This is a genomic window from Desulforhopalus sp. IMCC35007 (assembly GCF_005116575.1).
In the GTDB taxonomy this organism is placed as follows: domain Bacteria; phylum Desulfobacterota; class Desulfobulbia; order Desulfobulbales; family Desulfocapsaceae; genus Desulforhopalus_A.
In genome coordinates this window covers 1-230,686 of record NZ_SWCN01000004.1, presented here as the reverse complement: position 1 = coordinate 230,686, position 230,686 = coordinate 1, and the positions used below count along the sequence as shown (strand labels likewise).

Genomic DNA, 230,686 nt, shown 5'->3' with positions numbered 1-230,686 from the left:
GGTTTTCCGTACGGCGGTGACCGATGAGTTTTCGGAACTGAGCGCCTATATGCATTCTTTTATTTCGAATGTTCGCACCCTTGTCAGGGATATTAACGTCAACAGTACCAATTTAAACAACTCATCTGAGCAGCTGACATCACTATCGGAGAAGATTGACAGTGGCTCAACGGAGTCGGCTGACAGAGCAAAAGGAGTTGCAGCAGCCGCGGAAGAGATGAGCTCCAATATGGCTTCAGTTGCCGCAGCGACGGAAGAGGCCACCGCCAATGTCAATGTAATGACGACCGCGACCGAAGAGATCAGTGCGACGGTTGGCGAAATTCAGCAGGCAACCATGAACGCCAAAGGGATAACAGGGGATGCTGTTTTGCAGGCATCTGATATTTCTAAGAAAGTTGACGCCCTGGGGAGTGCTGCATTCGATATTGGTAAAGTTACAGAGACGATAACCGAAATCTCCGGTCAGACAAACCTTCTTGCTCTGAATGCCACCATTGAAGCGGCCAGGGCAGGGGATGCAGGAAAAGGATTTGCCGTAGTGGCAAATGAAATAAAAGATCTGGCAAAGCAGACCGCAGAGGCAACCGGGGAGATTAAACAAAGAATTGAGGGAATACAAACGTCAACGGATGTAACTATTACAGGAATAAAGAAGATTTCAGATATCATTACTGAAATTGACTCCATTGTTTCCAGTATCGCCGTATCACTTGATGAGCAAAGCGCAACAATGACGGAGCTTACGACCAATATCGCTCAGGCTGGGGAGGGGATAGGTGAGGTCTCAGAAAACGTGGCACAGAGTTCAACGGTATCACAGCAGATCTCAGAAGATATCTCAGAAGTTCATATCGCGGTCAACAACATCTCTTCAGACACCAGCGATGTCAGGAAAAATGCTGAGGAATTACGAGATCTTTCCCGTTCACTGAAGGTTTTGATAGAAAAGTTTAAATTGTAGTGGAGCAGTAGGTAATTGTAGAAAAAAAGGGTTCTGCTAAAAAAGCAGGGCCTTTTTTTTGCTTCAGGGCTTCAAAAAGTAATGTGACAAGGCCACCCCAAGACGGGAAAGTATCCACTACGGCAGGTTAGCAGGCGGTATAGACCCTGTTGCGGCCTTTCTTTTTTGCCTGGTACAGGGCATCGTCTGCCCTTTGGATAAAACTGTTTTTCGTCTCGCCGGGAACAAGAGTTGCGACGCCAAAGCTTGCGGTTTGCGTATCTATTGAATCAAAGGAAAGTTGCGAATAAATCTGTCTGAGATGTTCGGCCTGGATAGATGCTCCTTCTGCCTTGGTTTCTGGGCAGATAATCAGGAATTCTTCTTCTCCCCAGCGACTGATGAGGTCACACTCTCTGGTGTTATCCATCAACAGCCTGACCAATGATTGAAGTACTTCATCTCCAGTCTGGTGTCCCCAGGTGTCGTTGACTTTTTTGCAGTAGTCAAGGTCTGTAAGTATTATGGAAAGATCCCCATTATATCTGCGTATACGATTGATTTCCTCCTCAAGCTGCCTGTTTGCCTCAGCAATTTTTTTGTTGAGCTGGAACAGTTGCCTGTTCCAGAGAAGAATAACAACAACCACAAAGGCAATTGCCGCAAAAATCTTCCACAGGATCTTATAATTAACCTTATGTTCAAAGTATAAAGTTTCCATTTCTGATAGACGGCATCAATAGCATTTTGCGGGATGGAACGGATCAGCTCACTCATAATTGAATGGAGATAAGGTTGTCCTTTTTGGATGCCGATATGTATGCTGCCTTTGGTCTCTGAATAGCCGGTGATCTTCAGGTCGTTAAGGCCTAAGTGCCGTATATAATAGGCGGTGACAGATAGCGCAAGTAGCGCACCATCGGCTGTTTTATTTGAAACCTGGACCAGGCACTCCTGGGTAAGTGTAATGGATATTTTGGAAGACTCTCTGTCGTGTTGTGTTATTGAAAATCTTCGTTCTGTTGCTCATCAGTTTGGGCAAAGAGGGGGGCGAAAAATAAAAGGCCGAAGGTGAGGGTTGCAAGCAGAGTTTTGAAGAAATTGGTCATTTTGGACAGGGGGGGTTATGTCTCGTAAAGATCCCAGCTTACACCTGTAATAGCAAAAATGCGAAGGTTGACTTGGGTTCAATATGGTAGAGATAGTCCCGTTTTTGCAGCCTTACAGGGCTGCCAGGTTGTCTGCATACGCCGTTGCATCAAGATAAAGCTTGTGAATATCTTTGGTATTTATATCTAATTGCTGAAGTGTCTGGAGATAGCTCTCGTGCTGCCCTTTCTCATAGTGGACCACAGTTTTTAAAAATGGAGCAAGCGGTCCGGTCTGGAAGATGAGCGCCTGCTTTATCTCGTCGGAAACGGGAACTTTCTCAAGAATTATCTCTATGGGACTTTCGAGCATTGCATCAAGTAGAGAAAACAGACCCAGGAGAAAGAGTTCGTCCGGGTTTGTCAACCAGCCACTGTGCAGGCCAAGTTGTTCGCAGAATTTAGCCCGAATGGTTACAAGTCTTATGATTTCCCTCGGTCGCTTCGAAGCAAGTTCCGAGATTGCAACCAGGGTCACAAATCTTCTTATCTCGTCCTCTCCCAGATAGGTGATTGCGTGGGTTATAGATTCGACGCGCTTTATCAGATAAAAATATGCAGAATTGATATACCTGAGCAGTTTATAGGAAAGAGAGACATCAGCTGTGATTATTTGCGTCAGTTTGCTCATTGAAGTTTCTTTTTTACTGATTTCTGCAATGAGTGTGAGGAGGTGCAAATGGGAAGTTTCCAGCTCTTTTATGCGTATGACTTCTGGTTTTGCGAAAAAATATCCCTGAAAATAGGTAAACCCGAGTTTGACGGCTTTTTGGAATTCTTCGTGTGTTTCTACCTTTTCTGCCAGCAACTCAATATCGTAACGGGAGAGGTAGTGTAGCGCTTTGTGAATGGTGTTTACCGGCGTAAGTTGAATGTCGAACTTGATAATGTCTGCCAGCTCAATTAAGGGTGAGAGTTTCTGGTGAAAAATAAAATCGTCCAAGGCAAGAATATAACCTTCTTTTTTGATTTTCTTACAGGCATTGATCACTTCGTCTGTTGGCCGCACATCCTCAAGGATTTCGATAATAATTTTATTTTTCGAGAAGTTCCCTACAATATCAGTGAGTAAAAGTTCTTCGGTGAAATTAATAAAACAGGGTTTATTGTTGCTGATCTTTTGCAGGCCTTCTGTCAAAAAGGCTCCGGTGAGCAGGGAGGTGGTTGCCCGTTCTCCACCAATGTTGATAAGACTGAGATTTTTTACTCCCCGGTAGAGCAGTTCATAGGCGAATAGTCTTCTGTTAAAATTGAAGATCGGTTGTCGGGCAATGATAGTTTCCATTCATATCCAAAAGTAAAAATTACAGTTCTGACGAAAAATCGATGAGAAAACCATCGCCACCGTGCTGGGTTTATTTTAGCACAGGAGAATGTCGATGTTGAAGAACTTTGTTGAAGAGGTCTGAATGTGTTCCTTTCTTCACCAGTTTTACAAAGACTTTGAATTATCGGGTTGAAATGGTATAAGAAATGTATCAGGTGCATGTAACGTTAAAAGGAAAGACGGTGCGATTCCGTCACAAGCCAGTCCTTGCTGTATACGGAGGCTGTAGCAACGGGAGAAATCACATTTCTCCAAGCCCTTGTGCTATCTTGGGCCGTCACTGGAGAAAATCTGGGAAGGCGGTTGTGTTGCAGAATAATCCGTGAGTCAGAAAGCCTGCCTGTTATGGGAGCTCATTCGAGCTGTCATCAGAGTTTACCCACTGGAGCTACTCTGTGTCTGTGCATAGTCCGTATCATTATGTCACTTTATTGTGGCAGATAATGGTGGACCATGCTGTTACGGATACGGAGACTTGTCTTATACGCTTTATTTTTTTCGTATCCAATTCCAAATTTTTTCCAACCGCTCCACGGAGCAGGTAATTAAAGATATAAAGGGATTACTTATGGATATGGTGAAAAATAAACAAATCGGTCTGTATATCGGCCAACTTATTCAAAAGAAAAATCTTTCGGCAGAGAGCGCTTATGAGGCTTTTTCCATGGTGTTGGCAAATGAAGTGACCGAGATGCAGCAGGGTGCCTTTCTTGCCGCATTGACGGCAAAAGGAGAAACAGCACAGGAGGTTGCCGGTGGCTGGAGGGCGATCTATGAACTGGATACCGAAAAAGTTGATTTTAAAGATCTTACCGTGGTCGATAATTGTGGCACGGGAATGGATACCTTTAAAACCTTCAACATCAGTACCGCAGCCTCTCTTGTGGCGGCAGCCGGGGGTGTTAAGGTTGCAAGGCATGGGGCGAGGGCCATTACCTCCTCCTGTGGCACTGTTGACATGGCCGAATTGCTCGGGGTGGATGTGGAGTGTGAAGTGGGGCTGGTGAAAAAAAGTGTCTATGAAGCAGGAATCGGCCTTTTTAACGGCATGAGTCCTCAGGTTCATCCCATGGCTCTTGGTCGTATTCTTTCCCAGATCTGTTTTGGTTCTCCCTTAAACATTGCGGCGTCTCTTGCCCATCCCGCTCTACCAAGGGTCGCTGTCCGGGGGGTTTATTCACCGGCACTGGTCCAGCCTGTGGTTGAGGTGATGCAGGCCATCGGTTACAGTGATGCCCTTGTCGTCTACGGGGCAATAAACGGCAGTAATAAAGGCATGGACGAGGCCTCGGTATGTGGTGAGACGGTTGGGATGTTGCTCAGAAACGGCAAAGTTGAGCCAATATCTTTTATGCCTGAGGATGTTGGAGTTTCAGTACATCACCCCGAGGCCTTGTCGTCTGAAAAAACTCGTGAGATTGCAGCCAGAAACATGTACGAACTGCTTGCGGGGAGAGGCGGGGAGGCGAGAAACGACGCCGTGGCCCTTAATGGTGGCTTGATTTTTTACCTTCAGAAAACAGTACCAACCATCAAGGAAGGGGTTGAAAAAGCCCGGGAACTTCTGTTGTCGGGCAAGACTTTTCGTACTCTGGAAGGTTGGGTGGCTGCACAAAACAGAGATGCAGATGCTGGGCTTGCCAGACTGGAGGCGCTTGGACATGGATAAATCCCTTACCGCCGAACTCCTCATTGTAAAAATCGGTACGGATTATATCCGCTTTGTTGACCAAGGGTTTGAACCGTGTCCTATGAACAAAGGTTCGGTATTTGCTCTGTCTGAAGCGTCTCAACTTCAACAGAAATGCGTCCGGCTTTTGCCTGAATATGCAAATTTTCAAATCATGAAACTAACCATTTTTGAAGAACCTTTTCCCCTCATTGAGCCATGAAACTCATCCTGAAAAAAAGTGGCAGTCTGTTCTTTGAGCAGACAGACGAAAGGCCTGAACCTCAAAAAGGATACAAGATTTTGCGGGTACTCTGTTGCGCCGTTTGTAGAACTGATGCCAAAATGTGGCGTCTGGGGCACAGAGATCTTTTGTTGCCAAGGGTTCTGGGCCATGAGATTGCCGCAGTCGATGACAGCGGTACGCTTTATACAGTCTGGCCGGGACAGGCTTGTGGCGCTTGTGCCTACTGTAGAGAGGAAAGAGAAAACCTTTGCGAAGAGATGAAGATTATCGGTTTTCATTCAGATGGCGGCTTTGCAGGCTTTGTCCGGGTCTCTGAAAAAAGTCTGATCCCGGTAGGGGAAGATCTATCTCCTGAGTTGGTGACCTTTGCTGAACCTGCGGGTTGCGTTCTTCATGCTTTGAAGATGCTTCAGCCTCAAAAAAGTGAGCGGGCCATAATTTATGGCGGCGGGGTGGTGGGCATGATTGCCGCACTGATGCTAAGAGAAAAGGGCTGCTCGGTTACCGTAATTGAGCAGAGTCAGGCAAAAATATCACGCCTTGCGGCCTTGGCTGCAGAAAAAGAGATTGAACTTTGTAAAGATACCGTGAACGCGGATTTCGATCTTGCTATTAATTGTTGTGCCAGCCATATCGCCTTTAGCCTTTGTGTCACCAAGTTGCGCAAAGGGGGACGGTTGGGGTTTTTCAGCGGGCTCACAAAAAACGAGGAAATTGATACCAATCTGCTGAACCTGATTCATTACAAGGAACTTGTCCTGATGGGAAGCTATGGGCCCAGAAAAGCAGATATGTTAGAGGCCCTTTCGTTTTGCAGCCAGCAAAAGAATGGTATCTCCCAGCTTATCGAGAGGGTTGTTCAGCCTTTTGAGGTTGAGGAACTCTTACCCTCAATTTTGGCGGGAGAACGTCTCAAATACATTGTACAAATGTCAGGTGACGGACGAACACAAGTTGCGCAGGAGGATAATCGTCCGCAGGTTGTCGCTTGCCCACCTGAGTTGCAGCGGGGACTTTTAAAATCTGCAAGAGTTAAGGCTCTAATTCATAAGATTGTACCCACTTCGGACAACACCAGAGGTGCTGCCCAGAAAAAGGTGGATATGAAGACCAAACCACTGGGGGCCCTGGGACGGCTTGAGGCCCTGGCGGTACAAATCAGTTGTATTCAAAAGAGCCTGACACCTGATGTTACCGGCAAAAGAATGTTTGTTTTTGCCGGAGATCATGGAGTTGTTGAAGAGGGCGTCTCTGCATATCCAGCCAGTGTCACGGTTCAGATGGTGGAGAATTTTCTTGGTGGAGGGGCTGCCATTAATGTTTTCTGTCGGCAGTATGGTATTGATCTTGCCGTGGTTGATATGGGAGTGAATGCAGACTTTGATGCCCATCCCTTACTTGTGCAAAAAAAGGTTGCCTATGGCACTAATAATTTTGCAATCACCGAGGCAATGAGTTGTTCACAGGCAATTGCCGCCATCGAAAAAGGTGCTGAGAGTTTTCTTGAAAAACAGCGTGAAGCCCCCTGCAGGATCGTAGGACTTGGTGAAATGGGTATCGGAAACACCAGCAGCGCCACCGCTATAATAGCCGCTGCAACAGGCAGGAGCATAGCAGACATTGTTGGCAGGGGGACTGGTGTTGATGACAGGGGGCTTCTGCGTAAAATAGAGGTACTGGAAAAAGCGCTTCACCTGCATAAACCCTCAGGAACAGATGGGCTTCTATTGTTACAAACTCTTGGTGGCTATGAGTTGGGCGGGATCTGCGGGGCGGTTCTGGCTGCGGCCTCTGAGGGTTGCTGTGTCGTACTCGATGGTATTATCTCTACTGCAGCTGGGCTTCTTGCCTATTTGATCTGTCCTGAAGTAAAAGATTATCTAGTGGCGGGCCACAGGTCTGTTGAGGTCGGGCAGAAAGCAGCCCTTGATTTTATGGGACTGGAACCTGTCGTTGATCTCGGGTTTCGACTCGGCGAAGGGACTGGGGCTGCAATTACCATGAATCTGGTTGAGCTTTCCTGTTCTATGATGCGGGAGATGGCTACTTTTGACGAAGCTGGTGTTGATGGCAGCACGCACTAGTATTCTCAAGGAAATAGGGTGATTGCCTCTTGAGCAGGGTGTGGAGAAATAGAACGTACTCCTCTCGTTCATCTTTTATAAAAATACATTATGGATACAGTGAATGTGGAGCATCAGGCCCTTCTTGACTTGAGTCGGGCCAAAATGCCTTTTGGCAAGTATAGTGGACGGCTTTTAATAGATCTGCCTGAGCCTTATGTGGTCTGGTTTGCTCAACGAGGTTTTCCCAAGGGTAAGTTAGGGGAGCAATTGGCCACCATTTATGAGATCAAGGTGAACGGGCTTGAATATCTGTTTGAGCCATTCCGATGAAAATCTTTGCCGCCAAAGAAATCTTTTTAATTGCAGCATGGCAGTTCTGTTCAATTGGTTCAGGCTGAAATATTTTGAGTAATTATTGTTGTTGGCTGCTTCTTGAGGATGTTATTGAGAACGTCTATTTAAACGATAAATTGTTCTCATTGTACCGTTAATCCTTGGAGTGCGGGCTTAACCCGTTTTAAATCTCATGTCCGAAAATTACTGAGCGCAAAAAAATGAACCTCCCTGGAAAATTTTCAGTCCGAGCATTGCTGGTGGCTCTTGGAACTCTTTGTCTGGAACCAATGATAGATGTTCAAAAAATGCCAGTAAAATATTTCACCGGATCAGGGAAAAGAAACCATTTTCTGCAGGCTCTCATCCCACAGCTTCAGATTACTGCAAGAGAGACTGGCCCGTAATGTAAGTGGCGTCTTTGCCTGGAGGGCGGGTACCGACTCGTGGCATTTTTTTAAGCAATAGTTAGGGATTAAGGGGTTGAGGTGATGTATGTGGTGGTACCCGATGTTGCCGGAGAACCAGCGCAGTATGCCAGGGAGCTTATAAAAGGAACTTCCTTCCATGGCAGCGCGCAGGGGCTTCCAGTCTCCCCTGCGGGCCCAATATCCGCCTTCAAATTGATGCTGTACATAGAACAACCAGATACCAGCAGCTCCGGCCAGCCACAAAACCGGTACCTGAATCAGGAGGTAGACCCGCCATCCCATAATTTCCGCTGCAACCAATGCCACTGCGACGATGAGCAGGTTGGTCAGCACAACACTCATTCGTTCCTTGCGTTTCACCCGCAGATCCGGGATGCGATTATGGAGAAAGAAATTAAAGAAAGCTCCCAGGCCGATAAGTACAACTGGGTTTCGGTAGAGTCGGTAAAGATATTTTTTGAGTTCAGGCGAGTTCTGATATTCTGTAAGTGTCATTGTCCAGACGTCTCCAAAACCCCTGGAATCGAGATTAGCGTAGCTTCCATGGTGCCGAAGGTGGATGAAGCGCCATTCTTCAAATGCGGTGAAAACAAGGACACCAAGGAGGTAGCCAACGAAAGCGTTGGTGCGCCTGGACTTGAAGAGACAGCCATGTACACAGTCGTGAAATAAAATGAAGATGCGGACCAGAAATGCAGCGGCAGGCAGAGCGAGTATCAGGGTTACGAGGTAGGAATAGTCAAGTTGAATTGACCGGACCATCAGATACCATAAACCGAAATATGGTAAAATTGTGTTCAGTAACTGCCAGGAGGCCTTCATGTTGTCAGATTTTCTAAAAGCGGCAATAGCCGGGAACCAGTCGGGCCATATGGAAGTGTGATTTTGTTGTCCTTTACTTCCTTCGCCTTCTTGAGATATCTGTTCAACCATGGACGACCTCCGTTTGACTGTTCCACCTCCATGTAACGGCTTGTACTGGGAAAAATATTGGATTATTTAAGAGACCCTGAGGCGGAAGTGTACAACAAGCAATATTCTATTATTATCATCAATAATATGTGTCTTCTGGATGTGATAATCAACAGGGTTTCCCGGGATTTTTTTGATATTGAAACACCTCCTCCAATTGGGTCTTGAACGGGGATTAGCCAGCGTATAGTCCATGAATGTCCCGCGAACAGGATAACTCGGATCTGTCCAGAAAGAATGAACAACCTTTCTGGCTGTTCGGCGGGCGAGATGGTGAGAACCCCTGATTTACTCAAGAGGTGTGAGTCTGAGCAGGCGGCCGCCCTGTTTATCTTCAAGGATCCAGATAGCGTCGTCCGGGCCTTGTTCAACCTCACGGATGCGTTTTCCCATGGCAAAACGTTCTACCTCTTCGGCCTTGTCACCAGTTATTTTGACCCGAATAAGGGACTCAGAGACAAGCCCGCCAATCAGGGCATTTTCCTGCCAGTCAGGAAACAGCCTGCCGCTGTAAATAATCAAACCTGAAGGTGCAATTGAGGGTACCCAGTATGCCTCCGGACCATTGAAATCGGGGCGCGTGTCATGATCTGGTATTGGTATTCCTGAATAGTGGTCGCCCCAGGATACAACAGGCCAGCCGTAATTATCAGCGGCTACTGTCAGGTTTAACTCATCGCCGTGGCGCGGACCCATCTCATGGGTCCACAGGCGACCATTTTTATCAAAGGCAATGCCAAGCATGTTGCGATGGCCAAGAGACCAGAAGGTCTTGGCCAGATTACCTTTATTCTGAAAAGGATTGTCGGGTGGCACTGAGCCATCGTCATTAAGCCGGATGACTTTTCCAAGATTCTGCGACCAATCCTGTGCCGGGTCCTGTTTCTGTCTCTCACCTGAGGTAATGAACAGTTTGCCGTCCGGACTAAAAGCCAGACGATGTGAGTAATGACCTCGTCCTTTCACCTTGGGGATCTGGCGCCAGATCACTTCCAAATTATCCAGAGAAGGACTGGCTGGGTCTTGATTAAAGCGGGCCCGTGCGACAGCCGCACCCCTTTTTCCAAAAAAACCTGGCTCTGCGTAGGATATGTAGATAAGGCTGTTTTTCTCATAATCCGGGTGCAAGATAACATCACCCAGTCCCCCTTGGCCGCCGTACGCAACTTCTGGAACCCCGCGCACTGATACCTTGGATCGGCCATCAGCGCTCACCAGCAGGAGCTTTCCGGGTTTTTCCGTCACCAGCATTTCTCCGCTGGGAAGAAAGGTCATGGCCCACGGTTCGTTAAACTCGGCGTAGCTTTTAACCTGCAGTTCTGTTCCCGCTGTACCGGTTATTTTTTCGGATTCGGCTGCAATGGAGCTGTGATTGCCGCCGAGGAGTAAAAGTGCAATCAGGAGTATAATATAAAGATGGTTGTGCATATTTCACCTCATCGATAAAATCAGTGGTAGAACTTCTCAAAGGTATACGGACTGTTGTGCAACCACACCTGATATTGACCATAATCCTGGCTTATAACAATGTAAAGCTGGGTCATAGGTTGAAGCGGAGTAGCCAGGGGTCGAGTACTGCCAGAAGATGGAGTGTTATCAGTTAGACGGAGGTTTCTGTCAGCCTGCTGTAGAGCTTTTTGAAGGTCTCCTCAAGTTTTTCATCACTTTCTGCTGCAGCCGAGTCAAGCTCTTCCACCCGGGCGTTGAGGTCAGAAATTAATTTTGCACAGGTGGATGAGGAAATCAATCCTGCATTCATGGAATAGTCTAAGGCCTCGCGTTCAATTACCGCCAGCGACTTTGCTGCCTCAAATAAACGTTCAGGTGTTGCCTGGGCTGCTGCGTATTTCGCTGTCTCGACCTGGGCTTTCTCACTGGCGTCGCGATAGTACTCAATGACTTTCTTGTAACTTTTTTCGTCGGAGACACCTTGGAAAAGCCGGTTCTGGGCTTCCTGCAGGACTTTTCTGTATGAAAGTTCACGACCTCGGGCAATGTCATATTCGTGGTTTATGTTGACATTGTCCAGGGTAAGTCCCAGACGTTTCATGAGTGGGCTCATGGTCAGGCCCTGGAAAAAGAGAGAAACGGAAACCACTCCAAACACCAGGTTGATGAGAAAGGAGCGTCCTGCAAAATCTGCGGGTAAGCCGAGAATAAGGACCATGGAAAGTGAGCCCCGTAACCCTCCCCAGACGAGGATGTGTCGCCAGGCACGGGGCATCGGTGTAGAAAAGAGGTCAACCAGCGGGATCCCTAAATAAATGAGTATACCTCGGGCCACAATAACAACAGTGAAGGCGAGCATAACTGCAGGTATATTGGCCCAAAAGGCACCTGGGTCCAGTTCCAGGCCGATCAAAAGAAAAATAAAGGAGTTGGAGAGAAAACCCATGTATTGCCAGAAGTCCTGAACGGCTAGGCGGGTGGAGGCACTCATTCCAAAGTACTTGCCGAAGGAGCCCATAAAAATACCGGCTGAAACGGTGGACAGAACTCCGGACACGTGCAGTTCTTCTGCCACAAGAAACGAACCCCAGGCAACAAGTGTTGTGAGTGTTACCTCAATCAGATGGTCGTCTATCTGACGGGTCACGACACTCGCCAGAGCCCCTATAGCTGCCCCAAGGAGCACACCGCCGATTGTTGTTGTGGCAAAGATCGTGCCTGCAAATACAATGATTGCCCGGGTGCTGTCTAATTCAGTTTGTGTGCCATGACTTGATGAAAAGCCAAGGATGGCAAAAACAATAGCAAAGATCACAACGGCGACTCCGTCGTTGATAAGTGATTCGCCCTCAACAATCTGATACAACCGTTTTGGAGCCCCCATTTCTTTGAACAGCGCGAGGACACTGATGGGGTCTGTTGCAGAGATGACTGCGGCAAAGAGAAAGGCGTGGGGCCAGCTGAAATCAAAGCTGTGGACGATATCAAATGTGCCGAACGTTGTAAAGATACCAAGGGCTGTAAGACAGAAACAGACAATGACTCCAATCAAAGCCAGAAAAGCTATATGGGCCCCGTTTTTACGCAACTCTGCAAAAGGCATGTGATATGCGGCCTCAAACAGGAGCGGGGGCAGGAATAATAGCATGAGCAAATCAGAGGTCAGATTCAGATCCTTCAGTGCCTCCATCTGCACAAAACTGAGGGCCAGCCCCGCCAGCACAAGTGCAAGGGTGTAAGGTATGCGAACCCGTCTGGCAAGCATTCCCACAACCGATGCGATAAGGAGGAGGATAAGAACCTGAACTTCAACATGATGAATCATTTTATGCCTTTTGTTGTATGAGGGAATTTGTTTATGTGCGTTTTATTGGATTAAAAACATGGAACACTCTTTTTCTCTCTGTCTTGCGCAATATAACATACAGAAAGGGCAACAAGGTATTGCCTTTTTGGCTTTTTGCAGCCATTGGTGTGTGGATGAGAGTGGTTTGTTAATATTTTGGGAATATGATTATCGCTATACATTGACTGGTGCCTGGGATCAAATATTGTTTGTGGTGTCAGGCTTTAACCTAAGAGTAACCGAGGATTGTAAATATGAATCAGACTCATGTAGACCTCATTGTCATTGGTGGTGGAATTGTTGGCTGTTCTACCGCCCTGCAACTAAAGACGGCCTTCCCCGGTCTGTCTATCTTGTTGGTCGACAAGGAAGAACAATGCGCACAGCACCAGACAGGCCATAACTCCGGAGTCGTTCATGCCGGTGTCTACTATCAGCCTGGAAGTATGAAGGCAGACTTTTGCAAGAGAGGAGCCGTTCTTACCAAGCAATTCTGTGCGCAACACGATCTTCCTTATAAAAACTGCGGAAAGCTGCTGGTTGCAACAGATGAACTGGAGCTTGAGCGTATGGAAGGCTTACGCCTGAGATGTCATGAAAATGATATTAAAGTGCAGACCATTTCTGCCGAGGAACTCCGACAGCGCGAACCTCACATCGTCGGCAAAGGAGCGCTGCTGGTTTCGGAAACCTCGATTACTGACTACTCGGCAATTACACGTCAGATGGTATCGTTGTACAGGGCACGGGGAGGAGAGGTTCTCTTTGACGCCGAAGTGACTGAAATCCAGGAGAGTGAAAGGGACATTCGAGTGGTGACTGGCGACAGCCTTATCATCGCCTCATACCTTCTTGTCTGTGGCGGTCTTATGGCGGACAGGCTGGCCCAGATGACTGGTATCGCGGTTGATTTCCAGATTGTGCCATTTCGTGGTGAGTATTATCAGCTGCGACAGGGGTTGTGGAGCATCGTCAACCATCTGATTTATCCGATACCGGACCCGGACCTGCCGTTTCTGGGAGTCCATCTTACCCTGATGGTGAATGGTTCTGTGACTGTGGGCCCCAATGCGGTACTTGGCTATAAAAGAGAGGGGTATGGCCGGATAAATATAAAACCGATGGATATCAAAGAGATGGTATCTTTCCCTGGTTTCTGGAGGCTCATCCGGGCAAACATAGGCAGTGGGATCAAAGAAATGGTTGATTCGCTTTATCTGCCTGGGTACCTGAAAAGAGTCAGAAAATACTGCCCTGAAATAACCGCCTCAGACCTTCAGCCATATCCCGCCGGCATTCGGGCCCAGGCGGTAATGAATGATGGCAGCCTTGTCCATGATTTTCTGTTTGCGGAAAGTCCACGTTCCATGCATGTCTGTAATGCCCCGTCGCCTGCTGCAACCTCTGCCCTGCCAATTGGGGAGTACCTCTGTAACAGGGCTGCTGAAAAATTTGGGCTGTAAGGGGATGCGGAGTTGAAGAGGCAAACTGTTTGAAGCAAGGAGCACAGTTCGAGATTAAACGATCAAACAAACACATACGAGTTTGTTTGATCCGCCAGGGTTTACTTTCTAAGTCGTCCCAGGTAATCAGCTACCGTCTTCATACCCATGAAAAACTGCTGGAGATTAAATTTCTCATTGGGTGCGTGGATATTGTCATCGGGCAGGGCAAATCCCATTAGAACCACAGGCGTACGAAGGTGCTTGTCAAAAAGGGCTGCAATAGGAATGGAGCCCCCTTCCTTGAGGAATACAGGTGGTTTGTTGTATGCCGTTTCAAGGGCGCAAGCGGCTTCCCGGAAGAAGTGGTTGTCCTGATCCACTATAAGGCCATCTCCGGCATGAATATTTTTCAACTCTACCTTGTAACCTTGGGGACTGAGTTGTTCAACACGTTTTTTCAGCCAGGAAAAGACCTCATTCGTGTTATAATTTGGAGGGAGACGCAGACTGATTTTTGCAGTGGCTTTGGCTGGAATGACTGTTTTTGCGCCTTCTCCGGTAAAGCCACCGGCGATACCATGGACTTCAAAGGTGGGGCGCAGACCAATACGTTCGAGTGCAGGGTAGTCATTTTCTCCAACCAGATCAGTAACTCCCATCTCCTCGCACAGCGCTTTTTCAATATTCAGCGGGTCCTCTTTCCAGAAAGATTTTTCCGTCTCAAGGGGGGTGGGCAGGGCCGCCTGCAGTTCCGGAATGTGAATTGTGCCATCCTCAGTTTTGATTTGGCTGATGATCAGGCAGAGAGCGTGTATTGGATTTGGGGCAACCCCGCCATAACTACCGGAATGGAGGTCGGTTTTCGCGCCGGTAATGTGCAGCTCTGTGTAGAGGATACCACGCAGCCCTGCGATCAGTGAGGGCTGGCTGGCACTTGGCATGTGGGTGTCACAGATGAGAACTGCGTCGGCGACAAGTACCTCTTTGTTGTGGCTCACGTAATCAGCAATAGCTTCGCCACCTGCTTCCTCTTCGCCCTCCAGGAGGATCTTGATATTGACGGGTGGTTTTCCTGTTACAGCTATCCAGGCCTGTAGGGCCGCTATCACAAGCATTATCTGGCCTTTGTCATCGCTTGCCCCCCTTGCATAAATGTTACCTTCCCGTATTTCCGGCTCAAAGGGTGGGCTTTGCCAGAGCCCAAGAGGGTCCGTCGGCTGGACGTCATAGTGTCCGTAGATAAGCAATGTCGGCTGAGTGGCATCGACCATCCATTCGGCGTATACCAAGGGATGTCCGGCGGTTTCAATTATGCTGGTCTGATGAAATCCTGTAGCGGTAAGTTTGTTTTGAATCCACACTGCTGCCCGACGTACATCGTCATTGTGTTCGGGCAGAGTGCTTACGGATGGAATAGTCAGCCATTCCATGAGCTCTTGACTCAATGCGGAAAGATTTTTTTGTAGATATTCTGTTATGTTGTTTGCTTGATTCATTCTTTCCCGTTTGGTTTGAGTGAAGAGGTGAGGCCAGATAAAAAAGGGGTCATTTCATTTCAAGGGTCAGTCCAGCGTAACCCTTCTCTGCATGCAGATGCTTTTGCAGCAGCTGGTGGGCGACTTCTCCTGTACAGTGGCAGGCAATGATCTTTTTGATCTCTTCCTGTTTGAGGAATTCTATGGTTTTTGTAAGCCTTTTCTCGTCTGCGTTTACCAGATGGAGCCCCCCAATCAGGGCATGGATCCTGTTTATGCCACTTATCTCTTTAATATAGTTTATAGTGTTGATAATACCGGCATGACAACAACCTACGCAGATGATCAGGCCCTCTTTACTGTTCACCCAGAGAGCCATGTCATCGGAGACGGCATCGGCCCTTTTACCATCAAGGTCGAAATAAAATGCTCCTCCGGCTGATTCAAAATCTGTTTTTCTCGGAATTTCTCCAGATATGGCAACGTGGCCTGAAATGCTGACGGATTTTGTTACCCAGTGCATTCTAGTCTCAGGAAGATTGCCGATACTGCTCATTGCCTTTGTTGTCATTTTGACAGGTTTGGCGATACCATCATGTATGGAATAGCGGGGAAGAAAAGCTGCCGCATGGCAGTAGACATGAACTTTATGGTTACGGCCGAGAACATCGGCGAGTCCACCGGTATGGTCGTAGTGCCCGTGACTGAGGACGAGGTTGTCTGCATTTTCCAGATCTACACCGATTTTATCTGCATTAAATAAAAGTGCATCGTTTTGACCGGTGTCAAAAAGTACCTTTTGGCCATCTATTTCAAGCCAGAGAGCAAAACCATGTTCAGCTCGCAGGCCATCTTTTGCCTCGTTATCGACAATAATTTTTATTTCAATTTTTTCAGCGTGCATTGTTGTAGTCCCGTTGCATGAATTTTGCTTTTGCCTTGCAGACGATTTTATCGTTGATCTTTATTTGCGATTTCAAATGATAGAGTGGTGGAAGCGAGGACTCAATCCAGGCTTTGATCGCCATGGTACTGTCAAAGGCAACCGGATCATAAAAACGTACATTCAGCTCTCCCGTCACGGCCTCTATATTTTCATGTAAAAGGCAGTGGGCCATCGCGGTATCAAGAAGCGCGGAAAGAATACCACCGTGCATGATACCATCATAGCCCTGCATTGTCTCGTTTCCTGTAAAATAAGTGGAAACGCATCCTTTTCCATCTTTGTTGAATTTTAAGCCAAATGACATTGGGTTGTCCTGCCCGCACATCAGGCAGTGGCGATGAGTGGAAATTGTGAGAGGCTCTTTTTTCTGCGGGTCCATTGTCTTTCGAGGATTGATTTTGATTGTTTACGATAGGGTATACATAAAAAAGGGTATTGAAGTATTTAATTAAACACCTTGTCTTGACAAAAACGGAGAAAGAGTAAATATAACATATGCACAATTAAAAAGTAGATTTCTTTTTGAAGAATCACAATTAATGAAAGGAAAAAATATGTGGAAGGTCTTGATTCGTATCAATAAAAATCTTGTGTATGCAATCCCTCTTCTGATGCTGGCAGGTTTTGCCTTTGGGGCTGTGGTCAATAAGGATCTGGTCCTGAGCTTAAAAGGACTGATCGTACCACTCACGTTTCTGATGGTGTATCCAATGATGGTTACCCTGAACATAAAGCACTTGCAAGAAGGTCTTAATCTGAAGCTTCAGTTTGCCACACAATTTGTGAATTTTGCTATAATTCCATTTGCTGCATTTCTGCTGGGACGCTGGTTTTTCCCAGACCAACCCTATATGGCCCTTGGTCTGCTTCTGGCATCTTTGCTCCCCACCAGCGGCATGACCATCTCCTGGACCGGTTTTGCCAAGGGGAATATGGGAGCTGCCATTAATATGACGGTGATCGGTTTAACTCTTGGATCCCTGTTGACACCTTTTTATGTCAGTGGCCTTCTCGGGGCAATTGTTGAAGTAAATATTATCAAAGTGATGCAGCAGATCCTGTTTATTGTGTTTTTACCTATGGTTGCTGGTTTTGTTACCAGGCAATTGTTACTCAAAAAATACAGTATGGCTCAATTTAAGGAGAGAATTGCACCCCGCTTTCCGGCGCTTTCGACCATTGGTGTCCTCGGCATAGTGTTTGTTGCAATGGCGCTCAAAGCGACCACCATCACCGCTAATCCCGGATTGATTTTGGTAATTTTCTTCCCTCTTTTGCTTCTCTATATCTTTAATTTCAGTCTCTCAACGTTCATTGGCCGAACGTTTTTTAAGCGGGGGGACGGCATCGCTCTGGTGTACGGGACGGTGATGCGTAATTTATCAATTGCCCTTGCCATTGCAATAAATGGTTTTGGCGCAGAGGGTGCAAATGCTGCTCTGGTTATTGCTCTTGCATACATCATCCAGGTCCAGTCTGCGGCCTGGTATGTGAAGTTTACCGACACCTTGTTTGGTGAGGTGGAGGCGTAAAAGTGGAGGAATTCCCGATTTGCGGGAGTTTTTCTTATTCTCAATTCATTGAATTCTTTAAAGGAGGCGTGTATGGCCGAAGAAAGTGTTGGATGTGCCAGACCCACTGGCGGTCCGGTTGGAGAGGAAGTCGAGGAACAAGTCATTACTGAAAAAACAAAGGTTAAGGAGGAACGCGCTATGCTCATGGTGGGTCAGAAGGTACCTGATTTTGCAGCCCCTGGTTATCAGCAGGGTAAATTCGTAAATGTAAAACTTTCAGATTATCTGGGTAAGTGGGTTCTGCTCTGTTTTTATCCGGGTGATTTCACTTTTGTCTGAGCTACTGAGATTTCAGCGGTCGCTGAAAAATACCCAGAAATGCAAAAGCTTGGTGTCGAAGTATTATCCATGTCCATCGACTCAATGTTTGTCCACAAGATGTGGGATGATGATGAACTGAAAAAAATGGTAGACGGCGGAGTCCCATTCCCCATGCTTTCCGATGCAGGTGGCAAGGTGGGCAAGGCTTATGGTGTCTTTGATGAGAGTGCAGGAGTTGAGGCGCGTGGACGTTTTATCATTGATCCTGATGGGGTCCTTCAGGGATTTGAGGTTCTTACCCCACCAGTGGGGAGGAATGTCAACGAAACCATTCGTCAGGTGCAGGCGTTCCAGCTTGTACGGGAAACCGGAGGGGCTGAGGCTACTCCATCGGGTTGGAAACCTGGTAAAAAGACCTTAAAGCCTGGAATTGATCTGGTCGGTAAGGTATGGCAGGAGTGGAAAACTGATATGGCCTTTGATTAACAGGTAATGTTTGGCTGCTCATTCTGGCTGGTTTTCGTTTATCGCGAAAACCAGCCATTTTTTTTTTGTTGTATAGCGCTTGTTGCGACGTTGCTTTTTCTTTCCCAACTTTCTCTCCCATCCTGAAATCCACCTTGACTTTGATTGAAAAATCTTGAGATAATACCTGGGTAGGCCAGGATTTTTGTAAGATATTTAACGGATATCATGGGGAGGGAGGTTCTCTTTGCATGTAACATAACAGGCACACAAATGGTTGGCGACAAAAAACATATCCTCGTGGTAGATGATGATCCATTATTGGTTCGTCTCAATAAACGGCAGCTTGAAAATAGCGGATACGACGTTTCTATTACAACAGAGAGTACTGATGTTCTGGAGTTATTGAGGAATAATCCCGGCACGTATCACCTTCTCGTCACAGACCTTATCATGCCAGGACTGTCCGGGAGAGGGCTTCTTGAAAAAGTAGGGATTCAATCTCCCGATTTGCCGATTATAGTTCTGACAGGTCAGCTTGACAGGGAAACAGAGCAGGAGCTTTTGGCCTTAGGTGCTAAAGCCATCGTTGGAAAACCAGTTTTTGGTAATGAACTTGTTGCCGTCATTGATAGAGTCCTGGCTGAAGAATAAAATGAGAGACTCTTTATGGTCGACATCTTTCGCGTGTAGCCGTTGCAGATTCCCCTGGGAAAAGGTTGTAGGAAAGTCTGGGGTATTATTTTCAGCCATCTGCAAGAAAAGACTGTCTTCTTTTAACCTTGTGACCAGGGTTTTGCATTCATGAGAGAATGGATTTCAGATCGATTAACCGTTGTCGTCTGTGAGAATTTTTACCGAGAAGCCGCAGCGGTTCTGGTAGAACAGGGCTGGACTGACGTTGTACTGAACTCTTTTTCTGCACGTTGTGGAAGGCCTTTGCTGAGTGTTGAAGAAATAGATGCTATCGCACCCTCACATGGTGAAGCTGTGGTTTTGGGAGGGACATGTTTACAGGGGCTGAGCAGCAGGGACGGCCTGAGTTTCAGGATCCAGGAGAATTGCTTCTCATACATCTGTAGTAGCTCCCAGTTAAAACAGTTGTTGCGTGAACGGAAATATCCGGTTTCAAGTGGTGGGCTGAGAGAGTGGCGGAAGAGCGGTAACCTCCTTGGTTATAGCCGATCTCAATACCAGGATTTCACCAGTGAGTCTGCGAACACTATTGTCTTTCTTGATACTCTGGTGGATGCAGGCGGCAATAGCACCTTTACTGAACTCCTGTCCTACACAGGGATGAAGGGGGAACGCATTGAGGTTGGTTGCGATATTTTTGTTCTGCACCTCTCATCTGTTGTAAATCAATGGCGCCAGAAGATGTCCAACACCAGATTGCGGCAGGTGCTCAAACAACCCTTCAAATCAGGCCAATCCAGTCCACATCTCCTGTCCTCCCAATCGTCAATGCTTTTGAGGGTTTTAGACGGCTTTAAGCCGGGGACATCCAGGCAGGCCGCAGTCAGGCAGCTGGTTGAGCTTTTCCGCATGTTTATGGTCCTGGAAAATGTAGCAGTCGAAATTATTTCTAACACTGTCACAGAATTTCGCTTTGAGGAAGATCCTGCCCCCGTGTCTCTTGACAGTTTTTCGGATGCCGGGGTCTGCGAAACTCTGTCCGCAGAAGGGTTCTATCTTCTGGTTCGAGTTGATGAGGCAAAAAGGGCGGTAATACGGGTGGCTGGAAGACCACACACGGGAGATATGAGTGTCTGTATACATGAGATATTACCTTTTAAAGGCCTGATTCGTCTTATCTTAGATAACGCCTTTCTCCATGACGAGCTACGTGCGGAAATAGTACATAAAGAACAGATTGAAAAATACCTGGAGAAATCGGAACATTATTTTCGGGTTCTCTATGAGAATGCGCCCTTGCCCTACCATTGCCTCGATGGGAGCGGGCGTATCCTTGAAGTGAATAACGCCTGGCTGGCTATCCTCGGCTACAGGAAAGAAGAGGTCTTGGGACAATTCTTTGAACACTTTCTGGTTCAAGACCATGTGCAGCCATACAGTGTATTTCAAAACAGGCTGCCGACCAGTGCTGAGGTGTCGTCAATTGAGCTTGAAGCAGTGAAAAGCGATTCGACAGTAATTCAGATTCAACTTGATGCAACCCTGTCCAGAGATCAGGCCGGGGTAATCCAGCAAACCCATTGTATTTTTGTTGATGTGACCGCGCAGAATAAAATTCAGGAACTGATCCTTCAGTCTGAAAAATTGTCAACGATAGCAGGTCTTGCGGCAGGAATAGCCCATGAGATCAACACCCCCTTAAGTGGCATTATGCAGTCAGCGCAACTCATCGGAATGTTTCTCGATCCTGGCAATGAAGGGAGTCTGAAAGTAGCGCAGGAATTCGGTGTTGATCTTTGGAAGTTTGAAGAATACTCAAAACATCAGGAATTAGATTATTTTATAAACGGTATAAGAACCTCGGCGCTGGCTGCAAGTGAGATCATAAAAAACCTGCTGGAGTTTAGTCGTCCGGGAAAAGGGGAATGGGAGGTTGTGTGTGTGCAGCGTCTTTTCGAGCAAGTCATCAATTTAGTCCAGTCAGATTATGATTTAAAGAAAAAATATAATGTTATCAATGTGATTTTTGATACGGAGCATGATGCCAAATTACCCTCTGTTTATTGTGTCGCTGTGGAGATGGAGCAGGTGTTTTTTAATATTATAAAAAATGCGGTTCATGCGATGGGCAAGGCTGGCACAAAAAATCCAAGAGTTCTGATTCGTACAGGTCTTAGAAAGAATATGGTTCGCATAGAAATCGAGGACAATGGGCCTGGGGTTCAGCGTGAAACCGCCAAACATGTCTTTGATCCATTTTTCACAACCAAGGAGCCTGGAGAAGGTACCGGTCTTGGTTTGTCCATCGCCTACACCATTGTAAAGGGAACACACCAGGGCGACATGTGGCTGGATCTGGATTGTAAAGCAGGGGCAAGATTTCTGGTCGAGATCCCGGCTGATACGAGTGCAAAAGTTATGTGTTGAACAATTTACACTCCGCTTATTTTACTAGAAAAAAGGATGATGTCTCATGGGTGTATCTAAGGCCACATTGTTGATTGTAGAAGATGATACTTTTACTCGCACGTCGATGACAGCCTATCTCAAAGCAGAGGGGTATGATGTCTGCAAGGCATGCAATGGTGTCGAGGCTCTCGAAGTGATGCAGGAAACCCAGGTTGATCTGATAATAACCGATTTGCGTATGCCAGAGATGGGGGGCCTTCAGCTGTTAAAGATAGTGAAAGAACAACAGCCAAATCTGCCTGTCATCATCATCTCCGGTGAAGGTACCATGGGCAATGTCATTGAAGCCTTACAGCATGGTGCAGGAGACTATATTCAAAAGCCCATCCAGGATATGGGACTTCTCAAGCATTCCATTGAACTAGCTCTGTCCCATACAGCCCTTCAACGGGCCCATGATATGTACCGGGAGGACCTGGAATGGCTTGTTGAAAAGAGGACCAAGGAAATCTCTGAGAAAAATAATGAACTTGTGGAGATGGTCAAACAGCGAAAGCTCGCCGAGGCCCAGCTTCTTCAAGCGCAGAAACTTGAATCCGTCGGGCAGCTCGCGGCAGGTATTGCCCATGAGATTAATACGCCAACCCAGTTTGTCAGTTCCAATGTTGACTTTTTAGCCGAATCCTTTCATGACCTGGTTGAGTTTTTTAAAAAATGTAAGGAGGTGCAAAGGCTGACCTCGAGCGGTGAAGTTAAGCCGGAACATATACAGGAACTTGATGACCTCGCGGAAGCACTTGACTGGGAATATCTGATGGAGGAAATTCCTCTGGCTATAAAACAGAGTCGGGATGGAATTCAGCGCATCGCCACTATTGTCACCGCAATGAAGGAGTTCTCACATCCTGGAACAAGGTCAAAAGCTGATACTGATCTCAATAAAATTATTCAAACGACCATCACTGTTGCCAGAAATGAGTGGAAGTATGTGGCGGATTTAACGACCAGCCTTGATTCGAATTTACGTCCGGTGAAATGTCTCTCCGATGAGATAGGTCAGGTCATTCTTAACATGGTTGTTAATGCAGCCCATGCAATTGAGTCAAAGCTTGGAGAAAATCCTGTACATGAAAAGGGGCAGATCCTTGTCTCTACACGGCAGTGTGACAAATATGCCGAGATACGTATCGAAGATAGCGGTTCTGGAATTCCAAAATACGCACAACATCGCATTTTTGATCCCTTTTTCACCACAAAAAAAGTGGGCAAAGGAACAGGGCAGGGCCTGGCCATTGTCCACTCGGTGATAACCAGCAAGCATAATGGCACGATATCTTTTGAAACCCAGGAAAATGTTGGGACGACTTTTGTTATTACTCTGCCCCAAAGCTGATTTGCTGGTGATGTTTTATCCTCTTGATCTTCTTGTCAGGATTTTTTAAAAAGAAGTGATGTGTTGCTAAACTATTATAAATTGAACGTAAGAGGATACAGAGATGAGTGAATGGGAGTGTGGGGTATGTGGTTATGTGCATAAAGAAGGACAGCCTCCTGAAAAATGTCCGATCTGTGAAGCCCCTCAAAAAATGTTTATTGAAAAAAAGGATGATCTTGCCGCCACAGACCATGAAGAACAGGCGTCCGACCAGCCTGAGGCTGCAGTTACAGAGGACCAGGCTCCCGATAAGCAATGGCGTTGTTCTGTTTCCGGTTATCTCCATACGGGGCCTCAGCCACCGGAAAAATGTCCTGTTTGTGATGCCACTGCAGATCAGTTTGAGGAGGTTGTGCCATCTCCAGAGGTTCAGCAGGGGACAGAGCCAGACGAGGACGCCCATGTACAAAGTGACAGACGCTGGCGTTGTACGGTTTGTGGCTATGTGCACCAGGGAGATCAAGCACCGGATAAATGCCCATTGTGTGGAGCGGACAAAAGCCTTTTTGTAGAAATTGATGCAGAAGGTGAGGTGATTGGCGGAGATGATGACCCTGCCGTTTCAGCATCTGGCTCTCCTGCGGCTGCTTCAGGCCAGACCGCTCCCACTTCAACCTTCTTTGATATGATCTCAAACCTTATTCTTAAATTCCATCTCCACCCAATTCACACCCATTTTCCCAATGGAATCCTGCCTGTATTGGTAATTTTTCTCGGACTTTCGATGTATTTAAAAATAGCGGCTCTGGAAGCTGCGGCTTTTTTTAATGCAATTGCGGTTTTGATCATGTTACCGGCTGTGATTGGAACAGGTTATGTTGAATGGCAAAAACGCTATAGAGGGATAAAGTCGGCAATTTTTATCACGAAAATTGTATGTAGCCTGATAGTTCTTGGTTCGGTCAATGTTCTGGTTTTCTGGCGTATTATTGATCCAGGCGTGGCCACTGAGGGTTCTCCTTCCCAATTGATTTATTTTGCTGTTGCAGCCATTGCCCTTGCGGCGGCAGGAATTGCTGGACATTTAGGTGGCAAGCTGGTCTTTGCCAGCCGGAGTTAGTCTCCATCAGATAACCAACAAAACCGAAAACATAAACCACAGAGCGCAAAGCAAAATAGGGCCGGTCTTCTGAAGGAAGATCGGCCCTTTTGTGTTTTAGAAAAAGTATTTAAGTTTATCCTTAAGTCGTCGTCATGCCGGCAGGAAAGGCGTTATGTCTTTTTCGTATTGATGTTTGACCTTAAAGCCCTGATCTGTCAACGCTGAAATTGCTTTTGAACCGTCCTGTGAGGCAACCCGGAGAACCATCTGGGTGATACCGGGATGATTTTTTTCGGGCCAGCAGAAAAGACTCTGGATGTTGACATCTGCATTTTTCAGTGTCGCTGTAAGTTCCGCCAGTTTACCAATGGTGTCTTTGACGAAAACACCCAGTCGAATGGAATTATCACTGATGCCTATGGCATCAAGGAGAACTCCCATGACATCGGTACTGGTGATAATTCCTACCAGTTCATCATTTTCCATCACAGGCAGTGAGCTGATGCGGTGCTGCTGCATAATGAGGGCGGCCCTCTCGATTGTGGTGGATGTGGGTACAGTCACCACGGTTTTGACCATGATCATTGAGACCACGACTTTTTCCAGGAGATAATTGAGTTCATGGGTTGAAAGAGAAGTCGCAGGGGATGCCCAGTACTGTTTCAGGTCCCGGTCTGAAACCAGGCCCACCAGCTTTTTGTTCTTATTGACCACCAGAAGATGATCAATGGACTTTTCTTCAATGATTGCCTTTGCCTCAACAAGTGTAGTCTCTGGCGCTACGGTGATGAGGTCTGTGTGCATGATCCGGCCTATATACATGGCTTTCCTCCTGTCGGATAAAAGATTGTAAACAGATTTCCTGTTTATATTATATCATAAAAAACTGTGCGTTTTCATATTTTTAATAACTATACAGTTGCTAGAAAAGTTGTCAAAGTAAAGCATTTATTCAATTGGCATCCTTCCTTTTCTTTGCTGCAATTACCGCAGAATGGGCTGAGATGCCAGGGAAAAGATCGGGCTTGCAGGTGAAACGAAAAATAACTTGCCTGTTGACTTAGTTTCAGAGTAATTTGCTTTGTTCGTTAATCGAGGAAAATTGGCGCAGGTCCTTAACCCTGGCTGGCAATTATCATTTGAAATACCATCAAAACATCAGATCTGATTTCTATTATTCGGGAGAGATTGTGACTAACAAAAGTGAAAATGTACTCTGGATGTCAGGAAATGAAGCAATAGCCCTTGGAGCCTATGAGGCTGGAGTGGCGGTTGCATCGGGGTATCCTGGAACTCCATCAACAGAAATAATGGAAAACCTCTCCAGATATGAAGGGGTATACACCGAGTGGGCACCAAATGAAAAAGTTGGCCTGGAAGTAGCCATTGGCGCAAGCTTTGCCGGTGGTCGCGCACTTGCGACCATGAAACATGTCGGGGTTAATGTGGCTGCTGATCCACTGTTCACAGCATCCTATACAGGTGTCAATGGCGGCCTGGTACTGGTGAGTGCCGATGACCCTGAGATGCACTCCTCACAGAATGAACAGGATAATAGAAATTATGCCTTTGCTGCGAAAGTTCCGATGCTTGAGCCCTCTGACCCGAGTGAAGCAAAAGAAATGGTCATTGCCGGTTTTGAACTGAGCGAGCAGCTTGACACCCCGATCATGCTCCGGATAACCACCCGGGTTTCCCATGTTAAAGGTGTCGTAGAAAAGGGTGAACCCAGATCGGTAAAACCTGTTGAAGAGCTGAAAAAACAGCCCGGAAAACTCGTGATGTTACCAGCCATAGCCCGTAAACGCCGGGAGGTGGTTGAAGAGCGCATGGCTCAGTGTCGCAGCCTCGCCGAGACCACACCATTTAACAGGATTGAAGAGGGTGATAGCAAAAGAGGTTTTATTACCTCAGGGGTTTCCTATCTCTATGTAAAAGAAGCTTTTCCTGAAGCAGCTGTTTTAAAACTTGGTATGTGCTGGCCGCTTCCCGAAAACAAGATTCGCCAGTTTGCCGGGATGGTAGATGAACTTTATATTGTGGAAGAACTCGACCCTTTTCTTGAAACCCATATCAAGGCCATGGGAATCAATTGTCATGGCAAGGACCTCATCCCCAACCAGGGTGAGTTGAATACCGCCATCGTACGGCATGCTATCGACCCTGCCTCGAAGTCTGACCTGTTTGCACCTGTTGAATTGCCCAACAGACCACCCAATATGTGTGCGGGCTGTCCCCACCGAGGAATCTTCTTTAACCTTTCAAGGATGAAAGTCTTCGTTTCCGGAGACATCGGCTGCTATACCCTTGGTTTTCTACCACCTCTTTCTGCGATTGATTCCTGTGTCTGTATGGGAGCTTCCGTTTCCATTGCACACGGAATGGCCAAGGCGCTTGGAGATGGGGGGCATGACAAGGTTGTTTCTGTTATCGGTGATTCCACCTTTATTCATTCGGGGATAACCGGTCTGATTAATACAGTGTATAACGATTCCGCCTCAACGCTTATCATTCTTGATAACCGTATAACGGCAATGACCGGCCAGCAGCATAACCCTGCAAGTGGTTATTCCATTAAGGGTGAGGCCGCCAGTTCCATTGATCTTGAGGCTCTTTGCCGCGCTGTTGGGGTAAAGCATGTGTTTAAGGTCAACCCCCATGATGTGGTCGAGACCCGCAGGGTTCTCAAAGAAGCTGTAGACCTTGATGAACCTTCAGTTGTAATTTCCGAGGCGCCTTGTGTGCTGTTGCCGGAAATGAAAGAAAGAAAGCCTGTTTCCTATTTTACGAATCAGGAAAACTGTGTGGGCTGTATGTCCTGCATTCGTCTCGGCTGTCCTGCGATCAGTTGGACGACCTTTGCTGAAGGCGAAGCGGAGAAACGTGGCTATAGAAAAACGCAGAAAGGCATTTCCAAGATAGATGAAGTCCTCTGCAACGATTGCGGGCAGTGTGCATCTCTTTGTAAATTTGATGCCATAACCAGAGGAGAGGGAAAATAATGAAAGATACAGGAAACATCCTCTTTTCAGGGGTTGGTGGACAGGGCATTTTACTCGCCAGTGAGTTGACCGTATACAGCCTTTTAGCAGCGGGATACGATGCAAAAAAAAGTGAAGTACACGGGATGGCTCAACGGGGAGGTTCGGTGACGGCCCAGTTGCGGTATGGGAAAAAAGTCTATTCTCCCTTGATCGAACCAGGCGGTGCCGACATCCAGGTGGCCTTTGAGATGATGGAAGCGGTTCGCTACCTTCCCTATCTGCATAAGGGCAGCAAGGTTGTGGTCAATACTCAGAAAATTCTTCCTCCCGCAGTTGCAACCGGCCAGGCCGAGTATCCTGAAGACGTCCTCGATCATTTACGTGAAAGAGAAATTGTGGTGGTTCCGGTGGATGCCTTTGATATCGCCCGTGAAGTGGGTGAAGTCCGCACAGCCAATGTGGTTATGGTTGGGGCGCTGTCTGCCTTCTTGCCCGTAGATGTCGCCAATTTTGAAGACATTATACGTCACCATGTTCCGGAAAAATATATTGATGTAAATCTGAAAGCCTTCGCCGCAGGAAGAAAGGTCAGCGAATAATCAAGAGGATGATATGACTGTTACGTATTGGGAAGAGGAAATTGAGACCCTGCCTCGAGTAGGTCTTGAGTCTATTCAGTTAAGACGATTACAGCATCTGGTTGCACGGGTGTATAAAACCGTTAAGCCCTATAAACGGAAAATGGATGAGGCCGGGGTCAGGCCTGAAGACATTAAAAGTCTGGCAGATCTCTCAAAATTACCATTCACGGTAAAAGATGATTTGCGGGACAACTATCCCTTTGGGCTGTTTACGGTTCCTCTCGATGAAGTGGTTCGGGTCCATGCCTCTTCAGGGACGACAGGTAAACCAACTGTTGTTGGCTATACGGCAAAAGACATTACGACCTGGTCCAATGTCATGGCCCGGGCTCTGTGTTGTGCGGGAGCCACAAAAGGGGACATGATTCATAATGCCTACGGCTATGGTCTTTTCACAGGTGGCTTAGGCGCCCATTACGGGATTGAGCGTCTCGGAGCAACAGCTATCCCTGTATCGGGTGGCAACTCCAAGCGGCAGATCACCATCATGAAGGATTTTGGCTCTACTGTACTGCTTTCTACTCCGTCCTATGCGTTGAACCTTGCCGACGCAATGGATTCGATGAATGTTGATCCCAAATCCCTCTCACTGCGGGTCGGTATCTTTGGAGCCGAGCCCTGGAGTGAGAACATGCGCGAAGAGGTGGAACGTAAATTAAACCTCAAAGCCACCGATATCTACGGTCTTTCCGAGGTCATGGGGCCGGGTGTTGCCCAGGAATGTCTGCTTACAGACCGCGGAATGCATATCTTTGAAGATCATTTCCTCCCCGAAATTATCGATCCTGATACCGGAGAAGTCTTGCCACCAGGGGAAAAAGGCGAGCTGGTTTTTACCACGCTTACAAAAGAGGCCTTTCCGATTATTCGCTACCGCACAAAAGATATCTCCCGTCTGATCTACGACCAGTGTGAATGCGGCAGAACCCTTGTGAGGATGGAGAAAGTGACAGGGCGCACCGATGACATGCTGATTATTCGCGGGGTGAATGTCTTTCCTTCCCAGGTTGAAAATGTGCTCATGGGTATTGATGGGGTTGAGCCCCATTATCAGATTGTTGTTGATCGGGAAGGAAACCTCGATACAATGCAGGTACAGGTGGAGGTGAGTGAGGGCGTTTTTTCCGATGAGATCCGGATACTGGAAAATTTAAGTAAGTATATCCAGAAGGAAATCAAAGACCTCCTTGGCGTTACCTGCAAGGTGAAGCTTGTAGAACCTAAGACTATCCAGCGTAGTGAAGGAAAAGCGCAGCGGGTAATTGACAATCGAAAAATCTAATCCCGCTTGAACAAAATCATTCAATTATTTAAGCAAATCACCGATTGCAGATGATTTTCTAGGGTACAAAGAAAAGGAGAACATTATGCTCGTAGAACAAATAGCCGTATTCTTGGAAAACAAATCAGGAAGACTTGCAGAAATTACAGCTGTTCTTGCGGAAAACAACATTAATATTCGCGCACTTTCAGTAGCAGATACTGCTGATTTTGGCATCCTTCGCCTCATTGTTGATAAGGTGGAGAAAGCCAAAGAAGTATTGAAGGATAATGGTTTTACTGTCGGTAAGACCAGTGTGATTGCTGTTGAAGTTGATGACAAAACCGGTGGCCTTGCCAAGGTGTTGAAAAGTATTAAAAATGCCAGTATCAATGTTGAGTATATGTATGCTTTTGTCAATAAAACGGGGGAGAATGCAGTGTTGATTTTCCGTTTTGAAAAAATGGATGAAGCCATTGAGACCCTGCAGAAAGATGGTTTTACAATCCTCACACGGGAGCAGATCTGCGCTTTGTAAAAAAGACTCAGATTTCTTTGGCGCTATAGTATAACCGGTTGACTGACCATAATATTCTGAACATTGAGATGGTATGTATTGGCAAAAAGAACAAGAGTGTATGTCCCGGTCTGACTTGCAGGCCTTACAGCTGGAACGATTGCAGACAACCCTGAAAAGAGTCGCAACGAATGTACCGTTTTACAGGAATAAGTTTAACGAGTTACATCTCAACCCAGACAAACTTAACTCGCTGGATGGGATCAGGGATTATCCTTTTACCCTCAAACAGGACTTGAGGGATAATTATCCTTACGGACTTTTTGCAGTACCCCTGCGAGATGTGGTTCGGGTCCATTCCTCGTCAGGTACCACCGGAATGGCAACAGTTGTTGGTTACAGCAGAAAGGATATTATTCTCTGGTCCAATCTGGTGGCGCGCATTCTCTGTGGTGCGGGAGTCACACCCGATGATGTCATCCAAATCGCCTTTGGCTACGGGCTCTTTACTGGAGGTTTCGGCCTCCACTATGGTGCGGAGAGACTGGGAGCCTCGGTGATTCCAATTTCCGCCGGTAATACCAAGCGGCAGATACAGATTATGCAGGATTTCAAAACAACTGCTTTGGTCTGCACCCCGTCCTATGCCCTTAAAATGGCCGATGTGATGATGGATATGGGGATTAATCCCAATGGGCTATCGTTACGCTATGGCCTTTTTGGGGCCGAGCCCTGGTCCGAGGCCATGCGTCAGGAGATCAATGAACGTCTTGGTATACGTGCAACGGATAACTATGGCCTGTCTGAGGTTATGGGACCGGGAGTGGCCGGTGAATGTGGTGAGTGTAACGGTCTGCATGTCAATGAAGATCATTTTCTGATTGAAATACTCGACCCCGATACGCTGGAACCGGTAAAACCGGGGGAGGTCGGGGAACTGGTGATTACCACCCTTACCAAGGAAGCGTTTCCGGTGATCAGATACCGCACCCGCGATCTCACCAGGCGTTTGCCGGAGCCTTGTCCCTGCGGTCGTACCTTCACAAGAGTTTCACGAATGATGGGCCGTTCAGACGATATGTTGATCATCAAAGGGGTCAATGTCTTTCCTACCCAGATAGAGGCGGTGCTCTTTGAGATTGAAGGAACGGAGCCGCACTATAGACTTATCGTTGAGCGGGAAAACAATGAGGATAAGCTGACTGTTATGGTGGAGGTTGTCGAGTCCATTTTCTTCGATGAAATGAGAAAGCAGCGAGCTTTTGTCGATTCCATAAGAAAGAGAATGGCGTCTGAGCTTGGCATAGGAGTGAATATTCAGCTTGTTGAAGAGAGAACACTTGAACGTTTTAACGGCAAAGGTGCCCGGGTTATAGACAAACGAAAATTGTAAAAGCATCTCTAAAGCGTGATGCTAGGCCCCATTCCCCGGATGTCTTCATAAGCTGGGGTTGGGGCTTTTTCGTTTTACAGACTACAGCCAGTAATGAGGAAGGGTGTTACAATGCGTGGCCCCGAACATAACCCAGGCCCGTGGTGCCTTCATCGGGATGGGCCACATCAAGCCTGACGAAGGTACCTGCAAGTATTGCCCTGACAACTTAAGCCACCATCAACCTTCAAGCCGGAAGTCAGTCCTGAAAAAAGATAGTTGCCTGCCACCCTACCGTTTTTAGCAGACGCCACCAGCTGAAACCAGTCACTCTTAAGCCATTTGAGCCATGCAAAACATCCTTTACCGGGTCCATTTTTTAAGTGTGACGATATTCGCCGGCAGGGTAGATAACGGCACGATCATTGTAGCGATTGTTTGGCTATCCGCACATTCTGTAATAGCCTCCGGGTTGTGCTCCTTCAAAAAACGGAGGCATGTTTGTAACAACCTCATTGCCACCGGGAAGTTCAACATCGAGTAAAACGATATCAACAGGTGGCTGTCTTCCAGTTTGTTGCAGAGCATAATATCGTCATCAACTACAGGGATATTTTCCCTATGATTTTTAAAAATCTGACCATGATTGGGGGCTTGTGGCTGCTATATTCTGGTAAAGCCTAGATAATTCATTTCGAATTGTCTTTTGCCGGTATGGAGAAATTGTTCGTAGTTCCATGGCGTCCCCGTCATTAAATGCCTGAATTGCGGCTTGATAATGTAGGCCATGGCCAGGACCTGGCCGCAGGATTCCGTCAACACGCTGACTTCTTTACGTTCGTAATATTCTCCTTCAAATGAGTCTAACCGGCTCAGAGCTAAATGATCCAGATTTAAATAGAGCACCCCCTTTACTCTGTTCCCGTCTGATGGCGCTATGCCGGGATAGGTTTCATCGTGCATTTGTGAACAGAAATAATCGTCGAGATAGGCGGCCTGGTGGATCGGCTGCTGGCCTGAAACCTGATACATGATATCAGCACACATCAGTGAACCATATGTGAATAAGTTGCTCATTGTCATTGGAAAAAAGTAGAATTTTAGAGGTGATGTTAATAACTCCATTGCCTGCATCATATCGTAGCTATTTGGCAATATCAACACCAATTGATTGAAAGAAGTGTTCGAAATAAGAAGTCTTTTAAGGAGAACAAAAGAACAATGTTTCAGGGTGATATTGCGAAAAAATACGATAAGACATTGAGATAGGTATTGTTACCTATGGAAGGTTTAGGCGTTTATATCAATTGTTCCTTCATGCTAATTGTGATATCCTAAAATAAAAAGCCTTACAGTGATCTCCCGGCACAACCAGCTTTCGCTCTGAATTTTTCCCCTGGTATGGTACGACGACGTGCATTGATCCGGCACGGATAGCTCTCTATGATATGGAGGCTCACATGTCATTTATTACCGATAACATTGTTTCTATCTGGTTTGCTCCACTCGTTATTTATATCCTGATTCCCCTTATAACGCTGGCACTATATCTCTTTTGGAGATTCATATATTTTATGTTTAACCCTCTTGAGAGCAGGGGGAAAAAGAAAGTCCCCGAGGAAGTAGCCGGGGAGCTGGACGATATATCCTAAGAGACGTTTACCCGCTGTTCTGGGGCCATTTCTTCGATGTAACTGCGGGTTTTGATGATGCACATTTCAATCCCATTGCAGCAGGACCATTATCTCCCTGATAAATATTAAAAAAGCAGGACAGGGCAAGCCACATTATGGAGGACGTGGTTTGCAACGGATCCAAAGAGGACGTCTCGTATCTCACCACCGCCTTCGTGTCGTCCAATGACCAGCAGTTGAAAGCCCTGACTGTTGGCCGTGTGAGCAATGATTGATCGTGGGTCGCCGAATTCCAGAATACGTTCACAGATAAAGCCCGCATCAGCCAGCTTTTGGTTTGTTCGATCTAAAAGAAGATTTCCTGCCTTCGTGGCATTTTTCTTGACCATTTCGACCTGAAAGTCAGGAATCATTCTATAGGCCAGTTGATCATTATTAATGACATAGAGCAGGGTGAGGCTTTTGGAAAAACGATCTTTGAGCTTGATAATTGACTCAATGGTAGCCTTCGAGGTAGGTGAGTCGTCAATGGGAACAAGTATTTTAGGATCCATGATTGTATCTCCTGATGTTTCTTCAGTCGGAGTTTATGCTCTTCTGTGCTTCCTTTCTACTATTGATGCCTTACCTCATTATATCAACTAAATAATGCACGGGATAGCTGAAATCGATATTTGCGGGCCTGTTATGGGTTGCCCATGTCTTTAAAAGGATGGAGACCCTGTTTATGAACCAGTTCAAGCAGTCGTTCCGGGTCTTGGGCAAAAATATCCGCAACCGATGGTTCATCAAGAATGTCTTTAAAGGTTGTTATCAGGTTTTCATGGGTCCAGCGAGACAGATAATAAATGACGAGTTCAGGCAGACGGGTGAAGATGGTCTCTTCCGGCATGGGATCGACAAAAGAGGAGGCATTGAGCTTTTCATTAGAAAGTACCTGAGGGTTGTAGAGGTTGTCCAGAAACATTAACTCCGGAGGAATTGCTGCCTGTATACCCATTTTTCGAACCGCAGCCAGGACCAGCTCGATGACTTTTTTCCCGTAGTTTGCAACCCAGAAAGGCACATATATTTCTCTGGGACGATCAAGATTAAGATAAGATTTTATGGTTAAAATAAGGGTTGCAAGATCCACCGGGTTTTTATCTACGAAATGGTAGATCTGGCCAGTAAACTCCTGCCTGTTGGCAAGTATATGATGGATGAAGTGGGGCAGTTTTCTGGCGTTCGTATAGGAATGCAGGGTATTTGGTTTGGTGAAGAGTAATGGGATTGCCTCGTCAGCCACGGCGAAAAGCAATCGGTGAAAGCCCTGAATTTTGTGATCATGGGCACCATAGGCGATAGCCAGTCGAATGCATGTGTAGTCAAGATTGTTTTCCTGGCCCATTAACTTCAGAGTGGCTTCGGTCATTAGTTTTGATTTTGCGTAGTTACTTAACGAAGGCTTGAGGGGAAGGGCCTGGTCTTCTTTCAGGTCGACTCCGGGAGGAAGCGCTGCAGCCGAGCTGATATGGATAAAAGGGATGTTCAGAGCACTAGTTGCCCTGCCAAGATTTACGGGGCCTTTGTAGTTGACTTCATAGGAGAGTTGTCCATCAGAGCCGAGGTTGGCCATTGCCGTATTGATAACAAAATCCGGGCGAACTTCCAGAAGATATCTGCGAATATCGGACTCTTCTCTCAGGGAGAGTTTTTTGCTGCTTGGGGCTCGGATATCAACCGTTTCGGCATGGTAGGTCTTGTAGTAATTAACGATAGTGCCGCCAATAAGACCTGAGCCTCCTGTTAAAACACCAATCCTTTTCCTAGCCATCTCTCCTCCCTGTTTGTGAACAATCAAGGGGTGTGTGACCCAAAAGAGAACAGGGTCAACGCCTGTGCTGAAAAATTATCTGTATTTTAGTACATTCGCTATTTGTTTCCTGGGTTTGAAAAATGAATGACCTGAAGGTGCTTGTCCCCGTTATTGAGGGTAGAATAAAGCCCCGCTCAATATGATGCAATGGAATTGTTGAGCAGGGCCTGGGATATTGTCTATTGTGATACCAATTTTCGGTGACTTAACCGTAAACCAGGCGTGGTAACAGTAATACGATGTCTGGCATAAAGGTCAGGACAAAAAGAATGATCACCTGGATGACTAAAAACGGTATTACTGCCCTGGTGACATAGACGATGTCCCGATCAACAGTTGCCCCTGAGATATAAAGGCTGACACCAAGGGGTGGTGTGCAGTAACCAATGCCCAGATTAATGGTCATAATCAGACCAAAGTGCATGGTGTCGATACCAAATTTTCCGAGAAGCGGCAAAAAGATGGGAGTGAGAATGAGGGTTGCGGAGATGATATCCATGAACATACCGATAAACAGCAGCAGGATATTTACAGCCAGCAAGAAGACCCATGGGGATGAAATATTCTCCACAACAACCGCTGCAATTTTACCGGGGATCTGCTCAAAGGTCAGGTACTCGCCGAACACTGAAGCCCCGGCCACAATGATAAGCAGGGTGGCGGAAGTGAGTGCAGAGGAGATAATCACCTTTTTTACATCGGTGAATTTCATATCCTTATGTAAAAAGATCTCTACGAAAAAAGCGTAAAAACAGGCAACTACCGCCGCTTCGTTGGCGGTAAAGAGGCCGGAGTAGATGCCACCAAAGATCAGGACTGGCAGCATCAGGGCCCAGATACTTTCCTTTAAAACCGCAATGATTTCTGAAAGATCAGGTTTGGGCCGCTTTTGCATACCCATCTTTTTACAGGCGACGTACGCATAGAGGCTCATGGCAATCATGATGAGCACTCCAGGAAGAAACCCTGTGAGAAACAAGGCCTCAAGCTGGTCATTGCTCACCATTGCATAGAGTATCATGGCGATTGAGGGGGGGATGATGACGCCAAGAATAGGAGCAGTTGTCATAATACCCACGGAAAAATCCTCGTCATAACCGTTTTCAATCAGGGCGGGAATCATAAAGCCGCCAATGGCAACAACGGTTGCAACGGTTGAACCGGAGATAGCACCAAAAAAACCACAGGCAAGTACGCCTGCCATGGCAAGTCCGCCCGGGAGAAAACCGACCATGACGTTTGCCGTTTTTATCAGTTTTGCAACGATGGAGCCGGTTGTCATGATGTTGCCGCAGAGTACAAAGAACATAACCACCACCAGGGCGAATTTGTCCATGCTCCGATAGAGTACTTCAATGACAATCTGAGGATCAATACCAACCAGAAAGACAAGACCCACGGTACCTGTGAAAAACAGGGACATAAAAACTGGTACTGTTGTGGCAAGGCAACCCAGTAGCAGGGCAAATATAAGAAGGTAACTATTGTCCATGGCCTACTTATCCCCCGTAATGTCTTTGATTCCGGTCCAGTCTTCTCGCATGACAATCAGCGTGCGGAAAAACATCATAACTCCCATGATGGGAAGGACCGCATAGAAGAAATATTCCGGAATCTGCAGAGTTGCAGTACGGGCGTATTTATCCATGTACATCATGTAGGTCATTTGTGAGCCAAGGTAGATCATAACTATTGAAAAAAGCAGCACCGCAATATGGGAAAAAAGGGTCAGGGGGCGGCGCAGTATCGGCAGCATTTGAGGCAAAGCATCAATGCGTATCAGTGAGCGGTTACGTATTGCAGCCACGCAACCAATATAGGTACTGAAATATATAACTTTTCGAACGACTTCATCAGACCAGTATAAACTCAGATCGTTTGTCACTTTACGTAAAATAACATTTGCCATTGCAGTGCAGAGGGCAACGATGACGGTAATAAAAAGCGACCATTCTTCAATTTTTGCAAAGGTTCGGTCAATTTTTTTAAATATTTTTATGAACATATTTATCGTACAAGCTGAATGGGGAAGGTGAGAGTTGAGTGGAAGGTTTAAATAAGTGCCTCTACTGATGTTTTTCTCTTACATGTCGCCTTTTCCCGCACTTTTCTTAGATAGTCAAGGGCAAATCGTTATTGGGCCCATGTTGTGATCACCTTCAAACCACAAGGCAACGCTCAATAAAAAACAAAAAAAGCAGAGATAAAGCAAGTGGTTTACTTGCCTCTTCTCTACTTTTTTACTGTTGGCAGTCGCTTGGAGGGCGGGTTATTTCTTGTCAAGAGTCATTCGTACGGTGTCCAGGTAATCTGGCCCGATTCTTTCACTCCAGGTTTGCAGGACAGGTTCAGCCATCTTTTTTAGTGTGGCGATATCAGCCTCTGAGAGAGTGAGAAATTCTACTCCGGCTTCTTTGGCTTTTGCGACCTCCTCGTCAAACTGGGCCCGGGTGGCGGCTCGTGCATTTTCACTTTCTTCCCTGATAACGCTAAGGAGGACGTCCTGAAGGTCCTGTGGCAGCTTGTCAAGCCAGCGCTTGTTGATCAGGTGAACGAACAGTCCTTGAGCATAATTCAGTTGGGTGAAATATTTGGCAATGGTGAATTTTTTCGTGATATTGCAGACAATTGCAGTGTGATCAAGACCGGTAATAACGCCTGTCTGCAGGGCCTGGGGAACATCGGGCCATGGCATAACGGTAAATTTAAGGTTCCAGGCCTTGTAAATGTCTGTGTTTACTGGAGCCTGGGCAATACGAAAATTGGTTTTCTGGGCGTCAGAAATCGTCTTTACAGGAGTTGTGGTCGCCCAGCCATAGGGGCCGTATCCTGTAACATCAGCGACGACGAGCCCTTGTTGTTGTGCTGCGTTGGCAAATGGCTCCCATGTCTCGGGGGTGTGCCTGAAGGTGTCGAGCTTGTCAAATGTATCGACCACGTAAGGAAGGTTGACGATACCAAGACGATCAGAGACATTGGCTGCCGCAACAGATGAACTCATCATGCCCTGGATGGCTCCGAGCTTGAGCTTGGCAATCACATCTTTTTCTCCACCCATCTGGGAGAGTGGGCGAAAATCAACATACAGCCGTCCCCCTGATTTTTCCCAGACTTTGTCTCGTATTGCATAACCAACTCCAACGCCTGCAATCACAGGGTGTGAGACATTGGAAAGGATATACGTATACTCAGCCCCCGTAGGATCAAACTTTGGTTGCCACGCCTCCAGTGGATTCTTGGTCGTTTCAGCGGCAGAGAGTGACCCCGGCAGGCAGAGCGCGGTAAGGAGCATTGCAGTGAACAGTTTCTTCATGGATATACCTCTGGTCTTTTTGTGGTTTGATTATGCCATGCATAACCTCTGTCGTTATTGTTGATCTCCTCCATACCATAAACTTCAGAGATGATAAACCCTTTTGTCGAATTTAATGCGGTTTTTTCAGTTTTAAGATTAATATAATTAAGCGAATATGGGTAATTGATTTGTTGGAATTAGGCTTTTGCTATGAATTGCTGAATTGGTTGAGTTTGGCTTTGAAAAAAACAATGGAATTAAAAGGAGTTAAGAATGATTTAATGCTGATTTTCTCTGCAATTTCTGGTACCTCTTGAATATTCATCTGTTCAATATCTGTTTTTTTATCAAATTTATGGAGGAAAAGAATGATTCATTCAAAAATTATTTCTTTGGTCACTACTGCGTTACTTCTGCTCCTTCTCTGTTGCTCCTCGGGCTTTGCAAATGATCCTTTAGAAGAGTGGAGTCCAGCCTTTGATCCTTCTGGTGCAGAATTTGTTTACCTGCTCTCCTGTGTTGGACATCCGGCCATCGAAGGGGTGGGAGTGGGCTTTAAAATCCGGGATCGTCTCTGGGAGGAAAGCGGTGGTCGAATCTATGTTGATTTCAGACCATTATCTCAGCTTGGCGGAGAAAAAGATGTTATCAATAAGCTGAATTTTGGAGCCATTCAGGGCATGATGAGTTCTTCGGTTGCGGCAGCCAATATTGCTCCAGCCCTTGGAATTGTAAACTTACCCTATATTGTCGATAGCTTTGACAAACTGGAAAAGTTTCGATCAGATGAAAAGACCTGGGGGCCATTTCGGGATGCGGCCCTTTCAAAAGGTCTGCAGGTTATTGATTTTACAGGATATGGTTCCTATGGTTGGGCAACAACTACACCTGTGGCAAACCGCAAGCAGGCCGAAAATGTAAACTTTCGCATCGCTGAAGCCCCTGTTAACATTGACGTATATAAAGCGTGGGGGTTAAAGTTTGCCGTTCTACCCTGGCCAGATGTTCCCCAGGCCCTGCAGACCGGTGTTATTGATGGACTGGACCACACTCCTATTGTCTGCAATATCTCAAAGAAATTCACTGTTGCCAAATACTACACCCAACTTGATTACGCCCAAGGGTTGTATGTGCACATCATTAATCAGGGGTGGTTGAAGAAACTGCCCGCAGATTTGCAAGAGATTTTTCTCCGCGTTGTAAAAGAAGAGAGCGCAAACGCGAGAATGTTGACGAGACAACAGCAGGAAGAGCAGATTGCTGCAGCCAAAGAATCCGGGGTCACTTTCTTTACGATCCCGGAAGAAGATAAAGCTGCAATGATTAAGGACTGTGACAAGGTCTATCAGGTTTGGGGAGATAAAATAGGCAAGGAATATTTCGACCTGGTCAAAAGCACCCTGTAGATAGATTTGCATATCGGGAGGGAGGTGCGTGCGGCCTTCCTCCATTACTTTTCCTGGCCTGTGTTTCCTGAAATTGAATCTCAGGTTGTTTCTGGCCTTACCGGCGGGATAAGATTCAGGAGAATGTTGGCTTCATCCTTCCTGACGAGAAGAACAGATGGGAGTTTTTGATGACATCTATACAGACAGAAAGTTTAGAGATGTATCTGCAACCGACATTTTTTATCGATAGTGATTCTCCTCAAATTATTGATTACGCTCGTAATGTAACCAATAACATCCATTTAGAAATTGAAAAGGCAATCAAACTTTTTTACGCAGTGCGGGATGATATTTATTACGACCCGTATAGAATAGATTTGAAACCTGAATCTTTCAAAGCAAGTGCTGTGCTGAAAAAACGTTACGGATTCTGTATTCCAAAGGCGATTCTTCTTGCGGCCGTTGCGCGTGCTGAAAACATTCCAAGCCGTCTTGGCTTTGCTGATGTTAAAAACCATCTGAACTCAGAGCGGCTCAAACGATATATGCAGACGGATGAATTCATTTTTCATGCATATACAGAGCTGTTTGTCGAAAACAGATGGGTAAAAGCGACTCCAGCCTTTAATGTATCACTGTGTGAAAAATCCGGGGTAACACCTCTTGAATTTGATGGAAAAAACGACGCGATATTTCATGAGTATAATAAAAAGGGAAAGAAACATTTGGAGTATTTACGTGATCGCGGTCAATTCGCAGATTTTCCCTACAAGAAAATGATCGAGGCGTGGCAACAGCATTATCCTCAGTTAACTTCAGAACGATTTAACCCCATTGAGGGAAACTTTGAAGAAGACGTCAGGTCAGAAAGAAACTGAAATCGACGTAACCGTTTATCCACCATACAATTTACATTTCAACCTTTGCATCATCTTTTTCTTCTTCCTAAAGTGACTCCCCGCGATTCTTTGAGAGTATTCCGGCCAAGAATTCCATGTCACCCCGGCCAGCCAGCCTCTTTGATTGCCTGTGTAAATGTATCATCTCAATTACAACGTATACCTGCCTCGGACTTTTTTGATCAGGGTATTTTTCTGACAAACCAGCGTATCAACGCGATGCTCCTTAACTGCCGCTGTTGAAAGGAGAAAAAAAATAAATTGATTGTTTCACTTTGGGACCATTTTGTGTATTTTGCAGATCAGTGTTGCTTTGAATGAAAATCAACTTTATTGAACAAAGATGTTCCAGGAGATGTGTAAATGAGTAAACAATGGGTGTATCGCTTCAATGAGCTTGACGCGGCGGAGGAATATGTTGGTGGGTCTTGGGATAGGGTGCGTAGTTTACTTGGCGGTAAAGGCGCGAACCTTGCTGAAATGGTGCGCATTGGAGTTCCCGTACCCGATGGTTTTATTATCACGACCGAAGCCTGCAATGAGTACCTGTCTTTAGGGGAGAGGTTGCCGGACGGCTTGTGGGAACAGCTGACGACTTCGCTGAAGGCTATGGAAGCTTCCACAGGTAAGACCTTTGGGGACCCGAAGAATCCACTGCTGCTTTCCTGTCGTTCGGGGGCTAAATTTTCCATGCCCGGAATGATGGATACGGTTCTCAATATTGGCATGAATGATGACACCGTAAAAGGCCTCATCGCAAAGACAGGTGATGCACGGGTAGCCTATGATCTGTATCGAAGGCTAATCCAGATGTTTGGCAGTGTGGTTATGCATATTCCAGACGATAAATTTGAAGAGGTCATTACCAGAACCAAGCGGGAAGCCGGTGTAAAATCTGATACTGAACTGACCGGTGATCATTGGATGGCCGTGACGGAAGAGTTTAAGAATGTGTTCAGGTTCCATACGCACCACCAATTCCCCACGGAACCGTATGCCCAATTGCAAATGGCAACGGAAGCCGTCTTTATGAGTTGGAATGGTAAGCGGGCCATTGACTACCGAAACGCTGCAGGTATTGCCCATGATCTGGGTACCGCTGTGACCATTGTCGCCATGATATACGGTAATCTGGGAGATGACAGTGGTACGGGCGTTGCGCTCACCAGAAGCGGGACTACCGGTGAAAAGAGAATTGAAGGGGATTACCTGACCAACGCTCAGGGAGAAGATGTCGTTGCCGGTATCCGTATGACCAAGGATCTGTCTGAGCTTAAAGTAGAGATGCCTGCGGTGCATGCAGAGTTTGAGCGGGTTGCAATGCTGCTGGAAAACCATTACCGGGATATGCAGGATGTGGAGTTTACCATCGAAAAAGGTAAGCTCTGGATGCTGCAGACACGAGATGGTAAAAGAACCTCCCAGGCTGCTGTGCGTATCGCGGTCGACATGGCCGAGGAGGGACTCATTACCAAGGAAGAGGCATTAATGCGGGTGACTCCTGACCTCATTGATTTCTTCTTTCATCCGCAGTTTGACAGTCAGGCGATAAAAGATGCCGGTCTGAACAACAAATTACTGGCAAAGGGACTCAACGTTTCCCCAGGGGCTGCTGTGGGAGTGGTTGCCCTGGATGCCGATCTCGCCCATTTATGGGGGAAAGAGGAAGGGAAAAAGGTTATCATGGTTCGCCCGGAGACGCGTCCCGATGATGTTCATGGAATGCTTGCCTCCCAGGGAATTGTTACCAGCAGGGGTGGGCGAACCAGCCATGCGGCACTCGTGGCCCGCCAGTTTGGAAAACCTGCCGTGGTTGGCGTTGATGATATGGATATCGACCTGACCAGAAGACAGATCACTGTCGGCAGTAAGATTGTGAAAGAGGGCGATTATATCTCAGTGGACGGTACCACCGGAGAAATCTTCTTAGGCAAGATTGAGACAAAGCAACCAGATATAAAAGACGAGTGGCTTATCAAGCTTTTATCATGGGCAGATGAATTTCGTACGCTGGGTGTCTGGGCCAACTCGGATTATCCGGTTGATGCAGCCCGAGCCAGAGAATATGGTGCAGAAGGAATCGGCCTTTGCCGGACGGAACACATGTTCATGCAGGCCGAGCGGTTGCCTCTTGTCCAGCAGATGATTCTGGCGGAGATGGAGGTGCAGAGGACTGAGGCTATAAAAGCCCTGTTGCCATTCCAGCGCGAGGATTTTACCGGTTTGTTTCGGGTGATGAATGGCCTGCCAGTGGTCATCCGCCTGATTGACCCACCATTGCACGAATTTCTTCCTGACCATGTATCGCTGACGAGGGAATTATCCGATCTTAAGATACAGCTTCAGCATGCACCTCATCTTGAAGCCATTGATGATCTTCTCAAACAGGTTCGAGTAAAAGAGAAGGTCTTGAGCCGGGTTGAAGTACTCCGTGAAGACAACCCGATGCTTGGTCTGCGCGGGGTGCGACTTGGCAATCATTTTCCGGATCTGACCCGGATGCAGGTCAGGGCTATTATTGAGGCTGCATGTCTTGTCGCAAAAGAGGGCGGCGATGTTCGACCTGAGATAATGATTCCACTAACAAGCCATGTTAATGAACTGAAATTTCAGCGAGAACTATTGGAGACTGAAGCTAAAAAGGTGATGGTAGAACAGGGTATTAAACTCAACTATAAGTTTGGTACCATGATCGAGGTTCCACGGGCAGCACTCACTGCGGACCAGCTTGCTGAATACGCTGAGTTCTTCTCCTTTGGTACCAATGATCTGACCCAGACTACCTATGCTATTTCAAGAGATGATGCCGAATCCGGATTTTTAATCGAGTATATGGTTCATGGCATTTTACCGGAGAATCCGTTTGAAACCATTGATCACGATGGTGTCGGTGAATTGATGCGGATAGCAGTGGAGAAGGGAAGAAAAACCAATCCTGATATCAAACTGGGTATCTGTGGAGAGCACGGTGGTGAAGCCAAATCCATCGCGCTCTGTCATAAGCTTGGGCTGAACTATGTATCCTGTTCACCATTCAGGGTACCTCTGGCGAGACTGGCCGCTGCGAGAGCCGCAATAGAAGCCGGAAAGTAATGTAGTTTTTTTAAACGCCCATAGGAAAAAGCTGTGGCTCTTTCCTGTGGGCGTGTTGTTATTCTCGTTGTCCCTGCTTTTTCTTTGTTGCTCCTTTTCATCTATTTACGTTCAGTTTTTTTAAGACAACAAGTGCATTGTTCATTCTGGAGTCAGTTATTTTAAAAAAATGACGGGGAATCTGGAGATGCCAGAGAACGAAAGAGAAAACGTCTTATAGTCTATCTTCGTCCCCTGTTGGACGAGATACACAATCTACTATGAACGTATAATTATAAAGGAGTTTACTCAATGAGTAATCAGAATAACAAAAGCCGTTGTGTGGTCGACGGTATCCCTTCCGAACCTGTTGGCAGTGTACCACGCCCCCTTGATCTGCAAAATGCGATGGCAGCCTATACCAATGGTCATTTGACGGCTGGAGAACTCGAGATCAGATTTGATGAAGCCGTTCAGGAGACGATTGAAAGATTTGAGGCCTCCGGATCTGAGGTCATCAGTGATGGAGAGCAGGCTAAATCGAGTTTTGCCACCTATCCTTTGGAAGGATTGGATAATATTGCCTCAGATGGCGTCGTGATTCCTTTTGTTGACGGACACAGTCGGCAATTACCACGATTGACCAAAGGACCCTTTCGCTATGCGCAATATGCAGGGAGATATGTGCAGCGGGCAAAGAAATTTGCAACCAGGCCGGTAAAACAAGCCGTTATCTCTGCTTCTGCAATGAGTCTGCTCTATCCGGAAAATGGTCTGACAGATTATTCCCGCAAAGAGTTTACTGCCGATCTTATCAGGGAGGCGGTGGCCGATATCCGCAGTTGTTTTGACAGTGGCGCCTGTAATGTCCAAATTGATTTTACCGAAGGCCGTCTGGCTGTAAAGCTTGATCCCACCAAACAACTGTTGCAGCAATTTATCGACCTCAACAACGCGGTTCTCTCGCATTTTAATGAAGACGAACGGCAGAGAATAGGGGTGCATACCTGTCCTGGAGGCGATCATGATTCGACCCACAGCGCAGACGTCCCCTATGAAGACCTGATTCCAATGCTGCTTACGATTAATGCGGGCCGTTTTTATATGCAGATGGCAAGCGAAGAAAACCCGGAAAAATCTTTAAAACTCATCAGTGAGCATCTGCGTCCGAGCCAGCGGATTTTTGTCGGGGTTATTGATGTGGTTAACGAAAAAGTAGAATCAGTTGAAGAAGTGCGTGACCGTGTTCTCACGGCAGCTCAATATATTCCTCTTGAGCAACTTGGAACGACAGACGATTGCGGCTTTTCACCTTTCTCCGATGACGTAGCCACAAGCCGTGACACTGCATTTGCCAAGATCTCTGCCCGTGTTCGGGGAACACGACTGGCCTTTGAACAATTGCAAAAACAATTATAGCAGGAAAATATGAACAGGCCTGTTCTGGATAGGCCTGTTCAGACTTTTGGGTTTACAGACCGCATGTTTTGCTCAGAATTTTCCCTCTAATGAGTTTGTCTAAAAGTATTCAGCCGCTGTATCGTCTCTTATTTCTTGTCTGCCAGATTGTTACAATTGGTTCCATAGTTTCTCCAAATATGGTACCTCATGGTTTTTATGTTGCTGTCCGTGTATTGATAGAAAATACCAATCATTTTGAGGGGTCAGGAAAGACTCTGTATCTTGGGTGATGAAGAAATATACTGGTGCTATGATTGTAGCTACACTTGTGAGTTATCTCATAAGCGAGTTTTATCCCTCGCTTCGCATTGTCACGGCAACTTTGGCTTGGGCGGTTCCTCTACTTATGTGGAGGAGTCTTGGGAAAAGCGCCTTGCAACAGGCATTGCTGCTCCTGTCAATCGGGTTCATAGCGGTTCTATTTTCCGCAAGTAAAGGTGTGTATCTTGGTTGGCAGCAGATCTTTGCCGTGAACCTGCCTCTTCTTGCCATGTTTGTGGCCGTTGCTTTTCTTACCCTGACCAACCATGCCATAGAAGATCCTACTCTGCCAAAAGGTAATCTCGCCGTTGTGACAACGGCACTGGGCACACATTTTCTGGGAGCGGTGATCAATCTTTCTATCCTCTTTGTCTTTGGTGACAGGCTGCAGAAAAACGGGACGCTTACCAGAGAGCAGATGTTTGTACTTGCACGCTCCTTTAGTGCCGCAGCCTGGTGGTCCCCCTTTTTCATCGCAACAGGTGTAGCACTCACCTATGCACCTGACATGGCCTGGAAAGAAACACTTGTCCCCGGTATTCTCATGAGTGGGCTTGCCATAGGATATTCAGTGGTCGAGGTCAGTTGTATCCGTAAAAAAGAGTTTTCCGGCTATCCCATACGCTTTGAAAGCCTGTTGGTTCCGATGTTCCTTGCAGGCGTTGTTGTCTGTGTCCATCATTTCTGGCATGGAATAAATATTTTAAACCTCATCTGTGTCGTTGCCCCTCTGGGAGCGTTTCTGTTTATGAAAGGGCGTCCTCGAAGGGCAGCATTACTTGATTTTGTCGGTAAGAAGATCTTGTCGGTAAACAGTCAATTTGTCCTTTTTCTGGCAGCTGGAGTCTTTTCTTCAGGTCTCAAGTCTCTCACCTATGTCTATCCGGAATTCTTTAGTCTGGATGCCGTTGAATTTAGCCCGCTACTTTTTACTGTGGTGCTCTGTGGCATGATTGTTGTCGGTTTCATGGGGGTTCATCCTCTGGTCAGTATAGCAATCGTCAGTCCTTTGCTGCTGCCTTTGCATCCCGATCATTCCAGGCTGGCGTTTCTTTTTCTTTGCAGTTGGGCGGTAAGCACCGGCAGCAGTCCTCTGTCCGGGGTGGGACTTGCCATGGTCAGTCGTTATCACGCGTCGCCACGACAAATAATACGAAGTAACTACCATTATGTTATAGTTATGTGGCTGGCAGCTTCTCTTGTGAATGTCCTGTATTTTGGCTGAAAACAGGAGAGAAAAATCAGACTCTTGATGGTGCTGTCGTTTTTTTGTCAGGTTGAGGTTAGAGAAACAGGTTAATGATAGATTCCTGCCTGTTGTATAAAAAAGGATGCTTCGATATCTTGCCGGGTTGGCAGGATCTCCTGAGGTAACGCCTTTTAAGGTCTGCGGAGAGGATATAAAATGGCAAAAGATTATGAAAAAATCAAACTCGTACCAATCCTTTCGGTACTGCTTATCACCGGTTTTTTGCTGACGAGTCTGGCCAGCTTTTTTGTTTCGAGAGCATCGCTCCGCGCAGAAATAGCGCAGAATGAACTTCCTCTGACAAGTGATAATATCTATTCGGAGATCCAGCGTGATCTGCTGCGACCGGTTTTTATCTCTTCCGTTATGGCAACGGACACATTTTTGCGGGATTGGGTTCTTGGGGGAGAAAAAGACGATAAAAAAATAACCCGGTATTTAAGCGAAATACAAACTAAATATAATACCTTCACCAGTTTTCTTGTCTCTGAGAGCAGTAAAACCTACTACCATGCCGGTGGTGTGCTCAAAACGGTCTCTCCTGATGATCCCCTTGATTCATGGTACTTCAGAGTAAAGGTGATGAAGGAAGACTATGAAGTGAATGTGGACCCTGATAAAGCCAACAAAGATGCCATGACTATTTTTATCAATTACCGGGTTTTTGATTATGATGAAAATTATATTGGTGTCACAGGGGTTGGTTTGACAGTTAATGCCGTGAAGATTCTTATTGAAAAGTATCAGCAAAAATATAATCGAACGATTTACTTTATCGATGAAAAAGGGGAGGTCAAACTCGCTGGCTCAGACTTCAACCCTGCAGTAACAAACATTTCCGGAAATGAATTTTTTCAGCTATTTAAAGAAAATATGGGTTCTCCGACCGGACACTCATTTTCTTATGAAAAAGATGGTCAGCTTGTCCATACTAATCTCCGATATATCGATGAGTTTACCTGGTATCTGGTCGTTGAACAGCCCGAGATGGAAGCAGTGCGCGAGATTTATAGAACTCTGCTGATCAATATTCTCATCTGTCTTATCGTCACGGGTGTCGTCATTATGCTGGTTAAGCTGTCGGTCTCTTCTTATAAAAAAAGAATTGAAACTCTAAGAGGCATAGTGCCAATATGTTCCTTTTGCAAACAGATCCGAGATGATAAGGGGTATTGGAACCGGGTGGAGGCGTATGTCTCAAAGCATACTGAAGCCCAGTTTAGTCACAGTATCTGCCCCGATTGCGTACGGAAACACTATCCTGAAGCGGGCAAAATTATGGATGGGGTGGACGAGCACAAAGGAGTAGAGGGAAAGGGCGAGGAATGATTTTTTTCGGGCTGAGTTGTACTGTGGGGTGTTGTAGCAACCTAATTTGATCTATGATTACGGCTCTCCCAACCGAATCAAAAACATCCCTGCCCCGAAGGTAACCGGGAGGCAGGGAGTAGAAGATGAGCTATGAGCTATAAGCCTTTACAGTTGGCGTAATAGGTTACCGTTGCAGGCCAGTCAGAAAAGATTCCCAGGATTCCCACCTGTTGTGCCAGTACATCAAGGGCTACCAACATATCGCCATCTTTATGTATAGCGTCTTTAATGGTGCTGTAGTACCAGCCACCGCCGTCCTTAAGCAGGCCGGAACGCTCAAGGGTCCAGGTAATAATTTCAAGCCCGGCGGCTTTTGCCCGCTTTGCGTACTCAGATGGGACAATCTCACCTTTGGCGTTTGTCGTGAGCAGCATCCACATTGGCGGTGCAATGATACGAACATTTTTGGCAAAGAGTTCTTCCATGGTAGGAGACCAGGTTTCCGGCTTTGCAACATCAAAAGTCTCGATATCGTATCTGTCATCAAGATAGACACCCTGCTTACCGAATTGCGGATCATTCTTCAGCCAGAACAGCACGTCATTAAGGTTGAACGATTGCGGAAAGACGTTTTTCGGATCGATCCCTGCCTTCTTATATTCGTTAATCATGGCCTGGGCGTATTTTTCCTGGGTAAAGTCACCACCAAAAGGCATTTTCACCTCGGGAGCTTTCAGTTCAGGAGTCATCTTCATACCAAGTTTGTGAAACAGTTCGATACTTTCCGCATGGGTCATGAGGGTGCCGTGAGCTGTATACAAATCAGTCCTCCAGCCGGGTGTACCGTCCATATATTCGGCAACGGTTTTTGCATTGGAGTTGGCCCCATCCATTTTGCCTTTGAGTTGCTTGAACTCGCTTAGAGTGATGTCGCTGGTACAGCATTTGGCCGAGGCGGGCTTGATAAGTTCGCCGGTTTTTGGGTCAAACTCGGCTGGTTTGAAAGGCTCCGAGCATTTTGCCGCAAGCTTTGGAATACTCAGAATATTGGTTGTGGTGTGAAGGTCACACTGAGAATGCCTGCAGACCAGTTCACGATCTTTGGTAAAAGTGACATCACACTCGCAGATGCCGGCACCCATAAGAGCGGCAGCTTCGTAGGATTCTTTGGTATGTTCGGGAAACTGCATGCCAGCCCCCCTGTGGCCGATGGAAAAATCTGTGGTGTAAAAAGGACCATCTGAACAGGCTTCAAGGCTCTCCTTGAGCGCACCTTCCTCCAAATCGCTGACCAGGTATGCAGGACGAACGCCGATCTGTACGCTTGAAATTGAGTTTTGCTCGTCGAGTGTGTCTGCATAGGCGACCGAGCTGTAAAAGAGGCCACAGAATACAATTGCTGCAAAATTCATTGAGTTGCGCATGATTTGACCATCCTCCTAAAAGATAAGTAAAGATAAGGTATAACATCCCCCACGGGGTGGCAGGACTATATCGGCAGAATAACACTGTCTATCTGCCATGAGTATTCTTTAAAAGATCAGGGCTGCAGTTACACAGACTGGTAACCGGATATTGTAGATCATGGCTGTTCCCGGAAAAGATCATCGTAAGATATTGAGGAGTCAACGTATCTAAGTAGTATAAAGATACTGGATATTTTGCAATGAGAAATCATTTTTATCCATAAAAATCAGAAATAGTCTCTTCTGGAACCTTACCAGCCATCGAAAATGATTATTGTGGGATGGCATTCGCCTGCAAAAGAAGTAGAGTGGAGGCTAAATCAACGATAATTAACTGCTGTTGGCAGAATACATTTTGAGAGAAAGAGATGATGGATAAAAATGACAAAACAAAAGCTTCTGCCGGAGGGAAAAAACTCTCCACTTATAAGGTGACAAGCAAAGAGACACTTCTTGTCAGTCTTATTGATAATTTCCCCAATAAATCCAGGAAATTATTAAAGGCGGTTTTAAAAGACAGGCAAGTTTCGGTCGAGGGGAAAGCGGTGACCCAGTTTGATTATGTTTTGATACCTGGTCAGGATGTCGTTGTGAGCTGGGAAAAGGCTAAAGAGGTTTTACAACCTCGGGAGCTCAACATAGTCCATATTGATGAGGACATCATTGTAATCGATAAGCCGCCTGGACTTCTGACCGTGGCAACAGACAAGGAAAAGCGTAAAACAGCCTACTCAATGTTGAGTGCCTACGTTAAAGCTGAAAACCCTGATAATAAAATATTTATTATCCACAGGTTAGACCGTGAAACATCTGGTTTGTTGATGTTTGCAAGAAGTGAAAGGGTCAAGCAACAGATCCAGGAGACGTGGAATACCACCATTGGCGAGCGGACCTATGTCGGTGTCGTCGAAGGCGAGGTTGACCCGCCAGCGGGAACCATTAGTTCATGGCTCACGGAAAGCAGCGCCTTTATCGTCTATTCTTCACAAAATAGTCAGGCGGGGAAAAAGGCCATTACCCATTATAAAAAAATCGACGGGACCAAAGATCTGTCTCTTCTGGAGATCAACCTGGAAACGGGGCGGAAGCACCAGATCAGGGTGCATATGCAGGATATAGAGCATCCGATTGTTGGGGATAAAAAATACGGTGCAGGGGCAAATTTTATGGGCCGGATGGCACTGCATGCAATGGTTCTCTCCTTTACCCATCCGAGAACAGGAGAGGTCTGCCGCTTTGATACAGGCGTTCCTTCCAAATTCAAGCAGCTTTTTCGGCTTCCCGCAAAAAAGAGAAAATAGTTTTCTTGCAGGCAGAGAGTCGGTAAGCGCTGTAGTCATCAAAAAAATACAACGATATTGAAAGAGATATATTTATGAGTTTTGCAAAGATGGGCCTGTCTGCGCCCCTGCTTCGTGCAGTTGAAGAACAGGGATATCAGACTCCCACCCCTATACAGGTCAAAGCAATACCTGTGGTCCTTGCCGGTCGGGATCTGATGGCGGCGGCCCAGACCGGTACAGGGAAAACTGCGGGTTTTGCACTTCCGATTCTGGAAAAACTCTCCAAAGGCCCCCGGGCTAAAGCAAATCAGGTGCGAACCCTTATTCTGACTCCCACAAGAGAACTCGCAGCACAGGTCCATGCCAGTTTTGCGGCCTATGGCAGACATCTTTCCCTGCGTTTTGCCGTAGTTTTTGGCGGGGTAAAGATCAATCCCCAGATGATGGTTCTGCGCCAAGGGGTTGACGTTCTCGTTGCAACACCTGGAAGACTATTGGATCTCTACAACCAGAATGCAGTCCGTTTCAATCAGCTAGAAGTACTGGTGCTCGATGAAGCGGACAGGATGCTGGACATGGGTTTTATCCATGACATTAAAAAAATATTGGCTCTTCTGCCAAAGCAGCGACAGACCTTAATGTACTCTGCAACATTTTCAGATGAAATCCGAGGTCTTGCAAAAAACCTTGTGCGAGACCCTGTGCAGATCTCAGTGACCCCTCAGAATACAACGGTCAAAAGTGTCAAGCACTGGCTGGTACCGGTTGATAAGAAAAGAAAACCTGCCGTGTTGATCCACCTGATTAAAGAAAACAACTGGGAGCAGGCGCTCGTTTTCACCCGGACGAAGCACGGCGCAAATAGATTAACCCAACAGCTGGAAAAGGAAAAAATCACAGCGGTTGCAATCCACGGCAATAAAAGCCAGAATGCACGGACAAAGGCACTTGCAGACTTCAAGGCCGGTCATGTTCGTATCCTGGTGGCAACCGATATTGCAGCCCGGGGGCTAGATATTGATCAGTTACCCCAGGTTGTAAATTTTGATCTGCCCAATGTCGCGGAAGATTATGTGCACAGGATAGGGCGGACAGGGCGTGCCGGTTCAACGGGGGAGGCAATTTCTCTTGTGAGCGCAGATGAATTCCCACAATTGTCTGAGATCGAATATGTCATCAAAGAACTCATACAAAGAGAGTATCTGGATGGGTTTCAGCCGGTAAACGACGTTCCCGCTTCAAGGCTTGATCGCAAACCAAAGCGGCCGAAAAAACCAAAGAAGCCCAAAGCTCCCGTTCAGGAGAATCCAGGTGAGGAAGGCCAAGGGAAAGTGCAGAAAATTCAGCCAGCAGGTAGAAGACCCCGTTATCGTGGGCGGAAGTAAGAGGTTTACAGACAGAGCATCGGGAGCTGACAAAGGTGGTCAGCTAGAGCCTGGGGCAATGCCGTTTAACATTTTCTTGTGGAAATGAGCACTATGATCAAACTGCTTGCCCTTGGCATTGTCTCCGGGGCTTTTTTCAGTACGACCTTTATTCTCAACGAGGTTATGAGTGTTGCCGGGGGGCACTGGGTCTGGTCCGCCTCGTTGCGCTACGGTTTTATGATGCTTTTTTTGAGTCTGATTATTTTGTATAACGGGGGCCTTAAGCAGTTCAGATCGGTTGTGGCTCTTTTTCTGGCCCACTGGCGGTTCTGGATTGTTGCAGGAGGTATTGGTTTTGGCTGCTTTTATGCCCTCATCTGTTTCAGTGCTGATTTTTCACCGGGCTGGGTGATTGCCGCCACCTGGCAATTCACTGTGGTCGCCAGCCTTTTTGTATTTCTTGTCTTTGGGCGCAGGTTTCCAAAAAGAATCTGGCTGTTTTCAGCGCTTATTTTTTGTGGTGTTCTTCTCGTTAATGTATCCCATGTTGAAGGGTTTGATCTGAGGGCATTGCTCCTGGGTGGAGTGCCGGTTCTTCTGGCCGCCTTCTGTTATCCCTTTGGCAATCAGTTGGTCTGGGAGGCAAAAAACGGTGACAATGACAAGCTGCCGAAAATCCATTCTCCGCTTCTTGCAAATGTTTTTAATAAAGTATTTCTTATGACCCTTGGTTCGCTGCCCTTGTGGTTTGTGCTGATTCTGGTCATATCCCCGCCCGCCCCATCAATGGCTCAGGTCGTTAACAGCTCTCTTGTGGCTTTTTTTTCAGGGGTGTGTGCCACCAGTATTTTTTTATATGCACGCAATCTTGCCTCAACGTCAAATGAACTGGCTGGGGTTGATGCAACCCAGGCAAGTGAGGTGATCTTTGCCCTTGCGGGTGGTATGCTTTTTCTGCACGGCAATACTCCTGATTTTCAGGCGGTTGCCGGTATTGTTATGATTATGGCTGGCCTTGCTTTTTTTGTAAAATATCAAGCAATATAAACCCAACTACTTATTACTTTATCGGGAGAAACTATGTACGCAATTGCAATTAACGGAAGCCCAAGAAAAGGTGGTAACACAGAAATGCTTTTACAAGAGGTCCTCAGCGAGCTTGATGCCGGAGGCTGGGAGACGGAACTTGTCAAAGTCGGTGGTACTGCGATCAGAGGCTGTATTGCCTGTCAGAAATGTTTTGAAAATAAGGACAATGAATGCTCGGTAAAAACAGATAATTTTAATGAAATCTTTGCAAAATTATTGCGGGCAGATGCGATCATAATGGGATCGCCCACATACTTTGCTGCTGTTTCTGCAGATCTCAAGGCGCTCATCGAACGGGCAGGATACGTCGCCTATGCCAATGATCATGCCTTCACCGGGAAAATCGGTGCTGCTGTGGTGGCGGTGAGACGTGGTGGCGCTACCCATGCCTACGATACCATTAACCACATGTTTCAGATGTCCAGAATGGTGCTTCCCGGTTCAACCTACTGGAATATTGGCATTGGTCTTCAAAAAGGTGATGTTGCTGAAGATGCCGAAGGTCTGGCTAATATGCGTCATCTCGGGAAAAGTATTGACTGGCTTGGAAAGGTGATGAAGCCCGCCATAGAGAGCTATCCAAGAGGATGATTGTTCTTTGAAAGACTTATGGCGTTTGGTGGTACCGTGGGGTGCATGTAACGACAGCAACTATAGCAACTGTTGTGAAGAGGTAAAAAAAATGGGTTTCACAGACCATCTGACGGATATCTGTTGCCAGTATGGTGATGATTGATACAATGCCCCACCACCATGATGTGGAGCGGGCATTGTACTCTATGAGTGCTGGAATTTCTGGTGCAATTCCATGATCGGCTGTTGACTGACCTTGAGAAAACCTTTGTTGATAGAGTCGAGGTCTGCAATCAAATATATAACCGAGGAAAAGCTCAGTGCCAGAATGATCCCAAGAAACCGGCTGATATCTTTGGATAGCCCTGCAACGTAGCCGACAGCCATGATTGTCCGCCATATTATGGTAAAAGCATAATCCAGATTGTTGTTGGGATATGGTACCTGAAGCTGACTGTTGCACGTTTTGTGAGATGGTCAAAGACATCATTGACTGATTCAAGATAATAGGTGAGCTGCTGTGGGGTGAAGTTGGTCTGGGAAGGTCAATGTTTTTCTGCCTTGATTCTTTTTCTCGTCTGCCCTTAAATAGGCAGTTTTTAGAGAATTCACTTCCCCTAGGAGGATTTCGTTACGCATATCAAAACGGTTGGCCATGGCCTCAAAGGTAAAGGCAACCACAAAAGAGGGCAGGCCAGGTATTGCTCCAATAAACAGGCTGTTCAGCCCATATTTCTGCGTAATTTCCTCTTCATTGATTTTCCTTATTGAATGTAGAGTTGCTGCGTACATTAACCGGAAAACCCGCATAACATCTTACGATGTCAGAACGGATTATAACGTTGGCCGACATCTCCCATGAGACGTCTTGCAACGACTGTATTGCCGGTCTGATTTGCGTTTAATGAGATAAAGCCTTACTGTAATATCCTATTTGGTTTTTGAGACATCTTTTTGAGTTAAAATAAATATATATAAAGGAAACGTATGCGAAGTAACAATAGAAAGGCTGGTGAAATGCGGCCAGTGTCCATTGAAAGAGGCCTGCAGTATCAGGCGGATGGTTCTGTACTTATAAAAATGGGTAACACCCATGTTATTTGTGGTGTTTCTGTTGAGGAGAGTGTTCCACCATTTCTCAAAGGCAGTGGCCAGGGTTGGATTACAGCAGAATATGGGATATTGCCCTGCGCCACAGACAGCAGGTACCGACGTGAAACCAAAGGTGCTTCTGGGCGGACCATGGAAATTCAGCGGTTGATCGGACGATCGTTGAGAATGATGGTTGACCTGGAAACCATCGGCGAAAGAACCTTAAGGGTGGATTGTGATGTCCTCAATGCCGACGGAGGCACAAGAACCGCTTCTATTACCGGTGGGGCAATTGCCCTGGCCGATGCGTTGAAAAAGGTGGTGGCAGAAGGCAGGCTTGAGAGCCTTCCGCGGATCACCCCGATTGCGGCAATCTCTGTTGGAATACGTGGTGGCGAAGCCTTACTCGATCTCGATTATTCTGAGGATTCCACAGCAGAGACCGATGCAAACTTCGTGATGTCCGGGGACGGTCGCTGGATTGAGATTCAGGCCACAGCCGAGGCCGAGCCATATTCTGATGAAGCGTATCTTGCGATGATGACCCTTGCCCGCAAAGGCTGTGGTGAGCTTTTTAGACTATGGGATAAGTAAGAGATCCTGGCTGGTCATTCTTTTGTAGATGGAGAGATTCAGGTGGATAAAAAAGCGGACATTCGTGGAACCAGAGAATGGGCTGTTGCTGAAGTTAATTGCAGCCGTGGCTGCCCCCACGGTTGCAGATACTGTTATGCACGCTATGATCAGGTGATTCGAAGACAGTTGATTCCTGAGGCTGACTGGTTAAAGTGCTGCGACCTGCCGGGCGAAATCGACAAAAGCAGACCGCTCTATGACGGCCAGGTGATGTTTCCTGCCGCCCACGATATTATCCCTGAAAATCTTGAAAGTTGCGTGAAGGTTATTGGTAAACTTCTGGGTGCCGGAAATAGAGTTCTTATTGTTTCAAAACCACATCTGGACTGTATACAGAGGTTATGCAGGGAATTCTATGATTGCCGCGACCGCATCCTCTTTCGTTTTACTATCACCGCCAGAAACGCTGAAATTCTGTCCTTCTGGGAACCGGGGGCACCGGTGTATCAGGAGCGGCTTATGGCACTTCGCTCCTGTTATGAAAGAGGGTTTATTACCTCGGTAAGCATTGAACCCATGCTACACAGGGAAGATGTGGTGCAGATGGTTTACGAGCTGCTTCCCTATGTTTCCCATTCCATCTGGATTGGAAAAATGAACAGAATTGACACCAGGGTTTCGCGCGTGAACGCGCAATTCGATAAAGAAATTGAACGTATTACCCTGGGCCAGAGTGATCAGGAGCTGAGACTCTTGTACGAGGAACTGGGGCACGAGGATAAAATTCGCTGGAAAGAATCCGTTAAAGAAGTGTTAGGGCTTCCTCTGGCAACGAAAGCTGGTTTGGATCTGTAATCATGAGTCTGAAAGCGTTTAGTGAAAAGGTATGAGTGATGTATTTCGCTTTTTTGTGTTTTGCTGTCGGCTTGCCATCGTTGCTCTATATCTTCGGTGCTGATCCGGGCGTTGTTGCTATAGTTCTTGCTCTCTCAGGGGCAGGGTGTGTTTTCAGTGGTGTGAAGGTTAATACACTTGTCTTGCCGATCATAGGTTTGCTCCTGCAGTTCCTCGCTGTTTTTCTTTTTGCAGATGCTGTCTGGTATCCTTTTGGAGCAAATTTTCTTGTAAACTACTATTTCCTGAGTTGTTGCTGTTTTGTTCTGGTAGCTTTTTGCTCTGCCTATTTACTGGATCAAGAGGTAGTGTCGCAGGTGGATGTCGCCTGCAGGCAACATCTTTCTCACCGGTACTTGTTGTTTCTTTTTTTTCTGTTGGGAGCAGCTGTCTGGTTTGTTGCTGGCCTGCGGGAAATATGGATGCATATAGTGGTGTGGGAGCGCCTGAACGGCACACTGCTCTTTGTTTCGGCAACATCAATTCTCTCTGGGATACTCGCTGAAAAGGTCCGTTGGAATCGTCTGGACTACTTTTTGCTCTTGCACCTTCCAGCCATTTGGCTCCTCCTTGTTCTTGCGCTTTTACGAAGTAATCCGACTGTTCAGCTTATTTCCGGCTGGGGTGCCGCGGCGTGGGGCGCTGCTTTTTTTGTACAGTATAGGATACTTGCACTTCTGGATACCAAAGGAGGTTTTGGAAAGACCCCGTTTTTTCATCTCTTCTCGCTCTGGGCTCTGCTTCTTGTTGTCCAACGTGAAGTGATTTCTGCTCTTTTATCTCTGGGTAGCTTGTCCTCTTTTGGGCAGCTTGGGGTAAAAATGTTTCTTTCCTGTTTGTATCTTTTGATTTTATTTGTCATGCGACAGAAAAACTGGTGGCCGGTTTGTCAGCATACCAGGGTATATCTTTGGGGTGGCCTGGCGTTTTTACTGTTTTTGACGATCACAGGGTTGTGAAATAAGGGTGAAACGGGAGCAGAAAAACCAGTTCTTTTGGGACCATTCCAGTGAAAACAGATGTGTTAATTGTGAGAATGGACTATTGTTTTCAACCGGTTATAATTGCCCACGGGTTGTAAAAATGATCACCTGGACAGGGCGGCTGGTTGTAACTTTTATAAGTAATGTAGATCTTGTTTTCTTTACTGAATTTTTTTGAGGTAGAAGTTGTTTTGCTGTCACTGTCTTTCAGGTGATTGCTTTTTATTATCTTGTTGTCTGTGCAGTACATAAAGGAAGAGTGTAATGTTTCGATCGTTTTATAAAAGTAGAGAGTGGTTTGTCTGGGCCTATGGCGGCGCTGTGTTTTTATTTCTGGCTCTGTTTGTCCAGGTGGAACTTACTGTAAAGATTAACGAATGGTATGGCAGTTTTTACAATATTCTGCAAAAAGCAACGGAGCATAAAATAGAAGAGTTCTGGGATCAGATGATGATGTTTGCTAAAATCGCCTTTCCCTATGTACTCATTGCCACGGTAACATCTTATTTTACAAGAATTTATTCCTTTAAATGGCGGGAGGCCATGACCTTTTCCTATATTGCCAGATGGCAGAAGGTCGATGAGGAGGTGGAGGGTTCCAGTCAGCGTATTCAGGAAGATATTTATCGTTTTGCCCGTATCGTTGAAAGCCTGGGCCTGCAGGTTATTCGGGCAGTTATGACATTGATTGCCTTTTTGCCTATTCTCTGGGGGCTGAGTTCCGGGGTGGATATTGCCTTTTTCAAGACTGTCCCGGGCAGCCTTGTCTGGGTTGCTCTGGCTGTTTCTATTGGAGGTCTGCTCATATCCTGGTTTGTTGGAATAAAGCTCCCAGGGCTGGAATATAATAATCAGAAGGTGGAGGCAGCGTTTCGTAAAGAGCTGGTCTATGCTGAAGATGACAAGGTTAATTATGGCAAGACAGAAACTGTCGTAGAGCTCTTTACCGGGCTGAAATTCAACTATAACAGACTTTTTCTGCACTATGGGTATTTCGATATCTGGGTGAATTTCTTTGAGCAGCTCATGGTGATCGTGCCGTATCTCATCATGGGGCCTGGGTTGTTTTCAGGGGTTATCACCCTTGGGGTACTTGTGCAGGTATCAAATGCCTTTAGTAAGGTCCGTGAGTCGTTTTCTATTTTTATTGCGAACTGGACAACGATCACCGAGCTGCGCTCCATCCATAAACGACTTCGAGAGTTTGAGCTGAACATAAATTATTGATGGTATCGTAAAGCCTCAGTTTACGCGCGTTGTAGGGTTTTGAGGAAGACCCCGCCATACCAAGTGTGTATAGCCGTCTCTCCATTAAAAACACTACTCCCTGTATATCAAACTTTTTAACTCACCGATCAGGTTCTACGATTGTACTTTTTACGAGTTCATCGATAATTACGAGCTAAAGATCCTTGAAAAGCCAACTGACCGGGAGGCTGAAATTCAGTCTCCCACCATTCTTCCCGCCTACCTGAGGGCAGCTTTTAAAAGCTGCACGATTTGATTACTCACCTGGGTCGAAACCGATCCTGCTGATTGCGGCTCTGATTTTTTCCCGCTCTATTCCGCTGTTTTCAAAAGATGCCTCCCCAGCTTCAAGGTTCACTGCAACCTGTTTCAATCCCCCAAGCCCTTCCAGTGCCTTTTTTACAGATTCGACACAATGCTGGCAACTCATGCCACTTATCTTAATGGTTTCCATAGATTTCTCCCGTGATTAATTTTAGAACTATACACTTAAGGTAAGGCTTAAATTTGTAATATCCGGTTAAGAAATTGCAAGTGTTTTCTTGAATTGTGGAGCAGTTACAGCGGGAGGGGTGAAACGGAAACAGTTTTTCTGCGACGTTTTTTGTGAGTGAATTCTCACAATGGTTCCCGTGTAGAAACGACAAAAAAGGCCGGGTCAGAGTTTCGACCCGGCCTGTATCCAGGAACTGCAATGGGGGGATATAGAGGCTTTACAGCAGAGGTGCAAAGCCTGAAATACTCAGCGAGCTTGGATGATTAATACTCATCGAACAACTTGTCTTCGAAGTAGTCATTTGAGTTGTATTTATCTTCGGTCATTTTCAGTTTTACAGGACTTTTCGATTCAATGATGTAGGCAGTTCCGCATTCATAGCAATCTATTTCATCACCGATTCCGAAATAGTATTCAATCGGAATGTAGCCAAGGCAGATCTGGCATTTGCCGAAACGATCTCGATCACTCTGGTGTTTGTTCACTTTTCCCATGTCACCCTCCATTTGGTTATTTATCTTAATCAGGGAATAGTTGCAGGATTACCATAGCAGAAACTGTGCCATTTCTAGTGAAATGTTTAAGTTCCTTTAACCCGTTGTATTCTCTGTTTGCGCTGAATCTTTTGGAGGAGGAGAATGTGAACAGTTACTTCCGAGTAATTTTCTCTATATTCCTATCCTGCCTTCTAGCATGCTGTAATTAGGGTTTTTAATTCTATTTTCCGAAGTACGCTTATTTTTCCGATTTTTTGAAATCTTCTTTTTTGAGCCCATGTACTTTCATCTTATTGTACAGTGCACGTGGAGTAAGACCTGCGAGTTGGGCAGCTTCTCCTATTTTGCCATCGGTGTAATCCAGCAGTTCTACCAGGTATTTTCTCTCGGCAGATTGAGAAAGCAAATTTTTATACGATTTCAAGGTGGTGCCCAGGCGAAAGGCAATATCCGTCAGGTTGGCAATATCCACAGAGGTCTCGGCTATAGGGATGCCTGGTATTTGTATCAGCTCAGTACTAATGGTTGGACTTGCCGCCAGCATCACTGCACGTTCAATGACATTCTGCAGTTCCCGGACATTGCCGAACCAGGGCACAGACAGTAAAAGATTCATTGCCTGAACATCCAGACCTTTGACATAATCTCTTCCGTTTCTCTTTTTACGGTTTATGAAATGCTGAACGAGCAGAGGGATGTCTTCCGTTCTATCCCGCAGCGGAGGAATGGGTACCTGGAATACCGAAAGTCGATAGTACAGATCAGAACGCAGTGTTCCTGATTTGATCAGTTCAACCGGATCTGTATTGGTTGCGGCTATCACTCTGAAGTCGGTATTTACATCGGTATTGCTTCCCAGTCTCTGGATGGTTCTTTCCTGAAGGACACGCAATAGACGGATCTGCATGGCCTGAGACATTGCTTCTACCTCATCAAGGAAAAGCGTCCCCCCCGAGGCGTGTTCAATCTTGCCGATGCGGCGGTTACTGGCTCCGGTGAAGGCACCTTTTTCATAGCCAAACAGTTCCGATTCCAGAAGCGTATCGGGCAGTGCTCCGCAGTTGACGGCCATGAATGGCCCGGTCCTTCGTCTTGACTCATTATGAAAGATTTTGGCCAGCAATTCTTTGCCCGTTCCTGTCTCACCTACCAGAAACAGAGGTGATTCAGTTGGCGCGATATCTTTTACAATATCGATAAGTCTTTCCATAAGAGGGCTTTTGGTGACGATGGCCTCAATTCCGGGCTGTTGATTCATATACCCCGCGAAATATTTTTCCCGGCCCTGTTCCTTCTTGTTGTGCATTAATTGACGAAAAAGAGAAGAGCACCCATTAACATCTGATCGGTCGAGGAAACTGTGCTTGCACGGCCACTGGTATTTTTTCTGATCCTCTTCTTTCGCCATTACCAGAAGGTGAGGTATACTGTGTGAAGAGGCGAGTTCACTGATGGTAAGCTCTTTCAGCTCTTCGTGTGAGCCATCGAGTATCCATGCATCAAAGACTCTTGAGAATGCAAGTGAGTAAAAATCAGTGGCACTGTGAATGCTGAGTATCTGACAGGTCGACGGTTCAAATTTCCGCCGCAGTTCTGTGAGAAGATCGGTAAGGCCAAAAAAGAGAATTTTATGCATGTAAGTACTCTGTCCTGTTCTGGAAAACGGTTTTGAAACATTCTAACATACAGCGCTGGTTGTTTGCTTCCTCAATGTGTTTTCTTCTCTGGGCTTTCCGCAAAATAACAGCTGGTGATGGATTGCAACTGGCGGGCTCCGCGGCTTATTTCTGTTAACATTTCCCATTGAGCATCGGCGATGTGTGGTTGCAGGGGCTGGTGAACTTCAATGAGCCGCGGAAATACTCTTTGCAGTTCCCGGTCCCACTCATCTCCGTATAAAAGCAGGTCATCGGGACGGATGGTAACCCCACTGGGTGAGGGTAGGGTAAACGGTTCAATTATATTTAACATTCCATAATGATTGGTGAGTTCCTCTCCAGCAGGAATATCTCGTATGGCAATTTCAAAGTTATATGGGGTGACACAGCAGTTTGGTGTACAGCTGTGGTTTACATAACGGGTATTATCCCAGCAGAAAATGAAATTACCGATGTTGTTGCGGTAGCTGTAATGGAGGATGATCTCCTGGATCGGCGGACTGTATTTTGAGAGTTCCTCCGGGCTGATCTCGCGGTCAAGAGGGTCTCTGACCCAGGTGATGGTACCACTTGGAATAGGATGCCGGGCAAAGAGGCCATAGCCTATTTCTTTATTTATAAACCGAACTTCGGTATCAGGGTGGATCATACAGGCTCCATGATTGGGATTTGTTTTCTCATAACCAGAGCCGATGATCCATCGGTATAGAATCCTTCTTTAGTTCCAAGGATGACAAACCCGGCCGCCAGATAGAAAAGCTGTGCCGCTGAATTCTGTGCCTGCACCTCAAGGCTTAATATTTCACAGCCTGTTTCCTGTAAATACTGTTCCGCCACGGTCAACAGTTGACGGCCGACTCCCAGTTTTCTGGCATCTTGCCGTACACCAAGAGAATAGATTCGCAGGATCCTGGATCTGCATCTTCTGAGAATTATCATGTACCCCACGAGAAGATTGCCCAGTTCGGCCTTGATGACCAGGGCTGTTTTGCTGTTGAGCAGATAGCGCATCTGCCTTGGCGAAATGATATCGTAATGGAAAATACTCTTTTCAAGATCTACCAGTGCTGTGAGATCGTCGATGGTTGCGTGAGTAAGTGTGAACATGTAGATCTGCCTATTTATTACGTTTTGTATCTAAGCGTTTTATGAACTCACGGAGAATGATCCGGTACAGTTCAGAACCGAGTATTTTGTCTTCAACGCCATGGTCAATGGAGGGATTATCGTTGATTTCGATGACCATGAGTCCTTTGTCACTCTCTTTAAGATCAACTCCATAGAGACCTTTACCTATGGAACCTGCAACTTTTTCTGCCAGTTTGGTTATTCGCCGGGGTACGTGATGCACGGGCATGGTTTCAAATTTTCCTGAGCGGGTGTGGCCGCTTGCCGTGTGCCTGTAGATCTGCCAATGGCCGTGTGCCATGTAGTATTTGCAGGCAAAGATGGCTTCTCCATTGAGCACCCCTATACGCCAGTCGTATTCTGTGGGGACAAATTCCTGGGCAAGGAGAATGGATGATTGCTTAAACAGGGTCTCGAGTTTTTCCATATAAACGGTTTCATTACCGACTTTATCGATCCCTACTGAAAATGAGCCATCCGGCACCTTGAGTACCATCGTATTGCCAAGTTCTTTTGCAAGCTCATTAAAGGAGAGTGGATTTTTCCTGAAAATAAGTTTCGAGTGTGGCGAGGCGATGGACTTGCTGTCAAGGATCTCTTTGAGATAGACCTTGTTGGTGCAGAGTATAATAGACGACGGGTCGTCAATGACGACCATATCCGCCTGCTCGGCGGTTTGTGCCAGCCGGTAGGTGATATTGTCTACGGAGGTTGTCTGTCTGATGAAAAGGGCGTCAAACTCGAGGATGCGACTGGAGTCTTTCTCCGTTATCAGTTCTGCATTGAGATCCATCTTTTTTGCTTCCCGGAGAAACAGATTGAGCGCTTGTTTGTCACTGGGAGGCATGTTTTCTTCTGGGTTGTGGAAAATTGCGAGGTCATATCTCGATGACTTCCTGCTACGTGGTCTCCTCCAGACTTTTTTGCTAAAGTTGTCCAGGGCGTCGGCGAACAGGTCCTGTTGGGAGTCATTCAATTCATCAAGTGAGAGATTACGGATGTTGATAACCTGAGATGGCTGGGAGTTGCTGAGAGTTACCCGCAGAAGTGGTGCCGGATACTGTTCAAAGATAGCCCTGCCAAATTTTTCCATTTTCGGATCTTCGGTTTTACCAAAAAAAAGATCCAGGAAATATCCGTCGTTTTCCAACCCCGCTATCATGGTAGACTGACAACCGCAGTGACGGAGTGTCGGGTGATTGGCTGTAAAAACCATCTCGTTGTCGAGCTGGTTGAGAGTCTCGATTGACGGCAATGCTCTATGTTTTCTTGCGTGGGCAAGTAGAGAACAATAATACCCCTCTGACTGATAGCTCATACTGGAGCAGAGGTTTATGATCAGGGGCGTATATTTACTGAGACTGTGATTTTGCAAGTAGGCATCGGCTGTAATGACGCTCTCGGATGTAAAATATGGGGCCCATTGTTCGTAGGAATCTATGACGATCAGTACCGAATGGTTGGTGCTGTTGTCTGATGCTGCTGTTTGTTGTTGAGCCGTATCGGTTGGAGAGGCTTCGTCGGAATGTAGCATTTTCACTCATGTGTTTGTATTGCGGGCTATATGTCCGCGCTATTGGGGTGCAGGACACACTTGTCTCTGCTCTTACCTGATGCTCGTAAAAAGATAGCAGGTTGTTACCTCTGTCGACATTATCAATTTTTGTGCCACCGAGCAAGAATACTATGTTAATGTAATTAAAAGGAAAAATATTTTTAAGGCTGTAGGTGATACAAAATAAGAGAAAAGTTTTTCTTATATTTAAAATTTATGCAATATCAGGTACTTGTGGGTATGTTGCTGGGCATATCTCACCGAGGTCTGCATTGTAAGCAATTGATAATGATTTGATACCTGTTATTATGACTGTAGATCACTAATTTTGGGTAAAAATTCAGTTTGCATTCATGTGAGAAAAATGTTTCTTTTTTCTTTCGATTGTAATTGAACTAAGGTCTTTTTGAGAAAATAATTTCTTTTTATGGTTTGCGTATGTTGATTAAAATGGTGTTGGCTCTGGCAGACGAAGAAAAAGAAAAGGCATTGGAGCAAGAATTTGCAATGACCGATATTGAAGTTGAGCGAGTCGGTCATTATCCAGATGCCTGGCAGCGTGTTGTTCAGAGTTGCGCTGATATTATAGTAATCTGTGAAGCCGTTTTTGTCGGGCCAGTGGAATCCGGCCTTGGGCTATTGTCAGTACTCCCCGAAGGCCCTGCAACTGTCATGCTCCATGACGACAATTCCACCGATATTCAGGCAAGTTACATTGCAGCAGGGGCCCACTCGGCACTTTATTCCGGGATCTCTGAGAAGAAACTCATCGGCGCGCTCGAGGCGACTATTGAGACCAGACGGCAGCTGATGCACCTGGAATGGAATGATCGAAGAAAAGGCCAGAAACCCAAGTTGTCAGACTTTTCTACCAGCAGTGAGGTGATGCAGCTTTTCATGAGCGAGGTGCAAAGGGTGGCTGCGAGTGACTCCCTTCTGCTCATCACCGGTGAAACGGGAGTTGGGAAGGAACATTTAGCGAAGGTTATTCATGAGGAAAGTGCGCGGAGTACAGGTCCCTTTGTTGCTGTAAACACGGCGGCGTTACCGGAGCAACTGCTCGAAAGTGAACTTTTTGGCCACAAACGCGGAGCCTTTACCGGTGCCACCCGGTCCCGGCGAGGCGCTTTTGAACAGGCTCATGGCGGAACTATCTTCCTCGATGAGATCGGGGAAATGCCGCTTCATCTGCAAACCAAGCTACTTCGGGTCCTTCAGGATTTTGAAATTCAACCGATCGGAGCCGAGAAATCCTCCTGGGTGGATGTACGGGTTATTGCCGCGACCAATCGCAATCTTGAAGAAGCGGTTGATTCCGGCATATTCAGAAAAGACCTCTACTACCGGCTGAGCGTTGTTTGTCTGCAGATTCCGCCACTGCGCAAGAGAAAAGAAGATATCCCCCATTTAGCCCGAAAATTTGTCACTCATTTCAAACATAAGATCGGTAGAGATGTTGGCCATATCTCGGCGACGGCCATGACCGCTCTTGCCGATTATGAGTGGCCGGGCAACGTTCGTGAATTGATGAACGTCATTGAGCGGTCGATGCTCCTCTGCCAGACCCCCGAGATCCGCATAGAAGATTTGCCTACGGTTTTTCAGGGTGCTCTCCGTCTGCAGAAAAAAGAAAAAAATGAACTCGTCCTGCCCGAGGAGTGGACCCAGAGTTCACTGGTTGAGGTGATGAGGCTTGTGAGAGAAGAGACGGAAAAGCGCTATCTGGATATTGTTTTAGCCCAGACAAAGGGGAATATTAAAGAGAGTGCCAGGCGTGCCGGTATCACGACCCGCAGTCTTTACAGTAAAATGTGCGAGTATGGTTTGAAAAAAGAAAATTACAAATAAGAGCGTCTGGGCATTACAGGTAGAACTTGCCTCTTTACCTGTTTCGCCCAGAACGGTGCCTTGTATCATCTAAAACCCTGCTTTGTTGTCTCACTTCTGTATCTGGTTATTTTAATTTCCAGGTGGGGTTTCTTTTAGCGAGAAATGCGGCAACCCCCTCCTTGGCGTCTTCAGTTGTGCAAAGCCTTGCAAATGCCTCGTTCATATACTGAAATTGTTTTTGATAATCCATATCCTCGGATTGATAAAATGCGCTTTTGGCAATCTGCACGGCAATAGGGCTTCGCTGTGCCAGATCTTCTGCCCAGGACAGGGCTGTCTCATCGAGCTCTTCATGGCCAACAACTCTATTGATCAAGCCAAGTTCCAGTGCTTCTGAGGCTTTTAAAAGATTTCCATAAAGAAGTAATTCCAGGGCCTTTTTTCGCCCGACACAGCGGGCAACAGGAAGAATAGGACCAACACAGTTCAGGCCGACGTTGATAGCGGTGAGCCCCATTTTCACACGTTCTGAGACAATGACTAAATCAGCTGCCGCAGCAAGGCCCATTCCATTGGCTGTGGCCACGCCCTGTAATTGGGCAATTACTGGCTTTTTCATAGTGGAGATCGTAACCAGCGGAGTTTCCATCCATTCTATCCACTCCCGGTATTGATTGGCGGATTTACCACTCAGCTCGTTGACATCAATTCCGGCACAAAATGCCCGGCCCGAACTTTTTAGAAGTATGACACGAACCATCTTTTCAGTTTCCATGTCAAGGAGCGCAGATTGGAGCTCACCTGCCATCTGGCTTGTAAAAGTGTTCAACTGTTCAGGGCGGTTCAGGGTAATTATGCCCACATATGTTCGTGTAATTTCAGTAAGAACTGTCTCATACATGATAACAAATCTCCATTGTTGAATTTTATTCTAAGCGACTTGCCTGCACTATCTTTGTGATATGTTCCTCCTGCAATTGTTGTTGATGTGCAGAAAAATGTTTTCAGCCTGATTGTAGTTGTGGTGTACCTGATACGAATTGGACGATTGTAGCGCGTTTAAGTAGCTCGCCTGGAAAAAGGTGAAAGAAGCTACAAAGCGCCTGGATGGTTTTTTGGGTGGGGTTACCTGCACGACTTTTAATTCTACTGATAGTAGCCCCTGTCATTCGGGGCTTTTGGGCCAGTTGCAGGGCTCTGGGGCCATATTTTGTCCGGAGAGTGCGATTGATAGATAAGGCAAAGTGAGAATCAACGGACATAGCAGACTTCCCCTGTGAGATGTTTATCCTAATGTGCAAAATATATACTAAAATGAGCAAAAGAAGAAACAAATTATCTGGAAAAATGTGTTAGGAGTGGGGAGGTGAGAACTGGGCGGGCGGAACTGAAATCTCCCTGGCCAGAATCGTATATATGTCATAAAAAACATATTTTTATTGTCAGCTATTGTTCTTTCGTTCCCGGCGAGTTCATGGGGTGTATCTCTCCTGTCACCAATACCGCGAAGCAGTCTGATTGTATTGAATCCTGCCGGGCATATCATTTCTCAATTGATCTGTCAGGTTGATCTGGTTGTTCGCTGACACCGGGCCTTTATCTCTTGGGCCTGTTTGATTTTCTTCTGGCCTGTGGTTAATCTGAAAACATAAAGGTCTGAGAAGAAAAATGGTGGGATCTTTAGAAAAATAATAAAAATCAAAATCTTGCGAGTTTAATACCCATGAAGCAATATCAGTCAGCAATTGGAGGCATGCATTGTGCCGCCTGTTCTACCAGGATTGAAAAAGTGGTTGGTCGACTTGAAGGTGTCTCACGTTGTGCGGTGAATCTTGCGACAAATCAGGCCAGGATCGACTATGACCCAGACCTTGTGTCTGTTGCCAAAATTGAAGAAACCATTTCCAGCCTCGGCTTTGTTGCAGAGGGGGAGACGGGTGACAACGGGCTGGACCAGGAAAAGGGAGTTGAAGAGCAGTTGGCTGAAATTAAAAGCCGGCTGGTACCCACTTTCATTTTTGCAGTTCTTATTATGACGATCTCCATGGGGCCGATGCTTGGTCTGTCCCTGCCTGGTTTTCTGAGTGCTGAAACCTCTCCCCTTGGCCATACGCTCGTGCAGTTTTTTCTTGTCCTGCCTGTGCTCTATCTTGGTAAAAACTTTTATCTGAGCGGTATACCGGCGCTGTTGCGGGGGATTCCCAACATGGATTCTCTTATTGCGATCGGCACTGGGGCTGCTGTCTTGTATTCCGTTTGGAATCTTGTGGAAATAATGCTTGGCATTGATTCCGTTGCACGTGCCCATGACCTTTATTTCGAGTCCGCGGCAATGCTTATCGCCCTTATTTCTCTTGGTAAATATCTGGAGATGAGATCAAAGGTCAAGACTGGAGAGGCGATAAAGACCCTGATGAAGCTTACTCCGGAAAAGGCAACAGTTGTAGGTGATAACGATGAACACCGTGAAGTTGATGTTGATTCGCTGCAGGTAGGGGATCTCATATTTATTCGTCCCGGAGAAAGGATTCCCGTTGATGGGGTGGTTGTTTCCGGGAATTCATCCGTCGATGAGTCCATGCTGACCGGGGAGAGTCTGCCCGTTTCCCGAGGGAGGGGTGATAATCTCTATGGCGGCACATTAAATACCACCGGGACGATTACCTTTCGAGCGGACAAGGTCGGCAGCGATACGGTTCTTGCCCGAATCGTCCGCCTTGTTCAGGACGCCCAGGGAAGTAAGGCTCCCATTGCACGTCTTGCTGATCGCATAAGCCTCTATTTCGTTCCGGTGGTTATCTCTTTTGCCCTCCTTGCAGGGGTGTCCTGGTACTTTTTCTGGGGTGCAGATTTTAGTTTTTCACTGCGAATATTCATAGCGGTGCTGGTTATTGCCTGTCCCTGCGCCATGGGGCTTGCGACCCCGACGTCGATAATGGTCGGGACGGGCAGGGGGGCGCAGCTTGGGGTGCTGATTAAAACCGGTGAGGTCCTGGAACGGGCGCAGATGGTAAACACCATAGTATTTGACAAGACTGGCACTCTGACTGTTGGGAAACCGCAGGTCACCGATGTCGTCTCCTGCAGTAATTTTGATGAGAATCGTATTCTGGCTCTGGCTGCAGGTGCGGAGTTGTCATCAGAGCATCCCCTTGCTACGGCCATAATCGCGGCGGGTAAGGAGCGGGGTTGTACTCCTGTGAAGATGGAGGATTTTAAGGCGCTGCCGGGATCAGGACTGCGGGGTCGTTTTGTCGTTGATGGAAAAGAGTTGACCCTTTTGCTGGGTAATCGGTCCCTTATGGAAAAGGAGAATGTCCAGGGGATTACACCGGAGCTGATGAAGGGCTGTCAGACCCTTTCGGAGCAGGGTAAAACGGTCCTGTATCTTGCGGTAGACTGTAAACTGGCGGGCATTATGGCCATTGCCGATCCGTTAAAAAAAGAAGCGGCTCAGATTGTCACAAGGCTGAAAGGTCTAGGGCTCCGTGTGGTTATGCTCACGGGTGATAACGAGAAGACAGCACAGGCTGTAGCTGTGGCAGCAGGTATTTCTTCGGTTGTCGCCGGAGTGTTACCCGAAGGTAAGGCGGATGAGATAAAGAAACTGCAAAGTGAGGGGAATGTTGTTGCTATGGTTGGTGACGGTATTAATGATGCACCAGCGCTGGCTCTTGCCGATGTGGGTATTGCCATGGGTTCAGGTATTGATGTTGCCATGGAATCCGCAGACATTGTCTTGATGGGTGGGCATTTAAGTGGTGTTACGACGGCCATTGGCTTGAGTCGTGCAACGATGAAAAATATTCATCAAAATCTTTTTTGGGCTTTTGCCTACAACGTTATCGGGATTCCTATTGCGGCGGGTGCCCTGGTCGCTTTTGGGGGGCCTGCTCTTAATCCGATGCTGGGGGGGCTTGCCATGGCAATGAGTTCAGTTTCAGTCGTTACAAATGCCCTGCGTCTCAGGCTGTATGAGCCTGATAAGTACAAATAAAAATGATGGGACGACTTTGAGAAATAGATTCTTTGTGATATAACGCGTAGAGTCCTTGTTATCGTTAGATTTTTATGCATTTCTTTTTAGCTTTATGAGGCAGTTTTTGATAAAGTTTCTTGTTCGTAAATATGGTTTTCTTGCTCTGATTTTTCTTCTGTTCCTGCCTGTAGCCTCCCTTGCCCAGCTTACTGTTGGTTTTCTCGTCCCTGTTTCTGGACTAGGAGATCAATCCTTTAATGATATAACCTACGCCGGACTTGTGAAAGCCAGAAACGACTTTGGTTTCACTCTTATTGTCCGCCAATGTCAGACCGGGCCTTTGTCCCATGCGATTGAAATGGAGAATCTGCTCGACAGCGGGGCTGATATTGTTGTTGCCAATGGCTGGGAATTTGCGGATGTTGTCAAAGAGTCCGCTCTGGAGAATCCAACGCGTCTTTTCATCCTCAACGATTGGCCGCTTACGGGATTTGACAATGTTATCTCAACCGTTTTCAGCCAGCATGAAGGCGGTTTTTTAGCGGGAGCTCTTGCGGCCCTGGTGACTAAAAGCGGGAAACTGGGTTTTGTCGGCGGCAGGGATATTGAGGTTATCCGGGCATTTCAGCTTGGCTTTACAGAGGGTGCTGAGTACATCAGTAAAGATGTGAGGGTAGTTACGACTTATCTTGAAGGTGGCGGGAATATTGGAATCGGTTTTGATGATCCGTCCCTTGGTTATTCTGTGGCCCTTGGGCTGTACGATGAGGATGTTGATGTGATTTTCAGTGTTGCTGGCCTGTCTGGAAATGGGGTAATTCGAGCGGCGGCAGAGCGTAAACGTTACGTCATTGGTGTTGATGCCGATCAGGACTATATGGCAAAAGGTTATGTTCTTACCAGTGTTATGAAACGCCTCGACATTGCTGTATATAATGTTTTACACGAGATAAGCTTGGGGCAAGCAGTGCGGGGTCTCCGCTCTTTTGATTTAGATAATGGTGGTGTTAATCTGACCCAAATGCTGTTGAGCAGGGAGACAGTGACAGATGAGATCAGGCGGACTCTGGATGAAATAAAAGGTAAAATAATTACAAAAAAAATAGTAGTAAGCAACTATTTGAAACGCACTCATGAGAGCAGATGATTTCCTGCTGTTCTACACATGTGTAAATTATTCTTCTCCCTGTCTCTCTTTTATAGGAGATGTCCCCTTTTTTTTGACTCATAAATGATTGATATAAAGAAAATAATTAACCCAAGGCGATGGTGCACATGGGCAGGCATACGTTGTCGCATCACCGCTGGCATCATGCTCATTCTCTGTGTCTTATTGATCTTTTTTGCAAAACTGGCAATAACTCAGCAACGCTCAAGAATGCTGGGACAGCTTGAAAATTACGGTCGTGAGGTGAGTCAGTTTATTGCAAATATCTCTATTGTTCCCATACAGAAATACAGCATTTACCACCTGGAAAACTACGCTTTCCAGTTTGAACAGGGGCAACTGATCGCATTTTGTAACATTTATGATAAAAATGGAACCTTACTGACTCGAACCAGAGAGAAGGCGAAAAATGGGGGAAAGACAGTTGATCACAATGCGAATCGAATCCAGGTTTTTAGCGCAGAAATAAGTGAGAATCGTATTTCCTACGGTCGTGTGGATGTTGGTTTGTATGTCGAGCCAATCTATTCCAATATTAATCGAACCACGCTGTATATTATTGTCGGTTTTTGTTTTGGTGTTGTTCTCATAGGTGGAGCCGTTAGCTTTTTTATACATCAGCAATTAGTCCGGCCAATCCTGAGGTTGTCTAAAACCACCAGGACTATTGCTGATGGTAAATTTGTAACCTCTGATATTTCTGAGCGAAATGATGAGATAGGAGAGCTTGCCGGATCAATCAATCTTATGAGTGGGAAACTCAACGATTCCTATAGATCTCTTGAGAAAAAGGTAGAGGAACGAACCGCCGAGCTTTATCTTGCCAAAAACCTCGCTGAAACGAGCAACCGTCATTTGCAGATTGCAGGAGAAGAAGTGCAGGCGCTTCTCGACAACTCTTCCGTGGGTATCGTTTTTGTAACAAACGAATTGAAAATATTGCGGGCTAATCGTGAATTCTTCAGGATAATTGGTTTCGACTCAGAAGAAATAGTTGGCAAATCAGCAAGGCTGTTTTTTGCAGACGAAGGGGAGTTTCATGCATTTCTTGATCATTCTTCACAGTTGGACGATCAGGGTCTGTTCCAACACCAAACTGAGTTGCAGAAAAAAGATGGATCACTCATCGCTTGTGCTGTCCAGGGCAGGCATGCCCTGCTCAGTGGTGGAGTACAGGGAATTGTTCTTAACTTTGAAGATATTACCTCCCGCCTGCTCATAGAAAGTGAACTCCATAAAATGAGGAAACTTGAATCAGTTCGTGTTCTTGCCCGAGGCATTGCCCATGATTTCAATAATATTCTTGCCGTCATTCTAGGTAATATCTCCCTGGTAGAACGGCTTGTCGACCAGGATGACCAGGCTCAAAATCTCCTGACTGAAGCAAGGAAGGCATCACTTCGGGCAAGAGATCTTACTGCAAAACTGTTAAGTTTCGCCAAGACGAGTGATCCTGTTACCACAATTGAACAGCTGCCGGATCTGTTGCAAATCTCCATTCCTCTTGCCCTTGCTGGCAGCAGAGTGACCTGTGAGCTTGACCTTGAAGACGGGTTGTGGAAGGTTCCAATGGACAAAAATCAGATCGACAGTGTTATACAAAGTATCATTCTCAATGCGAAAGAAGCCATTGATGGCAAAGGGACCGTTACTCTCTGCTGTCGCAACCAGCAACTTGGCGCGAAGGAAGTGGCAACCCTGGAGAAAGGGGCGTATGTGAAAATCACCATAGCGGATACAGGTTCAGGTGTTGAACCCCATCTGATTGACAATGTCTTCGATCCCTATTTTTCCACCAAAGAAAAAGACAGTAATAAAGGCAGCGGTCTGGGACTGTCGATCGTACGTTCAATCGTCGTAAAGCATAATGGAGCTATATTTTTAGAGTCCGAACCGGATAAGGGCTGCCTGGTTACCCTCTATCTTCCTGCTGTTGGGGGGGATGGGCTAGTGAAAAAAAAGGTGGAACAGATTGTGCCAACGGGAAAGGGGGTTGTGGTTGTTACGGATAAGGATGAGGCCGTTCATGATCTTGTGAAAGAGATGCTTTCGTATTTAGGGTATGAGCACCTTGGCTGTCACTCCCTGGAGGAAACCGCAGGGATAGTTGACCGACTTGCCCGAGAAAAGATAAAAAACGTGGTAGTACTGATAGATCAGTGCCTACTGGAGGGAAAGAAAAAAGCGGATATCCTCGGGATGTTTACCAGGAAGTGTACAAAAGTCAGGTTGATTGTATTTCCAGAAAATAAGGACAAAATTTCACAATCCGAGACAGTTGAAGCTGGATTTGATGATATTTTGACCAAACCTGTACAATTGCTTGACCTTTCCCGTGTTCTTCGAAGCTGTGAAAACAATCTGTAAAGGGCGTTATTTTAGAATCTCTTTTTTGCCACCGTATGTGAAATAATTGATTTCCAATAATTTTTTTAAGATAACGATGATAATGTTTTCTTGTTCTTCAGCGGCTTCTTTCTTTTCTTCTCTTTCTCTGGAATCGACCATCTCAGCTCCTGTAGTTAGGTGTTGGCGAAAGGTAACTCTGAATATGTAACAGATTCGACCACAGTTGCAAAGCAGGAAAAGAGAGTATATTCAGCGTGGTTAAGCTCCTTGGCTGCCTGGTATGGATTGTACAGATGTTTATCGTCTTTTCACTTTGAAACTATCATATGAACTTTTACGAATAAGGAGGTGCTGTTGTGTCAGAGTTGAAAACTATGAAAAAAATAGTTGTTTCCGTTTGTTTGGAGCATGGGCTATCCAGTCATGTCGAATCAGAAAAACAGAGAACATTTTCGTTTATTTATGGTCTTGGGCGTGATGGTCTTTCGCCATTTGAGCGGTGTCTTGAGTCCTGCAGCGTTGGGCAGCGGGTGAAGTTTGAAGTGAAATCTGCCGCTGTTGGAGAATCGTTTGGTGGCCTGTTTTCTGAGGTTCGGGAACTCATTGAAGGAAAAGTGTTACCTGAGAACCTGGTCTTTGAAATTGAGCTTGTAAAGCTTGAGGATGTGGACAATCGGGAAGTGGTGGCAGCCCTTGCCCGTTCTGCAAGCGGCTGTGGCTCAGGTGGGTCCTGTGGTTGCGGCTGCTCATAGCCGGAAAGAGCGGAAGTTCGTTTATAATTGCTGCCTGCAGCCTGGTCTGGACGGCGTTCTTTTACAAGAAATGTCGCCTTTGGTTAAATGTTCTGCTGCAGGCAAAGAGGAGGCTAGCCAAGGGCAAGCCATAAACCAACGGCTATCATAAGGATACCTGAAATTCTGTTGAGTAGCTGTGTTCCCCCTCTCTTGCTTAAAAAAGTACGCAGACGTTTACCTCCGCTGGCGTAAATGATCAGACAGGCAAACTCTATGACCAGGATGATGGAAAGCAGGATCGTGATCTGAGGAATCACCGGGTATTGCCGGTCGATGAACGGAGGGAAGAGGGATATCATAAAGGCCCAGCCCTTTGGATTAGCAATTGCGGTGATAAAGCCCTGCATCATAAGTTCAGAAGGAGGTACAGGGAGACCGGTGCCAGTGTGATCAGGAAACGCCATCTTGCCCCGGCACAGCCACATCTGCGCCCCAAGGTACATCAGGTAGCCACCTCCTCCGTATTTGAGCAGGGTGAAGGCTTCCGGGTATCTCAACATTACAGTTGCAACACCTGCAACAGCTGCAATAGAAACCAGAGCGACTCCGGCCAGTTCCCCCCACATCATGTAAAAGGTTCGTCGGAGTCCGATTGACATGCCGAGAGTGAGCGACAGGGTCATGCACATCCCAGGGGTAACAGAGACTATAAAAAAGGTCGGCACAAACAGTGCGAGTAAAGATGCGTTAATCACAACCCCCTCCAGAGTGACCTTTTTTAATCAAGAATCTGACTGAGAAAGAGTTTGGTCCGTTCATGTTGAGGGTTGCCGAAAAATTCGTTTGGTTCGTTCTCTTCCAGTACCTCTCCACCATCCATAAACAGGACCCGGTGGGCAACGCTTTTTGCAAAACCCATCTCATGGCTGACCACCAGCATGGTCATGCCTTCCTGTGCAAGGCTGATCATAACATCGAGAACCTCTTTCACCATCTCAGGGTCAAGGGCTGAGGTCGGTTCATCAAAGAGAATGACGTTGGGTTTCATGCAGAGGCTTCTGGCGATGGCCACACGTTGTTGCTGGCCTCCGGAGAGCTGTCCCGGAAATTTTAGAGCCTGTTCAGCAATGCGCACTTTTTCCAGATAATACATTGCGGTTTCCTCAGCCTCTTTTTTGGGGGTTTTACGAACCCAGATCGGGCCGAGGGTGAGGTTTTCCAGAATGGTGAGATGGGGAAAAAGATTGAAATGCTGGAAAACCATACCGACTTCCACTCTGATTTTCTCTATGTTTTTCAAATCGTTGGTGAGCTCGATGCCATCAACAATAATCTTGCCCCGTTGGTGCTCTTCAAGCCTGTTTATGCAGCGAATAAGGGTTGACTTGCCAGACCCTGAGGGGCCACATATGACGATCCTTTCACCTTTTTGGACCGTGAGGTTGATGTCTTTAAGTACGTGGAAATCTCCATACCATTTATGCATTCCTTCGATGGTGATTATTGGATCTTCTTGACTGTTCGTATCGGTAAGGTCAGAGTTCATCAATTTTTCCTGGTTCTATTTTACTAAGAATCGTGAATAAGATTAGAGGCTGGTATCCAGTTCCTTTTCAAGTTTTCGACTATAGTTTGACATGAAAAAGCAGCAGACAAAATAAATTAATGCCACAAAGATATACGCTTCCGAAGAGTATCCCATCCATTTCGGATCTGTAAGCGTTGTCTGTGTTGTCTTGAGGAGATCATAGAGTGCAATGATGACTACCAGTGAGGTATCTTTAAAGGCAGAAATTAAAATACTCACGGAAGGGGGGATGACAATTTTCAGCGCCTGAGGCAGGATAATACGTCGCATGGACTGAAAATAATTGAGCCCCAGCGATTGAGCGGCCTCGTACTGCCCCTTATCAACTCCCTGGAGCCCGCCGCGCACCACCTCTGCAATATAGGCGGCCGTAAACATGATGATTGCCACCTGAGCACGCAGGATGGGATTGATGGTCATCCCTTCGGGCAGAAACAGAGGGAAAACCACCGAGGACATGAAGAGCAGACTGATCAGTGGTACTCCGCGGATCAGTTCGATATATATCACGCAAAATGATTTGACGATGGGCATTTTGGATTGCCGGCCAAGAGCCAGGATGATGCCAACGGGATAGGCGGCAGTGAGTCCAAAAACAGAAAGAAGCAGGGTAAGGGGGAGTCCTCCCCATTTTGTACTTTCAACGGATTCGAGGCCGAAAAGACCGCCTTTAAGCAACAAACCCATGGTGAAAAGACCTATAGCCCATGCGTAAGCAAGGCTTTTGCGCCAGTGATTGCGATTTCGGCTGTAGATCAGCAGTGCTATAAGGATAACGATGGCAAGCAGCGGTCTCCATTGAAGGGCGTGGGGGTAAAAGCCAAAAAGCATAAACCGTATATTGGTCGTGACAACAGACCAGCAGGCTCCACCGCTTGCCTTACATTCTTCGCTGGTTGTAAACCAGCTGCTGTTGATGAGTGCCCAGTTTATAAAGGGCGGTACCGTCAGAAACAGAACATAGGCAAATACCAGGGTCAGCAATGTGTTAAACCAGCCATTAAACAGGTTGGCACGGATCCATCCGATAATGCCGATATTAATTACCGGAGGTTTGATTTCCTTGGTGGTGTTGGGATGTAGAGTGTCTTCCATGGTTGATATCTATCTTTCCACAAGGGCAATTTTTTTATTGTACCAGTTCATGTAAGCCGAAGTCGACAAACTGAAAATCAGGTATACGATCATAATCAGGGCAACACCTTCAATGGCCTGGCCTGTCTGGTTAATCGTTGTTCCGGCAACCGAGACAAAATCAGGGTATCCGATTGCCACGGCAAGTGAGCTGTTTTTTGTCAGGTTCAGCAGCTGGCTTGTGAGTGGCGGGACAATTACCCGCAGGGCCTGAGGGAGAATGACGAGGTTGAGAACCTGCCCTGGCCTAAGACCAATGGATAGTGCGGCTTCTTTTTGCCCTTTACTCACAGACTGAATGCCAGCCCGCACGACTTCTGCAACAAAGGCTGCGGTATAGAGCACCAGACCAAGCAGGAGAGCAGTAAACTCAGGGCTGATGGATACTCCGCCCTTGAAGTTAAACCCTTTAAGGCTTGGGATGTTCATGGCTGTGGGGGCGCCACTTAAAAACCATACAAGAACTGGCAAGCCGAGCAGAATAGCCACTGATACTTTAGCTGTTGGAAAAATCAAGCCAGTGGCAGCCTGTCGTTTTGCTGCCCATTTTTTTATGAAATACACAACTATCAAGCCGATGAGAAAAGCGATTCCTCCATAGAGAAAGGCGCTATGCCACTCCGGTACCCCAAAAATAAGGCCACGGTTGCAGAGGAAAAGTCCGGGGAGCGGGTTCAGGGCCTGACGTGGTGACGGGAGAATCTCGTAGAAAAATGCATACCAGAAAAAGAGCTGGAGCAGAATCGGAATGTCCTGAAAAAATTCAATATAGGCTGCTGAAAGTTTTGCCACAAGCCAGTTCGTTGAAAGCCTCGCCACTCCGATAAAGGTACCCAGGATAACCGTCAGAATAATTCCGATGAATGAAACCGAAAGGGTGTTGAGGAAACCGACGGCAAGGGCACGGCCATATGAATCGGCCGCAGAATACTCGATAAAAGATTCCCCTATTTCAAAAGCGGCTTCTCTGTCAAAAAAGCCAAAGCCTGTGGAGATGGATTGTCTTTCCAGGTTGGCGAGTGTGTTGCTGATCAGATAATAACTGAGGAGTCCAACCCCGAGAACGGTGAGGAATTGATAAAATATTGCGAGCTTTGTCGGATCGCGGAAAAATGGGATTTTTTCTGGAGCTGTAGTTTGCATATTCACCTAACCCCGACAAACGGGATAAGTACCTTCACGAAATTCACTCAAAAAAACAATAAATGAATTTCCAAGGTACTACATAGATAAAACGATGCCCGGCCATGGACAAGCCGGGCATGTGGTTTGTAGCCTTGTCTTACTTAAAAGGAGGTGAATACATCAAGCCACCGTTGTTCCAAAGTGCATTCAGACCACGCTCGATCATGAGTGGAGTTTGTGTTCCAACGTTTCTCTCGAAAACCTCAGCATAGTTACCAACCTGCTTGATGATATTGTATGCCCATTTTTCATCGAGGCCGAGCGCTTTGCCGTTACCTTCGGTGACACCGAGAAATCTTTGGATTGAAGGGTCGGTGCTCTTGAGCATCTCGTCAACATTTGCAGAGGTGATTCCCATCTCTTCAGCGGCAATGAGGGCGAGAACGGAATAGTTGACGATATCAAGCCACTGGTCATCTCCGTGGCGGACAGCAGGAGCCAGAGGCTCTTTTGAGATGATCTCCGGCAGGATCGTGTAATCGCTTGGGTTTGGTGCAACAGCACGTATCCCGGCGAGTTGGGAGGCATCAGAGGTCATGCAGTCGCAGCGGCCAGCAAAAAAGGCTTTGGACAGTTCTGCCGTGTTTTCGATGACAACTGGATTCATGGTCAATTTTTGCACACGAAAGTAATCCGCAACATTCTGCTCGGTTGTGGTTCCTGGAAGAACACACACGGATGCTCCGTCAAGCTCTTTTGCGCTTTTCACACCAAGTGCCTTGGGGACAAGAAACCCCTGGCCATCGTAGAAATTGACATGGGCAAAATTGAGACCAAGTGAGCTGTCACGACTGAGAGTCTGGGTGGCGTTACGGGTGAGTACATCAACTTCTCCGGACTGCAGAGCGGTGAAACGGGTTTTTGCGGTAAGCGGGGTGTATTTCACTTTGTCGGCATCTCCAAACACAGCAGCGGCGACTGCACGGGCAGTGTCAACATCAAGTCCTTTCCACACGCCTTTTTCATCGGGTTTTGCAAATCCAAAGAGATCGCCGTTGACGCCAGCCTGAATGAAACCTTTTGCCTTTACATCATCTAAGGTTCCTGCCATTGCAACACCCGCGCTGAGACAAAATGCGGCAACTATCGAAGGAACGACATGCTTTAACTGATTCATCAAATAAGCCTCCATGTAAAAAGTTATTGGTTATTGGTACACAACTCCTTGTATCATAACTGGTATTATCAATTTCATCTATTATAAATATAAGTGATACATTAAGATAAAATCTGGGTTTGTTATTCCAGTATTCGGCCACTCTGTCAAGTAAAATACTTACAAATATGAATGGTTTTTTGTAATAAGTGATAGTCTTACAATCCTGCCCCTCATAAAGACCCCGTGCAAACAAAAATGTAACAAGTTAACCGCGCCACCGTCAACGAAACGGTTGAAGAAAATCTTCTGCGAGGTTGTTTTCCAATTCTTCAGATGTAAAGTCGAGATGGCTGAAGAGCATCTCTTCTAATTGGCGAGTCTTTGAAAAATTCCGTCGAATGTACTCTTCTTTTTCGGGGCTTCCGTCGCTGTATCTAGCGATGATGTAATCAAGGCGTTCCTGGAGACAGACGATCTGATCATGGCGAACCCGTTTGTCGGCGTAGTAGACAAGTTCCCGAGCACCAAATATCCCCCGTTTATACGCCGTTTCATTGAAATCTTTGAGTATGACATGTTCCAGGACTATCTGGCCGATCTTGGGGTAGCCGAGCTCTGTGCAGATGAGTTGGCCTTCGAGGGCATGGTGCCCATTGTTTTCAAGGCATCTGGTTTTGGCAATGTCATGTAAAAGAGCACCAGCAATTACCTCATCACAATCGGGCGGATTGCTGATGTTTGTGCGCGCGAGTCCATCAGCCAGTGTTTTCGCAACCCGGGCGACCATGAAAGAGTGGTCGCGGATATTGGAAAGCATTTCATACCGCTGAATGAAACGCACGCACTGGTCTATGGTAGGGATTGGACTCGCCATATAGTGCTGTTATCTGGAACTGAGTTCATGGACTGCGTCCACGGCAATTTTAGCCTGTTCGGGAGGGGTGAACTGGTGAATCCCGTGGCCGAGATTAAAGATGTGCCCATGTGCATCTTTTGCTCCGTCTAAAAGATCGGCGATTCGTTTCCTCAGCTGATCTTTTGGCAGCAACAGGGCGAATGGATCAATATTGCCCTGTACTGCTCGTTTGCCGACTTTTTTTATTGCATCTCCAATGTTAATCCGCCAGTCCAGACCTATGACGTCCGCACCAGAAGTTATCGATAGATCAAGCAGGGTTGCCCCGTTATTTGCGAAGTAAATAAGAGGTATATCAAATTTCTTCAGCGACTGGAGGATTTTCTGTACATAGGGTAGGGCAAAAACCTTGAAGTCACAAGGGGCAAGGATACCGGCCCAACTGTCAAAAAGCTGGAGAGCCTGGGCACCGGCACGGGCCTGTGCCGCAAGGTAAAGGATGGTGGCCTCTGTGATTTTACTCATCAGATTATGGAAAAGTTCAGGATTGGTGAACATCATTTTTTTGGTTTCCCAAAACACCTTCGAACTGCCGCCTTCAATAAGGTAGGTGGCGCAGGTAAAGGGGGCACCTGCAAAACCGATAAGAGGGACGCGGAGTTCTTTTCTGAGCAGACGAATGGTATCCATGACAAAGCCGGTGGCCTCGTCTGCATCTGGGACGCTCAGTCGGTCGAGTGCTGCCTGGTCCCTGATGGTTTTAGGAAAAATCGGCCCCTTCCCTTCGTGGAATTCGAGGGGGGCCCCCATCGCCTCCATCAAGATCAGAATGTCGGAAAAGAGGATTGCCGCATCCATATTGAGTATGTCAATGGGTTGAAGGGTTACCTCCACACAGAGCTCAGGAGATTTGCAGAGCTCGAGAAATGTCACATTACCCCGAACTTTCTGATACTCAGGAAGGTACCGTCCGGCCTGGCGCATCATCCAGATAGGGGTGTAGTCTGTCTTTTCTCCACGGCAGGCTTTAAGAAAGGTATCGTTCATAGTGTTTGTTTGAGTTGATTGAATAGAGTGAAGGTTTTAGCTGTTTTTTCGGAGTTTTTGAGGAACGTAGTTACAAAATGGCTCCTGAGCGAGGAAGTCTCCGGTCATTGAATACGACCTGGCTCGACATCCCCCGCATACCCCAACATACTCGCATTTCCCACAATTGTCTTTATATCCTTTAAAATCTCGGAGTTGTAAAAAGAGCTCAGACTCTTCCCAGATTTTTTTAAACGGGGTGGTCTTAATGTTACCGGCAGATTTCGGAAAATAGCTGCAGGGTAAAATTTCTCCATCAACATCTATAAGGCAGATGAGTTGCCCGGCCAGACAGCCCTTTGAGCCACCGGTTGAGAAATTGAGGCTTCGACGTTCTACTTTTTCTCCCGCCTCTTTGGCTTTTTCTCTGATGACTCTATAGTAGTGTGGAGCGCAGGTGGGACGCATCAGGAGTTCATTTTCTTCTTTTTCCACCTGGTAGTGCCATTCTAAAATATCATCGTAGAGCTTTTGGGGAATGAGCTCATCCATGATATCTTCACCCCTGCCCGTGGGGACAATCATGAACATATACCAGGCAGTAGCCCCAAGGCTTTTTACCAGTTTATAGATGTCGGGAATCTCATCTTTATTGCGGACCGTAAAAGATGAGTTGATGAGAAAAGAAATACCATGTTCTTTGAATAGGCGTATGGCGTTCATCGTTCCGTCAAAGGCACCCTGCTGGTTTCTAAAGTCGTCATGGGTAGAAGCTTTAGCGCCGTCAAGGCTTAAGGAAACCATTTTGATTTCGGCATCCTTGATTTTTTCACAAATCTCGTCGGTCACCAGGGTGCCATTGGTGGCAAGACACATCCGGAATCCTTTGGAGTTGCCATATTTTGCAATGTCAAAAACGTCTTCCCTGAGCAGTGGTTCACCACCGGACAGGACGAGTACCGGGCTTGCATAGGAGGCGATATCATCCATTATGGCTTTGGCCTCCTCCAGGCTGAAATCAGGGTGGTCAGCAATGGTCAGCTCTGAAGAAGAGCGACAGTGGACACATTTAAGGTTGCAGCGTCGGGTGATCTCCCAGGCAATCCATTTCGGTTCAAAATCCATAAAAGCTCCAGAATCGTTCAAAGATTTCCGCGAAACAAGCGGTGAAATCTATATTTTAAGTGAGGCGGGACAATAAAAAATAAGCTTATCTGATATAAAAAATATACTCTATCAACGGGGTAAAGGGTAAGTCTTTCCTCAAATAAATAAAGAGCTTCGCTGTTTTCTGTTGCCCCCTTTTAATGAGCTTTCCTGTGATGGTGTCTGCACTTTTTGACCAAGATGAAAGGGTTTGGGTTGAAAAAAGATGGAGGATTGACAAATTTAACCGCTGTTGAACTTTATAAATAAAGCCAAATGACGTATAGTGCAAAACTGTTTTGCCGTAGCATTGGCATGCGATGTAAGCGTTGTGCAAAATATTCAAAATCGCAGAGATGGTAGATAAAAATCTGTCGAATATAATGAGGGACTATGTTGATTTCAGCTGTGAGTATATCAAGCCCTGAAGGGGGAGAGGTTGTCGACGGTCTGCTTGATCGTTTTCAGTCGGCCGATAGCAGTTGTCGGGATGCCGTGTATGAAATTCTGCAGACCGTCAAAGAAAAAGGAGATGAGGCTGTTGTAGCCTATGGGCAGAAGTATGATGCTCCAAATCTTACAGGTGAGCAACTGCAGGTGACCAGTCGTGAGCTTCTTGCCGCCTATGAGCAGGTGGATCGTGATTTTTTAGAAACCCTGACGACAGCAATCGAACGAATACAGAATTTTCATGAACGTGAGTTGGAAGACTCCTGGATGCAGACCCGTGAAAATGGAACCATCGTAGGTCGCCTGGTGCGCCCTGTGGATTCTGCTGGTCTTTATGTCCCCGGCGGCCAGGGAGGATCGACTCCTCTTGTCAGCTCAGTTCTTATGAACGGTATTCCGGCTGCAATTGCAGGGGTGGCCGAGCGCGTAATGGTGACTCCGCCGGGCAAAGACGGCTTGATCAGCCCGCATTTGCTGGTTGCTGCTCAGGAAATTGGTATCACCGAGATTTACAAGGCAGGATCTGCCTGGGGAATCGCTGCCCTTGCCTATGGAACCCAGTCGATTCCTAAGGTGGATGTTATTGTAGGACCAGGGAATCAGTTTGTCGCAGAGGCGAAACGTCAGGTGTCCGGTATGGTCCGTATTGACATGATTGCAGGTCCCTCCGAGGTTCTCATTGTGGCTGATAATACGGCCAAGGCCTCCCATGTTGCAGCAGATATGCTCGCCCAGGCAGAGCATGATCCTCAGGCTCTGGCAATACTCGTCACCACCCACGAGCCTCTTGTGGCTGAAGTCCTGGCAGAACTTGAGCGGCAGCTACCACTTCTTGGCCGGGAGGAGATCGCCCGAACGGCTCTGACTAACCATGGTGTCATTCTGATTGCAAATGACCTGGAAGAGGCAATTGAAGTTGCCAATGCCATAGCCATTGAACATTTAGAGCTGGATATTTTGAATCCCTGGGAATATTTACCGAAAATACGCCATGCAGGTGCGATCTTCCTTGGCAGTAATACTCCTGAGGCTGCCGGCGACTATCTTGCCGGTCCCAATCACGTTCTGCCGACTATGGGAACGGCAAGGTTTGCCTCAGCCCTTGGTGTTGAGACATTCTTGAAAAAGAGTTCCATAATCAGTTATTCCAAAAGGGCCCTTGAGGAAGATGCTGAGCATATTATGCGTCTGGCAAGGCTTGAAGGTCTTGGTGCCCATGCAAACTCTGTTGCCATACGTCTTGGCCAATGAGTTTTCACTTTAAAACAGAACTTGCCCGGGGCCTCGACGCTTTAGAGATCGAGCTTGATGTGGCCGCTTATGAACCTCTGGAAATGTATTTCAAAGAGTTGAAGAAGTGGAATAAAAAAGTCAATCTCATCGCCAAGGTCACCTCTGAGGCTGAAATAGTTGAAAAACATTTTATCGATTCTCTTACCCTTCTGCCATTTTTACAAAAAGATGGTAGCCATCTTCTCGATATCGGTACAGGGGGAGGTTTTCCTGGTCTGATCTGCAAAACAGCCCTTGACCCGCTTGGCCTCACTCTGGTTGAACCACGCCTTAAGCGAGTGAGCTTTCTGCGGCACATTGTCAGGACCCTTGGGTTACATAATGTAGAAATTCTTGCAAATCGTCTGGAAGATGAACCGGAGCTGAATCGACGAGCCTTTACCCATATTACCTGCCGGGCGGTAACCGAGATAGGCCCTTTTCTTGAGATGGTCGCAGGTTTTTCCTCAACAGGGGCCGCGGTGGTCTGTATGAAGGGGCCTCGGTGGGTTGAAGAACTGGAGGAGGCACGACTGATTATGGAAAAAACCGGATACAGGCAGAATACCATTGTGGAGCATGTTTTACCGCAATCAGGTGCCCAGCGCACCCTATTGTTTTTTGCAGGAAGCTAACAAACAGGTTTTGAATACTTATAATGTTTAATAATTGATAAAGGTGGGTAGATGAAGAAGATAGCAGTTCTCGCAGGTGATGGTATCGGTCCAGAAGTAATGAAGGAAGCGATCAAGGTTCTTGATGCGGCGCAGAAAAAATTTGGATTTGAATTATCATATGAATATGCAGATGTTGGAGGCGCAGCGATAGACAATCATGGAGAGGCACTTCCCAAAGCCACTCTAGAGTTGTGTGAAAAAAGTGATGCAATTCTTTTTGGCTCTGTTGGTGGTCCAAAATGGGAGAGCCTGCCACCCGCGCAGCAACCCGAACGGGCGGCACTTCTGCCTCTGAGGAAACATTTTGATCTGTTTTGTAATTTTCGCCCCGCCAAGGTTTTTCCTTCTCTCACGGCCGCCTGCCCGTTAAGAGCAGATATCATAAAAGCCGGCTTTGATATTCTCTGTGTTCGTGAGCTGACCTCTGGCATATATTTCGGTACCCCGAAAGGGCGTGAAGGAAGTGGAGCTGAAGAGCGTGCCTATGATACCATGGGTTATAAACGTTCCGAGATTGAACGGATCGCCAGGATGGCTTTTGATGCCGCGCGTGTTAGAAAAAATAAGGTGACTTCTGTTGATAAGGCAAACGTTTTGACCACAATGGTCCTGTGGCGCGAGGTGGTTATTGAAGTTGCTAAAGATTACCCGGATGTGGAGCTGAATCATATCTATGTTGACAATGCGACCATGCAGCTTGTGCGTGATCCTCATCAGTTTGACGTAATGCTGTGCGGTAATATGTTTGGTGATATTATTTCTGATGAAGCGGCGATGCTCACCGGTTCCATGGGTCTGCTTGCTTCAGCGTCCCTGAACAGTGAAAAATTTGGTCTTTATGAACCTGCCGGTGGCTCAGCCCCTGATATTGCCGGTAAAGGAATAGCCAATCCCATTGCGGAAATCCTTTCTGCAGCAATGATGCTTCGCTACAGTTTTGGTCTTGATGAGGCTGCCGTTGCAATCGAAAAGGCCGTTGCCACGACCCTTGAAAAGGGCATACTGACAGCGGATCTCATCAGTGGTGGTGTTACGCCTGTAAGTACCGTGGTGATGGGAGATGCCATCGTAGCTGAGCTTTAACCCCGATAAACGGGATAAGTACCTTAGAAATTCATTCATAGTCTGGGCCTATCTCTTGCTTTTTATGAATGAATTTCCTGATGGTACTCAACTATATGGGTTGTAAACAATAAACCTGTGCTGGTGGGGTGATCCTACCTCACCTTCACACTTAAGGTAGAATGGACAATGACCAGAAAAGATAATGTAATCCTTGTGGCAAACAGTGCCTCAACCCCACTTGGGCACAAACTTGCCGAAAGGCTCTGGATGCCATTTACGGAGCTTGAACGAAAGGTCTTTGCTGACGGTGAAAGATTTCATGCCTTTCCGAATTCAGTTTCGGGAAAGGATCTTGTCATTCTCGGTGCAACCCACGATGATCAGTCCCATCAGGAACTGATTGATCTCATCTCCGGAGGTCGCTACTGGAATGCGGCTTCAGTGAATGTAGTGATTCCGTTTCTTGGCTATTCCACCATGGAAAGAGCAAAACCCGGAAGTTTTGAGCTGCCAAAAGGAATTACCCGCACCCGTCAGATATTTCGCGCACGTCCAAGTTTTGTGGCGTTTGTGGATCTCCACTCCGAAGCGGTGCTGCATGCCCATTCCGGTGAGATTCGAACCCAACACGTCTGGTCTGATGAACTGGTGGTGGATAAAATAAAAAAATCAGGTCTCACCAATTATGTATTGGTGTCCCCGGATTATGGTTTTTCCAAAAGGGTGGCCCGTCTTGCCAGCCTGCTGGATTGTCCTCATACAGCAGCGGATAAGGATCGTTATGATACAGATAAAACCATAGTCAGCCAGGTCTCAAGTGTGGTGAAAGGAAAAACAGTTATTATCTGTGATGATATGATCCGAACCGGAGGATCCATACTCCAGACTGCGGATCGTTGCCTTGAGGCCGGGGCAAAGGAAGTGTATGCCCATGCTACCCACCTGGTAATGGCAGGTGATTCGATGGAGAGGTTTAAAAAAGGACCCATAAAAAAAATTATCGGTTCTGATACATATCCGGGAAAAGCCAGCAATGACTTGTTGGATGTGTATTCTATTGCACCATTGCTGGCAGATGTAATCGAGGACCATTTACATATTTGATGGTTGTATTGCTGGATGAGACTCCCCGGGTTTTGAAATGAAACGCGACGACATAGTAGACCATTTAACCCAATCAATACTTTTCAAGGACGCCACGGCGGCGGAGATCATCTCTTTTGCCCAGGTGGCTCGGGTACTAACCCTAACTGAAGGGGCCTATGTCTATCAGAAGGGTGACCCCAGCGAGATTTTTTACGTCATAGCTGTGGGGGAAGTTGAGTTGTTTTTGGACAATGATACCGGTTCAACCAAGATAGTTGGCCGGATTGGACCAGGTGGGCATTTCGGGGAAACAGGTATTCTAACAAATAAGCAGAGGTCTTTGGGAGTAAGAGCTATTTCTGATCTGGTTATGATCTGTTTTGATAAACGATTTTTCCGGACATCTTTTCTGACAAATCATAGGATTCACAAGCAACTTGACTCAGCTCTTGCTGAACGTCTACGGGTAGCTTTTCAGGACCAGATTGATGCGATTCGGCCAAAGGGTAAGGATGAGACTGACTCTGAGGCCGATGATGTTATTCTCTTTAAAGACAAGAACCTCTCAGCAATCCAGCTCAGACGTATTGCCCGAAATCGCAAAAATGATATCCGCGAATCAAAAACCGCCCAGAAGACGCAGGCTGTAATTGACCAGTTTGCAGCAAACAGTAATCCTTATCTGTTGACGGGCGAGTCAGGTACAGGAAAATCTATCATAGCCCGTCAGGTTCATTCAGAGAGTAGTCGATCCAGTAACCACTATCTGGAAATTGATCTCCGGGAATATGAACCCATGGTGCTGGAGAGGCAACTTTTTGGGCTGGAACAGAGTAATTTCCCCTTCGCTAACGTCAGACAGGCAGGATTTTTTGAGCAGACATCTGGGGGCACTGTTGTTTTTACCCATGCGCATCTGATGGGAGAGGAGTTGCAGCAAGAGCTGGTCAACATAATTAAAAGCAGCATCTATTGCCATATTGGCAGCAAGACGCAGCTGGCTATGCAGTCGAGAATTGTGCTCATTACCATCTATTCTTTCGACCATCTTGTGAGTACCGGGAAAATGATACCTGAGCTTCTTGACCTGGTCGCTCAGCAGTATTTTGAAGTGCCACCTTTGCGAAATCACAAGGAAGACCTTCCCCGCCTGGTATCCCATTATCTGTTACGCTTTAGCAAGGAATATGGGAAAAAAATTCACACAGTGACTCCGGAAACCCTCGGAATATTCATGAATTACGACTGGCCTGGTAATCTCACCGAACTTTCGAGTGTTATTCGCAGAGCTGTGATGCTGGCCAAAAAAGATGAAATCGATTCGGAGCAGATTCTCCTTGGTCTGCCCAAGACGGAAGGGAAATGGGAGTACAATCTTCTTCGTATCCACTGGGTCAGGAAGTTGCTTTCAAGTTGGCTTTTTCCGCGGGTTCCCCAGGTTATCATCGGTTGTGTTCTCCTGATTGCCGTTGCCTTTCTGTTCTTTGGTCCGTCCGATCCTGCCGCCAATATCGGTCTTACTATCGGCTGGTATATCGGCTGGCCCCTGATGTTTTTCTCGTTTTTCTTTCTTGCAAGGACCTGGTGCAGTGTCTGCTCCTTTGCCGTTCCTGGGACCTTATTGCAAAATATTATTAAACCTACACGCAATATTCCACCGATTTTGAAAAACAATGCCGGCTGGATCATGGCGGTACTTTGCATTCTGGTCTTCTGGGTGGAGATTGTCTGGGATGCCTATAATAATCGGTATCTTACAGGCGGTATTATTCTCATCATCACTTTAGGATCGATACTTTTCAGTGTCCTCTTTTCTAGAAGAGCCTGGTGCCGTTACTTTTGCCCACTTGGTGCGGTAAACGCCATCTTTTCCATGCCTTCAATCGTGGAATTACGCTCTAACAGCCATGTGTGCCTGAACAGGTGTCAGAGTCACGCCTGCTTTCACGGGGATTCTGAGATTCCCGGCTGTCCAATGTTCAGGCATCCGTTTCTCGTGGATAATAACCGTGATTGCATCATGTGTGCCAAGTGCATCAAGGCCTGCGATAACAGCTCCATTCAGCTCAATGTTCGTCTGGCGCCCCAGGAACTCTGGGCCCTGGAAACACCACGGCGTGCGGACAGTTTTCTTATTGTTTCAATGGGAGCAATTTTCTTTCCCTTTGCCCTGCAGGATCAGTTCAGGGTGTTTGTGGCCTGGTGTGTTGAGATGTTAAACTCAATGTATGGGCTATCCCTGCCATCGTGGGTTGTCGCAAGTGTCCTGTTTTTCTCTCTGATTTTTGTTTTTCAGATTGGTTATTATCTTATGATAACTGCGCAGTCAATGTATGCGCAGATAGACAGAGCATTTTTACTGCCGCTGTTGGGATATGGATTTATCCCCTTAATATTGGGTGGTTATATGGCTCTGCATCTTGAGTTTTTTGTCAGTGGAGCGGGGCGTATTCTTCCCAATATTCAAGAGATCTTCGGGTTTGCGCACAGCTATGAAAACATTCGGCTGATCAGCTCAGATTCAACCTATGTACTGCAGTTTTTGACACTGCTTGGAGGGCTGCTGGCCTCATTGTATGCCACCTACAGGGTGACGGAAAGGGTACTTGTGGATGTTGCAGTTACCTCAAAAACCCTGGCTATTCCTTTTAGTTTCCTCATCTGCCTGGCAACGCTGTTTGTCTTCATGGTTTAGAATCTAAACGTCGACCCTCTTGAAGGCTGCCTTGAAAGTATCCGTGATGTTGTTTGCGATGATGTGCTATCGGGTATTCCTATTGCTATAAAATGTCGGTGAGCATAACCCCGATTCCTATCTTGTTGACGTAGCTGTTGTAGTCTATGAGGCTTTCTCCATAGCCTGAAAAATATTGGATATATCCTTTGATGTAATCATAACGGAAGAGGGGGAAACTCCATCCGAGTTCAACAGCTCCTTTGGAAAAACCTGATTCCAGATTGTTCCTGCTCATCAGAGAAAAGACATGGTCACCTTTTTTATATGCAAGGTGCATTTCACCATGACCGAGAAAATCGGTTATGTCAGGGTTGTCATCACTTGTCGCACTTTCTTCAAGTCTTATCCAGGGCTTGAGCAGTACGGCCAGATTACCCTTTTCCAGAAGGAATCCGGCGTATACTCTATTCCAGCTACGGGAAAGTGTGCTTGACTGTCCGTTTGACTGGTGAGTAAAACCGAAGGTGTTAACGGAGTTTCTGATGCCGAAAAGGCTCCAGTCATGCCTGGTCTGAAGCCAGATCTCTGGCTGGTGATTTGTTTCTCTGAATGGAGAAGAGATATCACTGTTGTAGGCTTGCCAGAACGACTGTACTGTATATGCTCCAAAGATATCAAGATTCCTGTCAAAAAGATCAATTGCCAGTGGAGTTTTGACGCTGAGCTGAAATTGTACCTCGGTATCGTCAAAAGAGATTGTCCGACCGGAGCTGTTTCCATACAATTCAGAGTTCCATTCCTGAAAATTATGGGCTGCCAGTAGAAGGTAGTTTGCCTGGTGGGACATGATCGAAAATCGCCGAAGACTATTTTTTTTCTCCGATAATAGTCTCTCTTCTACTGCGCCCTTCTCGGGAGCTGGACTTTGGGTCGTGTGGTTGCATCGCCCCTTTACCTCGCCAATTGTCATTGTGTCGGCCGCTGTCTGCATGAGCTCAAGGATACATCTGTCTGTCTCTGTGCTGTCCGAAGCGCTTGTTGTCTGGGGCAGACACCCAAGCGGGATCATAACAAAGAGAGCCATGGGAACAAAAAGAAGGGGAAGAGAGTATTTGTCGGGACGTTTCGTATTAGTCATGGTGTCACAATGAATTCGTGTTGAAGAGTGGGCTTTTGCCGAATAAGAGGAAAAGGGGCGGGGACTCTTTTCCGTGAGCTTTGCTGGAGAGATTGCTTTTGAATCGTTGTCTTTTCGTCTTTTTCTGTTTGTTTGAAAAATGCGTTTCTTCTCAATACTCCTGTTTTTCAAGTAGTACCGGCTTTCACAAGTAGCTCATTCTATGGGGACACTGATTACCTGTCGCCGCAATGTTCGCTGTTTATACAAAAAAAATCAACTTATTCCGGTCCAACGGGTATGCAACCAGATAAAATCTTCTCCCCTTCATAAAACCTGATTGGAACACTAAAAAGGTGTTTGTATGACAATTTATATATAGTCTTTGACAAAACAGGTCGTTTGACCTATTTTGTGGGGCGTGTGTAATTACCAAACAGCAGAGTTAAACTATGGCACAGAACATGTAGAGGATGGCTGGATGCTTGAGACAAGACTTACCACCCGGGAGCATCTGTTGCAGAAAGCGGGAGAGTTATTTGCACTCCACGGTTTTGAAGGTGTAACTACGAGAATGATAGCGGAGGCCGCAGATGTAAAGTTGAGTGCGATTCATTATCATTATGGAAGTAAGGCAAAACTTTACGTGTCTGCACTCGCCTATGCGGTTGAATACGATTCCTGTGCTGATTTTTCCTCAGTCATCGCTGAAAATCCGGTTCTCTTTGAGACTCCAGAGGGGCGTGGTGAGATAATTAGAACAACCGTTTTTAGAAGTTTTTATGATCATTTCAAGGGAGATAGTCCAGACTGGACAGTTCAGCTTATTGTTCGTGAGCTTATGAAACCCTCTTCACTGTTTCCTGTATTTGCAGAAGGTGTTGTGAAGCCTGATATAGAAGCCGCAAAATTAATTTATCTGGTCTCAAAGCCTGAGGCGACCGAGGCAGAAATAACAGGCTGGATCGATCTTCTTCACTCGCAGATCTTTCTCTATGTCATGGCTAAAGATGCTCTGGAGGTGATGAGGGGGAAAGGGTCCATGGATACGGCATTTTATCAAGGGGTGGCACGCGTTGTGGCCCGGGCAATGATCCTTGAACTTGGATTGCCTTTGCCCCGGGATCTGTTGTAAAAAAAACGCATGCTGACTGGACAGAAGGACACATAAAGGTGACTCGTCGATGGGCCATGTGGGGATTTGGTAACCTTCTGTCATCTTAGTCAGGTGTCTGCTGGGGACATCTATTATATTTTTAACAGAGAATTATCAATTACCATTGGGTGAAAAAATGAGTAATGTGTGCCAAAAAAAAGACAATGAATGCCTTGAGTTGTTGTTTATGCTGCCGCAGCTCTTTGTGCTCGTTGTAAAAACGCTTATTGATAACCGGTTGACTATTCGCAGCCGAATAGTAAGCTTATGCGGATCGATGAGATTGATGGCGGGAAAGCTGGTTGCAGCAAGAATCAAAAGTTTGAGTAGATAAGAATTACTATTTTCGAGACTGATCAAAATTATATGAGCGATAAGTATATGAAAACTGTTGTATATTTAATAATTGTATTGTTGGCCATAATAGTGCCAGCTACCTCAGTTGTTGCAGTCAGTGCATCTGCCAGCCAGACTGATTATCCTGACCTGCTTGGAGATAGTTTCGATGGAGGAGATAACCTGATTGATGATTTCAGGCCTGAGCAGCCAAAGGCAACCATCTCTGATCCCTTAGAGCCTCTTAACCGAGTTTTCTTCGAGTTTAATGATACGGTTTACGAGTGGGTTCTCAGTCCTGTCACCGATGGGTATATCTGGCTGGTTCCCCGTGATCTGCGGGAATGTTTTGGCAATTTCTTCTACAATCTGTCCTCTCCGGTACGATTACTCAACTCTATCCTGCAGGGGGAGTTTAAACAATCCGGAGTTGTACTGAGCCGTTTTCTCATCAATAGTACAATCGGGATTTATGGCCTTGTGGATATTGCCTCTCTTGAATTTGATATGGAGCCCAGAAAGGCAGATTTTGGCCAGACGCTCGGCCGCTGGGGACTGGGCAATGGCATTTACATCTGCTGGCCCATTGTCGGGCCTTCCAGTATAAGAGATTCTGTCGGACTGCTAGTCGACGCCTATACCCATCCCGTTCCCTATTTCCATGAGAACACGATGTTGGATGTTTATTATTACACTTCCAATAGATTAAACACCCTTTCTCTTAACCCGACAGTCTATGACGATCTGAAGCGGTTGTCCCTTGACCCTTATGTCGCCTCAAGGCAGGCTTATTACGAATATCGTCAAAATTTAATTGATCATAGATAACCTTGCTTTGTCCGTCGAGAATGACAAAAAAAAATCGGGTAAAACATACAAACTGCGTATGGTTTACCCGATTGGGGGGGCTGAGTTGAGTTCCTTTGGGGAACACACATGTCTAAGCAACCTCCATGCCTATATGGTAAAAAAATAGAACTAAATATATTTATATAATATATCAGATGTTTATGCTGATTGTTTCCCGAGCAGTGATTCTGCATCGGAGGGATGAATTACTAAAAGATAATCTTGATTACAGTTTTGTAATTTTCTTTGGCCTGTTGTAACTCGAAATGCCCGACCTTTCTTGCTGTTGGAATCCTCGTAACATCATGAATTGACCTAAGATCCACCTTTAAAAAAACGCGCCATAGAAGATTGCTGCTGGACGCGGACAGTCTTTTTGTGTTAGCTATAAAAAAGATTTTCTCTTGTAATAATAGGTTAGTGTAACTGTTTTGACCTCTACAGGCATATCTTTAGGTTGGCTGTATCGTTGAGCTTTGATGAATTGAGGAAGGTTCTCCAATGAAAAGATTCTTTAAGTATGGCGTTATACCCGTGGTGACTGCAGTTTTTCTATTCTGTATCACTCTGATGTTATTGCCCGTTTTGATAAATGTGCAGAAATTTCTGCCGCAGATCGAAAAACAGGTAAGTCAGACAACGGGACGCCAGTTTCAGGTGGGCTCTGATTTCGGCTTGACGTTTTTTCCTTGGCTGAGTGTAACCTTTTCCGATTTACGCCTTGGAAATCCCGAAGATATGGATGCCGATGATTTTGTAAAAATTGATTCTTTTGAGGCCCGGGTAAAACTCCTGCCACTGCTGGCCAACAAGGTGGAGGTTTCCCGCTTTGTGGTAAGTGGTCTCAATTTCCATCTGCTCAGCGACGAAAATGGCAAAAACAACTGGGAACTGTTCCCTGAAAAGAAGGCCGGTGGATCGAATCCCAGTCGGTGGTCTTTTCTGAACTGGTTATTCTCAAGAGATGTGGCCATTGAACTGTTTGCTGTTACGGGTGGTTCCCTGCGTTGGGATGACAAGGCCCACCAGAAAGAGCATCAGCTTGATGATATGATGGTTTTGCTCAATAATGTTTCTTCGGTGGGGAAGGCTACGGTTGATTTCAAGGGAACATCAGATGGACATCTGATTCGGGGGGCTGGGACAATTGGGCCGGTCAGTTCACAACTCAGTTCTCTTTTTATGGATCTTCGTCTCAATCTCAACGACCGCATGATGGCGATGGTCACCGGGGATTGTTCCTATCCCTTGGCAAAGACGCAATGTGATCTCAATATTAATATTCCTCCATTCTCTCTTGCTGAGTTTTACAGTATTACGGGCCAGCCATCTTCGATCAATGCCGTTTCTGATAACGGAGGGGAGGAATTTCTTACCTTTGCCGGCCATTTCAATGGAAACAGGCAAAAGTTTACTGTGGATTCGGGTTCGGGATCTGTTGGTAATACCTCATTTACCTATACACTGAACCACGATAGTGTAGGTGAGGTGTCAAATATGATCGAAATGACTTTTGATAGGCTGAACCTTGATCACTACTTCGCTGGGAAATCTCAGGTGAGGGAGCCTGTGGAGAGTGAGACACCAGGTTCCGTTTTACAATCTCTTCAAACCTTACCTTTTGATGCCAGGGTGAAAGGCGAGGTACTTACCTTGGCGAATCTTCCATTTCATGGTATCGCGATGGATATTCATGCCGAGAAGGGTGCCTGGCAGGTGATGGACGGCAGTTTTGCTCTTTATGGTGGCAGTGGGGTTTTTGATGCAAGTGTCGGTGTGACTCAACAGCCTGTTTCACTTCAATGTAACCTTGAACTGCAAGATATTTCATCTGAGCTTCTTTCTCAAGGATTGATAGGAACTCCTTTTCTGACCGGCCAAATGAAGGGCAATATCGCCCTGCGACGAACCGGGACTGTTGGTGAGGGGCTTGAAAAAGCCTATGCTGGAAATGGTATAATAGAGATAGATAACGGAACGGTTACCGGAATTGATCTGCTGGCGACAAGCTCCGAGGAAAATAGCGGCAAGACCTACTTTACTAGGCTCTCAACTGATTTTATCTCGGAATCAGGGTTTCTCCGCTTCAAACCACTTACCCTAGTTCTGCCAGGTAATACGAGGGATCTCCAGGCTATTGTAGACTTTGAAGCTTCTTCGTTTACAGTCTCACCACTTTCAGGAGATAATACGGACGGCGAGAACGATGTACTCTCACTCTCGGGGAGTTATGACGGGGCAGGTCTTGCCGTGGATGGCTTTACAGGGGTGCATGAGACCAAAATCATCGATTTACGGGATGCCCAGGCCCTGGTAGATGAGAAGATGCCCCTTCCTGTGGAGGAAGATATTGAAAATATTAGCGGTACACCACTGATTGATCCAGCCATCGTTGCGCAAAGGTTTGGTCTCAAGCCTGAGGCAATCACCAGGGACAAGGTAAAAAAGGCCTTTGACGTTGGCAAAGGGCGAGTGAAAATCCATCCATTGCAGGAGCTGGATAAGGCAGATTTTTCTCAATAGTTTTTCCGTAATACCTTCTGATATTCCTCCGGAGTGTCAATGTCTGTGATCACCGCCTTTGTTGGCACAGGGACGCTGATTATTTTGAGACTGTCGTCCGAAAAAAGAAATCGTGCACCAGTGTCTCCACTGGTGGTAAGAAGTCTTTCTCTGAGGCTTGCCGATATGATCACGGGATTTCCTCTTTGCCCATCATACTCCGGATAGACTATGTCCGCCTTGGTTTGTGTGAATGTCTGGATCAGCAGTGTCAGCAGTGTGCTGTTAACGAGGGGCTGATCTGCAAGAAGAAACAGATAGGCAGTAGACTGGGGGTAGGCAGCCCTCACCCCACTTTGAAGTGAGGTCGACTGTCCCAGGTGATGTTCATGGTTATAGATGATGGTGCAGTGGTTGAGCAGGGTGCTGCATCTCTCTATCTCTTTGGCATGTGCACCAAGAACGACAATGGGCTTAGCTATCCCAGCCTCAATCGCTGCCTGTATGGCATGATCCAGCATGCAGAGCCCATTCAGCATCAGGAGTTGTTTGGGCTTTCCCATGCGGGACATGCGAGAGGATGAACCCGCCGCAAGGATTATTGCTGTAAGGCGTTGTTGAGGCTGCATGATCTCTATTCTATTTTAAAACCTGCGTCTGTCAAAGCAGATGGTGCTTCCGGGGGTTTCTTTTGCCCGTTTTTTCATCTCCGCACAGGCGTCATTGACTTCAAGGCAGGTGGTGTAGTTTTTATTTCGTAGGTCAATTCCGGCTATGGATAGACTCATTATAGGGAAAATCTGAGGCTTTCCCTGCCTGTTTTTCGATTCAATATAGCGCAGATCGGTATCCTGCCGGTTGTAAAACTGGAGGATATTTTTGTCAAATTGTCTGATGATCTCCTGGGGGATGTCGTACCCGTATTCTGAAGGAATAACTAGAATAAAATCATCTCCACCCACATGACCGATAAATGCGTCGGGGCAGGGGGAGTTGAGTACCGTGTCTCTGATCATTTCCGAGGTGAAGTGTATGACATCGTCCCCTCTGGTGAAACCATACTTATCATTGTAGGCCTTAAAATTATCGATATCTGTGTAGATAACGCACACATCCTCTCCTGAAAGCACCTTGCTTTCTATGTGCTGGGTAATGGAGTTATTGCCTGGAAGACCGGTTATCGGGTTGGCGTCCAGGGCTAAACTGTAGAGGCGTTTTAGCTCCAGCATTGCGGTGCGCAACTGGAGGTGATTTTTAATTCTTGCCCGCACAATCGCCGGGCTAAAGGGTTTGGTGATATAATCTATCGCTCCAAGTTCAAGGCCTTTGGTTTCATCTTCGTCCGCCCCTTGGGCTGAGATAAAAATTATCGGTATCTCTTTCCAGAGTTCCTCAGAAGTTATGCGCCGGCACACTTCAAACCCGTCCATTTCCGGCATCATAATATCGAGAAGGATGATATCAGGTCTTATGGAGGGCAGAATTTCAAGCCCTTCCTGGCCACTTTTGGCAAAATATACATCATAGAGGTCCTCAAGTAAGGCTATAAGGATTTTTATATGTTCAATGGAGTCGTCAATGATAAGTATTTTGTTACTGCTTTCATTTTGCATGAGTAGAAAAACCCCTTGTGACATATTGATATTGCCATTGAGATAACAGGTCCCGTGCCATGCCAAAATCCAGATCTTTTGCATGTTGTTCGATCTTATTGAACACATAGGAATCTTCGTCTCCTAACTGAGACCTGAGTAACTGTATCTGTTTAAGCGCTTTTGAACTATTATTTTTTAAAGAGCTTGATAACGCCTCGGTCAGATCTTCAATATTGTAGTGGTAATGACCAGTTTTTTGTGGGGATTCCTTGGGCTGCCATTGATTATGGCGGTTTTTGTCCAGCCAGTCCCTAAGAAAATCGCAGACAATAGTGGTCTCCTCTTCAATCTCAGAGAGCAGTTGCTGAACAGAGGATATTTCGTTGCCTCTGATGCCCAGTTCAAGTCGAACGCTGAGTGAAAACAGTTTTTCCATGCCGAGATTACCACTCACCCCTTTGAGAGTATGTACGAGATGACGGCATTTTTCCAGGTCCCGACCATCAAAGGCAATTTTAATGTCAGCTGGCCACCCTCTGTATTTTTTCACAAAGGAAATGAGGAGATCCATATAGAGGCCGGGGTCATTCATCACCTGAGCAAGACCTGTTTTCATATTAAGACTGGCATTTTTTGCCAGTAGATTATCGGGAATGCTCGACTGCATTGATGTCTGGTTCTGTTTGAGCTGGTTGGCAATCTGCTCACCGACAAGTTCGCCCAGAATTTTGAAAAGGTCGTTTGTGTTGATGGGTTTTGTGATGTAGGCATTCATGCCATGGGCCAGACATTTATCCCGCTCTTCGGGCATGGCATGGGCCGTAACGGCAATGATGGGGATGCCTGCCATGGGAGAGTCAAGTTCTCTGATTGCTTTGGTCGCAGTGTAACCATCCATTACGGGCATCTGTATATCCATGAGGATAGCATTTATCTGACGACCGCTGCTGCCAAGGAGTATCTCGAGGGCCTCAGCGCCATTATGGGCGACAATGACCGCCAGATTTCTTGATTTGAGATAGGCTACGGCAATCTGACTGTTGATGTCATTATCTTCAACCAAAAGAATCGTGGCTCCACCATGGATGGTGCTGTTTTTTTGTGGTAATCGAGGTATGAGTGATTGTTTTTGCAGACAGTAAGGGTTGTCTATGTCGAGGACTGTGGTGATGGCATCGAGGAGCCTGGCCGGGGTAATCGGCGTTATGAGAAAATAGTCTGATTTCTGGAGGTTTTGTGCGTGAAAATGTGCAGCCAGCCTTTGAGGTCCGGTCAGGACAAGCGGGGAGGAGTTCTCTTTTGCCATGGAGATTTTTATTGCTTTTACCGCTTCCTGCCAGTCAAAAGAGAGGTCTTCACAATCGATAAAAATTATCTCATGGGAGATATCAACATTCTTTTGGGTATTTTGCTCAATTTGAGCAAGAATCTCATCGACGGAAAGGGTTTGAAAAATTGTACAGCCAAAGTTTCCGAGCTGAAGGGAGAGTTCCGTCGCGGATTGAGGAAGACGTGACATCACTATGGCTGACAGATTTTTTACTTCGTCAGGCGCCAGATAAAAGCTTGTGTTGTCAATGAGTTCAAAGGTGCTGGTGAAGGAAAAGGTAGTACCTTTTGTCTCATTACTCTTAAGCCAGATGTCCCCCCCCATCATCCCCACAAGATTTTTACAGATGGCGAGCCCCAGTCCCGTGCCTCCGAATTTTCTGGTGATCGAATTATCTGCCTGGGTAAAGGGTTGAAAGAGAAGCTGGGCATGTTCCTCGGAGATGCCTTTCCCGGTATCCTGGACAGAAAAGAGCAGGGTTGTTTTATTTTTCCAGTTTGACAGTCTGTTTTTAGCAGAGACCTGCAAGGTGATATTGCCTTCTTCCGTAAACTTGAAGGCGTTGGTTATCAGGTTGGTGAGGACCTGATTGAGTCGCAGTGGATCACCTATAAGCTTGCAGGGAGTGTCGGGTTCGATGTTGTAATAAAAATGGAGGCCGGATTCTTCACACTTGAGGCTGATGATAGAGGCAAGTTCCTCAAAAACGTTTCTGAGGTCGAATTCGACGTTATCAATGGTAAACTTTCCCGCTTCCATCTTTGAAAGATCAAGGGTGGAGTTTATTATTCCAAGTAATGAGTGGGAGGCATTGTTGATTTTACTGAGATAATCAAGATGTTCTGTGGGACTGTTTGTTTTTAAGGCCAGGTCTGAAAAACCGAGGATTGCGTTGAGAGGTGTCCGTATTTCATGGCTCATGTGGGCCAGGAACTCCGATTTTTGCACTGCGGATTTTTCGGCGGCACTTTTTGCTTCGTGGAGTTCATTGGAAAAGTAGTTTATCGAATTTGCAATTTCTGTGATCTCATCGCGCCCCCGCTCCTGGATTTGCAGGTTTTCTCCAGCAACCATCGCCAGCACAGTTTTGTTCAGATTAGTCAATCTCTTCAAAAGAAAGCGCTGGAAATAGATAAAGTAGGCAATGGACAGGAGCAGGGAAAAGACAAAGAGCAAGGTTAGAATTTTAATCTGCCTGTTCACCTTTTCGGACAAAATACTCGAATTCCTGGCGACAGAAGTCGTGAGGTCAAAAAAATGGGTCATGCTTGTGTCGCCCTTATTTTCAAGGAAATTTTGAATAAGCATAGCCTGGCTTGAACAGTCGTTTGTTATTGCAAGATATTGTTTTTCATAGGACAGAAAACCATTTTCTCCTACCAGTGCCTCTTTAAGGGAAAGTACGAGATGCATTGCGGTGTCCTGTGCATAAAAGGGCAGCAAAGGAATACTATCATCTAAGTTTTTAAGCTGGGCGGCAAGAGTCCTCGATTTTTCATTGAGCTGAAAAAGACTTGTCTGTGGTTCTTTGTTCTGGCTGTCATTGATCAGTCGAAGTGCCTGTTCTCCGAAGGCTTTAATGGTTTCACTTTCTGAAGAAAAAGGAGTTGATGTCAGTAGTGTAACAATGGACTGGTAGATCAACCTGGTTTGTACGATAAGCCCTGCTCTGGCAAGGCTCAGGTCCTTTTGTGTTAATATCCTTTCCAGCACCAAGGTGTTGAGGGTACTGATCGATTTTTTTAAGAAATCCAAGTTATTATTGTCTTGGTTCAGTGTAGAGGTAGAATCACTGCCTATAAATGTAGTGATACGGGAGAGTTGTGAGTTGACCTCAACTGTCGCAATGCGTCTTTTTTGCGGGGAATCTGCACTTTGGAGTTGATGTATCTGTTGTAGCAGTTGACTCATCAAAATGGAGATTTGCGCCTCCTGGGTTGTCATGGGCAGGGTTCGTGCAGAGAAATCCTGCAACATTTTCTGGTAACTGTAAAAGCCCAGGAGGGCAATGATCGAAATTGCCGTAAATAACACCCCTGTGATCAAGATGCCACTGCCTGTGGTTACACGGATGGAACGCATGGGATAGGCAGACGACGGGGACTGCGATTTCTTATCGGTTCCAAAAGAGTTCATCACAGTATCATGGGTGCAGCGCCTGCATACGACCGTCAATTATCGGAGAAATTGTCTCTTCTTTAACGATTTGGTTTTTGACGTATTCCCACAACAACCGAGTTTTCCCTACTGTAACAATCCGTTTTGCGTTTATGAGGACCTCATAGCCGTCCCCTCCGTTGGCAAGGAAGTCCAGGGTTACAAGGGTGTAGAATGTTTCTGGCTCAACAGGCTTACCCTTTATGTGTATTGATCTCACCCTCTGCATGGGCGGATTATTCGGGATGTAGGTAACTTCGATTCCTGAAATGTGAGGAAATCTCCCCTTTTGTTCATTTATTCTGCTGAGCCCGTTTTCAAGAATCAATTTCAGCATCTTTCCTGAAACTTTGAGCTTTACCGCCTGGTTGTGAAAAGGGAGTTCCTTCAGCAGATCGCCGGAGGTCAGCGTTGAACCAGCGGGGTAAAACTTATTTGCTCGAAAAGATCCTCCATTGATGAGGGCAATATCAGCTTGATAATATTCTCTCAGTGTATCTGCGGTAAAATTGGCAAAGGCATTTTCCCCCGAACGTACTGCCTTGCGGCTGGTGTCAAGAGGCGTCCAGGTTGTGCCGATCTTTTCATGGAGAATATCGCCGATTTGCCCGAGATACATTGTGATCTTTTTCTCAATCTCAGGATCGATAGGATAATCGTTGAGTGCCACAAATTTAGCGGTGGCTGTCCAACGGGTTTGAGAATCATTTTTGACAATATCAAGATCAATGACAGCGGCATGACCTTCGTGGCCTTTGAGCTCAAAAAGACTATTTCCCTGTTGGGTAAAGTCCGGTGTCCCGGCCAAATTATCCAGGAGCACAATATCCACTGGAGGGTTGGAAAAGTTCGCGTTGAAATTATCCATGTTGAGATCGGCTATAAGAATGACGATATCAGCACCTTTATCCCTGAGGATCTTTGTGTTTCTTGTAACTGCGGTGTTGATATTTTTTGCGAGGATTCGCTGAGTGAGATAGTCAGAGACGACTTCCGGGTCAACAACGGCAAGCACACCAATCTTCATGTTGCCGACCTGTAGAAGATGGTGGGGGTAAATGCCCTCTATGGTTCCTTGGGTCAAGGGATCGTAAATGTTACAGTTGATAAGGGGAAACCCTGCCTCAAAGGTACGCAGTGACAAATTATCTTCCTGATGGGCAAATTCACTTTTTGACAAGGCCATCGCCGCGGGATTGAGATCATTGAGGATGGTAATCATGTGGGCGCCCCGGTCGTTCATCGACAAAATACCCGGTGATAAGGCGTTTCCACCATGGAGAAAAATGACATTTTTTTTATGTGTTCGTAGCGATTGAAGGAGAGTCTGGAGTTGACCGAGTCCTCCCTGGCCACGGTCGAGTAGAATTTCTGCCATTCCTGAGGTGAAGACAATTGTAACCTGCTCTTCAATCGCTATTGCATACACTTGTGGTGTGGAGCCACAGAGGATGAACAATCCTATGACAATCAAGAGGGGAAGGGCTGCTATTTTGTTATTCAATATCACGGCAGATCTTTCAATGGGCAAAATGAACTGTATCTATTGGTACGTTATGAAAAGCTTATCGTAAAGAAACCTAAAAGTTAAGGAAAAATAATGACAAGAAATCCCAGCTGTCTCGATTTCTTTCGATGAGTTTCTTTATATTGGCATGGGAGAGGATAACGCCTAAATATTTTGCCAGGTCTTGTGAGCTGATGGCTGAGATGTCGTAGGTGTTGCCGAGAAAAGCCGCGGCCGGTCTTTTCTGTTCAGCTGTGTTGATACACCCCAGACCAGAGAAGGGTTGGCGGGCTGGTTATAAAAGAAAGGCACCTCTGTCTATACATATGGTAGAGAGGGTCTCCATGGGTTTTGAAAAGATTGTCAAAATACAGAGCAGCTTTTTGAAAATCCCGGGTTCGGTAATATTCCAGGGCTTCCAGATATTGGGAATATTCCTGGGTACCAAGCAGCGTGCTTTTCTCTTTTTCGAGTGGCTCATACAACTCTACCGTTTTGACTCGTCCTTTAACCCGGACGGCATCGATATATCGACAGGTAATTGAGCGTTTCAGCAGTGCACGGGTTTGCTGGGTAATTAGAATCGTTACCGGATAGTATCTAGTAAGACCCTCCATCCGCGAAGCCAGGTTAACATTGTCTCCGAGTACCGTGTAGTCAAAACGCCGGCTGCAGCCAAAGTTGCCTGCACTCACCAGACCGCTGTTGATGCCGATCCCAATGCGGACCGGTTGCCCAGACAGTTGCAGTGTATCACGATGGGCTGCAACTGCTGCGGCCATTTCAAGGGCGGCGTGAACAGCCTTGGACGCATGCTCGGGGTCTTGCAGCGGGGTACCCCACACAGCCATGATTGCGTCACCGATGAACTTGTCAACCATGCCGTTGTGCTTGATTATTATGTCTGTTAGAAGAGAAAAATAGCTGTTCAGAAAAAGGCTCAGTTCAGCAGGGGAGGTGTTTTCGGCAAGAGTCGTAAAATTCCTGATATCACAGAAAAGTACAGTTACCTCCCTGTTGTCGACGAGCAGGTTCAGTTTTTCCGGGTTCTTTAACAGTTCCCCGACAACGGCAGGAGACACATAATGGGAGAACGCCCTTTTGATAAAGAGCCTCTTTCTTCCTTCAAAAAAATAATTACAGAGAGTGACAACAAGAAAGACGGCAGTCAGGGCGAGATAAATAAAAGAAAAGCCAACAAGATTATTTTCCAAAAACAAGAGAAAATAGTTGCCGGCAGCAATAAGTAAAAAGAGTAAACCGCTGATTGACAGGCCGATAAAAGGATGAAGAAAGACCAGCGAACCGCTGAGGGCCAGTCCTGCAATGAGAATAATTGTGTAGGTTAGCTGATTCTCCAGAGTTTTATCAGATATGAGCCCGTCGTTTCGAATAAGATTATCGAGGATGTTTGCGTGTATTTCAACACCTGGCATTTGGGAGGAAAACGGGGTTCTGACCTGATCAATCATGCCGGACGCGGTGATACCTACGAGAACGTATTTCCCGGAAAGATAGGCAGTTTCTGTGCCATTTAAGATATTGCTCGCTGAAAGGTAGAGAAAGGTGTTCGATGGCCCCCTGAAATTAATCTCCAAACGGCCATAATCATCCGTTCTGTAGAAGGTGTCGTTTATGACAAAACCTTGTAAGGGCAGAAAACGCCTGGATTGCTGAGGCCCAGGAACAAGTTTTGGAGATCTGATTGTTTTTGCCGTCATGAACATTTCCATTGCCAGCGACGGGTAGGGTGTTTTATTCAGCAGTACAAAGAGCGGGGCCTTTCTGACCTTGCTGTTTTCATCGTGGAAGAGGTTGAGAAAACCTTCACTTCCACCTCTACGCAGTTCAGCAATGTTCAGTATCGGCCGGTACGCTGCAATAAACTGAATATTCTCAAAATCCCAGCCAGTGAAAGGCTCAACAGGATGAGCAACATAAGGCTCAGAGGCCTCATTTTTTAGAAAATCTTCTCTGAAAAGCAGACTGTAGCCCTGAACACTTTTACTGTTGTCCAGAATATCTCCCAGGCTCTTGTCGTAATCAGTGATGGAGGAAAGTATAGCGTTCAGGTCACTCGACAGCCCTGAACCCGGCTGGCTGAAGATGTCTTGATGCTGGCCAAGAATTGCCAGGGGAGTGCAACGGTCTTTTTCAGCAAAGATCAGATCAAATCCGACAACGGCCGGTTTTGCCGAGAGAACCTTTTCTGCGAGTTCTGCCAGCAGATTACGTGGCCAGGGCCACTGGCCGTATTCACTGAGACTTTTTTCATCGATATCCACGATAACAACGGAGCCCGAGCTGGGCTCAGCTCCACGCAGATAGAACATGAAATCTGTTAGCTTGTTATCCAGAGAGCTTATAAATTCCGGTTTGTTGTGGTTTATGCAAAAATATATCAGGCAACAGCTGATGCAGGTGAGGAGTCCTGCCTTAAAGGCCGAAGGGCGAAGGATACTTTGAAGGCTCTGAGATATCATTATAGCCGCAGGTGCAAAGGGTAAAAAAACACTGTTGAGTCTACCGGAGCGCATGAACTTTTGAGACATGGCTTTTAGCTCTCAATCCATGAAAGTCCTATCTTTTCTATGGGTTCTTGGTAACCATTATAATCCTCTGATGGGTTTTAATGGTAGCAGAACTCTTCAACCCAGGCAAAAAAAAGCTGGGTCTTTGGTGTATTTTGGTGATTGCTACTCTTTTGGCAGGAGGAAACCATCTTGGAGAATCATGCGATGATCCATCTGCTGAGCCAGTTTCGTGTTATGGGTCACCATAATGGTTGAAAGTTTGTGCTGGCGGCACAGATTTTTCAGAAGGGTGAAAACGATATCGCCAGAACGTGCATCAAGATTTCCTGTCGGTTCGTCGGCAAGAAGCAAGGCCGGCTCCATAATTAAGGCTCTGGCAAGGGCTGCACGTTGCTGTTCCCCACCCGAGAGTTCAGCGACTTTATGTTCAAAACGGTGGCCGAGTTCAACCTGCTTCAAAAGCATCTTTGCCTTGTTTTCAATTTCATTTTTTTTCTTGCCTGCAATAAGGGCTGGCATCATGACATTCTCAATGGCCGAAAAATCGGGGAGCAGATGGTGAAACTGGAAGATAAAACCTATCGATCTGTTTCGAAACGCGGCAAGCTCCTTTGAGCTTTTTTGCAGAAGCGGTGAATTATTGAAATAGATTTCACCGCTGCTTGGGAGATCGAGCGTGCCTAGTATCTGTAGAAGAGTCGTTTTGCCCGAACCTGAGGCACCGACAATGGCCGTCATCTCGGCGGGTTCCACGCTGAGGTTGACGCCACTGAGTACCGTTAAGGTTTCGCTGCCCGTGTGGTATTTTCTGGTGATATCTTTAGCTTGAAAAAGAGCCATCAGGAGAGGACCTCCGCAGGCTGAACGGTGGAAGCCTTCCACGACGGATACAGGGTCGCCAGGAGTGTGATAACAATGGAACTGACGGCAATAATTGTGACGTCCATGGGCAGTACCTTAATGGGCAGGGTTGTCATGGGATAGACATTTGATGGCAGCTCGATAAACTGGTAGCGGGAGAGCAGTTCGCAGAGGCCAAGTCCGCCGGTAACCCCAAGGCTTGTTCCGGCAGTTGCGATAACCAGTCCCTGGAGAAAGAATATTTTCATAATTGAGGCAGAGGTGGCACCCATGGACTTGAGAATTGCAATATCTTTTGTCTTTTCCATGACAATCATTACAAGAGCACTGATTATATTGAGTGCTGCCACCAGGATGATGAGAGCCATGGCAATGAACATCCCGATTTTTTCAAGCTTAAAGGCAGCAAAGAGGTTGCGGTTCATCATCATCCAGTCCTTGGCTATGTAGCCAGGGCCAAGTTTTTCGGTGATTTCCGCTGCAACTTCATCTGCCCTGTCAAGGTATTTATCTTTGACTTTAACCTCAAGGCCATGGGCAACGTCATCGAGGCCTAAAAAGTCCTGAACATTGGCGATGGCCATGTAGGCCAGAGTGGAATCGTATTCAAACATTCCTGTTTCAAAGATTCCAGAAACCTGGCAGGTGGTAATTTTAGGGATAACGCCCATGGGTGTCAGAGGCCCGGAAGGGGAGATAAGCCGAAGCTTGTCTCCGTTTCTGACTCGGAGTTCAGAGGCAAGGTTTTTACCTAAAATAATATTAGGCACCCGGTTTGAGGCATCTTGGTTGAGGTCCTGAATGGTGCCAGAAGTCATCTGTTGGGACAGACCGACAACGTTTTTGGCCGTCTCAGGATCGATACCCCTCAGGACAACGCCACTGCCACCGCTGGCACTGCTGAGCAGGGTCTGGGCGTAGAGATATGGGGTGGCACCGGTGACATTTTTGACGGTGAGTATCCGGTCTCGCTGCAGCTGATAATTGCTGATGGTACCACCAAATTTTTGGACGATGATATGGGAATTCACTCCGAGAATCTGGTCGCGCAGACCTGTGGTAAAACCAGAGTAAACGGCCAATACTACTATAAGAGCGATAACCCCCACAGTAATACCGGCGACTGAGATCAGCGAAATCAGGGAAATGAATCCGTGTTTATGCTTGGCTCTGAGATATCTCATGCCAATAAACCATTCGAACATTATCAACTCTTTAAATAGTGATACCTAAATATTGCAAGTGCTTTGCGGGTAGATCTGCGAGGCACAGGACATGCAACCGAGGTTTTTTTCTGCAAATGTCTTGTAACACAAGCAGATCTGGCCATAAGGTGCTCCCGTAGGGTTCGCTTGTTTTGAGTTTTACGTTTTTCACACTTTTGCGAACCTCAATATCGTTAGTAGCTGGTGTATCATTTTGAAAACGGGCTATTGTTTTAAAAATACAAAACCGAGAATGCAATTTTTAGGTGATAAATGATTTTTTATTCCTCATCAATGTGCTGCCGCCGTACTTCCGGCTTGAGGTGAGGGAAGAGAATCACATCTCGAATAGATGGGGCGTCGGTGAGCAGCATCACCAGACGGTCGATGCCGATCCCCTCACCAGCAGCGGATGGCATACCATATTCCAGGGCGCGGACATAGTCACGGTCGAGTTCAGGATGGATTTCGTCGTCGTCTCCACGGTCTGCAATCTGCTTTTCAAAGCGGTGTAACTGGTCGATGGGGTCATTGAGCTCACTGAAGGCGTTCGCCAATTCTCGTCCGGTAATAAAAAGTTCAAAGCGATCGGTTACTTCAGGATTTTTTTCATTACGTCTGGCAAGTGGAGACACCTCTGTGGGATAGGCGGTAATGAAGGTTGGGTTGATCAGTTTTTCCTCAACAAGAAGCTCAAAAAGTTCTGTCTTCGCCTTTCCAGGTCCTGCCTGATCATCAAGCTTTATGCCTTTTTCTTTGGCCAGAGCAAAGATCTTTTCTGGGTTATCAAGGACACTTGCCTCAACGCCGCCGACCTGAATCAGAGCTTCGTCCATGGTAAGGGTTGTCCATGGAGGAGAAAGATCCACCTCGGTTCCCTGGTAGGTGATCTGCATGGAACCATTCACTTTCTGGCAGATAGAGGAGATCATGTCTTCGGTAAGTTGGATAAGATCTTCATAGGTGGCATAGGCCTGGTAAAACTCCAGCATGGTGAACTCGGGATTGTGCCTCGTGGATAAGCCTTCATTGCGGAAGTTTCGATTGATCTCAAAGACCCTTTCAAAACCACCAACCAGCAGCCGCTTGAGGTAGAGTTCCGGGGCGATCCTCAGATAGAGTTCCATATTCAGCGCATTGTGAAAAGTCTGGAACGGTTTTGCCGTTGCGCCTCCTGGAATAGGTTGCATCATGGGGGTTTCAACCTCCATGAACCCCTGGTTGTTCAGATATTCCCTGACCAGGCGGATGATCTCTACCCTTTTTTGAAAAGTTACACGGGTTTTTGGGCTTACGATGAGATCAACATATCTCTGGCGGTATCGCGTTTCAACGTCGCTGAGTCCATGCCATTTATCAGGCAGAGGCCGCAGGGATTTGGAGACCATCACAATGGATCTGGCCTGGATGGAGAGTTCGCCGACCTTGGTTTTAAAGAGTGAGCCCTCAACTCCAACGATATCGCCGATATCCCATTTCATAAACTGTTCAAACAGGGCATCTCCCAGGATGTCTTTTTTGATATAGATCTGAATTTGACCTGTTTTATCTGTCACGGTGCAGAAAGCGGCTTTACCAAACTTTCGCATCGCCATGATCCTGCCAGCCACGGAATAAAGCGGTTCACCTTCTTCTTTTTGCTGCGGCTCAAGGCCCTCGCCTTTAGGGATGAGTGCTTTTATCGCGTTGGCCGGTTTAAAGCCATTGCTGTAAAGGTTGACACCGAGGTCTGCAAGGGATTCCGCTTTTTCTCTTCGCTGTGCGAGGGTTTGGTTTTCTTCAGTCATGGTCAGATGCTCTTTTTAAAAATATGTAATACTATAAAAAAAGCGGCAGTAATGCCGCCTGTCGTCATTCAAACAATCTCATAGGGAGTACTGGGAAATGGTCTTTCTGTCAATTGTTTTTGGGGAAAAGTCCTTGCTGCCACACCAAAAACAACACCTTCATGCTTTTATCCCTCTGGATAAAAACCGGGGAGCGTCATGAGATAAAACATCAGGGCATTGAGCACCAGGCCATGGTCAATGGTTCCCTCCTGCATCATTTTCGCCAGATCTTTTTGTTTTACGGTGTAGACATCGATATCTTCCATCTCATCAAGGCTTGGATTTGCAATTTTCACTGCGTTTTCAACAAGCACAGTGTAGCAGAAATTGTCCTGAATGGCCGGGTTTGGACAGACCTTTCCTATGATCCGACCGTTTTCTCCAGCGTATCCAGTCTCTTCAAGGAGTTCCCGCAGACCTGCCTCAAGGGGGGCTTCATTTTTTTCCACGGCTCCTCCCGGGATTTCTATCTCAGATTTTCCGGTACCAAAGCGGTATTGGCGAATAAAAATGATTTCCTGTTCCGCTGTAACTGCCACGATGTTAACCCACGGCGTGAAAGAAAGTCTGTAGAAGTCTCTGCCTTTGCCGTTGCGCTTGCAGACGACGTGACTTGTGAGTACATTCATCACAGGAGTTGCAAGTATTGTTTGTGGAGCGGTTACCTGCCACAGGGCATCATCTTTTCTTTCTTCAGTCATTTTGTCTCATATCAGCGATTGTTGCATAGCCTTTTTTCTGAAGTAAATCCTGAAAAGACATGCGGTAGTATTGGTTAAGTCAGATCGAAAAATTCTTTTTAATTCTATATCTGTAAGTGAATACCATGGCAAGAGAACTTAGGGCATTATTTTTTGATTTTGATGGAGTTATCGTCGATTCCATTCAACCGAAAACCGAAGCGTTTCGTCTTCTTTTTCAGGGCTATCCGGAGCATATTGTCAAAAGTGTTGCAGATTATCACAGGTTGCATGGTGGAATCAGCAGGGTAGATAAAATTATCCACGCGCACACGAATTTTCTTGGCAAACCCCTCACCAAAGAAGAGGTGAAAGAGTGGTCACGTCGATATTCTGAACTGGTTGTACAAAAGGTAATTGATGTTTCCTGGATTGCAGGTGCAAAAGAATTTTTACACAAGGCAAAGGAAAATGGCTTAAAAATCTTCGTTATTTCAGGCACACCTGAGGATGAACTGAAATATATACTTCAACAAAGAGGGATTACGGACTTATTTCAGGAGCAACTCGGATCTCCTGTGAGAAAACCAGAACACATCAGGTGGTTGCTGGAAAAATATCAGCTTAATCCGGTGGATTGTGTCTTTATCGGTGACGCACTGACCGATTATGACGCTGCTGCAGAAACCGGTCTTGCCTTTATTGGCATCCAGGGTGAGGTTGATTTTCCTGAAAAGACCACAGTCCTCCCTGATTGTACCGGCCTGCAAGAGGCTCTGGATGATATTTTTCTCTAAGCCCTGGTTGCGGGTCATTGATAACCTTTATGTTGTCAGCCACTGGACTATCATATTGAAAATACGCTAAAAGAACTGTACAAACCAGAGAATGCAACTTTTGAGTATAACAAAAATTCATGGATACCTATTACACGCCTGGCAGCGCCGTACAGCATATTGCTGTGGAAAAAAAGAGTAAGTTCATCACCTTTCTGACAGAAGTGAAGACAAAAGAGGACGCTCTGGTACTGCTTGAAAACATCTCCAGCCGGGAAGTCGGAGCCAGCCATAACTGCTATGCCTACATTATCGGAGACCCGCATTCTCCCGTGGACATCCACTGCAGCGATGACGGGGAGCCAACAGGTACTGCAGGGCGGCCTCTACTTAATATTTTACTCCATGAAAATATCGGTAATGTCCTGGTGGTGATAACCAGGTATTTTGGCGGTGTTAAACTTGGAAGTGGTGGTCTTGTAAGGGCCTACTCCGGTGGTTTGAAGGCGGCACTTGGAGAGGTTGTACTCAAAGAGTTTAGAGACCAAAAGCGGCTGACAATTACTTTTCACTATCAATTTGAGGGGGCTATTCGAAGGCTCGTTGAAGACCATTCCGCCAGTATCGTCACAACCGTTTATGGGGGTGATGTCTGTTTTTTACTCGATATCCTGGAGAAAAATCTCGCCTCTTTTGTGGCAGAGCTTGCAGAGATAACTGCAGGACAAGCTGTGCTGGAGGCTGACTCGTATATCGAAAAAGAGCGTTAATGGATTGAGTTATAGGGGGATACGGTTGTTGAAAAACAACGTTCGCTCAGGTGAGAGGTAGTTCAGGGGCGGCTCGTCAGTTTTCCTGAAGAGAGGAATACCTCGAAACGCCCCTGTTATCAGCTGAGTCTACAGGCCTGCTGCAAGTGCAGTCGATCTTCTCGGATCAGCTCCACCATACATCATTCCATCTTTGATCATGATAGATTGAATAGCACCCATGGCGGACTTTTGTGCGACCATGTGTCCCATTTCTTCCAGGGCTACGACGGTATCAGGGCTCAGGCCTTCTTCAATGCGCAGTTCGTCCGGTAACCACTGGTGGTGTATCCGTGGGGCTGCAACGGCACTCTGAATGTTAAGGCCGTGATCAATAACGTTCATGATCACCTGCAGAGTGGTTGTGATTATCCTTGAGCCACCGGGACTGCCGGTAACAAGAAAGTTTTTACCTCCCTGCTTGACTATTGTCGGAGACATTGAGCTGAGCATCCGTTTGTTGGGCTCTATCTTGTTGGCTTCGCCTCCAATTAATCCATAGGCATTGGGAACTCCTGGTTTTGCAGAAAAATCATCCATCTCGTTGTTGAGTAAAAATCCTGCTCCCTCAACGACGATTCCAGAGCCATAGCTGAAGTTGATGGTGTAGGTATTGGACACTGCATTGCCAAATTTATCGACTATGGAGAAATGTGTTGTTTCGTTGCTCTCGTAGGGGAGTACCTTGCCCGGGGCTATGGTTGAACTTTCGGTCGCTTTGGCCGGGTCGATTTTCTGCCGTAACGATTCGGCATATTTTTTTGAAGTAAGACCTTTTAAGGGAACCTTGACGAAATCTTCATCGCCGAGATACTGGGATCTGTCCGCGTATGCAAGCTTCATGGCTTCGGTCATCAGGTGGATGGTTTTCGCAGAATTATGGCCGTATTCAGCTATGGGGTATCCCTCTAAGATGTTGAGGATCTGAACGACATGGGTTCCACCGGAACTGGGCGGAGACATGGAGTAAATATCATAGCCTCGATATGTTCCATGTACCGGGGTGCGCATACCTGGAGTGTAATTTTTCATATCCTCCATGGTGATCAGGCCGCCATGCCTGGCCATCTCAGCCACCAGCAGCTCTGCAGTCTTACCTTCATAGAATTCTTTGATGCCGTTTTCCGAGATCCGCGTAAGGGTAGCAGCAAGATCTTTTTGGACAAAAAGATCACCGGGTTCATAGGAGCTGCCGTCAGCTTTGTAGAATATCTTTGTGGTTGATGGCCATTTTTTGAGCATTTCTTCCTTCTCTTTGAGGCCGTCACTAAAGCGTGGGGTGACAATAAAACCTTCATTGGCCAGTTTAATGGCGGGAGCAATGGCCTCCTTGAGGCTTATCGTTCCATACTGTTCCAGAGCCATGGCAAGTCCGGCTACGGTTCCTGGTACTCCTGCTGCCAGATGGGTATATCTGGAGACATTGCTGTCAGCATTACCCTCTTTGTCGAGAAACATGTCAACTGTGGCGGTGCCTGGAGCCTTTTCACGATAGTCAATTGCAACAACGTCATTTTTTTCCTCTGAAGAAATCAGCATGAACCCCCCACCTCCAATATTGCCGGAGCGGGGTTGAGTGACCGCAAGGGAAAAGGCAGCTGTGACCGCTGCATCGATGGCATTCCCGCCATTTTTTAACACTTCCTGGGCCGACTGGGTGGCGAGAAAATGGCTTGTAACCACCATTCCTTCCGTTCCCTGAACGGGACTCATTCTCTCACCCTCAAGAATAGCTGCGGAATAGGCACTCTGCCATAACAGCAATACCGCACCGGCCGTAAAAGCAATAATCTTCGTACGCCTTAACTGTAGGAATGTTCCTTTCATTGTCTGCTCCTCCATTGGAATTGTCCGGCAGGGAGGTTATTGCCGAACGTTACATCTGGTGTAAAAAATGAAAAGTTACCGGGCATGCAGTCTATTTTTTAGATGGGGACGCTCTTTGTTTGTTGGATGGGCGCATAACCCAACAATCAGTAGGTACAGTAGCGATCGATGCAGTTGATGTCAACGCGAAAGAATTCTTCTGGATTGAGTCTGACCTGCATTGGTTTTTTGAGAGGTGAAAATGCTCAGCCAGAGCATGGTGATAAGATCCTTTTGGCAGAAGTGAATGGCCTGCACAACTGACAGCTGGATCAAAGGTGGACAAAGAATTATGGCGAGAGACGATAGTGGTACATTCTCTCCGTCAATTCTCTGAAAAAATGAGCAACAGTACGCTTGTGGCGTGTTCAACAGTGACTGTATCAGAAACGGTGAAGTTGCTCAGGCCCCGGCTTGAACCGTAGGCTATGGTAAAGTGGTCAAGCGGGTATTCAAAGCCAGTCAGAGAGACGTCTCTCACCTCGCCCGTTAAAGGAAGTAAGGAGGCGCGTTGATGAACTTTAGTGGCAAATTGGTGTTTTCCAGGGTGCAGGACATGAATGATGCAGGTATCACCTATAAGAGTGCATGGGACATTTTTATATTTATTGTGGGCCAATAGCAGGATATTGGCAAGGCTCATGTCCCACCGTCCGCCAAGTATTCCGGCAAATACAATTTCTGTAGCTCCTTGTGTTATGGCGTGATCCACGGCGAGTTCGAGGTCGGTTGCATTTTTACGCGCTGGAAATCTCAGGAGTATAGCACCGGCAGCTTCATATTTTTGCAGAAGCTCACGGCTGATGGAGTCCATGTCTCCGACCAGTGCATCAGGCTGACGGCCGAGCTGCAGGCAGTGTCTGGCACCACCGTCTGCTGCAATCAGATAGTCTGCATTTTCTGCGAGATGCAATAGCTCACGGGAAACTGTAAGGTCACCGTTTGCAAGGATGAGGGTTTTCATGGATTATTCCGTTTTGGCTTTGAGATAGCTGATGAGATAAGCATCCATGATCAGGTGGACAATGTGATGGATGACACAGACAACCAGGGCGAGACCAAATTCAGGAAAGAGAGAAACCTGGAGGATGACAGAGAGCGGCAGGGTTTTCTGCCCTCCCATAAAAATAACACTCTCTCTTTTTCTTTTAGGGATTTTGAAGAGTTGGGTGAGATACAGAGCGGCAAGTACCAGGCACAGATGAAAGAAAAAGACCACAGCGACAACGCTGATAATAGAATCCAGACCAGAAATGATAGCGGGTCTGCTCCCGCATAGTGCTATCCAGACAATCGTTAGAATACCCAGTTGATTGCAGGTTGAGGTGTAGGCAAGGATGGGGTGCAGGGTTGTACCAAACATGCGTCGTAGGATGATTCCGGATATGAGGGGCAGCAGCACAAGGGTGGCGATCTTTACCATGATTGGCAGTTGATCAATCTGCAGGGATTGGCTATGGCCACCCCCGAGGAGGAGAGACAGGGCAAGGGGGATAGTGAAAACAGCAAGAGAGTTGGCGATAATTGTGATCAGCAGACTGTGGGCCATATTGCCACCGGCACTGCCCGTCATGACGACTCCGCTGCTGAGCGTTGTTGGCATGGAGGCCACAAGCAGCAGTCCGACAAGTAAACCAGCACTCAGGGGTAAAAAAGAGAACAAAAAGCCGAGAACAGGTGATACCAGAAAAATGAGAAAGAGGGCGAGCAGGGTTCCTTTGACATCGGAGATACCTTCTCTGATCTGTCTGGTATCAAGGGCAAGTCCAGAGAGAAAGAAAATAATAACAATTACAATATCCGGGCCGTGGTGATTCTTCAACCAGAGGCCCGGTGAGACAAGAAGGGTGCTGGAATCAGCAACGACGAGAACCGCGATGATGACAAGGCCAAACATAAACCAGTTTTTTTTAAAAATCTGCATCTTGATCTGTTGTTGAATATTCGACTATTTGAATGGGGATCGCTTGCGGTTTAGCGGGAGTGAAACGCTTGTATAAGGAGATAACACAACTATTCTCCAATTATTTTAACGAGCACTCTTTTCTTTCTTTTACCGTCAAATTCTCCGTAAAAGATCTGCTCCCAGGTCCCAAAATCGAGTTTCCCTGCCGTGACTGCAACCACAACTTCTCTGCCCATGATCTGCCGTTTCATATGAGCATCGGCATTGTCTTCGTAACCGTTGTGGCGGTACTGGTTAACTGGGGCGTGTGGCGCGAGTTTTTCAAGCCACACTTCATAGTCATGGTGCAGGCCTGACTCGTCGTCGTTGATAAAGACCGATGCCGTAATGTGCATGGCGTTTACCAGTATGAGCCCTTCCTGTATGCCGCTTTCAATAAGACAGTTTTCAACGGTCGGAGTGATATTGATAAATCCGCGCCTTGATGGCACTTCAAACCAAAGCTCTTTGCGATAGTGTTTCATTATACCGTTCCTCATGCTTTTGTTGGATGCGGTTTCGGAGTTAATATCCGTACCTCTTGTTACAGCACAAAATCTCGTATCTCAGATGACCTGTATCGATCGGTGGCCGCTGACCGTATTCTTCACATTGTTACATGTCTGTGTATCGAAAGCAAATGATTCGTAACATTCCGTTAATTTGAAATAAATATTGTTGTTCGAGTCTTATTGAATGTGAATTCTAATAAAACAGCAGACGGTTGTCTCCGGTAAAAACTTACCAAAGGTAGTGTGAAAAATAATGGCAGGGTAAAGTCTATAGGTAATATTGCAATTTGTGATTTCTTTGCTGTTGATCTCAGATCCTGATGTTACCGCGTTGAGCAGCCGCCCGAGCGAGAGGACGACAAGGTGTCAGGAAGGAGAAACTATCGTCTAGGTAATCAGCAATGCTGAAATTGATGTACAACAACAAGAAGCAGTGATTTACATTAAAGTTCGCCTGGATAAAGCCAATGATGCTAGTGAATTTGCCAATCTACATACTCAGAAAGTTAAGGAAGTAGAGAATCAATAGTGATTTGAGCCTATGATTCTCAAATATAGCCGCTCATTGGTTTTGCAAAAAGGATCGTCTCAGGAGTGGGGTGCTCTCACACTGGCAGTCTGAACTTCTGCTCTTTTCGCTAAGGACAATTGTATATGGTCCTTGGTCATTATAGCACATACATAATAGCCCACATAAACTGAGAACATATCTTGCAACAGCCAAGGCTGACAGCTGCGTGGACGAGAACAGCTGTCTTCTTTTAGGGGTACATTCAGTTTATAACAAAGGGATACTGTGAACTTTTGCCAGTAAAAACGACACACAGTGACGGTATCCCCGGCTGAAATTTAAATGAGATTAATGTTCATGAGAAAATCTTCGTTTAAATGAAACAGACAGCGATCCGAACCAGCCACCGCCAAGCTGCACAGTATCCTGCCCCATCATAGTTCCATGGTTGAGGTCCTCATACACCGGAATTCCCACCGCAAGTTTAAGATCGAAATTACCCCCCAGGGCTGTAAGAAAGCGGTAGGAAGCGACACCGGCAACGTTGCTTCGCCAGCCACCACTGTTACCGATATCCACACTGTTTAATTCATTGTTGTCATAATATGTTGCATCAGCCTCAACACCCAGCATGGTATCATAGTTTGGCGTGTAGTGAAGGGCGAGCCCGAACCGGGTTTCATCGCCGAATTTATAATCATCGCTGTTTTCGAGCTTATGGGTATAAGCGATCTTTGAATGGAGCCATGCTTTTTTGAAACGATAGGTGTACAAAAGGCCCCCGGTGAAAGTGAAATCACCTGTTCCGGTCTGCAACCCCGGTCTGGAGATATAGTCTTTATCAAATTCGCCGGTTGGCAGACTGGATTCAGCAAGAGCAGTGAGAAAATGATTGTAATAGACACTCTTGAAAAAATTATACCGAAGAGAAACATTTGTATCACTCAAGCCGTCATTCTTCTCCGTCACCGTCTTCATGCCGCCCATCTGGTACATCTCCATTTCCTTCTGTATATACGCAGTGTTCAGGCCTAGAGCAATATCGTCGGTCAGGCCGTAATTGGCCATGAGCATCGTTCCAGTGGCTGTCATTTTTTTAGGACCCATCATCTGCCCAGGGCGTTTGATGAACTGTGACGGACTAACTGAATCGTTATCGATCAGAACATCATCCATCTGCATATACATTTGTCCCAGGCCCATAGCAAACGCACCCTGTGCCGGAACGACAGCTGTCTGCAGTCTCGTCGGCATCGTCATTGCGGTAGGCGAAATGGTTAAAAGTGCTTCCGTGAAACTGATAATAACCCCACCATACTCATTTTGAAAACGAGAAGCGTTTTCCTGTGTGGCAAAGGCTATGATACTTGGCATCATATCAGGGATAAGTGTACTTGAAAGAACATACGTTGCTTGCTGTGCATCAATAACCTGACCTGACCACCAGGCTTTGACGGTAATTTTTGTAAAAGCATCCGGCCCGCCATGATCATCGACGATGCGAAGCAGACAGGCCAATCCGCAGGATTCCAGGATTTTCCCATCAGTCAGCTCTAAATGTCCTGCCGTTTTCTGATATAAATCGATATACATTCCGCAAACAGTACATTCTTTTCTGTCTGCACTATATGTAACTGTCCCTGTTGAGCAAAATAAAGCGATCACGACAAATAAAACTCCAATTTTTTTCATGCTTCTCCCCCTCTTGATAAAAATCATTTAACAGCTAGCCACTCCAAAACCATCCCCCATGGTTCCGTGCTTGGGTCGAATGTAGCAGAAAGAATATGATTGTTGATAAACGCTACCTAACGGATAGGTCTTTCTGGATGGTTACGCTCCAACATCCTTCAATCATAAAGAATTTTGAGAAATTATGTACCTAAGTCCATAAGGTCAACCTTAAATAGTTTTTTAAAGGCTGTAACAAGAATACTTTGAAATTAATTGACAGGAATCCAAAGAGGTAGTTGAGCGAACTGGCAAAGGCCTTAATTGTCCAGAATAAACCAGCTGATTTGCTGCGAGATATAGTCATATTGGCTTTGAGAACCTTTGCTTAGATAGTTACAAAGAATACAGAGATCACCTGCTTTCTGTGCCCAGGAGTAGCCTTAGGATATCATTTTTAGTGTGCCGCTGTAGAAAAACCAGCCTGAGAACAAGATCAGAAATATGGCACAACCACCAATGAGCTTTTTATAGACTCGATCATTAAAAAGGTGTCGTCCCTTGGCAATTGCAAAAGAGATGAAGGAATACCACGCCAGATCGGCAATGATATGGCCTGAAAAGAAGGCGATCACCCCGAGAATCCCGAATTGAAGAGAATGGATGATATATCCTGTGCCTATTGAGCCCCACCAAATGAGAAAATAGGGGTTTATGGCGCTGAGTATCACCCCCGCCAGCACCAGACTGCGGGATTGTGTCTGCTCTCCCTCACGGACCATGGTGAGACCGGAAAGCGCCCGCAGCATTGATACTCCCATGAACAAGAGCATGGCCCCGCCCACATAGGAGATGAAAATAAAGACATCATTGCGTACGAAAAAAGGTGCCAGCCCCGAGATGAGAAGTGTGACGAGTGCGAGTTCCAGAATACTATGGCCAAAAATCAGGAGCGGTCCTGTCATTGCTCCGCGTCTGGTACTTTCTGAAATGGTAACCGTCAGCAGTGGCCCTGGCATAAGAGCTCCTGAAAGGGCCACCAGAAAAGAGGTGCAAAATATGGTGAGAATCGCCAGTTCCATGAAGGGTAACCCGAATGTTCTTGGAAAAAATATAGTGTTTTATGGCTATTGAATTCGGTCAATATATCTTCTTCTGTGTGCTTCGACAAGAGAGCGCTCTGTTTTAGTTCCCCACAATCCATGAAAAATGGGGGAGCTTACTTTCCATCAAGCAAAACAAGAGCAGACCGCTCGATGAAGAGTTCAATAGGGGCGCCGACCGGAGGCGGAGGCGGTTCCAGTGGCAGGTCGAAATGCAGGTGGAGTGGCTGATTGCCTGTCTGGCATTCCAGTTGAATCTGATAGCTGCTTCCCTGATAACGTCTGTTGCTGACGATGCCACGGAGTTGCAGCGTCTCTGCTATATTCTTTTCCTCCTTGGCAAGCAGTCGTGCCCCCTCCGGGCGGATAAGCAAAATAGGCAGGGTAAAAACGCGGTCCGGACGAGGCACAGGGCCAAGGGGACCGAACAGGGGCAATGCGCCGGGATCATTCACGGTACTGTGGAAATATCCCGTCTCCCTATCCAGTCTTCCCTCGAGGAGATTGGTAAAACCTAAGAAGCGCGCTACCTTTCTATTGAGGGGAAAGCGGTAGAGGTGTTCAGGAGAGGCAAATTGCTGGAGAACCCCATCCTGAAGAATTGCAATTTTATCAGCCACCCCGAAAGCCTCATTCTGGTCATGGGTAACAAAAATTGCAGTAACACCAAGTTGTTTCAGGATGGTTCGTATTTCTATGGTCAGCCTTTCTCTCAGGGTTCTGTCGAGTGAGCCCAGCGGCTCATCCAGGAGGAGGAGGCGGGGTTCCGGGGCGAGGCTTCTTGCAAGGGCAACCCGCTGTCTCTCGCCACCGGAGAGTTCGTCGATTTTTCGGTTGCCAAAGCCTGTCAGTCCCACCAGTTCAAGCATTTTGTCTATCTGCAGTTCCCGCTGAGTCTTTGGCATATTTTGCATTTCAAGACCAAAACTTATGTTCTCTACAACATTTTTATGGGGAAACAGGGCATATTCCTGAAACATCATACCAAAGCCACGTTTGTGAGATGGGATGGGGTCAATGTCTCTGCCGTCAAAGATAATCTTGCCGCTATAGTCCTGTTCCAGACCCGCAATAAGGCGGAGAAGCGTGGTCTTGCCTGATCCTGATGGCCCGAGCAGGCAGAGTATTTCGCCACTCAGAAGTGAAAAACGCACGTTTTGCAGAAGTGGCTTTCCTCCATAGGTGTTGGAAATATCTTGAATATCTAAAATGGTTTGGTGATGTAAATTATTGCTCATCGGGACCTGTTGCGGGCTTTGGGTTTGTGGGTGGGTAGGAAAATCTGCCGATAATCCAGAAACTGGAACAGGTAACGAGCATGAGAATGCAGCTCATCGCCATCGCTTGACCGAAATTCATATCACCTGGCTGGTTCAAAAAGCGAAAGATTGCAACGGGCATCGTCGGCGTATGAGGCCTGGTGAGAAAGGCGGAGGCACCGAATTCTCCCATGCTGATGGAAAAGGCAAAAATTGCTGCCACTAAAATGGCTTTTTTTATCAAAGGAAAGGTGATCAACCGCCAGACCCTGTATGGAGAGGCCCCGAGCAGGCTGGCTGCTTCCCGCAAATGAGCGGGAATTTGTCTCAGGCCTGGCAAAACGCAACGAACCACAAAAGGAAAGGCCACCAGGGTGTGGGCAATGGGGACGATGGCAAGTGTATCTCGAAGATTGAGTGGTGGTGCATTGAGGGTGATGATATAACCAAAGCCAAGAGTTACGGCCGATGTGGCAAGGGGCAGCATGATGATTGCATCCCAGAGATTAGTTCGTTTTTTGTCCTCTGAGGCGAGAAAGGTGGCGGCTGACAATCCAAGAATAAGGGCCAGGACCATTGCGGTGAGGGCAAAGCCAATGGAGTTTTTAACAGATACAATGGGTTCAACGTAAAAAAGGGAGCTTGATTCCCCGGAGAGCAGGGCCTTGTAATAACTAAGGGTAAAACCGTGCTCGCCTGTTACCGAACTGATCAGAAGAGCCGCCAGGGGAAGGATTAAGAGCGTCAGCATAAAAACAATATTGCCAGCGAGGACAAGTTTTTCTGCCCAGTTTTTTACTGGTTTGATTGTGGTTGCGGGGGCGTCTGAAAAAAAGCTGACTTTAGATTTTTGGCTCAGCCTTGCATGGAGCCACATAAGAATAAAATTAAACCCGATCTGAATAAGTGAAAGGGCGGCGGCCATGGGCAGGTTAAAGAGCTGAACCGCCTGTCTGTAGATTTCTACTTCAATTGTGGCATAGCCTGGGCCTCCGAGAATAAGTACAACTCCAAAGCTGGTAAAACAAAAGATAAAAACCAGAAGCGCAGCAGACCCGAGAGCAGGAAGGAGCAGGGGCAGGGTTATCTTTCGAAATGCCGTCCAGGGAGAGGCTCCCAGCATTCTGGCGGCTGTAACAAGGCCTGGATCTAAGGAAGCCCAAAAGCTGGCAACAATCCTCAGTACCATGGTGTAGTTGTAAAAAACATGGGCAATCAGAAAAAAAACGACCGTCTGTTCGATGTCTATGGGTGGCCGGCTCAGGTCAAATGAGGTCATGAGCCAGGAATTGACAAGTCCGTTTGATCCGAGCAGGGCCCTGAATGCAGCCGCGGTAACCACGGTGGGCAGGACGAAGGGGACGGTCATCAATGCCTGAAGAAAATCTTTACCAAAGAACCGGAATTTGGCGAAAACATAGGCCCCGGGGAGGGCGAGCAACAGGGTGATGATGGTTGAAAGTGCCGCCTGCCAGACGGTAAACCAGAGAATGTGCAGATAGGTTGGGGTGCTAAAGAGTTTACTGAGTCTGTTTAATCCATCAGCCCCGCCGGGACTAAAACTAAAGAGAATGATTTTGACAAGCGGGTAGCAGTAGAAGACCAATAAAAAGACAAGGGGCAGGGAGAACAGTAACCAGCTGATGTGCTGTTTTTTTAGGCGCAATGTCTGTTCTCCCTGGTGTCTTCTGCGTGCTAGGTGCTACCGGAGCACCGTTGTCGTCCATGCCTCAATCCAGGTATCCCGCATCGACTCGATTTTTTGAGGGGAGACTTCTGCAGGTTTATCGGCTACGACGGCGTGTTTGACAAATATTTCCGGGAGTTTGGCTTCGCTGTTACTTGGAAAAACAAACATCTGTAGAGGAATGTCTTCCTGCAGTGGTCGACTCAGCATGAAATCGACAAATTTCTCGGCAAGGGCTGGTTTTTTTGTCCCCTCCAGAATGCCGACAAACTCTATCTGTCGAAATGCAGATTCATCGGTTACTACTGCAGCTGTAGGTGCTTCTGTCAGAGGGGTCTCGGAATAATAGACCGCAGCAGGTGGTGATGAAGCGTAGCTCACAACGATGGGGCGATCTCCTTTGGAGGCGGCGGTGAAATGGCCGAAATAGGCATCTTCCCAGCCACCGGCAATAAAGACATCGTTTGCCCTTAAGGCCTTCCAGAATTCGAGATATTTATCTTCGCCAAATTTACCAATGGTGGCGAGCAAAAATGCCATGCCGGGAGATGAAGTCGCCGGGTTTTCGACAACAGTCAGACCCTTATATTCCGGTTTAATGAGATCTGAGATGCTGGTTGGGGGAGCCATATTTTTTGCGGAAAACCAGGCCTTGTCATAGTTGAGACACACGTCCCCGTAGTCGACGGGGAGCAGCCTGTTTGTTGCATCTAGTTTAAGGTTTTGAGGAATTTTGGCAAGTAATGGAGATTCGTAGCTGCGAAAAATGCCAGCCTCAAGCGCGCGGGATAAAAAACTGTTATCAACACCAAAAAAGACATCAGCAAGAGGGTTGTTTTTGGACAAGATAGCCTGTACAAGAGCGGCACCCGCATCGCCTGACTTCAAAAACCGGACCTTTACACCATTTTGCTGTTCAAAAGCGGCAATAACGTCCTTGCTGACGTTAAAACTGTCATGGGTCATAACGGTGATGTTTTCTTCTGCAGATACCTTTGTTGTAAGAGATAATCCAAAGCAGAGGAGGATCATTCCGGCAACTTGTAATAGACGTTTCATGAAAAGCTCCACAATAATTTTTTTAGAGTATGCCGGAAGTCTGAGCGTTGCAGGATGCTCTGTGTGTAAACAATGATTCTCTCAAAACAAAAAAACCGTCTCTTTAAAAAGAGGCGGCTGAGGTCACACAGATCCCTCCGCCGGCATTATCCGGATCAGGTGTAACGGTCGGGCTCCAGTCAAACCCCTCTCAGCCTGTCGTACCAAGCTCCCGCATCAGTAAAGCAAGATAGGACATCTCGGCTCAGTTTGCAAGGATCTAGCACGACTTAAGTGCCTTTGGGTCGTTATGGTAGTAAACGGTTGCTGTACGGGAAGCTAAAATGGTATAGGGATACGGGTTACAGGAATTTTTGGGAGGAGCAGCACATATCTTTGCAGCCTGACAGCTTTTTTATAAGGGCAGCATTTCAGGATCAATTGGATACGTTCTCATTAAAAAGGATTGCAGGATTATCTAAAAAACAAACGCATACCACTCCATCAGCAAATTATCCCCTCGCCGCTAACAGGAGGCAGGCTTTACATGGTAAAGCTGGCACTATCGAGTTGTTTGTTACCCCCCATAAATAATAGCCGGTTACAGCCAGACAAACAGCTATGCCATTTCCTGTGGATTTTCTTCTTGGCGCGTTCATATTTTGACTTTGTGGAGACTAAAACCTCTGGGTGATCATCTCTGGTGCCGCTCCGTATTTGGGGTGAAGTAAAGGTTTTTGTAAAAATTACCAAACCTTCTCAATAAACCAATTATGTAAAGAGAATCTGGCTGGACTTGAGTTCTCAGGAACTTACCCAAGTTTTAAAAAAGTAAATATTGTAAAAAAAATTGTTACGGTTATAAACAGTACAGAATGGATTTCTGTGGTTATTTATCACTATTATTAACAAAAGGAGTTTGAGAATGTTGAGAAAAAATGTGGTGCTTTTAATGAGTCTATTGACCTTGGTTTTCGCAAGTCAAGCCCTGGCTGCAGACAAGCTGGTTAATGGGATTGATGCGAACTTTCCCCCATTTGCCTATATTGACAAAACCGGTGAACCAAGTGGTTTTGATGTCGAGGCCATGAATTGGATAGCAAAAGAGATAGGTGCTGAGGTCAGCCATCAACCCATTGAGTGGGATGGTATTATTACCAGTCTGCTCACCAAAAAAATAGATATTATTGCTTCCGGGATGAGTATTACCCCGGAACGGGCAATGAAAGTTGATTTCTCAAATCCTTATTGGGTTATTAAGCAGGTAATGGTTACCAAGAAAGATTCTGCTCTCACAATCGATGAACTTTTAAAGGGTAAAAAAGCGATTGGAGTTCAGCAGGGTACTTCTGAGGCTAAATGGTTGAAAGCCGAGGCTGCTGCAAAAGGCTGGGATTTTGAGCTTCGCTATTACAGTTCTTCCCCACTGGCAGTTGAAGACGTGCTTAATGGCAGAATTGATGCAGCAGCAATGGATGATGCACCGGCAAAGGATGCTGTTTCTAAAAAAGACGTCCAGATCGTAGGCACCTTTGGTATGCATGACGAAGAGTTCGGTTATGCTGTGCGTAAGGATGATAAAGAGCTGCTTGAAAAAGTGAATAATGCACTTGCAAAACTTATGGCGTCTCCTGATTGGAATGAATTGATTAAAAAGTATGAATTGGATAAATAACTGATTCAGAAACTGATGCACCTTGAGGAAGGGGAGCATCAGTGTTGTTGCTTGTAATAGTAAAATAAAAAAAGGTTGAGAGAACATCTTTCTCTCAACCTGTCACTGAACGAAGGTATCCGTTACATCTGGGTATAACCTGTTATAATCGGGCCATTCCAACACAAACACCATATCTTTTTTGTTTCCTTTTAACAGGTTATTTCATGCCAATCGCTTTATCTACAGTTATTGATTCTCTGCCATATCTGCTCCAGGGATCATTTATCACCGCAGGCATTGTGGTTTCCGCCATGCTCCTCGGCCTTGTTATTGGCGTTTGTATGGCGGTTGGTCTGGTCTTTGGCAATAAATGTATACAATATTCGATTACCATCTATATATGGATCTTCAGGGGAGTACCGGTTGTTGTTCTGCTCTTTTTATTCTATTTTGGTCTTTTTAATTTCCTGGAACTCAATTTCAGTGCATTTACCTCGGTCACTATCGTCCTGGGTATGACCACCGGGGCCTATCAGGCCAATATTTTCCGTGGAGCCATTCTGTCACTTCCCCAGGGGCAGTTCAAGGCCGCAAGTGCTCTGGGCATGAGTAATAGTCAGGCTATACGAAATATCATCCTTCCCCAGATTCTCAGAATGTCAATTCCTGCATGGTCTAATGAATATTCAATCATTCTCAAGGATTCTGCCCTGGCTTTTGTCATTGGGGCGCCTGAAATTATGGCCAGAACCCAGTTTGTCGCTTCCCGTACCTACCAACACCTGTCGCTCTACATTGCTGCGGGTATCATTTACTTTCTGCTTACCTGGGCTGGTGTCATTGCCCTCAGAAAACTCGAACAATCTCTCCGTATCCCCGGATACACTCATCATGGGTCCAATTAATGAACGATAGCTCCCCGATTTTAAGGGTCAATAATATTACCAAGTCTTTTGGCGACAACACCATTCTCAACGGCGTGAGTTTTGATCTTGTCAAAGGGGAGATAAAGGTGTTGATCGGTCCTTCTGGAGGCGGAAAAAGTACCTTGCTCCAGTGTATCAACTGTCTTGTTGTTCCCGATTCCGGTGATATTGAGTTGGAAAACGAGCAGATCGATTTTTCCAGCAAGCAGGATCTGTATAGTTTACGGCAGAGAGTCGGCATGATTTTTCAGGATTTCAATCTGTTTGACCACCTGACGGCCCTTGGTAATATCACCATTGCTCTTCGCAAGGTAAAAAAAATATCGAAGAAGGATGCCGAGCAAAGAGCACGAGTGGAACTTGAGCAGGTAGGATTGGGAGATAAGGAAGACCTCTATCCGGCGCAACTTTCAGGTGGACAGAAACAGCGTGTTGCAATTGCCAGGGCGCTGGCTATGGATCCAAAGATATTAATGCTTGATGAACCAACATCTGCTCTTGATCCTGAGTTGATAGGAGAGGTAATCGCGGTCATCAAAGCCCTTGCCCATAAGGGAATGACCATGGTCATGGCCACTCATCAAATCAGTCTGATATCAGGTCTTGCCGATGAAATCCTTTTCATGGAACAGGGTAATATTGTTGAACAGGGGCCGCCGTCTCTGCTTTTAACCAGCGGCAACAGCAGTAAGACTCAAGGGTTCTGTGACCGTCTCAACGAATTATCCGAGGTGGAGGCTTAGCAGTGGAACTATCTCCCTTTTATCAGGAGCTGATAACCAGTCTGAACCGGGGACTGATGATGTCCATCGCCCTCATCATACCATCTGTAATTGGTGGTGTTCTGATCGGCGTTCTGGCCGGAGCCACACGTACTTTCGGGAATCCGGTTATACGAAAAGTAGGGGACACCTATGCAGCGATATTCAGGGGAACACCACTGGTTGTTCAATTATTCATTCTCTATTTTGGTCTGCCCAATCTGGGTATCTACCTGTCTCCATATGTTGCTGCCGTCGTCGGCTTTACCCTGTGCAGTGGTGCGTATCAATCCGAATATATACGCGGAGCACTGCTGTCGATAAAGAGAGGACAGTACCTGGGAGCCCAGGCACTTGGTTTTACAACCTTTCAGGCGATCTTCTGGATCATCGTACCCCAGGCGGTACGTAGGGCGATCCATGGTTGCGGAAATGAAATCATCTACCTTATCAAGTACTCCTCACTGGCTTTTATTGTTACCTGTATCGAGTTGACCGGAGAAGGTAAGACCATCGCAACCGAGTACTTTCGTTTCACCGAAGTTTTCACCATTATCGGACTCTACTATCTTGCTCTGGTTACTGTGGCAATTTTTATCCTTAAAAAAATTGAACAGCGCCTCTATGTGCCAGGTTTTGGCCGTAGTTAAGAGCACTTTGTGTATCAATTTTACGGTTACTTCTATGCGTCAATATTCTCCTGTTACCAATGAAATAAAAAACGTTATATCTGAGAGGCTTGGTGCTGATTCTGTGATCAGCTCCCCCGAGGCCCTCAGCGAGTATTCAGGCGATGCTTCTACCCTCAGTTTCACTCCTGAGCTCGTTGTCGTGGCAAAAAGCGTCTCTGATATCCAGGTGTTGATGGAACTGGCAAACAGATATCATTTTCCGGTTACCCCCCGGGGTGGCGGTTCAGGACTTGCCGGAGCCTGCCTTCCATCAAATGGTGGAGTGGTGTTATCAACTGTTGGACTTAACCGAATTACCCTGATTGATAGCAAAAATTTTATCATGAAAGTAGAGCCGGGAGTAATTAGTCAGCAGGTCCGTGATGCGGCAGCCGCTAAAGGACTGTTTTATCCCCCTGACCCTGCCGGTATGGACCTGAGCACCATTGGTGGTAATGCAGCAACCGATGCAGGCGGTCCGGCATGTGTTAAGTATGGAACGACACGTGACTATATTTTAGGTCTTGAGGCAGTATTGCCGAGCGGTCAGCTTATTCGCACCGGAGTGCAGACCAGAAAGGGGGTTGTCGGTTACGATCTCAGCAATTTAATTGTTGGCAGTGAGGGAACTCTTGGGGTCATTACTTCACTTACCCTTAAGCTCTTGCCTAAACCGGCTGCCACCACCGGGATCATGTGCGTCTTTAATGACATGGTTGCTGCCATGAACTGTGTGGCGACAATTATGGGCAACGGACACCTCCCCAGTGCCATTGAATTTCTTGACCATAAGTGCCTTTCTCTTATTGGGGAATTACTCCCTTTTTCTTTGCCAGGAGAAAAACCTTCCATCCTGATCATCGAAATAGACGGGCCAAAAAACCAGATTAAAGAGGAGATGGAGGCGATCTGCTCGCTGGTAACTGACCTTGGTGCCATTGAACTCATCAGGGCTGAAAGTGAAAAAGAGCGGAGTGAGATTTGGGCTGTTCGTCGTCAGGTGAGCCTGCGGATTCACGATTATGCGGGGCTCTATATTCCTGAAGATATCGTTGTACCTCTTACGGCCATAGCTGAACTTGTTGACGCATTGCCGTATTATGAAAAGAAATATGGTATTGAGGTTTTTGCCTTTGGTCATGCAGGTGATGGTAATATTCATCTTAATATTACCACCCAGGACACTGAAAATGTAGAACTTGCCCATGAAGGAACCAGGGCGTTACTGGAATTAACTTTGCAACTGCAGGGCACGATTTCAGGTGAACATGGAATTGGCATTGCCAAGGCGGAGTATCTGCCAATGGAACTGACTGAAGAGAGTATTACCCTGCAAAAAGGTATTAAAAAGCTCTTTGATCCCAACATGGTTCTGAACCCTGGGAAGATTTTCAAGAATTTTTGAGGCATCATTATGGACGTTACCGCAACTTCCCGGCAATCGTTCCGTGCGAGTCATAGAGTACGGAATATCTCCAATTCGGCGACCAAAGAGATGGCTATTATTGCCGCAAGAATCGGTGGGTGTGTTTCTCTTGGCCAGGGGGTGCCTTCATTTGTAACCCCACCTCATATCATAGAGGCAGTGCGGACAGTGCTGGTGGAAGATCCCAGCAGTGGAAAATATTCTCTGCAAACAGGGATGCCAGCCCTCAGAAACAGGATTGCACGGTATTTGCTTGATGAAAAAAGGATAACAGTTGACCCGGACAGTGAAATATGTGTGACCGTGGGTGGTATGGAAGCCCTGCTGGCAACTGTCTTGACTGTTGTTGATGAGGGCGATGAGGTGATTTTACCAACTCCCACCTATGCCTCGTATATTGAGCAGGTTCAGCTGGCTGGCGGCATTCCGATATTTGTTCCGCTCACAGAAAACTGGGGACTGGACCTTGAAGCAATAAGGGGTGCTGTAACTCCAAAAACAAGGGCGATTATGCTCTGCAATCCAGGCAATCCAACAGGAACGGTTTTTTCTGATGAGGAAACCATTGCCCTCTGCAAACTTGCTGTTTCCCATGATTTCGTTGTTATTACCGATGAGGCGTACGATTACATTGTCTATGAAGGTGGCATGCCGTTTAGTCCTCTGAGCGTTGAAGAATTTCGTCGGAATGTGATCTCGATTTATTCCTTATCTAAAAAGTATGCCCTTACCGGCTGGAGGGTTGGCTGGGTAGCTGCAGCGCAAGGGTGGATGGCACAGATCATGAAAGTGCATGATGCTACAGCTATATGTGCACCGACACCATCCCAGTTTGCCGCCCTTGCCGCCCTTGATGGTGACCAGAGTTGTGTTGCTGAAATGCGGGAGAAGCTCTTGGCGCGAAAAAAACGTTGTTGTGCCAGGCTGGATAAACTCAATAGATACTTTTCCTATGTGGCCCCCAAAGGGGCTTTTTATGTCATGGCCAAATACCTTTTTTCAGATGCAGATTCCCATGAAATAGCCATCCGTCTACTGGAAGAGGCAAAGGTTATCACCATTCCGGGCGGAGCCTTCGGCGAAGGTGGCGAGGGACACCTTCGTATATCCTTTGGCGGTGAATTAGAGGTTATTGACGAGGCCTTTGATCGTATTGAGCAGTGGCTGGAGAAAACTATATAAGAATTATTTTCTACAACTGTCATACCTGCTTTAGAGCCATATCAATGTAAATACTTCTGAGTCTGGTACTTATGGGGCCAGGCGTACCATTGCCCAGGACTTTGTTGTTGATCGTTATGACTGGCAACACAAAAATTCCTGCAGCGGTAACGAAGGCCTCTTGTGCCTGACAAGCGTCTTCCACAGTAAAGGGCTGTTCGACGAATCGTAAACCTTCTTTATCTGCGAGTTGCAATACAGCATTACGGGTAATGCCGTGGAGAATCTCATTGCTGAGCTGGCGGGTGATGATGGTACCATCTTGAGTGACAATATAGGCATTAGAAGAACAGCCTTCGGTGATATATCCATTTCGATCTACCAGCCAGGCATCATCAGCGCCGCTCCTTATGGCAAACATTTTAGCCATACTTGCCGCCAGGAGAGCAACAGTTTTAATGTCCCGTCTTCCCCAGCGGATATCCTCGGTGGTAACTATTGTAATGCCTGTTCTGGCCGCCGGGAGGTTGATTATATCTTTTGCTTGGGTAAAGAGCACCAGTGAGGGGGCGCTGTTTTCTGGGAAGGCAAAATCTCGGTCAGCGGCTCCCCTGGTAACCTGAAGATAGACAACACCCTCATCGACGTGGTTGATGCGGATAAGCTCTTTTTGTATCGCTTCAATGGTCGCGTCGTCCGCCGGTGATGGCATGTTCAATTCTTTAAGGGAGCGACGCAGGCGGTTCATATGCTGCTCATTGTCGATCAGTTGACCTTGCAGGATTGCTGCAACCTCATAGACTCCATCTGCAAATAAAAAACCTCTGTCAAAGACTGAAATTTTGGCATTTTCTTCGGGCAGGTACTCCCCGTTGACATATACGATACGATTCATTTTTTATCCTTTAAGCGGCGTAAAGCGTCTTGAATGGTCGTTAATTATTTTTTCCCGGTACATTTTCAATATTATAACCGAGGAAACAATCTCTATCTTTGAAATAAAACGTAATTAAGTAAATAGAGGAAAAACGGGATATGTCTTTTTAGATTTACGAAAAAAGTGAAGAGATTGAGCAATGGGGAATTTGTTACCAGGTAGACAGAAGCGCATTGCTGTTGGGGGTAACGCTTTTACCCTAATCAGGCGTAAAGATTTCATTTGCTGAACTGAAAAACAGATGGATAAAAAAGCAGGTTACCAGGGTCGCAATTCAGGGTTTGTGACCCATAGGTTCAGACGCGGACTGGACCAACAGTGACATTTGATGTTTTTTCAAAGTGTTCGATGTGAATGTGCCCATATTTTTGAGACTGCTCACCTACACAGCTATTTTTATAGTTACATCACAAATAGTTAAGGTACCGTTTGTTTTGACTCATATTGTTAGTGATGGTTCGTTTTAATAAAACTGTAGCTTCATATTTATCTAATTATACTATTTCTTGTCTTGTATTAGATTGCTACGTGGCGTTAAATGAGGAGTTGTTAGCTTCAGTCTTATATGAAAAGATCAAACACCGTCAAAATTCGTAATCAATAAGGTGCGCCGCGATCTGGTCGACCAGAAATTGCCCTGCATGAAAATGGATATGAATGACTGCGGTTTAACAGTTAATTATACAAATTATTACAGAGGAAAAAATGACACAAGAACTATCAGGACGCCGCACGGCTGAAGAAGTACTGCAGACCCTTAAAGACGGCAACAAGCGCTTTATTTCTGGAAATCTCGAACACCCGAATCACTGTGAAGAGAGCCGTCAGAGTCTCGTCTCAGGCCAGGAGCCGATAGCGACGATCCTCACCTGTGCTGACTCCCGAGTCCCACCTGTCGACATATTTGACCAGGGCCTCGGCGACCTTTTCGTTGTACGGGTTGCGGGCAATGTGATCGGAGATCACACCCTTGGGTCAATAGAGTATGCGGTCAAACATCTGCACACCCCTTTGGTTATTGTCATGGGACACAGGAACTGTGGAGCCGTTGCTGCTGTAGCAAGCGGTGGCGCCCTTGAAGGACACATTGCCACCCTCGGTCCGGCTATCCAAACTGCTATCAAAAATGTAAAGGAGATGGAGGGAGATCTTATTAACAATGCATCCAAAGAGTTGGCAAAACAGATTGCAGTAAAAATTGCCGATTCTGAGCCGATTATAGCGGAACTTGTGCAGAGTGGAGCGGTGAAAATAGTTCCCGCTTACTACGATCTTCTCTCCGGTGAAGTAGAATTTCTCTAAACGTAAGAAGCTGTATTTCAGAGGTCGAATTTTCTGACTTTCACCTGTGTAGCAGATATAAATTTCCTGTTTTGACTGAGAACTCTTTGAATAAACAATCAGTTCCTGATCTGATTCAGGTAACAATTATGGAGATGTAAAGTGTTACGAATTATCTTATTCATAGCCACAAACTTGGCGATACTGGTCTTACTTGGAATTGTAATGAGTGTTTTTGGTGTCGATTCCAGGAGCACGAGCGGGTTGCTGATGATGGCACTTGTCTTCGGTATGGGCGGCTCATTTATCTCACTTGCGCTCTCTAAATGGATCGCTAAAAAATCAACCGGTGCCAAGGTTATCGTTAATCCTGCCAATCCGACCGAAAAATGGCTCTATGGGACTGTTGAACGAATGGCAAAAGAGGCGGATATTGGAATGCCTGAGGTCGCAATATATGAGTCGTCCGACATGAACGCCTTTGCAACAGGTATGAAGAAAAATGCAGCTCTTGTTGCAGTATCCTCAGGTCTATTGCACAATATGTCACGAGATGAGGTTGAGGCCGTGTTAGCGCATGAAATCACCCATGTTGCCTGTGGAGATATGGTGACTCTGGCTCTTATTCAGGGAGTTCTTAACACTTTTGTTATTCTGCTCTCTCGTCTTGCCGCCAATGTTTTCAACAATTTTCTCAGCGATGAGGATGGTGAAGGACTTGGCTTCTTTGGTTATATGGCTGTGACTATTGTGTTGGAACTTTTTCTGGGATTTTTTGCCTCGATTATTGTCATGTGGTTTTCGAGAAGAAGAGAGTTTGTCGCCGATAAAGGTGCAGCATATCTCTGCAGTAAAGAAAAAATGATCAGCGCCTTACGCAGATTACAGGCTCAGCACCAGCCTTCGCAGCTCCCTGATCAGGTTGCGGCCTTTGGAATAGGCCCATCCAAGGCTCGAATGGGGGGACTTCTCAGAAGCCATCCTCTACTTGAGGACAGAATTATTGCCCTTCAGAAGCTTTAATTTTGCGATCACTCGAACAGCGTCCATCGACAGCACATCTCTGTTGTCGGTGGATGTTTTTTTGCTCTTTCGTAGCAATTAAGCAAAGGGCACGAGGTTATTCCTATACCACTTTTCCACAAGGGAGCAATCCTTTGAGATTGCCCGATACCCGGTACCGGGAGCACTGTATATTCTTAAATGATGGCTCCAGCATGATGTTTTTTCCCTGTCCGAAAGGTTGTTTTTCATTCCGACAGGTTGTATAGTCCTATGGTAACCGCTGCTAATGTACTCATTATCTGCCCGTATCTTCTCGGGTTTTATCTGGGTATTTCTGGTGTCCGATCTGAATCCGTATTGGTTGTCATTGTAATGTTATTGATTTGGGATTCTGCATTGCTGAGTAGTTGATTCTAGGGCAAGGAGATAAAGCGGATGCTGCGGATATAACAAACGATCTGAAAGTGTTGTTGTCTGAGCTCACAAGTAAGGTACACAAAATTTTACAGGGTATGAGAGCTTTATGGCAGCAATGAGATGTATTGAGGAAAAGCTGGAGCAGGGACAGGTCGTCTTGCTTGATGGTGCCACTGGAACCGAACTCGAGAAGAGAGGGGTACCAATGAACAGCAAGGCCTGGTCGGCAGAAGCAATTGCTACACACCCAAGTATAGTACAGGCTGTACACGAAGACTATATACAGGCTGGTGCTGATATCGTTACCGTAAATTCATTTTCGACCGCAAGGCATATGCTTCTTCCGGCGGGCCTCACAGGGCAGTTCAGGCATCTCAATGTTGAGGCGGTGAATCTTGCAATTAGAGCTCGAGATACGGCAGGTATTCAGCCTGTGGCAATAGCCGGTTCCATTGCTCCGACCACTTTTTGTGCAGATCCGACGAAGTGTTATCCACCACTGCATGAAGCATATTTATGGTACCTTGAACAGGCAGAACTTCTTGTCGAGGCTGGGGTGGATCTGCTTCTGATCGAAATGATAGAGGACATCGAACAGGGTTCCCTGGCTGTGAAGGCCGCCTGCAGTACCGGTGTACCTGTCTGGCTTGGTTTTAGCTGCAGGCGAAATGATACCAATGATCTTATGCTCTGGGGACGGGAGCATACCCTGGTCGAAGGGGTTGAAACGATAGCAAAGATAGGAGGGTCTGCTGCATTTATAATGCATACCGATGTTTACGATACTTCTGAGGCGTTTTCTCAATTGAAATCAAGCTGGAAGGGGACTTTAGGAGTCTATGCCCATTCTGGACATTTTGTTATGCCGCACTGGAAGTTTAATGACACAATTTCACCTCAAGCTTATGCTAAAGAAGCCGGTGAATGGATCAAGTCAGGCGCCAGAATAATAGGTGGCTGCTGTGGTATCGGACCGGCACATATCTCCGAGATCAAGAGACAGTATTGTAGCTCAAAGTTCTAACCTGAAAAGCCGTGCATCGACAGCACGGATGGTTTTTGAAAAACATCATAATTACAGTACTATCTGGTGGTTGATCTCTTTGTTGTTTCCGTGGGAGCGTTTGCCCGTGATCATCACCTGTGCACCATGTAAAATTATTTTCATCTCCCCATGATTTATTATTTGTGTTTCTGAAATTTTAATTTATATAGTCGATTTTAAGCCCTATGCATTTCGCCCTTCTGGGTTGTACTTGCACCACACCAAAACCTCTTTTATCAGGATCTACTAAAATGTTATACCCACCTGAATTTGGCAATGACCCTCTGTTTCCTCAGGTTGAGGATTTTTCTATTGTTTTTAAAGATGAAAATGCGGGTCAAGGCGTGATCTGCTATCGCTTTTTTGAAAAAGGAACAGTCATTGCCAAGATTGCCAGAAATCCGGTTTCAGACCTGAGACAGCATACGCTGCAACTCTCAAAAACACTGCATAATTTTGATCCGTATTTTTCTGGCTATTTTCTTCATTCCTGTGACCCAAACGTTTCTGTTGATATGGAAAAGATGACAGTGACTGCTTTGAAAGACATTGAAGCCAACAGTTATATCTATATGGATTATGCCGAGACGGAAGATTATCTCTTTCGCCAGTTCCCCTGTTCCTGTGGGGCAGATAAATGTCGGAGTTGGATTACAGGCCGACTGGAACTCCCTTATAAGAAAACTGTAACTCGCAAGATGATGGGTCTACAGCCAAAGCACATTGACAGATCGATTGTCGCGCGATGACCAAGCATGATTTTTCAGACTGGTGGCAAAGGCCTGATCTTTGCTATCAGCAACAGCAATTGTATTTTTCAGGACATCGGGTCGCCGATTTTGCAAGACAAATGGGCTCGCCGACCTTTGTCTATTCCGCCAGACGGGTCAGAGACAATATTGAACGCGTAAAGCAGGCACTTGCGGTAGTGGCCGGGCAGCGGAATCACCGGCTCTACTACGCGATGAAAGCGAATCGTTTTGCCCCGCTCTTGACCTATCTGAAACAGACCGGTCTGTGTGGCATAGATGCCTGTTCCCCTGCAGAGGTTGAGCATGCTATCGGCTGCGGGTTTATGCCGGGAGATATATCTTTTACGGCAACGAGTCTTGCCGGAAAAGATTTTGATATCCTGGCCCGTTATGACGACCTGCTGTTTAATGCCGATTCCCTTTACGCAATTCGCGAATGGGGTAAACGAAGGCCTGGGTCTGAGATCGGTATCCGTATAAATCCGGCGGTAGGGGTCAGCAGAGCGAGCAACCAACTCTTGCAGTATGCGGGTCCTGTTACCACCAAATTCGGAATTTATAAGGAACAGTTTTCAGAGGCACTTGCAGTTGCAGAATCCTACGGGCTGGTTGTGCGGAGGATTCATTTTCATACTGGCTGCGGCTACCTTACAGATCAGTTGAGCCAGTGGCGCGCTGTGCTGAAAACCTGTCTGAGGTTTGTTGACCAGGTACCTACCGTGCAAAGGGTTAATATTGGCGGAGGACTAGGTGTGCCTCATGTCGAATCTGATGAGCCGCTGAATCTTGAGAGTTGGGCCTCAATAATCAAAGAATTCTTTACGACACGAGATCTCGCTGTTGATGTGGAACCGGGGGATTATCTGGTGAAGGATGCAGGGCTGTTGCTGCTCGGCATTACATACATCGAGGAAAAAGAGAGTACACGTATTCTGGGGGTGGATGCTGGTTTCAACATTGCCCCGGAACCCGCCTATTACAAGTTGCCTTTCCAGCCTGTCCCACTTTCTGACAGCAAAACGGTGGCGCGTACACCTTATCATGTGGTGGGTAACATTAACGAGGCCCTGGACATATGGTCAGAGAACGTTCTTCTCCCTGATATGACAGATGAGCACTATCTCGCCCTGATCAATGCTGGTGCCTACTCATCTTCGATGGCTTCGAATCATTGTATGCGGGGGCAGTTTAAGGAGTGTCTGCTGCTGTCGTAATCAGTTGTGCTGTTTGAGCTAAAAGTAGAGAATTGATTCTTTCATGGCAAATGCCTTTTCGCCACCCTAGGCCCACAAATTGAGTTTAGGGTTGGCGGCAAAGCCACGCAAAACATCTCCACGAGTGACTATGCCGACAAGCTTACCATCTTCCAGGACGGGCATAGCATCTATATGAAACTGGCTCAAAGCTATTGCAACTCTTCTGATGTCGGAAATTGAATCTGTACTGACAAATTCTTTTTTAATAACATCATCGACCAGGAGTTCCTGGTCGACTTTCACCTGGTTGTCAATCACGTTAATGCGTTTCAGAATATCTCTTTCGAAAAGCATTCCAACAATTTCTTTTTTTTCTGTTGTGACAATAACCTGTCGAATATTAAGCTTTCGCAGGATCCACCATGCTTCAGCTACGGGAGTTTCAGGGGCAATTGTGGTGGGAGGGGAAGACATTATCTGGTGCACATGAACCAGCGGTTCCACCATGTTGTTGTTTGATATTATTTTTTGATAGACGGCTACTGCTTGTGCTCCGGGTCCTTTGGGTAGGTTGAAGGAACTTTTCTCCTCATCAACAGGTTCGATGCTGGTTTTTCTTGAAATGGTTCGCCATTTCTCAAGATTTTCTAATGGACCTTTAAACTTCAGGCCATCAATATCGTTGACGTAGAACATGATGTGGACCACCTGTGAAAAATTATTCTGCAAGGGTTAGAGCCAATAAGTGTTCTGAATACGTACAAAGAATATAAGGATGTTTAGCTGGGGTGCCGAAAAAAAAGAGAGAAGAAGGTGCTATTCGCTACTTGTTCAGGAGGACCACGGTTTCGATATGATGTGTCTGGGGAAACATATCGATGGGTTGTATCCGTTGAATTGAAAAACCTTCCTTTTGTAGAGCTGCCAGGTCGCGGCACAGAGTTGCCGGATCACAGGAGATGTAAACGAGGCGCCCCTTGCAGAGAGCTTTTAGTCGGGATGAGAGTTCTGGAGCCCCTCCTCGTGGAGGGTCGATGAGAACACAGTCAAAGGATTGATTGTCTTCTATGAGTTGGAGGCAGCCTTTGTGGACTGGCTGTTTCTTGAAGGTGGTGTTAGAGAGATTTCCCCGAGAGGCGTTTAATGTTGCACACCTGATTGATGAGCCCTGTCCCTCAATAGCAAAGACACTGCCTGCGATTGCGGCAATTGGAATCGCAAAATTTCCCATACCGCAATAGAGATCGAGTATAGAGTCTGAGGGGTTCAGACCACAGAGGTCAATGACGGTTTCAATCATTTGTTTGTTCTGTTCCAGATTGACCTGGCAGAACCCTCCGGCCTCCCAGCTCAGCTCTATAGTGCCTGGTACTCCCTGGATCTGGGGGTAATGAACGGAGAGAAGGTTGCTGGTAGTATCCTTGTTTGCTGAAATTGGTCCTACAGTGGAAAAAGTATCTCCTGTAAAAAATATTCGGTCGATTTCATCTGTCTCCAGACAGAGTTTTTCAGCGGCTTTAACGTCAGCAGGGCGCGGTTTTCTCTTGAATCTGAAGATACAGGAAATCATATCTGTTGCAGGGTCCTGCTGCAGCTCAAGTTCAGTAGAAAGCTCAAGAAGCCTGTGGGTGTCCGATGTATTTATTGCTAAAAGTGCGCGGTTAATAGATTCTTTGGCGAGGAGACACTGTTGTACCTCAATAATTTCATTGGAGCGAAAACGGTTGAATCCCACCGATTTTCCGTCTTTTATCTGTAGTCTGATCCGCTGACGGTAGTGGAACGGTGAGGGGGCCGGGAGAACAGGTGCGATGATGTCGTCTATTGCATTCTCATCAATGATATTTTGACGCAGCAAAAGATCCAGAAGAATATCTTTTTTCAGTAGAAGCTGAGTTTCATAATTGCAATGCTGGAGGTTGCAGCCACCACAGATGGTGTAGTATTGGCATGGTGGTGCGATTCTGGCTGGGTGATATTGTTCAATTTGATCTATTTTCCCAAAAAGATAGTTTTTTTTAGACTCCTGAGTGGTTACAATGACAGTCTCGCCGGGTAGCCCGAATTGCACAAGGACAACCATATTGGAAGGAAGATGACCGAGGGCAAAGCCGCCGTTGACGATTTTCTCTATGTTGATTTTTTCCCTGTGCATTTATGACCGATAATTTGCTAATATTGATGGACCTGTAAATATCCGATGAGCTTTGTTGGAAAGCAATGACTGCTTAACATGAACATATTCTCTGAGTATGTTTTCACCTTATTGTATTCATAGAAAATGTGCGATGAATTGTTGTGTTGTACATTGAATGTTTTTTAGGACCGATCCTTTGATCGGGTTGAGTTTCTTTCTTTATGAGAGGACGTTGCTGACGCGACGACGAAATACGATTATTGCAGGTTTTTAATATATCATCTTTATCTTGTCGAATTGTATTCGTCCTGTTGTTTTCTTTTTGTATCGTCGAACCGGCTTTTACCGCTGGGGTTGCTGTGGATGTGAAGGTGAAAGGCGTTGGTACACCGCTCAGAGAGAATGTTCTTGCCCGGCTGAACCTGTTTTTGCAGAAAGACAACGTCAGGCTGCGGGAAACGACTGTGCTTCTGTTACATGAAAAGGCTGAAGAAGATATAAAATCGGCACTTGCACCATTTGGCTACTATCATCCTGTTATCCAATCTAAGATCCTGGAGGATGAGAATGGTTTTCATGCTGAATATATAATTGAAAAAGGTCCCCCTGTAATTGTTGAACAGGTTGATAAAAACATAGTTGGGGAAGGAAGCGAAAACACTGTTCTTCGAAAAGCACTCAACAACTGGGGCTTAAAGGTCGGTTCTACCCTTGACCAGGGGCTCTATGAGAAAGAGAAAAAAAGGCTTGTCAATGCCATCATAAATGAAGGGTATCTCGACGTCGTTTTTGTGCAAAAGTTGTTACTCGTCGATGTAAAAAAGAATACGGCTCATATCTCTCTAATCCTTGATACAAAAAAACAGTACGTTTTTGGTGATACAACCTGTGCACAGGAAATCCTCGAACAGAGTCTTCTGAACCGCTATCTTCCCTATTCTAAAGGGGATCCATATCGCCCCTCAAAACTTTTTGAACTCCAGGCAATCCTGTATCGAACCGATTTTTTCAGTCATGTCGTCGTTACAGGGGAGCTGGATCATGTTGAAGATAACTCTGTCCCGGTGAAGATTGAGCTTGTCAGCCCGGAAAAGAGGAACAAGTACAGTGTCGGCGGGGGATACGGTACCGATACGGGGGGACGGGTTAAGCTCGACTGGTCCAACCGTATTTTCAATAATCGCGGCCACACTATAAGTGCCTCTTTTCTCCTGGCTGAGTATGAAAACAGTATCAGTCTTCTTTATAAGATTCCACGGCAAGATCCACGTTACGATACCCTGATTAACAGCGTGGGTTACCAGGACAGCTCCTGGGACGACACCAATACCAGGTTGCTCACAGCGGCAATATCTCAGGAGCATTCCGGGGCCCGGTTTAAATTTAGTACCGGGCTGGAGATTCGCGATGAAGTTTACGATATTGGTGATACCAGCGGGGAATCAACATTGCTTCTCCCATCTCTGAATGCCGGGTTGATTTTTGCAGACGATATTTTAAACACCAACAAGGGGCTCTCCACTTCGGTAAACCTTTCCGGGGCCTACAAGGGATTTGTCTCCGATGCCAGTTTCCTCCAGGCAACGGTGAATGCAAAAGCTGTGTACAAGCCATTTCAGCAGTGGAAACTGATCGGTCGTATATCAGTTGGTGGTACTCTGGTTGACTCCATTGATTCTTTGCCACCATCCCTTCGTTATTATACCGGTGGCGATTCGACAATACGTGGCTATTCCTACAAATCAATCGGCACTGAAGACAGTTCAGGTACGGTGATAGGTGGACGTTACCTTATCATTCAATCCCTCGAATTGGAGCGGATTGTTACCCAATACTGGAGTGTTGCTGCTTTCTGGGATGGGGGGACGGCAACGGACGACCTCAGTCTTGATTATTATCAGGGTGTTGGTGGTGGGGTTCGCTTTCGCCTGCCTTTTGGTCAGATTCGCTTAGATGTCGCGTCTGCTATTACAGAGGACGGGACGCCTTTCAGGGTACATTTGACGGTGGGAGGTGATTTGTAATGAAAAAGACTACGATCGTTTCATTCGTTCTTATCCTTTTTCTCACCCTTTTTCTGGTGACCTCTTTTTTGGTCGTCACGAGGACAGGACTGGTTGTACTTAAAAATGGAGCAAATAGTTTTCTCGGGAATGTCGTTTCGATTGGCTCTGTTGAAGGTCGGCTGGGAGATCATTTTCTTCTGGGAGACGTCCATATCTCAACTTCTGCAACAGATATTGAGATTGGGCGATTTGAGTGGGACTGGCATCCTTTTGCACTGTTTAAACGAACTCTCGACATCACTTCCTGTAAAACGGTGAATGTAAGTGTACAGCTGAAGGCAACTGACGTTGAAGATCAACAGGATTATGAAGTAAAACCAGGGCTGAGTCTGTCGGCAAGCCTATTACCGTTTATCCTCAAGCTAAATGACCTTTCACTGGAGGATATCAAACTAAAAGGGGCGGACGGTGAGCTGCTTTTTGAACTTTTTTCTCTTCACACCAGTATGCAAATTCACAGAGATCTGCTGGTTGTGGAGAGTTTTGCGGCTGAAGCCCCCGACTTAGGTTTGACCTTTCATGGAAATGTAGAAACTTTTAAAGATTGGGATCTTGATCTTCTGGGGACTTGGCATCTCAAAGGCTATGGTTTTCATCCATCAAAAGGCACCTTTACTTTTACAGGACCGCTTGCAAATCCGGGTGTCACCGTGACTCTGGTTGATCCGGCTGATATCCGGGTTAAAGGGGTTATTCATAATCTTTTGGAGTCCCCCACCTGGACGGCTGATCTTGATGCCAAAAACGTTAATCTCTACACCTGGATATACCATTGCCCTGAGATAATTCTTGAGTCAGTACACGGAGATATGTCAGGAGATTTTGGCCATTATCGTGGTCTGGTGCTGGCAGAGGGCAAGTGGGGAGTCGCGGACAATTTACACCTTCGCAGCAATATTGACGGCAATGGACTGGGGATTATCTTCAATTCACTGCGAATTGATCGTGATAAAGGTTCTGCGGTTGCCACAAATGCCAGTATCTCCTGGGCAAAATTGTTTTCCTGGGAAGCCGATCTTGAGGTCAATGATTTTGCACCTGCCATGTTCGTTCCGGATTTTGATGGAACGGTATCGTCGCGGTTTCACAGTGTGGGAGATGTCACCGAAAAAGGTCTTGAGGCCTCTTTTGATCTGGAGACGATGCAGGGGCTTTTTTCCGGATACGCCTGGTCTGCCACAGGAAAGCTTGGTCTTACTGAAAATGGGATTTTTAGTGACGACCTGAAACTTCATAGTGAAGATGTGGGAGGGCTTGCCATTGTGCGCAATGCAGGACTTTTCTGGGAAGATAAACTCAGCTGGAAAGCAAATGTTGATCTTGATGGTTTTGATCCAAGCTTTATAAATCCCGAACTGTCCGGCAAAATAAGCGGTAATATCATCAGTGAGCTGCAGTGGCTGGAAAGTATACCTGCCGGTTTTCTGAAAATCTCTGATCTTTCCGGAACTCTTAAGGGGCATGTCCTTTCTGGTGGCGGCAATATTGCCATTGATGGTGGTGCGTTGAGTTCGACGGGACTCAGTATCAATCTTGGTCGATCTCAGCTGCTTGTATCCGGGGTAGTGGAAAAAGAGCTCGGACTGCAGTTTGCTGTTACATCAGCCGATCTCTCAGAGCTTGGTAAAGATATCTTTGGAGAGCTTGATTTGCGAGGTCACCTTGGTGGTACTAGAGAGGAACCACGCTTTGATCTTCAATTTTCAGGGAAAAATCTTATTCTGTCTCAAGCAGAAATGAAGGGTCTATCAGGCCACCTCAAGGTAAGCCTTGCCCCTGATGGTGTCGTAGAAGGCCAGGTCAATATTGATGATGGACTGCTGGGAGGGGCCGATTTAACTTCTGCCCGGTTCGATTTATCCGGCACCAGGGAAGAGCACTCTCTGAAAAGCAAATTAACAGGGCCTGAGGGAGTTTTGGCCTTTGTTCTGGAAGGGAAGTATCATGAAGGGTGGCGCGGAAAGCTTTCGGAATTTGTGCTGAAAACGACAGGTTTTGGTTCATGGCGGCAGGTGGATGATTCGCCCGTTGATTTTTTGGAAAAGCGTCTGGGGGTGAAGCAATTTTGTCTGCAGAGCACGGAGGCCAGTGCAGATGGAACACTCTGTCTTACAGGGGAGGTGAATCGAAAAGACACTCCTGAATGGTTTCTTACTGCGGATCTCAATGCATTTCAACTCAAACAGCTCAGTCGCATGGATTTGGGCTTTCCACCGATCACCGGCCGTCTTGATGTAAATCTTGAAGCTGCAGGTGATCTGAACGGAGTTCGCCTTGCAGCGGTAACGGCCAGTCTTCCTCAACTGAACACTCTTCTTGAGGTGGCTGAGGGTGATTATGTTACTTTTCAGCTCAGTGATTCCTCTTTAACGGCCGATCTGGAAAATGAACAGTTGGGACTCAACTTATTTTTCAGGGCAGAAAAAGGTGGGACACTTCGTTTATCTGGGCAGGTTGCCGATATCGGTCGATTTGACAGGCCGCTTTCGTCCAGCACAATCGTTGGCAACCTTACGCTTGATAAATATTATCTCAATCATCTCAGCGCCTTTACCGGATATGGCGTTGAGACAATGGGCTGGGTCAGCAGTTCGCTGACCCTTGCAGGAACTCTCGGAAAACCCCAAATATATGGGGAAATGGCCCTGCAGGAAGGAGGCCTTGAACTCCCCTACCAGGGTATAACTCTTGACAATGTCAAGCTTGAAGTCAGTGGTAATGATTCAGGTGCTGTTGTCCGCGGTTCAGCCCGTTCAGGTGAAGGGCAAATAAATGTCTTCGGCCATATTGATGATGGTGAGGACGGCGTCGAGGCTGTACTTAAGCTTGAGGGACAAAATTTCCTTCTGGTTGATCTCCCTGAATACACCTTCAAGGTAAATCCCCATGCAGAACTTACCCTGAACAGGAATAAAGGTCAGATACACGGAAAAGTGACCGTTGTCTCGGGACTTATCGCTCCGGAAGAATTGAGTGAGGCATTGAAGGTTTCTGAGGATGTTGTAATCATAGACGAAGATAAAGTTCATGTGAGCAAAGGATATCCTTTTTACCTCGATCTCGACGTTGCCCTGGGGGATAAGGTAAAGGTCGATGGTTACGGTCTCAACGGTCGATTGGCGGGGAATTTGAACGTCAAGATTACTCCCGAAGAATTTATTACAGGAAGAGGTGAATTGGATCTTCTCGATTCCACTTTTTCTTTTTATGGCCGGAGTCTTGATATTGCCCGGGGCCGTATTCTCTTTACTGGTGGACCTATTGATAATCCGGGTGTGGATATCAGAGCTCAGAAGGTTGTAACTGCAGAAACTGCACGTGATGATGCATATACGGTGGGTGTTGATATTAATGGCCTTGTGCAAAATCTGCAGTATCACCTTTTCTCGGACCCTTATATGGACGATACCGATATCCTTTCCCAGATGGTAGTAGGCCATTCCTTTGCCAGTTCCAGTGAGGCTGAAAGCTCTCTTCTCGAGGCTGCGGCAACAACCCTTGGTCTTGCTGGGAGTTCGAAGATTATGGATGGCTTGGAAAAGCTTTTGTTCATTGATGATCTGCATCTTGAAGGCAGTACCAAGGCCCAGGATGTTTCCTTGGTGGTTGGAAAGCGCATCACTGATGACTTGTACATAGGCTATGATATGAATATGTTCAGCCAGCTCGGTCAGTTCCGCGTTCGTTATGATTTGAGTCGCGGCTTTTATGTTGAGACAAGAAGCTCCTCAGAGTCAACCGGGGCCGATCTTATCTACTCCTTTGAACGGTAGTTTAAAGAACAGGAATGGGCCGATAAAGCCCGTCATACTATATGGTTAAAAATAAGTCAGTAAAAGTTCTTGTCGTGGATGACGATCAGGTTCATCGATTCATGCTTGTCTCAATGCTTACTGAGTGGGGCTGGAGTTGTGCCCAGGCAGACGATGGAACAACGGCGGTTGCTGCAGTTGAAAATCACAGTTACGATGCGGTGTTGATGGATGTGCGCATGACAAAAATGGATGGTCGGGAAGCCTTTAGCCGTATCCAGGCGATTAATCCGACCCTGCCGGTAATAATTATGACGGCCTATTCTTCCGTTGACGACGCAGTGGAGGCGATTCAGCAGGGAGCCCATGATTATTTGACCAAGCCTCTGGATTTTGAACGGCTGCGCCTCACCCTGATGCGGGCAGTCGATCATCATCAGGTTGCAAACAATAAGCAGCGGACCCATCGAGCAGAGAACGTGCTTGACACTGAGATTATAGGAGCCTCTAAACCGATGCTTGAACTGCTTGATATGGTAGGTTATGTGGCTCCCACCGAGGCTACTGTACTTATTTATGGAGAGTCAGGAACCGGCAAGGAACTGGTTGCCGAGGCACTGCATAATAATTCGGAGAGGCGGGGGAAGCCCTTTGTGAAGGTGAACTGTGCCGCTATTGTTGAAAATCTGTTGGAATCTGAATTGTTTGGTCATGAAAAGGGGGCTTTTACCGGGGCTGAAAAACGACGTGAAGGAAAATTCGTTCAGGCTGATGGTGGGACGTTGTTTTTAGATGAGATAGGTGATACTTCCCAGGCAATGCAGGTTAAACTATTGCGTGTATTACAAGAGCAGGAACTGCAGAGAGTTGGTGGGGAAGAAACAATTTCTGTGGATGTGCGTATCATTGCAGCCACAAACAGAGATCTGGAGGAGGAGGTCGCCGCAGGCAGATTCAGGGAAGATCTCTACTATCGCCTCAATGTGGTGATGCTGACTGTTCCACCGCTGAGAGAGCGATCTTCAGACATTGCCCTGCTCGTTGAACATTTTGCTGAAAAGTTTGCGAAAAAAAACAGAAGGGCACTCGATAAAATTACAGATCAATGTATGAAATATCTCAAGCAGTATAGCTGGCCTGGCAATGTGAGGGAGCTGGAAAATGCAATTGAGCGCGGGATAATACTGATGCGGGGATCGGAGTTGACAGAAAAGAGCCTCCCTCTGCCTATCCAGAAGATATCTCTGAAAGAAGATGAGGTTGATGATCAAAGCCCAACCTCGCTCTTTGACGCAGAGAAACAGTTGATCATGAAAACCATTAAAGAGACGGATGGGAATAAAAGTGAAGCAGCCCGTCGCCTCGGGATCACCCGTAAGACCCTGCAGAACAAGCTCAATAGATATCATAACCAGTCCTAATTAGCAAATGTCGTAATGTTTTCGTGTTTTTGACCCTTGTCGTGTCAGAGGGGTTTCTAGGTTTTCCGCCGATATTGTTTGTATTCCTTTGGCCCAAAAAAATCATAAAAATCAACAGATAATCCTGTGTTGTTTTTATTGATTCCCCGTCACTTGACAAGGAAAAACCCGCTACTTATTGTTGGCTCAGGTTTTGAAATGGTCAGGCGGAAAAGCGTTTTTTAAGCAGAAGTTGTGCCTGAAACAAGAATTGGAGAAAAATGGAGGAGTAGGTGAGCGAGGTAAAGGTAAACGAAGAACTCCAAGACGAAACGGTAGTCGCTGATGGTGAAGCGGCTGATATAAATGAGCTGGAAGCCGATCATGATGTGCAGACAGAAGACGGCGAGCGAAATGTTGAACAGGAACTGGCTGAAGCAAAGGATCAGATTGCAGAACTCCATGACAGGATGTTGCGTGCGGCTGCGGAAAATGAAAATTTTAAAAAGCGTGTAGAACGTGAACGCCTGGCGAGCCTTAAATATGCTGGAGAAACCATACTGAGAGAAATGCTTCCAACGGTTGATAACCTTGAGCGTGCTCTGAGTCAGGGGGTGATCGAAGGTGCTGATGCGGAGAAAAACCTGAGCGCCCTTTTGGAGGGGGTACAGTTGACCTTAAAGAGTCTTCTTGCCACACTTGAAAAGTTTGAGGTGAAGGCCATCAACAGTGTTGGAGAACCCTTTGACCCCAAACATCAGGAGGCTCTTACCATGGATTCTCACGACACGATTCCTGAAAACCATGTTATCACTGAATTCGAGAAAGGTTACTATTATAAAGACAGGTTGCTTCGAGCAGCTAAAGTCGTTGTTTCATCAGGCAAAAAGGCGTAAGAACCTGGCTGGACACATGTGTTGAAAACAGGTCGTGATCACTTGACAAACCCGTGAGGATGACAACCTTAAAAGAGGTTGCCACTACCATGGGTAGAGCAATAAAAAACACTTTGAGCAATGCTGGATGGATATATAATCCGCTGAGAATGATTTAAGGAGAAAGAAGATGGGTAAGATTATTGGAATTGACCTGGGTACCACCAATTCTTGTGTAGCTATTATGGAAGGTGGCGATCCAAAGGTTATTGCCAACGTTGAGGGTAACAGGACGACTCCTTCTGTGGTGGCTTTTACTGATAATGATGAGCGTCTGGTCGGACAGGTGGCAAAGCGTCAGGCTGTGACCAATCCAACCCGTACGCTTTATGCAGTAAAAAGACTTATTGGACGTAAATTTACAGATGGTGAGGTGAAACGTTCGATAGATATCAGTCCTTTTGCGATTGTCGAAGGCACCAACGGCAGTGTATCTGTAGATGTTGGAGGTAAGGTGTACAGGCCGGCAGAAATTTCCGCCATGATTCTTGCCAAGATGAAGCAGACCGCTGAAGAATATCTGGGCGAAGAGGTAACGGATGCAGTTGTTACTGTACCTGCCTACTTTAATGACTCACAACGTCAGGCAACGAAAGATGCGGGTAAGATTGCAGGGCTTAACGTTCAACGTATTATCAACGAGCCAACTGCTGCATCTCTGGCCTACGGTCTTGATAAAAAAGGTGAGGAAAAAATTGCCGTATTTGACCTCGGTGGTGGTACTTTTGATGTGTCCATTCTCGAGATCGGCGATGGCGTCTTCGAAGTAAAATCCACAAATGGTGATACCTTCCTTGGTGGTGAAGATTTTGACATGAGAATCGTCAACTGGCTTGCTGATGAGTTCAAACGCCAGCAGGGAATCGATCTCAGAAATGATAAGATGGCACTTCAGCGCCTCAAAGAGGAAGCTGAAAAAGCAAAAATGGAGCTTTCCACCACGAAAGAAACCGATATTAACCTGCCATTCATTACGGCAGATGCCTCCGGTCCCAAGCACCTCAACCTCAAACTCAGCCGTGCCAAACTTGAGAGTCTGGTTGGCGACCTGATTGAACGATGTGTTGGTCCCTGTGTTACTGCACTCAAAGACGCAGGCTTGAAGGCCTCTGAAATTGATGAAGTAATTCTCGTTGGTGGCATGACCCGTATGCCTTTAGTTCAGGAGAAGGTTAAGGAGATTTTTGGTAAAGAGCCACACAAAGGTGTGAATCCAGATGAAGTTGTAGCCATTGGTGCAGCCATTCAGGGTGGTGTTCTTCAGGGTGATGTGAAAGATGTTCTTCTGCTTGACGTAACACCTCTGTCACTTGGAATCGAGACCCTCGGTGGTGTGACCACAAAACTGATCGAGAAGAATACGACGGTTCCAACCAAGAAAAGTCAGATCTTCTCTACCGCTGCCGATAGTCAGCCTGCCGTTTCCATTCACGTGCTGCAAGGGGAACGTGAAATGGCCCAGGACAACAAGACTATTGGTCGCTTTGAACTCTCTGACATCCCACCTGCACCCCGTGGTGTACCACAGATTGAAGTTACCTTTGATCTTGATGCCAACGGTATTCTTGCTGTTTCTGCAAAAGATCTCGGCACCGGTAAAGAGCAGTCCATCAAGATTACTGCATCATCTGGTTTAACCCAGGATGAGATCGATCGTATGACCAAAGATGCCGAGCTTCACGCAGAGGAAGACAAGCGTCGTAAGGAGTTGGTCGAAACCAGAAACTCAGCAGACGCGATGGTTCACGCAACAGAAAAGAGTCTGAAAGATCTTGGCGACAAGGTTGATGCGGAAACCAAGGCGAACGTTGAACGGGAAATTGAAAACGTCAATAAACTCAAAGACAGTGATGATGTTGATGCCATTAAGGCAGCTGTTGAAGCACTTACCCAGGCATCGCACAAACTTGCCGAAATGATGTACCAGCAAGCATCCAAGGAAAATCCTGAAAGTGCAGCGGGTGCTGAAGGTAGTGCAAAACCAAAGAAGGACGACGATGACGACGTGGTAGACGCCGATTTCGAAGAGGTAAAATAAGCAGGAAACTGTGTAAGCCTTGATCGTTTTAAGGGGAGTGGAGAAGGTTGTTTTCTCTACTCCCCTTTTTTTTGTTTTTGCGTTATTGTAGCCCTTCTACGTTATGCAGATAGAGACAGCGGCGAAGGGAAGGTCAGTCTTTTAGTGGACGTTTTTATCAGAGGATCAATATACTTAAAGTAGATTTGAGACGCTGCCTGAAAACACCGCGTCTTGCATATTACCTTATTTCCATCATTATCCCCGTGTGGTGTAAAGACATTTTACGGGTTTATCAATCGTCTAAATTTATAAATTATTGAAAAGAACAATGAAAATACTATCTGGAATCCAACCCTCAGGCCAATTACATATTGGTAATTATTTTGGTATGATGCAGACTATGATCTCCAACATGGAGACTTCTGAATTGTATGTTTTTATCGTCGATCTGCACGCGCTCACATCAGTGCACGATAGGGAAAAACTTGCGAAGGGCACTCTGGAGGCTGCAGCTGATTTCCTGGCACTTGGTCTTGATCCGGAAAAATGTATTTTCTGGGTACAATCTGATGTTCCTGAAGTTTGTGAGCTGTCATGGGCTTTGTCGACACTCACTCCAATGGGGTTACTTGAGCGCTGCCACTCTTATAAAGATAAGGTGGCTAAAGGTATTGCTGCCAGCCATGGTCTTTTTGCCTATCCCGTTTTAATGGCAGCAGATATCCTGTTATACCAGGCAGATCGTGTGCCAGTTGGCAAAGATCAAAAGCAGCATCTTGAGGTCGCACGGGATCTTGCCATGAAGTTTAATAATCAATATGGAGAAACCTTTGTAGTCCCGGAGCCGGCCATCAGTGAATCGACGGCTACTGTACCTGGCCTTGACGGCCAGAAGATGAGCAAATCCTACGGCAACACCATCCCTATTTTTATGGAAGGCAAGGAGTTGAAAAAACGGGTCATGGCCATTGAGACCGATGCCAAACCTGTAGATGATCCTAAAGATCCGGATACCTGTAATCTCTATCAGATGATGCAGCTCTTTGCTTCAAAAGAACGAATGGAAGAAATCCGCGGGCTCTACGTTAATGGTGGTGCGGCATATGGTTATTTGAAGCTTGAACTGCTCGATCTGTTAAACGACACCTTCGGGGTGGCCAGAGAAAAGAAAAAAGAATATATGGCTGATCCTGAAATGGTCCGGCAGATTTTGAGGAAAGGTAGAGATAAAGCGCGAGAAAAAGCAAGTGTAACGATGGATCTCGTTCGTGAGAGGATTGGGCTGAAGTACTAGTCACATTCGTGAATCTGTGTAGCTCATAACCGAGTCGTCAACCGTGCAGGTGTCGATATCTTAAGCACATCTTTAATGGTTGAAAGACCCGGAGAGCCGCCCGCCTCCAACAAAAGGAGTTCTTTTTTGGAACTCCGGGTTGGTCAGGGCAAAGAGGTGGAAGCCCTTTGCAACTTGATTTTTTATAATAGCGACAACCCCGTACAGGTTTGCATCAACCTCCAAAGAATTTCTTTGCCACCCTCGACAGCCAGCTCGACGGATCTTTTTTTTCCATAGAGCTGGCTTTCTCCTGTTCTATTGCCCTGAGATGTGCCCGGACTGGTTTGACATACGCGGCATCGTCACGCTGGATGTGATTAATCAACCATCGCCTGAGAAGTGCGTGGAATTCATCTGCGATATCTTCGCCGGCTTTAAATCGCTCACTGAATGTGACAACCCGGGCTATGAGAGTTTTGTGGATGTGCCGATGGGGCCCTGTGAAAGGATAATTCGCCTGTTCCATGAGGGCTTCTTCAAAGGCAAAGTGTGACAGCGTATAATCTGCCATCCCTTCAATGACATTTTTTACTTTTGTTCTACTGTTCAGCTTTCGTGCCGTATCAAGTTGGTTGACGTAGTCGAGGAGCTGCCTGTGTTGGATATCTATTTCATGAATCCCTGTATTATACGATTGTTTCCAAATGAGTTCTGTCATAAAATCCCTTGATGAAGCTATAAACCTAATATCTTGAATAAATTAATGATAGCGGCGTATATTGTATATCTGCGTTGGAGGCTACTATCCGTATCTGTAAAATGACTTGTTACCAGTGTAGTAAAATTGACATTATAAAATACGCGCTGCCTGTGTCATCACAGGCTTATGATACAGCCTGTCATTTTTGCTCACAAGAAAAGATTCGGTAAATGATAGGTGTACGGGAATACAAAATAAAAGTCCCATTGTCCAATAGAGGACAATGGGGCTTTTGTGCAGCCAGTGTGAGCGGAGAGATTATTGGAAATTGACAAGCTCCACATCAAAAATCATGGTGGCGTTAGGTGGAATCGGACCGCGACCGGCAGGACCGTAGCCCAGGTCTGATGGGATGATGAGTACTCGCTTTTCACCTTTTTTCATGCCAAGCAACGCTTCTTCCCAGCCTTTTATGACCTGTCCTTTGCCAACAGGAAAGTCTATCGGCTGACCCCTGTCGTAGGAGCTGTCGAATTTTTTGCCATCAAGAAGTTTGCCGGTATAGTGGACGGTAACGACTGCGCCTATCTGAGGAGTCTCGCCCTGGCCTTCTTCAACCACGACATATTTGAGACCTGAAGGGGTAGTTACTGCATCAGGCCACTGCTTTTTGATGGCTTCCTGTTCAGCCTCCATGGCAGCCATCTCTTTTTCTCGCTTCACCTTATCCAGATTTGCGAGAAGGTTATCAAAAGTTTCCTGATTGGCCACAAAATTTTCAGCTTTTTCCCCGACTCGAATGATGGTGACAGAGTTGATAAGATCATTTCCTTCAATCTTGTTTACAACATCCATCCCTGAAACCACGTGTCCGAAAACAGTGTGTTTGCCATCAAGCCATGGCGTTGGCACATGGGTGATGAAGAACTGACTGCCATTGGTTCCGGGGCCGGCATTGGCCATGGAGAGAACTCCGGGCGAGGAGTGCTTGAGGCTGGGGTCAATTTCATCTGGAAAGGTGTATCCTGGACCACCGGTACCGGTGCCCAGCGGGCAACCACCTTGTATCATAAAATCAGGGATTACACGGTGAAATTTTAAATCATCATAAAATTTATCCCCTTTTGCTTTTGCGCCTCCGCCAAGATCCTTGGTGCCTTCAGCTAAAGCTACAAAATTTGTAACGGTCAGTGGTGTTTTTTCGTATTCGAGAAGGCAGATAATTTCGCCTTTTGCGGTGTCAAATTTGGCGTAAAGACCATCTTTGAGGTTAGAATTAGCCATTCCAGATTCTCCAGATAAAAGTATACATGATATTATTATTACAAACAGGGTGCAGATTCTATGCATTGATTCTCCTTTTGCAAAGGGGCAAATTAAAAAAAGAGTTTAGTAAACGTATGTCGTGTACCGTTTTTACGGCAAAAAATACAGTCTGTGCCAATCATAAACCCTAATTTTCTCTCTGTCTACGATCTGTTGACGGAAAATGTGTTTTAAGGCTGAGTTGGGATATTTCAGGAATTTGATGTTTTAGCATGGTCAATGCTACAGCTACAATGGTCCCCTGCCTAACTGTAACATACCCTGATCAGGGGGGACTTGTACCTGTACCGGGAGTGGTCAGTTCGACCTTGATTACATGGCTTTTTTTCTCCGATTTTCCGCGGAGAACCTCTACTTCTGCCATGTCACCTTCTTGTGCGTCAATCATTGCAATACGAAGATCGGCCATGTCATACACTGGACTGTCGTTGATTCGTATTAATATATCGGCCTCTTTCAGGCCTGCTGCTTTTGCCTTACCGTGTGGGCTTATCTGGTCAATGACAAGGCCTTTATACTGACTATCATCTGCCGTGGAACTTAATACGATGCCAATCTTAGGTGATTCGGGCAGGCTGATGTTTTCTGCCAGGAAAAAATAATCCGAAGTCTGAAGGAGGTTCCTTGAATTCGAATCATCATAGATATTGAGAAGGCTGGCCTGTTGCACATCGATTCTGGCGGCCACCCTCGGGGGAATTCCTGAGTCCTTCCTGGTATGCTGTGTTCCGGCGATAACAACCATCCTGTAGTCAGAATGGGCTTGAAGGAATTCAGCAATATTTGCAGCCATTGTTTCATCCCATAAGGCCTGAGCCTGAATGAAACCACTGGACGTCCCTTTGCCGTGATTTCCAGAAATGTGAGCGTCGTGTACAGAAGATAAACGTTCCTGATAGCCAGGAAGGTCAAGATTTCGGTCAACAACCAGGGACTCTTTAATCTCATCACTCAAGCCGTCTGTATGACCGAGGCTATAGACCTCGGAGACGATCTGTCGATCGAGATTAAGACCACGGACAGGGAGGCCATGTGCCTTGGCAAAGTTCATAATATTTCTAAAAAGGCGATAGTCATAACGCCAGACTTCGAAATAATCAGATTTTTTGAGAAAAGTTTTTTCATCCATTAAAGACCCCGCTTGCGTATACTCATCCAGGCTTTGTTGTGATGAGGTGGGGAACATTTCCATGCCTATGGCGAGATTTGGATCCTTGTGGAACAGCGCCTCTATCACTCTGAGCTGGAGTTGATGATCGGCAAGGGAGTTATGTGTTTCACCAATATATATCACACGTTTTGTCAGCAGTTCTTCTATAATTGAAGTAAAGGATGACAATTCTTTGGTAGAACCGCCCATCGGCAGATTCTCCAGCTGGTAGGAAATACCGTTCACACTCTCTTTGATCACTGTTTCCGGGCGCTTGTTGCTTTCGAATTCGAGGTAAGAATATTTCCCATAATGCTGCAGCTTTCTGGCAACGGAGGAACCCAGGTCGTTGGTGGTATCTGAAATTACCACGGCGACTGCCTCAGGGTTGAGTGGGTTTTTTCTAATATCAACCGTCACAGTGTTTTCTTTGTGACTGATTTTGCCAAAAAGTGATCGGCAGGGGTGTTGGTTGGCACCCAGAAAAAGCAGGCTGCTTTCGCTCAGTTGCTGGTTTGTTATCTCATCTGCTCTGACAATCTTGGCAGGATAAGGGCGAAGGGCGTCAAGGAAGGGCTGATATTTTACTTTGGCAGCCTCACTCTCAACGATGATAAGTTTTTTCTCTGCCCCTAAAAAGGTGGACCAGACCGGAGTCCATTCTTTACTGGAGAGTTTTCGCAGGAGGGTATATTCAGGATCAAGAGTAAGTGCCAGTGGTAGATCTGCTAAGGCAATGGAGACCTGCCGGGATGAAGTTGTGAGTGTTTGCACAATCTTGTGAATCCCAGACATAGTCTTTATGTGAACAGGAATTAGGAGGGGGAGCGGTTCCTTGGCCTGCTGCCTGAGGGTAAAGTTGAGATGAATTCCATTACGTGAATCAATCTGTATATCCTCGGCCCAGATCTCAGGTGCCTCTACCATATTCAGTTTACTTACGAAAAATGATTCAAGATTTTTCCCGGAAACTTTCTCAAAGCTGAGCTGCAGGTCTTTCCAGGTGGCCGCTGTATCTTTGTTTGTAATATAAAATTCACGTACCCCCTCATTAAAGGTTAATTCTCCAAGGTATTCGCGCAGCTCGTGGAAAAAAAACGCTCCACCATTATAACCGACAGTTCTCTTATAATCGGCCATGGGCTGGTTGTGGCTGGCGGATTTGAAGTCTTTGAGGGCAAATGGATGTGTTGCTCCGGCATGAACATAGCTTTGGTATTTTGTTAAGCTCTCTTTTCTGTCCTCTCTACCCTGACCACTGGCTGCCCGATAGCTGTGATCGGCAAGAAAGGCTGTAAGTCCCTCACACCAGTTACCATTCTGATAATCCACCTCCACGGCATTACCGAACCAACTGTGGACGATTTCGTGGCCCAGTGAGGTGCTTTTTATAAAGGGAAGACGCAGGACCATCTGGCCAAGGAGGGTATACGAGCCCATTCCGTAACCGGTCGGGAGACGATTTGCGACAATAACATAATGATTATAAGGGAAGGGGGCGATGTCGTTTTCATACCTCTTGATGTATGCTGCAGCCGCTTCAAGATATCCCATCGCGAGTTCCTGGTCCTCTCTAAAAAACATGGAATAGACGTAGAGGTTATCACGAACTCTGAGTTTATCAACGACATAGGGGCCGGCAGTAAATGAGATACTGCTGGTCGGTGCCACTGAGTGGGCAGTGGTTATATTTTCTTTTTTTGTAAGGGGAAAATGATCAGATTGGCTGATTGCTGAAAAATCACGGGGCAGACGTGCGGAAACTGTGTAAATATATGGTACAGAGGGTTCTGGGTACCAGCTGTCGGTAAGAGAGATGCCTTCCGGACTTACGAGATTGCCTGGTTCGTTTTTCACATCTCTTTGATAGGAGATGTAAAGGGTTCTGTGTTGATCGCTTGGGTCAAAATGCAGCAGATCATCTAACGGTTTGATTTCTTTTTCTGTTTCATTGGGGGACTGGATAAGTGCCCCAGTAATGGCAAGGCGGGCAAGAGAAACGGTAAGGGGATACTTTGGGGGAATCTCTATTTTAGCGGTGCCCGTCAGTCGGTTGTTTTCCAGAGAAAAGCTCAGCGCAAGGTTGTACTGAAAATTGGCCACGTTGTCTGCATAGACGTTTTTGCTCCAGCTACAACAAAGAAGGGTTGCGCTTAGAAGTAAAAAAAAATGTAAAATATAAGGCATTTGATATGTTCCGGATAAGATGAATGTGTTGATACTGCCTATTGCGGAAGATATTACAGAGTAATTGTACTCGTGATCGAGAAAGGACAACCCAGCTTGTCATGTCTCTGTCTGTAGGATAATCTCGAACAGGCGATCGTGCTGTAAAAAAAATATCAGTGAAAAATAAACAATGAGTCAAGCAAAGAATATGATCAACACCGCAAAGCTTGTCGGTTTAAATGGGCGCTACACCCACTCCTGCCTCGCCCTGTTCTACCTGCGAAATGAACTGGAAAAACATTGCCCGAATTGGACGAGTGAGATTCTACAGTTTACCATCAACGATAATTATTTTGAATTGTTACTGCGTATCACGGCGGGAAATCCGACCTGTGTGTTTTTTTCAGCAGCAATCTGGAATAGTGAACTTGTGGAAAAACTGACCCGAGATATGGCTGTCTGTCTTCCTGGCTGCAAAGTTGTCATCGGTGGTCCCCAGGCCTTCGTTTTACACGGGCTTCTGGATGAGGTCAATCACAGTGCTGTGTTTGGGGCAATTGAAGCAATAGACCAGCAGTTTTATCGAGACCTGGAAAATGGTACTCTTCAGCCATGTTATAAAGCAGATTTTTTTAAAATGCCCTCGCGCAGCTATGATTATCCCTATCGTCATACTGACTTTGATCTGCACCTGGCCAACAGACATATTTATTATGAAAGTTCGAGGGGTTGTATTTTTGGCTGTACCTATTGCCTGTCGTCTGTGGAACGGGGTGTTTATCATAAGCCTCTTGATGTGGTTAAAGAGGAGCTGCGCGATATTCTCAGTCATAGTCCTAAGGTCGTACGTTTTATAGATCGAACCTTTAATGATATTCCAAAGCGGGCTTTAAGCCTGTGGGAGTTTTTATTAGAAGAGGGTGGGGAGACCCTCTTTCATTTTGAAATGGCTCCTGATCGCTTTACTGAGGAGATGTATACCTTTCTTGAGCGGGTCGGTTCCGGTCGATTTCAGTTTGAGATTGGGATCCAGTCCACCCATAAAGAGACGTTGAAGGCGGTAAACCGACCCGTCGAAACTGAGGTGGTACACACTGCGATTCAAAGACTTGCAGGTCTTGGGACCATCCATCTCCATGTTGATCTTATTTTGGGCTTACCCTACGAAACGAAAGATTCTTTTGCCACCTCTTTTTCTGAGGTGTTTTTCATGGGAGCAGATTACATCCAGATGGGACTCTTGAAGATTCTCCCGGAGACACCTCTTTGTTATAATGCACAGGAGTACGGCTACAAACACAGCCTGGTTCCTCCCTATTCTGTTCTGGCCAGTCGCTGGATGGACCATGAAACCGTTCAGGATTTGTACTGGTTTTCTGAATGTGTAGAAAAGTACATGAATAATCGGTATTTTGTCCTTGTCTGGGGCTATTTCCGCAGACATGAGGAAAATATTTTTACGTTTTTTCAAAGCTTGCTGGCCCTTTGTCAGAAAAATCTCTTTTTCTCCCATGCCCCAACCCACGAATTGATGTGTAAAAATCTCATCACAATGTTTCAGGGCCGTCATGACTCTGAGGTGTTAATGGATCTACTCCGGGTTGACTGGCTTCGCTGTAACAATCGATTTCTGCCCCAATGGCTGCTGCCGGGTGAGAATGAGGAACAACCCCAGGAGACCAAAGACCGTTTGATTGCGATCCTGCCGGAAGAGGTTGAGGGACTATTTAGCCGAAAAACGCGCAATGGATTTTTTCGGAAGACCTTTTTTTTACGAATTCAGAAAAAACACCTCACAGAAATGAACCTCTTTGCAGGTGCAGATGGAGAGGTCCTCTGTTTTCTGACCGAGCGGGAGAGGAATCTGCATTCATATGCTAAAGTTTTGGTATTGTGATGGAAAAAAAGAATAATTACAAAATTGTTGAACTCTTGAATTGTCCGTATATAGTATGGGGCTGTTGCTTGAATATTGCTGTATGCAAAACGCAAATTAATTGAAAATGCAATAAGGAGAACTTCATGCAGTCGTATAAAATTAAGAAGATAAATAATATTGCAAAAGAGGGGCTTAAACTTTTTTCTAATAGATTTACGGTATCCGCAGATGAGAAAGATCCTGATGGTATTATCCTTCGCAGTTCAACCCTGAATGTTGATGATTATAAGTCACTTCTTGCTGTTGCCAGGGCGGGTGCCGGTACCAACAATATTAACGTTGCTCGTGCTACGGAATGTGGAATCTGTGTCCTTAACACCCCGGGTGCCAATGCCAATGCCGTTGTTGACCTGGTTTTTCCAATGCTCGGTGTATGGAAGAGAAATATCTATAAAGGCATAGAGTTTTGTAAGGATCTGGCCGCCATGGACCCCGCGAAGGTCAGTGCTGAAGTTGAGGCAAGGAAGGCCGCCTTTAAAGGAGAGGAGATTGCCGGGAAAACCCTTGCAGTGGTAGGTTTGGGACAGATTGGTGTACGGCTTGCCAACGGTGGAATTTATAGACTTATGAAGGTCAATGGTTTTGATCCGGCGCCTGCACTCTCTAACATTCATCAGCTTTCACCAGAAGTCCGGGTCTGCAGAAGTCTTGATGATGCAGTAGGTGATGCTGACGTTGTGAGCCTGCACCTGCCACTTATTGAGAGAACAAGAGGTCTCGTCAATGAAGAATTCATTGCTCGTATGAAAAAAGGTGCTGTTCTTGTCAACTATTCGAGGGAGCCCATTGTTGATGAGGCGGCTGTGATAAAGGCTTTGGATGAAGGGTATTTGGAAGCGTATCTCTGTGACTTCCCGACTCCAGCTCTGGTCCGGCATGAAAAAGTGCTGGCAACCCCACATCTTGGGGCCTCAACCTCTGAGTCGGAGGAAAACTGTTCAACAATGGCCGTCAAAGAGATCTCTAATTATCTCAAATACGGGAATGTGGTGCACAGTGTCAACTTTCCCAATATTGAGTCAACGCCCAGTGATAAAACGGTTTGCAGGCTTATCGTCATTAATAGAGATGTGCCGGGAATGATCGCCTTTGTTTCAAACATATTCGGTGACAACAATGTAAACATCGCAAGCTATCTCAATCAGTCAAATGGTACTGTGGGTTATAATATTATAGATGTCGAAACTGATATTCCTGAAGTTATCGTTCAAAAAATAAAGGAAAATAAGGACGTTATTAGAACCCGGGTCATCAGGTTTGCACGGGATAAAAAGTAGAACTGAGGAAGAGTTGAAAAAATTAGTCTCGTATCTGATTGTTATTGTGGAGTAGTGGGCTAATGTGCAAAGAATTAAGAAGAGAAGTATAAAATATTGTACCCTTAGGTCGTTGGTGTTTGTCTTGCCACTTGCCTAAGGTGCCGATAATATTAAACTATAAGTTTGATGTTGTGGCTGGCACACAACATGCATCTTAAATTATGCTTTATCTCTTCTCTCTTTTCTCCTGGAAAAACCGGACCTCCTTGTGGGGTCCGGTTTTTCTTTTTATAGTCCTGTATCGGTTCCCAAATCTGCTTGAAAAAATATCGAAGGCTGCTGAACATGGAAAATGTCTTTCTCTCTCCCTGTGTAAAGTATGAGCGGGAGAAAATTGCAAATATTGTCGATCGAATGGCGAGGGAGTCTGGATCATTCCACTCTCTCCGTGGGGCGACTATTCTGCTCAAGCCCAATCTGATAAGTGGGCGTGGTTCTGCGCTGTCTTGCAGCCACCCCGAGTTTATTGCCGGAGTGGCGCTTTGGTTGAAAGGGCAGGGTGCCAGGGTTAAGCTTGGGGATTCACCTGCTTTTGGCGCAGCTAAAAGTGTCTGTCATACCAGAGGAATCATCACTGCCTTACAAGGACTGAATGTTGAGTGTATAGAATTTTCTACACCAGTGAAACGACGACTCAAGAGTGGCCGGGTCATTACTCTTGCTGGAGAAGCTGTTGAGTGTGACTATTTTATAGGTCTGCCAAGAATCAAGGCACATAATCAGATGTATGTTACCCTTGCTGTCAAAAATATCTTTGGTGTTGTTAAAGGTGTTAATAAGGCGATGCTCCACATGACCTGCGATAACAGTCATCAGCAATTTTCTGACATCATCCTCGATCTGATTGAAGTGTTGCCACCGCAGTTTCATTTTATAGATGGAATTGAGGTCATGTCCGAATCGGGCCCCCTTGATGGAAAGCCACTTCTGGTAAACTGCATTGGTGGCAGCGCCTCCCCTGTGGCTTTGGATACAGCCCTTTTGCAACTGCTGCAGGTAGAAGCTCAAAAGAGCCCACTCTATATGGCCGCACAAAAAAAAGGGTTGCAGGCAGCGGACGCCTCTACCATCCATTATCCCTTTGCAAAACCGTTTGAATTTTATGGCTCTGGCTTTATGGCGCCGGAGCTGTTAAACCCCATCCGGTTTAATCCATTCAGGTTCCTCTGGGGGATGGGTAAACGAATTGGTATAAAACTCGGGAGTTGACTTGTGTGGCTCGTAATTGTATTTATGCCATACTTTTTAGTCGTGAGCGTTACCAATTTAATTTTTAATAGGATATTTAGTATGTTTGATTTGCAGGATAAAGTTGCACTGATAACCGGAGGATCTCGTGGAATCGGCCGGGCGATTGCTATTCGTCTGGCCAGTCAGGGCGCTGATGTGGTTGTGAATTATGTTCGACATAGACGTGATGCAGAAGAAACAGCTGAGGCTGTTGAAAAATATGGTCGTAAATGCCTCCTCATAAAGGCCAATGTTGCCAATGGGGATGATGTTCAGAATATGTTTAATGTTATCAGTGAGGAATACGGCCATCTCGATATACTTGTCAGTAATGCCGCTTCAGGAGTCCTCAAGCCTGCATTGGAACTGACCGAGCGTCATTGGGACTGGGCGATGGATATAAATGCCAGGGCTCTTTTAAAACTTGTTCAAGGTGGCCTGCCACTTATGAAAAGCGGAAGCCGGATTATGGCGGTTTCAAGTCTTGGATCTGTGCGGGCCATTGAAAATTATACTACCGTGGGTGCATCCAAGGCGGCGCTGGAATCTCTGGTACGCCATCTTGCAGTGGAGCTTGGACCAAAAAATATTAACGTCAATACCATAAGTGCAGGGGCTGTGGATACGGACGCTCTGAAGCACTTTCCCAATCGTGATCAGATTTTAAATGCAGCTATGGAGCGCACCCCTTTAGGGCGTCTGACGACCCCTGATGATGTCGCGGATATCGCTCTTTTTCTCTGCAGTGAGCTGTCAACCATGATTCAGGGCCAGGTCATTACCGTTGACGGAGGCTATGCCATTAGAGGTTAGACGGCAGTTGTGGTGATATTGTGGGCCTGGAGTCAGCATACGGGTGATATTGTGCAAGGGTTGTGAGCTAAAGATCTTGTAATCATTGGATAAAATTGAGAGGCGGTGACATTGGGAAGCACGATGTTACTGCCTTTCTCTTTTGTATGTTGTTCTTGCCTCGTATGTAATATCCTGTAATAAATTGTTTTTTGTTCAGTGATGACTTTTTAAACAGAGTTGAATTTAATGTATAAAAATAGTGAATCAATCGTTTTAGCCTCCGGTTCTCCGAGAAGAAAAGAATTTCTAGAAAAGCTCGGTCTGGATTTCACCATAGCTGTAGCATCCATCGAAGAGCAGCCCAGGCCTGGTGAACCAGCCGAAGAATTCGTGCTCAGAATGGCAATGGAAAAAGCTGGGGCCATAAGCCGACGGTTCCCAGAAAAATGGATTATAAGCGGAGATACCATTGTTTGTCTAGGGCAGGAAATTCTGGGGAAACCGACTTCTAAAGAGCATGCAGTCAACCTGCTCATGGAGCTTTCCGGGCGAACCCACCTGGTGAGAAGCAGTTATTGTCTGTGTCACTTGCAAAAGAACATCGTCAGGGCCGAAACAATCGTCACCAAAGTGGAATTTACAGATTTTTCAAAAGAGACAGCAGAGGCCTATGTTCTCACGGGGGAGCCCATGGATAAGGCCGGTGCTTATGGCATTCAGGGGATAGGCGGGGTGCTGGTAAAAAATATTACCGGCTCATATTCCAATGTTGTGGGAATGCCCCTCGCCGAAATTGTATCAGTTTTGATAAAAGAAAAAATCATCTATCCTGTGACACGACACGTCAGAGGATAACCAAGCTCCCATGACATCGAGCTTAGCGAAGGTTGAAATACCATTGTCGCAGGGTTGGGATGACGATTATCCTGATAAAGCGGTCGATACACCTTACCAGGCTAAACAGGTAAAGATGTGCTTGCCTGGTTGAAAAAAATTGTGCCCCGGGGAGAACCTGTATATAATCTTTTATATCTTCTGTGCTTGAGGCGCTTGAAATGGTTGACAATCTTTGACGAATGAAAAAAAAAATCGTATGATTGTAAGGTGTATAAAAGCTTAGATAGCTCAGCTACCCTAGTATCTCGGTTTGGCTACCTCGCATGCTGGTCTGTGCAGGCTGTTTTGATGAGTGGGTGTTACTTGGTACCAAGCTTTTACATTATTGTCTGTTGTGCGTGATTTGTTCGCGCTGATTTTGTTTGTATCAGGTCTGTTTTTACGGATAACAGCAACAAAAAGTGCCGTTTACAATCTTGTTTTCTTTTGGCCTTCTGACAGATGAAAAAACTATAGATACGGTTTTTTATCGAAAAATAAAGACAGAGAAAATACTTTACAACCTGTCAATTACTCAGTGTTTGAATAATGGTGCCTGGCAATGAAGAGAAATGAGCTGCAAAGCAAGGGTGTCGATGTTTTAAAAACTTTTAATAACTCGATTTCCACGAGTCGCCTCTATCCTCCTGAAGCACCACAGGTAACTGCAGCCATAGATAGGGGGTATAAGGCTATTAAAGCATTTTTGCGAACTAACAGAGAACTGCAGTTTGCGCTGGTCGATGATATACCCTATTTGTGCGGTGCCCCTTTACACCAGGAGGTGCTTGATTCATTTCCTAATCTGCATGTTTACAGGCAGTTGAGGCTGCTTGGTCTCAATAGTCTGAGGATGGCAGCTGATATGGACCGTTTTACCTTCAATCAGTTGCTCGCAGTGTTTCAAGCCTCGGTTGCCACTATCAAAGATAAAGGTGGCGGTGTGGAGTATATTACCTCGCTGGGCCTCACAAAATACTTTTCACTGCAGCCGCAGATAAGCAAAAAAGTATCCACAACAGCCACTCACGGTGCTAAGGGAGTCAAGGAGCGAAGTCTTCTTAAAGTACGACCAGAGCTCGTTGCCTGTCTTCTTGGTCAGGACAAAAGACCACTGGTTATAGAGGACTTGAAAAAGAAAATCGTAGTGATGGATACAGGAGTATCGATTCTTGCGGCCAGCATTGCCAGAATTCTGCAGGGAATCAGAGAGAAGAAAAAAATAGTTGCCGCATTGGAATTCCCCAAAATGCTTCTTCGTTCCGAAGAACTGATAGAGCAGGAAAAAAAACCGGTTATGGCAAGACAACTTGCCCATCTGCTTATCCCAAATCTTAAAGATTCGGCACTCTGTGTCCTTTTCTGTCAAGACTTTTCACCGTCCTTTGGGGCAATGCTGTATGATGACCTGATTACCGAGCTGCCAACTTCGCGAATGAAGGATGTGATCGTTATTTTTCGTGAACAGTTGAGACGTGCCAGGAGTCGGGATGCCAAATCTGCTCTGGTTCATATTCTCGGCAAATCGATGTTGAAATTAATGAATACGGAAAAGGGCAAGCTCTTTCTCAGTTCTGAAAAGGCGAAAAGTATTATTCACGATGGAGAAAGAGAAAGGATTAAAATACGACTTGAAACAGGCCTTAACGGGATTCTTGAAGGCGATTTTCAGGTACTGGAAAGTGAAGAACTCATTGAAGCTCTTCCTGCCGGTATTTTGGCCATACGGAAAGCGGAGAAGAAAGATTGTGTGCCCAAAATCCTCAAGAATCTGGTGGTTTATCTTGGGCAGAAGAAAGATCGTGGAAACAGTAGGGTTGTTCAATGCCTTTTACAGACAGGCGATGGTTTAGTGGAAGAAGGGTATGTCGCTGAGGCTGAAATACTGGCCGAGCCTTTCATGCTGCTGGCTCAAAGAGCCTCGCTTGGGCCAGATCTTTTTGAACAGATAATACAATTTTTGCAGAGACTTATGAAGGGCTGCTGGAAAACAGGGTCGAAGGATCTTGGAGACAAAATCCTCCTGCTGTTTTTCCAGATACGATCAGGGCAGATCGAAAAAAATGATCAGCTTAAAACCATTGTAGGTCAGGTGCAGGATCGTGGAATTGACAGGGTAAGTCTGCCGCAGTTACTTGCCGATTGTCTGGCCTCACCAAAGGATGAAACCCTCAGCTATCGCCTCGCTTTGCAGGGGCCGGTTGCCATCAGATTTTTAGTCGATACTCTGATTCACACTGAAGGTAGTATCGACCGGTTGAAAATTATTGATCTTCTGACCTATAATTCCAGGCAGTTACCTGCCATTATTCATGAGCAATTGCCAAAGCACATGCCCTGGTACGGTAAAAGAAACCTGATTAAGCTGCTTGCGGAAACAGGTAAGGCCGAAGATGCCCAGGCCGTTCTCGGCTATCTCCGTCACGTTGACTTTCGGGTTCAACGTGAAGCCTTTCTCTGCATCTATAAAATTGGTGGTCCTTATAGAAAACGCTTGTTTCTTGAAGCGCTGGACATCGCATCTGAGTCTGTGACGGTTCAGATTGTAGAAGCCTTTGCAGCATTTTGTGATCAGGATGTGGCAACCCGCCTCGGAGTGCTGATGTCAGAATTGCACAATTTTTCTGAGCCGACCAGAGAGCCCCTGCTCCTGGCTTTACTGGAGACGTTCGGACGTTGTCCCTGTAGCGCCTCGGTGAGAGCCGTTCAGAATCTCCTCGATTCCAAAGATCAGAAAATGTTTAAAAAACTTTCCAGACAGGTGTGGGACGAGGCGGAAAAATCCCTGCATTTTTTGAAAAATGATTTGCAGGCAATGAAGAAAAAACACGTGCAGGCTAACCAGTTGCGCAAAAATGCCATGAAGCAGCTTGGCAAAAAAAATAAACCCACTATCAGCCAAAGGGTAATTACCGGCCTGCCGGAAGAGCAAGTTATCAAAAATCTATTGTCAAAAGGCGAACAGGCGGAGGCGGTCAAGCAATTGATGCTGCTGATTGAGCAGCGGGCTCGTGCCAGGAATTTTCTGCAGGCTCAGCAGTTAAAAGAATGGCTCGCCGAAATTGAGCCAAAAGATATGACTCAGGTCCTCAAGGCCGGTGACATTATCGCCCGCGAAAAAATAGAAACCATTGACAGTGGTCATCTCGAAGTGTGGAATAAGCTTTATGATGCCCTGACCACCCAGGAATTCAGCGAGGTCTTTGACCATCTGGAGCATAGAAAATACCTGACAGAGGAAGCAATTGTCAAGCAGGGTGAGGTGCGGAATGCCCTGTTCTTTGTCAACAGCGGCGAGGTAAAGGTTCATTACAAAGATGAAGGTAATGACTTTTTTATTACGACCTTACACAGCGGTGATATTTTTGGTGCAGACGCCTTTTTCGAACCTTCCGTCTGGACGATGTCTGTAGCAAGTATCGGGGATTCTAATATTTCCTTATTGAAGGCTGACACCCTGCAACGTTGGGCAAAGGAATTTCCCAAGCTGGAAGAAAAACTCCTTCGTTTTTGTGAGCAGTTTGAGCGGGTTGAATCGCTTATCATAAAAAGCAGCAGAGAAAGGCGTGTGCATAAACGTCATCACCTCGGCGGCAAAATTTCCACACGCCTCATCGATAGCAGAGGGAGGAGTACAGGAATCACTGCAGATGTTGCTATGATGGATATTTCCCAGGGTGGACTTGCCTACAAGATTGCAATCGATCACAAAGGTAGTCTGCGCCAGCTGCTCGGGCGTATCGTCCAGATGGATTTGCCAACAGGCGAGGAAAAGAACAGCGTAACAACGGTTACAGGTGCCATCGTTGCCGTGAGAAAATGTAAAGATGATCCTGATTACTACTCTGTTCATATGAAATTTAACGATCTTCTTGATCCCCAGAAACTCTATGACATTATCCAGGCCGGTCGTATAGATTCTGCAATGAATCCACAGTCCTGAGATTTAAAGGGTAGGCAGAAGATGAGCAGAGGACTCTAATGGAGCAGAAAGATCCCATCATTTCGTTTTATGCAAGGCATCTTGGCGATGTAGGATCTCAAAATCCTATTGCCTGCCCATTTTGTGAGGCAAGAGGCTACCAGGCCGGCAGAATTGTGATTGCTCTCAACCGTGACAGTTTTTTTCACGGTTACTTTCGGTGTACAAATTCCTGCGTACCCGGTGGATTCCCTTTATGGTTTGCCAAACTCTCTGCAATTGCTCCTGCAGAAGTTCCCGGCTATGATCCAGAGCTGGAAGAGTCTCATATTTTTGAGGACTTTCCTGCAGAAAATATCAATGAAGAGGTTGCCTCGTATCAGCAGAGATTGAGTGAACCCATCGTAGAGTTCTTCCGGAAAAAAAATGTTTCAAGAACCATTCTAAGCGGGTTGGGTATAGGTTTTAACGGTCGATATATCGTCTACCCTTATGTGCAGGCTGACGGTAACTGTTATGCAGCCCGCTGTGTCTATCCTGGGAAAAAAGAAGATTATTTCTGGCAGGGCAATGAACGGTATACCTCTCCCCCATATACTGTTTTCAACAGGGCAGAGCTGAACCATTGCCAGCAGGGAGCGCTTTTTCTCTGTGAAGAAGAAAACATTCTTCTGGCCATAAAACAGCTTGGTTTTCCAGCGGTGGCAGTTCCCCACCATAGCCATTTTGAGCAACTTCCTGCAGAGATTTTTGCTGGAATAAAGACAGTCTTTATGGCTTTAAATAACAGTGCCGACTCACTCGGCAGCGGCCACGCCTTTGCCTCAAGGCTTGGTTATAAAGTCCGGATTCTTCCATGGCCGGAAACCACCCCCGCCAAATATGGATTCTGGCAATTGGCCCAGGACAGCGGCAAGGAATTTGGCCAACGTGTTGGGGGGATGATCAAAAAATCCCGTTCTTTTTCGCCTTTTACTTTGCCAGAGATCGAATATCAGCGGTTTTTACAGGGGCTGAAAAGTCAACAGGGTAGCGAGTATAGGGGAGTTGTCTCTGGATTCCCTCTTTTTGATGAGGCCCTTGGCGGGGTGCACGGTATCAATATTATTGGCGGAGCACCCAAGGTCGGGAAATCGACCTTTACCATTCAGATCGCAGCCCAGATGGCGAGAAAAGGTGTTCCTGTCCTCTATTATGATTTTGAAAATGGCCGGCAGAAGATCTATCAACGAACTCTGAGCAGATTAAGCCGGGTTGCGACAAGTGCTCTACATGGCACAGGAGGTATGGGGGTAGAGGAGCAAGGCCGACTTGAGGAGGCCAGGGTTGAACTTGAACGAATGCTTTTTTACTGGCGGGTGGTCAATGACCGGAAGATCACTCCTGAACTGATGAGAAAGCATATCGAGTTTATTCGCCATGAAACCCGCAGTGAATATACGGTTGTGATTATAGACAGTCTGCACAAACTCCCCTTTCATCAATTTGCTGAGCAGCGGACGGGAATCGACGCATGGCTCAGGCAGATGGAGTCTATACGGGATGAGTTGAAGGTTTCGTTTCTGGTCATATCAGAACTTTCCCGCGGGGCAGGAGATTCATACGAACATGTACCCCATCTTGGCGTATTCAAGGGGTCCGGGGATATTGAGTACAGTGCGGACAATGCCATGGTTCTTTTTCCCGGGGAGTCGTCCTTCGGGGATGAGGTCGCTGGACGGAAAAATTGTCTCTGGCTGGTTGCAAGCAGGGAACATAGTCCGGGGAGAATTGCTGAATACCAACTCGATTATCCTTTCTGGGGTTTTGTTGAACATGCACTCACGCCTGGGGCTGTCTAATCTAAATTTTTCTCCTGTCGTCGCTTGTTTTTAACGATATTTAAGATGCTATACGGTGCGCATCCTTATGCTGGATGCAGTTTTCCCAGTAAGGCCTCGAGCTCATTTTTTTCTTTGAGCTTATCAATCCACTCAAGAGGAATACCTTTTTCTCCACCTACTCCATAAGCCGCCCCAAGAAGGGCGCCAAGCAGGATGGCCCGGCCACATGAATCCCCTCCGGCATAAATGTTTTTCTGTACGGCTTCACGATATGAACCAGCGGTGATTGCATTATGAGCAAGGGCAGGAACACCAAAGGCAAGATTGCAGCTGGTACCGAATTTTGAAGTGACTGCAGTGTTGTCTTCGTTTTTGAGGGAAATCGCCTTGTGAATGAGGCTGGCAACCTTAGGGGCTGCACTGCCGCAACCTCTGGTAATAGCAATTTCCGGATTTCTTGTCTGCATTGCAGAGACAATCATGGTGGCTGCTGTCTGACCAAACTGAACTGCCAGTTTATTGTTGTTGGTCACCCTCACGGCAGATTCAACCACATTTTTCAACTGATCATTTCCCTGATAAACGGCAACAAGGGCTGGTAGTTTAGCAATTGCAGGTAGTTGCTCGTCATCGGCGCCGTGATAATCATTGACTAGTTTCAGTTTCTCCATCACTGCCAGGGCATAATGAAGGGTAGACTTGCCCTCGCCGGTATTTTCTGCAAGCTCTTTGACTTGGCGCTGTAGCTCCTGACCCTCTGTTGTTTTGACAAGACCAAGCACCTTTTTTATAAGATGAGTTTTAGTACTGTTATCTCCGGGAAAAGGGATCATTTCAGCACGTTTTACAGCGTCTGCTTCTGCTGTTGTAATGTTGTTGAGCGTGTCACGTGTGGGGTGATCGATGTATCCTACGTACCTCCCGCCATAGCCAAAATGCTCATAAAATAGCTTTTCGTAGTCGGCCCTGTTGTATTGACAATCGTTTTTTACAAGAGAACGTAGGAGAACCATCGCCTGTTCACCATATTGGGAAAAGTCTCCGGCCAATTTGTGACCGTGGGCAAAGTAGCCCTGGGTTCCCTGATAGTCACTTGCGGTGGGTGTTCTGAATGCAGGAGTTTTACCGGCAATTTCTCTGATTCGACTTTGGTTGTACAACCAGTGAAAGCCCAGCGATGCGGCGTCGGCGACCAGTGCTCCAAGGATTGGGTAGACAATGGGATTGTGGACATTCATGGGTCTTTTTCCGTTTAGGTTAAGGGGGGGAGCAGACTATAATCACAACTCAAATATCATTTTCTTTCTGCCACGCGTCAAGGGCTGCCAATGATCTGGAGGCCCGTTCCTCTCCCCGGAATTTTTTTCGGATCTTTTTCTCCCAGGCAGGAAAGAGACCAAAGTTAACATTTGATGGCTGGAACCGTTTTGGATCGCTCTCTGTGAGATGACAGACAAGCGCACCAAGGGCAGTTTCCTTTGGTGGGACAACCAGCGTTTTGCCTTGAATCCGTCGTGCCGCATTTATTCCGGCAAGCTGGCCCATGGCAGCGGATTCAATATATCCTTCAACACCAGAAAGCTGGCCCGCCAGAAAAAGATCGGGGCGACTGCTGAACTGGAGGGTTGGTTCTAAAAGTTCAGGGGAGGTGATAAAGGTATTTCGGTGGATGGAGCCCAGTCGAGCGAATTCGACGTGTTCCATGCCGGGTATGAGGCTGAAAATTCTTTTTTGCTCAGGGTAGGTCAGCTTCGTCTGGAAACCAACCATATTATAGGTTGTTCCTTCCTTGTTTTCTTTGCGCAGCTGGATGACCGCGTAGGGCTCTTCGCCGGTTCTTGGATCCGGCAGACCGACGGGTTTCATGGGGCCAAAGCGCAAGGTATCTACTCCACGGGAACAGATAACCTCAACGGGAAGGCAGCCCTCGAAATATTTAGCATTTTCAAAATCCTTGAGGGGCACGTATTGTGCGTTGGTTAATTCCTGGATGAAATGGAGATAGGTCTCTTTATCCATGGGGCAGTTGAGATAATCCCCTGGCCCATCTTCGTACCTTGATTTGAGATAGATGATCTCCATGTTCAGGGAATGGCTATAGACGATGGGGGCGATGGCATCATAGAAGGCTAACCGCTCTTTTCCTGTGAACTCAGCCAGACTGTCTGCAAGAGAAGAGGAAGTGAGAGGGCCGGTGGCAAGAATAGTTGGACTTTCACTCAAGGGGGGAATCTCTGTCACTTCTTCATGGATGATTTCCACCAGCGGGTGGCTGGAGAGGATGGCTGTAATCTGCTGTGCAAAGGCCTCTCTGTTAACGGCAAGGGCCTTACCGGCAGGGACTTCAGTGGCGTAGGCTGTCTCCACAATGAGTGAGCCGAGACGGTTCATCTCTTCTTTGAGCAGACCGACCGCAGAGGTTTGGTCGTTTGATCGAAAAGAGTTGGAACATACCAGTTCAGCAAGGTCGTCTGTATGGTGAGCCGGGCTGTGTTTTTTCGGACGCATTTCAATGAGCCGTACCCTGCAGCCTCGTTGTATCAGTTGCCATGCGGCTTCGCATCCGGCCAGGCCACCGCCGATAATTGTTGTTATTTGATCAGACATGAATAAATCTCATTTGTGGTTAATATGAATTGGTGAGTGACGGAAGGAATGAAAGATTGCTGCTAAAATTAAGCACCGCTCAGGTCACGTCAATTGCTTTTCGGCTCATCAGCCAAAAAGAAAGAAGGCCAAAGAGTTGCAGGATCAGAAGAAGGGAAAAACTCCAGTAAAACCCAGATGCGGCAAGCTCTGTTGCCTGATCTTGTGTGAAAAGATCAATTATTGCTCCCATCAGCCATTGCATGCAAAAAGCTGTCACAAAGACAAGGAGGTTGATGGCGGTGGTGACCCGTCCGGAAAGAGTGGCCGGAAAAGACTGGGACAGGGCTGCATAGGCGATTATCCCGGTAGTTCCTGTAAATCCAAAGATAATCCAGTTAAATACCGTATATTCAACCGGACAAATAAGAACGAGGAGCTGAGCCACCATGAAGATGGCCATGCCCCAGACAGCCGTTGTGGTGGCGGAAATTTTTCTTCTGGCCAGCCATTGGGTCAGCCAGCCGATGCTAATAAAGCCTGCGATCATGGCAAGGGCCACAAGGAAAAGGGTATCCGCCACTTCATTTCGGCTTAAACCTGCTACGCTTGTGAGCCATGGACCCGACCAGAGGCCTTGGATAGACAGAAAAGCCGTCTGGGACGTCGTGGTCAGAGGAGCGAGGGCCCAGAAGGTGCGGCTGGTTGCTATAGCTTTCAGGCCTTCAAACTGTTGAGCTATCGTATCATTGCAGGTAGCCGATTTTTTTTCTGGAACGATAAAAAACACCGCAGCCGCAGCCACAAAAGTGGCAAGACTAAGGGCGAAAAACACGCCACGCCAGTCGGTGTAGCCCAGAGCAAACTCCACAGGCGAGGTCGCGGCAAGGGCGCCCAGACCGCCTGCCGCCATCTGGAAGCCATTCACTATGGGCCACTTCTCTTTTGGAAACCAGAGGGTATAGGCCTTAAAGGCAGCCATAAGACAGGAAGATACTCCAAAACCAATGAAGGCGCGGCCAATGACAAGCCCGGTTAAGCTCGTTGAGAGGCTGAAGATATAAGCCCCTAGGCCTGCAAAAAGGAGCAGAGTCGATTCGACTCTTCTTGGCCCATAGCGATCGAGAAGTATGCCAAGGGGAATCTGAAAAGAGGCAAAGGTAATAAAATAGACAGCGGTGAGCAGTCCAAGATTTGCGGGCGCAAGTGACAGGTCACCTGCCAGATCTGGTGCTATGACAGCATTGACCACCCGGTAGAGATAGGAGAGAAAGTAGCCGCAGGCAAAGGGGAGAAACACCCGTAGAATATTGATAATAGATCCGTGCTGCCGTACGTCAGGGCCTTGACATTCCTCTGATTTATGGGAGTTCAACGGTTACACTCAGCCTTTTTCTGCCCCAGGTGAGGGCCTCATTATGTGAACTGAAATAGAGATCGATACGTTTGGCGCCTTTGATTGCACCTCCTCTGTCCTCAACAACCCCCCAGCCGTAACCTGGCACATACATACGGGTGCCAAATGGATAATACGAGGTATCAGCGGCAATGGTCCCGTCATGGGGGAGCAGACACCAGGGAAAGAGGATGATGCGTACGGGAATCATCCATGGATGATGAAGAGAATCTATTGAAAAAAGACCTTCTTCCGCTTCTTTTGGGACCGTACCACTTGCCGTAAGCCCACTGTAGGGTCGACCTTTTGAAGGGCCAGCGCTGACATATCTATTCCAGAAATCAAGTTTGAGCCACTTCCAGCTGCCTCTTTCCCAGCTACAGCAGGACGAACAGTTGCAGTAGGCAGTGGTCTCCATTATGGTCGAAACAGATCTTTGTGCGCAACCTCCCTGGAATAAAAGCAGCAAAAGAATGACAAGAGAAGGCAGGAGCCGTCTTATTGGACCGGGTTGCAGGAGACGAGGTGAAATAAACATCAGAGCCGTTACATAGGAAGATGGATTAAAATTATATGCTGTCTGTGACTTGCCTGAGTGACTCACAATGAATCTGTACTCTAGGGAAGTCTAGCATGCTACTGTTTTGCTGTATAGCAGTTTTTATCTCGCCCATTTGGCAAGATTGTCTAATTCTTTCTGACTCTTGTTATACCACTCCTGTTGATCTTGTGGGGCGTAACGTAGAGAAGCCGCTTCATCAAAGGCCGTATGTTCTGCCAAAATTTCTTTTTGCGCAGCAGCGATTTCCTCATCAACAACCTTTACAAGCTGCTGTTCGACACTTTTTTGATCAGGGCCGCTTATCGACCGGGTAACGGAGAGTGACAGTTTTCTATTTAAACGGCGTGCTGCTATCTCCATGAGGGCAAAATGAATCTGCTCATGCTGCAGGACATAGGCTGTTTTATTTGCAGGAATTTCTGGGTTCCACCAGCTTCGCTCAGGAATCATAACAGCCTTGAAGCTGAGATCCTGCAGGTAGGCCTTGTATACTCCGAAATTTAACTGTGGCGGGCTGATAACATAGTGCATTTCAGTTGTCGGACGAAGTGATATTGAGCTGTGAGCGTTGATCATGTGGCGATGATCTGCAATGTGAGGCGAGGGGGTTAGTGCTTTGAAATCCTCTACGGTGAGTTGTCGATAACTGATAGAACCAAGGGATGGATCAAAGGGCTGGTTGCTGAGATGAGGCTGAGCAAAATCCGGTAATCGTGCACAGCCATGACAGCAGAGGGTTAAGAGGACCACTATGAATAAAAATCTTTGACCTGACGCTATTTGGTTACTCACGGCGTTTTGTTGCTCCCAGGAACCAGAAATAGTTCTGTTGATGTATAAAAACGAGAAGGCCAGACTGATGGAATAGTTTCAAAACTATACCATGGATACAATATTTATCCAGAAATTGCAGTCTGGAGTCACCGTGGAATTTGGAGCTTGTGTTAAACAGGAAAAATAGTTTGGCAGGATTATAGAAAAAATCAGAGATACTGCAAAAAGAAAAAACCACGAGAGCAGGACGTACGAAACTGATCCCGCGGTTAAACTGTTTCTGGGCTCTAACTCGTTGAAACAGAATTATTTGGTGAGCTGGATGCGGCTTACCGCCAGTTTTTTGACGGTACCTTCCTCTACTATTTTACCGATTATGTTGACTTCTTTGCCGTTAATTATATCGAACTCTCCGCCAATAAGAGGGTAGACCCCTTTTTCAGTGTAAAGGGCCATTCCACCATCGAGCTCCTTGACTATGCCGTGGAAGATCTGGGTCTCTTTTTTTACCTTAGCCCCAATTTTAACCGGGTCGATCTGAGGCGGTTCCGTAGAATTTGAAACCCCGTAAGCGTATCCTGAGAGTGCCAGACATGCTGCTATTGTTATCGGTCTAACCAGGTTTTTCATGATGTGCGTGTCCTTTTGTTGTTGTGCATTTTGGTTGGCTTCTTTTCAACCCTCTTAAAAATCTAAAGCAAAAAATGTGCCATTGTTTAAACCTCTTGTATGCAGGAGGGAGAGCCTGGTGCGGCAGGTGCAACACCCCAAAAAGGACGAAGTTTGCTCACGTAAATTACATTTGTTGCACAGTGGGCAAGGCAGGGGTGAACCCATCTATGTCCTGTAGAACCATTTTTTTACGTCATCTGTGGAAAAGCGTTTTATCACCGGTCTGCCGTGAGGGCAGTGGGAGAAGAGGTTCGCCTGAGCCATATTGTTGAGGAGATTGTCTATCTCCCTGGTGGAAAGGGAGGTCCCGGCCTTTACTGCCGCCTTGCAGGCCATATTGGCGAGAATATTGTCGAGGACCCCTCCACCGCCTCTGTTCTGTTCGCTGCCAAATTGTTCGAGGATATCGAGAAACAGTTCTCTGGGATTACTGAGACCTGCAAGGGCAGGTACTGCGGAGATAACAAAGGTGTTGCCACCAAACTCATTGACGGTAAACCCCATCCTTTTGATTTCTTCCAGGTTGTTGAGAGTGAGTTGCGCTTGAAAGAGAGAAAGCTCTACCGTCTCCGGGAACATGAGAGTCTGGCTGACGACACTTTTCTCGAGGTACTGTTTATGGAGCTTTTCATAGAGAAGTCGTTCATGGGCTGCATGCTGATCCACAACAAGCAGGCCCTCGCTGTCCCTGCAGAAAATATACAGGTCATCAAACTGGCCGATGATGAGAAGATTGTGTCTTTGCTGCCGTTTTTCAGGGGCGAGCTGGGCTGCAGAAGTATCGGTAGTCGATTTAAAATCAGGGGTGGATGCGGTATTTTCTTCTGTTTCTTTTTTATGGATGGGCTCCAGACGGGCAAGGAGAGATTGTGAGGGCGGTTCAAAGAGCTTCTGGTCAGCCCATGCCGGAGTGGTGTTCGGGCTTGCAAGGGGACGCTGGTTAAGGTTCTGCTGTGGCAAGGCTTGAGGAGTTCTGGTTTCAGGGTTCTTGCCCTGCCATTCCGTGGAGTGATAGTCACTGTGTATGGGGAGTTCTCGTTGACCGCCAACATCTGACGGACAATTTTCCACTGGCAGCCCGTGGTCAATCGGAGCAGCGCTTCTCTCTGATCTTGTCGTTTGGCCAAAAATTGAAGTTTGGAGAACCTGCTGGTGGTTCTCCATTGCCTGGGCAACAGCTCTGCTGATAAAGGTGTGGACGTCCTGGGAGTTACGGAAACGGACCTCGTGTTTTGCAGGATGCACATTGACGTCGACCTCCTCGTGTGGAATCTCTAGATGAACAAGGCCCGATGGATTTTTGCCCTTCATGAGAAAAGAGCGTAAACCTTCGACAATGGCATGGGTTACCATCCTGTCTTTCACCGCTCGGCTGTTGACAAAAATCCGCAATCTTGCCGGACCAACGGTTACCTTTTCCGGGGGCAGAAGATAACCTGTAACCCGTGTCGTTTTGGCAGGGCCTTCACTGCTGGCCGATAAAGGAATGAAAGGTCCATCATAACGCATCAAGTTTGCCAGGCGCTGGGACAGGTCCTGGCTTGCGTCGAAATAGAGGGTGTCTCTACCATCTATACGAAGAATAAATGTGATTTCAGGGCAACCGAGAGCGTAATTTTTAATGATCTCTTCGATGTGGCCAAGTTCAGTTCTTGTCGTGCGTAGGAATTTTCGTCTGGCAGGGGTCTTGCCAAAGAGGCTGCGCACTTCAATGGTGGTGCCAAAACTACAGCCTATTTCGTGTACTTTTGTGAGTTTACCGTACTCCAGGACGACTCTGGTACCGAGGTCACTGTCTTTTATCCGGGAGGTGAGTGTCAATTTACTCACCGAACCAATTGAGGGTACCGCTTCTCCACGAAATCCCAGGGTCGAAATAGCTCCCAGGTCTTCTTCAGTCTGTATCTTGGAGGTGCCATGCCTCTCAAGACTCATGAGGAGATCGTCCTCATCCATGCCCACACCGTTATCAATGATGCGGATAAGCCTGGTGCCACCGCCCTCAACTTCAACCTCTATTCGGGTGGCGCCGGCATCAAGGCTGTTTTCAACCATTTCTTTGACAACCGATGCTGGACGCTCAACCACCTCACCGGCGGCGATTTGATTGGCGAGTTGTTCGGGGAGAATACGGATTTTAGACATGGTGTAGAGTTTCCTGTTGCGTGTTCATTGCGAGATGTTAGAGTGCGGCTGGCTTTACTCGCATCATTTTTAAATATCGGGATAATTTCAATATGGGTAATTTTCCCCGCAGCTTAATTTAAAAGTAGCAGAAGTATCCGAGGCGGAACTGAAATCATTCAAACATACCCGCAGTAGATAGATTATAATCGGTTGCATGTGCTATCGAAACCACGAATATTACCATGAGTTGTAACTGTGTCATCAGCTAATCAGACAGCGCCTGTGAAGAGGCCGGTGCGAAAAACGACCGTTCGAAGCAAAGTGTACAGAGAAAAAAGTATTTATGCCTTTCTTATCACAATCTGCCTTCTGCAGACTTTTTTTCTGGGCGGGTTGCTTGTCTTGTATAAAAGCCTGAACATTCCAAATATCAGATCCGTTGCCAACTATAGCCCTCCGGAAGCAACGGTCATTTATGACCGACACGGCAAAATTGTTGACCGGATGTTTAATGAAAATAGAACGGTAATACCTCTTTCAAAGATGTCACCTTTTCTTGCCAACGCTTTTGTGGCCGCTGAAGATGGCAGATTTTTCGAGCATCCTGGTCTTGACCTTATTTCGGTTTTACGGGCTGCCATCAACAATGTAAAAGATGGGGCAAAGAGCCAGGGAGGTTCAACCATAACCCAGCAGGTGATTAAATCGTTACTGCTGACACCGGAGAAGACCTATATCAGAAAATTCAAAGAATCCGTTTTGGCCTGGCGTATAGATAAGCTTCTCAGTAAAGAGGAGATTCTGGTAATTTACCTCAATCAGATTTACCTTGGCGAAGGCGCTTATGGTGTTGAGGCTGCAGCCCAGGTTTATTTTGGCAAAAGTGCGGATAAGCTCAGTCTTGGTGAGTGTGCTCTTCTTGCTGGTCTGCCACAGGCCCCGAGCAGATACTCTCTGTTTAATCATATGGATCGTGCCATAGAACGGCAGAAATATGTTCTCAACAGAATGGCCGCTGATGGATATGTTTCCGCTTCTGAGGCCCAAAAGGCTTATGAGGAGAAAACACAGCTTAACCCCCGTGTTCAGTATGCAACCGACGAAAATGCTTATTATCTGCAGGTCGTGAAGAAAAAGGCGCGGGAATATCTAGAAGGGCCGCTGCAGTCTGCTGGCGTAAAGATATACACTTATCTTGATTCCGGGATCCAAAGTCAGGCACTGGAGGCAATCCGCCGCGGCGTCAAGGCAAGCCAGGGCAGACAGGTTATCGCTGGCAAGGATGTTGAAAATCCTCCCCAGGCGGCTTTGGTCTGTCTTGAGACGCAAAACAGCAGGGTAAGGGCCATAGTTGGAGGGACATCATTTAAACAATCCCCCTTTGACAGGGCAACCCAGGCCAAAAGACCGGTAGGTTCAACCTTTAAGCCTTTTGTTTATGCCGTGGCTCTGCAAAAAGGCTGGACACCCCAATCGAACATTGATGATGGCCCTTTATCCATCAGGGGAAAGAATGGTAAAGTCTGGAGTCCTAAAAATTATTCAGGCAGGTACCATGGTATTGTGACCCTGGAAGAAGCACTTGCTCACTCATACAACGCCGCTTCGGTGAGGTTGATGCAAAAAATTGGCTATAAGGATGTTCACAGGCTTGCAAAAAGTGCAGGTGTGTCGGCAAAATTGCCACCGGATTTATCGCTTGCACTCGGATCAGCAGATGTGTCCTTGCTGGAAATGACCGGAGCGTTTCAGGTTTTTGCCGGAGACGGGACATTTCTCACCCCAAGATTTATCGAGAAGATAGTGTTGCCGGATGGCTCTGTGGTCTATCCCGAAAAGATGGGCAAGCGCAGTCGGGTGCTGAGTGCCGCTGTTACCACAAATATGAAAAATATGCTCCACGGGGTCGTCAGCCATGGGACAGGGAAGGTGGTAGCCGATGTCCCAGGTGTTCTCGGAGGAAAAACAGGCACCTCCGATGAAAGTCGTGATGGCTGGTTTCTGGGATACGACAAGACGTATACTACTGGGGTTTGGGTAGGCTATGATCATAACAAGTCTATGGGGAAAAAAGAGAGTGGTGGAGCTACCGCAGCACCGATCTGGAGGGATTTTATGCTGGGTATTGCCTCTCATTAGTCAACAAGGGTTGACCTCAGGTTGAGAAATAAAAAGGCCCGGTACCTTGTGGTATCGGGCCTTTTTATCTGTGGTCTCATCTGTTTATGACACTGAGGTTAACCGAAAATACCCTTGAGTGTAAAAAAGGTGATCATTGCCATGATTGCACCAGCCGGTAGAGTGACCAGCCAGGAGATAACAATATTGAGGACAACCCGCAGGTCAAGAGCACCAATTCCCCGGGCAAGACCAACCCCTAAAACCGAGCCTACAAGGATATGGGTGGTGGAGACAGGTAGCCCGGTGCGGGAAGCGAGTACGACTGTTGTTGCGGCGGCCAACTCGGCACAAAAACCTCTTGATGGTGTCAATTCCGTAATTTTTTTACCCACAGTGAGCATGACTCGGTAGCCAAGTGTGATGAGCCCAAGCACAATGCCAAAACCACCAAGAATCAGAATCCAAAGGGGGAGCGGGGAGGACTGCATTACCTCGCCACCGGAACTTATGATGCTGTAGATTGCAGCCAGAGGACCAATGCCATTAGCCACATCGTTTGAACCGTGGGCGAATGCCATTGCACAGGCGGTAAAAAGCATCATTGGAGTGAAGACTTTTTCCACGCTGGCATAGCTGAAGCTTCTGTTGGCTTTGGGGTCATCTTTGATTTTACGAATAAACGTCCAGCCAATGGCTGAGGTGAGTATTCCAATAAATGTTGCAACGGCAAAGCTCTGGACCGTGGTTAATTCCAGGTTCAGGTGTGCTAAACCCTTGAACATGGTAACAAGAGAAATGATAAATCCAACCAGAAATATGTATCCAGGGGCATATCGCTTGGCATTTTTAAGAGGGTGATCTGTGTCGAAGATGAGCTTGCGGGTGCTCATAACCAGTAGGAAAGAGATGGTTCCACCGATCACAGGAGAGACGACCCAACTCATAACAACACTACCTACCTTGCCCCATTTAACGGCCTCAGGACCGATTCCAACAACGGCAAAACCAATGAGTGCGCCAATTATGGAATGTGTCGTTGAAACCGGCCAGCCCTTTGAGGACGCAATCATGAGCCAGATGGCAGCAGCGAGTAGCGAGGCCAGCATACCATAGATCAGTATCTCAGGGCTGTTGATGATGGAGGATGGGTCGATAATCCCTTTTCTGATGGTCGCTGTAACATGCCCACCGGCGAGGACGGCTCCTAAAAATTCAAATATAATGGCGATACATATCGCCTGTTTGACACTTACGGCACCTGCACCAACCGAAGTGCCCATGGCATTTGCCAGGTCGTTTGCCCCGATTCCCCAAGTCATATAGAGTCCAAAGATGACAGCCAGGATGAGCAGGATTGTTCCGTACGATGCGATAATTTCCATTGAGTACCTTTAGCCTTATTTGGAAAGAAAGAGCAGGACGCGGTCTGCAAGATTTTCAGCTTGATCTGAAATCAGCGCAAGCAATTCTAGTATCCTGTACCAGAACATGACTGAAACAGGGTCGAGTGTGCGTTCTATTGAAAAGAGTTTTTTACGGCATCGATGGACAATGTCGTCAATATTGTGCTCACTCCTGCGCACTCCGGCGATCATTTTGGTCACCTTGTCGTATTCCCGGCCACTGAATCCCAGTTCAAGTAGCTCGTCGAGTTGTTCAATCATCTCACGGGCTGCAGCGCTTATCTCCATGGTTCCTTCCAGGAGCTCATCAAGCAGGTCCTTAAGTTCTTCCGGCACCGTCATGGACCTATAAAGAAAAATCTTGCCTATATCTTCTGAGGTGTCGGCAATGGAATCCTGGTCGGCAATGAGGCTGAGTAAATCCTTTCTGTCAACCGGCAGAAAAAGTGACTTTGGCATATTGAGACGAAAGGTGGATTTGATTTTATCCGCTTCCGTTTCAAGAAGATTGATCTGGTTGGAAAAATCTTCCATCTGTTCATCGTCATTTCTGTATACCGCGTCAAACAATGGTGGAATAAGACAGACACAGGCAAAGACAACAGACATGTGTTGTTGGATCGGTTTGAAAGGAGAGCCCCGAAGGAGTCCTGACAGGGGACGATTGGACATTATTGGCATGGCACCTAATCCTCTAAATAAGAAAACAGTAGTTTAATCTGTAATGTTGTGGAAAATCTTATCTCAGGTAAAAAAGATTGTGTAAATGATTGTGCTATGTATGACAGATGTCAGTCTCATTAATAAATGTAGCCCATAAGTCAACGGTTTTTTACTGTCCGCCCTTGGGGTGAGACACGCACCCGACGGCTGCTGACTTCATTATATAATGCGTTAGTCTTGTCTTTGGTACAAGCAGTTTTTTTATATGGAGTTATTTCACTGGCCTTAGTTCAAATCGTTTATAAATTCCGTCAGAGGTTCTGCCGGAAAACTGATTGGCATGAAGCGATGTGCTGTGCGTATAAAAATGCTTGGTCCGTCGTCATGGGCACTGTAAATGACATGATGATTCTTGATGTTACCCGCGTTGAGCCAATAGCTGCCAAAAGGATCCATAGGGGTATGGCCGACGAAAAATGTTGCCTTTGGCGCAATTTCCAACGCTTTTCGAAACTGCTTCACATCAGACTTATTGTAGCCTCCAAGGTGATTGGAGCGTTGCAGCCGATTTTGGGTCATTTCTTTAATCAGTGGACTGTCAGATGTCATATTGATAATTTCGGCACGGGTTACCTTGCTCCGCGGAGGTCCTGCGTGACAACAGAGATAGTCGGTTGAGCAGACTACATAGGCAAGATTGTTGTAAAAGTGAGTCATCTCTTCCACATATTCTTCACCACGATGTTCTGTCAGGTATTCTCTGAAGAGTTCCCCTTGCAGGAAACCGTTTTTATTAATTTCAGGGCTGAAGCTGTCGTGGTTTCCCCGCAGATAAAAAAAGTTCTCTGGAAAAGTGAGTTTTAATCTAATGATCAGGTCCATTATGAGCATGGATGTTTCAAACTTATCCATTTCATGGGCATTTTCAGAATGGACCGCATCTCCAAGAATGATAAGCGTTGCAGTTTTTAGCCGCAGACAGTCAAGAAGACAGTTTTCACTTAAGATTTTCAGAAAATTATCAACCTGGGCGTGGAGATCGCCGACAATTACGGGAGCTGACTGGGAAGTGAGTTCAATGAGGCCACCTGCAACTCCCTGATCGTTTTCCGGCCGAAATGGTTCATGCTTTAGGAGGGTATTTACTGCACGGATCGAATCAAGGGCCATTTTGGAAGGCAGAGGTACTATCTCCTGGCCGTAAATGCGACGAATTTTCAAAAGAGCCTTATGGCGTCCCCGTTCCAGTCGCTCTCGAAGATCGAGATCATTCAGGAGGAGGACTTCTGTGCTATATTCCGTGCTGAGCGGAGTAAGTATCAAATCTCCTTTGCGGTTGGTGACGCTGAGGTGACGAAGACCAACACTGTCGTCGAGATCAAAAAGTTCTATAAACTCCGGATTTGAACGACCGATAACAATTGTTTCTCCAACTTTCAGCCGTATAAATCCTCTGATTTTCTTGGTAGAACAGGAAGTTTCTGTATTTATTATCCAGTTTTTGTGGGCAATGTTTTTCTTCACTCCAAGGGCGATTTCCGGATTGAAGCGAAGCTCTTTGGTTCCAAGATAGAGTCCAATACTTCGTCCATTGTGGGCAATGCGGCTGACCTGCTGAATTTTTTGCGGGATATTGGTTACCGTAATCCACTCAATGGGATATTTTCTTCTAAAAAGATATTTCCAGCCGGCGAGGGTGTTGAGTCCTGGCTTTTGGGGTATTTTATCCAGGGTCCAGCGGGGCACACTTGCAATACCGGGTTCTGCAAAAAACAAAGGGGGGTTGTCGAGTCCTTTCCTGAGGTACACATTGAGGCCTGCTCGGTGCAGATAGAGGGCGACTTCCCGATAGATTGCCACTTGCTGTCGAACCATCTCAAGGCTGAGATTGTCATCCACTGGAAAATAACCTTGTTCCTGTCTTGCCAGCCGTTGTTGGTATATCGTTGAAGGTCTTGGGATCAGAAATTCGAAAATATAACGGTTGTGCCAATTGGTCTGGAAGAAATATTTCTTCACAGGTGGCAGAACAATCCTGTTGAGCTCGAGCTCAAGAGGTGGGTCGGTTTTCAGCCATTCTTTATCAAAAACAGTGAGAGCCTCTTTTATTCCTTTAAACGGCAGACCGAGATGAACTTCCCGCGGCCTGTAGATAAGGGATTGATTCTTCCACCAGCCATGCTTGGTCAGATCGAGATACCCTTCGTTAGGCCATCCTTTTATCTGTTCGATATAGTATGATTTCCCAGCTCCAGGAGGACCGGTTACAACGAGTTGAAGAAATTCAAGACCTATAGGCAGTTGAACGCCACGAATGGTCTGAAGATCTTTAATGGGCTCGAGTATCTTTTTGAGTGGGTCTGGCATAGATTTTTTGCTCTTCTCCAGAGTTTAACTGTTTGACTCAGAGGATAAGAAAAAGGTAAGGAAATGTAAAAAGGTATTTCAAGATCATAACAGGATTTACTGCTGTACAAAAGATATTAATAAGCACAAAAATCAAAACGTTAGCCTTTCATGGCAAAAGACCCGTGAGGCGGGGGGATGAAATATTACTTTTTATGACTAAGGTATTGATAATGCATGGTTAGTTCGGCTTGAATCTTTTCTGGAGTTATAGTAGAAATGATGTGATATACGATGAGAGAGGGTATCTGTTATGGAAATAATAATTGGTTCAATGCCTCCATTGCCGGCACAGGGAAAAAAACTCCCTGAAAAAAGTACAGGGGCAATAGAAGCTCAACTGTTGCATGTTCGTCCACCCCGTAAGGGAATAGCGGGGCCTTCCGGCATGGAGAGAAGAAATAAGGAGTCCTCCGACCCGATACGGGGAAGGGTGCTCACAATTATGGTGCCTGATGCGTCACAGCTGCCTGCGGACATTGATGTAACTCGATATGATGTGAGCATTCGGCTGATTCGCAAGTAAAAAAAAGGGTTTCAACTGTAGCAGCTGAAACCCTTTTTGTATTAGTTTGCAAAAGGTATTAAAACGGATTCATATTCCAGATACCGCAGGGGCAGGTATCTGCACAGAAACCACAGGCAATACATTTACTGTCATCTGAAACATATTCGTAATCCACATCAAGAGCAACCTGAAAGCCCGTCTGGGTAACAGGGTGGAGCTCTTTTCTGCTGATAGCACCTGTCGGACAGATGGTCTCGCACAGGTGGCAGTCCCTGCAGGAGGCGCAGGAAAGACAACGGTCCGCCTGGTTCTGTTCCGTTGCAACAACTTCATCGGGTACATAGTGCGTAATCGTCAGGGCTTTTTGAGGTATGAGCGGTTTAGCAAATGGCTGCCATTCAAGCCCTTTGATTTTTGCTATGATAAACTCTGCTGCGGTTTTACCGGCACCCAGAGCATGGGTTGCAAGGCCTGGGCGTTCGACATCTCCAATGGCCAGGACCTGGGCATCGGAAGTGAGGTGTGCCTTGTCTGTACTGATCCAGGCAGCTCCACCAACTTTCATTGTTTCAACCGACTCAGGAAGAAAAGACAGAGCAGGCACATCACCTATGGAGATGATGACGGTTTGGGCCGGGATAAGATCACCATCAGCTGTAATAAGCCCCTCATCTGTTACCTCATTGGTGGTCACGGGCCACCTGAAGGTGGCACCTAACGCCTCAGCCGCCTCTTTTTCTTTTCCAAATGCCAGAGGTTTTTGTATATCAATCAGCGTGACTTTATCGGCGCCCAGCCGGTAGGCCTCACAGGCCACATCACAACCGACGTTTCCTGCCCCAATAACGACGACCTGCTTGCCCACAGGCAGAGGTTTATCTGATTTGGCTTTTTTGAGGAAATCAAGAGCTGCGAGTACCTTCTCGTTGCCTGGAAACGCTATCCGTCTTGGGACATGGGTCCCGACAGCCACGACGACATAATCAAAATCTTTCTGGAGCTGGCTGAATTTATCCCTGGTCATTTCCGTTTTAAGGCTCACAGATATGTAGGGTGTATTTAAAAAACGCTTAACTTCTTCATCCCATATAGCCTGGGATAGCCTTTCCCATGGGATAACCTGTGCCAGTTTGCCACCGATCATATCATCCTGCTCGAAGATGTGTGATTCAATTCCGGCAAGGGCAAGTTGCCAGGCAACGTTCATGCCGGCAGGTCCTCCTCCGATGATGGCAACTTTCTTTCCAAGAGGTTCGGCAAAAGGTGGTGGGGTAGCAGTGCCAACAGCCTGCCCTAAGACCTGTACATCAATTGCAGTATCAACCCCTCGTCTGGAACAGTTATCCATACAAAGATTCGGGCAGACGGCACCACATACCGATGCTGGCAATGGGGTATAATGGAGCAGCATCTGGTAGGCCTCGTCCAGTTTCCCTTCGCGGATCAGTCGGAGCCGATCTACAGTAGGAATGTGCACAGGACAGTAATAGGTGCAGGGGGCAGCGGATTCGGCGTTGGCCCAATAGGGTTGTTTGCGACGGAGGTCTCCTGTGACGATGGTGCCTATAGGGCTACGGTCAAGACCTGGAGCCAGATCTCGTAATGGATCACCGCCAAGGGCCTTGACCCAGTGTTCATTTCTAAACTCGGCCATGGCCATGGGCCCGGAAAACATCAAGGCCCTTTCCTGAGGAGTAATTGCGATTAAAATATTCCATTCATCGCGTTTTGACAGGGTCTCCAGGAGGTCAGGTCGACGTATATTGTCCAGATAGCCGGGAAGGTTCTCCATGAGCCATTGCCATTGCTGGTCATCTGGCTGACTGAGTTTTGCATTTGTTTTTGAGTAGGAATCGTCTATTTTCCCGCGAAAATAGATAAGACCACCGACCATACCGACACAGGGCCGATAACCGAGAACGTTCGTTGAATTTTTGGGATTTATCCCGCAGATGACCGCAGTGCCGCCACAGTTAAATTCAGCAAAAGAGTCACCGGTGGAGCCGAGTACCCATAGCTCAGGTCTGTCATAGTCGGGATTCCATTTGGTCATGGTAAGGCCACGGGCACCAATGGATCCCCCTATAAAAACCTTGCCATTGGCCATGGCGTTACAGGCACCGTTGGTCGCATCCCCTAAAACGGAGATCTCAGCTCCAATATTGAGATAACCGACATCATCTGAAGTTGCACCTTCGCAGATGATTCTGGTGCCGGGTTGCCCCATGCAGCCAAGTCTTTGACCAGAAGGTCCTTTGACAGTGATGGTGAGGCCGTCTTCACGCTGGAGACGGATTCCGATGTTGTGTTGACCAAAAGATTCGAGTGTCAGGTCATTTGAATGTGCGGCAGCGTCTCGTACCAGCTTTTCAAATTTCATTGAGCCGATGCGAGCGCCTGCTTCATTAAGACCTTTTACAACTGTTGTAGCCACTGAAAACTCCTTATATCAGGTGTGAATGAGATATTATATTGTCTTCTTCACTTCCTCTAAAATTACATAACTGCATAGAATAGCCACAGGATTGAGGGTTGAATCTGCTATACAAACCGTAGACAGGTCAATAGTTATGCAGAGATTCCATCAGTTTCAGGTATCCTAGCAGACGTACTTGATTTTTAACCGGTCTGCAGCCGCTTGATTACCAATGCCGATAGCATCTGACATACCCACAGGCAGGCTTTGAGACCTGCCAAGAGGTGCCATGATTTTCTTTATCTCTGTGTTTATCGACATAAAGGTTTCCGCGACTCTTTCTGCAACCATATCCGGGTCAAGACGACGGTAGAGTTTAGGATTCTGACTGGTTATACCTTTTGGACAGATGCCTAAGTTGCAGACATTACATCGGTTCATCTCGTTTCCAAGACAACCTGCAACCGCCTGCATGATGTATTTACCGATGTGTACCCCTGAGGCTCCAAGCATGACCATGGCCATACCATTTTGAGCAACGTTACCATTTTTACCGATACCGCCTGCTGCAAAGATGGGAATCTCATTCTGCTTGCCCTGGGCTGCAAGATCAAGATAGCAGTCTCGGACACAGGATGCAATCGGATGGCCGGTGGCTTCCATGGAGACATTATAGGCAGCCCCGGTGCCACCATCGATACCATCAATCATGAGGCCTGCCGCGTAGGGGTTTCTCACAAGATTGTTCAGTACGGACTTGGCTGACGTGGAGGCAGAAATCTTGGGATACACAGGCACCTTATGATCAAAAGCCGTGGAGAGGGTCTGGATCATTTTCATGACACTTTCCTCAATGGAGTAAAGGGTCTGATGCACCGGAGGTGACGGCAGGTCCACGCCTTCGGGAACGCCACGCAGACGGGCGATCAGCTTAGAGACCTTGTACCACATGAGAAGGCCGCCATCGCCGGGCTTTGCGCCCTGGCCATATTTGATCTCGATTGCCGCAGGTTGACACTGCATTTCCGGAATGGCCCTGATGATCTCATCCCAGCCGAAATAGCCCGATGCAATCTGCAAAATGATATATTTAAGATAAGGACTTCTGAGGATCCATGGCGGGCAGCCTCCTTCGCCGGTACACATGACAACAGGAATTCCTAAGACCTCATTGCAGTAGGCCACGCCCTGGAGAAGGCCAAGCCACATGTTTGGTGACAGTGCGCCAAAAGACATGGAACCGATGATGAAAGGAAAGATCTCACGGGTGGGCGGAATCCAGCCACCGTTTATGGTCCGGTCGAGAAAATCCTCGGGAGAAAGAACCCGTCCAAGGGAGGTGGTGACCGTAAATTCATGGCGCCCGGCGTCAAGTGCTGGGTCAGTAAGCATGGAGATCCGGTCAAACATAATTTGATCGAGAAGTGTTGCACCCGGATTATTTCTTCTACCGCCACGTTTAAGGGGCTCACCTTTACGGTTATTAAAGAAAACAGTTCTGTTTTCATTAGTGCCGGGGTGGGGTGTAATCGCATCGTTGGGGCAGACCATTGAACACATTCCACAGCCGATACAGAGTTTGGCCGGATCAGTTTCCTGACGAATCCCTGTAAATGTTCGGTAGTCGTTGCCTCTTTTTTTCTGGAAAACGTCGAGCTTTGGAACTCTCTTGCGCATGTGGGCCAGGACGATCGCTCCTTTGGGACAAACAGCAGTACATTGTCCGCAGAGAGTGCATCTCTCTTCCTTGTGCTCAATTATCCAGGGAAAATCAATTGGAGCTAAGCTGCTAGGGGTAATGGAAACGGATCGTACTGGGACCATATTTCTAATTCCTTTCTCTCTGGGGGAATAATTACTGTGTGTTCGCGCATTGGTTGGAAATCAAGTGAAGGATCACGATCCGGTACCATTGCCTGTACTCCGCAAATTTCTGATGCGATTGCCCATGCACCGTCTCTACCGCCAACAGTGGCTGGTCTCAGTTTTTTCTGATCCATGACCAGCATACAGCTTTCGTCTGGAAGAGTTCCGATGATAGCATTCGGGCCATCAATAATCAGCCTTCGGCACACCTGACGAAGTCCGGTGAGAAATTCACCCTGGGGATGCTCACTCAGTTCTTTGGTGCTGAGCGGGGTAATTATGTGTTTATAGGCCTGAAGGGGGAGATTCAGTTTTTTCAGGGTGTAGTGAAGGATGTGGGTGAAAACCTCACTGTCGCTCTGATAACCTGTGTAACCGGGGATGTCTTTGCCAACCAGCCAGTCGCGTATGGGAACAAAGGCAGTGTTTTCACCATTAGTCATGGTTGATATGCCCTGAATGAAAAAGGGATGGCAGGCATACAGATTAATACCGTAGTTGGTGTTTTGCCGTCCCTGGGCCATGCAGACGCGGGATTTAATCTGACCATCATGGAGACACAGACCGTTGCCAATCTGCAAAGGCCAGCCGACTTCCTTGATCATCGCAACATCTGGGAAAAATGAAAAGACAGCGACTTTATCCTCTTCCGTTGCAAGATTTCTGAGAGCAAGACGCGTTTTCAGCATTTCCGCTTCTCTGACGTCATCACTCTCATCCCTAAAGCGTACAGGCATTCTGTATGCGCGTAAAAAATAACGATAGCGCTCTTCGGCTTCTATATGGCCATCTTCCATGTGAAAACGGTGATCATATTTGAGTTCATAACCTCTATCATCCATATAATCAGTAACACGGTGCCATGCTTTCTCTGTATGGGCTATGCCTGAGAGGATGGGAAAGCGTGGATTGTATTTGAAATCTTCAAATTCCATTCCACGAAGGAGTAGGCCAAGTCCCGATCCATCGTATCCTTCCTGCATGGCTTCCATGGCAGTAAGAACCTCGTACGGTGAGAAGGGTTCATTGGCGGTTTTCAGGGCTAAACGACACATGTTTTCTCCTGACAAGTAGTAAGAAATGCCTTGCGGCAGGAATAAAGTCTATCGGATGCGGACCTACAGGGGGAGTCATGCCGGATAAACAGAGACAAAAACGTATGGTTAAGTTGGATTAATTATACGACCGTTACAAAAAAGTCAAGAATATTGCATGATGAGGTGTAAGATCTTAACCCTTAAAAGGTATACAAAAATGTAAAATGTAGTGCACGAAAAATATTCAAGAATGAATCTTCAGCAAGAAAACGGCGATGATAATCTGATCGTAGAGTGACGCTGCGCATAGAACAGCAAAAAAGACTGGTTTAAAACATTTTTTTTGAAGGAGAGATGCCCAGTTATAGGCTTTTTAATGAAAGGTTATGAACAGCTCATAGAGAAGCTCTGTAAAAGAGGGGTTGTGGAGGAGTAGAAGGTCCAAAGAAAAAGGCAGTATATACAACACAACATACTGCCTGTATTCGGATGAATTTGGATGTGCTCGAAAGTGGCCGAACGATTGAGTGAAATTGCGTGGAATCTATTTGAGCAGATTATCTATTTTGCCAAGGTCCTTTACCTGTTGTACTTTTTGTTTTACTTCAGCAACTTCTTTTACACCTGGGATATCTCCGATAATCTCCTTTCCACCCTCTTCAACCTCACTGATGCCTTTTTTGAAAGAGGAAATTGCTTTTCCCAGTCCAGCCCCGATTTCAGGCAATTTTTTACCGCCAAAGACGAGAAAAGCAATGGCGAGTATGACGATCAGTTCCGGGGTTCCAAGTCCAAACATTGCAGGCTCCTTACAGCTGATGGCAAGCGAAGAGATCAAAAGAAAGATAAATTTGCTCGTTGCCCATGATTTCAGGATAAAACGATGAGATCAACTGGCTATGCCTGGTTGTTCGATCCTTTATCGTCTTCATCTATTTTTTTATTTTCATCTTCTTTTTTGGTCGCTTCCTTAAAGTTTTTAATGCCTTTACCGATACCGGAACCTATCTCCGGCAACTTTCCTGCACCAAAAATTATCACGATTATTACTAGGATTACTACAAGTTCCGGCATTCCGAGTCCAAACATAGTCTTACCTCTTGAAAAAAATAAACAACAGTATATATGGGCTTTTCAGCCTACTCTTTTAATGTCAAAAAATAATCCAGAAGACATTAGATGAGTCATGGCGACTTGTCAAGTTTACACATGCTTTGCCTCTTGTATTAACAAATATAAAGTTAAGCGGCAGGTTGCAGTGCTCTTTCGGCAATATAATTCTGAATTGCATTTTTCTCTGCAGCCATCAGTTCACAACGGGCTTCTTTGTCAATGATTCCGATAATGCTTTCAGGCATCTCTAAAGGAACGTTGATTGCCTTTTCCACCACATCACCAAATTTGGCAGGGTGGGCGGTTGCCAGACAGACAATAGGTACACCACCGGTCTTAAATTTTTGTGCAGCTTTTACTCCTACTGCGGTGTGTGGATCGAGTATATAGCCATATTTCTGGTAGAAATCGGCAATGGTGTTTGCGACCTGTTCTTCTGAGACGGCAACTGCAACAAAATCCCTTTTTATCAGGTCCTGAGACCCCGATAGGTCGATGCGCCCGTTCTCAGCGAATTCTTCCATCAGCGCCTTGGTCTTGTTGGGATCGCTGTCCATGAGGTAGTAGAGGTATCTCTCGAAATTGGAGGCAGCCTGGATATCCATGGACGGACTTGAGGTGATTTTGACGTCGCCAAGGGAGTAATCACCTTTATTGACAAATCTAGAGAGGATATCATTGTCATTGGTGGCCAGAACCAGTTGGCGAATTGTGCCTGGAGGTAGAATTTTTTTGGCTATGTAGCCTGCGAAGATATCGCCGAAATTACCGGTCGGGATGGCAAAGTCCACGGATGAGTCTTTTTCATGGGTGGCAACATGGATACAGCTGTATACATAGTACACAACCTGAGCGAGAACCCTTGCCCAGTTAATCGAATTAATTGCCCCGAGATGATATTTATTTTTGAACTCAATATCATTGAAAATTCTTTTGACGATGCTTTGCCCATCGTCAAAAGAGCCATCGATTGCGATATTAAAAACATTGGCATCCAGAACTGTGGTCATCTGCCTTTCCTGAACAGCACTGACCCGCTTGTGGGGATGGAGGATAAAAATGTTGATATTTTGTTTTCCCCTGACACCATAAATCGCAGCAGAACCGGTATCCCCGGAGGTCGCGCCAATAATGTTGAGGACTGACTTATTTTTCTTGAGCATGTACTCGAACAGGTTGCCGAGAAATTGCAGTGCCACATCTTTAAAAGCGAGAGTAGGGCCATGGAAAAGTTCTAGAATATGCAAATCTCCATGGTGCACCAGCGGCGTCACTTGCTCTGAAGTGAAGCTTGCATAGGAGGCATTGATAATATTTCTTAGATCACTGCCTGGAATGTCATCAATAAAGCGAGACATAATTTCAAAGGCGAGTTCTGGATAACTCAACTGCTGCCAGGAAGCAAAAGTATCGCTACCTATACGGGGAATTGTCCTTGGTAGGAGTAAACCACCATCTTCAGCAAGGCCCATCATTACAGCTTGAGTAAAGGATATCGGGGAAATGCCACCCCTGGTGCTTAAATATTGCATGGTTGAGTAGTTGTGTATTTTAATTTGGCTTGGAGGTTAAAAAGGTGAGCTTTACGCTGCCTCAATCTCCAGTTGCTTTGCCTCGGACCACAGGCCCTCTATGTCGTAAAATTTTCTCTGCTCATGGTAAAAAACGTGAACAACAACATCATCAAAATCCAGTAAGACCCACATACCTTCCTGCAACCCTTCAGCTGTGGACGATTTAACCCTCTTTGAACGTAAGCAACCTTCAATAGCCTCAGCCAATGCCTGAACATGGCGGGTAGATTTGCCGTTCATGATAACAAAATACTCGGTGAAGGTGGTAAGGCCACGTACGTCTAATATGACGACTTCTTCCGCTTTGGTGTCCAGGGCGACTTTAGCGCATATCTGGGCAAGATCATGACCACTCTTTTCTTTAAATTCTTTTTTTATTTGTTTCATTATTTTTTCCCCTCTGTTTGAAGGGAAGTGCAAAATTATTCTTTTGGTTTTGTTTTTCTCGGTGGAAATTCAAAACTCACTGTACCATTTTTAGCAAGAATCAGATAGGCTTCAAAGGGCTTTCTTCTTTTTGAGATAAATCCTGTTATCAACTCGGTCTTCCCGTCAGTTAAAAGCTGCTTAATATTTTCGGCTGTGATCTCTTTAGATAAAATTATTTTACTGATTCGAAGACCTTTTTTTGTTTCTCCGTCGAGAGCCGATTCTGATAAATAAGCCATTGGAGTATCAAATACTTTTGTCCCGTCGATGGGAGAAAAACCCAATGAAGGGCTCTTTTTGATTGCCTCAATGTCGAGTTCGGCCATTGAGTCTGCAAACATAAACTCAATTTTATTATTTACAAGCTTTACTGATGCCGTAAAAGGTTTCCCCCGTTTTGAACGAAAATCGCTATAGGGTCCTATCGTTTCACCATTGAGAAGAGCGATCACATCGCTGTCACTCAGCATCCTGCCCCCGAGAATTTTGCGTATACTGATCTTTTCATCCGCGCTGATGTAAGCGGTGGGGGAGCAGAAAATGTGGATGCCATTGACCGGACTAAACGGTGCTTCAAGGCGAACTTCATCCGCTTCAAAGTTTTTCACCTGATCTATTATATGTCTGGTGAGGGAGCGGATTTCATCCATGAATTTTTCACGGGTAAAATCCCCTTTGAGGATCTGGTTGAGTTTATATTCCCATTCCCCGGTCATTTCAGGAGATGCAAGGACTTCAATTTTCATTGCCTCTAAAAGTGACAAAAGCTCAAATGCTTTACCGGTGGGGGTTAGATCTTTTCCTTCTCGGACCACGTATTTTTCATTGATCAGTTTCTCAATAATGGCAGCCCTGGTAGCAGGCGTACCAAGTCCCCGCTCTTTCATGGCATCGGCGAGTTCATCATCGGCCACAAGCTTATCAGAATTTTCCATGGCTGAAAGCAGGGTGGCCTCATTGAAGCGGGCAGGAGGGGTCGTCTCGTGTTGTTCTTTTTCGCAGTATTCACACAAGACCTTGGCGTTGTCTGGCAACTGGGTGAGAATTTTGTCTTTACCGTCACCTGTCTCGGTCCCGTAGATGCTCTTCCAACCCGCTTCAAGTAAAATTTTCCCTTCTGTCAGAAAGGTCTCATTTTCGACAACGGAATATCTTTTGGTGTTCAGATATTCAGCAGATGGGAAAAATACGGCAAGAAACCGCTGTACGACGAGGGTGTATATTTTCTCTTCAGGTTCTGATAGAGAAGAGGGGAGCACGTTGGTAGGTATGATAGCGTGGTGATCAGAGATTTTGGAATTGTCAAAAATCTTTTTGGAAAAAACAACATAATTTTTGTCAAGAGCCAGTCGGGCGAATTTTTTCAATTTACCTTTAGTCTGGTTCTCGATGGTTTTCTTGACGGTTGGCAGATAATCTTCTGGAAGATGTTTTGAATCTGTACGTGGGTAAGTAAGCACTTTGTGTCGCTCATAGAGTGCCTGGGCTATTCCCAGGGTGTTCTTGGCGGAAAAACCAAACCGTGAATTGGCCTCTCTTTGCAGAAGTGTCAGGTCGTAAAGTGGTGGGGAGCTCTGGCTGGTCTTTTTCGTTTCTTCAGTGACGACTGCAGCCTTACCTGTGCATTTTTGGATCAGAGCGTCTGCGTCTTTTGCATCCCAGAGTCTATCGGCTTTTTTATGGGCGTCAGTGGGGTCTTTTGTGTAGGCGGTGTCAATCCATTTGCCCTCGTAGGCTCCAGAGAGAAAATCAAAAGTGGCGTGCAGGGTCCAGAATGGTTTTGCAATAAATTCATGTCGGGCCCGCTCTCTCTTGACCAACAGGGACAGAGTGGGGGTCTGTACCCTGCCGCACGGTGTAAGGAAAAACCCGCCTCGCCTTGAATTGAAACCGGTTAGTGCCCGGGTTGCATTGATACCTATCAGCCAGTCTGATTCGGAGCGGCAGAGAGCTGTATCTTCAAGGGGCGTCATGTCTTCGTTGTCCCGCAGTGTCGCGAAGGCACTTTTTATGGCATCCGTTGTCATTGACTGAAGCCATAGCCGTTTAAAGGACTTTTTGGCAACGGAGTTGTTCCACACATACTTAACGATGTATTTAAAAATCAGCTCTCCTTCACGTCCGGCATCACAGGCGTTTATAATTTCTGTGATATCTTTTCGGCGAATAAGCTTCTGCAGTACATTGAGTTGAGCTTTTGTTCCTTCCAGACCTTTTAACGGAAACTCTTCCGGGAGGATAGGGAGTGTGTTCATGTCCCATTTTTGATACGCGGGATTAATCTCTTCCGGGTAACAGATGGATACAAGATGACCAATTGCATAAGAGACGACATAACTATCGCTTTCGTAGTGTGTTTTTGTTTTTTTAAATTTACCCGGAAGCGCCTTGGCAAGGTCTCCGGCCACACTCGGTTTTTCTGCTATGATAAGAGTCTTATTGGTCATGAAGAAATTCGTATGGTTAACAGATAAGAGGACTATCTCTATTTCTAACAGTTGAACAATACATAGGTTTGCTGGGGCAAGGAAATGTAATGCATGTTAGCAATATGGGCACAATGCGGTCATATTGTCCTGGGTAGCAAAAGATAGCAGGAATGTTCTGAAACAGTGGTTTTAATAAAGTGCTCGTAATGGTTTGTCAAATACAATTTTCATCAGCGGGGGTGGCGAGGGCTTAAAATAAATTGTTTAAGTGACTTGAAATATTACAGTATTAATGTAAATGTTCTCTTGGATGGTTGAACAACGCTATCAGCTACAACGGCTCCGGACGGCAGAGATGTCTTTTTCACGAGCCTGCTTGCGATTGCACTGTAAAGACGCTGGACGGGAATGAACAGAGGAGCTGGCGCTTTCGCCTTGACAAAGTTGTTGATCTGTGGTTAAATTTCTGCGCAATTGACACGTATCTTCTGCGAAAGTGTGAGGCTCATCTCTGTGAGAAGATCATGTCATTGGTGTTATACCTTCCGCTTATGCACATTTGGCAGGAGGGCTTTTGGAAGTGGGCATTGCCCGCTTTTTTTTATGTCCGCATATAAGAGATCATTTTTTTTGAAAGCTTTCATCTCTTCTGATAGTAGTTTTTGGTGTTTGATATGAGTGAGCTAATTGTTGAAAAAGTTCAGAGCTATCTCAATGAGCTGCTCCCTGACATGGGGTTGGAACTCTTTGAGGTACAGTTCCGGACAGAGGCCCATGGTTGGGTCTTGCGTGTATTTATTGACTGCAAAGAAGGGGTTAGCCTGGATCATTGTAGTAATGTGAGCCGGGAACTCGGTCAGTATCTTGATGTGGAAGAAATAATTAACCATGCTTATAATTTAGAAGTTTCATCTCCTGGGCTTGAACGGCCGTTAAGGTCGCTTGAAGATTTCAGCAGGTATAAAGGAAAGAAAGCTCGAGTTAAGGTTCATAACGCTATTGAAGGGGTTAAGACCTTTGAAGGTATTATTGGCGATGTCGGTGAAGAAAAAATATACATGAACCTTGCCGATGGGAGTTCGATGCAGTTTACGTACGATATGTTTAGTAAGGCAAGGTTAGCCATTTAAGCTGGACGGACTGTTTTGAAGAACAATGGATGTAACTCCGGTTATCGGAGATGAAAGTCATAGTGACGGGGTAATAGAATGCTATCAGATTTAAAACGCATAATCGACCAGATTAGCAGGGATCGAGGTTTTGATAAAACATTACTGATAGAGGCCATCGAAGAGGCGGTCCAGTCTGCAGCAAGAAAAAAATTCGGTAGTCGCCGCGATATTGAAGTGCGTTACAACGAAGAATTCGGTGAAGTCGAGGTATTTCAGTTCCGTATAGTTGTTGAGGAGGCTGAAGATGAACAGACCGAAATCTGTTTGGCAGATGCCCGCAAACTCGACCCGGAGGTACAGGTTGGTGATGAACTCGGGGAAAAGATGGAAAATATCACCGACCTTGGCAGGATTGCAGCTCAGTCCGCCAAGCAGGTTATTATCCACCGCATGAAAGACGCGGAGCGTGAGGTGATCTATGACATGTTTAAAGATCGCATCGGTGAAGTGGTGAGTGGTATTGTCCAGCGATTTGAGCGGGGGAATATGATTGTCAACCTTGGTCGCACAGATGCAATTTTGCCAAAAGATCAACAGATTCCCAAAAGATCTTTCAAGCAGGGAGATCGAATCCGCGCCTATTTAAAAGAAGTACGTCAGACAAGCAGGGACTCTCAGCTTATACTTTCCAGAACCTGTGATGAATTTTTGGGTAAATTGTTTCAGATGGAAGTTCCCGAGATGGCCGAGGGTATTGTTCGGGTCATGGGTGTCAGCAGAGAACCGGGATTTCGTGCAAAAATTGCAGTAAGTTCCTCTGAGAGTGATGTCGATCCGGTAGGCGCCTGTGTCGGTATGAAGGGTGCGAGGGTACAGAATGTTGTCCAGGAGTTGCAGGGGGAACGTATTGATATCGTCACCTGGAGTCCGGACCCTGCAAAGTATGTCTACAACGCTCTTGCACCCGCTCATGTCAGTATGGTCATGGCCGATGAGGATGCAAACTCACTTCTCGTCGTCGTCCCAAACGATCAGCTTTCCCTGGCAATTGGCCGTCAGGGACAGAATGTTCGGCTCGCTTCAAAGCTTATCGGTTGGAGGATTGACGTGAAAAGCGAGCAGCGCTATGCTAATCTGCAGGACCCAGGTTATCAAAGTCTGCTTAAGTTGAAAGGTGTTGATGAAACTCTGGCGGACCAGTTGCTCGGAAAAGGCATTTTTTCAACCGCAGTTCTTGCAAATAAGTCGGTTGAAGAGCTTACTGTCTTGAGATCAATCAATGAAGACTTTGCCCAGGCGCTTATAGAGCAGGCAAAAGAGATTCCTTTTGAGCAGAGTGAAGCTGTTGCTGTACCGGATGAGTCAAACGGTAATGTTGTTGAACAAGAGGAATCGCAAGTAGAACAGACAGATGTTACGGTCTCAGTTGATGAAAATGATGGGCCCATCGATGTAGAACAACAGAATGCCGATGAGAGTGAAGGTTCTTGATAAAAAAGTTTCTTTGCGCACCTGCTGCATATGCAGGACTAAAAAGCCCAAATACGAACTTCAACGTTTTGTCTGGCAAGACGGGAAGATTCAGGAAGATCCTGGTCAGACGCTGCCAGGGAGAGGGGCTTATTGTTGTACTGATGTGCACTGTGCTGAGCTACTTACGAGTAAAACAAAAAAATGGAAGAGATTGTTTCGTCTTTAAATATAGAGATTTAAAACGGTTCATTTCGGTGCAGAGAACAATTACCGATAAGATAATGGATCAAATGATTGTTGCGATGCAATACGGGAGTAGAGGATGAGCAGAGTTAGGGTATATGAGCTGGCCAAAGAGGCTGGAATGAGCAGTAAAGCGTTGACTGATAAATTGATTGAACTTGGCTTTGATATCAAAGGGCATAGTTCAGCGGTTGACGACGAAACAGCAGAGAAAATACGGAATACTGTTCTGACATCGGCGAATACCGAGCTTGTTGAAAAGCGTATTGACAGCGATACTGAAGGATCAACTGTTATCCGCCGTCGGGCCACTGTCATCAGGCGTCGAGCTCAGGTAAAAGAAGAAACCGAGCCTGAAGTGGAAGATGTCCAAGATGTTGTGGCAGAAGATGCTGCAGTTGATCAGGTCGAAGAAATCAGCGCACATCCTGTCGCAGAAAAACCGGTTGAAACGGTCTCAGCAGCTCAAGAGGTCGAGCCTCCTGCTGGAGAGACAATCTCTGTGGATCAGGGCGACAGCCCAAAACAAGATATCTCCAAGAAAGTCGTTACAAAGGAAGCCACTCAAAAAGAAGTCACTGCAGAAGAAGATAAGGTTACTTCAGAAGTGGTTGAGACGTTGGCTACTGAGCAAGACGAGACTCCTGAGGCTGCTAAGGTCGTAGAAACAAAAGTCCAACCTGTTAAGGCGGCAAAACCATCTAAAAACAAAGAAAAAGACACTGCATCATCTCATAAAAAAGATAAGCAGGCTGCCCAGGGACAAAAACGGCCAATGGCCCGGGTAATTCGAACCATTGAGCTTCCCAAGACTGAAGAACCTAAAAAACCAAGCAGACCGCCTCAGAGAAGCCAGGGCAAACCGCCGGTATCCAGAAAGCCCGTAAGTACTGCACCCGCGGATGCTGTTGTTCCGGGGATGGTTCAGACTGAAGACTCAAACCGCACCCGCAAGAAAGGGAAAAAAACAGGTCCTGATCTTGAAGAACGTGGGAAGGATGCTCGTCGGGGTAAAAAAGGACAGAAAAACGTTAAGTTCACTCATTTTGCGCAGGAGCAGCTTGGGCGTGAAGGGGGCCGAAGGAAGAAAGGACGAAGGGCCAAGGTCGTCGCTGCACCTTCGGAGATGAAGGCGAGCAAGAAACGTTTTAAGGTCTATGATACAATCACGGTAGGGGATTTGGCCCTCAAGATGAAAATCAAGGCCAGCGACGTTATTGCCAAATTGATGGGCCTTGGAGTAATGGCTACCATCAACCAGCCTGTTGACACGGACACGGCAACCATTATTGCCGCAGATTTTGGTTACGAAGTTGAACAGGGGGTTACTGAAGAGATTGGAATGCAGCTCCTGAGTGAGGCCGAAGAAGGTGGTGAACAAAAGCCACGTTCTCCTGTTGTTACTGTCATGGGACATGTCGACCATGGAAAAACATCAATTCTTGATGCCATTCGAAAAACGGATGTCGCAGATGGTGAGGCTGGTGGAATAACTCAACATATCGGTGCTTACCATGTTCGTGCAGGTTCCGGGGATGTCACCTTTGTTGACACTCCAGGTCATGCTGCTTTTACCGAGATGCGTTCAAGAGGTGCCCAGGTAACCGATATAGTGGTCCTTGTGGTTGCAGCAGACGATGGTGTTATGGACCAGACGCGTGAGGCTATCCATCATGCCCAGGCCGCCGAGGTGCCAATTATCGTTGCAGTCAATAAGATTGATAAAGACAATGCTGATCCGGACAGGGTCAAGCGTGAGTTGTCTGAGCTGAATCTTATGCCGGAAGAATGGGGTGGCGACACCATGTACTGTGAGACTTCCGCAAAACAGAATATTGGTATTGATGCTCTTCTTGAGGCTATCCAACTCCTTGCTGAGGTTTTAGAGCTTCGTGCGGACAAAGGAAGAAAAGCGAGAGGCCGTGTTGTTGAAGCGCAGTTACATAAAGGTCGCGGTGCAGTTGCAACGGTTCTTATCCAGGATGGTACCCTGCATTTAGGTGAGTATTTTGTCGTCGGTCAGTTTGCAGGTAAGGTAAGAGCAATGCTTGACGATAAAGGCCGTCCGATTCAGGAGGCAGGGCCTGCCATTCCTGTAGAAGTTCAGGGCCTTTCAGGTGTCCCAAGTGCAGGAGATGAATTCATCGTTGTAACCGATGAAAAAATGGCCAGAAACGTATCCCAGGTCAGGTCGCTTAAAGCGCGTGAAAGTGAGCTTGGTGCCAATACTAAAATCTCACTGGATAAGCTTTTTGAACAGATGAGTGAAGGAGACGTACAGGAGCTTAAAGTTGTACTCCGTTCGGATGTTCAGGGTACACTTGAGGCCTTCGCCAAGGCGGCTGAAGATCTATCGACCAAGGAAATTAAGGTTAAGGTGCTCCACGAAGGCACCGGTACGATAACGGAATCAGATATTCTGTTAGCCTCAGCCTCTGACGCAATCATTATCGGTTTCAATGTGAGACCAAGTCTTAAAGTAAAAGAGTTGGCCACGAAAGAAAACGTCGACGTCAGATCATATGATGTTATTTATCACGCCCTAGACGATATTCGCAAGGCGATGGTCGGAATGCTCGACCCAACCTTTGAGGAAGAAGTCATCGGGCTTGCAGAAGTTCGTGAGACCTTCAGCGTACCTAAGATTGGGACCATTGCAGGCTGTTATGTTCTGGATGGAAAAATTATGCGGTCAGCCCAGGTGCGTGTACTTCGAGATGGCGTAGTGATTTACACTGGAAAGCTGGCGTCCCTCAGACGTTTCAAGGATGATGTGAAAGAAGTCCAGTCAGGGTATGAGTGTGGTATAGGCGTCGATAAATTTAATGACATCAAGGTTGGAGATAACTTCGAAGCATTTATCATGAATGAGATTGAAGCTACCCTTTAATCAGAAGAGGTTTGTATAATTTCATGAATACATCGTGGCAATTTTAAGGGGAGCCTGCAGATTTGTTTCTGCAGGCTATGCTCTTTTTTGGTACACTGTGTAGAGAAAATGTTTTTTTAGACCCAGCTTTTAATATGCAATTCATTCTTTTACGAGTTTATTAAATTGAGGTAGTACAGTGTCGGTATTTGATCCAAAACAGACCCTTGATTCCATTGGAATAGGTGATAAGCGTGAACAGAAAAGATCATCCAGGGTTGCAGAGGCTATTCGTAATGAACTCTCTATTCTGTTGATAAGTAAAGTCGGGGACCCTCGCTTAAACAGTGCTTCCATTTCGCGGGTTGATGTGACAGATGACTTGAGTCTTGCCCGGATTTTCTTTACAGTATTGGGTGACAAAAAAGAAAGAAGAGAAGCTGAGAAGGGCTTTCAGCGCGCGAGTGGCTTTATGCGAAGTCATATTGCCAAAACGCTCAATCTTCGTTTTACCCCGGTATTACAGTTTCAGTACGACAGTGTTGCTGACAAAGTTGCAGAGTTGGACGAAATTTTCAAGGAAATAGCGGATGAGCGACAGTCTTCCCCGGATAATACCTGAAAAACTTATATGCGATATCCACAATTATTCCCATGTGGTGCTGTTTACCCATTCACATCCTGATGGAGACGCTCTGGGGTCGCTGCTGGGATTTGCTTCGATTTTAGAATCTCTTGGGAAAAAAGTGTTCTGTCTTATTGAGGAACCGATCACTCATCTGTACACATTCTTGCCGGATAAAGATCGTGCCAGTATTTCCGTTGAACGGTATAAAAATTTCGTCTCTGATGCAGGGGAAGATCTGGTCAGTATTGCTCTTGACTGCGGTGATGAGGACCGCCTGGGAATTTTAAAACAAGAGGTTCTCAGTAACACTCCTTTCTGGGTCATTGATCATCATCAGTCCCATAAGGATTTCGGTACGGGGCGCTGGGTTGCCCCTGACTGTTCTTCCACAGGAGAAATGGTGTATGAAGTCGGGATGTTGCTCGGGGCAGAGTTAAGTCTCCAGGCGGCTTTCAATCTTTACGTCGCAATCTGCACGGACACCGGTTCTTTTCGCTATGAAAGTACAGGCCCACGGACTATGGAGATCGCAGGACAATTGATAGCAAAAGGGGTTAAACCCCATGTTGTTGGCTCTCATATATATGACAATTTCACCAAACAACGCATCAAACTGATGGAACTTGCCCTGGGTTCCATTGCTTTGCATGAAAGTGAGCAAATTGCTTTTATGACAGTTACCCAGTCAATGCTTCAGGAGAGCGGAGCAACTCTACAGGATGCAGAAGGCTTCATCGACTACCCGCGTTCACTGCAAAACGTAAAGGTGGCCGTTCTTGTGAAAGAAGCCTTGAATGGAACTGTTTCCGTGAGCTTGCGGGCGAAAGGGCAGTGCAATGTTGCAAGTGTCGCTAAACAGTTTGGCGGTGGGGGACATAGGAATGCTGCAGGGTTTCGTTGTCACGGTAAGGCTTTTGCGCAGGTTTTGGATGACGTTTTGGCTGTTTTAAAAACAGCTGTGACGGTGTCTGACCCGATGGTTGTCAAGGATAGGGTAAACTGACATTTATGGATGTACAAGAGGTAGAAGGCTTTGAAGCAGGGGTGTTTTTAATTGATAAGCCTGTCGATATAAGCTCTTTTGGGGTTGTCAGCAGAATGAGAAAAATTCTGCACATGAAAAAAGTTGGCCATGCGGGGACACTGGACCCCTTTGCGACCGGTCTTTTGATTGTCTGTGCTGGTCGACCCGCTACGAAACTTATATCGCAGTTTATGGATGGCGAAAAGGAATACCTTGCTACGCTTCGTCTGGGCGTTGAGACTGAAACCCTGGACACTGAGGGAGAAATAATCAAACGGCGCGAGGTGGGACATATTTCAGCAGAGCAGATAGAACTATGCCTTGCAGGCTTCAGAGGACGGCAATTCCAGGTGCCCCCTGCCTATTCAGCCCTTAAGCATCAAGGTAAGCCTCTCTATTATTACGCTCGAAAAGGTATCAAGATAGAGAAAGAAGCTCGTGAGATTACCATTTCAGTACTTGAACGTACAGACGGTATAGCTGATATTGTCGGCACTGAGGGACAACTGCAGATACGCGTTGTCTGCAGCAAGGGAACCTATATCAGGACACTTGCAGCCGACATTGGTTCGGCACTGGGTTGTGGTGCACATCTCACGGCGCTCAGAAGAACACAAAGTGGTCGCTTTTCCGTGGGGCAGTCTCTTAACTGGGATGAGCTTTCACATGAAAACGCCATCGAATTCTGCATGAAAAAGATGATTAGTGTAGAAGAGGTTGCTAAATTGTTGCAATAATCAATCGATTTGACTAGTGTGTCGGTGACAATTTTTACAAAAGTATCTAATCGGTTTGCCGGGTTCGCCACATTCAGCAAACCATCTATTGTCGTAATGAGTAATTCCGCCTATAATAAGGGTGGAGCAGGTTTTAGAGTAAATAATAACACTATTTGAATATATCGTTTCAGGAGGATTGTCGTGGTACAGTCAGCGGTTAAAAAAAATGAAATAATTGAGAAGTTTAAGGTCCATCCGACAGATACTGGATCTTCAGAAGTACAAATTGCTCTTCTTACTGATCGTATTCAGTATCTCACCGAGCACTTTAAAGTACACAAAAAGGATCACCATTCAAGACAGGGACTCCTCAAGCTGGTTGGTCAGCGACGCAGCCTTCTTGACTACCTGAAAAAGAAAGATATTAACAAGTACAGAACAATGCTGCAAGAGTTGGGGCTACGCAAGTAATTATCGCGTGCTGTTGTGACCTTGTTGCCTATGGCAAAGTGCCGTAATACGCCTCAAACAGTTCATTTGTTGAATTGTTTGAGGTTTTTGTTGTTTTAGGAAAACCGAAAAAAAGCATACGGGGCTGGTGGATAATCCAGTCGGATAAATTGGCGCTGCGCCTTTCCCTGATGCTACACATCTGGAGAAAACATGTTTACTAAAGTTGAAACTGAAATCGGTGGAAAAATCATTTCCATTGAAACTGGCAAAATTGCCAAACAAGCATCAGGCTCTATCGTTATTCGCTCTGGCGAAACCGTGGTTCTCGTCACAGCTGTCGGGGCTGGAAAAGCCCGACCTGATGTTGATTTTTTACCTCTGACCATCGAATATCAGGAAAAACTGGCGTCCGTTGGCCGGATTCCGGGCAACTATTTTCGTCGTGAAATTGGCAGACCAAGTGATCACGAGGTTCTCACCTGCCGGATCATTGACCGGCCCATGCGACCACTCTTCCCTAAAGGCTATCGAGCCGAGACGCAGGTAATCGCGACAGTTCTCTCTGCTGATCAGCAGATCCTCCCTGATGTTCTTGCTTTGACCGGTGCGTCTTGTGCTTTATCCCTGTCTAACATTCCCTTTGATGGTCCGGTGGCCGGTGGACGGATTGGCTACATCGATGGTGAGTATGTTCTTAATCCAACTGTTAAGGAACTTGCCAAATCCGCCATGGACATCGTTGTGGCATGTACCAGAAAGGCCATTGTCATGGTTGAGGGAAAAGCCGATGAGTTGAGCGAAGATGAAGTTCTTTCCGGCATTTTCTATGCATTTGAACATCTTCAGCCACTGCTCGATATCCAGGAAGAATTACAGAAAAGCTGTGGTAAACCAAAAGTTGAGGTTGTTGCTCCTGAGATCAACGAGGAACTGTTGGCAAAGGTTAAGGAAGTTGCAGCTGCCGGGATGGAAAAAGTATTTACAACCTCCGACAAGCTTGAGCGTGGTGGTGTCTACGACGCATTAAAAGACGAAGTAATCGCTAAAATCGACCCTGAAGAAGAAAATAAAAATGAGATCAGTGAACTTCTCTCTTCCTTTAAGAAGTCGTATATGCGCGGCAAAATCGTCAATGAGGAAATCAGGATTGGTGGCAGAAAGTATAATGAAATACGTGACATCAATTGTGAGACCCAATATTTACCCAAAGCCCATGGCTCTGCACTGTTTACCCGTGGAGAGACTCAGGCTCTCGTCAGCACAACCCTGGGCAGTGAAAGGGATAAACAGCGTGTTGAAACCTTAAACGGGGAAGAAAGCATACGGTTCATGTTGCATTATAATTTCCCTCCGTACTGTGTTGGCGAGGCAAGAATGCTTCGCGGCCCATCCAGACGGGATGTTGGACACGGAACCCTTGCAACCCGTGGACTTGAGGCGGTTTTGCCAAAGGAAGAAGATTTTCCTTACTCCATCCGGGTGGTTTCTGAGATTCTTGAATCCAACGGTTCTTCCTCCATGGCCTCTGTCTGTGGCGGTAGTATGGCACTGATGGATGCCGGTGTTCCTATCAAGCGCCCTGTGTCTGGAATTGCTATGGGACTCATTAAGGAAGGTGAGAAGATTGCCATTCTTTCAGATATCCTCGGCGATGAAGATCATTTAGGGGATATGGATTTTAAAGTTGTTGGTACCTGCGACGGTATCACCGCCTTACAAATGGATATCAAGATTGACGGTGTAGATCGGGAGATCATGGGTACAGCCCTTAATCAGGCCAAAGAAGGCCGTATCCACATCCTTGGGGAAATGGAAAAAGGTATCTCCACTGCCCGTGACGCCGTAGCTGAGCATGCTCCCAAATACATGGTCCACAAAATCAATCCGGATAAAATCAGAGACATCATTGGACCTGGTGGAAAAATTATTAAAGAGCTTTCGGCTGAGTTCGATGCAAAAATTGAAGTCGACGATAGTGGTCTGATCAAGATGTTTGCACTCAACGGTGAACTCGCTGATGCACTTGTGGCTAAAGTCAAAGCCATCACGGCTGAAGCAGAAGTTGGCGCTGTCTATAAGGGAATTGTCAAGACCATTAAAGATTTCGGTGCCTTTGTAGAAATTCTTCCTGGTACAGACGGCCTGGTTCATATATCCGAACTTGACCATAAGCGTGTAACCAAGGTTACCGATGTGGTAAATGAAGGCGATGAGATTGAGGTCAAAGTGCTTGACGTGGATAACCGCGGTCGGATTCGTCTCAGTCGCAAGGCGCTTTTAGAAAAGGAATAAACATCTTTTCATTGTAGCTTTCAGGCCGACTTCTTTACAGCGAGGAGTCGGCCTTTTTTGTATGAAATTTCGGTTACATTGTTTTTAAACCGGATAAATAGGGGAAAAGATGGGAGATATAGACGTACAATTCTGTTGGCTCCTGCCAGAAGGTGAGCGGAATCTCACGTTGCCAGCATATGAGACCGAAGGTTCAGCCGGAATGGACATCATGGCCGCGGTAACTGGCGATACTATAATAGAACCCGGCCAGATTACCCTCATTCCAACGGGTTTTGCGGTAGCAATTCCTAAAGGGTATGAAATCCAGGTTCGTCCACGTAGCGGGCTTGCGGTAAAAAACGGTATAACCCTTATTAACAGTCCCGGTACAATCGATTCCGATTATCGGGGTGAGGTGAAGGTTGCTCTTGTAAACCTTGGAAGGGGTCCTTTTACAGTTACAAGAGGGGCAAGGATTGCTCAGATGATAGTGGCCCCGGTGCAGAGAGCTCGTCTTATCGAGGTTGAGGTCTTGGACAAAACAAAACGGGGTGCAGGCGGTTTTGGACATACCGGGGTGTAAGATTATGCGATTTTCAGTTCTTGGAAGCGGGAGTCGCGGCAACGCCGTTTATGTCGAGAGTCGCAACACAGCCATTCTCATTGATGCAGGATTTTCAGGCAAGCAGTTACAGCAGCGAATGCAGTCGATTAATCGTGATCTGGCGGATATCAAGGCAGTTTGTATCACCCATGAACATAATGACCATATTTGTGGGGTTGGTGTCATTTCAAGGAAATACAGAATACCTGTTTGCATCAATGAGGGAACCTTTGAGGCGGCTGCTTTGAAAATAGGAAAGCTCTTTGAGGTCAGGACGTTTGCAACAGGAGATGTGCTGCGAATCGAGGATCTTGAGATACGCTCCTTTCGTGTTTCCCATGATACCGCAGATCCGGTTGGTTATGTCATTTCGGACGGAGATAAACGTTTGGGGTATTGTACGGATACTGGGAAGACCTCACATCTGATGGCACAAAGACTTTCATCTTGCCATGGGGTGATTCTGGAGTTCAATCATGATCTGGAAATGTTAAAATATGGTCCCTATCCTCTGCCACTGCAACAGCGTGTGCGCTCCAGTCGAGGGCATCTGTCCAATGATGACGCCGCTGATTTTCTTCGAAATGTTTTGGGAGAATCGATACAAGAGGTGGTGCTTGCCCATCTGAGTGAAAAAAATAACTCAGTAGAACTCGCAAGACAGGCTGCAGGTACATCGATGCAGCAGTGGCCAACGGTGAAATTGCATATTGCACGTCAGGATGAGGCCATGCCACTGTTGCAGTTGTAGGGTAGGGGACAGGTCTCATATAAATATTGCTGAATAAGCGAATTACTCGCAACCAGCAAAAGCCTTTTTAAAGCCTGTCCCGGTAGAGTACCTATAATTATCCTTTTGGGATATAAATTCTTTTATCTTTTGGCTTTTTAAGGTTTTCCTTATATAGAACAAAGGTTTTACCGATAAGCTGCACCAGAATACTCTCTGTTTTTTCGGCAATTTCTTCCGAGGTTGCAACCTTATCCAGACCGCTGTTATTGCTGAGTTTGACCTTGATGAGCTCGTGCCGAAGCAGTTCTTCACGGGTCATGGCGAGGAGTCCGGGACTCAAGCCCTCTTTACCTATTTGTACGAGGGGATTGAGTGGATGCGCTAAGCCCTTGAGATATTGTTTCTGCTTTGTGTTAAGAACTACGGGCTCTTTTTTCTTGTCTGACATATTCGTTGCTTTTTCCTTGTATGATACTGCAAACATTAATCGCTAAATAGATGAGCGAACAGCCTTGGCATATCCACTCGTTGTGAACCTCATTAATGAATGAGGTTGGTGAAAATTTCATAGCCTCCAACCCAGGTGCCAATGGCAGAGCCAAGGCCCGTGAGAAGGAAAACCAGAAAGACCCGGAGAAGACGATTTTTCCACCAGCCTTTTATGCTACTGATGTCATCTCCTGCGTTCTGGAACTCCTTGACGACAGGTGGACAGGCAATAGCCTGTACAAAAGCTGCGACATAACCGGCACCGATGACCGGGGTCAAACTGGTAATTGGAGCGGCAACAAAAGAACTGACAATGGTTAGCGGGTGTGCCAGCGCAAGCACCGCTCCAATGGCACAGGGCACACCATTTGCCATGATCCAGTACAGTAGATTCTCACCGGCCACAGAGGCCCCTTTCTGGCTGCCTATAACGACGAGTGACCCAATGATCAGAGCCGGGATAAGCCAGCCGATGATCTTATAGCCTTTTGAGACAGGTGGAATACTGGTGATCTCTTCCAGTTTTGATTTATTGTCAGATTCAAAAGAGCGTATCATTCCTGCGATATGTCCCGCACCAACTACGGCCACTATGCGTTTTCCCATGGAGGATTTAATCTTCTCGTTGAGATAGATATCCCGTTCGTCGATGAGAACCCGTTTGAGATCAGGCAATGCACTACCCATCTCATCCATCAGTTCTGTGAGGACATCTTTTTGTTTGAGTTCCTGCAGTTTTTCTTCTGATACTTCTTCTTTATCAAAAAGGCTGGCAAGAAGCGAGGTGAGAAGGTAGCCTTTTTTGAAGAATGAGGTCGATTTCCAGGCCCTTCTCAGCGTGATACGGACATCACGGTCACAAAGAGAAATGGGAATCTGCAGATTTTTTGCAGTATTAGCCGCTGTGAGCAGTTCCGCTCCAGGCGTTACTCCGAGCTTGCCTCCCATGCGTTTCTGGTAGGATCCCATGAGCAGCTGAACGAGCAGGGTAGAAAGTTGTTTATTTTTGACGATGGTTTTCAGATTGAGCTCTTCCCATTTCTTCTTCTGGGTAAGAGCCTGGTATCGTTTGTCATCGAGTTCCAGGCAGACACAGTCCGGTTGTTCCTGTTCAATCACCATTTTCACAAGGTCTGCAGATTCCTGTGAGATATGAGCCGTGCCAACAAGGAGAAACGTTCTGTCTCCAAGCCTTACTGTATGGACGTCACTTGAGTATTCATGGGCTGGAAAAGGTGTGTCACTGGTTAGCATTGTTTTATTAAAGTAAAAAATGAATTGGTCCCAATGAAGTAACGTGTGTAGCCTGGAAATCGGCTTGATGCATGGTAGGCATCAACATCCATTTTGTCATGGGTTAAAATTCTAAAGAAGGAAAGGAGCAAGCTGATAATGGCTCAGACCTGCTAGCCTTTCTTAAGCTTGAGGGTTGAGCCTGGATGGATCAGGTTTGATTTCAGTTTATTCCATTTTTTTATATCTGTCGTGGAAGCACTAAATTTTCGGGAAATACTCCACAAAGAATCACCATTTCTGACACTATAGTAGTGAAAGAGGTCTTCCTTACTAGTGAAGTGTTTCTTTTTCTCTGAATGCAAAACCATGAGATTGGAGTTCGCTGTATCGTTTTTCCTGGATGCTGTCTGTGGAATATTTGTCGCCTGGTTGCCATTATCAACATATAAGGCCAGTTGTTGTCCTGCTCGAATTGTATGGGTATTTTTCAAGCCATTCCATGCAACAATCATCTCTGGAGTAACCCCATATTTTTGGGATATTTTAGAGACAGTTTCACCCTTTTTTATGCGATGAAGAATAAGACTGTCTTTATAGGCAAGCATGGCATCGGAAGAACCTTCCGGCAGCAGCTGATATGTTAAGGTATTGTATGGGATACGCAGATTATATCCGGTCCTGAGCTTACTGCTTCTGAGATTATTTACCTTCAGTATGGTTGTCTTGTTCACGTCATAGCGTCTGCATATGCTACTGAGGGTGTCGCCTTTACGTATTTTGTGGGTCTTGTACCCTGTCGTTGCTATAGTGTGAAGGCGTGAAAGGTTTTTCTGTGCGAGTGTGCCTCTTGCCTCAGGTACCTTCACTTCATATTCTACCTGGTTGACTGGAGTCCGGTTGTTTTTCAGTTCATGGTTGAGTTCTTTTATTTCTTTTAAAGAACTGTCACTGATAAGCGCTATGGCATCCAGAGGCATGCCAGGCCCCACTGTGATGGTATCATAGCCAAGGGGCTGTTGATAGTTGATGTTCGTAAAACCATAGCGTTCGGGGTCCTTGGCAATAATGAGTGCCGCTATAAGCTTTGGAACATATCTTTTTGTTTCAAGGCTGAGGTGCTTTTTGGAGGCAAGTTCCCAAAAATCGTTGACATTATGTTGGCGTAAACCATTTCTGATCGTTCCAGGACCACCGTTATAGGCTGCGACGGCAAGATACCAGTCGCCAAATTCGTCGTAGAGATCAGAAAGGTAGGAGACGGCTGCCTGAGTAGATTTAATGGCATCACGACGTTCATCAACATACTTGTCGACTTTGAGGTTGTACTGTTTTCCGGTGGGCTGCATGAATTGCCATAAGCCAACAGCTTTTGAGCGCGAGCAGGCGAGCTCATAGTAGCCGCTTTCAATCATCGACAGATACATCAAATCTGTTGGTAAACCGGCCTCCATGAGCTGCTCTTGCATTATCGTTTTGTATCTGCCTGATCGGGCAAGCCATTCTGCGAATTGATTTCGCTGCTTTCCTTGAAACAGGTTAAGATACATCTGAACCTGTTTGTTGATCACGACTGGAAAATCATATTGAACGTCATCCTGGAGTTGACCCATCGGCGACCTGAGTGATGGGCTCCACATTCCCGTCAGATTTAGCTCTTGAAGCTCTTCCTTGAGGCACATAAGAGGTTCAGATTCCACAAGATCGGGATCATTTTCAGTCTCATCCTGAACTTGTTGTTCGCTTAAGGTATTGGATTCATCATCATTGAGTACCATGTAGTTATCGAGACTGGCGCAACCAGAAACAAATGTTATGATGATGAAACAGAGAAGTATTGAAGGGAAGTGCAGTGATTTTAAAGTCATTGTGTAATGTATTTGGTGGATTAATATTCCACGTACGCAGTAAAAGACCGGTAAAATTGTAACTCATGTATTGAGTTATGTGATTTTACTGAGTACATTTGCGAGAGTTTAACCTCAGAAAATAATTGACAGTATTTAAACTCTAACTCGAAAGCAATTGCAAGTTTTATGAACGTTACATGGTTTATCGTTTCACTTTGATACCATTTTCATTCATCAGTTGCTCAAAATAAATTCAATTTATGCTAAAAAAGTTATTTTTTACCCTCGTTATCTTGACTGTTATGGCAACCTGTGGCCTTGCGGGCTGGCTCTATGTACTCGTTGTCCTTGAACCTGGAGATGAAATCAGCGAGCAGAACATTGAGAGCATTTTAGGCAGGGAGAGTCACGTATATTATAGTGACGGTACTACCAAGCTCGGGGTGTTTTTCGATACAGCCCACAGACAGTACGTGAAATACAGCGAAATCCCCTCAGACTTTGTCAACGCACTGGTTGCTGCCGAAGATGGACGATTTTTTGAGCATTTTGGCTTTGATATCGGTGGAATTGGCCGGGCGATGGTTAAAAACATTCAAGCAGGAAAGGTTGTACAGGGTGGAAGTACTCTGACCCAACAGACGGCCAAAAACCTCTTTAAACGAGAAGACCGTTCCTATAAAGCCAAACTGAAAGAACTGTTGTTTGCTCTGCGTCTCGAATACCATTACCCTAAAGAAAAAATATTTGAATTCTATGCAAATCAGTTTTATGTCAGCGGCAATGGACATGGATTAGGTGTGGCGGCGCGCTACTATTTTGATAAAAAGCCATCTGAACTCAATCTCGTTGAATGTGCATTTATAGCGGGCAGTGTGAAGCAGCCAAACTATTACAATCCATTTATCAAAAAAACGGAAGAAGGGGCGGAAAAAGCAAAACAACGGGCTAAGGTGCGCTTGAGGTACGTTCTGGACAAGATGAGAGAAAGTGGACATATTGATAGCTTTGCCTATAATCAGGCGCTGGCAATGGATATAAATTTCAATCAGGGCCGTGTTGGCTATTCACTCGACTACTCCATGGAGCTAGTGCGTGAGGCGGTCTCTTCAACCAGTGTAAGGGAGGCCCTTGAGGCCCAGGAGATCAGCAATATAGCAACGTCAGGGGTAAAGGTAATTACAACTGTTGACAAAGGTTTACAGCAAGAGACGCTGGCGTCCCTGCGAAGGGAACTCTCGAGGTTGGATGTACGCCTGAGAGGCTATACCCGTGAAGAGGTGCAAAAAGAACTTACCGCCCTTGAGTATAGTGGAGACAGTGAAGTGACTCAAGGCGCTTTTCTTTTTGGTACTATTACGGAAATAGCAGGGGCTGGAAAAGAGACCAAAATCAAAGTAGAGCTGGATAAACGACTTGGAGAGGCAGTAATTGATGCAGATGGACTATTGCGATTGGTTCTGGCCGATGTCAAGTACAGGAAGAATCTCTGGAGTGAAACCGAAAAAAAAGATCTTGATCTTCTTGTCAAGGAGTTGCAGGTGGGAGACAGGGTCTGGGTGAGTGTAAGAAAGGTCAGTGATGATTGGGAACCCCATCTTTTAGACCTTGAACGATATCCACTGGTTCAGGGAGGGGCGATTGTTGTTCATAAAGGTAAGATCCGGAGTATTGCAGGAGGCAGCGAAAACAGGTTCTATAACAGAGCCATTCACGCCAAGCGAACCATGGGATCGGCGTTCAAACCTCTTGTGTATGCTGCAGCCCTTCAGCTTGGCTGGAATAGCGCTGATCTGCTAAAAAACAGCAGGGATCTTTTCATCTACCATGGCAAACCTTATTTCCCAAGACCTGACCATGTGAGTCCCCACGAATGGGTATCAATGAGCTGGGCTGGTGTACATTCGGAAAATGTCGCATCAGTGTGGTTGCTTGCAAACCTCTGCGATAAATTATCCACAGACGAATTTCATGAGGTAGCGGAACAGGTTGGGCTAACCCCTCGAATAGTTGATGGACAGGAAGAGCCATACAGGGCTTATAGAGACCGAATTCGCGATCGTTATGGAATCCAGGTGAATAAGAAAACCCTGAGAGAAGCAGCGTATCATCTTGCCGTCAAGAATCTGGAAACGGATTTTATTTTTGATGATAAGATGGATGAATACCAGGTTTTAAAGGGATTACACTATGGCCAGGACTACGGTCAATTTCGCCATGATATCGGCGCGGCTATTGCACAGGAAAAAAAGAAAAAGAAGGCCAATAACAGGATTATCGACGAACTGTTTTTCCGGCTATCTCTTCTGCAAAACAGTTATCTTTCCGTTGCATCCCTGCGTGGTGAGCTAAAAAACTGGCAGAAGCAGGTAGAACTGGTTGTCAATCAGCCGTTTCCAGATGCCGGTCAGGTTATGGCAAGTCCTACTGGCGCGGCTCTTTATGTAGATGAGACAGGAAAAGAATTCTATTATATGCCGTCACAATCTGGTCTTGGTGGTTTAATCAGAGTAAATACCATTGATCTGGTTCATTATCTGAGTCAGCAGAGCAGCTTTGCACGTAATGCTTTTTGGGAGCAGATACATGTCAATGGAACCTTGACGGCTTTTGCCATCGATAAAACCGATACACAGCTCGAACATGAATACGCAAAATTACTCGATGCCCTGCCCTATGAATTTGATGTATTGGCGGGAGTACATGATTTCCGCGTGACTGTGGGGCTTTATTATCTTAAACAGTTGTCAAAACAACTTGGTATTAATAGCGAGCTGGAGGCTGTGCTTTCTTTTCCTCTTGGTTCAAATGTGGTCACCCTTTTTGAGCTAACCCGGTTGTATGAAGGCCTCGTCACAGGTAGTGTGACTACGTTTTATGAAGAGACGCAAGAAGAAGATAACGATTCCCTTGCCATTATCGATCGGATTGAATCAGAAGACGGGCGAATATTATATCAACCGGAACAGACACAAAAAAACGTTATAGACGCTAAAACCAGCCTTGCTCTGGGGGGCATTCTGGAAAACATCGTCAAATTTGGCACAGGCAGAGCGGCAAATAAAATTGTCAGCTTTGATCGACCTCAAACGGATGCAGGGGGCGAGGAGAAAAAAAATACCATAGAAGAGCTTGGTCTTTCGGTACCGCTTCTTGGAAAAACCGGAACGGCCAATAATTATACCAATGCCTCTTTTTTTGGTTATCTCCCCGAGGTTACAGGTGACGGAGTTGCAATGACACTTGATAACGGTTATGCCATAGGGGTATATGTAGGGTTTGATGATAACAGCCCAATGCGTCGTAAATCGAGCCGTATCAGTGGTTCAGCTGGAGCATTGCCGGTGTGGAGTTCCATTGCAAACGCTATCATTCAGGAGCAGGATTACGTAAGCAGACTTGACCCCGTTGACCTTTCTTTTAACGGACTTGCCATAAAAAGGCCGGCTCTTGGGCAGTTAAATCTGGGGGTGACTGAGGACTCGGGGGGGGCTGTCACTGAGCCATACCAGGAAGTCAGTGAATTCTCCCGTTTTACCCCCTCGATTCTCACTTTTGGCAAAAAAAGTAGTGCCGGGAGATTTGTGCCGGAGAGAATCTATGAACCGTATTGGAAAACCACTGGAGAAGCAGTACAGTAAACCAAGAAATTATAATTAAACTGGTAAACAAAAACATGTCCTCCCTTACCCTGTTGGAGGGATAACAGCCTCTTGGGTGATGCGGGCGGCCGCTCGCTTTAGGATCCTGTTGGCTGGCTTATACCTTTGTTTCCCTAAAAAAATACCGAGACTTCATATGAAAAAAATAGCCAAAAGTTTTGCACTTTCAATGTGCATTGCAGGTCTGAGTGGTTGTGCCGTTCCCGATTTGCCAAAGGTACCTCCTTCCCCTCCCAAAAGTAGTACATATCAGGTCCCTGTAGCCCAACCCAGCCAGGACACAAATGCTGCCAAAACGGTTACCTTGCCTCGTTATCTTGATATCGGAGCGGAACCGGAGAGTCCCATTGTGGAAGAAGATATTGAAGTGGTTCTCCCTTCAATGGTCTATGTCAATGATCGAATCTTTGAATATGGGCGAAAACTTGACAGGTGGAAAGAGCTGGACCGTAAGTCTGTGGGGGCGGAGGTAGGTGAGGATGATGCCGCAAAAATGGTTCGCTGTTTCAGGAGACTGCAGGATGTTCTCAATGGTTACAGTGACCTTCGCAATAAAATGCTTCAGGCTGGGGAGGTATCTGCCGCCGATCAGATCAGCAGTGAAGACTTGTTCAAACTTCAGACAGCAGATATTGAATTTTTAGAAGAAGATTGCGGGCGTATGGTGTCGGAATCCGAGGATCAGGCTGTCGGCTGGAACAAAAGAGAAGAAGGGGCGGATCTGTCTCAACTGGAAACACTTATCGACAGATACGATGAAAGCCGTGAATATTCGGAGGTTGTCCAGGTCTGGCTTAAAATTCCGCCATTTCAAATTCCACGGGTTCATGTCAAAACCAAGATCAAATACGGAAATGCTCTTATCTATCTGAATCAGGAAGAGAAGGCAACGGAGGTGTATCGCCAGATTGTGGACCAGATGTCCGACTCCGATGAGCAGGCCACTGATTTGGTTTCACTCAGAAAAATTCTGGCTGACCTCTATACCGCATCAGGCGATTTTAAATCAGCTGAGGTGCAGTATAAGAAAATATCTGAAGATTATCAAAATCTGGGAAAACTTGAAGAGTGGTCCAAATTACAGCTGTCCATCCTGGATAGATCCGCTGAAGGAAGCCCCGAACTTTCAGAATATTCTTCTCTTTTACGTGACTATCTCGGTTTTATCCCAGAACAGCAGGGCTATAGAACTGTGTGGCAGGCTGATACGTTCCTCTCAAATTATCCGTATTCAGCAGTTGCCTCAAATGTTGATTTTTTACGGCAATCCTCATTATCGCGCGCCGATGCATGGTTCAATTCCTTTATTGCTTCGGTAGATGCTCTGGGAGCTGAGAAAAAGTTTGATAAGGCCTTAGAATTGCTTGAAACTCTGCCGTTAGATGTTATTGACGCAGACAAACAGTTACAGGTCAAAGCAAAGAATGAGGAATTGTTGCTGGCAGCTGCAGTGGATAAGGAAACCGACAAGATGGCTAAGATGCAGGAATTGCAGCATCAATGGAATAACGGGATGCTGCTTGTCAAGGGTGAGCGATATGATGAGGCTATTGATGTTTTTACCAATCTTCTTGACACGGAATACGGAGTAAAGGCCGAAAATAAAATTAATGAAGTATCACTTGAGGCGGCGAAGGCCGATCGCAAAAAAGCAGCTGGCCTGTTTATCCGTTTCACCAAGACAACAGACCTTGAGAGCCGCAAAAAACTGCTCATTGAAACCAGACAACTGTTACGCAATATCCTTGTAAAATATCCAGGCGTTGAGATTATTTCAAAGGTCCAGGGAAATATTGAAAGGGTTGAGCAGGAGATGATTCAGATAGACCCTAATCTTATATCAATCGCTGATCAGGGGACTCAGGAAGTGCCTGTCGATGGTCTTGACAAAGCCTTTGACAGCAATCTGATACAAAATGAACCGGTGGCTCCGTTAATTGAAGAGAACGGTGAGGGAGTTATGCGTTAAGGTAATATTAAAAATGTAATCTTTCATTCCTGGATTATTGAGGTCTTCACCATGATCGCAGGACAGATGAAAAAGGCCAGCCGGATATATTAAAATCTGCTGGCCTTTTTTATTCTACGGTTTCAGTTCAATTTTTAGGGAGCCTTCTTCAACGCCAATGGATTCGACGCCATCGGCAAAGGCCTTCCAGAAACCTTCATCTGCACCGAATTCTTTGATAAGGTCAATGTTTTTCAGGCCACCCAACCAGCTGTTTGGCATGGGCACCCCCATGAGACTGACGCCTTTGAGTTTTACCACAGGCCGTCCGTCTTTGTAGGCGAGCTCAGCCCCGGCCTTTACTTTAAAAGTTTTTCCACCAAGCATCGGAAAATCGGGGTCAAGGGGGATGAGTACTTTGATACTGATCATATCCTTGGCCAGATCGATGGCGAGTTTGTCTGCAAGATCGGTATTTTTTGCCAGCATGGCATTAACTTCCCGCTCTGTAAAATGAACTTTTCGTAAATCGGCATCCTCGCGATACGGTTCAGGGGCAAGTGTCTCGCCATTTCCCGTCTTTTCTGGCTCGCTTTCAAAGCCTTCAAAAATTGTGAGTTTTCTCGACAACTGCTGCTCTTCTTTGGTGGACAGGGTTACCGGCTTAAATGGAGCAGGAAAGAGGAAAATTTTAATTGCAAAAACGGTTCCTACGGCGGTGATGAGCATGGCAAGGGCAATAATGCCCAGTGTCTGCTTGACCGAGAATCCTTTCGACGGGGGAGAAACCTGTTGCATTGGCGGCTGTTGTTCCATGGAAATATCCTGTTAGAAAATGTGGGAAAGCTGTGTTATTGCCATAATATAATTGATTCCTATAGAATATAGCATATTATCTTGAGTAGTACTTCTTAAGAGCACTCTTATCATATAAATCATTTAACAAATGGAGATAGTATGCAAAAGAAAATCCTTGTACCATTGGCATATGGTTTTGAGATGGTTGAAGCCCTGAGCGTAGTTGATGTTTTCCGCCGGGCTGGTGTTCATGTCGATCTGGCTGCAGTGGGGGACGACCTCCAGGTTGTTTCTTCCCATGGTGTTCCCGTTGTTGCTGATATGTTTATTTCTGCCTGCCGAGATAACCAATATGATCTCATTGTCCTTCCAGGGGGGATTCCCGGCTCGGAAAACCTGGCGCTGTCTGTCGATCTATCTGAGCTGCTTAGAAAACAAAATGATGCGGGTAAGCTCTACGGTGCTATTTGTGCCGCACCTGCACTGGTGCTGGGAGAGAAAGGACTGCTGGATGGAAAAAATGCCACCTGTCATCCTTTATTTGTAGAGAAACTGCCGTCCCAGGAGCATGTTTGTGAGAGTGTCGTTTTTGATAAGAACTGTGTTACGGCAAGAGGTGCAGGATTATCCATCGATTTTTCTCTCAAGCTCCTCGAAATTCTTCTGGGACCCGATAAGAGAAAAGAGGTTGAAAAACAGATGGCTCTCATCTAGTTCCGACCCCTTTTGACCGAGAAACCATGGCGGCCTCTTTTGGTATTTTGTCAGAAAAAATGGTCTAGCTATGGCCGTTATCCAGTGAATGGGCTAGTAGATCCTCCAAAGAGACAAACAGGAGGGCTGCTTCATGGGTCGCTAATAAATTCACATGGGGAGCTGCATTATTTTCCAGAGCTTCTTTCCAGCGAGATGCACAAAGGCACCAACGATCGCCAGGAAGAAGGCCATCAAAGCCTGCAAAGGGCATGGGTGTTGAGAGGTCGTTACCTTTTTCTTTGGAAAATTTCAAAAACTCCTCTGTAACCTGCACGCAGACCCCATGCACTCCATAATCGTTGTCGGTGACTTTACAGCTGCCTTCTCTTGTAAACCCTGTCATTGGTTCTATACTGCAAATTTCAAGTGGGGTACCAAGTACATTTTTATGTTCTGTCATAAATGCTTACCTCGTTTTTAACTGGGACAGGTTTATTTTCGTTTACAGGGATGATAATCTGCTGCATTTTAATTATGCATAGAAAAATAGTAAGAAAGACCATAGAAAAGGCAAATGATTTTTGGTCGTATCTGTAAAGAGCCCTACAATTCCACCGTTTTTCCGAGGAGTCTGTAGGTAAATCCCCAAAGGAAGTAATCCTGAAGAGGGAAGGTGGGAAATAGCTTTCCTGGAAGCATTTCAGTTTCACTGTGATTTGCCGGTTCCGCAAAATTCTGTAAGGATACCCAGGCGCTGTCTACAATCTCAGACGTGTTGAGTGAGATCGCTGGTCGGTCGGGAAGTGAAAACAAAAATGGTTGAACCCAGAGCAGGTGTTGAAAGTTTTGTCCTGCCGGCTCTGGGGAAAGTGTCTGGACTAGCTGAGAGACTTGAAGTTCGATGCCTGTTTCCTCTTTTGTTTCACGGATACATGTGTCCAGAAGTGTCTTGTCGCTGTGCTCTTTTCTGCCGCCAGGAAAGGCAAAGTGACCGGACCAGGGGTCATCAGGGTGGCTGGCTCTGCGAAGAAGGAGATAACTTGTCACCGGGTGTTCACAGCGAATAATCGCGACAGCTGCACTAACATGTATGCCTGTGTTTTTCATGGGACAAAAATGAATGGTTGTGTTAATCGAAGTTCATATCTATTGAGAGTACCTTGTTTTATGGAAAAAGCAATGTTCCGTTCTTTCTCTAAAGGTAACTAAAATCCTAGAAGGATATATTATGAAAAACGATGTGCTGGTTTTTAATCAATATCCGTTTTCTGTCGGTGATAAAATCCGTATTGAGGATGGACGACGTAAAGGTGACTGGGAGGTTGTGGCCATCGGAGAGCATAAAATTACACTACGATGTCCAATATCTCATAAGGAATTCTCCTGGACAAAATTTTGTTACCTTTCCAGTCGTGAGGCGAACGCCGAGTGGCCCCAGAGCGATTAACGGATTTGTATGTGTCTTGTTTTCATCTCCTATAAGATACATCCGTCCCATCGTTTTGTCATCGCTGGGAACCGGGATGAGTTTTTCAGGCGGCCGACTGCCCAGTTAAATTTTATTGATTCTGACAAGAAAATCCTTGGGGGCCAGGACCTTCAGCAGGGTGGTATGTGGCTTGGGGTCACGCGAACAGATCGAAATGGGCGAGATAGTAGAAATTTTAGATTTGGAGTAATCACCAATTACAGAGCCGGGGCGACAAACAACGTGGGGCAACCGTCGAGGGGGGATATTGTTCTTGAATACCTCCAAAGCGGCGCTTCAGCAATCGATGCCGTTGAAGATCTTGCTACACGCTCAGCGCGCTACGCAGGGTTTAATGTGTTTTTTGGGGATGAGACCCAGCTTGTCTTTTTCTCCAATGCCGAGAATCGGGTGCATGTCCTGGAACCTGGTTTTTATGGCTTGAGCAACCACCTTCTGGATAGCCCATGGCCCAAAGTGTTGAGAGGTAAAGAGCTGCTGTACACTTCTATGTGCGGCCCGGAAAAAATAAACGTAGGAAAAATCATTCAACTCCTGCAGGACAGGCAGGTTCCAGCAGATGCAGCTTTGCCGGATACCGGGGTAGGGCTTGATTGGGAAAGGTTTTTAGCCCCAGTTTTTATAGACGGCACAGACTATGGAACGAGATCTTCAGCGGTGGTTCAAATAGGCTATGACGGCCAGATCTGCTTTGCTGAAAAAACATACCTTCGTCAAGGAGAACACAAGTTACCTTTGTATAAGCAGATGCACCTTTAGCCCTGTTTGGCGTAGCTCCTGCTATTATCAATTATGAAGTGCTGAAAGGAAATATATTCCAGTAAGGGCGGTTCCTCAGAGATTGTCTGCAGAGCCGTCATAAATATTGCCGCATTCTATGGCCAGTCCCGAATTTTCAATTATTCCAGAAGATCCTATAGTACAAATCCCAATGTAAGAATATTATTGATCGTCGTTTGAAAAATTTAAGTAAAGGAGCAGATGTAACAATGAGTGAAGCTAAAAAAGCAAGTCTTACGATACTGTTACCGGCAGGTCGTCTGCCACTTGATATTATGGCCAAGACCCATGAGATGGCTAAGAAATATGCGTTTAATATTTATCTCTCAAACGCTCAGAATCTAAAGATTCTTGATATTCCAGAAGTCGTCTTAGAAGAGGTTAAAGACGAGTTATCCTCACTCGGGGCAAACTTTAAAGGACCTGGTAAGTTTCCTTTGCCAAAGGTCTGTGCTGGTAAAAAATATTGCAATCTTGGGGTGATAGACACAGAGGCCTTGAGTACCAAAATCCTTGACACATTTTCAGGCAGGGCTCATACCAAGGCAAAATTCAAAATTGGCATATCTGGTTGTACACTGTGCTGTTCCGGTGCAAAAACCACAGATATTGGCATCATTGGAACCCAGGACGGTTTTGAATTATATGCTGGAGGTAAAGGAGGATCTTTTCCAAAAGTTGGACGACGTATCGGCCAAAAACTGGGTGAGGATGAGTTGTTGACTATGGTGGCAACTCTGGTGGAATTCCATGATAAAAAAACCGAAAAGAAACAGAGGATTATTAAATTATTAACAGATCCCGAGTTCCCATATCCCGAACTGTAGGCACTCTTTCAGTGTTTTTGTATAAAGGATAACAGCACAACTGTAGAACAGCACAGAAAATGCCCATGATGTTTATGGGTATTTTCTGTGTGGCGCCGAATGTGTCAGCGGCTGCTTTGTGAGGGAGGTGTGAGTTGTGGAGCCATTTTTTCACAACCCTTGAGTGCTGCAATCAGAGGCCGTGGGTCAAAAAACGTCGTTAGCATATCACTGTTTTTTTCAAGAACCGGCTACGACTTTCCCGCAATTTTATGGGCTGCGTCTATGTAGCCATATTCCAGTTTTACATAAACACCAGCAGCGCGGATCAGCGCCTGCAGGGTGAGCTTTGTTTCTCCTTTGGCGTGGTACCAGGCATGCTCAAGGACCTCATGAACCTCAAAGAATAATCCTTGGTTCCAAAGGACTACTGCCTGTTGTATTGGGTGCTGATCCATCTCTATGAGCTGTAGAGCTTTTTCATACCTGGCGCTGCGATCTTTTAAATAGTCGCGGTAGCAGGGCGCGAGCTTGCGGCTGGCAAAGTCTTTTTGCAGTTTGTCCAGCATCTTCCCGTTTCCTGTCTCAACGGCCTCTGCAAGGGCCGAGGAGAGGCCATTTCTCATATCTCTACTGAAACGATCCTCAAATGGATGGAATTTTTGGCTATTCATGATAGAGTTACGCCCCAATGGTTTGACTTTTTCTGGTAGTTGTATGTGAGTGTTTTTTCACCATGTAATAGAGTACTGGAACGGCCATCCTGCTGATGAGAAGTGAAGCGATTTCTCCAAACATGAGTGAAATTGCAAGCCCTTGAAAAATTGGATCTGCTAAAATTACAGAAGCTCCAATTATGACAGCAAGAGCCGTCAGCAGCATTGGACGAAAACGGATTGCCCCTGCATCAACCACCGCTTGATCAAGGGGGTGTCCCTCTTTGAGGCGGAGTTCGATAAAATCCACGAGGATAATGGAATTCCTCACCACAATACCTGCTCCTGCCATAAAACCTATCATGGAAGTTGCAGTAAAAAAAGCGCCGAACCCCCAGTGTGCCGGTAGGATTCCTATGAGAGAGAAAGGAATGGCAGCCATGACCACCAGGGGGGTGATATAATTTTTAAACCAACCCACCATGAGCATGTAAATAAGTATCATGACCACACAAAAGGCCAGCCCAAGGTCTCTGAAAACCTCGAGGGTAATATGCCACTCCCCGTCCCATTTCATGGAGGGCTCATTTTCACTAAATGGCTGGTTGAGGTTGTAGAGCTCAATGTGTTCTGAAGTGCCGCCAAAATCTTTGCCGTTCAGGTGGATAAATTTTTCGTTCATGTCTAAAATCGCATAAACAGGGCTTTCTACGGTGTCTGCCACGTCACCGGTGACGTAGATGACAGGTTTGAGATTCTTACGATAAATTGGTTGCTCTACAGTTTGATCCGAGACAATCACCAGTTCCCTTAAAGGGATAAGGGGAGTGCCTGGCTGATTTGTGCAACGAAGGGAGATGTTGAGTATGGACTCCACCCGGGCCCTCTGCTCAATAGGGAGTTCAAGGACCATGTTTACAGCCTCTTTTTCGTTTGGCTGGTGGTAGAGATCAAAGGAATAACCACTCACTGCAATTTCAATGGCCTGGGTGATCTGCCGCTCTGAAATCCCGTTGAGGGCTGCCTTTTCTTTATCGATGGTGATCACTTTGCGCAGTCTGTCTGTTTCCCTGAACCAGTCGATATCAACAACGCCTTCTGTAGAGGCGAGAATATTTTTTACTTCAGTTGCAAGTTTTACTCTGTCCTTGTCGGTGGGGCCGTAAATCTCTGCAACAAGGGTCTGGAGGACAGGAGGGCCGGGGGGAACTTCCGCCACCGCAACAGCTGCCCCGTAGTTCTTGGCAATTTTTGCAAGAGCCGGACGAACCCGGGTTGCAATATCATGGCTTTGCAGAGTTCTCTCTGTCTTTGGGAGCAGGTTAACCTGTATGTCGGCCACAGTGGGACCACTGCGCATGAAATAGTGACGAACCAGCCCGTTAAAATTGTAGGGTGAAGCGGTGCCAACATACACTTGATAATCGGTTACAGTGGGTTCATTTTTAATGACTCTGCTCATTTCAAGGGCAACCTGAGCGGTCTGCTCCAGGGTGGAGCCTTCGGGCATATCAAGTATGACCTGAAATTCACTCTTGTTGTCAAAGGGGAGCATCTTTACCTTGACCTGGCCGAAGTAGACCATGGAACAGGTGCCCAAGAGCAGGAAGATGATAACGATAAAAAAGGCAAATCTCCAGCCGGCATGGGCCAGAAGTGGGTCCATGATTCTATGATAGATTCTTGTAAACCAGTCATCGGGGGCAGCTTCTTGGTCATGGCCACTCCCGGCCTTTTGTTTCAGAATATGGGTGGCGGCCCATGGCGTCACAGTGAAGGCGATGATCAGAGAAAAGAGCATTGCAGCGGATGAGCCGATTGGTATTGGCCGCATATATGGACCCATGAGCCCGCCAACAAATGCCATGGGCAAGATTGCTGCGATAACGGCCCAGGTGGCAAGAATAGTGGGGTTACCTACTTCGGCCACGGCTTCGATGGCAACTTCCATGCGAGGGCGGTGTGCATTACCGGGGAGTTTGAGGTGTCGAACTATATTTTCGACAACAACGATGGCATCGTCAACCAGGATTCCTATGGAAAAAATCAGGGCGAACAGGGTAATACGGTTCAGCGTATAACCATAGAGAAAAAACACCAACAGCGTCAGAGCAAGGGTTGAGGGAATGGCGAGCATAACAACGATCGATTCTCTCCAGCCTAAGAAAAAGAGGATGAGCAGAGCAACACCGAAAACGGCAATCCCCATGTGCAGAAGGAGTTCATTTGATTTTTCAGCTGCAGTCTCCCCATAGTTTCTGGTGACAGAAACCTGCATATCAGGGGGAATAAGAGTTCCTTTGAGCAGCTCCACTTTGGCAAGAACATCTTCAACAACGGAAACGGCGTTTGCCCCTGGTCGTTTGGCGATGGATATGGTTACTGCTGCCTCTGCTTCCGGGCCATTGTTTGTGCCGTGCAAAACATAGGAAGAGGGCTCTTCCGGTCCGTCGGTAATGGTGGCCACATCCTGAAGATAGACAGGCTTGCCGCCGTAGACCCCGACCACAATACGACCGACTTCCGCAACAGAACTCAGAAATGTACCGGTCTGTAATTGAACGAGCTGGTTGTTGGCGTGGAGGTTGCCGGAATATGTCTGAGCGTTGACGGCCTGAATTTTTGGTGCAAGCTCGTTGACGGTGAGGTTTCTCGCAGCAAGGGCAAGGGGGTCAAAGTGTATGGTGAGTTCTCTTTTGGTGCCGCCTATAATCTTTGTTTCCGCAACTTTATTGATATTTTTCAGTGCATCATCAATCTGGGCCGCCATCCTTCTAAGAGTATAATGATCATAGTTTTCCCCATGGAGAGTTAGGGCCATAATAGGCACATCGTCTATGGTGTGGGGTTTGATCAGGGGAGGATGGACTGTGTGAGGAATACGATCAAAATTTGTCGCAAGCTTTTGATTGAGGCGAACGATGGAGGTTTCAAGATTTTCACCCACATAAAAACGGACGACAAGAAGGGTCTGGCCGGACATGGAGGTAGAATAGATATACTCGACACCTGGCAGTTCGTAGAGCAGTTTCTCCATGGGGATGGTGATGCTTTGTTCGACCTCTTTTGGGGTTGCACCGGGCATACTGACCATTACATCGATCATTGGCACCTTAATTTGAGGTTCTTCTTCCCGTGGAAGCAAGGTTATGGCAAGAAAACCCAGGAGCAGAGAGGCAATGATGCCAAGAGGCGTGAGCTTTGAGGAAATAAAGGCTCTGGCCAGCTTTCCTGCAAAACCGTTTGTATTTATAGACGAAGAGTTCATGGCGTTGTCGTTAAAATTATAGAGAATGAGTGTCGTTACAGGTAAACAGGTCCGCTACTGGATCTGTAATGGCTGGCCACTTTGTAGAGTAGTGTTACCCGAGATTATCACGGATTCTCCTTCTGTAAGTCCACTGAGGATTTCTATATACTCAGCACCGTCTGTCCCGCTTATCCTAACGCCGGTACGAACCAGGCGAAGCTGGGCCGTATTGTCTTTGGCGACAAAAACCCGTTGCATCTGTCCATAGGGAACAACAGCAGATTTCGGGATTGTAAGGGTTGTTGTCTCTTCCTGGGCCAGGGTGACGCGGGCAAATTGTCCCGAGCGTAATGGAGCTACGTAACCTATTTTGATTTTAATAGGAGTAGTTCTGGAGGAGGGGTCAGCTGTTGGAGAGACTTCAGAGACGATTCCGGAAACCTTGGTATTGGAGGCAGGTATCGTTGCATGCAGGGTATCGCCGAGACTGATTTTACTGATCATTGCTTCAGGGATATCCGTCAAGATCTGCAGGTTGTTTTCCCCTTCAATGAGAAGAAGAGGTTTACCGGGGGTGGCCAGATCTCCTGCATTTGCGGGCTTTTGGGTGATAATACCATCAAATGGTGCTGCAATAGAGGTATAGTTGAGCATTGTTTGTGCCTCAAGATAGGCTGCCTGGGAGATGCGAACCGCATCTTTTAAGGATTTCACCATTTCAGGGGTGGCAGCATTTTTCTTCAGCAGTTTTTCTTCCCGGTCAAGGTTGCGCTTGGCCTGCTCAAGTTGGGCGCCTGCCTGCTGCAGTTGGGCAGAGATTTCGCCTGCACTCAGTTGAACCAGCAGATCCCCTTTTTTTACCCGTGAGCCGAGGTCTACGGGAATAGAGAGGATGTTCCCGCTAATCTTTGATGAAATTTCTGCCCGTTCCACAGCCTGGACGGTACCGACCAGTTCAATCTGATTGGGGGCGATTTGTCTGGTTACAGTTGCTATACTCACCGTGGCAGCAGGTAGGGGAGGCAGATTGTCAGCCCCTTCATTGTGAGAAGCTTCCTCCTTGCAACCGCCTAACATAACTGAGATGAAGAAAATAAGAGCAGGAATAATTGTTTTTGTAAGAGTCATTGACCCATCTCCTTACGGATAAAAATTATATGGAAAACTGATCGAGTCCGGTGACCCTGCGCAGGTTGGCGATAGATACCTGGTAAATTGCCTCGGCGTTAAAATATCTGGCCTGGGCATCAGAGCGCCTGGTCTCATAATCGATGAGATCAGAGGAGAGGATGACACCTTCTTTGAAGCGGACGCGGGCAATTCTTGCTGCCTCTTCGGCGACACCTACCATCTTTTCTGTTACGGTCAGGCGCTCTCTGGCCTGCTGGTAATTGAGTTTTGCCTGTTCCACCTCAAGGCTGAGTGCAAGCGCAGTCTTTTGTATCTGCGACTCAAGCTCCATTAATCTGGTTTTGGCAAGGGCGACCTGTGCATTGGCGTTATTACCGTCATAGAGATTGTAGTTGAGACGGATGCCGGCCATCCATGAATCTCCACTGCCATCCGTTTCCCAGCCGTTGTCAAACTGATAGCTGGCAAAAGTGTCAACCTTTGGACGCTTATAGCCTCGGGCTTTTTCCAGTTCTGCCAGGGCGGCATCCTTCATGCGGCTGAGAGTGACGAGTTCACTGCGGTTATGATAATCTATGGCGCCAGGGGGTATCTGTTCCTTTCTGTTGGTTTCGCTCAGAACCAGGTTGCCTTCTTTTTCACCGAGAAGATTGAGCAGACTTCTTTTTGTAAGTTCCAGACTATGCTTTGAAAGGATCAGGTCCTCACTGGCTGTGGCCTGCTGCAGTTCAAGATTGAGCAGATCCTGTTTGAGGAGGTCCCCGGCTTCATAGCGAGCTTGGCCAACCGATAGGGCTGCAGTAAATGATTCCAGGGCTTGCTGGCGCACGCTGACCATCTTTTCGGCCTGGATTGCCGCGTGAAAGGTTTTTACAACTTCAAAGCCAAGCTGTTGCTGGACCTGTACGAGGTTACTCTTCATGGCATCGATGCTAGCCATGGCCGAGGCCTTGCTTGCCTTATCCTGGCCGCCATTATAGATCCTGTAATTGACAGCGGCCTTGAGTTGCAGGTTATCGGTTCGCCCCGGGTCATTGAAGTCGATGGTGTCGTCGAATTCACCCTGATTCAGAATATTTCCAAAAGAATACATCGGATTATTCGTCTGAGCGTATTCCGTACTGAGATTGACCAACGGGTAGTCTGTAGACTCGACCATGGCGGCAGAAGCTTTGGCCTGGGCGATCCGCTGCTCTGCAATGGCACTATCCGGATTCCCCTTTAAAGCAATGGCAACCGCTTCCTGAATTGTGAGAGGTTCAGGAAGGATTGTGTTTTCCTGTGCCTTCATTGGGCTGGCGGCCATCAGGAAACCGAGAACAATGACAGTTTGAATGGTTTTCATTTTTCCCTTGCGTGTGAATTGATGAAAAGTATTACAGTAAATGATTAAATAGATAATGTATATGTACTACTTTCTTGAGTTTTGTCAAAGAAAAGCGAAAGTTTGAGTGAAGAAGGTCTGATTGGAGCAAGCCCTTCAATTTGGTGGTTTTGTGTATATGCAATTGTTTAATTTTTATCGTTTTTTGCTTATTGCGTCAAGAAAAATCACTCCAGAATTGTCAGGGAAAAGGTCGGTGTCAGGAATTTTTTATTGAGGTAGAGCTCGTGGTATTGGTCAAAAAAAACTGACGGTCTGATGCCGCAACGGCCAACGAGAAAAAGTGGGGAAGTAAGGACAAGTGTTTTTAAAGAAATGGAATTTATCCCAAGTTGTCTTTAGAGTTTTTGTAATTACCATAAAACAGGTTGATTAAAATTATTTTTACCAGGGAGGTAACCGATGTCTGGAAAGACGTTGTACGATAAATTATGGGATAGCCATATTGTTGAGCAAAGAGATGATGGGACTGCACTGATTTATATAGACCGTCATCTGCTTCATGAAGTCACTTCGCCGCAGGCCTTTGAAGGTCTCAACCTTGCCGGTCGAAAGCCTTGGCGAACTGCGGCAAATCTTGCGACTCCGGATCATAATGTGCCAACAATAAAAGATGAACGTGTAGCCGGTATTAAAGGAATCATGGATCCTCTGTCCCGTCTGCAGGTCGAGATTCTTGATGTCAATTGCAGGGAACAGGGCATTGTGCAGTTTGGCATGGAAGATAAACGTCAGGGTATTGTCCACGTGGTCGGGCCTGAGCAGGGGCTTACTCAGCCGGGCATGACCATTGTTTGCGGGGATTCGCACACCTCCACCCATGGGGCTTTGGGTGCACTGGCTCAGGGGATAGGAACATCTGAAGTGGAGCATGTTCTCTCCACACAGTGCCTGGTGCAGAAAAAAATGAAAAATATGTTGATCAGGGTTGACGGTCAGCTTGGGGCTGGTGTCACTGCCAAGGATATCGTTCTACACGCAATCGGCGTGATTGGAACGGCAGGTGGAACGGGATATACTATTGAATTTGGTGGTGAGGCAGTAGCTGCTCTCTCGATTGAAGGACGCATGACGTTGTGTAATATGGCCATTGAAGCGGGTGCCAGGGCAGGGCTTGTTGCAGTGGATGCTAAAACCATAGAGTATGTGAAGGGTCGCCCTTTAGCTCCAAAAGGTGCAATGTGGGAAAAAGCTGTAAAATACTGGCAGACCCTCGTTTCAGATAAGGATGCCCATTTCGATGAGCTGGTCGTCATTAATTCGGCAGACATAGAGCCCCAGGTAACCTGGGGCACGTCTCCTGAAATGGTAACAGGTGTTTGTGGCAGGGTGCCTACAATGGATATGATGGATTCGGCTTCAAAGCGGGATTCCCTCAGACGGGCGCTGAGCTATATGGGGCTGAATGAAGGCCAGTCGATTCAGGATATACAGCTTGACCGCGTTTTTATAGGCTCCTGTACCAATTCAAGAATTGAGGATCTGCGTGCGGCCGCGAAGGTTGTAAAAGGTAAGAAAGTTGCCTCTTCCATTAAGCAGGCGCTGGTGGTGCCTGGTTCTGGCCTTGTCCAGCAGCAGGCCGAACAAGAGGGGTTGGATAAAATATTTCTTGCAGCGGGCTTTGAATGGCGGGAGCCCGGCTGCTCCATGTGTCTTGCCATGAATGCGGATAAGCTGGGGGAGGGCGAACATTGCGCTTCGACCTCCAATCGCAATTTTGAAGGTCGTCAGGGATTTGGCGGCAGGACGCATCTTGTGAGTCCTGTAATGGCTGCAGCCTCGGCTATTGCAGGTCATTTTGTTGATATTCGCGCCTGGAACTAGGAGATAATCATGCAAGCATTTACGCAACATAGTGGCATTGTAGTACCCTTAGACCGGGCGAATGTTGATACCGACCTGATCATACCCAAACAGTTTTTAAAGGCTGTGAAGAAAACCGGCTTTGGTCCAAATCTTTTTGACCAGTTAAGATATCTCGATGAAGGGCAGCCCGGTACGGATCACAGTACCAGGCCCATTAATCCTGATTTTGTCTTGAATCAGGAAAAATACAAGGCTGCGACCATTCTTCTGGCGAGGGAAAATTTTGGTTGTGGTTCAAGTAGAGAGCACGCACCCTGGGCCTTGCTTGATTTTGGCTTCAGAGCCATTCTTGCCCCCAGTTTTGCCGATATTTTTTACAACAACTGTTTTAAGAATGGAATTCTGCCACTTGTCTTGCCAGCAGAGGAGATCGATATGCTGTTTCAGGGTGTCGAGTCGGGAGAGATTGCGGAGCTTACTGTGGACCTTGACTCTCAGGTGGTTGTGGTTCCAACAGGAAAACGGCTGCATTTTGACATTGATCCTTTTCGAAAAACCTGTCTGCTCAAAGGGTTGGATGATATCGGTCTGACCCTGGAAAAAAAGGACCTCATAAAAAAATATGAGGAAACTCAGAAGCTGGTATGTCCCTGGTTGTTTGAGGATCAGCTTGCCTAGTTGGGCGCTGCACTTTGAAAATTCTTTTTTATCCCTTTGGTCCGGAGTGCTACCGGGAGGTTGTATTTCTGTCAGAACTGAACGTATCGGAAACCTATTGTCGATCTAGTTGTCGGCGGTGAGTTTTTTGAGCTGGAGGTCCAGGGCTTTTACGTCCACAGGTTTTGACAGGTAGCTGTCCATTCCCGCAGCAAGACACTTTTCCTGATCCCCCGCCATGGCGTATGCGGTAAGGGCAATAATCGGAATGTGTCTTGCTGCTGAGAATTCCTTAGAAAATTTTATTTTTCTGGCTGTTTCAATACCATCCAGAACCGGCATCTGGACGTCCATGAGTATGATATCGTAGCGATGAGTTTCAAGCAGTTTCAGTGCCTGTGCGCCATTGGCAGCAAGGGTGGTCTTATGGCCCAGTTTTGTCAGGATAGCCTGGAGGATTTGCTGGTTAATCTGTTCATCCTCTACCACAAGGGTGGAGAGTCGCCGGTTGGGACTTGTAAGTGCAGGTGGTTGGAAGAGTTCACTGGGACTTTCATGCAAGGGCTTTATGGTATCTACGACTATGGTAAAGGTCACTGTGGTGCCCTTCGTCTTGTTGCGGCTCAGGTAGATAGTGCCTCCCATTTGATTGACCAGTTGCCTGACGATGTTAAGGCCCAGGCCGGTTCCTCTGAATTTTTTCTGCTCGCTTGAATGAAGCTGGGTGAAGAGTTCAAAGAGTTTTTCTTCACTCCCTATGGGAATTCCAATGCCGGTGTCAGTAACTTTTCCCTCAAGGACAATTTTTCCTTTTTCGAGATCCTTTACCTTGTTAATTGTAAGCAGTATCTGGCCTTCTTCGGTGAATTTGACGGCGTTGCCAACAAGGTTAAAAAGTATCTGTCGAATCCGTGTCTGATCGGCCTTGAGGGTGTCAGGGATGTTATCTGCGATCTCGTAATTCAGACAGACGTATGCGGGATTGACCGAGGTTTCAAAAGAGTTAACCAGGGTCCGAACCATTTGCCGAAGTTGGAACACTTCGGGGGTGATGCGCAGTTTACCGGCCTCGATCTTGGAATAGTCAAGGATGTCATTAATGATGGTGAGCAGGTTTGTACCCGCAGAGGTTGCCGCCTCAACATACTTAAATTGTTCAGAATCAAGGTTGGTCAAAGTGAGGAGCTGGAGCATTCCGAGAACACCATTCATCGGTGTTCTCACCTCGTGACTCATATTGGCAAGAAAGGTTGATTTTGCCTGACTTGCCAGAAAAGCATCTTCTTTTGCCGCTTCAAGCTCTAAAATCATCTTCTTTCGGGTAGTTATATCTCTGGTGACGACAATCATACCGGCAAAGTTTCCGTCGTTCTGCCTTTGTGGCAGGGGGGAGGCTATGGATTCGATCCAGATGATTTTGTTCTCATGGGTTTCGATGCAGGATTCCCAGTGGACAGAACTACTTTCGGAGGTGAAGGGCACCGACGGGGTTTGAGTCATAAAGGGAGAGGTTGCAAGAATCTTCTCTTTGATGAGTGGAATAGTTTGCTCCTGTGTGACCCCCGTGAGTTGAAAAAATGAAGGGCTCACATATTGTGGAGCTAATTTGCTGTCTGTTGTCCAGATAACGTCATGGACATTGTCAGCCAACAGACGATACAGGCTCTCACTTTGACGGATTGCTTTTTCGCTCAGTCGTCTTTTGGTGATATCGCGAGCGATACCCATATAAAAACTTTTACCGTTTACGGTCAGTTGCTGCGCATTGACTTCAATTGGCGAAATGAAACCGTTTTTGTGTAAACAGTCTGTTTCAAAGGTGGCATAGCCCTTTCTTGCAAGGCGCAGAGCGAGGGCTTTGTTGCTTGCCATGGCTTTTCTTGGACTGAGATCAAAGGGGCTCATTTTCAAGAGTTCTTCTCTTGTATAGCCCAATCGCTTGCATGCCACGTTGTTGACATCGGAAAAGCAGCCAAAGTTATCATTTTTGCGGTCAAGTGAGACAACAAAAATCGCGTCATTTGCTGAATTGAATAATTTCCTGTATTTATTTCTTTCCTGCTCGAATTCTTGGCCAATTGATTGTTGTTGCAGGTAGGCCTGCTGCGTTTCTTCGAGGGTTTTCTGTTGCTTGCTGAGAGTTGCTTCAAGCCGTGAAATTTGCAAGAGAGCTTCATCAAGCCTACGCTGCAATATTTCGTTTTCCTGGTTTGACATCGATTTTAGGGCGGCGCTGTTTTAAGCTCAGGTTGAGCAAACAAAAGAGGTATACAGTGAAAGTTTTTATACTACCAATGATGTTACTGATTTTGGCTGTCCGAGTCAAATCGATTTGTGAAACTGGTACTTTTGGTAAAAATATTTATGGAGGGCGCACAATCCTTACCGATATTTAAAAATATTCAGGTGCTTGTCGGTAAAGATAAAACCCTGTAACACAAGATAATATGAGCAGGAGAGTTCCAGTTGTGACGAGGGCTGCTGCCAATGAAAATTTCCCGGCGATGAGGCCGATGAGGGGGCCAAGAGTTGCAAAGCCAACTCTGTAAATAAGGCTTCTGATTGAAAGTACTGTAGCGCGGGTTGCCGCATCACAGTTTTGATTGATGAGATCTTTGAGTACAGGTGTTGCATAGCCACGGATTGCAAAAAATAACCATAGGCATACAAGGGCTGCGGCAATGGGAAAAATTCCGAGCAATATGTAAGTTGCTGGAATGTAAATCATAATACAAAAGAAAAGGGGCTTTGGGCCAAAGAGTTGTTGGGTTGTCACTGCAAAACCCGAAAAAAATGCCACGGTCAGATTAAGAAGGACCCAGAGTGGGGTAATGGTCATTTCCTTAAATCCATGAGAAACAAAATAGATCTGTGCCGTCCAGGCCATGCACAGTGTTGCAATGCCCGTAACCGAGGAAAAAAGAAGGGCCGAACTGAGTTTTGGGTCAGTGAAAAGTGAAGTTTTACAAACCTTTAGTATATGAGAGATGTTGTTGCCAAGACTTGTGCCAATCCTGCTGGTCTTCCGCGTGGGTTCTATCAGCATAAGAGAGGCTGGAATTGCAATTGATGCAACAAGGGCCTGGGCAATATAGACCGATCTGTAACTGAGCAAACCTGCAATCGCTCCACCAAGAATTGCGGCCAAGGTTTCCGCAACATTTCCAAGGGATGTTATCCTTCCCTCAAAACTTAAATATTTGTGTTTGAGATCGGCAGAAGCCAGAGTGTCAAAGAGCATGGCTGAATCAGCGCCTGATATAAAACTGCCACCGATGCCCAGGATGATTTCGGCGACGAGAAAACCATAAAAAGAGTGGGATGTTGAGTAGAGTACAAAACCGAGGGTGCCAAGTATCGAACCAAACACCAGGGTCTTTTTGCGGCCAACCACATCGGCCATGTACCCAGAAGGTATTTCCAAGATAGCAACGCTTATCGAATAGACAGCCTGAAGCAGATAAATATCAAACTCATCCAGACCATTCTCGTTGTAAAACAGAGCCACCACCGGCATAATCAGCATCAGCCACTTGGAGAGCTTGATTATGCAGAGGCAGTAGATGTTTTTGAGGTGTGGCTTGTTCATTGTCTATACTTGCTCAGATAATAGGGCGATGACATCATGGCTGAAGAGTAATAACCGGTGCCCGGGGCAAAGAAATATCCAGAAGATCCAGTATAGTAGGCATCTGGTTGTCAAAGATTTTTTTCCAGAAGCTCCTCGGCCTCTTTTGCCATCACGCTTTTTGCCACCACAGTATGCATCATCGATAAGAACCAACCCTCTAAGAGGTACATGGTCATCATGTTCTTTCATAGTTTGTTGTAATTTATGTTTTATCCGTAAGGCAGCGTTAGCTGAAATGCCAAGAATACGGGCAAGCTTGAGAGAGGAAATTCCGTCTTTAGACTGAGTTATAACCTAAATTCCCGGGCTATTGTAACGATGCCGGTGGCGTGACACCCAATTTAGTATAAAGTTCAATCTGGCGTTTCGTAGTTTCCCCAATCTGAAGCTGCTGTCCCGGCACTTCAAAGCATTCAATAATGTCGAGTTCGTCCAACACCTCCTGCATCGTATAGTTCTTAAACAGATTATTTTCCTGCATTCTCTTCGTGATAGAGGATAAAAAAATCAGGGCAATGAATTGCACAAAGAGCTTACCGTTCAAACTTTGTTCCGAAGAGACGACCGTCCGGCGTAGATTCAGCCGTTCTTTCAGATTGTCAAAGGCCTTTTCCACCAGGTCTTTATTGCGGTAGACCTCCAGCGCCTCAACTGCGTCTTTGATCTCATTGCTCAACAGTGCAAAATATCCGTAATTGCGTTTTGCCTCAGCCATCGCCTCTTCATTGGCAACAACCTTCACTCCTCGGACCG

General features: G+C 46.4%; 181 protein-coding genes, 1 pseudogene and 2 riboswitches (1 of these 184 cut by a window edge). Of the genes and pseudogenes, 93 read left to right on the top strand and 89 right to left on the bottom strand.

What is annotated here, in order from left to right; all coding sequences use genetic code 11:
* Nucleotides 1-964: the 3' end of a methyl-accepting chemotaxis protein gene (locus FCL48_RS06005; protein WP_169309105.1), read on the top strand. The gene continues 1,199 nt to the left of window position 1, outside the view; 964 of the gene's 2,163 nt are visible here — the last part of the coding sequence; its start codon lies beyond the left edge, outside the window; it ends in the stop codon at nucleotides 962-964.
* A gap of 127 nt (nucleotides 965-1,091) precedes the next feature.
* On the opposite strand, the gene FCL48_RS06000 is transcribed toward FCL48_RS06005, so the two are convergent.
* Nucleotides 1,092-1,664 (bottom strand): GGDEF domain-containing protein, encoded by a 573-nt coding sequence (locus FCL48_RS06000; RefSeq protein WP_136871347.1) that lies wholly within the window; start codon nucleotides 1,662-1,664, stop codon nucleotides 1,092-1,094.
* 500 nt (nucleotides 1,665-2,164) lie between these two features.
* Nucleotides 2,165-3,376: an EAL and HDOD domain-containing protein gene (locus FCL48_RS05990; protein ID WP_136871346.1), complete on the bottom strand. Its 1,212-nt coding sequence runs from the start codon at nucleotides 3,374-3,376 to the stop codon at nucleotides 2,165-2,167.
* 178 nt (nucleotides 3,377-3,554) lie between these two features.
* Nucleotides 3,555-3,777: riboswitch (cobalamin riboswitch) on the top strand.
* Between the two features lie 209 nt (nucleotides 3,778-3,986).
* Here FCL48_RS05990 and trpD point away from each other — a divergent pair.
* The 4 genes from trpD to FCL48_RS05970 all read left to right on the top strand — a co-directional run bounded on the left by trpD (nucleotide 3,987) and on the right by FCL48_RS05970 (nucleotide 7,730).
* A complete protein-coding gene (gene trpD, locus FCL48_RS05985) occupies nucleotides 3,987-5,087 on the top strand; it encodes an anthranilate phosphoribosyltransferase (protein WP_136871345.1) in 1,101 nt (366 codons plus the stop codon).
* On the top strand, nucleotides 5,080-5,310 hold the full coding sequence (locus FCL48_RS05980; protein WP_136871344.1) for a hypothetical protein: 231 nt from the start codon (nucleotides 5,080-5,082) through the stop codon (nucleotides 5,308-5,310). Before trpD ends, FCL48_RS05980 begins: the two co-directional genes overlap by 8 nt.
* Nucleotides 5,307-7,418 (top strand): nicotinate-nucleotide--dimethylbenzimidazole phosphoribosyltransferase, encoded by a 2,112-nt coding sequence (gene cobT / locus FCL48_RS05975; RefSeq protein WP_136871343.1) that lies wholly within the window; start codon nucleotides 5,307-5,309, stop codon nucleotides 7,416-7,418. The genes FCL48_RS05980 and cobT overlap by 4 nt, the downstream gene beginning before the upstream one ends.
* A 90-nt stretch (nucleotides 7,419-7,508) precedes the next feature.
* On the top strand, nucleotides 7,509-7,730 hold the full coding sequence (locus tag FCL48_RS05970; protein ID WP_136871342.1) for a DUF3820 family protein: 222 nt from the start codon (nucleotides 7,509-7,511) through the stop codon (nucleotides 7,728-7,730).
* Between the two features lie 335 nt (nucleotides 7,731-8,065).
* Here the strand turns inward: FCL48_RS05970 and FCL48_RS05965 are convergent, their stop codons facing one another.
* The 3 genes from FCL48_RS05965 to FCL48_RS05955 form a co-directional block, all read right to left on the bottom strand.
* Complete coding sequence (locus tag FCL48_RS05965; RefSeq protein WP_136871341.1) at nucleotides 8,066-9,097, bottom strand: fatty acid desaturase; 1,032 nt, start codon at nucleotides 9,095-9,097, stop codon at nucleotides 8,066-8,068.
* 327 nt (nucleotides 9,098-9,424) lie between these two features.
* Nucleotides 9,425-10,564 (bottom strand): PQQ-dependent sugar dehydrogenase, encoded by a 1,140-nt coding sequence (locus tag FCL48_RS05960; protein ID WP_136871340.1) that lies wholly within the window; start codon nucleotides 10,562-10,564, stop codon nucleotides 9,425-9,427.
* 172 nt (nucleotides 10,565-10,736) lie between these two features.
* The gene (locus FCL48_RS05955) at nucleotides 10,737-12,410 is read right to left on the bottom strand and encodes a sodium:proton antiporter (RefSeq protein WP_136871339.1); all 1,674 of its coding nucleotides are present in this window, start codon (nucleotides 12,408-12,410) and stop codon (nucleotides 10,737-10,739) included.
* Nucleotides 12,411-12,685: 275 nt separating this feature from the next.
* Here FCL48_RS05955 and lhgO point away from each other — a divergent pair, with 275 nt between their 5' ends.
* The gene (gene lhgO, locus FCL48_RS05950) at nucleotides 12,686-13,894 is read left to right on the top strand and encodes an L-2-hydroxyglutarate oxidase (protein ID WP_136871338.1); all 1,209 of its coding nucleotides are present in this window, start codon (nucleotides 12,686-12,688) and stop codon (nucleotides 13,892-13,894) included.
* A 101-nt stretch (nucleotides 13,895-13,995) separates the two neighbouring features.
* Here the strand turns inward: lhgO and FCL48_RS05945 are convergent, their stop codons facing one another.
* From FCL48_RS05945 to FCL48_RS05935, 3 genes are read right to left on the bottom strand one after another with little or no spacing between them, the layout of a single operon-like run.
* Nucleotides 13,996-15,372: a dipeptidase gene (locus tag FCL48_RS05945; protein ID WP_136871337.1), complete on the bottom strand. Its 1,377-nt coding sequence runs from the start codon at nucleotides 15,370-15,372 to the stop codon at nucleotides 13,996-13,998.
* Nucleotides 15,373-15,421: 49 nt separating this feature from the next.
* Nucleotides 15,422-16,255 (bottom strand): MBL fold metallo-hydrolase, encoded by an 834-nt coding sequence (locus tag FCL48_RS05940; RefSeq protein WP_136871336.1) that lies wholly within the window; start codon nucleotides 16,253-16,255, stop codon nucleotides 15,422-15,424.
* Complete coding sequence (locus FCL48_RS05935; protein ID WP_205747657.1) at nucleotides 16,245-16,601, bottom strand: PaaI family thioesterase; 357 nt, start codon at nucleotides 16,599-16,601, stop codon at nucleotides 16,245-16,247. Before FCL48_RS05935 ends, FCL48_RS05940 begins: the two co-directional genes overlap by 11 nt.
* A 235-nt stretch (nucleotides 16,602-16,836) precedes the next feature.
* On the opposite strand from FCL48_RS05935, the gene FCL48_RS05930 reads away from it, so the two are divergent.
* From FCL48_RS05930 to FCL48_RS25380, 6 genes are all read left to right on the top strand, one after another.
* Nucleotides 16,837-17,829 (top strand): arsenic resistance protein, encoded by a 993-nt coding sequence (locus FCL48_RS05930; RefSeq protein WP_240744761.1) that lies wholly within the window; start codon nucleotides 16,837-16,839, stop codon nucleotides 17,827-17,829.
* Between the two features lie 72 nt (nucleotides 17,830-17,901).
* Nucleotides 17,902-18,618, top strand: a complete 717-nt coding sequence (gene prxU / locus FCL48_RS05925; protein ID WP_136871334.1) for a thioredoxin-dependent peroxiredoxin — start codon at nucleotides 17,902-17,904, stop codon at nucleotides 18,616-18,618.
* 252 nt (nucleotides 18,619-18,870) lie between these two features.
* Complete coding sequence (locus tag FCL48_RS05920) at nucleotides 18,871-19,251, top strand: response regulator (RefSeq protein WP_169309104.1); 381 nt, start codon at nucleotides 18,871-18,873, stop codon at nucleotides 19,249-19,251.
* 150 nt (nucleotides 19,252-19,401) lie between these two features.
* A complete protein-coding gene (locus FCL48_RS05915; RefSeq protein ID WP_136871332.1) occupies nucleotides 19,402-21,660 on the top strand; it encodes a nitrogen regulation protein NR(II) in 2,259 nt (752 codons plus the stop codon).
* Between the two features lie 46 nt (nucleotides 21,661-21,706).
* On the top strand, nucleotides 21,707-23,035 hold the full coding sequence (locus FCL48_RS05910) for a response regulator (RefSeq protein WP_136871331.1): 1,329 nt from the start codon (nucleotides 21,707-21,709) through the stop codon (nucleotides 23,033-23,035).
* Between the two features lie 103 nt (nucleotides 23,036-23,138).
* A complete protein-coding gene (locus FCL48_RS25380; protein ID WP_240744760.1) occupies nucleotides 23,139-24,137 on the top strand; it encodes a rubredoxin-like domain-containing protein in 999 nt (332 codons plus the stop codon).
* A gap of 132 nt (nucleotides 24,138-24,269) precedes the next feature.
* Here FCL48_RS25380 and FCL48_RS05900 read toward each other — a convergent pair whose 3' ends face one another.
* On the bottom strand, nucleotides 24,270-24,941 hold the full coding sequence (locus tag FCL48_RS05900) for a CBS and ACT domain-containing protein (protein WP_136871330.1): 672 nt from the start codon (nucleotides 24,939-24,941) through the stop codon (nucleotides 24,270-24,272).
* A gap of 398 nt (nucleotides 24,942-25,339) precedes the next feature.
* Between FCL48_RS05900 and iorA the strand changes: the two genes are divergently transcribed.
* From iorA to FCL48_RS24935, 6 genes are all read left to right on the top strand, one after another.
* Nucleotides 25,340-27,121, top strand: a complete 1,782-nt coding sequence (gene iorA / locus FCL48_RS05895; RefSeq protein ID WP_136871462.1) for an indolepyruvate ferredoxin oxidoreductase subunit alpha — start codon at nucleotides 25,340-25,342, stop codon at nucleotides 27,119-27,121.
* A complete protein-coding gene (locus FCL48_RS05890) occupies nucleotides 27,121-27,702 on the top strand; it encodes an indolepyruvate oxidoreductase subunit beta (RefSeq protein ID WP_136871329.1) in 582 nt (193 codons plus the stop codon). The genes iorA and FCL48_RS05890 overlap by 1 nt, the downstream gene beginning before the upstream one ends.
* Nucleotides 27,703-27,715: 13 nt before the next feature.
* Nucleotides 27,716-29,026 carry a phenylacetate--CoA ligase family protein gene (locus FCL48_RS05885; RefSeq protein ID WP_136871328.1) on the top strand — a complete coding sequence of 437 codons (1,311 nt, stop codon included), beginning with the start codon at nucleotides 27,716-27,718 and terminating at the stop codon, nucleotides 29,024-29,026.
* A gap of 85 nt (nucleotides 29,027-29,111) precedes the next feature.
* Nucleotides 29,112-29,543, top strand: a complete 432-nt coding sequence (locus FCL48_RS05880) for an ACT domain-containing protein (protein WP_136871327.1) — start codon at nucleotides 29,112-29,114, stop codon at nucleotides 29,541-29,543.
* Between the two features lie 73 nt (nucleotides 29,544-29,616).
* A complete protein-coding gene (locus FCL48_RS05875) occupies nucleotides 29,617-30,915 on the top strand; it encodes a phenylacetate--CoA ligase family protein (RefSeq protein ID WP_136871326.1) in 1,299 nt (432 codons plus the stop codon).
* A gap of 115 nt (nucleotides 30,916-31,030) precedes the next feature.
* Nucleotides 31,031-31,198 (top strand): hypothetical protein, encoded by a 168-nt coding sequence (locus tag FCL48_RS24935; RefSeq protein WP_169309103.1) that lies wholly within the window; start codon nucleotides 31,031-31,033, stop codon nucleotides 31,196-31,198.
* Between the two features lie 359 nt (nucleotides 31,199-31,557).
* Here FCL48_RS24935 and FCL48_RS05870 read toward each other — a convergent pair whose 3' ends face one another.
* Nucleotides 31,558-31,971: a gamma-glutamylcyclotransferase family protein gene (locus tag FCL48_RS05870; protein ID WP_256374273.1), complete on the bottom strand. Its 414-nt coding sequence runs from the start codon at nucleotides 31,969-31,971 to the stop codon at nucleotides 31,558-31,560.
* A gap of 383 nt (nucleotides 31,972-32,354) precedes the next feature.
* On the opposite strand from FCL48_RS05870, the gene FCL48_RS05865 reads away from it, so the two are divergent.
* Nucleotides 32,355-32,546, top strand: coding sequence for a hypothetical protein (locus FCL48_RS05865; RefSeq protein ID WP_136871324.1), 192 nt, complete (start codon nucleotides 32,355-32,357; stop codon nucleotides 32,544-32,546).
* Nucleotides 32,547-32,653: 107 nt separating this feature from the next.
* On the opposite strand, the gene FCL48_RS05860 is transcribed toward FCL48_RS05865, so the two are convergent.
* From FCL48_RS05860 to FCL48_RS05840, 5 genes are all read right to left on the bottom strand, one after another.
* Complete coding sequence (locus tag FCL48_RS05860) at nucleotides 32,654-33,082, bottom strand: universal stress protein (RefSeq protein WP_136871323.1); 429 nt, start codon at nucleotides 33,080-33,082, stop codon at nucleotides 32,654-32,656.
* Between the two features lie 131 nt (nucleotides 33,083-33,213).
* Nucleotides 33,214-34,344 carry an NAD(P)-dependent oxidoreductase gene (locus FCL48_RS05855; RefSeq protein WP_136871322.1) on the bottom strand — a complete coding sequence of 377 codons (1,131 nt, stop codon included), beginning with the start codon at nucleotides 34,342-34,344 and terminating at the stop codon, nucleotides 33,214-33,216.
* A 247-nt stretch (nucleotides 34,345-34,591) separates the two neighbouring features.
* Complete coding sequence (locus tag FCL48_RS05850; protein ID WP_136871321.1) at nucleotides 34,592-35,878, bottom strand: TRAP transporter large permease; 1,287 nt, start codon at nucleotides 35,876-35,878, stop codon at nucleotides 34,592-34,594.
* Nucleotides 35,879-35,881: 3 nt separating this feature from the next.
* Nucleotides 35,882-36,391 carry a TRAP transporter small permease gene (locus FCL48_RS05845; RefSeq protein WP_136871320.1) on the bottom strand — a complete coding sequence of 170 codons (510 nt, stop codon included), beginning with the start codon at nucleotides 36,389-36,391 and terminating at the stop codon, nucleotides 35,882-35,884.
* A 264-nt stretch (nucleotides 36,392-36,655) separates the two neighbouring features.
* Nucleotides 36,656-37,699 carry a TRAP transporter substrate-binding protein gene (locus FCL48_RS05840; protein WP_136871319.1) on the bottom strand — a complete coding sequence of 348 codons (1,044 nt, stop codon included), beginning with the start codon at nucleotides 37,697-37,699 and terminating at the stop codon, nucleotides 36,656-36,658.
* Between the two features lie 350 nt (nucleotides 37,700-38,049).
* On the opposite strand from FCL48_RS05840, the gene FCL48_RS05835 reads away from it, so the two are divergent.
* The 6 genes from FCL48_RS05835 to FCL48_RS05810 all read left to right on the top strand — a co-directional run bounded on the left by FCL48_RS05835 (nucleotide 38,050) and on the right by FCL48_RS05810 (nucleotide 47,340).
* Nucleotides 38,050-39,087, top strand: a complete 1,038-nt coding sequence (locus FCL48_RS05835; RefSeq protein ID WP_136871318.1) for a TRAP transporter substrate-binding protein — start codon at nucleotides 38,050-38,052, stop codon at nucleotides 39,085-39,087.
* Between the two features lie 170 nt (nucleotides 39,088-39,257).
* The gene (locus FCL48_RS05830; RefSeq protein WP_136871317.1) at nucleotides 39,258-39,947 is read left to right on the top strand and encodes a transglutaminase family protein; all 690 of its coding nucleotides are present in this window, start codon (nucleotides 39,258-39,260) and stop codon (nucleotides 39,945-39,947) included.
* A 384-nt stretch (nucleotides 39,948-40,331) separates the two neighbouring features.
* Nucleotides 40,332-43,061 (top strand): pyruvate, phosphate dikinase, encoded by a 2,730-nt coding sequence (gene ppdK / locus FCL48_RS05825; protein WP_136871316.1) that lies wholly within the window; start codon nucleotides 40,332-40,334, stop codon nucleotides 43,059-43,061.
* Nucleotides 43,062-43,352: 291 nt separating this feature from the next.
* Complete coding sequence (locus FCL48_RS05820) at nucleotides 43,353-44,459, top strand: cobalamin-independent methionine synthase II family protein (RefSeq protein WP_136871315.1); 1,107 nt, start codon at nucleotides 43,353-43,355, stop codon at nucleotides 44,457-44,459.
* 271 nt (nucleotides 44,460-44,730) lie between these two features.
* Nucleotides 44,731-45,987, top strand: coding sequence for a hypothetical protein (locus FCL48_RS05815; protein WP_136871314.1), 1,257 nt, complete (start codon nucleotides 44,731-44,733; stop codon nucleotides 45,985-45,987).
* A gap of 180 nt (nucleotides 45,988-46,167) precedes the next feature.
* Nucleotides 46,168-47,340, top strand: coding sequence for a cache domain-containing protein (locus tag FCL48_RS05810; protein ID WP_136871313.1), 1,173 nt, complete (start codon nucleotides 46,168-46,170; stop codon nucleotides 47,338-47,340).
* Nucleotides 47,341-47,477: 137 nt separating this feature from the next.
* Here FCL48_RS05810 and FCL48_RS05805 read toward each other — a convergent pair whose 3' ends face one another.
* Nucleotides 47,478-48,746, bottom strand: coding sequence for a glycerophosphodiester phosphodiesterase family protein (locus FCL48_RS05805; protein WP_136871312.1), 1,269 nt, complete (start codon nucleotides 48,744-48,746; stop codon nucleotides 47,478-47,480).
* A gap of 410 nt (nucleotides 48,747-49,156) precedes the next feature.
* On the opposite strand from FCL48_RS05805, the gene FCL48_RS05800 reads away from it, so the two are divergent.
* The 4 genes from FCL48_RS05800 to FCL48_RS05785 all read left to right on the top strand — a co-directional run bounded on the left by FCL48_RS05800 (nucleotide 49,157) and on the right by FCL48_RS05785 (nucleotide 53,118).
* The gene (locus FCL48_RS05800) at nucleotides 49,157-50,089 is read left to right on the top strand and encodes an RluA family pseudouridine synthase (protein WP_240744758.1); all 933 of its coding nucleotides are present in this window, start codon (nucleotides 49,157-49,159) and stop codon (nucleotides 50,087-50,089) included.
* 74 nt (nucleotides 50,090-50,163) lie between these two features.
* Nucleotides 50,164-51,456, top strand: coding sequence for a DEAD/DEAH box helicase (locus FCL48_RS05795; protein WP_136871311.1), 1,293 nt, complete (start codon nucleotides 50,164-50,166; stop codon nucleotides 51,454-51,456).
* Nucleotides 51,457-51,549: 93 nt separating this feature from the next.
* Complete coding sequence (locus FCL48_RS05790; protein ID WP_136871310.1) at nucleotides 51,550-52,485, top strand: multidrug resistance efflux transporter family protein; 936 nt, start codon at nucleotides 51,550-51,552, stop codon at nucleotides 52,483-52,485.
* A gap of 33 nt (nucleotides 52,486-52,518) precedes the next feature.
* Entirely contained in the window at nucleotides 52,519-53,118 is a 600-nt protein-coding gene (locus FCL48_RS05785) for a flavodoxin family protein (RefSeq protein WP_136871309.1), read from the top strand.
* Between the two features lie 186 nt (nucleotides 53,119-53,304).
* Here FCL48_RS05785 and FCL48_RS05780 read toward each other — a convergent pair whose 3' ends face one another.
* A complete protein-coding gene (locus FCL48_RS05780; protein WP_136871308.1) occupies nucleotides 53,305-53,487 on the bottom strand; it encodes a hypothetical protein in 183 nt (60 codons plus the stop codon).
* A 600-nt stretch (nucleotides 53,488-54,087) separates the two neighbouring features.
* Between FCL48_RS05780 and rph the strand changes: the two genes are divergently transcribed.
* From rph to FCL48_RS05760, 4 genes are all read left to right on the top strand, one after another.
* Nucleotides 54,088-54,786 (top strand): ribonuclease PH, encoded by a 699-nt coding sequence (gene rph / locus FCL48_RS05775; protein WP_136871307.1) that lies wholly within the window; start codon nucleotides 54,088-54,090, stop codon nucleotides 54,784-54,786.
* A gap of 42 nt (nucleotides 54,787-54,828) precedes the next feature.
* Nucleotides 54,829-55,623 carry a hypothetical protein gene (locus tag FCL48_RS05770; RefSeq protein ID WP_136871306.1) on the top strand — a complete coding sequence of 265 codons (795 nt, stop codon included), beginning with the start codon at nucleotides 54,829-54,831 and terminating at the stop codon, nucleotides 55,621-55,623.
* A gap of 38 nt (nucleotides 55,624-55,661) precedes the next feature.
* Nucleotides 55,662-56,621 carry a hypothetical protein gene (locus tag FCL48_RS05765; RefSeq protein WP_136871305.1) on the top strand — a complete coding sequence of 320 codons (960 nt, stop codon included), beginning with the start codon at nucleotides 55,662-55,664 and terminating at the stop codon, nucleotides 56,619-56,621.
* Between the two features lie 288 nt (nucleotides 56,622-56,909).
* Nucleotides 56,910-57,872, top strand: a complete 963-nt coding sequence (locus FCL48_RS05760; RefSeq protein ID WP_136871304.1) for a putative transporter — start codon at nucleotides 56,910-56,912, stop codon at nucleotides 57,870-57,872.
* A gap of 277 nt (nucleotides 57,873-58,149) precedes the next feature.
* Here FCL48_RS05760 and FCL48_RS05755 read toward each other — a convergent pair whose 3' ends face one another.
* From FCL48_RS05755 to FCL48_RS05730, 6 genes are all read right to left on the bottom strand, one after another.
* On the bottom strand, nucleotides 58,150-58,347 hold the full coding sequence (locus FCL48_RS05755) for a heavy-metal-associated domain-containing protein (RefSeq protein ID WP_136871303.1): 198 nt from the start codon (nucleotides 58,345-58,347) through the stop codon (nucleotides 58,150-58,152).
* Between the two features lie 305 nt (nucleotides 58,348-58,652).
* Nucleotides 58,653-58,883: a hypothetical protein gene (locus FCL48_RS05750; protein WP_136871302.1), complete on the bottom strand. Its 231-nt coding sequence runs from the start codon at nucleotides 58,881-58,883 to the stop codon at nucleotides 58,653-58,655.
* A gap of 241 nt (nucleotides 58,884-59,124) precedes the next feature.
* Nucleotides 59,125-60,522: a sigma-54-dependent Fis family transcriptional regulator gene (locus FCL48_RS05745; protein WP_136871301.1), complete on the bottom strand. Its 1,398-nt coding sequence runs from the start codon at nucleotides 60,520-60,522 to the stop codon at nucleotides 59,125-59,127.
* A 71-nt stretch (nucleotides 60,523-60,593) separates the two neighbouring features.
* Entirely contained in the window at nucleotides 60,594-61,193 is a 600-nt protein-coding gene (locus FCL48_RS05740; RefSeq protein WP_136871300.1) for an SET domain-containing protein, read from the bottom strand.
* Nucleotides 61,190-61,651, bottom strand: coding sequence for an N-acetyltransferase (locus tag FCL48_RS05735; protein ID WP_136871299.1), 462 nt, complete (start codon nucleotides 61,649-61,651; stop codon nucleotides 61,190-61,192). The genes FCL48_RS05740 and FCL48_RS05735 overlap by 4 nt, the downstream gene beginning before the upstream one ends.
* Nucleotides 61,652-61,661: 10 nt before the next feature.
* Nucleotides 61,662-63,206, bottom strand: a complete 1,545-nt coding sequence (locus FCL48_RS05730) for a RimK family protein (RefSeq protein ID WP_136871298.1) — start codon at nucleotides 63,204-63,206, stop codon at nucleotides 61,662-61,664.
* A 459-nt stretch (nucleotides 63,207-63,665) separates the two neighbouring features.
* Between FCL48_RS05730 and FCL48_RS05725 the strand changes: the two genes are divergently transcribed.
* The gene (locus tag FCL48_RS05725) at nucleotides 63,666-65,075 is read left to right on the top strand and encodes a sigma-54-dependent Fis family transcriptional regulator (RefSeq protein WP_136871297.1); all 1,410 of its coding nucleotides are present in this window, start codon (nucleotides 63,666-63,668) and stop codon (nucleotides 65,073-65,075) included.
* Nucleotides 65,076-65,181: 106 nt separating this feature from the next.
* Here FCL48_RS05725 and FCL48_RS05720 read toward each other — a convergent pair whose 3' ends face one another.
* The gene (locus FCL48_RS05720; RefSeq protein WP_240744757.1) at nucleotides 65,182-65,958 is read right to left on the bottom strand and encodes an enoyl-CoA hydratase/isomerase family protein; all 777 of its coding nucleotides are present in this window, start codon (nucleotides 65,956-65,958) and stop codon (nucleotides 65,182-65,184) included.
* A gap of 822 nt (nucleotides 65,959-66,780) precedes the next feature.
* Here FCL48_RS05720 and FCL48_RS05715 point away from each other — a divergent pair.
* From FCL48_RS05715 to FCL48_RS05705, 3 genes are all read left to right on the top strand, one after another.
* On the top strand, nucleotides 66,781-69,054 hold the full coding sequence (locus FCL48_RS05715; protein WP_136871295.1) for a cation-translocating P-type ATPase: 2,274 nt from the start codon (nucleotides 66,781-66,783) through the stop codon (nucleotides 69,052-69,054).
* A gap of 106 nt (nucleotides 69,055-69,160) precedes the next feature.
* Complete coding sequence (locus tag FCL48_RS05710) at nucleotides 69,161-70,183, top strand: BMP family ABC transporter substrate-binding protein (protein WP_169309101.1); 1,023 nt, start codon at nucleotides 69,161-69,163, stop codon at nucleotides 70,181-70,183.
* 84 nt (nucleotides 70,184-70,267) lie between these two features.
* Nucleotides 70,268-72,571, top strand: coding sequence for an ATP-binding protein (locus tag FCL48_RS05705; protein ID WP_136871293.1), 2,304 nt, complete (start codon nucleotides 70,268-70,270; stop codon nucleotides 72,569-72,571).
* A 6-nt stretch (nucleotides 72,572-72,577) separates the two neighbouring features.
* Here the strand turns inward: FCL48_RS05705 and FCL48_RS25630 are convergent, their stop codons facing one another.
* Nucleotides 72,578-72,712, bottom strand: a complete 135-nt coding sequence (locus FCL48_RS25630) for a hypothetical protein (protein ID WP_256374272.1) — start codon at nucleotides 72,710-72,712, stop codon at nucleotides 72,578-72,580.
* Nucleotides 72,713-72,909: 197 nt separating this feature from the next.
* On the opposite strand from FCL48_RS25630, the gene FCL48_RS05700 reads away from it, so the two are divergent.
* Entirely contained in the window at nucleotides 72,910-73,305 is a 396-nt protein-coding gene (locus tag FCL48_RS05700; protein WP_136871292.1) for a hypothetical protein, read from the top strand.
* A gap of 113 nt (nucleotides 73,306-73,418) precedes the next feature.
* Here FCL48_RS05700 and FCL48_RS05695 read toward each other — a convergent pair whose 3' ends face one another.
* From FCL48_RS05695 to FCL48_RS05660, 8 genes are all read right to left on the bottom strand, one after another.
* Nucleotides 73,419-74,042: a LysE family translocator gene (locus FCL48_RS05695; RefSeq protein WP_240744756.1), complete on the bottom strand. Its 624-nt coding sequence runs from the start codon at nucleotides 74,040-74,042 to the stop codon at nucleotides 73,419-73,421.
* A 23-nt stretch (nucleotides 74,043-74,065) separates the two neighbouring features.
* On the bottom strand, nucleotides 74,066-74,833 hold the full coding sequence (locus FCL48_RS05690) for an amino acid ABC transporter ATP-binding protein (RefSeq protein WP_136871291.1): 768 nt from the start codon (nucleotides 74,831-74,833) through the stop codon (nucleotides 74,066-74,068).
* Between the two features lie 42 nt (nucleotides 74,834-74,875).
* Nucleotides 74,876-75,970 carry an amino acid ABC transporter permease gene (locus tag FCL48_RS05685; protein WP_136871290.1) on the bottom strand — a complete coding sequence of 365 codons (1,095 nt, stop codon included), beginning with the start codon at nucleotides 75,968-75,970 and terminating at the stop codon, nucleotides 74,876-74,878.
* Nucleotides 75,971-75,979: 9 nt separating this feature from the next.
* Entirely contained in the window at nucleotides 75,980-77,152 is a 1,173-nt protein-coding gene (locus tag FCL48_RS05680) for an amino acid ABC transporter permease (protein WP_136871289.1), read from the bottom strand.
* A 139-nt stretch (nucleotides 77,153-77,291) separates the two neighbouring features.
* Nucleotides 77,292-78,311 (bottom strand): amino acid ABC transporter substrate-binding protein, encoded by a 1,020-nt coding sequence (locus FCL48_RS05675; protein WP_136871288.1) that lies wholly within the window; start codon nucleotides 78,309-78,311, stop codon nucleotides 77,292-77,294.
* Nucleotides 78,312-78,573: 262 nt separating this feature from the next.
* The gene (locus FCL48_RS05670) at nucleotides 78,574-79,167 is read right to left on the bottom strand and encodes an HDIG domain-containing metalloprotein (RefSeq protein WP_240744755.1); all 594 of its coding nucleotides are present in this window, start codon (nucleotides 79,165-79,167) and stop codon (nucleotides 78,574-78,576) included.
* A 9-nt stretch (nucleotides 79,168-79,176) separates the two neighbouring features.
* Nucleotides 79,177-80,196, bottom strand: coding sequence for a uroporphyrinogen decarboxylase (gene hemE, locus FCL48_RS05665; RefSeq protein ID WP_136871287.1), 1,020 nt, complete (start codon nucleotides 80,194-80,196; stop codon nucleotides 79,177-79,179).
* Nucleotides 80,197-80,232: 36 nt separating this feature from the next.
* On the bottom strand, nucleotides 80,233-81,300 hold the full coding sequence (locus FCL48_RS05660) for a radical SAM/SPASM domain-containing protein (protein WP_136871286.1): 1,068 nt from the start codon (nucleotides 81,298-81,300) through the stop codon (nucleotides 80,233-80,235).
* 414 nt (nucleotides 81,301-81,714) lie between these two features.
* Between FCL48_RS05660 and hisD the strand changes: the two genes are divergently transcribed.
* From hisD to FCL48_RS05635, 5 genes are all read left to right on the top strand, one after another.
* Nucleotides 81,715-83,022 (top strand): histidinol dehydrogenase, encoded by a 1,308-nt coding sequence (gene hisD, locus FCL48_RS05655; RefSeq protein WP_136871285.1) that lies wholly within the window; start codon nucleotides 81,715-81,717, stop codon nucleotides 83,020-83,022.
* Nucleotides 83,019-83,678, top strand: a complete 660-nt coding sequence (gene rsmG, locus FCL48_RS05650; protein WP_136871284.1) for a 16S rRNA (guanine(527)-N(7))-methyltransferase RsmG — start codon at nucleotides 83,019-83,021, stop codon at nucleotides 83,676-83,678. Before hisD ends, rsmG begins: the two co-directional genes overlap by 4 nt.
* A 51-nt stretch (nucleotides 83,679-83,729) precedes the next feature.
* Nucleotides 83,730-84,803: a 3-isopropylmalate dehydrogenase gene (gene leuB, locus FCL48_RS05645; RefSeq protein WP_136871283.1), complete on the top strand. Its 1,074-nt coding sequence runs from the start codon at nucleotides 83,730-83,732 to the stop codon at nucleotides 84,801-84,803.
* Nucleotides 84,804-84,971: 168 nt separating this feature from the next.
* Nucleotides 84,972-85,889, top strand: coding sequence for a ribose-phosphate pyrophosphokinase (locus tag FCL48_RS05640; RefSeq protein WP_136871282.1), 918 nt, complete (start codon nucleotides 84,972-84,974; stop codon nucleotides 85,887-85,889).
* 37 nt (nucleotides 85,890-85,926) lie between these two features.
* A complete protein-coding gene (locus FCL48_RS05635) occupies nucleotides 85,927-88,566 on the top strand; it encodes a sigma 54-interacting transcriptional regulator (RefSeq protein ID WP_136871281.1) in 2,640 nt (879 codons plus the stop codon).
* 85 nt (nucleotides 88,567-88,651) lie between these two features.
* Here the strand turns inward: FCL48_RS05635 and FCL48_RS05630 are convergent, their stop codons facing one another.
* Complete coding sequence (locus FCL48_RS05630; protein ID WP_136871280.1) at nucleotides 88,652-89,686, bottom strand: phospholipase A; 1,035 nt, start codon at nucleotides 89,684-89,686, stop codon at nucleotides 88,652-88,654.
* A gap of 460 nt (nucleotides 89,687-90,146) precedes the next feature.
* Here FCL48_RS05630 and FCL48_RS05625 point away from each other — a divergent pair, with 460 nt between their 5' ends.
* The 3 genes from FCL48_RS05625 to FCL48_RS05615 all read left to right on the top strand — a co-directional run bounded on the left by FCL48_RS05625 (nucleotide 90,147) and on the right by FCL48_RS05615 (nucleotide 94,529).
* Nucleotides 90,147-90,800 carry a CerR family C-terminal domain-containing protein gene (locus FCL48_RS05625; RefSeq protein ID WP_136871279.1) on the top strand — a complete coding sequence of 218 codons (654 nt, stop codon included), beginning with the start codon at nucleotides 90,147-90,149 and terminating at the stop codon, nucleotides 90,798-90,800.
* A 402-nt stretch (nucleotides 90,801-91,202) separates the two neighbouring features.
* Nucleotides 91,203-91,985: a VacJ family lipoprotein gene (locus tag FCL48_RS05620; RefSeq protein WP_169309100.1), complete on the top strand. Its 783-nt coding sequence runs from the start codon at nucleotides 91,203-91,205 to the stop codon at nucleotides 91,983-91,985.
* Nucleotides 91,986-92,507: 522 nt separating this feature from the next.
* Nucleotides 92,508-94,529 (top strand): AsmA family protein, encoded by a 2,022-nt coding sequence (locus FCL48_RS05615; RefSeq protein ID WP_136871277.1) that lies wholly within the window; start codon nucleotides 92,508-92,510, stop codon nucleotides 94,527-94,529.
* Here FCL48_RS05615 and FCL48_RS05610 read toward each other — a convergent pair.
* The 9 genes from FCL48_RS05610 to FCL48_RS05570 all read right to left on the bottom strand — a co-directional run bounded on the left by FCL48_RS05610 (nucleotide 94,523) and on the right by FCL48_RS05570 (nucleotide 108,227).
* A complete protein-coding gene (locus tag FCL48_RS05610) occupies nucleotides 94,523-95,137 on the bottom strand; it encodes an NTP transferase domain-containing protein (RefSeq protein ID WP_136871276.1) in 615 nt (204 codons plus the stop codon). The two genes, FCL48_RS05615 and FCL48_RS05610, sit on opposite strands and share 7 nt — an antisense overlap.
* Before the next feature lie 15 nt (nucleotides 95,138-95,152).
* The gene (locus tag FCL48_RS05605; protein ID WP_169309099.1) at nucleotides 95,153-96,121 is read right to left on the bottom strand and encodes a response regulator; all 969 of its coding nucleotides are present in this window, start codon (nucleotides 96,119-96,121) and stop codon (nucleotides 95,153-95,155) included.
* Nucleotides 96,111-99,569: a hybrid sensor histidine kinase/response regulator gene (locus FCL48_RS05600; RefSeq protein WP_136871274.1), complete on the bottom strand. Its 3,459-nt coding sequence runs from the start codon at nucleotides 99,567-99,569 to the stop codon at nucleotides 96,111-96,113. The genes FCL48_RS05605 and FCL48_RS05600 overlap by 11 nt, the downstream gene beginning before the upstream one ends.
* 7 nt (nucleotides 99,570-99,576) lie before the next feature.
* Nucleotides 99,577-101,100, bottom strand: coding sequence for a bifunctional UDP-sugar hydrolase/5'-nucleotidase (locus FCL48_RS05595; RefSeq protein ID WP_136871273.1), 1,524 nt, complete (start codon nucleotides 101,098-101,100; stop codon nucleotides 99,577-99,579).
* A 245-nt stretch (nucleotides 101,101-101,345) separates the two neighbouring features.
* Nucleotides 101,346-103,580 (bottom strand): CHASE2 domain-containing protein, encoded by a 2,235-nt coding sequence (locus tag FCL48_RS05590; protein WP_256374275.1) that lies wholly within the window; start codon nucleotides 103,578-103,580, stop codon nucleotides 101,346-101,348.
* Between the two features lie 213 nt (nucleotides 103,581-103,793).
* Nucleotides 103,794-104,471: an ABC transporter ATP-binding protein gene (locus FCL48_RS05585; protein ID WP_136871271.1), complete on the bottom strand. Its 678-nt coding sequence runs from the start codon at nucleotides 104,469-104,471 to the stop codon at nucleotides 103,794-103,796.
* Nucleotides 104,471-105,697, bottom strand: a complete 1,227-nt coding sequence (locus FCL48_RS05580) for a lipoprotein-releasing ABC transporter permease subunit (protein ID WP_136871270.1) — start codon at nucleotides 105,695-105,697, stop codon at nucleotides 104,471-104,473. Before FCL48_RS05580 ends, FCL48_RS05585 begins: the two co-directional genes overlap by 1 nt.
* Before the next feature lie 281 nt (nucleotides 105,698-105,978).
* A complete protein-coding gene (gene lysS, locus FCL48_RS05575) occupies nucleotides 105,979-107,484 on the bottom strand; it encodes a lysine--tRNA ligase (RefSeq protein ID WP_136871269.1) in 1,506 nt (501 codons plus the stop codon).
* A 167-nt stretch (nucleotides 107,485-107,651) separates the two neighbouring features.
* Complete coding sequence (locus FCL48_RS05570; protein ID WP_136871268.1) at nucleotides 107,652-108,227, bottom strand: NUDIX hydrolase; 576 nt, start codon at nucleotides 108,225-108,227, stop codon at nucleotides 107,652-107,654.
* A 125-nt stretch (nucleotides 108,228-108,352) separates the two neighbouring features.
* On the opposite strand from FCL48_RS05570, the gene FCL48_RS05565 reads away from it, so the two are divergent.
* Nucleotides 108,353-109,003, top strand: a complete 651-nt coding sequence (locus tag FCL48_RS05565; RefSeq protein WP_136871267.1) for an HAD family hydrolase — start codon at nucleotides 108,353-108,355, stop codon at nucleotides 109,001-109,003.
* A gap of 119 nt (nucleotides 109,004-109,122) precedes the next feature.
* On the top strand, nucleotides 109,123-109,752 hold the full coding sequence (locus FCL48_RS05560) for a YigZ family protein (RefSeq protein ID WP_136871266.1): 630 nt from the start codon (nucleotides 109,123-109,125) through the stop codon (nucleotides 109,750-109,752).
* Nucleotides 109,753-109,881: 129 nt separating this feature from the next.
* On the opposite strand, the gene ggt is transcribed toward FCL48_RS05560, so the two are convergent.
* From ggt to FCL48_RS05515, 9 genes are all read right to left on the bottom strand, one after another.
* The gene (gene ggt / locus FCL48_RS05555; protein WP_205747656.1) at nucleotides 109,882-111,618 is read right to left on the bottom strand and encodes a gamma-glutamyltransferase; all 1,737 of its coding nucleotides are present in this window, start codon (nucleotides 111,616-111,618) and stop codon (nucleotides 109,882-109,884) included.
* A gap of 364 nt (nucleotides 111,619-111,982) precedes the next feature.
* Nucleotides 111,983-112,621: a thiamine diphosphokinase gene (locus tag FCL48_RS05550; protein WP_136871264.1), complete on the bottom strand. Its 639-nt coding sequence runs from the start codon at nucleotides 112,619-112,621 to the stop codon at nucleotides 111,983-111,985.
* 3 nt (nucleotides 112,622-112,624) lie between these two features.
* A complete protein-coding gene (locus FCL48_RS05545) occupies nucleotides 112,625-113,581 on the bottom strand; it encodes a bile acid:sodium symporter (protein ID WP_136871263.1) in 957 nt (318 codons plus the stop codon).
* A gap of 89 nt (nucleotides 113,582-113,670) precedes the next feature.
* A complete protein-coding gene (locus tag FCL48_RS05540) occupies nucleotides 113,671-114,087 on the bottom strand; it encodes a secondary thiamine-phosphate synthase enzyme YjbQ (protein ID WP_136871262.1) in 417 nt (138 codons plus the stop codon).
* 886 nt (nucleotides 114,088-114,973) lie between these two features.
* The gene (locus FCL48_RS05535) at nucleotides 114,974-116,317 is read right to left on the bottom strand and encodes a nitrous oxide reductase accessory protein NosL (RefSeq protein WP_169309098.1); all 1,344 of its coding nucleotides are present in this window, start codon (nucleotides 116,315-116,317) and stop codon (nucleotides 114,974-114,976) included.
* Nucleotides 116,318-116,739: 422 nt separating this feature from the next.
* Nucleotides 116,740-117,378 carry a LysE family transporter gene (locus FCL48_RS05530; protein ID WP_136871260.1) on the bottom strand — a complete coding sequence of 213 codons (639 nt, stop codon included), beginning with the start codon at nucleotides 117,376-117,378 and terminating at the stop codon, nucleotides 116,740-116,742.
* A 137-nt stretch (nucleotides 117,379-117,515) separates the two neighbouring features.
* A complete protein-coding gene (locus FCL48_RS05525) occupies nucleotides 117,516-118,637 on the bottom strand; it encodes an ABC transporter ATP-binding protein (RefSeq protein ID WP_136871259.1) in 1,122 nt (373 codons plus the stop codon).
* Nucleotides 118,627-120,324 carry an iron ABC transporter permease gene (locus FCL48_RS05520; RefSeq protein WP_240744753.1) on the bottom strand — a complete coding sequence of 566 codons (1,698 nt, stop codon included), beginning with the start codon at nucleotides 120,322-120,324 and terminating at the stop codon, nucleotides 118,627-118,629. The genes FCL48_RS05525 and FCL48_RS05520 overlap by 11 nt, the downstream gene beginning before the upstream one ends.
* A 36-nt stretch (nucleotides 120,325-120,360) precedes the next feature.
* Nucleotides 120,361-121,404, bottom strand: a complete 1,044-nt coding sequence (locus FCL48_RS05515; RefSeq protein WP_136871258.1) for a thiamine ABC transporter substrate binding subunit — start codon at nucleotides 121,402-121,404, stop codon at nucleotides 120,361-120,363.
* A gap of 114 nt (nucleotides 121,405-121,518) precedes the next feature.
* Nucleotides 121,519-121,629: riboswitch (TPP riboswitch) on the bottom strand.
* A gap of 679 nt (nucleotides 121,630-122,308) precedes the next feature.
* Here FCL48_RS05515 and FCL48_RS05510 point away from each other — a divergent pair.
* The 6 genes from FCL48_RS05510 (at nucleotide 122,309) to FCL48_RS05485 (ending at nucleotide 128,006) form a co-directional block, all read left to right on the top strand.
* Entirely contained in the window at nucleotides 122,309-123,058 is a 750-nt protein-coding gene (locus tag FCL48_RS05510; RefSeq protein WP_136871257.1) for an ABC transporter substrate-binding protein, read from the top strand.
* Between the two features lie 206 nt (nucleotides 123,059-123,264).
* On the top strand, nucleotides 123,265-123,945 hold the full coding sequence (locus tag FCL48_RS05505) for an amino acid ABC transporter permease (protein WP_136871256.1): 681 nt from the start codon (nucleotides 123,265-123,267) through the stop codon (nucleotides 123,943-123,945).
* The gene (locus FCL48_RS05500) at nucleotides 123,945-124,709 is read left to right on the top strand and encodes an amino acid ABC transporter ATP-binding protein (protein WP_136871255.1); all 765 of its coding nucleotides are present in this window, start codon (nucleotides 123,945-123,947) and stop codon (nucleotides 124,707-124,709) included. The genes FCL48_RS05505 and FCL48_RS05500 overlap by 1 nt, the downstream gene beginning before the upstream one ends.
* A 2-nt stretch (nucleotides 124,710-124,711) precedes the next feature.
* Nucleotides 124,712-125,377 carry an amino acid ABC transporter permease gene (locus tag FCL48_RS05495; RefSeq protein WP_136871254.1) on the top strand — a complete coding sequence of 222 codons (666 nt, stop codon included), beginning with the start codon at nucleotides 124,712-124,714 and terminating at the stop codon, nucleotides 125,375-125,377.
* 34 nt (nucleotides 125,378-125,411) lie between these two features.
* Nucleotides 125,412-126,803: an FAD-binding oxidoreductase gene (locus FCL48_RS05490; protein ID WP_136871253.1), complete on the top strand. Its 1,392-nt coding sequence runs from the start codon at nucleotides 125,412-125,414 to the stop codon at nucleotides 126,801-126,803.
* A 9-nt stretch (nucleotides 126,804-126,812) separates the two neighbouring features.
* Nucleotides 126,813-128,006 carry a pyridoxal phosphate-dependent aminotransferase gene (locus FCL48_RS05485; protein WP_136871252.1) on the top strand — a complete coding sequence of 398 codons (1,194 nt, stop codon included), beginning with the start codon at nucleotides 126,813-126,815 and terminating at the stop codon, nucleotides 128,004-128,006.
* 19 nt (nucleotides 128,007-128,025) lie between these two features.
* Here the strand turns inward: FCL48_RS05485 and FCL48_RS05480 are convergent, their stop codons facing one another.
* On the bottom strand, nucleotides 128,026-128,880 hold the full coding sequence (locus tag FCL48_RS05480; protein ID WP_136871251.1) for a D-amino-acid transaminase: 855 nt from the start codon (nucleotides 128,878-128,880) through the stop codon (nucleotides 128,026-128,028).
* Nucleotides 128,881-129,627: 747 nt separating this feature from the next.
* Between FCL48_RS05480 and FCL48_RS05475 the strand changes: the two genes are divergently transcribed.
* From FCL48_RS05475 to FCL48_RS05455, 5 genes are all read left to right on the top strand, one after another.
* The gene (locus FCL48_RS05475) at nucleotides 129,628-130,224 is read left to right on the top strand and encodes a carbonic anhydrase (RefSeq protein WP_136871250.1); all 597 of its coding nucleotides are present in this window, start codon (nucleotides 129,628-129,630) and stop codon (nucleotides 130,222-130,224) included.
* A gap of 141 nt (nucleotides 130,225-130,365) precedes the next feature.
* Nucleotides 130,366-131,226 carry a protease HtpX gene (htpX, locus tag FCL48_RS05470; RefSeq protein ID WP_136871249.1) on the top strand — a complete coding sequence of 287 codons (861 nt, stop codon included), beginning with the start codon at nucleotides 130,366-130,368 and terminating at the stop codon, nucleotides 131,224-131,226.
* A 505-nt stretch (nucleotides 131,227-131,731) separates the two neighbouring features.
* Nucleotides 131,732-132,649: a homocysteine S-methyltransferase family protein gene (locus FCL48_RS05465; protein ID WP_136871248.1), complete on the top strand. Its 918-nt coding sequence runs from the start codon at nucleotides 131,732-131,734 to the stop codon at nucleotides 132,647-132,649.
* 272 nt (nucleotides 132,650-132,921) lie between these two features.
* A complete protein-coding gene (locus tag FCL48_RS05460) occupies nucleotides 132,922-133,419 on the top strand; it encodes an SET domain-containing protein-lysine N-methyltransferase (protein WP_136871247.1) in 498 nt (165 codons plus the stop codon).
* Complete coding sequence (locus tag FCL48_RS05455) at nucleotides 133,416-134,636, top strand: diaminopimelate decarboxylase (protein WP_136871246.1); 1,221 nt, start codon at nucleotides 133,416-133,418, stop codon at nucleotides 134,634-134,636. The genes FCL48_RS05460 and FCL48_RS05455 overlap by 4 nt, the downstream gene beginning before the upstream one ends.
* Nucleotides 134,637-134,702: 66 nt before the next feature.
* Here FCL48_RS05455 and FCL48_RS05450 read toward each other — a convergent pair whose 3' ends face one another.
* Both FCL48_RS05450 and rlmD read right to left on the bottom strand, forming a co-directional pair.
* Nucleotides 134,703-135,314 carry an HPP family protein gene (locus FCL48_RS05450; protein WP_136871245.1) on the bottom strand — a complete coding sequence of 204 codons (612 nt, stop codon included), beginning with the start codon at nucleotides 135,312-135,314 and terminating at the stop codon, nucleotides 134,703-134,705.
* A gap of 127 nt (nucleotides 135,315-135,441) precedes the next feature.
* Nucleotides 135,442-136,773 (bottom strand): 23S rRNA (uracil(1939)-C(5))-methyltransferase RlmD, encoded by a 1,332-nt coding sequence (gene rlmD, locus FCL48_RS05445; RefSeq protein ID WP_136871244.1) that lies wholly within the window; start codon nucleotides 136,771-136,773, stop codon nucleotides 135,442-135,444.
* A gap of 293 nt (nucleotides 136,774-137,066) precedes the next feature.
* Here rlmD and FCL48_RS05440 point away from each other — a divergent pair, with 293 nt between their 5' ends.
* The 6 genes from FCL48_RS05440 (at nucleotide 137,067) to trpS (ending at nucleotide 148,222) form a co-directional block, all read left to right on the top strand.
* Nucleotides 137,067-138,779: an autotransporter assembly complex family protein gene (locus FCL48_RS05440; protein ID WP_169309097.1), complete on the top strand. Its 1,713-nt coding sequence runs from the start codon at nucleotides 137,067-137,069 to the stop codon at nucleotides 138,777-138,779.
* Nucleotides 138,779-142,594, top strand: coding sequence for a translocation/assembly module TamB domain-containing protein (locus FCL48_RS05435; RefSeq protein ID WP_136871242.1), 3,816 nt, complete (start codon nucleotides 138,779-138,781; stop codon nucleotides 142,592-142,594). Before FCL48_RS05440 ends, FCL48_RS05435 begins: the two co-directional genes overlap by 1 nt.
* Before the next feature lie 41 nt (nucleotides 142,595-142,635).
* Nucleotides 142,636-143,994 carry a sigma-54 dependent transcriptional regulator gene (locus FCL48_RS05430; RefSeq protein WP_136871241.1) on the top strand — a complete coding sequence of 453 codons (1,359 nt, stop codon included), beginning with the start codon at nucleotides 142,636-142,638 and terminating at the stop codon, nucleotides 143,992-143,994.
* Between the two features lie 272 nt (nucleotides 143,995-144,266).
* Nucleotides 144,267-144,869, top strand: a complete 603-nt coding sequence (locus FCL48_RS05425) for a nucleotide exchange factor GrpE (RefSeq protein ID WP_169309096.1) — start codon at nucleotides 144,267-144,269, stop codon at nucleotides 144,867-144,869.
* 169 nt (nucleotides 144,870-145,038) lie between these two features.
* Entirely contained in the window at nucleotides 145,039-146,946 is a 1,908-nt protein-coding gene (gene dnaK / locus FCL48_RS05420) for a molecular chaperone DnaK (protein ID WP_136871240.1), read from the top strand.
* A 310-nt stretch (nucleotides 146,947-147,256) separates the two neighbouring features.
* Nucleotides 147,257-148,222 (top strand): tryptophan--tRNA ligase, encoded by a 966-nt coding sequence (trpS, locus tag FCL48_RS05415; protein WP_136871239.1) that lies wholly within the window; start codon nucleotides 147,257-147,259, stop codon nucleotides 148,220-148,222.
* Between the two features lie 214 nt (nucleotides 148,223-148,436).
* Here trpS and FCL48_RS05410 read toward each other — a convergent pair whose 3' ends face one another.
* From FCL48_RS05410 to FCL48_RS05400, 3 genes are all read right to left on the bottom strand, one after another.
* Nucleotides 148,437-148,922, bottom strand: coding sequence for a bacteriohemerythrin (locus FCL48_RS05410; protein ID WP_136871238.1), 486 nt, complete (start codon nucleotides 148,920-148,922; stop codon nucleotides 148,437-148,439).
* A gap of 300 nt (nucleotides 148,923-149,222) precedes the next feature.
* On the bottom strand, nucleotides 149,223-150,188 hold the full coding sequence (locus FCL48_RS25730) for a peptidylprolyl isomerase (protein WP_305791005.1): 966 nt from the start codon (nucleotides 150,186-150,188) through the stop codon (nucleotides 149,223-149,225).
* A 307-nt stretch (nucleotides 150,189-150,495) separates the two neighbouring features.
* The gene (locus tag FCL48_RS05400) at nucleotides 150,496-153,483 is read right to left on the bottom strand and encodes a ChaN family lipoprotein (RefSeq protein WP_169309095.1); all 2,988 of its coding nucleotides are present in this window, start codon (nucleotides 153,481-153,483) and stop codon (nucleotides 150,496-150,498) included.
* A 256-nt stretch (nucleotides 153,484-153,739) separates the two neighbouring features.
* Between FCL48_RS05400 and FCL48_RS05395 the strand changes: the two genes are divergently transcribed.
* The 7 genes from FCL48_RS05395 to FCL48_RS05365 all read left to right on the top strand — a co-directional run bounded on the left by FCL48_RS05395 (nucleotide 153,740) and on the right by FCL48_RS05365 (nucleotide 165,471).
* A complete protein-coding gene (locus tag FCL48_RS05395) occupies nucleotides 153,740-155,446 on the top strand; it encodes a B12-binding domain-containing radical SAM protein (protein WP_136871235.1) in 1,707 nt (568 codons plus the stop codon).
* Nucleotides 155,447-155,571: 125 nt separating this feature from the next.
* Nucleotides 155,572-156,765, top strand: a complete 1,194-nt coding sequence (locus FCL48_RS05390; RefSeq protein WP_136871234.1) for a phosphoglycerate dehydrogenase — start codon at nucleotides 155,572-155,574, stop codon at nucleotides 156,763-156,765.
* A gap of 327 nt (nucleotides 156,766-157,092) precedes the next feature.
* A complete protein-coding gene (locus FCL48_RS05385; RefSeq protein ID WP_136871233.1) occupies nucleotides 157,093-158,016 on the top strand; it encodes a DUF362 domain-containing protein in 924 nt (307 codons plus the stop codon).
* Between the two features lie 90 nt (nucleotides 158,017-158,106).
* Nucleotides 158,107-158,850 carry an enoyl-[acyl-carrier-protein] reductase FabL gene (gene fabL / locus FCL48_RS05380; protein WP_136871456.1) on the top strand — a complete coding sequence of 248 codons (744 nt, stop codon included), beginning with the start codon at nucleotides 158,107-158,109 and terminating at the stop codon, nucleotides 158,848-158,850.
* 228 nt (nucleotides 158,851-159,078) lie between these two features.
* The gene (locus tag FCL48_RS05375) at nucleotides 159,079-159,687 is read left to right on the top strand and encodes a nucleoside triphosphate pyrophosphatase (RefSeq protein ID WP_136871232.1); all 609 of its coding nucleotides are present in this window, start codon (nucleotides 159,079-159,081) and stop codon (nucleotides 159,685-159,687) included.
* A 583-nt stretch (nucleotides 159,688-160,270) separates the two neighbouring features.
* Nucleotides 160,271-163,651 (top strand): cyclic nucleotide-binding domain-containing protein, encoded by a 3,381-nt coding sequence (locus FCL48_RS05370; RefSeq protein WP_136871231.1) that lies wholly within the window; start codon nucleotides 160,271-160,273, stop codon nucleotides 163,649-163,651.
* Nucleotides 163,652-163,689: 38 nt separating this feature from the next.
* Nucleotides 163,690-165,471 (top strand): DnaB-like helicase C-terminal domain-containing protein, encoded by a 1,782-nt coding sequence (locus FCL48_RS05365; RefSeq protein ID WP_136871230.1) that lies wholly within the window; start codon nucleotides 163,690-163,692, stop codon nucleotides 165,469-165,471.
* Nucleotides 165,472-165,536: 65 nt separating this feature from the next.
* Here FCL48_RS05365 and FCL48_RS05360 read toward each other — a convergent pair whose 3' ends face one another.
* The 7 genes from FCL48_RS05360 to mutL form a co-directional block, all read right to left on the bottom strand.
* On the bottom strand, nucleotides 165,537-166,691 hold the full coding sequence (locus FCL48_RS05360) for an ADP-ribosylglycohydrolase family protein (RefSeq protein WP_136871229.1): 1,155 nt from the start codon (nucleotides 166,689-166,691) through the stop codon (nucleotides 165,537-165,539).
* A 49-nt stretch (nucleotides 166,692-166,740) separates the two neighbouring features.
* Nucleotides 166,741-168,060, bottom strand: coding sequence for a methylenetetrahydrofolate--tRNA-(uracil(54)-C(5))-methyltransferase (FADH(2)-oxidizing) TrmFO (trmFO, locus tag FCL48_RS05355; protein ID WP_136871228.1), 1,320 nt, complete (start codon nucleotides 168,058-168,060; stop codon nucleotides 166,741-166,743).
* Between the two features lie 79 nt (nucleotides 168,061-168,139).
* A complete protein-coding gene (locus FCL48_RS05350; RefSeq protein ID WP_136871227.1) occupies nucleotides 168,140-169,414 on the bottom strand; it encodes an MFS transporter in 1,275 nt (424 codons plus the stop codon).
* Entirely contained in the window at nucleotides 169,401-169,973 is a 573-nt protein-coding gene (locus tag FCL48_RS05345) for a 3D domain-containing protein (protein WP_240744752.1), read from the bottom strand. Before FCL48_RS05345 ends, FCL48_RS05350 begins: the two co-directional genes overlap by 14 nt.
* Before the next feature lie 123 nt (nucleotides 169,974-170,096).
* Entirely contained in the window at nucleotides 170,097-170,789 is a 693-nt protein-coding gene (locus FCL48_RS05340; RefSeq protein WP_136871226.1) for a hypothetical protein, read from the bottom strand.
* A gap of 288 nt (nucleotides 170,790-171,077) precedes the next feature.
* On the bottom strand, nucleotides 171,078-171,401 hold the full coding sequence (locus tag FCL48_RS05335; protein WP_136871225.1) for a hypothetical protein: 324 nt from the start codon (nucleotides 171,399-171,401) through the stop codon (nucleotides 171,078-171,080).
* A 207-nt stretch (nucleotides 171,402-171,608) separates the two neighbouring features.
* Nucleotides 171,609-173,588, bottom strand: a complete 1,980-nt coding sequence (mutL, locus tag FCL48_RS05330; RefSeq protein WP_136871224.1) for a DNA mismatch repair endonuclease MutL — start codon at nucleotides 173,586-173,588, stop codon at nucleotides 171,609-171,611.
* A 276-nt stretch (nucleotides 173,589-173,864) separates the two neighbouring features.
* Here mutL and FCL48_RS05325 point away from each other — a divergent pair, with 276 nt between their 5' ends.
* The gene (locus FCL48_RS05325; RefSeq protein ID WP_136871223.1) at nucleotides 173,865-175,709 is read left to right on the top strand and encodes a transglycosylase domain-containing protein; all 1,845 of its coding nucleotides are present in this window, start codon (nucleotides 173,865-173,867) and stop codon (nucleotides 175,707-175,709) included.
* Nucleotides 175,710-175,807: 98 nt separating this feature from the next.
* Here the strand turns inward: FCL48_RS05325 and FCL48_RS05320 are convergent, their stop codons facing one another.
* The 3 genes from FCL48_RS05320 to FCL48_RS05310 form a co-directional block, all read right to left on the bottom strand.
* On the bottom strand, nucleotides 175,808-177,073 hold the full coding sequence (locus tag FCL48_RS05320) for an inorganic phosphate transporter (protein WP_136871222.1): 1,266 nt from the start codon (nucleotides 177,071-177,073) through the stop codon (nucleotides 175,808-175,810).
* Between the two features lie 15 nt (nucleotides 177,074-177,088).
* Entirely contained in the window at nucleotides 177,089-177,775 is a 687-nt protein-coding gene (locus FCL48_RS05315; protein WP_136871221.1) for a TIGR00153 family protein, read from the bottom strand.
* A 267-nt stretch (nucleotides 177,776-178,042) separates the two neighbouring features.
* Entirely contained in the window at nucleotides 178,043-180,124 is a 2,082-nt protein-coding gene (locus tag FCL48_RS05310) for a metallophosphoesterase (RefSeq protein WP_136871220.1), read from the bottom strand.
* Nucleotides 180,125-180,416: 292 nt separating this feature from the next.
* Between FCL48_RS05310 and FCL48_RS05305 the strand changes: the two genes are divergently transcribed.
* On the top strand, nucleotides 180,417-180,689 hold the full coding sequence (locus FCL48_RS05305) for a hypothetical protein (protein WP_136871219.1): 273 nt from the start codon (nucleotides 180,417-180,419) through the stop codon (nucleotides 180,687-180,689).
* Nucleotides 180,690-180,747: 58 nt separating this feature from the next.
* On the opposite strand, the gene FCL48_RS05300 is transcribed toward FCL48_RS05305, so the two are convergent.
* From FCL48_RS05300 to FCL48_RS05265, 8 genes are all read right to left on the bottom strand, one after another.
* Nucleotides 180,748-183,105: an FAD-dependent oxidoreductase gene (locus FCL48_RS05300; RefSeq protein WP_136871218.1), complete on the bottom strand. Its 2,358-nt coding sequence runs from the start codon at nucleotides 183,103-183,105 to the stop codon at nucleotides 180,748-180,750.
* A gap of 165 nt (nucleotides 183,106-183,270) precedes the next feature.
* A complete protein-coding gene (locus FCL48_RS05295; RefSeq protein ID WP_136871217.1) occupies nucleotides 183,271-184,911 on the bottom strand; it encodes a glutamate synthase-related protein in 1,641 nt (546 codons plus the stop codon).
* Nucleotides 184,869-186,008, bottom strand: a complete 1,140-nt coding sequence (locus tag FCL48_RS05290) for a glutamate synthase (RefSeq protein WP_136871216.1) — start codon at nucleotides 186,006-186,008, stop codon at nucleotides 184,869-184,871. The genes FCL48_RS05295 and FCL48_RS05290 overlap by 43 nt, the downstream gene beginning before the upstream one ends.
* A 526-nt stretch (nucleotides 186,009-186,534) precedes the next feature.
* Nucleotides 186,535-186,789, bottom strand: coding sequence for a twin-arginine translocase TatA/TatE family subunit (tatA, locus tag FCL48_RS05285; RefSeq protein ID WP_136871215.1), 255 nt, complete (start codon nucleotides 186,787-186,789; stop codon nucleotides 186,535-186,537).
* A gap of 98 nt (nucleotides 186,790-186,887) precedes the next feature.
* A complete protein-coding gene (tatA, locus tag FCL48_RS05280) occupies nucleotides 186,888-187,079 on the bottom strand; it encodes a twin-arginine translocase TatA/TatE family subunit (RefSeq protein WP_136871214.1) in 192 nt (63 codons plus the stop codon).
* A 152-nt stretch (nucleotides 187,080-187,231) separates the two neighbouring features.
* Nucleotides 187,232-188,635, bottom strand: coding sequence for a threonine synthase (gene thrC / locus FCL48_RS05275; RefSeq protein ID WP_136871213.1), 1,404 nt, complete (start codon nucleotides 188,633-188,635; stop codon nucleotides 187,232-187,234).
* A 51-nt stretch (nucleotides 188,636-188,686) separates the two neighbouring features.
* On the bottom strand, nucleotides 188,687-189,064 hold the full coding sequence (gene rsfS, locus FCL48_RS05270; protein WP_136871212.1) for a ribosome silencing factor: 378 nt from the start codon (nucleotides 189,062-189,064) through the stop codon (nucleotides 188,687-188,689).
* A 35-nt stretch (nucleotides 189,065-189,099) separates the two neighbouring features.
* Nucleotides 189,100-191,553: a DNA topoisomerase III gene (locus FCL48_RS05265; protein ID WP_136871211.1), complete on the bottom strand. Its 2,454-nt coding sequence runs from the start codon at nucleotides 191,551-191,553 to the stop codon at nucleotides 189,100-189,102.
* Nucleotides 191,554-192,209: 656 nt separating this feature from the next.
* Between FCL48_RS05265 and rimP the strand changes: the two genes are divergently transcribed.
* The 11 genes from rimP to FCL48_RS05210 all read left to right on the top strand — a co-directional run bounded on the left by rimP (nucleotide 192,210) and on the right by FCL48_RS05210 (nucleotide 203,685).
* Nucleotides 192,210-192,665, top strand: coding sequence for a ribosome maturation factor RimP (gene rimP / locus FCL48_RS05260; protein WP_136871210.1), 456 nt, complete (start codon nucleotides 192,210-192,212; stop codon nucleotides 192,663-192,665).
* 78 nt (nucleotides 192,666-192,743) lie between these two features.
* Entirely contained in the window at nucleotides 192,744-194,138 is a 1,395-nt protein-coding gene (gene nusA / locus FCL48_RS05255) for a transcription termination factor NusA (protein WP_136871209.1), read from the top strand.
* Entirely contained in the window at nucleotides 194,113-194,346 is a 234-nt protein-coding gene (locus FCL48_RS25860) for a YlxR family protein (RefSeq protein ID WP_136871208.1), read from the top strand. The genes nusA and FCL48_RS25860 overlap by 26 nt, the downstream gene beginning before the upstream one ends.
* Before the next feature lie 96 nt (nucleotides 194,347-194,442).
* Entirely contained in the window at nucleotides 194,443-197,253 is a 2,811-nt protein-coding gene (gene infB, locus FCL48_RS05245) for a translation initiation factor IF-2 (protein WP_136871207.1), read from the top strand.
* 178 nt (nucleotides 197,254-197,431) lie between these two features.
* Nucleotides 197,432-197,854: a 30S ribosome-binding factor RbfA gene (gene rbfA, locus FCL48_RS05240; RefSeq protein WP_136871206.1), complete on the top strand. Its 423-nt coding sequence runs from the start codon at nucleotides 197,432-197,434 to the stop codon at nucleotides 197,852-197,854.
* Nucleotides 197,823-198,863 (top strand): bifunctional oligoribonuclease/PAP phosphatase NrnA, encoded by a 1,041-nt coding sequence (locus FCL48_RS05235; protein ID WP_136871205.1) that lies wholly within the window; start codon nucleotides 197,823-197,825, stop codon nucleotides 198,861-198,863. The genes rbfA and FCL48_RS05235 overlap by 32 nt, the downstream gene beginning before the upstream one ends.
* A 5-nt stretch (nucleotides 198,864-198,868) precedes the next feature.
* The gene (gene truB / locus FCL48_RS05230; protein WP_136871204.1) at nucleotides 198,869-199,621 is read left to right on the top strand and encodes a tRNA pseudouridine(55) synthase TruB; all 753 of its coding nucleotides are present in this window, start codon (nucleotides 198,869-198,871) and stop codon (nucleotides 199,619-199,621) included.
* Nucleotides 199,622-199,804: 183 nt separating this feature from the next.
* The gene (gene rpsO / locus FCL48_RS05225; protein ID WP_136871203.1) at nucleotides 199,805-200,074 is read left to right on the top strand and encodes a 30S ribosomal protein S15; all 270 of its coding nucleotides are present in this window, start codon (nucleotides 199,805-199,807) and stop codon (nucleotides 200,072-200,074) included.
* 192 nt (nucleotides 200,075-200,266) lie between these two features.
* On the top strand, nucleotides 200,267-202,348 hold the full coding sequence (pnp, locus tag FCL48_RS05220) for a polyribonucleotide nucleotidyltransferase (protein ID WP_136871202.1): 2,082 nt from the start codon (nucleotides 200,267-200,269) through the stop codon (nucleotides 202,346-202,348).
* A gap of 109 nt (nucleotides 202,349-202,457) precedes the next feature.
* Nucleotides 202,458-202,913 (top strand): dUTP diphosphatase, encoded by a 456-nt coding sequence (gene dut / locus FCL48_RS05215; protein WP_136871201.1) that lies wholly within the window; start codon nucleotides 202,458-202,460, stop codon nucleotides 202,911-202,913.
* 4 nt (nucleotides 202,914-202,917) lie between these two features.
* Nucleotides 202,918-203,685 carry an MBL fold metallo-hydrolase gene (locus FCL48_RS05210; RefSeq protein ID WP_136871200.1) on the top strand — a complete coding sequence of 256 codons (768 nt, stop codon included), beginning with the start codon at nucleotides 202,918-202,920 and terminating at the stop codon, nucleotides 203,683-203,685.
* A gap of 97 nt (nucleotides 203,686-203,782) precedes the next feature.
* Here FCL48_RS05210 and yhbY read toward each other — a convergent pair whose 3' ends face one another.
* The 3 genes from yhbY to FCL48_RS05195 form a co-directional block, all read right to left on the bottom strand.
* Nucleotides 203,783-204,115: a ribosome assembly RNA-binding protein YhbY gene (gene yhbY / locus FCL48_RS05205; protein ID WP_169309093.1), complete on the bottom strand. Its 333-nt coding sequence runs from the start codon at nucleotides 204,113-204,115 to the stop codon at nucleotides 203,783-203,785.
* 92 nt (nucleotides 204,116-204,207) lie between these two features.
* Nucleotides 204,208-205,410 carry a TraB/GumN family protein gene (locus tag FCL48_RS05200; RefSeq protein WP_136871198.1) on the bottom strand — a complete coding sequence of 401 codons (1,203 nt, stop codon included), beginning with the start codon at nucleotides 205,408-205,410 and terminating at the stop codon, nucleotides 204,208-204,210.
* Nucleotides 205,411-205,562: 152 nt separating this feature from the next.
* Complete coding sequence (locus FCL48_RS05195; RefSeq protein WP_136871197.1) at nucleotides 205,563-207,257, bottom strand: LysM peptidoglycan-binding domain-containing protein; 1,695 nt, start codon at nucleotides 207,255-207,257, stop codon at nucleotides 205,563-205,565.
* A 242-nt stretch (nucleotides 207,258-207,499) separates the two neighbouring features.
* Here FCL48_RS05195 and FCL48_RS05190 point away from each other — a divergent pair, with 242 nt between their 5' ends.
* Nucleotides 207,500-210,880, top strand: coding sequence for a transglycosylase domain-containing protein (locus FCL48_RS05190; protein WP_136871196.1), 3,381 nt, complete (start codon nucleotides 207,500-207,502; stop codon nucleotides 210,878-210,880).
* A gap of 157 nt (nucleotides 210,881-211,037) precedes the next feature.
* Nucleotides 211,038-212,870, top strand: coding sequence for a hypothetical protein (locus FCL48_RS05185; RefSeq protein ID WP_136871195.1), 1,833 nt, complete (start codon nucleotides 211,038-211,040; stop codon nucleotides 212,868-212,870).
* Nucleotides 212,871-212,984: 114 nt separating this feature from the next.
* Here the strand turns inward: FCL48_RS05185 and FCL48_RS05180 are convergent, their stop codons facing one another.
* Nucleotides 212,985-213,665 carry an arginine N-succinyltransferase gene (locus tag FCL48_RS05180; RefSeq protein ID WP_240744751.1) on the bottom strand — a complete coding sequence of 227 codons (681 nt, stop codon included), beginning with the start codon at nucleotides 213,663-213,665 and terminating at the stop codon, nucleotides 212,985-212,987.
* A gap of 141 nt (nucleotides 213,666-213,806) precedes the next feature.
* On the opposite strand from FCL48_RS05180, the gene FCL48_RS05175 reads away from it, so the two are divergent.
* Nucleotides 213,807-214,361, top strand: a complete 555-nt coding sequence (locus FCL48_RS05175) for a DJ-1 family glyoxalase III (RefSeq protein WP_136871194.1) — start codon at nucleotides 213,807-213,809, stop codon at nucleotides 214,359-214,361.
* Between the two features lie 64 nt (nucleotides 214,362-214,425).
* Here the strand turns inward: FCL48_RS05175 and FCL48_RS05170 are convergent, their stop codons facing one another.
* The gene (locus FCL48_RS05170) at nucleotides 214,426-214,803 is read right to left on the bottom strand and encodes a DUF2237 family protein (RefSeq protein WP_136871193.1); all 378 of its coding nucleotides are present in this window, start codon (nucleotides 214,801-214,803) and stop codon (nucleotides 214,426-214,428) included.
* 143 nt (nucleotides 214,804-214,946) lie between these two features.
* Complete coding sequence (locus FCL48_RS05165) at nucleotides 214,947-215,450, bottom strand: CoA pyrophosphatase (RefSeq protein WP_136871192.1); 504 nt, start codon at nucleotides 215,448-215,450, stop codon at nucleotides 214,947-214,949.
* A 121-nt stretch (nucleotides 215,451-215,571) separates the two neighbouring features.
* On the opposite strand from FCL48_RS05165, the gene FCL48_RS05160 reads away from it, so the two are divergent.
* From FCL48_RS05160 to FCL48_RS05150, 3 genes are all read left to right on the top strand, one after another.
* Nucleotides 215,572-215,790, top strand: a complete 219-nt coding sequence (locus FCL48_RS05160; RefSeq protein ID WP_136871191.1) for a hypothetical protein — start codon at nucleotides 215,572-215,574, stop codon at nucleotides 215,788-215,790.
* Nucleotides 215,791-215,799: 9 nt separating this feature from the next.
* Nucleotides 215,800-216,591: an NRDE family protein gene (locus tag FCL48_RS05155; RefSeq protein WP_136871190.1), complete on the top strand. Its 792-nt coding sequence runs from the start codon at nucleotides 215,800-215,802 to the stop codon at nucleotides 216,589-216,591.
* Between the two features lie 230 nt (nucleotides 216,592-216,821).
* Nucleotides 216,822-217,439, top strand: coding sequence for a nitrite reductase (locus FCL48_RS05150; RefSeq protein WP_136871189.1), 618 nt, complete (start codon nucleotides 216,822-216,824; stop codon nucleotides 217,437-217,439).
* 230 nt (nucleotides 217,440-217,669) lie between these two features.
* On the opposite strand, the gene FCL48_RS05145 is transcribed toward FCL48_RS05150, so the two are convergent.
* Genes FCL48_RS05145 through FCL48_RS05130 form a run of 4 tightly spaced genes read right to left on the bottom strand, consistent with a single transcriptional unit; the run spans nucleotide 217,670 to nucleotide 223,800 of the window.
* Complete coding sequence (locus FCL48_RS05145; RefSeq protein ID WP_136871188.1) at nucleotides 217,670-218,092, bottom strand: DUF309 domain-containing protein; 423 nt, start codon at nucleotides 218,090-218,092, stop codon at nucleotides 217,670-217,672.
* A gap of 7 nt (nucleotides 218,093-218,099) precedes the next feature.
* The gene (locus tag FCL48_RS05140) at nucleotides 218,100-221,342 is read right to left on the bottom strand and encodes an efflux RND transporter permease subunit (RefSeq protein ID WP_136871187.1); all 3,243 of its coding nucleotides are present in this window, start codon (nucleotides 221,340-221,342) and stop codon (nucleotides 218,100-218,102) included.
* Between the two features lie 54 nt (nucleotides 221,343-221,396).
* Nucleotides 221,397-222,452 carry an efflux RND transporter periplasmic adaptor subunit gene (locus tag FCL48_RS05135; protein ID WP_136871186.1) on the bottom strand — a complete coding sequence of 352 codons (1,056 nt, stop codon included), beginning with the start codon at nucleotides 222,450-222,452 and terminating at the stop codon, nucleotides 221,397-221,399.
* 25 nt (nucleotides 222,453-222,477) lie between these two features.
* Nucleotides 222,478-223,800 carry a TolC family protein gene (locus tag FCL48_RS05130; protein ID WP_136871185.1) on the bottom strand — a complete coding sequence of 441 codons (1,323 nt, stop codon included), beginning with the start codon at nucleotides 223,798-223,800 and terminating at the stop codon, nucleotides 222,478-222,480.
* A 441-nt stretch (nucleotides 223,801-224,241) separates the two neighbouring features.
* On the opposite strand from FCL48_RS05130, the gene leuC reads away from it, so the two are divergent.
* Complete coding sequence (gene leuC / locus FCL48_RS05125; RefSeq protein WP_136871184.1) at nucleotides 224,242-225,663, top strand: 3-isopropylmalate dehydratase large subunit; 1,422 nt, start codon at nucleotides 224,242-224,244, stop codon at nucleotides 225,661-225,663.
* A 9-nt stretch (nucleotides 225,664-225,672) separates the two neighbouring features.
* On the top strand, nucleotides 225,673-226,323 hold the full coding sequence (gene leuD, locus FCL48_RS05120) for a 3-isopropylmalate dehydratase small subunit (RefSeq protein ID WP_136871183.1): 651 nt from the start codon (nucleotides 225,673-225,675) through the stop codon (nucleotides 226,321-226,323).
* 105 nt (nucleotides 226,324-226,428) lie between these two features.
* On the opposite strand, the gene FCL48_RS05115 is transcribed toward leuD, so the two are convergent.
* The 3 genes and pseudogenes from FCL48_RS05115 to FCL48_RS05105 form a co-directional block, all read right to left on the bottom strand.
* Nucleotides 226,429-228,495 (bottom strand): PAS domain-containing hybrid sensor histidine kinase/response regulator, encoded by a 2,067-nt coding sequence (locus FCL48_RS05115; RefSeq protein WP_169309092.1) that lies wholly within the window; start codon nucleotides 228,493-228,495, stop codon nucleotides 226,429-226,431.
* Nucleotides 228,496-228,694: 199 nt separating this feature from the next.
* Entirely contained in the window at nucleotides 228,695-229,891 is a 1,197-nt protein-coding gene (locus FCL48_RS05110) for an MFS transporter (RefSeq protein ID WP_136871181.1), read from the bottom strand.
* Nucleotides 229,892-230,240: 349 nt separating this feature from the next.
* Nucleotides 230,241-230,686 (bottom strand): annotated as a pseudogene (locus FCL48_RS05105) (transposase); the annotation flags it as partial.

Bases quoted from the DNA above. Each gene is read 5' to 3' on its own strand.
- FCL48_RS05820 (WP_136871315.1), top strand. From the start codon at position 43,353: ATGAGTAATCAGAATAACAAAAGCCGTTGTGTGGTCGACGGTATCCCT.
- FCL48_RS05450 (WP_136871245.1), bottom strand. From the start codon at position 135,314: ATGTTCTACGTCAACGATATTGATGGCCTGAAGTTTAAAGGTCCATTA.
- pnp (WP_136871202.1), top strand. From the start codon at position 200,267: ATGTTTACTAAAGTTGAAACTGAAATCGGTGGAAAAATCATTTCCATT.
- FCL48_RS05290 (WP_136871216.1), bottom strand. From the start codon at position 186,008: ATGTGTCGTTTAGCCCTGAAAACCGCCAATGAACCCTTCTCACCGTAC.
- FCL48_RS05165 (WP_136871192.1), bottom strand. From the start codon at position 215,450: ATGAAAAACACAGGCATACATGTTAGTGCAGCTGTCGCGATTATTCGC.
- FCL48_RS05760 (WP_136871304.1), top strand. From the start codon at position 56,910: ATGTTTCGATCGTTTTATAAAAGTAGAGAGTGGTTTGTCTGGGCCTAT.
- FCL48_RS05960 (WP_136871340.1), bottom strand. From the start codon at position 10,564: ATGCACAACCATCTTTATATTATACTCCTGATTGCACTTTTACTCCTC.
- trpS (WP_136871239.1), top strand. From the start codon at position 147,257: ATGAAAATACTATCTGGAATCCAACCCTCAGGCCAATTACATATTGGT.
- FCL48_RS05810 (WP_136871313.1), top strand. From the start codon at position 46,168: ATGGCAAAAGATTATGAAAAAATCAAACTCGTACCAATCCTTTCGGTA.
- FCL48_RS05370 (WP_136871231.1), top strand. From the start codon at position 160,271: ATGAAGAGAAATGAGCTGCAAAGCAAGGGTGTCGATGTTTTAAAAACT.
- FCL48_RS05610 (WP_136871276.1), bottom strand. From the start codon at position 95,137: ATGCAGCCTCAACAACGCCTTACAGCAATAATCCTTGCGGCGGGTTCA.
- FCL48_RS05790 (WP_136871310.1), top strand. From the start codon at position 51,550: ATGATCAAACTGCTTGCCCTTGGCATTGTCTCCGGGGCTTTTTTCAGT.
- FCL48_RS05200 (WP_136871198.1), bottom strand. From the start codon at position 205,410: ATGCTAACCAGTGACACACCTTTTCCAGCCCATGAATACTCAAGTGAC.
- FCL48_RS05630 (WP_136871280.1), bottom strand. From the start codon at position 89,686: ATGACTAATACGAAACGTCCCGACAAATACTCTCTTCCCCTTCTTTTT.
- FCL48_RS05765 (WP_136871305.1), top strand. From the start codon at position 55,662: ATGTATTTCGCTTTTTTGTGTTTTGCTGTCGGCTTGCCATCGTTGCTC.
- nusA (WP_136871209.1), top strand. From the start codon at position 192,744: ATGCTATCAGATTTAAAACGCATAATCGACCAGATTAGCAGGGATCGA.
- FCL48_RS05870 (WP_256374273.1), bottom strand. From the start codon at position 31,971: ATGAGCAACTTATTCACATATGGTTCACTGATGTGTGCTGATATCATG.
- FCL48_RS05670 (WP_240744755.1), bottom strand. From the start codon at position 79,167: ATGGCGAGTCCAATCCCTACCATAGACCAGTGCGTGCGTTTCATTCAG.
- FCL48_RS05725 (WP_136871297.1), top strand. From the start codon at position 63,666: ATGTTGATTAAAATGGTGTTGGCTCTGGCAGACGAAGAAAAAGAAAAG.
- FCL48_RS05980 (WP_136871344.1), top strand. From the start codon at position 5,080: ATGGATAAATCCCTTACCGCCGAACTCCTCATTGTAAAAATCGGTACG.
- FCL48_RS05320 (WP_136871222.1), bottom strand. From the start codon at position 177,073: ATGGAAATTATCGCATCGTACGGAACAATCCTGCTCATCCTGGCTGTC.
- FCL48_RS05840 (WP_136871319.1), bottom strand. From the start codon at position 37,699: ATGAAGAAACTGTTCACTGCAATGCTCCTTACCGCGCTCTGCCTGCCG.
- FCL48_RS05490 (WP_136871253.1), top strand. From the start codon at position 125,412: ATGCGTCAATATTCTCCTGTTACCAATGAAATAAAAAACGTTATATCT.
- FCL48_RS05310 (WP_136871220.1), bottom strand. From the start codon at position 180,124: ATGCCAGACCCACTCAAAAAGATACTCGAGCCCATTAAAGATCTTCAG.
- FCL48_RS05265 (WP_136871211.1), bottom strand. From the start codon at position 191,553: ATGACCAATAAGACTCTTATCATAGCAGAAAAACCGAGTGTGGCCGGA.
- FCL48_RS05345 (WP_240744752.1), bottom strand. From the start codon at position 169,973: ATGTTTATTTCACCTCGTCTCCTGCAACCCGGTCCAATAAGACGGCTC.
- FCL48_RS05195 (WP_136871197.1), bottom strand. From the start codon at position 207,257: ATGACTTTAAAATCACTGCACTTCCCTTCAATACTTCTCTGTTTCATC.
- FCL48_RS05500 (WP_136871255.1), top strand. From the start codon at position 123,945: ATGAACGATAGCTCCCCGATTTTAAGGGTCAATAATATTACCAAGTCT.
- FCL48_RS05835 (WP_136871318.1), top strand. From the start codon at position 38,050: ATGATTCATTCAAAAATTATTTCTTTGGTCACTACTGCGTTACTTCTG.
- rlmD (WP_136871244.1), bottom strand. From the start codon at position 136,773: ATGCACAGGGAAAAAATCAACATAGAGAAAATCGTCAACGGCGGCTTT.
- FCL48_RS05590 (WP_256374275.1), bottom strand. From the start codon at position 103,580: ATGATATCTCAGAGCCTTCAAAGTATCCTTCGCCCTTCGGCCTTTAAG.
- FCL48_RS05385 (WP_136871233.1), top strand. From the start codon at position 157,093: ATGGAAAATGTCTTTCTCTCTCCCTGTGTAAAGTATGAGCGGGAGAAA.
- FCL48_RS05550 (WP_136871264.1), bottom strand. From the start codon at position 112,621: ATGAAAACCCTCATCCTTGCAAACGGTGACCTTACAGTTTCCCGTGAG.
- FCL48_RS05110 (WP_136871181.1), bottom strand. From the start codon at position 229,891: ATGAACAAGCCACACCTCAAAAACATCTACTGCCTCTGCATAATCAAG.
- FCL48_RS05900 (WP_136871330.1), bottom strand. From the start codon at position 24,941: ATGTATATAGGCCGGATCATGCACACAGACCTCATCACCGTAGCGCCA.
- FCL48_RS05615 (WP_136871277.1), top strand. From the start codon at position 92,508: ATGAAAAGATTCTTTAAGTATGGCGTTATACCCGTGGTGACTGCAGTT.
- FCL48_RS05455 (WP_136871246.1), top strand. From the start codon at position 133,416: ATGACCAAGCATGATTTTTCAGACTGGTGGCAAAGGCCTGATCTTTGC.
- FCL48_RS05805 (WP_136871312.1), bottom strand. From the start codon at position 48,746: ATGCGCAACTCAATGAATTTTGCAGCAATTGTATTCTGTGGCCTCTTT.
- FCL48_RS05875 (WP_136871326.1), top strand. From the start codon at position 29,617: ATGTATTGGCAAAAAGAACAAGAGTGTATGTCCCGGTCTGACTTGCAG.
- FCL48_RS05465 (WP_136871248.1), top strand. From the start codon at position 131,732: ATGGCAGCAATGAGATGTATTGAGGAAAAGCTGGAGCAGGGACAGGTC.
- FCL48_RS05720 (WP_240744757.1), bottom strand. From the start codon at position 65,958: ATGTATGAGACAGTTCTTACTGAAATTACACGAACATATGTGGGCATA.
- FCL48_RS05410 (WP_136871238.1), bottom strand. From the start codon at position 148,922: ATGACAGAACTCATTTGGAAACAATCGTATAATACAGGGATTCATGAA.
- FCL48_RS25730 (WP_305791005.1), bottom strand. From the start codon at position 150,188: ATGGCTAATTCTAACCTCAAAGATGGTCTTTACGCCAAATTTGACACC.
- FCL48_RS05315 (WP_136871221.1), bottom strand. From the start codon at position 177,775: ATGCCAATAATGTCCAATCGTCCCCTGTCAGGACTCCTTCGGGGCTCT.
- FCL48_RS05395 (WP_136871235.1), top strand. From the start codon at position 153,740: ATGAGTCAAGCAAAGAATATGATCAACACCGCAAAGCTTGTCGGTTTA.
- FCL48_RS05750 (WP_136871302.1), bottom strand. From the start codon at position 58,883: ATGGGAAAAGTGAACAAACACCAGAGTGATCGAGATCGTTTCGGCAAA.
- trmFO (WP_136871228.1), bottom strand. From the start codon at position 168,060: ATGTCTGATCAAATAACAACAATTATCGGCGGTGGCCTGGCCGGATGC.
- FCL48_RS05625 (WP_136871279.1), top strand. From the start codon at position 90,147: ATGCTTGAGACAAGACTTACCACCCGGGAGCATCTGTTGCAGAAAGCG.
- FCL48_RS05815 (WP_136871314.1), top strand. From the start codon at position 44,731: ATGAAGAAATATACTGGTGCTATGATTGTAGCTACACTTGTGAGTTAT.
- FCL48_RS05660 (WP_136871286.1), bottom strand. From the start codon at position 81,300: ATGGATTTTGAACCGAAATGGATTGCCTGGGAGATCACCCGACGCTGC.
- FCL48_RS05475 (WP_136871250.1), top strand. From the start codon at position 129,628: ATGACACAAGAACTATCAGGACGCCGCACGGCTGAAGAAGTACTGCAG.
- leuB (WP_136871283.1), top strand. From the start codon at position 83,730: ATGAAGAAGATAGCAGTTCTCGCAGGTGATGGTATCGGTCCAGAAGTA.
- FCL48_RS05940 (WP_136871336.1), bottom strand. From the start codon at position 16,255: ATGCACGCTGAAAAAATTGAAATAAAAATTATTGTCGATAACGAGGCA.
- rimP (WP_136871210.1), top strand. From the start codon at position 192,210: ATGAGTGAGCTAATTGTTGAAAAAGTTCAGAGCTATCTCAATGAGCTG.
- FCL48_RS05135 (WP_136871186.1), bottom strand. From the start codon at position 222,452: ATGACTCTTACAAAAACAATTATTCCTGCTCTTATTTTCTTCATCTCA.
- leuC (WP_136871184.1), top strand. From the start codon at position 224,242: ATGTCTGGAAAGACGTTGTACGATAAATTATGGGATAGCCATATTGTT.
- FCL48_RS05890 (WP_136871329.1), top strand. From the start codon at position 27,121: ATGAAAGATACAGGAAACATCCTCTTTTCAGGGGTTGGTGGACAGGGC.
- FCL48_RS05150 (WP_136871189.1), top strand. From the start codon at position 216,822: ATGAGTGAAGCTAAAAAAGCAAGTCTTACGATACTGTTACCGGCAGGT.
- lysS (WP_136871269.1), bottom strand. From the start codon at position 107,484: ATGACTGAAGAAAACCAAACCCTCGCACAGCGAAGAGAAAAAGCGGAA.
- FCL48_RS05295 (WP_136871217.1), bottom strand. From the start codon at position 184,911: ATGGTCCCAGTACGATCCGTTTCCATTACCCCTAGCAGCTTAGCTCCA.
- rph (WP_136871307.1), top strand. From the start codon at position 54,088: ATGCGAAGTAACAATAGAAAGGCTGGTGAAATGCGGCCAGTGTCCATT.
- FCL48_RS05970 (WP_136871342.1), top strand. From the start codon at position 7,509: ATGGATACAGTGAATGTGGAGCATCAGGCCCTTCTTGACTTGAGTCGG.
- FCL48_RS05850 (WP_136871321.1), bottom strand. From the start codon at position 35,878: ATGGACAATAGTTACCTTCTTATATTTGCCCTGCTACTGGGTTGCCTT.
- FCL48_RS05675 (WP_136871288.1), bottom strand. From the start codon at position 78,311: ATGAATCAGTTAAAGCATGTCGTTCCTTCGATAGTTGCCGCATTTTGT.
- FCL48_RS05560 (WP_136871266.1), top strand. From the start codon at position 109,123: ATGGATACCTATTACACGCCTGGCAGCGCCGTACAGCATATTGCTGTG.
- FCL48_RS05175 (WP_136871194.1), top strand. From the start codon at position 213,807: ATGCAAAAGAAAATCCTTGTACCATTGGCATATGGTTTTGAGATGGTT.
- FCL48_RS05210 (WP_136871200.1), top strand. From the start codon at position 202,918: ATGCGATTTTCAGTTCTTGGAAGCGGGAGTCGCGGCAACGCCGTTTAT.
- FCL48_RS05885 (WP_136871328.1), top strand. From the start codon at position 27,716: ATGACTGTTACGTATTGGGAAGAGGAAATTGAGACCCTGCCTCGAGTA.
- FCL48_RS05480 (WP_136871251.1), bottom strand. From the start codon at position 128,880: ATGAATCGTATCGTATATGTCAACGGGGAGTACCTGCCCGAAGAAAAT.
- FCL48_RS05620 (WP_169309100.1), top strand. From the start codon at position 91,203: ATGAAAACTGTTGTATATTTAATAATTGTATTGTTGGCCATAATAGTG.
- FCL48_RS05505 (WP_136871256.1), top strand. From the start codon at position 123,265: ATGCCAATCGCTTTATCTACAGTTATTGATTCTCTGCCATATCTGCTC.
- FCL48_RS05435 (WP_136871242.1), top strand. From the start codon at position 138,779: ATGAAAAAGACTACGATCGTTTCATTCGTTCTTATCCTTTTTCTCACC.
- FCL48_RS05915 (WP_136871332.1), top strand. From the start codon at position 19,402: ATGAGAGAATGGATTTCAGATCGATTAACCGTTGTCGTCTGTGAGAAT.
- FCL48_RS05735 (WP_136871299.1), bottom strand. From the start codon at position 61,651: ATGTTCACACTTACTCACGCAACCATCGACGATCTCACAGCACTGGTA.
- FCL48_RS05730 (WP_136871298.1), bottom strand. From the start codon at position 63,206: ATGCTACATTCCGACGAAGCCTCTCCAACCGATACGGCTCAACAACAA.
- dnaK (WP_136871240.1), top strand. From the start codon at position 145,039: ATGGGTAAGATTATTGGAATTGACCTGGGTACCACCAATTCTTGTGTA.
- FCL48_RS05800 (WP_240744758.1), top strand. From the start codon at position 49,157: ATGATGGATAAAAATGACAAAACAAAAGCTTCTGCCGGAGGGAAAAAA.
- FCL48_RS05360 (WP_136871229.1), bottom strand. From the start codon at position 166,691: ATGAATGTCCACAATCCCATTGTCTACCCAATCCTTGGAGCACTGGTC.
- hemE (WP_136871287.1), bottom strand. From the start codon at position 80,196: ATGAACGATACCTTTCTTAAAGCCTGCCGTGGAGAAAAGACAGACTAC.
- rsfS (WP_136871212.1), bottom strand. From the start codon at position 189,064: ATGAAACAAATAAAAAAAGAATTTAAAGAAAAGAGTGGTCATGATCTT.
- FCL48_RS05745 (WP_136871301.1), bottom strand. From the start codon at position 60,522: ATGCATAAAATTCTCTTTTTTGGCCTTACCGATCTTCTCACAGAACTG.
- thrC (WP_136871213.1), bottom strand. From the start codon at position 188,635: ATGCAATATTTAAGCACCAGGGGTGGCATTTCCCCGATATCCTTTACT.
- FCL48_RS05365 (WP_136871230.1), top strand. From the start codon at position 163,690: ATGGAGCAGAAAGATCCCATCATTTCGTTTTATGCAAGGCATCTTGGC.
- hisD (WP_136871285.1), top strand. From the start codon at position 81,715: ATGTTGATTTCAGCTGTGAGTATATCAAGCCCTGAAGGGGGAGAGGTT.
- FCL48_RS05525 (WP_136871259.1), bottom strand. From the start codon at position 118,637: ATGAGCAATAATTTACATCACCAAACCATTTTAGATATTCAAGATATT.
- FCL48_RS05140 (WP_136871187.1), bottom strand. From the start codon at position 221,342: ATGAACTCTTCGTCTATAAATACAAACGGTTTTGCAGGAAAGCTGGCC.
- infB (WP_136871207.1), top strand. From the start codon at position 194,443: ATGAGCAGAGTTAGGGTATATGAGCTGGCCAAAGAGGCTGGAATGAGC.
- FCL48_RS05705 (WP_136871293.1), top strand. From the start codon at position 70,268: ATGATTGATATAAAGAAAATAATTAACCCAAGGCGATGGTGCACATGG.
- FCL48_RS05485 (WP_136871252.1), top strand. From the start codon at position 126,813: ATGGACGTTACCGCAACTTCCCGGCAATCGTTCCGTGCGAGTCATAGA.
- FCL48_RS05880 (WP_136871327.1), top strand. From the start codon at position 29,112: ATGCTCGTAGAACAAATAGCCGTATTCTTGGAAAACAAATCAGGAAGA.
- FCL48_RS25380 (WP_240744760.1), top strand. From the start codon at position 23,139: ATGAGTGAATGGGAGTGTGGGGTATGTGGTTATGTGCATAAAGAAGGA.
- FCL48_RS05190 (WP_136871196.1), top strand. From the start codon at position 207,500: ATGCTAAAAAAGTTATTTTTTACCCTCGTTATCTTGACTGTTATGGCA.
- FCL48_RS05460 (WP_136871247.1), top strand. From the start codon at position 132,922: ATGTTATACCCACCTGAATTTGGCAATGACCCTCTGTTTCCTCAGGTT.
- FCL48_RS05855 (WP_136871322.1), bottom strand. From the start codon at position 34,344: ATGGCTAGGAAAAGGATTGGTGTTTTAACAGGAGGCTCAGGTCTTATT.
- FCL48_RS05570 (WP_136871268.1), bottom strand. From the start codon at position 108,227: ATGACTGAAGAAAGAAAAGATGATGCCCTGTGGCAGGTAACCGCTCCA.
- FCL48_RS05155 (WP_136871190.1), top strand. From the start codon at position 215,800: ATGTGTCTTGTTTTCATCTCCTATAAGATACATCCGTCCCATCGTTTT.
- FCL48_RS05930 (WP_240744761.1), top strand. From the start codon at position 16,837: ATGAAAGGAAAAAATATGTGGAAGGTCTTGATTCGTATCAATAAAAAT.
- FCL48_RS05305 (WP_136871219.1), top strand. From the start codon at position 180,417: ATGGAAATAATAATTGGTTCAATGCCTCCATTGCCGGCACAGGGAAAA.
- FCL48_RS05865 (WP_136871324.1), top strand. From the start codon at position 32,355: ATGTCATTTATTACCGATAACATTGTTTCTATCTGGTTTGCTCCACTC.
- truB (WP_136871204.1), top strand. From the start codon at position 198,869: ATGGATGTACAAGAGGTAGAAGGCTTTGAAGCAGGGGTGTTTTTAATT.
- FCL48_RS05910 (WP_136871331.1), top strand. From the start codon at position 21,707: ATGGGTGTATCTAAGGCCACATTGTTGATTGTAGAAGATGATACTTTT.
- FCL48_RS25630 (WP_256374272.1), bottom strand. From the start codon at position 72,712: ATGGTCGATTCCAGAGAAAGAGAAGAAAAGAAAGAAGCCGCTGAAGAA.
- lhgO (WP_136871338.1), top strand. From the start codon at position 12,686: ATGAATCAGACTCATGTAGACCTCATTGTCATTGGTGGTGGAATTGTT.
- FCL48_RS05335 (WP_136871225.1), bottom strand. From the start codon at position 171,401: ATGAAAAACCTGGTTAGACCGATAACAATAGCAGCATGTCTGGCACTC.
- FCL48_RS05235 (WP_136871205.1), top strand. From the start codon at position 197,823: ATGAGCGACAGTCTTCCCCGGATAATACCTGAAAAACTTATATGCGAT.
- dut (WP_136871201.1), top strand. From the start codon at position 202,458: ATGGGAGATATAGACGTACAATTCTGTTGGCTCCTGCCAGAAGGTGAG.
- yhbY (WP_169309093.1), bottom strand. From the start codon at position 204,115: ATGTCAGACAAGAAAAAAGAGCCCGTAGTTCTTAACACAAAGCAGAAA.
- FCL48_RS05375 (WP_136871232.1), top strand. From the start codon at position 159,079: ATGTATAAAAATAGTGAATCAATCGTTTTAGCCTCCGGTTCTCCGAGA.
- mutL (WP_136871224.1), bottom strand. From the start codon at position 173,588: ATGTCTAAAATCCGTATTCTCCCCGAACAACTCGCCAATCAAATCGCC.
- tatA (WP_136871215.1), bottom strand. From the start codon at position 186,789: ATGTTTGGACTTGGAACCCCGGAACTGATCGTCATACTCGCCATTGCT.
- FCL48_RS05920 (WP_169309104.1), top strand. From the start codon at position 18,871: ATGGTTGGCGACAAAAAACATATCCTCGTGGTAGATGATGATCCATTA.
- rsmG (WP_136871284.1), top strand. From the start codon at position 83,019: ATGAGTTTTCACTTTAAAACAGAACTTGCCCGGGGCCTCGACGCTTTA.
- FCL48_RS05715 (WP_136871295.1), top strand. From the start codon at position 66,781: ATGAAGCAATATCAGTCAGCAATTGGAGGCATGCATTGTGCCGCCTGT.
- FCL48_RS25860 (WP_136871208.1), top strand. From the start codon at position 194,113: ATGCCGATGAGAGTGAAGGTTCTTGATAAAAAAGTTTCTTTGCGCACC.
- FCL48_RS05605 (WP_169309099.1), bottom strand. From the start codon at position 96,121: ATGCAAAATGAAAGCAGTAACAAAATACTTATCATTGACGACTCCATT.
- FCL48_RS05430 (WP_136871241.1), top strand. From the start codon at position 142,636: ATGGTTAAAAATAAGTCAGTAAAAGTTCTTGTCGTGGATGACGATCAG.
- FCL48_RS05740 (WP_136871300.1), bottom strand. From the start codon at position 61,193: ATGATCCACCCTGATACCGAAGTTCGGTTTATAAATAAAGAAATAGGC.
- FCL48_RS05860 (WP_136871323.1), bottom strand. From the start codon at position 33,082: ATGGATCCTAAAATACTTGTTCCCATTGACGACTCACCTACCTCGAAG.
- FCL48_RS05530 (WP_136871260.1), bottom strand. From the start codon at position 117,378: ATGGAACTGGCGATTCTCACCATATTTTGCACCTCTTTTCTGGTGGCC.
- trpD (WP_136871345.1), top strand. From the start codon at position 3,987: ATGGATATGGTGAAAAATAAACAAATCGGTCTGTATATCGGCCAACTT.
- FCL48_RS05955 (WP_136871339.1), bottom strand. From the start codon at position 12,410: ATGATTCATCATGTTGAAGTTCAGGTTCTTATCCTCCTCCTTATCGCA.
- FCL48_RS05585 (WP_136871271.1), bottom strand. From the start codon at position 104,471: ATGGCTCTTTTTCAAGCTAAAGATATCACCAGAAAATACCACACGGGC.
- FCL48_RS05640 (WP_136871282.1), top strand. From the start codon at position 84,972: ATGACCAGAAAAGATAATGTAATCCTTGTGGCAAACAGTGCCTCAACC.
- FCL48_RS05690 (WP_136871291.1), bottom strand. From the start codon at position 74,833: ATGAACTCTGACCTTACCGATACGAACAGTCAAGAAGATCCAATAATC.
- FCL48_RS05685 (WP_136871290.1), bottom strand. From the start codon at position 75,970: ATGGAAGACACTCTACATCCCAACACCACCAAGGAAATCAAACCTCCG.
- FCL48_RS05160 (WP_136871191.1), top strand. From the start codon at position 215,572: ATGAAAAACGATGTGCTGGTTTTTAATCAATATCCGTTTTCTGTCGGT.
- FCL48_RS05945 (WP_136871337.1), bottom strand. From the start codon at position 15,372: ATGAATCAAGCAAACAACATAACAGAATATCTACAAAAAAATCTTTCC.
- FCL48_RS05545 (WP_136871263.1), bottom strand. From the start codon at position 113,581: ATGCAGATTTTTAAAAAAAACTGGTTTATGTTTGGCCTTGTCATCATC.
- ppdK (WP_136871316.1), top strand. From the start codon at position 40,332: ATGAGTAAACAATGGGTGTATCGCTTCAATGAGCTTGACGCGGCGGAG.
- FCL48_RS05580 (WP_136871270.1), bottom strand. From the start codon at position 105,697: ATGTTCGAATGGTTTATTGGCATGAGATATCTCAGAGCCAAGCATAAA.
- ggt (WP_205747656.1), bottom strand. From the start codon at position 111,618: ATGAAAGGAACATTCCTACAGTTAAGGCGTACGAAGATTATTGCTTTT.
- cobT (WP_136871343.1), top strand. From the start codon at position 5,307: ATGAAACTCATCCTGAAAAAAAGTGGCAGTCTGTTCTTTGAGCAGACA.
- FCL48_RS05680 (WP_136871289.1), bottom strand. From the start codon at position 77,152: ATGCAAACTACAGCTCCAGAAAAAATCCCATTTTTCCGCGATCCGACA.
- FCL48_RS05990 (WP_136871346.1), bottom strand. From the start codon at position 3,376: ATGGAAACTATCATTGCCCGACAACCGATCTTCAATTTTAACAGAAGA.
- FCL48_RS05180 (WP_240744751.1), bottom strand. From the start codon at position 213,665: ATGGAACAACAGCCGCCAATGCAACAGGTTTCTCCCCCGTCGAAAGGA.
- FCL48_RS05185 (WP_136871195.1), top strand. From the start codon at position 211,038: ATGAAAAAAATAGCCAAAAGTTTTGCACTTTCAATGTGCATTGCAGGT.
- FCL48_RS05785 (WP_136871309.1), top strand. From the start codon at position 52,519: ATGTACGCAATTGCAATTAACGGAAGCCCAAGAAAAGGTGGTAACACA.
- FCL48_RS05935 (WP_205747657.1), bottom strand. From the start codon at position 16,601: ATGTCATTTGGCTTAAAATTCAACAAAGATGGAAAAGGATGCGTTTCC.
- FCL48_RS05540 (WP_136871262.1), bottom strand. From the start codon at position 114,087: ATGAAACACTATCGCAAAGAGCTTTGGTTTGAAGTGCCATCAAGGCGC.
- tatA (WP_136871214.1), bottom strand. From the start codon at position 187,079: ATGTTTGGACTCGGAATGCCGGAACTTGTAGTAATCCTAGTAATAATC.
- iorA (WP_136871462.1), top strand. From the start codon at position 25,340: ATGTCAGGAAATGAAGCAATAGCCCTTGGAGCCTATGAGGCTGGAGTG.
- FCL48_RS05635 (WP_136871281.1), top strand. From the start codon at position 85,927: ATGAAACGCGACGACATAGTAGACCATTTAACCCAATCAATACTTTTC.
- FCL48_RS05845 (WP_136871320.1), bottom strand. From the start codon at position 36,391: ATGTTCATAAAAATATTTAAAAAAATTGACCGAACCTTTGCAAAAATT.
- FCL48_RS05795 (WP_136871311.1), top strand. From the start codon at position 50,164: ATGAGTTTTGCAAAGATGGGCCTGTCTGCGCCCCTGCTTCGTGCAGTT.
- FCL48_RS05510 (WP_136871257.1), top strand. From the start codon at position 122,309: ATGTTGAGAAAAAATGTGGTGCTTTTAATGAGTCTATTGACCTTGGTT.
- FCL48_RS05535 (WP_169309098.1), bottom strand. From the start codon at position 116,317: ATGAAAAAAATTGGAGTTTTATTTGTCGTGATCGCTTTATTTTGCTCA.
- FCL48_RS05830 (WP_136871317.1), top strand. From the start codon at position 39,258: ATGACATCTATACAGACAGAAAGTTTAGAGATGTATCTGCAACCGACA.
- FCL48_RS05390 (WP_136871234.1), top strand. From the start codon at position 155,572: ATGCAGTCGTATAAAATTAAGAAGATAAATAATATTGCAAAAGAGGGG.
- leuD (WP_136871183.1), top strand. From the start codon at position 225,673: ATGCAAGCATTTACGCAACATAGTGGCATTGTAGTACCCTTAGACCGG.
- FCL48_RS05130 (WP_136871185.1), bottom strand. From the start codon at position 223,800: ATGAAAACCATTCAAACTGTCATTGTTCTCGGTTTCCTGATGGCCGCC.
- FCL48_RS05145 (WP_136871188.1), bottom strand. From the start codon at position 218,092: ATGAATAGCCAAAAATTCCATCCATTTGAGGATCGTTTCAGTAGAGAT.
- FCL48_RS05170 (WP_136871193.1), bottom strand. From the start codon at position 214,803: ATGACAGAACATAAAAATGTACTTGGTACCCCACTTGAAATTTGCAGT.
- FCL48_RS05600 (WP_136871274.1), bottom strand. From the start codon at position 99,569: ATGAACTCTTTTGGAACCGATAAGAAATCGCAGTCCCCGTCGTCTGCC.
- FCL48_RS05755 (WP_136871303.1), bottom strand. From the start codon at position 58,347: ATGGAAACCATTAAGATAAGTGGCATGAGTTGCCAGCATTGTGTCGAA.
- FCL48_RS05565 (WP_136871267.1), top strand. From the start codon at position 108,353: ATGGCAAGAGAACTTAGGGCATTATTTTTTGATTTTGATGGAGTTATC.
- FCL48_RS06000 (WP_136871347.1), bottom strand. From the start codon at position 1,664: ATGGAAACTTTATACTTTGAACATAAGGTTAATTATAAGATCCTGTGG.
- FCL48_RS05965 (WP_136871341.1), bottom strand. From the start codon at position 9,097: ATGGTTGAACAGATATCTCAAGAAGGCGAAGGAAGTAAAGGACAACAA.
- FCL48_RS05780 (WP_136871308.1), bottom strand. From the start codon at position 53,487: ATGGCTGTCGGCTACGTTGCAGGGCTATCCAAAGATATCAGCCGGTTT.
- FCL48_RS05515 (WP_136871258.1), bottom strand. From the start codon at position 121,404: ATGAAACGTCTATTACAAGTTGCCGGAATGATCCTCCTCTGCTTTGGA.